Annotated in this window: 226 protein-coding genes, 3 rRNA genes, 7 pseudogenes, 1 riboswitch and 3 other annotated features (2 of these 240 cut by a window edge); of the genes and pseudogenes, 204 read left to right on the forward strand and 32 right to left on the reverse strand. The window is 36.6% G+C overall.

What is annotated here, in order from left to right:
• From BR87_RS08415 to BR87_RS13055, 40 genes are all read left to right on the forward strand, one after another.
• Window positions 1-215, forward strand: the 3' portion of a protein-coding gene (locus tag BR87_RS08415; protein ID WP_035030934.1) for a YozE family protein. 1 nt of this gene lie to the left of the window's left edge; the window shows 215 of its 216 coding nt (coding positions 2-216); the start codon is cut by the window's left edge — 2 of its three bases fall inside, at window positions 1-2; its stop codon occupies window positions 213-215.
• Between the two features lie 4 nt (window positions 216-219).
• A complete protein-coding gene (locus tag BR87_RS08420; RefSeq protein WP_035030937.1) occupies window positions 220-528 on the forward strand; it encodes a hypothetical protein in 309 nt (102 codons plus the stop codon).
• 27 nt (window positions 529-555) lie between these two features.
• Window positions 556-780, forward strand: a complete 225-nt coding sequence (locus BR87_RS08425; RefSeq protein ID WP_035030940.1) for a hypothetical protein — start codon at window positions 556-558, stop codon at window positions 778-780.
• A gap of 33 nt (window positions 781-813) precedes the next feature.
• A complete protein-coding gene (locus BR87_RS08430) occupies window positions 814-1032 on the forward strand; it encodes a hypothetical protein (protein WP_035030943.1) in 219 nt (72 codons plus the stop codon).
• 39 nt (window positions 1033-1071) lie between these two features.
• A complete protein-coding gene (locus BR87_RS08435; RefSeq protein ID WP_035030946.1) occupies window positions 1072-1308 on the forward strand; it encodes a hypothetical protein in 237 nt (78 codons plus the stop codon).
• Between the two features lie 44 nt (window positions 1309-1352).
• Window positions 1353-1724, forward strand: a complete 372-nt coding sequence (locus BR87_RS08440) for a hypothetical protein (RefSeq protein WP_035030949.1) — start codon at window positions 1353-1355, stop codon at window positions 1722-1724.
• The gene (locus tag BR87_RS08445) at window positions 1724-1963 is read left to right on the forward strand and encodes a hypothetical protein (protein ID WP_035030952.1); all 240 of its coding nucleotides are present in this window, start codon (window positions 1724-1726) and stop codon (window positions 1961-1963) included. Before BR87_RS08440 ends, BR87_RS08445 begins: the two co-directional genes overlap by 1 nt.
• A gap of 191 nt (window positions 1964-2154) precedes the next feature.
• Window positions 2155-2607 carry a hypothetical protein gene (locus BR87_RS08450; RefSeq protein ID WP_035030955.1) on the forward strand — a complete coding sequence of 151 codons (453 nt, stop codon included), beginning with the start codon at window positions 2155-2157 and terminating at the stop codon, window positions 2605-2607.
• Entirely contained in the window at window positions 2604-3245 is a 642-nt protein-coding gene (locus tag BR87_RS08455; RefSeq protein WP_035030958.1) for a hypothetical protein, read from the forward strand. Before BR87_RS08450 ends, BR87_RS08455 begins: the two co-directional genes overlap by 4 nt.
• 1 nt (window position 3246) lies before the next feature.
• Window positions 3247-3504, forward strand: a complete 258-nt coding sequence (locus BR87_RS08460; protein ID WP_035030960.1) for a hypothetical protein — start codon at window positions 3247-3249, stop codon at window positions 3502-3504.
• Window positions 3505-3523: 19 nt separating this feature from the next.
• A complete protein-coding gene (locus BR87_RS08465) occupies window positions 3524-3814 on the forward strand; it encodes a hypothetical protein (protein WP_035030963.1) in 291 nt (96 codons plus the stop codon).
• Window positions 3795-3929 (forward strand): hypothetical protein, encoded by a 135-nt coding sequence (locus BR87_RS13505; RefSeq protein WP_280511887.1) that lies wholly within the window; start codon window positions 3795-3797, stop codon window positions 3927-3929. The genes BR87_RS08465 and BR87_RS13505 overlap by 20 nt, the downstream gene beginning before the upstream one ends.
• 22 nt (window positions 3930-3951) lie before the next feature.
• On the forward strand, window positions 3952-4107 hold the full coding sequence (locus tag BR87_RS12865) for a DUF3954 domain-containing protein (protein WP_211249982.1): 156 nt from the start codon (window positions 3952-3954) through the stop codon (window positions 4105-4107).
• A 147-nt stretch (window positions 4108-4254) separates the two neighbouring features.
• Window positions 4255-6564: a phage tail protein gene (locus BR87_RS12660; protein WP_051929756.1), complete on the forward strand. Its 2310-nt coding sequence runs from the start codon at window positions 4255-4257 to the stop codon at window positions 6562-6564.
• A 273-nt stretch (window positions 6565-6837) separates the two neighbouring features.
• The gene (locus BR87_RS08475; RefSeq protein ID WP_035030966.1) at window positions 6838-7152 is read left to right on the forward strand and encodes a DUF771 domain-containing protein; all 315 of its coding nucleotides are present in this window, start codon (window positions 6838-6840) and stop codon (window positions 7150-7152) included.
• A 91-nt stretch (window positions 7153-7243) separates the two neighbouring features.
• Window positions 7244-7510, forward strand: coding sequence for a hypothetical protein (locus tag BR87_RS08480; RefSeq protein WP_051929758.1), 267 nt, complete (start codon window positions 7244-7246; stop codon window positions 7508-7510).
• A 19-nt stretch (window positions 7511-7529) separates the two neighbouring features.
• A complete protein-coding gene (locus tag BR87_RS13050; RefSeq protein ID WP_156959099.1) occupies window positions 7530-7676 on the forward strand; it encodes a hypothetical protein in 147 nt (48 codons plus the stop codon).
• A gap of 605 nt (window positions 7677-8281) precedes the next feature.
• The gene (locus BR87_RS08485; RefSeq protein ID WP_051929761.1) at window positions 8282-8863 is read left to right on the forward strand and encodes a PBECR4 domain-containing protein; all 582 of its coding nucleotides are present in this window, start codon (window positions 8282-8284) and stop codon (window positions 8861-8863) included.
• Between the two features lie 469 nt (window positions 8864-9332).
• Window positions 9333-10049: a 16S rRNA (guanine(527)-N(7))-methyltransferase RsmG gene (gene rsmG / locus BR87_RS08490; protein WP_035030968.1), complete on the forward strand. Its 717-nt coding sequence runs from the start codon at window positions 9333-9335 to the stop codon at window positions 10047-10049.
• A gap of 185 nt (window positions 10050-10234) precedes the next feature.
• Window positions 10235-10996, forward strand: a complete 762-nt coding sequence (locus BR87_RS08495) for a ParA family protein (RefSeq protein ID WP_035030971.1) — start codon at window positions 10235-10237, stop codon at window positions 10994-10996.
• Complete coding sequence (locus BR87_RS08500; RefSeq protein WP_035030974.1) at window positions 10989-11879, forward strand: ParB/RepB/Spo0J family partition protein; 891 nt, start codon at window positions 10989-10991, stop codon at window positions 11877-11879. Before BR87_RS08495 ends, BR87_RS08500 begins: the two co-directional genes overlap by 8 nt.
• 27 nt (window positions 11880-11906) lie before the next feature.
• Complete coding sequence (locus BR87_RS08505; protein WP_035030976.1) at window positions 11907-12098, forward strand: DUF951 domain-containing protein; 192 nt, start codon at window positions 11907-11909, stop codon at window positions 12096-12098.
• A 28-nt stretch (window positions 12099-12126) separates the two neighbouring features.
• Window positions 12127-13227 (forward strand): redox-regulated ATPase YchF, encoded by a 1101-nt coding sequence (ychF, locus tag BR87_RS08510; RefSeq protein ID WP_035030979.1) that lies wholly within the window; start codon window positions 12127-12129, stop codon window positions 13225-13227.
• A gap of 57 nt (window positions 13228-13284) precedes the next feature.
• Window positions 13285-13968: a DUF1129 domain-containing protein gene (locus BR87_RS08515; RefSeq protein ID WP_035030983.1), complete on the forward strand. Its 684-nt coding sequence runs from the start codon at window positions 13285-13287 to the stop codon at window positions 13966-13968.
• Complete coding sequence (locus tag BR87_RS13200; protein WP_169741140.1) at window positions 13969-14133, forward strand: hypothetical protein; 165 nt, start codon at window positions 13969-13971, stop codon at window positions 14131-14133.
• 151 nt (window positions 14134-14284) lie between these two features.
• On the forward strand, window positions 14285-15766 hold the full coding sequence (gene guaB, locus BR87_RS08520; protein WP_035030987.1) for an IMP dehydrogenase: 1482 nt from the start codon (window positions 14285-14287) through the stop codon (window positions 15764-15766).
• Window positions 15767-15927: 161 nt separating this feature from the next.
• A complete protein-coding gene (gene croR, locus BR87_RS08525) occupies window positions 15928-16617 on the forward strand; it encodes a response regulator transcription factor CroR (protein WP_035033042.1) in 690 nt (229 codons plus the stop codon).
• A 27-nt stretch (window positions 16618-16644) separates the two neighbouring features.
• Window positions 16645-17829: a sensor histidine kinase gene (locus tag BR87_RS08530; protein ID WP_035030990.1), complete on the forward strand. Its 1185-nt coding sequence runs from the start codon at window positions 16645-16647 to the stop codon at window positions 17827-17829.
• A gap of 127 nt (window positions 17830-17956) precedes the next feature.
• Entirely contained in the window at window positions 17957-19276 is a 1320-nt protein-coding gene (locus tag BR87_RS08535; protein WP_035030993.1) for a serine hydrolase, read from the forward strand.
• A gap of 82 nt (window positions 19277-19358) precedes the next feature.
• Window positions 19359-19607, forward strand: a binding site (T-box leader).
• A gap of 75 nt (window positions 19608-19682) precedes the next feature.
• Window positions 19683-20960 carry a serine--tRNA ligase gene (gene serS, locus BR87_RS08540; protein WP_035030995.1) on the forward strand — a complete coding sequence of 426 codons (1278 nt, stop codon included), beginning with the start codon at window positions 19683-19685 and terminating at the stop codon, window positions 20958-20960.
• A gap of 179 nt (window positions 20961-21139) precedes the next feature.
• Window positions 21140-22078 (forward strand): NADP-dependent oxidoreductase, encoded by a 939-nt coding sequence (locus tag BR87_RS08545; RefSeq protein WP_035030997.1) that lies wholly within the window; start codon window positions 21140-21142, stop codon window positions 22076-22078.
• Window positions 22079-22195: 117 nt separating this feature from the next.
• Window positions 22196-22732, forward strand: a complete 537-nt coding sequence (msrA, locus tag BR87_RS08550; protein ID WP_035030999.1) for a peptide-methionine (S)-S-oxide reductase MsrA — start codon at window positions 22196-22198, stop codon at window positions 22730-22732.
• A 477-nt stretch (window positions 22733-23209) separates the two neighbouring features.
• Window positions 23210-24771, forward strand: a 16S ribosomal RNA gene (locus BR87_RS08555).
• 206 nt (window positions 24772-24977) lie between these two features.
• A 23S ribosomal RNA gene (locus tag BR87_RS08560) occupies window positions 24978-27899 on the forward strand.
• A 91-nt stretch (window positions 27900-27990) separates the two neighbouring features.
• Window positions 27991-28106, forward strand: a 5S ribosomal RNA gene (rrf, locus tag BR87_RS08565).
• Together the 16S, 23S and 5S rRNA genes form the textbook arrangement of a ribosomal RNA operon.
• Before the next feature lie 281 nt (window positions 28107-28387).
• Window positions 28388-29752, forward strand: a complete 1365-nt coding sequence (locus BR87_RS08570) for a L,D-transpeptidase family protein (protein ID WP_035031002.1) — start codon at window positions 28388-28390, stop codon at window positions 29750-29752.
• Between the two features lie 136 nt (window positions 29753-29888).
• On the forward strand, window positions 29889-31436 hold the full coding sequence (gntK, locus tag BR87_RS08575; RefSeq protein WP_051929763.1) for a gluconokinase: 1548 nt from the start codon (window positions 29889-29891) through the stop codon (window positions 31434-31436).
• Between the two features lie 92 nt (window positions 31437-31528).
• Window positions 31529-32089: a sugar O-acetyltransferase gene (locus tag BR87_RS08580; RefSeq protein WP_035031005.1), complete on the forward strand. Its 561-nt coding sequence runs from the start codon at window positions 31529-31531 to the stop codon at window positions 32087-32089.
• A gap of 190 nt (window positions 32090-32279) precedes the next feature.
• Complete coding sequence (locus tag BR87_RS08585; protein WP_035027845.1) at window positions 32280-33689, forward strand: ISLre2 family transposase; 1410 nt, start codon at window positions 32280-32282, stop codon at window positions 33687-33689.
• A gap of 375 nt (window positions 33690-34064) precedes the next feature.
• Window positions 34065-35243: an IS110 family RNA-guided transposase gene (locus BR87_RS13055; protein ID WP_084683569.1), complete on the forward strand. Its 1179-nt coding sequence runs from the start codon at window positions 34065-34067 to the stop codon at window positions 35241-35243.
• A 173-nt stretch (window positions 35244-35416) separates the two neighbouring features.
• Here BR87_RS13055 and BR87_RS08595 read toward each other — a convergent pair whose 3' ends face one another.
• Complete coding sequence (locus BR87_RS08595) at window positions 35417-36520, reverse strand: ABC transporter ATP-binding protein (RefSeq protein ID WP_035031008.1); 1104 nt, start codon at window positions 36518-36520, stop codon at window positions 35417-35419.
• 299 nt (window positions 36521-36819) lie between these two features.
• On the opposite strand from BR87_RS08595, the gene BR87_RS08605 reads away from it, so the two are divergent.
• The 12 genes and pseudogenes from BR87_RS08605 (at window position 36820) to BR87_RS08655 (ending at window position 47666) form a co-directional block, all read left to right on the forward strand.
• On the forward strand, window positions 36820-37356 hold the full coding sequence (locus tag BR87_RS08605; RefSeq protein WP_035031012.1) for a dCTP deaminase/dUTPase family protein: 537 nt from the start codon (window positions 36820-36822) through the stop codon (window positions 37354-37356).
• A gap of 233 nt (window positions 37357-37589) precedes the next feature.
• Complete coding sequence (gene radA, locus BR87_RS08610; RefSeq protein WP_035031014.1) at window positions 37590-38963, forward strand: DNA repair protein RadA; 1374 nt, start codon at window positions 37590-37592, stop codon at window positions 38961-38963.
• Window positions 38964-39026: 63 nt separating this feature from the next.
• Entirely contained in the window at window positions 39027-40136 is a 1110-nt protein-coding gene (locus BR87_RS08615) for a PIN/TRAM domain-containing protein (RefSeq protein WP_035031016.1), read from the forward strand.
• Window positions 40137-40146: 10 nt separating this feature from the next.
• Window positions 40147-40821, forward strand: a pseudogene (gene ispD, locus BR87_RS13240) (2-C-methyl-D-erythritol 4-phosphate cytidylyltransferase); the annotation flags it as partial.
• 51 nt (window positions 40822-40872) lie between these two features.
• Window positions 40873-41355: a 2-C-methyl-D-erythritol 2,4-cyclodiphosphate synthase gene (gene ispF, locus BR87_RS13245; protein WP_211249998.1), complete on the forward strand. Its 483-nt coding sequence runs from the start codon at window positions 40873-40875 to the stop codon at window positions 41353-41355.
• A 16-nt stretch (window positions 41356-41371) separates the two neighbouring features.
• Window positions 41372-42841 carry a glutamate--tRNA ligase gene (gltX, locus tag BR87_RS08625; RefSeq protein WP_035031020.1) on the forward strand — a complete coding sequence of 490 codons (1470 nt, stop codon included), beginning with the start codon at window positions 41372-41374 and terminating at the stop codon, window positions 42839-42841.
• Between the two features lie 25 nt (window positions 42842-42866).
• Window positions 42867-43094: a binding site (T-box leader), on the forward strand.
• Between the two features lie 75 nt (window positions 43095-43169).
• Complete coding sequence (gene epsC / locus BR87_RS08630) at window positions 43170-43682, forward strand: serine O-acetyltransferase EpsC (RefSeq protein ID WP_035031023.1); 513 nt, start codon at window positions 43170-43172, stop codon at window positions 43680-43682.
• A gap of 54 nt (window positions 43683-43736) precedes the next feature.
• A complete protein-coding gene (gene cysS, locus BR87_RS08635; protein WP_035031026.1) occupies window positions 43737-45143 on the forward strand; it encodes a cysteine--tRNA ligase in 1407 nt (468 codons plus the stop codon).
• On the forward strand, window positions 45106-45561 hold the full coding sequence (locus BR87_RS08640; RefSeq protein WP_051929765.1) for a Mini-ribonuclease 3: 456 nt from the start codon (window positions 45106-45108) through the stop codon (window positions 45559-45561). The genes cysS and BR87_RS08640 overlap by 38 nt, the downstream gene beginning before the upstream one ends.
• Window positions 45548-46399 (forward strand): 23S rRNA (guanosine(2251)-2'-O)-methyltransferase RlmB, encoded by an 852-nt coding sequence (gene rlmB / locus BR87_RS08645; protein ID WP_084683595.1) that lies wholly within the window; start codon window positions 45548-45550, stop codon window positions 46397-46399. Before BR87_RS08640 ends, rlmB begins: the two co-directional genes overlap by 14 nt.
• Window positions 46400-46434: 35 nt before the next feature.
• Window positions 46435-46959: an NYN domain-containing protein gene (locus BR87_RS08650; protein WP_035031029.1), complete on the forward strand. Its 525-nt coding sequence runs from the start codon at window positions 46435-46437 to the stop codon at window positions 46957-46959.
• Window positions 46960-47066: 107 nt separating this feature from the next.
• Window positions 47067-47666, forward strand: coding sequence for a sigma-70 family RNA polymerase sigma factor (locus tag BR87_RS08655; protein WP_035031031.1), 600 nt, complete (start codon window positions 47067-47069; stop codon window positions 47664-47666).
• A 219-nt stretch (window positions 47667-47885) separates the two neighbouring features.
• Here the strand turns inward: BR87_RS08655 and BR87_RS08660 are convergent, their stop codons facing one another.
• The 3 genes from BR87_RS08660 to BR87_RS08670 form a co-directional block, all read right to left on the reverse strand.
• Complete coding sequence (locus BR87_RS08660) at window positions 47886-48866, reverse strand: polyprenyl synthetase family protein (protein WP_035031034.1); 981 nt, start codon at window positions 48864-48866, stop codon at window positions 47886-47888.
• A 35-nt stretch (window positions 48867-48901) separates the two neighbouring features.
• Window positions 48902-49480: a Gx transporter family protein gene (locus BR87_RS08665; RefSeq protein WP_035031037.1), complete on the reverse strand. Its 579-nt coding sequence runs from the start codon at window positions 49478-49480 to the stop codon at window positions 48902-48904.
• A 216-nt stretch (window positions 49481-49696) separates the two neighbouring features.
• Entirely contained in the window at window positions 49697-51565 is a 1869-nt protein-coding gene (locus tag BR87_RS08670) for an NAD(P)/FAD-dependent oxidoreductase (RefSeq protein WP_035031040.1), read from the reverse strand.
• Between the two features lie 355 nt (window positions 51566-51920).
• On the opposite strand from BR87_RS08670, the gene BR87_RS08675 reads away from it, so the two are divergent.
• From BR87_RS08675 to nusG, 6 genes are all read left to right on the forward strand, one after another.
• Window positions 51921-52475, forward strand: coding sequence for an FMN-binding protein (locus BR87_RS08675; RefSeq protein ID WP_035031043.1), 555 nt, complete (start codon window positions 51921-51923; stop codon window positions 52473-52475).
• A 141-nt stretch (window positions 52476-52616) separates the two neighbouring features.
• Window positions 52617-53675 carry an FAD:protein FMN transferase gene (locus tag BR87_RS08680; RefSeq protein WP_035031047.1) on the forward strand — a complete coding sequence of 353 codons (1059 nt, stop codon included), beginning with the start codon at window positions 52617-52619 and terminating at the stop codon, window positions 53673-53675.
• 36 nt (window positions 53676-53711) lie between these two features.
• Window positions 53712-54653: a 1,4-dihydroxy-2-naphthoate polyprenyltransferase gene (gene menA, locus BR87_RS08685; protein ID WP_035031050.1), complete on the forward strand. Its 942-nt coding sequence runs from the start codon at window positions 53712-53714 to the stop codon at window positions 54651-54653.
• Between the two features lie 106 nt (window positions 54654-54759).
• Window positions 54760-54912, forward strand: a complete 153-nt coding sequence (gene rpmG, locus BR87_RS12870) for a 50S ribosomal protein L33 (RefSeq protein ID WP_084683634.1) — start codon at window positions 54760-54762, stop codon at window positions 54910-54912.
• A 33-nt stretch (window positions 54913-54945) separates the two neighbouring features.
• Window positions 54946-55125 carry a preprotein translocase subunit SecE gene (gene secE / locus BR87_RS08690; protein WP_035031053.1) on the forward strand — a complete coding sequence of 60 codons (180 nt, stop codon included), beginning with the start codon at window positions 54946-54948 and terminating at the stop codon, window positions 55123-55125.
• A gap of 162 nt (window positions 55126-55287) precedes the next feature.
• Window positions 55288-55836, forward strand: a complete 549-nt coding sequence (gene nusG, locus BR87_RS08695; RefSeq protein ID WP_035031056.1) for a transcription termination/antitermination protein NusG — start codon at window positions 55288-55290, stop codon at window positions 55834-55836.
• A gap of 75 nt (window positions 55837-55911) precedes the next feature.
• Here the strand turns inward: nusG and BR87_RS13670 are convergent, their stop codons facing one another.
• Entirely contained in the window at window positions 55912-56139 is a 228-nt protein-coding gene (locus BR87_RS13670) for an NRDE family protein (protein WP_156959139.1), read from the reverse strand.
• Window positions 56117-56671: pseudogene (locus tag BR87_RS08700) on the reverse strand (NRDE family protein); the annotation flags it as partial. The pseudogene BR87_RS08700 and the gene BR87_RS13670, both read right to left, overlap by 23 nt.
• A 177-nt stretch (window positions 56672-56848) precedes the next feature.
• Between BR87_RS08700 and BR87_RS08705 the strand changes: the two are divergent.
• The 10 genes from BR87_RS08705 (at window position 56849) to BR87_RS08750 (ending at window position 71161) form a co-directional block, all read left to right on the forward strand.
• A complete protein-coding gene (locus tag BR87_RS08705) occupies window positions 56849-57319 on the forward strand; it encodes a hypothetical protein (RefSeq protein ID WP_084683596.1) in 471 nt (156 codons plus the stop codon).
• Between the two features lie 130 nt (window positions 57320-57449).
• Window positions 57450-57875 (forward strand): 50S ribosomal protein L11, encoded by a 426-nt coding sequence (gene rplK, locus BR87_RS08710; RefSeq protein WP_035031059.1) that lies wholly within the window; start codon window positions 57450-57452, stop codon window positions 57873-57875.
• A 97-nt stretch (window positions 57876-57972) separates the two neighbouring features.
• Window positions 57973-58665 carry a 50S ribosomal protein L1 gene (gene rplA / locus BR87_RS08715; RefSeq protein WP_035031062.1) on the forward strand — a complete coding sequence of 231 codons (693 nt, stop codon included), beginning with the start codon at window positions 57973-57975 and terminating at the stop codon, window positions 58663-58665.
• Window positions 58666-58725: 60 nt separating this feature from the next.
• Window positions 58726-58853: a sequence feature (ribosomal protein L10 leader region), on the forward strand.
• A gap of 59 nt (window positions 58854-58912) precedes the next feature.
• Window positions 58913-59413 carry a 50S ribosomal protein L10 gene (rplJ, locus tag BR87_RS08720; RefSeq protein ID WP_035031065.1) on the forward strand — a complete coding sequence of 167 codons (501 nt, stop codon included), beginning with the start codon at window positions 58913-58915 and terminating at the stop codon, window positions 59411-59413.
• 87 nt (window positions 59414-59500) lie between these two features.
• Window positions 59501-59866: a 50S ribosomal protein L7/L12 gene (gene rplL / locus BR87_RS08725; protein ID WP_035031069.1), complete on the forward strand. Its 366-nt coding sequence runs from the start codon at window positions 59501-59503 to the stop codon at window positions 59864-59866.
• A gap of 85 nt (window positions 59867-59951) precedes the next feature.
• Window positions 59952-60563 (forward strand): class I SAM-dependent methyltransferase, encoded by a 612-nt coding sequence (locus BR87_RS08730; protein WP_035031072.1) that lies wholly within the window; start codon window positions 59952-59954, stop codon window positions 60561-60563.
• Window positions 60564-60868: 305 nt separating this feature from the next.
• Window positions 60869-64441 carry a DNA-directed RNA polymerase subunit beta gene (gene rpoB / locus BR87_RS08735; RefSeq protein WP_156959100.1) on the forward strand — a complete coding sequence of 1191 codons (3573 nt, stop codon included), beginning with the start codon at window positions 60869-60871 and terminating at the stop codon, window positions 64439-64441.
• A gap of 449 nt (window positions 64442-64890) precedes the next feature.
• Entirely contained in the window at window positions 64891-68514 is a 3624-nt protein-coding gene (gene rpoC / locus BR87_RS08740; protein ID WP_035031078.1) for a DNA-directed RNA polymerase subunit beta', read from the forward strand.
• Between the two features lie 256 nt (window positions 68515-68770).
• Window positions 68771-70207, forward strand: coding sequence for an NAD-dependent succinate-semialdehyde dehydrogenase (locus BR87_RS08745; RefSeq protein ID WP_035033055.1), 1437 nt, complete (start codon window positions 68771-68773; stop codon window positions 70205-70207).
• A gap of 33 nt (window positions 70208-70240) precedes the next feature.
• Window positions 70241-71161, forward strand: a complete 921-nt coding sequence (locus BR87_RS08750) for an NADP-dependent oxidoreductase (RefSeq protein WP_035031081.1) — start codon at window positions 70241-70243, stop codon at window positions 71159-71161.
• A 63-nt stretch (window positions 71162-71224) separates the two neighbouring features.
• On the opposite strand, the gene BR87_RS08755 is transcribed toward BR87_RS08750, so the two are convergent.
• Window positions 71225-71986: a prepilin peptidase gene (locus tag BR87_RS08755; RefSeq protein ID WP_051929769.1), complete on the reverse strand. Its 762-nt coding sequence runs from the start codon at window positions 71984-71986 to the stop codon at window positions 71225-71227.
• A gap of 508 nt (window positions 71987-72494) precedes the next feature.
• On the opposite strand from BR87_RS08755, the gene rpsL reads away from it, so the two are divergent.
• The 46 genes from rpsL to BR87_RS08985 all read left to right on the forward strand — a co-directional run bounded on the left by rpsL (window position 72495) and on the right by BR87_RS08985 (window position 102113).
• Complete coding sequence (gene rpsL, locus BR87_RS08760) at window positions 72495-72908, forward strand: 30S ribosomal protein S12 (protein ID WP_035031084.1); 414 nt, start codon at window positions 72495-72497, stop codon at window positions 72906-72908.
• A 66-nt stretch (window positions 72909-72974) separates the two neighbouring features.
• Window positions 72975-73445, forward strand: coding sequence for a 30S ribosomal protein S7 (gene rpsG / locus BR87_RS08765; RefSeq protein WP_035031087.1), 471 nt, complete (start codon window positions 72975-72977; stop codon window positions 73443-73445).
• A 105-nt stretch (window positions 73446-73550) separates the two neighbouring features.
• Window positions 73551-75635 carry an elongation factor G gene (fusA, locus tag BR87_RS08770; protein ID WP_035031088.1) on the forward strand — a complete coding sequence of 695 codons (2085 nt, stop codon included), beginning with the start codon at window positions 73551-73553 and terminating at the stop codon, window positions 75633-75635.
• Window positions 75636-75762: 127 nt separating this feature from the next.
• Complete coding sequence (tuf, locus tag BR87_RS08775; protein WP_035031090.1) at window positions 75763-76953, forward strand: elongation factor Tu; 1191 nt, start codon at window positions 75763-75765, stop codon at window positions 76951-76953.
• A gap of 446 nt (window positions 76954-77399) precedes the next feature.
• Window positions 77400-78422 (forward strand): branched-chain amino acid aminotransferase, encoded by a 1023-nt coding sequence (locus BR87_RS08780; protein ID WP_035031092.1) that lies wholly within the window; start codon window positions 77400-77402, stop codon window positions 78420-78422.
• Between the two features lie 427 nt (window positions 78423-78849).
• Entirely contained in the window at window positions 78850-79158 is a 309-nt protein-coding gene (gene rpsJ, locus BR87_RS08785) for a 30S ribosomal protein S10 (RefSeq protein WP_035031094.1), read from the forward strand.
• A 28-nt stretch (window positions 79159-79186) separates the two neighbouring features.
• A complete protein-coding gene (gene rplC, locus BR87_RS08790) occupies window positions 79187-79822 on the forward strand; it encodes a 50S ribosomal protein L3 (RefSeq protein ID WP_035031097.1) in 636 nt (211 codons plus the stop codon).
• A gap of 25 nt (window positions 79823-79847) precedes the next feature.
• Window positions 79848-80471, forward strand: coding sequence for a 50S ribosomal protein L4 (rplD, locus tag BR87_RS08795; RefSeq protein ID WP_035031100.1), 624 nt, complete (start codon window positions 79848-79850; stop codon window positions 80469-80471).
• Entirely contained in the window at window positions 80471-80755 is a 285-nt protein-coding gene (gene rplW, locus BR87_RS08800; protein WP_035031103.1) for a 50S ribosomal protein L23, read from the forward strand. Before rplD ends, rplW begins: the two co-directional genes overlap by 1 nt.
• Before the next feature lie 36 nt (window positions 80756-80791).
• The gene (rplB, locus tag BR87_RS08805) at window positions 80792-81625 is read left to right on the forward strand and encodes a 50S ribosomal protein L2 (protein ID WP_035031106.1); all 834 of its coding nucleotides are present in this window, start codon (window positions 80792-80794) and stop codon (window positions 81623-81625) included.
• Between the two features lie 54 nt (window positions 81626-81679).
• The gene (rpsS, locus tag BR87_RS08810; RefSeq protein WP_035031109.1) at window positions 81680-81958 is read left to right on the forward strand and encodes a 30S ribosomal protein S19; all 279 of its coding nucleotides are present in this window, start codon (window positions 81680-81682) and stop codon (window positions 81956-81958) included.
• Between the two features lie 20 nt (window positions 81959-81978).
• Window positions 81979-82335, forward strand: a complete 357-nt coding sequence (rplV, locus tag BR87_RS08815) for a 50S ribosomal protein L22 (RefSeq protein ID WP_035031112.1) — start codon at window positions 81979-81981, stop codon at window positions 82333-82335.
• 3 nt (window positions 82336-82338) lie between these two features.
• Window positions 82339-82995, forward strand: a complete 657-nt coding sequence (gene rpsC, locus BR87_RS08820; protein WP_035031115.1) for a 30S ribosomal protein S3 — start codon at window positions 82339-82341, stop codon at window positions 82993-82995.
• Between the two features lie 2 nt (window positions 82996-82997).
• Entirely contained in the window at window positions 82998-83432 is a 435-nt protein-coding gene (gene rplP / locus BR87_RS08825) for a 50S ribosomal protein L16 (protein ID WP_035031118.1), read from the forward strand.
• Window positions 83422-83616, forward strand: a complete 195-nt coding sequence (rpmC, locus tag BR87_RS08830) for a 50S ribosomal protein L29 (protein WP_035031121.1) — start codon at window positions 83422-83424, stop codon at window positions 83614-83616. The genes rplP and rpmC overlap by 11 nt, the downstream gene beginning before the upstream one ends.
• A gap of 27 nt (window positions 83617-83643) precedes the next feature.
• A complete protein-coding gene (gene rpsQ, locus BR87_RS08835; protein ID WP_035031124.1) occupies window positions 83644-83910 on the forward strand; it encodes a 30S ribosomal protein S17 in 267 nt (88 codons plus the stop codon).
• A gap of 51 nt (window positions 83911-83961) precedes the next feature.
• The gene (rplN, locus tag BR87_RS08840) at window positions 83962-84330 is read left to right on the forward strand and encodes a 50S ribosomal protein L14 (protein ID WP_035031127.1); all 369 of its coding nucleotides are present in this window, start codon (window positions 83962-83964) and stop codon (window positions 84328-84330) included.
• Between the two features lie 36 nt (window positions 84331-84366).
• Window positions 84367-84678, forward strand: coding sequence for a 50S ribosomal protein L24 (gene rplX, locus BR87_RS08845; protein ID WP_035031130.1), 312 nt, complete (start codon window positions 84367-84369; stop codon window positions 84676-84678).
• Window positions 84679-84704: 26 nt separating this feature from the next.
• Entirely contained in the window at window positions 84705-85244 is a 540-nt protein-coding gene (gene rplE, locus BR87_RS08850; protein WP_035031133.1) for a 50S ribosomal protein L5, read from the forward strand.
• 18 nt (window positions 85245-85262) lie between these two features.
• Window positions 85263-85448, forward strand: a complete 186-nt coding sequence (locus BR87_RS08855; RefSeq protein ID WP_035031136.1) for a type Z 30S ribosomal protein S14 — start codon at window positions 85263-85265, stop codon at window positions 85446-85448.
• A 32-nt stretch (window positions 85449-85480) separates the two neighbouring features.
• Window positions 85481-85879 carry a 30S ribosomal protein S8 gene (gene rpsH, locus BR87_RS08860; RefSeq protein WP_035031139.1) on the forward strand — a complete coding sequence of 133 codons (399 nt, stop codon included), beginning with the start codon at window positions 85481-85483 and terminating at the stop codon, window positions 85877-85879.
• A gap of 31 nt (window positions 85880-85910) precedes the next feature.
• Window positions 85911-86447 carry a 50S ribosomal protein L6 gene (gene rplF / locus BR87_RS08865; RefSeq protein WP_035031141.1) on the forward strand — a complete coding sequence of 179 codons (537 nt, stop codon included), beginning with the start codon at window positions 85911-85913 and terminating at the stop codon, window positions 86445-86447.
• 47 nt (window positions 86448-86494) lie between these two features.
• Window positions 86495-86851 (forward strand): 50S ribosomal protein L18, encoded by a 357-nt coding sequence (gene rplR, locus BR87_RS08870; RefSeq protein WP_084683598.1) that lies wholly within the window; start codon window positions 86495-86497, stop codon window positions 86849-86851.
• A gap of 20 nt (window positions 86852-86871) precedes the next feature.
• Complete coding sequence (gene rpsE / locus BR87_RS08875; protein ID WP_035031146.1) at window positions 86872-87372, forward strand: 30S ribosomal protein S5; 501 nt, start codon at window positions 86872-86874, stop codon at window positions 87370-87372.
• Between the two features lie 17 nt (window positions 87373-87389).
• Window positions 87390-87569 carry a 50S ribosomal protein L30 gene (gene rpmD / locus BR87_RS08880; protein ID WP_035031149.1) on the forward strand — a complete coding sequence of 60 codons (180 nt, stop codon included), beginning with the start codon at window positions 87390-87392 and terminating at the stop codon, window positions 87567-87569.
• 41 nt (window positions 87570-87610) lie between these two features.
• Window positions 87611-88051, forward strand: a complete 441-nt coding sequence (gene rplO / locus BR87_RS08885; RefSeq protein WP_035031151.1) for a 50S ribosomal protein L15 — start codon at window positions 87611-87613, stop codon at window positions 88049-88051.
• Window positions 88051-89349 (forward strand): preprotein translocase subunit SecY, encoded by a 1299-nt coding sequence (gene secY, locus BR87_RS08890; RefSeq protein WP_035031154.1) that lies wholly within the window; start codon window positions 88051-88053, stop codon window positions 89347-89349. The genes rplO and secY overlap by 1 nt, the downstream gene beginning before the upstream one ends.
• Before the next feature lie 60 nt (window positions 89350-89409).
• Entirely contained in the window at window positions 89410-90066 is a 657-nt protein-coding gene (locus BR87_RS08895) for an adenylate kinase (protein ID WP_035031156.1), read from the forward strand.
• 263 nt (window positions 90067-90329) lie between these two features.
• Entirely contained in the window at window positions 90330-90548 is a 219-nt protein-coding gene (gene infA / locus BR87_RS08900; protein WP_034551736.1) for a translation initiation factor IF-1, read from the forward strand.
• Window positions 90549-90583: 35 nt separating this feature from the next.
• A complete protein-coding gene (rpmJ, locus tag BR87_RS08905) occupies window positions 90584-90697 on the forward strand; it encodes a 50S ribosomal protein L36 (RefSeq protein WP_035031159.1) in 114 nt (37 codons plus the stop codon).
• A gap of 31 nt (window positions 90698-90728) precedes the next feature.
• Window positions 90729-91094, forward strand: a complete 366-nt coding sequence (gene rpsM, locus BR87_RS08910; protein ID WP_035031161.1) for a 30S ribosomal protein S13 — start codon at window positions 90729-90731, stop codon at window positions 91092-91094.
• A gap of 25 nt (window positions 91095-91119) precedes the next feature.
• Window positions 91120-91506 carry a 30S ribosomal protein S11 gene (gene rpsK, locus BR87_RS08915; RefSeq protein WP_035031164.1) on the forward strand — a complete coding sequence of 129 codons (387 nt, stop codon included), beginning with the start codon at window positions 91120-91122 and terminating at the stop codon, window positions 91504-91506.
• A 73-nt stretch (window positions 91507-91579) separates the two neighbouring features.
• Window positions 91580-92524: a DNA-directed RNA polymerase subunit alpha gene (locus tag BR87_RS08920; RefSeq protein WP_035031165.1), complete on the forward strand. Its 945-nt coding sequence runs from the start codon at window positions 91580-91582 to the stop codon at window positions 92522-92524.
• Between the two features lie 26 nt (window positions 92525-92550).
• Window positions 92551-92931 (forward strand): 50S ribosomal protein L17, encoded by a 381-nt coding sequence (gene rplQ / locus BR87_RS08925; protein ID WP_035031167.1) that lies wholly within the window; start codon window positions 92551-92553, stop codon window positions 92929-92931.
• A gap of 525 nt (window positions 92932-93456) precedes the next feature.
• Entirely contained in the window at window positions 93457-94296 is an 840-nt protein-coding gene (locus tag BR87_RS08930) for an energy-coupling factor ABC transporter ATP-binding protein (RefSeq protein ID WP_035031168.1), read from the forward strand.
• Window positions 94272-95183 carry an energy-coupling factor ABC transporter ATP-binding protein gene (locus BR87_RS08935; protein WP_035031169.1) on the forward strand — a complete coding sequence of 304 codons (912 nt, stop codon included), beginning with the start codon at window positions 94272-94274 and terminating at the stop codon, window positions 95181-95183. Before BR87_RS08930 ends, BR87_RS08935 begins: the two co-directional genes overlap by 25 nt.
• Window positions 95180-95977, forward strand: coding sequence for an energy-coupling factor transporter transmembrane component T family protein (locus BR87_RS08940; protein WP_035031171.1), 798 nt, complete (start codon window positions 95180-95182; stop codon window positions 95975-95977). The genes BR87_RS08935 and BR87_RS08940 overlap by 4 nt, the downstream gene beginning before the upstream one ends.
• Window positions 95978-96318: 341 nt before the next feature.
• On the forward strand, window positions 96319-97134 hold the full coding sequence (gene truA / locus BR87_RS08945) for a tRNA pseudouridine(38-40) synthase TruA (protein ID WP_035031175.1): 816 nt from the start codon (window positions 96319-96321) through the stop codon (window positions 97132-97134).
• A 4-nt stretch (window positions 97135-97138) separates the two neighbouring features.
• The gene (locus tag BR87_RS08950) at window positions 97139-97630 is read left to right on the forward strand and encodes a GNAT family N-acetyltransferase (protein WP_035031178.1); all 492 of its coding nucleotides are present in this window, start codon (window positions 97139-97141) and stop codon (window positions 97628-97630) included.
• Between the two features lie 91 nt (window positions 97631-97721).
• On the forward strand, window positions 97722-98210 hold the full coding sequence (locus BR87_RS08955; RefSeq protein WP_035031181.1) for a hypothetical protein: 489 nt from the start codon (window positions 97722-97724) through the stop codon (window positions 98208-98210).
• 163 nt (window positions 98211-98373) lie between these two features.
• Window positions 98374-98817 carry a 50S ribosomal protein L13 gene (rplM, locus tag BR87_RS08960; protein WP_084683599.1) on the forward strand — a complete coding sequence of 148 codons (444 nt, stop codon included), beginning with the start codon at window positions 98374-98376 and terminating at the stop codon, window positions 98815-98817.
• A gap of 13 nt (window positions 98818-98830) precedes the next feature.
• Window positions 98831-99223 (forward strand): 30S ribosomal protein S9, encoded by a 393-nt coding sequence (gene rpsI, locus BR87_RS08965; protein ID WP_035031189.1) that lies wholly within the window; start codon window positions 98831-98833, stop codon window positions 99221-99223.
• A 113-nt stretch (window positions 99224-99336) separates the two neighbouring features.
• Window positions 99337-99564 (forward strand): hypothetical protein, encoded by a 228-nt coding sequence (locus BR87_RS13065; protein WP_156959101.1) that lies wholly within the window; start codon window positions 99337-99339, stop codon window positions 99562-99564.
• 99 nt (window positions 99565-99663) lie between these two features.
• Entirely contained in the window at window positions 99664-99993 is a 330-nt protein-coding gene (locus BR87_RS08975; protein ID WP_035031192.1) for a hypothetical protein, read from the forward strand.
• Window positions 99994-100415: 422 nt separating this feature from the next.
• Window positions 100416-101354, forward strand: coding sequence for a diacylglycerol/lipid kinase family protein (locus BR87_RS08980; RefSeq protein WP_035031195.1), 939 nt, complete (start codon window positions 100416-100418; stop codon window positions 101352-101354).
• Between the two features lie 411 nt (window positions 101355-101765).
• Window positions 101766-102113: a hypothetical protein gene (locus BR87_RS08985; protein ID WP_035031198.1), complete on the forward strand. Its 348-nt coding sequence runs from the start codon at window positions 101766-101768 to the stop codon at window positions 102111-102113.
• Between the two features lie 510 nt (window positions 102114-102623).
• Here the strand turns inward: BR87_RS08985 and spxA are convergent.
• The gene (gene spxA, locus BR87_RS08990) at window positions 102624-103022 is read right to left on the reverse strand and encodes a transcriptional regulator SpxA (protein WP_035031201.1); all 399 of its coding nucleotides are present in this window, start codon (window positions 103020-103022) and stop codon (window positions 102624-102626) included.
• 384 nt (window positions 103023-103406) lie between these two features.
• Between spxA and tnpB (BR87_RS08995) the strand changes: the two genes are divergently transcribed.
• On the forward strand, window positions 103407-104546 hold the full coding sequence (tnpB, locus tag BR87_RS08995; protein WP_035030856.1) for an IS200/IS605 family element RNA-guided endonuclease TnpB: 1140 nt from the start codon (window positions 103407-103409) through the stop codon (window positions 104544-104546).
• Between the two features lie 268 nt (window positions 104547-104814).
• Here the strand turns inward: tnpB (BR87_RS08995) and BR87_RS13675 are convergent, their stop codons facing one another.
• Complete coding sequence (locus tag BR87_RS13675; RefSeq protein ID WP_051929771.1) at window positions 104815-105174, reverse strand: hypothetical protein; 360 nt, start codon at window positions 105172-105174, stop codon at window positions 104815-104817.
• Between the two features lie 18 nt (window positions 105175-105192).
• Complete coding sequence (locus BR87_RS13680; protein ID WP_404813300.1) at window positions 105193-105456, reverse strand: hypothetical protein; 264 nt, start codon at window positions 105454-105456, stop codon at window positions 105193-105195.
• A 529-nt stretch (window positions 105457-105985) separates the two neighbouring features.
• Here BR87_RS13680 and BR87_RS09005 point away from each other — a divergent pair.
• Window positions 105986-106762, forward strand: a complete 777-nt coding sequence (locus BR87_RS09005) for a YsnF/AvaK domain-containing protein (RefSeq protein ID WP_035031204.1) — start codon at window positions 105986-105988, stop codon at window positions 106760-106762.
• 145 nt (window positions 106763-106907) lie between these two features.
• Here BR87_RS09005 and BR87_RS09010 read toward each other — a convergent pair whose 3' ends face one another.
• From BR87_RS09010 to BR87_RS09020, 3 genes are all read right to left on the reverse strand, one after another.
• Window positions 106908-107681, reverse strand: a complete 774-nt coding sequence (locus BR87_RS09010; protein WP_035031206.1) for an SDR family NAD(P)-dependent oxidoreductase — start codon at window positions 107679-107681, stop codon at window positions 106908-106910.
• A gap of 415 nt (window positions 107682-108096) precedes the next feature.
• Window positions 108097-108843, reverse strand: coding sequence for a hypothetical protein (locus tag BR87_RS09015; RefSeq protein ID WP_035031209.1), 747 nt, complete (start codon window positions 108841-108843; stop codon window positions 108097-108099).
• Between the two features lie 47 nt (window positions 108844-108890).
• The gene (locus tag BR87_RS09020) at window positions 108891-109937 is read right to left on the reverse strand and encodes an outer membrane protein assembly factor BamD (protein WP_035031212.1); all 1047 of its coding nucleotides are present in this window, start codon (window positions 109935-109937) and stop codon (window positions 108891-108893) included.
• A gap of 392 nt (window positions 109938-110329) precedes the next feature.
• On the opposite strand from BR87_RS09020, the gene BR87_RS09025 reads away from it, so the two are divergent.
• From BR87_RS09025 to BR87_RS09180, 34 genes and pseudogenes are all read left to right on the forward strand, one after another.
• The gene (locus BR87_RS09025) at window positions 110330-113581 is read left to right on the forward strand and encodes a helicase-related protein (protein WP_156959102.1); all 3252 of its coding nucleotides are present in this window, start codon (window positions 110330-110332) and stop codon (window positions 113579-113581) included.
• Between the two features lie 4 nt (window positions 113582-113585).
• Window positions 113586-114332 (forward strand): DUF4391 domain-containing protein, encoded by a 747-nt coding sequence (locus tag BR87_RS09030; RefSeq protein WP_035031213.1) that lies wholly within the window; start codon window positions 113586-113588, stop codon window positions 114330-114332.
• Window positions 114333-114334: 2 nt separating this feature from the next.
• Window positions 114335-116242, forward strand: coding sequence for a site-specific DNA-methyltransferase (locus BR87_RS09035; RefSeq protein ID WP_035031216.1), 1908 nt, complete (start codon window positions 114335-114337; stop codon window positions 116240-116242).
• Window positions 116243-116257: 15 nt separating this feature from the next.
• The gene (locus BR87_RS09040; RefSeq protein WP_035031218.1) at window positions 116258-119254 is read left to right on the forward strand and encodes a type III restriction-modification system endonuclease; all 2997 of its coding nucleotides are present in this window, start codon (window positions 116258-116260) and stop codon (window positions 119252-119254) included.
• A gap of 494 nt (window positions 119255-119748) precedes the next feature.
• The gene (locus BR87_RS09045; protein ID WP_035031220.1) at window positions 119749-120741 is read left to right on the forward strand and encodes a hypothetical protein; all 993 of its coding nucleotides are present in this window, start codon (window positions 119749-119751) and stop codon (window positions 120739-120741) included.
• Between the two features lie 24 nt (window positions 120742-120765).
• The gene (locus BR87_RS13510; protein WP_264298042.1) at window positions 120766-120891 is read left to right on the forward strand and encodes a hypothetical protein; all 126 of its coding nucleotides are present in this window, start codon (window positions 120766-120768) and stop codon (window positions 120889-120891) included.
• Between the two features lie 215 nt (window positions 120892-121106).
• Complete coding sequence (locus tag BR87_RS09050; RefSeq protein WP_035031223.1) at window positions 121107-123407, forward strand: hypothetical protein; 2301 nt, start codon at window positions 121107-121109, stop codon at window positions 123405-123407.
• A gap of 115 nt (window positions 123408-123522) precedes the next feature.
• Window positions 123523-124560, forward strand: a complete 1038-nt coding sequence (locus tag BR87_RS09055) for a hypothetical protein (RefSeq protein ID WP_035031225.1) — start codon at window positions 123523-123525, stop codon at window positions 124558-124560.
• Window positions 124547-124690, forward strand: coding sequence for a hypothetical protein (locus tag BR87_RS13070; protein ID WP_156959103.1), 144 nt, complete (start codon window positions 124547-124549; stop codon window positions 124688-124690). Before BR87_RS09055 ends, BR87_RS13070 begins: the two co-directional genes overlap by 14 nt.
• A gap of 402 nt (window positions 124691-125092) precedes the next feature.
• A complete protein-coding gene (locus tag BR87_RS09060) occupies window positions 125093-125821 on the forward strand; it encodes a YcjF family protein (RefSeq protein ID WP_035031228.1) in 729 nt (242 codons plus the stop codon).
• A 600-nt stretch (window positions 125822-126421) separates the two neighbouring features.
• Entirely contained in the window at window positions 126422-127114 is a 693-nt protein-coding gene (locus BR87_RS09065; protein WP_035031230.1) for an N-acetylmannosamine-6-phosphate 2-epimerase, read from the forward strand.
• Between the two features lie 51 nt (window positions 127115-127165).
• The gene (locus BR87_RS09070) at window positions 127166-128065 is read left to right on the forward strand and encodes an N-acetylneuraminate lyase (RefSeq protein ID WP_035031232.1); all 900 of its coding nucleotides are present in this window, start codon (window positions 127166-127168) and stop codon (window positions 128063-128065) included.
• A gap of 78 nt (window positions 128066-128143) precedes the next feature.
• Complete coding sequence (locus BR87_RS09075) at window positions 128144-129682, forward strand: sodium:solute symporter family protein (RefSeq protein ID WP_035031234.1); 1539 nt, start codon at window positions 128144-128146, stop codon at window positions 129680-129682.
• 21 nt (window positions 129683-129703) lie between these two features.
• The gene (locus BR87_RS09080; protein ID WP_051929775.1) at window positions 129704-130150 is read left to right on the forward strand and encodes a NanQ anomerase/TabA/YiaL family protein; all 447 of its coding nucleotides are present in this window, start codon (window positions 129704-129706) and stop codon (window positions 130148-130150) included.
• Between the two features lie 136 nt (window positions 130151-130286).
• Window positions 130287-131108, forward strand: coding sequence for a MurR/RpiR family transcriptional regulator (locus BR87_RS09085; protein ID WP_035031237.1), 822 nt, complete (start codon window positions 130287-130289; stop codon window positions 131106-131108).
• 28 nt (window positions 131109-131136) lie between these two features.
• Entirely contained in the window at window positions 131137-132033 is an 897-nt protein-coding gene (locus BR87_RS09090) for an ROK family protein (protein WP_035031239.1), read from the forward strand.
• Between the two features lie 629 nt (window positions 132034-132662).
• Window positions 132663-133193 (forward strand): annotated as a pseudogene (locus BR87_RS09100) (IS3 family transposase); the annotation flags it as partial.
• Window positions 133194-133513: 320 nt separating this feature from the next.
• Entirely contained in the window at window positions 133514-134269 is a 756-nt protein-coding gene (locus BR87_RS09105; protein ID WP_035031243.1) for a GntR family transcriptional regulator, read from the forward strand.
• A 2-nt stretch (window positions 134270-134271) separates the two neighbouring features.
• Entirely contained in the window at window positions 134272-135459 is a 1188-nt protein-coding gene (locus tag BR87_RS09110) for a glycoside hydrolase family 88 protein (RefSeq protein WP_035031246.1), read from the forward strand.
• A gap of 22 nt (window positions 135460-135481) precedes the next feature.
• Entirely contained in the window at window positions 135482-135982 is a 501-nt protein-coding gene (locus BR87_RS09115) for a PTS sugar transporter subunit IIB (protein WP_035031248.1), read from the forward strand.
• A 13-nt stretch (window positions 135983-135995) separates the two neighbouring features.
• Complete coding sequence (locus BR87_RS09120; protein WP_035031251.1) at window positions 135996-136826, forward strand: PTS mannose/fructose/sorbose/N-acetylgalactosamine transporter subunit IIC; 831 nt, start codon at window positions 135996-135998, stop codon at window positions 136824-136826.
• A complete protein-coding gene (locus BR87_RS09125) occupies window positions 136816-137631 on the forward strand; it encodes a PTS system mannose/fructose/sorbose family transporter subunit IID (protein WP_035031255.1) in 816 nt (271 codons plus the stop codon). The genes BR87_RS09120 and BR87_RS09125 overlap by 11 nt, the downstream gene beginning before the upstream one ends.
• Before the next feature lie 56 nt (window positions 137632-137687).
• Window positions 137688-139589, forward strand: coding sequence for a heparinase II/III family protein (locus BR87_RS09130; protein ID WP_035031258.1), 1902 nt, complete (start codon window positions 137688-137690; stop codon window positions 139587-139589).
• 2 nt (window positions 139590-139591) lie between these two features.
• On the forward strand, window positions 139592-140035 hold the full coding sequence (locus tag BR87_RS09135) for a PTS sugar transporter subunit IIA (RefSeq protein WP_035031261.1): 444 nt from the start codon (window positions 139592-139594) through the stop codon (window positions 140033-140035).
• Window positions 140036-140604: 569 nt separating this feature from the next.
• A complete protein-coding gene (locus BR87_RS09140; RefSeq protein ID WP_244877048.1) occupies window positions 140605-143664 on the forward strand; it encodes a polysaccharide lyase 8 family protein in 3060 nt (1019 codons plus the stop codon).
• 54 nt (window positions 143665-143718) lie between these two features.
• Window positions 143719-144507 (forward strand): discoidin/SUN/FTP domain-containing protein, encoded by a 789-nt coding sequence (locus BR87_RS09145; protein WP_035031265.1) that lies wholly within the window; start codon window positions 143719-143721, stop codon window positions 144505-144507.
• Between the two features lie 828 nt (window positions 144508-145335).
• Window positions 145336-145527: an HAD hydrolase family protein gene (locus BR87_RS13685; RefSeq protein ID WP_404813305.1), complete on the forward strand. Its 192-nt coding sequence runs from the start codon at window positions 145336-145338 to the stop codon at window positions 145525-145527.
• Between the two features lie 88 nt (window positions 145528-145615).
• Window positions 145616-146386 carry an IclR family transcriptional regulator gene (locus BR87_RS09150; protein WP_035033074.1) on the forward strand — a complete coding sequence of 257 codons (771 nt, stop codon included), beginning with the start codon at window positions 145616-145618 and terminating at the stop codon, window positions 146384-146386.
• A gap of 421 nt (window positions 146387-146807) precedes the next feature.
• Window positions 146808-147095, forward strand: a complete 288-nt coding sequence (locus BR87_RS12680) for a hypothetical protein (RefSeq protein ID WP_051929781.1) — start codon at window positions 146808-146810, stop codon at window positions 147093-147095.
• Between the two features lie 248 nt (window positions 147096-147343).
• A complete protein-coding gene (gene kduI / locus BR87_RS09160) occupies window positions 147344-148174 on the forward strand; it encodes a 5-dehydro-4-deoxy-D-glucuronate isomerase (RefSeq protein WP_156959140.1) in 831 nt (276 codons plus the stop codon).
• A 33-nt stretch (window positions 148175-148207) separates the two neighbouring features.
• The gene (locus BR87_RS09165) at window positions 148208-148999 is read left to right on the forward strand and encodes a gluconate 5-dehydrogenase (protein ID WP_035031271.1); all 792 of its coding nucleotides are present in this window, start codon (window positions 148208-148210) and stop codon (window positions 148997-148999) included.
• Between the two features lie 111 nt (window positions 149000-149110).
• Window positions 149111-150304 carry an MFS transporter gene (locus BR87_RS09170; protein WP_035031274.1) on the forward strand — a complete coding sequence of 398 codons (1194 nt, stop codon included), beginning with the start codon at window positions 149111-149113 and terminating at the stop codon, window positions 150302-150304.
• Window positions 150305-150332: 28 nt separating this feature from the next.
• Complete coding sequence (locus tag BR87_RS09175; RefSeq protein ID WP_035031277.1) at window positions 150333-150980, forward strand: bifunctional 2-keto-4-hydroxyglutarate aldolase/2-keto-3-deoxy-6-phosphogluconate aldolase; 648 nt, start codon at window positions 150333-150335, stop codon at window positions 150978-150980.
• Between the two features lie 25 nt (window positions 150981-151005).
• Window positions 151006-151956, forward strand: coding sequence for a sugar kinase (locus BR87_RS09180; RefSeq protein WP_035031280.1), 951 nt, complete (start codon window positions 151006-151008; stop codon window positions 151954-151956).
• 126 nt (window positions 151957-152082) lie between these two features.
• On the opposite strand, the pseudogene BR87_RS09185 reads toward BR87_RS09180, so the two are convergent.
• Both BR87_RS09185 and BR87_RS09195 read right to left on the reverse strand, forming a co-directional pair.
• Window positions 152083-153263 (reverse strand): annotated as a pseudogene (locus BR87_RS09185) (IS3 family transposase).
• A gap of 260 nt (window positions 153264-153523) precedes the next feature.
• Window positions 153524-154933: an ISLre2 family transposase gene (locus tag BR87_RS09195; protein WP_035031285.1), complete on the reverse strand. Its 1410-nt coding sequence runs from the start codon at window positions 154931-154933 to the stop codon at window positions 153524-153526.
• A gap of 550 nt (window positions 154934-155483) precedes the next feature.
• Here BR87_RS09195 and BR87_RS09200 point away from each other — a divergent pair.
• A pseudogene (locus tag BR87_RS09200) lies at window positions 155484-156795 on the forward strand (IS1380 family transposase).
• Between the two features lie 498 nt (window positions 156796-157293).
• Entirely contained in the window at window positions 157294-157719 is a 426-nt protein-coding gene (locus tag BR87_RS09205; RefSeq protein ID WP_035031288.1) for a cupin domain-containing protein, read from the forward strand.
• A 223-nt stretch (window positions 157720-157942) separates the two neighbouring features.
• On the opposite strand, the gene BR87_RS09210 is transcribed toward BR87_RS09205, so the two are convergent.
• Window positions 157943-158227, reverse strand: a complete 285-nt coding sequence (locus tag BR87_RS09210) for a hypothetical protein (RefSeq protein ID WP_035031291.1) — start codon at window positions 158225-158227, stop codon at window positions 157943-157945.
• A gap of 388 nt (window positions 158228-158615) precedes the next feature.
• Here BR87_RS09210 and BR87_RS09215 point away from each other — a divergent pair, with 388 nt between their 5' ends.
• From BR87_RS09215 to BR87_RS09245, 7 genes and pseudogenes are all read left to right on the forward strand, one after another.
• The gene (locus tag BR87_RS09215; protein ID WP_035031299.1) at window positions 158616-159143 is read left to right on the forward strand and encodes an HdeD family acid-resistance protein; all 528 of its coding nucleotides are present in this window, start codon (window positions 158616-158618) and stop codon (window positions 159141-159143) included.
• An 889-nt stretch (window positions 159144-160032) separates the two neighbouring features.
• Window positions 160033-161805, forward strand: a complete 1773-nt coding sequence (locus BR87_RS09220) for an oleate hydratase (protein ID WP_034537338.1) — start codon at window positions 160033-160035, stop codon at window positions 161803-161805.
• A 246-nt stretch (window positions 161806-162051) separates the two neighbouring features.
• Window positions 162052-162258 (forward strand): hypothetical protein, encoded by a 207-nt coding sequence (locus BR87_RS09225; protein ID WP_034537336.1) that lies wholly within the window; start codon window positions 162052-162054, stop codon window positions 162256-162258.
• Complete coding sequence (gene tnpB / locus BR87_RS09230; protein ID WP_035031304.1) at window positions 162245-162604, forward strand: IS66 family insertion sequence element accessory protein TnpB; 360 nt, start codon at window positions 162245-162247, stop codon at window positions 162602-162604. Before BR87_RS09225 ends, tnpB (BR87_RS09230) begins: the two co-directional genes overlap by 14 nt.
• A 129-nt stretch (window positions 162605-162733) precedes the next feature.
• Complete coding sequence (gene tnpC / locus BR87_RS09235; protein WP_169741141.1) at window positions 162734-164272, forward strand: IS66 family transposase; 1539 nt, start codon at window positions 162734-162736, stop codon at window positions 164270-164272.
• 327 nt (window positions 164273-164599) lie between these two features.
• Window positions 164600-165914, forward strand: a pseudogene (locus tag BR87_RS09240) (IS1380 family transposase).
• Window positions 165915-166482: 568 nt separating this feature from the next.
• A complete protein-coding gene (locus BR87_RS09245) occupies window positions 166483-167349 on the forward strand; it encodes a MurR/RpiR family transcriptional regulator (protein WP_035033078.1) in 867 nt (288 codons plus the stop codon).
• Between the two features lie 44 nt (window positions 167350-167393).
• Here the strand turns inward: BR87_RS09245 and BR87_RS09250 are convergent, their stop codons facing one another.
• Both BR87_RS09250 and BR87_RS09255 read right to left on the reverse strand, forming a co-directional pair.
• Window positions 167394-168371, reverse strand: coding sequence for a Gfo/Idh/MocA family protein (locus BR87_RS09250; RefSeq protein WP_035031307.1), 978 nt, complete (start codon window positions 168369-168371; stop codon window positions 167394-167396).
• 55 nt (window positions 168372-168426) lie between these two features.
• Entirely contained in the window at window positions 168427-169443 is a 1017-nt protein-coding gene (locus BR87_RS09255; protein WP_035031310.1) for a Gfo/Idh/MocA family oxidoreductase, read from the reverse strand.
• 413 nt (window positions 169444-169856) lie between these two features.
• Here BR87_RS09255 and nth point away from each other — a divergent pair, with 413 nt between their 5' ends.
• The 3 genes from nth (at window position 169857) to BR87_RS09270 (ending at window position 172570) form a co-directional block, all read left to right on the forward strand.
• On the forward strand, window positions 169857-170501 hold the full coding sequence (gene nth / locus BR87_RS09260) for an endonuclease III (RefSeq protein WP_035031313.1): 645 nt from the start codon (window positions 169857-169859) through the stop codon (window positions 170499-170501).
• A gap of 230 nt (window positions 170502-170731) precedes the next feature.
• Window positions 170732-171691, forward strand: a complete 960-nt coding sequence (locus BR87_RS09265; RefSeq protein ID WP_035031316.1) for a glutathione S-transferase family protein — start codon at window positions 170732-170734, stop codon at window positions 171689-171691.
• A gap of 33 nt (window positions 171692-171724) precedes the next feature.
• On the forward strand, window positions 171725-172570 hold the full coding sequence (locus BR87_RS09270) for an endo alpha-1,4 polygalactosaminidase (protein WP_035031318.1): 846 nt from the start codon (window positions 171725-171727) through the stop codon (window positions 172568-172570).
• A gap of 489 nt (window positions 172571-173059) precedes the next feature.
• Here the strand turns inward: BR87_RS09270 and BR87_RS09275 are convergent, their stop codons facing one another.
• Window positions 173060-173521, reverse strand: coding sequence for a DUF305 domain-containing protein (locus tag BR87_RS09275; protein ID WP_035031321.1), 462 nt, complete (start codon window positions 173519-173521; stop codon window positions 173060-173062).
• A 338-nt stretch (window positions 173522-173859) separates the two neighbouring features.
• On the opposite strand from BR87_RS09275, the gene gap reads away from it, so the two are divergent.
• The 4 genes from gap (at window position 173860) to BR87_RS09295 (ending at window position 176788) form a co-directional block, all read left to right on the forward strand.
• Window positions 173860-174870 carry a type I glyceraldehyde-3-phosphate dehydrogenase gene (gene gap, locus BR87_RS09280; RefSeq protein WP_035031324.1) on the forward strand — a complete coding sequence of 337 codons (1011 nt, stop codon included), beginning with the start codon at window positions 173860-173862 and terminating at the stop codon, window positions 174868-174870.
• Window positions 174871-175078: 208 nt separating this feature from the next.
• On the forward strand, window positions 175079-175531 hold the full coding sequence (locus tag BR87_RS09285) for a MarR family winged helix-turn-helix transcriptional regulator (protein WP_035031326.1): 453 nt from the start codon (window positions 175079-175081) through the stop codon (window positions 175529-175531).
• Between the two features lie 14 nt (window positions 175532-175545).
• Window positions 175546-176058 (forward strand): GNAT family N-acetyltransferase, encoded by a 513-nt coding sequence (locus BR87_RS09290; RefSeq protein ID WP_280511952.1) that lies wholly within the window; start codon window positions 175546-175548, stop codon window positions 176056-176058.
• 19 nt (window positions 176059-176077) lie between these two features.
• A complete protein-coding gene (locus BR87_RS09295; protein WP_035031330.1) occupies window positions 176078-176788 on the forward strand; it encodes a B3/B4 domain-containing protein in 711 nt (236 codons plus the stop codon).
• Window positions 176789-176898: 110 nt separating this feature from the next.
• Here the strand turns inward: BR87_RS09295 and BR87_RS09300 are convergent, their stop codons facing one another.
• A complete protein-coding gene (locus BR87_RS09300; protein WP_035031332.1) occupies window positions 176899-177882 on the reverse strand; it encodes an ROK family protein in 984 nt (327 codons plus the stop codon).
• 294 nt (window positions 177883-178176) lie between these two features.
• On the opposite strand from BR87_RS09300, the gene BR87_RS09305 reads away from it, so the two are divergent.
• The 3 genes from BR87_RS09305 to BR87_RS09315 are packed head-to-tail and all read left to right on the forward strand — an operon-like array spanning window position 178177 to window position 180081.
• Window positions 178177-178557 (forward strand): VOC family protein, encoded by a 381-nt coding sequence (locus BR87_RS09305; RefSeq protein ID WP_035031333.1) that lies wholly within the window; start codon window positions 178177-178179, stop codon window positions 178555-178557.
• Window positions 178558-178589: 32 nt separating this feature from the next.
• The gene (locus BR87_RS09310; RefSeq protein ID WP_035031337.1) at window positions 178590-179216 is read left to right on the forward strand and encodes a sugar O-acetyltransferase; all 627 of its coding nucleotides are present in this window, start codon (window positions 178590-178592) and stop codon (window positions 179214-179216) included.
• A 31-nt stretch (window positions 179217-179247) separates the two neighbouring features.
• On the forward strand, window positions 179248-180081 hold the full coding sequence (locus tag BR87_RS09315) for a histidinol-phosphatase HisJ family protein (RefSeq protein WP_035031339.1): 834 nt from the start codon (window positions 179248-179250) through the stop codon (window positions 180079-180081).
• A gap of 397 nt (window positions 180082-180478) precedes the next feature.
• Here BR87_RS09315 and BR87_RS09320 read toward each other — a convergent pair whose 3' ends face one another.
• Together BR87_RS09320 and BR87_RS09325 are read right to left on the reverse strand one after the other, a co-directional pair.
• Window positions 180479-181870 carry a M24 family metallopeptidase gene (locus BR87_RS09320; RefSeq protein ID WP_425304608.1) on the reverse strand — a complete coding sequence of 464 codons (1392 nt, stop codon included), beginning with the start codon at window positions 181868-181870 and terminating at the stop codon, window positions 180479-180481.
• Complete coding sequence (locus BR87_RS09325) at window positions 181854-182639, reverse strand: DeoR/GlpR family DNA-binding transcription regulator (RefSeq protein WP_035031343.1); 786 nt, start codon at window positions 182637-182639, stop codon at window positions 181854-181856. Before BR87_RS09325 ends, BR87_RS09320 begins: the two co-directional genes overlap by 17 nt.
• 183 nt (window positions 182640-182822) lie before the next feature.
• Between BR87_RS09325 and BR87_RS09330 the strand changes: the two genes are divergently transcribed.
• From BR87_RS09330 to BR87_RS09385, 14 genes and pseudogenes are all read left to right on the forward strand, one after another.
• Window positions 182823-183083: a class I SAM-dependent methyltransferase gene (locus tag BR87_RS09330; RefSeq protein ID WP_051929785.1), complete on the forward strand. Its 261-nt coding sequence runs from the start codon at window positions 182823-182825 to the stop codon at window positions 183081-183083.
• 167 nt (window positions 183084-183250) lie between these two features.
• A complete protein-coding gene (locus BR87_RS09335; protein WP_035031344.1) occupies window positions 183251-184231 on the forward strand; it encodes an aldo/keto reductase in 981 nt (326 codons plus the stop codon).
• 156 nt (window positions 184232-184387) lie between these two features.
• The gene (locus tag BR87_RS09340) at window positions 184388-184834 is read left to right on the forward strand and encodes a MarR family winged helix-turn-helix transcriptional regulator (RefSeq protein ID WP_035031346.1); all 447 of its coding nucleotides are present in this window, start codon (window positions 184388-184390) and stop codon (window positions 184832-184834) included.
• Between the two features lie 18 nt (window positions 184835-184852).
• The gene (locus BR87_RS09345; RefSeq protein ID WP_035031348.1) at window positions 184853-186589 is read left to right on the forward strand and encodes an ABC transporter ATP-binding protein; all 1737 of its coding nucleotides are present in this window, start codon (window positions 184853-184855) and stop codon (window positions 186587-186589) included.
• Window position 186590: 1 nt separating this feature from the next.
• The gene (locus BR87_RS09350) at window positions 186591-188465 is read left to right on the forward strand and encodes an ABC transporter ATP-binding protein (RefSeq protein ID WP_035033084.1); all 1875 of its coding nucleotides are present in this window, start codon (window positions 186591-186593) and stop codon (window positions 188463-188465) included.
• Between the two features lie 211 nt (window positions 188466-188676).
• A complete protein-coding gene (locus BR87_RS09355) occupies window positions 188677-188910 on the forward strand; it encodes a heavy-metal-associated domain-containing protein (RefSeq protein ID WP_035031350.1) in 234 nt (77 codons plus the stop codon).
• A gap of 31 nt (window positions 188911-188941) precedes the next feature.
• Window positions 188942-189244 carry a hypothetical protein gene (locus BR87_RS09360; RefSeq protein WP_035031352.1) on the forward strand — a complete coding sequence of 101 codons (303 nt, stop codon included), beginning with the start codon at window positions 188942-188944 and terminating at the stop codon, window positions 189242-189244.
• A gap of 170 nt (window positions 189245-189414) precedes the next feature.
• A complete protein-coding gene (locus tag BR87_RS09365) occupies window positions 189415-191325 on the forward strand; it encodes a heavy metal translocating P-type ATPase (protein ID WP_035031354.1) in 1911 nt (636 codons plus the stop codon).
• 503 nt (window positions 191326-191828) lie between these two features.
• A complete protein-coding gene (locus BR87_RS09370) occupies window positions 191829-192551 on the forward strand; it encodes an EAL domain-containing protein (protein WP_035031357.1) in 723 nt (240 codons plus the stop codon).
• Window positions 192552-192604: 53 nt separating this feature from the next.
• Window positions 192605-193486, forward strand: coding sequence for a GGDEF domain-containing protein (locus tag BR87_RS09375; RefSeq protein WP_280511958.1), 882 nt, complete (start codon window positions 192605-192607; stop codon window positions 193484-193486).
• Window positions 193487-193605: 119 nt separating this feature from the next.
• Window positions 193606-193701 (forward strand): hypothetical protein, encoded by a 96-nt coding sequence (locus BR87_RS13515; protein ID WP_280511960.1) that lies wholly within the window; start codon window positions 193606-193608, stop codon window positions 193699-193701.
• A 59-nt stretch (window positions 193702-193760) separates the two neighbouring features.
• Window positions 193761-193931: pseudogene (locus BR87_RS12885) on the forward strand (PRD domain-containing protein); the annotation flags it as partial.
• 418 nt (window positions 193932-194349) lie between these two features.
• The gene (locus BR87_RS09380; protein WP_035031358.1) at window positions 194350-196074 is read left to right on the forward strand and encodes an ABC transporter ATP-binding protein/permease; all 1725 of its coding nucleotides are present in this window, start codon (window positions 194350-194352) and stop codon (window positions 196072-196074) included.
• Window positions 196071-197723: an amino acid ABC transporter ATP-binding/permease protein gene (locus BR87_RS09385; RefSeq protein WP_035031361.1), complete on the forward strand. Its 1653-nt coding sequence runs from the start codon at window positions 196071-196073 to the stop codon at window positions 197721-197723. The genes BR87_RS09380 and BR87_RS09385 overlap by 4 nt, the downstream gene beginning before the upstream one ends.
• Before the next feature lie 394 nt (window positions 197724-198117).
• Here BR87_RS09385 and BR87_RS09390 read toward each other — a convergent pair whose 3' ends face one another.
• Window positions 198118-199296, reverse strand: coding sequence for an ROK family transcriptional regulator (locus BR87_RS09390; RefSeq protein ID WP_035031363.1), 1179 nt, complete (start codon window positions 199294-199296; stop codon window positions 198118-198120).
• Between the two features lie 350 nt (window positions 199297-199646).
• Here BR87_RS09390 and BR87_RS09395 point away from each other — a divergent pair, with 350 nt between their 5' ends.
• From BR87_RS09395 to mgtE, 4 genes are all read left to right on the forward strand, one after another.
• The gene (locus tag BR87_RS09395; protein ID WP_035031365.1) at window positions 199647-200933 is read left to right on the forward strand and encodes a PTS sugar transporter subunit IIC; all 1287 of its coding nucleotides are present in this window, start codon (window positions 199647-199649) and stop codon (window positions 200931-200933) included.
• A gap of 24 nt (window positions 200934-200957) precedes the next feature.
• Window positions 200958-201857 (forward strand): DUF7916 family protein, encoded by a 900-nt coding sequence (locus BR87_RS09400; RefSeq protein WP_035031368.1) that lies wholly within the window; start codon window positions 200958-200960, stop codon window positions 201855-201857.
• Between the two features lie 515 nt (window positions 201858-202372).
• Window positions 202373-202957 carry a GNAT family N-acetyltransferase gene (locus BR87_RS09405; RefSeq protein ID WP_035031371.1) on the forward strand — a complete coding sequence of 195 codons (585 nt, stop codon included), beginning with the start codon at window positions 202373-202375 and terminating at the stop codon, window positions 202955-202957.
• A gap of 507 nt (window positions 202958-203464) precedes the next feature.
• Window positions 203465-203628: riboswitch (M-box (ykoK) riboswitch) on the forward strand.
• A gap of 460 nt (window positions 203629-204088) precedes the next feature.
• Window positions 204089-205291, forward strand: coding sequence for a magnesium transporter (gene mgtE, locus BR87_RS09415; protein ID WP_051929788.1), 1203 nt, complete (start codon window positions 204089-204091; stop codon window positions 205289-205291).
• A 160-nt stretch (window positions 205292-205451) separates the two neighbouring features.
• Here mgtE and wrbA read toward each other — a convergent pair whose 3' ends face one another.
• The 4 genes from wrbA to BR87_RS09435 all read right to left on the reverse strand — a co-directional run bounded on the left by wrbA (window position 205452) and on the right by BR87_RS09435 (window position 208302).
• A complete protein-coding gene (gene wrbA, locus BR87_RS09420) occupies window positions 205452-206063 on the reverse strand; it encodes an NAD(P)H:quinone oxidoreductase (protein ID WP_035031377.1) in 612 nt (203 codons plus the stop codon).
• Window positions 206064-206123: 60 nt separating this feature from the next.
• Complete coding sequence (locus BR87_RS09425) at window positions 206124-206690, reverse strand: NADPH-dependent FMN reductase (protein ID WP_035031380.1); 567 nt, start codon at window positions 206688-206690, stop codon at window positions 206124-206126.
• A gap of 12 nt (window positions 206691-206702) precedes the next feature.
• Window positions 206703-207758: an LLM class flavin-dependent oxidoreductase gene (locus BR87_RS09430; RefSeq protein ID WP_035031383.1), complete on the reverse strand. Its 1056-nt coding sequence runs from the start codon at window positions 207756-207758 to the stop codon at window positions 206703-206705.
• Between the two features lie 103 nt (window positions 207759-207861).
• On the reverse strand, window positions 207862-208302 hold the full coding sequence (locus tag BR87_RS09435; RefSeq protein WP_035031386.1) for a MarR family winged helix-turn-helix transcriptional regulator: 441 nt from the start codon (window positions 208300-208302) through the stop codon (window positions 207862-207864).
• A gap of 596 nt (window positions 208303-208898) precedes the next feature.
• Between BR87_RS09435 and codB the strand changes: the two genes are divergently transcribed.
• From codB to BR87_RS09460, 5 genes are all read left to right on the forward strand, one after another.
• The gene (gene codB, locus BR87_RS09440) at window positions 208899-210164 is read left to right on the forward strand and encodes a cytosine permease (protein ID WP_035031389.1); all 1266 of its coding nucleotides are present in this window, start codon (window positions 208899-208901) and stop codon (window positions 210162-210164) included.
• The gene (locus tag BR87_RS09445; protein WP_035031391.1) at window positions 210165-211436 is read left to right on the forward strand and encodes a cytosine deaminase; all 1272 of its coding nucleotides are present in this window, start codon (window positions 210165-210167) and stop codon (window positions 211434-211436) included.
• Between the two features lie 201 nt (window positions 211437-211637).
• Window positions 211638-211958, forward strand: coding sequence for a DUF898 family protein (locus BR87_RS09450; protein WP_035031392.1), 321 nt, complete (start codon window positions 211638-211640; stop codon window positions 211956-211958).
• A gap of 24 nt (window positions 211959-211982) precedes the next feature.
• Entirely contained in the window at window positions 211983-212840 is an 858-nt protein-coding gene (locus BR87_RS09455) for a GIY-YIG nuclease family protein (RefSeq protein ID WP_035031394.1), read from the forward strand.
• Between the two features lie 179 nt (window positions 212841-213019).
• Window positions 213020-214003 carry a sensor domain-containing diguanylate cyclase gene (locus BR87_RS09460; RefSeq protein WP_035031396.1) on the forward strand — a complete coding sequence of 328 codons (984 nt, stop codon included), beginning with the start codon at window positions 213020-213022 and terminating at the stop codon, window positions 214001-214003.
• 369 nt (window positions 214004-214372) lie between these two features.
• On the opposite strand, the gene BR87_RS09465 is transcribed toward BR87_RS09460, so the two are convergent.
• Both BR87_RS09465 and BR87_RS09470 read right to left on the reverse strand, forming a co-directional pair.
• Window positions 214373-215236 (reverse strand): DegV family protein, encoded by an 864-nt coding sequence (locus BR87_RS09465; protein ID WP_035031398.1) that lies wholly within the window; start codon window positions 215234-215236, stop codon window positions 214373-214375.
• 315 nt (window positions 215237-215551) lie between these two features.
• Complete coding sequence (locus tag BR87_RS09470) at window positions 215552-216115, reverse strand: plasmid pRiA4b ORF-3 family protein (RefSeq protein ID WP_051929789.1); 564 nt, start codon at window positions 216113-216115, stop codon at window positions 215552-215554.
• Between the two features lie 680 nt (window positions 216116-216795).
• On the opposite strand from BR87_RS09470, the gene BR87_RS09475 reads away from it, so the two are divergent.
• The 4 genes from BR87_RS09475 to BR87_RS09490 all read left to right on the forward strand — a co-directional run bounded on the left by BR87_RS09475 (window position 216796) and on the right by BR87_RS09490 (window position 221112).
• Complete coding sequence (locus BR87_RS09475) at window positions 216796-218712, forward strand: endonuclease MutS2 (protein ID WP_035031400.1); 1917 nt, start codon at window positions 216796-216798, stop codon at window positions 218710-218712.
• A 195-nt stretch (window positions 218713-218907) separates the two neighbouring features.
• Window positions 218908-219756, forward strand: coding sequence for an aldo/keto reductase (locus BR87_RS09480; RefSeq protein ID WP_035031403.1), 849 nt, complete (start codon window positions 218908-218910; stop codon window positions 219754-219756).
• Between the two features lie 42 nt (window positions 219757-219798).
• A complete protein-coding gene (locus tag BR87_RS09485; protein ID WP_035031410.1) occupies window positions 219799-220302 on the forward strand; it encodes a cupin domain-containing protein in 504 nt (167 codons plus the stop codon).
• Window positions 220303-220734: 432 nt separating this feature from the next.
• A complete protein-coding gene (locus tag BR87_RS09490; RefSeq protein WP_035031413.1) occupies window positions 220735-221112 on the forward strand; it encodes an iron chaperone in 378 nt (125 codons plus the stop codon).
• Between the two features lie 82 nt (window positions 221113-221194).
• Here BR87_RS09490 and BR87_RS09495 read toward each other — a convergent pair whose 3' ends face one another.
• On the reverse strand, window positions 221195-221797 hold the full coding sequence (locus BR87_RS09495) for a hypothetical protein (protein WP_051929791.1): 603 nt from the start codon (window positions 221795-221797) through the stop codon (window positions 221195-221197).
• 224 nt (window positions 221798-222021) lie between these two features.
• Between BR87_RS09495 and BR87_RS09500 the strand changes: the two genes are divergently transcribed.
• Window positions 222022-222498 (forward strand): DUF2975 domain-containing protein, encoded by a 477-nt coding sequence (locus BR87_RS09500; protein WP_035031416.1) that lies wholly within the window; start codon window positions 222022-222024, stop codon window positions 222496-222498.
• Between the two features lie 10 nt (window positions 222499-222508).
• Complete coding sequence (locus BR87_RS09505; RefSeq protein ID WP_035031420.1) at window positions 222509-222730, forward strand: helix-turn-helix domain-containing protein; 222 nt, start codon at window positions 222509-222511, stop codon at window positions 222728-222730.
• A gap of 330 nt (window positions 222731-223060) precedes the next feature.
• On the opposite strand, the gene BR87_RS09510 is transcribed toward BR87_RS09505, so the two are convergent.
• On the reverse strand, window positions 223061-223888 hold the full coding sequence (locus BR87_RS09510) for a sulfurtransferase (RefSeq protein ID WP_035031423.1): 828 nt from the start codon (window positions 223886-223888) through the stop codon (window positions 223061-223063).
• 279 nt (window positions 223889-224167) lie between these two features.
• Here BR87_RS09510 and BR87_RS09515 point away from each other — a divergent pair, with 279 nt between their 5' ends.
• From BR87_RS09515 to BR87_RS09535, 6 genes are all read left to right on the forward strand, one after another.
• Window positions 224168-225463, forward strand: a complete 1296-nt coding sequence (locus tag BR87_RS09515; protein WP_035031428.1) for a PTS sugar transporter subunit IIC — start codon at window positions 224168-224170, stop codon at window positions 225461-225463.
• A 26-nt stretch (window positions 225464-225489) separates the two neighbouring features.
• Window positions 225490-226254: a MurR/RpiR family transcriptional regulator gene (locus tag BR87_RS09520; protein WP_035031431.1), complete on the forward strand. Its 765-nt coding sequence runs from the start codon at window positions 225490-225492 to the stop codon at window positions 226252-226254.
• Complete coding sequence (locus BR87_RS09525; RefSeq protein WP_035031433.1) at window positions 226247-227410, forward strand: MalY/PatB family protein; 1164 nt, start codon at window positions 226247-226249, stop codon at window positions 227408-227410. Before BR87_RS09520 ends, BR87_RS09525 begins: the two co-directional genes overlap by 8 nt.
• A gap of 371 nt (window positions 227411-227781) precedes the next feature.
• Entirely contained in the window at window positions 227782-227958 is a 177-nt protein-coding gene (locus BR87_RS13080; RefSeq protein ID WP_244877050.1) for a M28 family peptidase, read from the forward strand.
• Between the two features lie 113 nt (window positions 227959-228071).
• Window positions 228072-228797 (forward strand): glucosamine-6-phosphate deaminase, encoded by a 726-nt coding sequence (locus BR87_RS09530; RefSeq protein ID WP_035031436.1) that lies wholly within the window; start codon window positions 228072-228074, stop codon window positions 228795-228797.
• Between the two features lie 287 nt (window positions 228798-229084).
• Complete coding sequence (locus BR87_RS09535) at window positions 229085-230176, forward strand: FUSC family protein (protein WP_051929793.1); 1092 nt, start codon at window positions 229085-229087, stop codon at window positions 230174-230176.
• A gap of 216 nt (window positions 230177-230392) precedes the next feature.
• On the opposite strand, the gene BR87_RS09540 is transcribed toward BR87_RS09535, so the two are convergent.
• Window positions 230393-230686, reverse strand: the 3' portion of a protein-coding gene (locus tag BR87_RS09540) for a DUF2812 domain-containing protein (RefSeq protein WP_035031439.1). It continues 249 nt past the right edge of the window; only the last 294 of its 543 coding nucleotides appear in the window; the start codon falls outside the window, past its right edge; the stop codon is at window positions 230393-230395.

The raw sequence follows: 230686 nt of genomic DNA on the forward strand, positions 1-230686 counted from the left end.
TGACATTTTATAATTGGCTGATTAAGTTTAGAACTGTCGACCTAGCTATTGGAGAGTTAGCACAAGATGTATATAACGATGCTAAATTTCCTAAAGGGTCAAACGATTATAACAAGCTACTAAATTACTTGATATCTACTGCTGATAACGATGATTGTGTAGACACTTTTGTAAAAGCGTTTAAATTTTATGAAATTAGTATAAAAGGAGCTTAGATACATGAAGAATAAAAAACTGTCCATTATTCAAGAAGCTGTATTAACACAAATACCTAAAGGGATTGAAAACCCGATATTATCGCAAGATATTGCGAAAAGAATTGGATTGTCAAGACGTGATGTAATGGCCGTAATCAGTGCGTTGATTATAGATCATAACATACCGATTGGAGGTGCTCGAATAAGTGGTAAAAGTGGGTATTTTATTATCACTAACGAAGCCGAGCGCCTCAGAGCAATAGTGCCACTGAAAAATACAATAGTTAACATGCAGCAACGAGTTAATCGTTTAGAGAAAATTAAAATATGAGGATGCCATGATAAAAGGTGGGATTAGATGAGACAACTTTCCAGAAGAGCTAAGTTACTTGAGGATATGCTTCCAAAAGAAAATGCTGAACAAGTCATTATGCTTTTAATAGAACATAGTGATGGTACAGCTACATTTACTGATAAAAAAGGAACAAAAAAAGAATTGAATCAGCTTTTGGGCGAAAGTGATAAAGACATCACATTATTGTTATCGACATTTGAAACAGACGTTAAGCCACTGTATGGATAGGTATTATACACGAAGGAGAAAAGAGGTGAAATATTGGCTAAAGAAATCACTAATAGGCTAAAACGATTAGAAAAAATAGTCAATATAAATAGAGAAGATGTATTTTTAGTTTTTCTTTTCGAAGGTGAATATGACATATTCAATGCGGTAACTATGAAAGACATTGGTTCAATGAGCGAAAAAGCTTTCAGTAATTGGTTAATTGAAGTTGAACAATCTGGAGCAACGGTCATTGTTGACGATATTTTATAAAAACCAATATAAAATCCGACATATAAGGAGGTAAAACACATGAAGCAGCGGTTAAATGAACGTTTGAAATTATTGGAGTATAAAACGTCAAGGAACGATTCCCGTCCTTTGTTCATTGATATTATTGAAGATGGAATAGTAGAAATTTATTCTGAAATAGATGGTAAAAAAGAACGAATGAGTGAAGAAGAATATGCAAGATGGAGTAAACAGTTTTTACAATCAAAAGAAATAGCAAACTTTGAGTTGAACTTAGGCCGATGGGAAAATGGGTAATTTTAAGACAGTAGTTACACAAAACAATACATGGAGGTGGAAAATTGATTCAACTAAAACCGAAACAAGAGAAGTTCATTATTGCATTAATGAGTAAAGCAACAACAGAAGAAGCAATAGAAGAAGCTGGGATAAATAGAAATACAGCATATAAGTATTTACGAGATCCAGATTTTTCTAATGAATACCGTAGAATTAGACGGGAAACAATGCAACAAGTCACTTCTAAGCTTCAAAACGCTTCATTTATAGCGGTAGAAACGTTATTGGATGTAATGGCAGATAAAGAGTTGTCAACTTCATCATCAAGGGTGCAGGCATCAAGAGCAGTCCTAGAGAACGCATATAAAGGGCTTGAACTGGACGACTTGCAGCAGCGTATTGAGCAATTAGAAGAAAGATTGGGTGATTCCTGATGAAAAATAAAAATATTATCGCTCGATTGAAGCAATTGGAAGATAAAGTACCAAACTTAGAAAGATTAACAGAACAACGCTATGAAGAAGCAGCAAAGAAAGTTTTGGAACAAGCCACTACAGAAGAATTGAGAATAGCTTCAATGAGCGACAAATATAGAGATATATCAGAAGAAGAATCACTTGAAATGCTTGAGATCCTTTCTGAACGTGTTCGTTTAGTGATTCAACAAAGATAGGGTAGTTACTACCGACACCATCGACAAATTAGGTGTTGCGAAAGTAGGTAACTCCAAACCATATAAGAGTAAAAGGCTGCTATCTAAAGGTAATAAGGTTGTTTTATAGTTAAAACCAAGAAATGCTTGCATATTTACTTGCACTTGGAACAGAAAAAAACATATTTTGCAGGAGAGGTGGAGGTGAACTATTGGAAGATGTGCAAATTTATGACCTACAGGAAAAGCGAGACGATATAAACAAATGGCTAAACCTCCCCTACTCTATTGCTGAATTGGAGTATGAGCTAAAAACATTTAGCCAAAGCTACTACCAAGAACACAGCTTCTACTCTCATACTATTTATGACGAGATACATGGCGTAATTACCGAAGCCCCTAGAGTTGAAGATGTAGCAATCAACTTAGCAGATAGTTCTTTAGTGCTTGAAAGCCATATAAAGCGAAATAAGGCAGAATACAAGTTATTTGAACAGTATGTGTCGCGTTTACCCGTGTTTGAAGTAGATAGCTTAAACGATAAGGAAGTAACCGAATTATGCAGTGTCATACAAGAAATCAAGAAAATTTCCCGAACAAATAATATAGATTTAAAAATCAAGTTAGAAAAAGAATTTAAAAATAGAATGGAGAAATTAATATGAACATTGAAGAATTTACAGCAGATAGACAAGCTAAAATGAAACGTGTGGACGATTTACGTAAACAAGTGGAAGTAGATAAAGCAGAGCTGCAAGAGCTGGAACTGGTTTATAATACGGCTTTAATAGAGGGTAATGATAGTGAAGCTGATAAGCTATTCCCAGAATTAACTTCACTTAAAGATAAAATTAAGAGTAGCAGTTACAAAGCGGACAAATTGGAGTTTTTAAATGCTGAAGCAATTCATAAAAATGCAGAAGAAACTTTCTTACATTTGAAATCTATTCAAGCAGAGTATGAGAAAAAGGCTAAAAAATTAGATGATGAAATGAAACCTATTGAAGAAAAAGCATTGAAATTGCTGCATAAGTCTGACGAATTAGTAAATGAATATCGAGAAGTGACACAAGAGTATTTTAGATTAGCGGACAACTACAAAGTAAGCACAACTAATAAAGGTCTATCACGTTACAGCTCCTTAGATGTATTCAAAGAAACAGGCGTGAGAGTAAATGGCTATGGTGTAGTAGCTGAAAAAGATAGTGGCCGACCAACTGGCTCTAATCAATCGAACGATCATACGGAAGAAAGTACCATTTCAGATTTCGCGAAATCAAACAGACTTATTGGAGGGAAATAATATGACAAAATTAAACTATGAACGAATGTACAAAGATTTGACAAATAAGATCGTTACGTTGAAAGGTACTGATCCATTAGGGCAAAAGGTGGAAACCAAGACCGTTATTAATCTACTGAACATAGTAGAAGACCACGAGAAAGAACTTGTCAAAAGTGAAGCACCAGAACAAATTGAATCGACTAACAGCGAGCCAACCGATCAGCCAGCCAATCTTATTAGAGATTTTGCTAGGAGTAATCGTATCGTTAAAGACTAAGTAACTGGGGGAAAGACTAATGAAAAATAAAAAACTCTTGAAGAAAAAAGAGAAAGTTCGATCCATATATATCCATAAAGATGGAGTTTTGAGCCATGTAACTGTCGGAGAACAAGGTGTTATATCGATAAAACTCGATAAGTGGTCCGCTTTAATAAAAATGGATAACGGACAGAAACTTATTATTGATCAAGTTGAAGGTGTAGCAATAGAGGACAATAAAGGAATCATATCTACTTTTGTAAAAAATAAAATGGGAAAACTTAAAAAAATAAGAAATGAGGAAAAGTATGAAAAAAACAGTAAATAAATTATTTGTCTGGTTTGTAATATTTATTTTTGGATCCGTTACATTAGGTATGGCGTTATGGCTACTTGGTTTTATATGGACTGGTGTTCTTGAATTATGGAGTGCGCTGTTATAAACCAATAGGAAGGATAATGCAAATGGATAATATTAAATTGACAGAAAATGCAGTATACGTCGTTAAAAATGGAAAACTAGAGTTAGTAGATATGCCTAAAAGTGGTTTTGGTAAGACTATTTTAAATTGGCAAGATGGCAAGGTAATAAGCAAGGAAATAAGTTACACAATTCGATAACTAAATAGCTACTGTACAAAACAGGGCGTTAGTTGAGTGATCTAAATCACTTAATTAGCGCTCTTTTTATTTTACTTGAAAGAAGGTGGTTAAGAGAACAAGGGTGGGAGGATGGCGCAACATAAAGAGAAAGAAAGGTGAGAATAAATGAGTCAATATTCAGTTGAAGCAATATTGAAAGCAAGTGGTGTGGAAAATTTCCAAAAAGCGTTCTCTAAAGCAGAAGAAGCCGTAAAAAAATTTAAAGATGCTGGCGCTAAATTCGGCGAGATAGGTAGTAGTTTCCAAGACGTTGGTAAATCAATGACCAAGGGCATAACCGCTCCTGTAGTAGCTGGTATAGGCGCAGTAGTTAAATCATACGCTGATTTAGAACAAGCAGTCGGTGGGATTGAAACGCTGTTCAAAGGCTCGGCAAGTGGCGTGATAAAAAACTCTGAATCAGCCTACAAGCGAGCTGGAGTGTCGGGCGTTAAGTATATGGAGCAAGTAACATCGTTCTCAGCCACTCTTTTACAAGGGTTAGGCGGAGATACGGAAAAAGCCGGGGCGTATGCTGATAAAGCTATTGTTGATATGTCAGACAATGCGAATAAATTCGGTACAAACATTGGAGATATTCAAAATGCTTATCAAGGTTTCGCAAAAGATAACTATACAATGCTGGATAACTTAAAACTTGGTTATGGTGGTACTGCGGGAGAAATGGCTCGCTTAGTAAACGAGTCTGGTGTTATGGGTGATTCGTTTGAAGCAACAGCTGAAAACGTTAAAGATATACCGTTCGATCAATTGATAGAAGCAATCCATCAAACGCAAGTAGAAATGGACGTTACAGGAACAACAGCAAAAGAAGCGAGTGAAACAGTTAGTGGTTCGTTTGATTCTATGAAGGCAGCAGGCGCAAATTTGTTAGCCGGATTAGGGGATTCAACTGCCGATATAGGTATTTTAATGGAGAACTTAGGCTCAACAGTGCAGATATTTGCAAATAACGTAAAGGGTGTTTTATCCACAATTTGGGATAACTTGCCGTTAACAGACTTTCAAAAGTGGGTAGGTTTAATTATCGTTGGTGCTGGTCCTGTTCTGTTAGCTTTCGGGACGGTGTTAGGTGTGATAAGCAAAGTCGGTTTAGCTATCCAAGCAATGCCAGCAATACTATCTCTCTTGACAGGACCTGTTGGTATCGTTATAGGATTGTTAGCTGGTCTAATTGCAATTGGTGTGTTAGTTGCTGCTAATTGGGACACAATAAAAGAAGCAGCTACTAATATGTTTAACTCGATTTTTCCAAACTTTGAAGAGTTTAAAAATGTAATATTAGATTTGTGGGAAACAATCAAAACCTCATTTTCTGCAGGAAACTTTGATGAAGTTTCAGCGTTAGTAGGTGTAATGGTTACTAAGATGGTTCAGTATATTAGTGATTCTATACCAATATTCTTAGAAAAAGGTTTAGAACTAGTAACTAATATTATTAATGGAATTACACAAAAAGTGCCAGAACTCGTGCAAAAAGGACTAGAATTAATGGTTATGTTTGCAAATATACTCGCGGATAATTTACCTAAACTATTGCGACTAGGAATGGAGTTCGTTACAAGCCTAATAAAAGGATTGACTGACAAGCTACCTGAATGGATTGCAAAAGGCGTGGAGATGGTTGTCAAAATAGTTAATTCTATTTCTCAAAATTTGCCAAAAATAATTCAAGCTGGTGGACGTATGCTTTCTTCTGCGGCAAAAGGTTTTAGGGATAAATTTCCAGAGATGTTAAATGCAGCTGTTCAATTAATAGCTAAATTATTGGCTTCTCTAATGTCTAATCTCCCCAAATTACTAGCTGCAGGAGTTAAGTTAATTCTTTCACTGGTAAAGGGACTGATTCAAACAATACCTTCTGTTTTGAGTGCAATATTCGACATGGGGTCTGGTATCGTTGAAGGTGTAACCGGTATTGATTTATTTTCAGCCGGTAAAGCGATCATTGAAGGTTTCTTACGAGGTTTAAAATCAGCATACGAAGGTGTCAAATCATTTGTAAGCGGCATAGCTGGTTGGATTGAATCCCATAAAGGTCCGATATCCTATGATAAAAAACTTTTAATTGGTGCAGGTAACGCCATCATGGGTGGTTTGAACAAAGGTTTGCAAACGAGCTTTAAAGACGTTCAGGCAACCGTTAGCGGTATGGCTGGTTCGATTTATGATACCATGAACACTTCGCCAGTAATGGACATCAACGGCTCAATCGCACGAAGTAATGCACAGGTTAAATCAAGCGTATCGCATGAATTGAAAAACAACAGTAGTAGCAGGTTAGAAAACGCCATTATGAAGCTAGCTAACCAAGGCATCTATTTAGATGGAGATACATTAGTTGGTGGAACGTATGCGAGATACGATAAGATGGGCGGAAATAAAACACAGTTAAACGAAAGGTGGGGCAGATAGACGAGGTAGGACTACCTAAATTCGGTAGTCCTTTCATTATTAATTATCAAATACTTTTTTAGAATTGACTTACAGATAGTTATACCTTTGGATTATGAAATGAGCTTAGGATGCTTCTAACAGGCACAAGTAAGATAACTAGTTTTTTGTTTTTTTATTTTCCATATCCTTCAATTCGTAACTCATGGGTAGTCCATAATTGGACTACCCTATTTTATATACATTGGCAACAAAAAGCAGTACAATAAACCTTAAATATAAGGAGGTCAAACCATGCAGCAACTAGAAGCTATCGTAAAAGTTGTTATTCCAGAAGAAATGATATTAGTCAAAAAAGTTGAATACGAAGAATTGCAAAATGACAAAAAAACTGGCTGGGGAAACTTGCAATGGCTGCTTAAGGAGACAGAAATAAAAAGTCCTCAAACAATCAAAGAAAAAGTCCTTTATCCATTCAGGCAAGAACTCGAAGACTTTGTTTACTATCCTGACGAAGGTCAAAACTGGAAATTTAATAAAAAACCAATGGTGAAATGGCTAGAAGAAAACTTCAAAAGAGTGTGGAACCGAAAAAACATGGTCTTGTAATAAAATTGCATGATTGTAAAATAATATAATTTTACTACTGTTGTTTAAAAAAACTAATGGTATATAAAATAAATAATTGGAGGTCTAACTCATGCCTAAACCAATCACGATAAACATCGAAGAAGTGAACCAAGATCCGGAACGGGCAGAAATAAAATACGGAAATAAAGCAGTCGTTTGTAAACTTTATAGCTTGAACAAATCAACATTGAATGACTGGCTAAAAGATATGCGCGGCAATCCTAAGTTCGCTGAAGGAGTCATAAACCCTACTCATAAAATTGTACTGATCCACTTAGACACTTTCGAAGATTACTTTAGGTGGTTAGAAAAGAACCGGTATAAAAGAAAAAAATGAATCGAATGGAGGTGTAACCATGCCTACAAAAAACAATAAAACAAAATTTACTGTTATCAATTACGACAAAAACGGAAAGGTCATTCATGACTTATCAAAGTTAGTTGTTCCGAGAGAATGGCAAATTGATCTATTGAAAACAATCAATCGGAATAATGGCTTTTAAAAGGGTTGAAAAAGCGCTTTTTTGTGATAACTAAACTATCTATAATGAGTGTTTGTCTGCCAGCTAAAAGGTCACTTGGGATTTGATTAGCCGAAGCCAAAGTTAGACAGGTAATTTTTCTCTTTCTCTAATGCTGAATGAAGAACTTGCACTGACAACCTATTTTTACCACGATTGAAAGAGGTGTATCAGGTATAAATAGTGAATGGAAAAATTGTATAACGGACATGAATGCTTCTTGTGGTAGTTGGATTGACTAAACTATCTATAAAATATAAATTTCTATAAAAGAGTTTATTATACGTGAAAAATACTCAATAATGAAAGAAATGTGACGGAAAACAACTCTTCATCTTAAGTGGTTTGAGATAAAATGCTTGATAAGCATTATTACAAGATGTAAGATGTAATAGAAGATAAGTTCAAAGCCATCTAGCGCCTTATCTTCTTTCTCAGAAACATTACCCATGTTTGCAGACGTGGAAAAAAGAGTGCACCACGTTGCCTGACGGAGGCATGATATCCGATCGTTGGTCCCGCATGAGACGTCTTCATGCTTGCGCTCTTATTTTTTTTGTATTTTTTAGAGAGAGGTTGCTGCTTTTTTGGAAAATGTTAATTCTGTAAAAGATAGTAATACTACTCATCTTTTAAGTATATATAATAATTATCGTAAAAATTATCATGGGAAAATGGTCACAATTACTACTGGATACAAACCTTTTTCCACAATAGAAATAACATTTAATGAAAAACAATTACCTCACTTGTTAGGTTTACATAAAATTGATAAAGATAAAGCTTCTAAGCAATTAACGAGAATTAAAAATGAGACTCTAACTTATCAGACTTTAAAAAAAAATGACAATTTCTATCAAATAAAAGATAGAATAAAATACTTTTCTTTTATAGATGATGTGTTTATTTTTCAAAAAGTTAAGCAATGTATATGTGTTTCAAAAGAAGATAGCAGAAATATTATGAGATTAGACATTGTCTTTTTAGAGGACAATATCGAGAGGGTTCTTAATTTAGGACTTAGAAAAGACTTTTCTGGAAAATACGCGCCAGTTACATTCTTTGTTAGCAAAAATAAAGTAAAAAGTTATCCTTCGTCTAAAAGAGCGAAAATAGAAACTTTAGAATGGGATACAAGTTTGAGTTTATTAGAAAAATCAAAAAAATAACTTCCTTAATCCCCTACTTCTTAATAGAGTTAGGGTATTTTTTGTTTATTCCTAAAAATCCACTCTTCATAGAGTAGTTTAATATCCAATGCCCTGCTTTTAGTAGTAGTTTTGCTTGCATGATTTCCCTGCATACGTTATTAAATGTATTTATATCTATTTTACTATTTTTCTAGTTCCTTCTATATAATACTGCTAAATATCACACTAATTAAAAGCTATTAAAACACCTACTTCTAAACCAGTAGGGACCATATAGGTTAATCAATAAAGACACCGGATATCCAATATCTGGTGTCTTTATTGATTAACTCGTCGAATTTTAGAAAAATCTGATTGCACTATCTATTAAAAAAAACTAAAAAAACTTTTGATTAAGCATTGCACTTAGCTTAGATTTGTTATACAGTTATACAGATGAACCTGTGAAACAAAATAGTGTTTCACACTATCAAAAGGAGTTGTCTTTATGAATCCAGAAGAGTTTAAACAGGCCCTTCATGACAAAGGGATTGACATTACGGAGAAGCAAATGCAACAGTTTGATGATTACTTGAGGTTATTACAGGAATGGAATGAAAAAATCAATCTAACAGCCATTACTGAAAAAGAAGAAGTTTATTTAAAACACTTTTATGATTCCATAACAGCCGGATTGTATGTGGATTTTAATAAAGGGGTCCAAAGCTTATGTGATGTAGGTGCTGGTGCTGGGTTTCCAAGCATCCCCCTAAAAATTATCTTTCCTCAACTAGAAGTAACCATTGTGGATTCTTTAAACAAAAGGATTCAATTTTTAACTACTTTAGCAGAGACATTAGCATTAGAAGGTGTGCACTTCTACCATGACCGTGCAGAGACATTTGGGCAAAATAAACAATTCCGTGAATCATTTGATTTTGTAACGGCCAGAGCTGTAGCCCGGATGAGTGTTTTAGCTGAATTGTGTTTACCTCTAGTAAAAAAAGGCGGTATTTTTATTGCATTGAAAGCAAGTAACAGTGATCAGGAGATGCAAGAAAGTCAAAAAGCCATTACGACACTTGGCGGGAAAATTCGCGAGGATTATATTTTCGAACTGCCAAAAGAAGCTGGCGAGCGTCATATTTTATTGATTGATAAGAAGAAAGAAACACCTAAAAAATTTCCAAGAAAACCAGGGACACCAAATAAAAGCCCGTTATAAATAGAATAAGGTCATCCGTTAATCTTGATAAAGAAAACAGCACAATTAAATAAAGAGCGAGAAATGAATGTTTCATTTTGAACAAATGCGTAGGAGAAAGATGCGCACCCGTATTCTTTCTCCTTTTTACCTTTTTAAGGAAAAGTAAGAGCACAAGATAGATACACATAGATGGAGGGAAAAGAATGGCACGGATTATAGCAGTTGCAAACCAAAAAGGCGGAGTCGGAAAAACTACTACAACGGTTAATTTAGGTGCTAGTTTAGCCTATTCTGGTAAAAAGATCTTACTGGTTGATATTGATGCTCAAGGAAACGCAACAAGCGGATTAGGGGTCCGCAAAGCAGATGTGGAAAAAGACATTTATGATATTTTAGTCAATGATACACCGATTGAAGAAGTGGTCCTGCCCTCTTCAAGAGAAAACCTTTGGGTTGTTCCTGCTACGATTCAATTAGCAGGTGCAGAAATTGAATTGACCAACCAAATGGCTCGTGAAATAAGGCTGAAACAAGCTTTAGAAAAAGTTTCGGATGACTATGATTATATCTTGATCGATTGTCCGCCTTCTCTCGGTCACTTAACAATCAATGCCTTTACTGCCAGCAATACGATTCTAATACCTGTCCAATGTGAGTACTATGCCCTTGAAGGACTAAGCCAATTGCTGAACACCGTCCGTTTAGTTCAAAAGCATTTTAATCCGGATTTAAAAATTGAAGGAGTCTTGTTAACGATGCTGGATGCACGAACCAATTTGGGTTATGAAGTAGTAGATGAAGTGAAGAAATACTTCCGCGAGAAAGTCTACAAATCGATTATTCCACGCAATATTCGGTTATCTGAGGCGCCAAGTCATGGATTGTCTATTATTGACTATGATCCACGTTCAAGAGGAGCAGAAGTTTATCTGGAGTTAGCAAAGGAAGTGATGGCACATGGTTAACAAAAACAGTAAAGGCTTAGGCAGAGGAATTGACGCACTTTTTAGCGATTATTCTAATTTAGATAAAATCGATATTGCAAGCGAACAGGTACAAGAAATTGGATTAAGCGATATCCGGCCAAATCCTTATCAGCCAAGAAAAACGTTTGATGAAGAAGCTTTGAACGAATTGGCACACTCTATTAAACAATCTGGTGTATTTCAGCCGATTATTTTGCGTGAGTCAACAGTCAAAGGCTATGAAATCATTGCCGGCGAACGGCGTTTTAGAGCGTCAAAAATAGCAGGGAAGACGACGATTCCAGCAATTATCCGTGAATTTGATGAAGAAAAAATGATGGAAGTAGCAGTCTTAGAAAACTTACAAAGAGAAGACCTCACATCACTTGAAGAAGCGGAAGCTTATGATATGTTGATGAAGAAATTAAAATTGACACAAGAAGAAGTAGCGGCTCGTTTAGGAAAAAGCCGTCCGTATATCGCAAACTATTTGCGGTTATTAGGATTGCCTGAAGCAGTCAAACAAATGCTGCAAGATAACGGCATTTCTATGGGACAAGCGCGCACACTATTAGGCTTAAAAGACAAAAAGCAAATCGTAAAATTGGCCAAACGGGTCATGAAAGATAATCTAACTGTCCGCCAAGTAGAACAGTTGGTGATTCAAATGAATCAACCAAAAGAGCAAAACGTACAGCCTGAAAAAGCAGCACAAAAACCTTATTATATTCGAGAGAGCGAAGAACGGTTAATGGACAAGTTTGGCACCTCTGTCACGATTCATGAAAAAAATAAAAAAGGTAAAATTGAAATTGAATATCTTTCCACAGATGATCTGACTCGTATTTTAGATGTTTTAGACATTCAGTTTGATGATGAATAGAGAAAATAACGATAGGGTGTGAAAAGAATGTATGATCTACATGATATGGTTGAAATGAAAAAAGCTCATCCTTGCGGGGAAAACCGTTGGGAAATTATTAGAATGGGTATGGACATTCGGATTAAATGTACGAAGTGCGGCCATATGGTTATGATGCCCAGAAGAGAATTTGAAAAAAAAATGAAAAAAGTTCTTGAACATGCTGAAAAAAGCAACTAAATATAAGAAGAGAAAGAGTGAATGAAGAATGGCATTAACAGCAGGAATCGTAGGTTTACCTAACGTTGGAAAGTCAACTCTTTTTAACGCAATTACAAAAGCAGGAGTAGAAGCTGCCAATTATCCTTTTGCTACTATTGATCCTAATGTAGGAGTAGTAGAAGTACCCGATTATCGTTTAGATCGTTTGACTGAATTGGTGATACCTAAAAAAACAGTACCGACAACGTTTGAATTTACCGATATTGCTGGTATTGTTAAAGGCGCTAGTAAGGGCGAAGGACTAGGGAATAAGTTCCTGGCTAATATTCGTCAAGTAGATGCGATTTGTCATGTTGTCCGTTGTTTTGACGATGACAATATTACCCATGTGACTGGAAAAGTTGATCCTTTAGCAGACATTGAAACAATCAATTTAGAATTGATTTTAGCGGATTTAGAATCGGTTGAAAAACGCTATGCTCGAGTAGCTAAGATTGCTAGAACGAAAGACAAAGAAGCGGTGTTAGAAGCAGCTACGCTAGAAAAAATCATTGCGACTTTGGAAAAAGGCGAATCTGCTCGAACAATTGAATTTAACGAAGAAGAAGAAAAAGTTGTACATGATTTATTCCTATTGACCACAAAACCAGTATTATATGTAGCGAATGTTGCGGAAGAAGAAGTAGGACAAGCAGATGATAACGAGTACGTTCAACAAGTGAGAGCTTTTGCTGAAAAAGAAAATTCAGAAGTGATTGTTATTTGTGCTCAAATAGAAGAAGAAATTGCTGAATTAGAAGATGATGAAAAAGAAATGTTCTTAGAAGATCTAGGTATTGAAGAATCTGGTTTGGATAAATTGATTCGTTCCACTTATTCTTTATTAGGATTGGCTACTTATTTTACAGCCGGTGTTCAAGAAGTTCGCGCCTGGACGTTCAAAAAAGGGATGAAAGCTCCTCAAGCTGCTGGAGTTATCCATACCGACTTTGAAAGAGGATTTATTCGGGCTGAAACAGTTTCTTTTGAAGATTTGGATAAATACGAAACCATGCAAGCAGCTAAAGAAGCTGGCCGTGTGCGTTCAGAAGGAAAAGAATACGTCGTTCAAGACGGCGATGTGATGTTGTTCCGATTTAATGTATAATAATAGAATTGATTTATCAGTTTAGTTTAATTAAGGATTCAATAGGAGGCTTTTCCAGTGGAACAAGAGAATACAAATGAACAAATGCTGAAACAAGAAGAAAATGAAGCATTATTTAAGCAATTGACTAAGCGAAACGATCAATACATGATGAATTTGGATAAAGCATTGATTGCCGCTAATATTTCAGAAAAAAAACGTGAATCCATTTATAATGATATGCTGAAAACTTTAATTAAAGGGCAAAAATCCGGTCAAACGGCTCGACAATTATATGGAACTGTTACGGAGCGCACCAATGCTTTATTAGAAGGGCCCAAAGAAGAAGAAACCGGCCGGTCAGAAGACTGGAAAATCATGTTGGATGGCGGATTGTTAATGGGAGCCATGTTCGCCTTGATTACAGGAGTGTCAGGTTTTATCGGCAAAGGCCAAGGTTCTGAAATGGGATTGATCACGATGATCTTAAACTTTATCATTGGTGGATTCGTCATTTTGCTTATTTCAAAAAATGTGCCAGATAAAAATAAAACAAAAAAAGGCAGCACTTTACGTTATATCCTGATTTCAACTGCCGGTATGTTAGGTTGGATGTTCTTGATGACGGCATCTATGGCGTTTATTCCGACCTCAATCAACATTTTACTGCCTGGAAGTGTCAATATTGCAATAGGTGTGGTGGCGTTCGCTGCTAAAATGTACTTTAAACGAAAATTAAATATCCGCGGCGGTTTATTTTAATTGAAAGAAAAGCAGGAGAAGCCTGCTTTGGCTCGAACTGCTAGACATCACGCAGATCCATACTTTGTTGAAGAAAAATCAAATAAAATATTCTACTCGGATGGAAAGCTTCAGGCTTTAGGCTATTGCCTGTCTGAGGCTTTTTTCTCATCATTTTTTCAGTAAATTCTTTCTTTCAAAGTGGCTTCATGAGAAAAGAAAAGATGTAAGCCTTATCTAAGCAAACTCATCTTGACGAACAAAAGTATCTCTGTTACTTTTGTAAGTAAAATCTCAACCAAATTTAAGGGAAAATAAAAAAAGGAGTGTTTAATAAATGTCAAATTGGGAAACGAAATTTGTAAAACAAGGTCTTACTTTCGACGATGTTCTTTTAATTCCAGCTGAAAGCCATGTTTTGCCGAATGAAGTGGATTTAAGTATTCAATTAGCTAAAAATATTAAATTGAATATGCCTATCATCAGTGCCAGCATGGATACTGTAACGGATTCAAAAATGGCGATTGCAATGGCGCGCCAAGGGGGACTAGGCGTCATTCATAAAAATATGAGCGCTGAAGCGCAAGCTGGGGAAGTCAGAAAAGTAAAGCGTTCCGAAAGTGGCGTCATTATTGATCCGTTTTTCCTTACTCCTACTCATTTGATTTCTGATGCAGAAAAATTAATGGGCCGTTACCGTATCAGTGGTGTTCCAATCGTTGACAATATGGAAGATCGCATTTTAGTTGGTATTTTAACAAATCGTGATTTGCGTTTTGTAACAGATTATAGCACTCCTATTGATGAAATCATGACAAAAGACAACTTGATCACAGCTCCTAAAGGAACTTCTTTAAAAGAAGCTGAAGAAATATTGCAAAAACACAAAATAGAAAAACTGCCGATCGTGGATGAAACAGGACGGTTAAGCGGACTGATCACCATCAAAGATATCGAAAAAATACTTGAGTTTCCCAATGCAGCTAAAGATAGCCACGGACGTTTATTAGTAGCAGCAGCTGTCGGTGTGACTTCTGATACATTTGAACGAGCACAAGCTCTAGTTGACGCAGACGTAGATGCTATTATTGTAGATACTGCACATGGACATAGTGCAGGTGTGATCCGCAAAATCAAAGAGATTCGCGAGACATTCCCGGACATCACTTTAATTGCTGGAAATGTAGCTACTGGAGAAGCGGCGCGTGCTCTTTATGAAGTCGGCGTAGATGTTGTAAAAGTAGGAATCGGACCAGGTTCTATTTGCACAACACGTGTAGTTGCGGGTGTAGGTGTTCCTCAAATTACAGCTATTTATGATGCTGCCGCAGTTGCTCGCGAATATGGCCGGACCATCATTGCAGATGGCGGAATCAAGTATTCCGGAGACATTGTTAAAGCTCTAGCAGCTGGCGGACACGCTGTGATGTTGGGCAGCATGCTGGCTGGAACAGATGAGTCTCCAGGTGAATTCGAAATTTTCCAAGGCCGCCGCTTTAAAACGTATCGCGGTATGGGCAGCTTAGCAGCCATGGAACATGGTTCTAGCGACCGTTATTTCCAAGGTAGCGTAAATGAAGCCAATAAATTAGTGCCGGAAGGAATTGAAGGACGAGTGGCTTATAAAGGAGCTGTCTCTGATATTATTTTCCAAATGCTCGGCGGACTAAGATCTGGTATGGGCTATGTGGGTGCTGCTAATTTAGAACAATTGCGCGAAGATGCTCAATTTGTTCAAATGAGCGGAGCCGGATTAAGAGAATCACATCCGCATGATATCCAAATTACTAAAGAAGCTCCTAACTACTCGATTCAATAAATTATGGACATCACAGTCAATAAGTAATTTCTAAAAGACAACCTAAAAGAAGTTGATCAAAAAGTCGAAAACGGCTAATGATCAGCTTTTTTTTAACGAATTCTTTAGTTATTTCTGTTATGATGAATAAAAATACGTCTGAAAATGAGGGAAATCAACCAATGAAAATTTTAGTAGTAGATGACGATAAAGAAATTGTTGAACTCTTAAGTATTTACATCAAAAATGAAGGATATGAAGTAGAAAAAGCTTATAATGGCAAAGATGCCTTAATGAAATTAACAACTCATAGAGACATTGATTTAATGGTATTAGACGTTATGATGCCGGCAATCAATGGCATGGAAGTAGTGAAAAAAGTTCGGGAAGATTCACAATTGCCGATTTTAATGTTAAGTGCCAAGACCACTGATGTGGATAAAATCAAAGGGTTAGTCTCTGGAGCAGACGATTACGTTGCTAAACCATTTAATCCATTGGAAGTCATGGCACGAATCAAATCATTATTAAGACGCAGTACCTATGCTTCTGTTGAAGATGGACCAGATAAGTTAGAAATTGGACCGCTGATCATCAGTAAAGAATCGCACGAAGTCTGGACATTGACCAACCAGTCGATTCAATTAACAGCTTTAGAATTTGGGATTCTTTATTTGCTAGCCAGCCACCCAAATCGCGTTTTTAGTGCAGATGAAATTTTTGAACGGGTTTGGCAACAAGAAAGTTTAGTATCTGCTAAGACAGTTATGGTTCATGTCAGCCATTTGCGGGATAAAATTGAAGAAGCAACCGGCGGAGAAAAAGTGATTCAAACGGTCTGGGGCGTTGGGTATAAAATTGAAGACCGGTAAACATTTGATGCGCCAATAATAGAGGAGATGAATAGCAGCTTGAAAATAACGAGAAAAGAAAAAAGCAAACTGATTTTTGAAGGGATTATTACAGTCGGCTTAATTAGCTTACTATACTATGCGGCTTTTGCTATCCTCAGCCGAATTGTCATAGCTTTTCCCGGAGTTATCCGTTCGTTATGGATATTCGGCGATGCAATCATTAGTATTCAGAGCAATCAAGTCATTTCAATCACGCCCTTTTTTGCTTTTGTATTGCTTATTATTGCTGGAATCACAGTTCATTGGCGCTTGAAAAGACGCTACAAGCAAATGCAGTTGAATCATGTGATCAGTGAATTGCATTATATTGCAGAAGGGCACTATGATCATCGGATCACCACAGACCTTAACGGGGATATGAAAAAAGTAGTAGACAGCATTCACGTTTTAGTAGACAGCACGGTTAAAGCGATGGAAGAAGAACGGAAAATCGAACAATCAAAAGATGAATTGATCACAAATGTCAGTCATGATATTCGAACGCCGCTTACTTCGGTGATTGGTTATTTGGGGTTAATAGAAGAAGGCAGTTACCGAGACGAAGAAGAAGTGCTGAAGTATACCCACACGGCTTATGAAAAAGCAAAGCAAATGAAAGTCTTAGTAGAAGACCTATTTGAATATACACGTGTCCGGCAAACCACTACTCCATTAAACTTAACTGAGTTCGATATGGTGCAATTATTGGAACAATTAGCCGCTGACTTTGAATTAGAAGCAGAAAAGAAACACATGCAAATTGAAGTTATCTGTAAACAAGAAGCTATCTTAATGGAAGCTGATACGGAAAAGATCGTGCGTGTCTTTAATAATCTCCTATCGAATGCTTTAAATTATGGAAACGACGGGCAGCGTGTTTTTATTGAAGCCGAAAAAGTCGGAGAAGAAGTTGTTATTTCAGTTAATAATGATGGCAAGTCCATTCCTGAACAATCCTTAAAACAATTATTCAACCGCTTTTACCGTGTAGAAGAGTCACGTTCACAAGAAACAGGCGGAACAGGTTTGGGGTTAGCGATTGCCCAAAGTATTGTGGAACTTCATAAAGGGACGATTTATGCAAAGTCCGATGAATACCTAACTCAGTTTATCCTGCATTTTCCTTTGTGCCAAACAAAATCAAAAGACCAAAATGTTTCACGTGAATCAAAAATAAAAGAACAAATTTAAAAACAGTTGTCTGCAAAGAGATAATGAAAAATATAGTTGTTTTTTTCGTGGAATTTCGCTAACATGGAACGGTGAGTGAATTTTTTTACTTAAAAAAAGTGTAAATTTATTGAGGAGAATTTAAGAAATGAAAAAAATGACGAAATTCGGACTGGTTTTTATTATTACCTTTATGGTAGGAACGTTTCTTCCAGTTTCTAACTTGAACAACACCGCTTCAGCTGCAGAAGCCGCTCCAAAAATTGATGCAGCAGCAGCCTTTATTATTGAACCTACAACAGGAAAAGTATTGTTGAATCAAAATGGAGATAAAAAGTTGGGAATTGCTTCGATGACGAAGATGATTTCAGAATACATTATTTTCGAATCCATTGAAAAAGGCGATATTACTTGGGATCAAAAGGTTCCTATCAGTGATTATGCTCATAAAATCAGCCAGAACAATTCGTTATCAAATGTTCCTTTAAGACAAGACGAAACTTATACATTTAAAGAACTGTATCAAGCGATGGCTATTTATTCAGCAAATGGTGCAACCATTGCGATTGCTGAAGCCATTGCCGGAGATGAGCCAAAATTTGTTGACATGATGCGCGAAAAAGTAGAATCATGGGGCATTTCTGATTATGAATTGTACAACAGTACTGGGTTGTCCAATACCGATTTGTATGGAAACCTGTATCCAGGAAGCAAGGAAGACAATGAAAATGCGATGACTGCACGTGATGTAGCTATCGTTGCTCAACACTTACTGGCATCTTATCCAGAGATATTGGAAACAACCAGTATTTCTGAAATGAAGTTTAAAGAAGGAACTTCTGATGAAATCAAAATGGAAAATTGGAATTGGATGTTGCCAGGTTTAAACTCTGAACGAGAAAATGTGGATGGACTGAAAACCGGAACAACTGATTTTGCAGGTGCTACCTTTACCGGGACAGCTGAAGAAAACGGTATGAGAATCATTACAGTTGTAATGAACGTAAAAGATGGAGAAGTTGACTTGAGAAGACGTTTTGTTGAAACAGACAAAATGATGGATTGGGCTTTTGCAAACTGGGAAAAAGTACAAGTTTATAAGAAAAACGATGTATTAAACGATGTGAAACCGTTAGCTGTAGAAAAAGGGAAAACGGACAGTGTAAAACTAGCCGTAGAATCGGATGTATCTTTATTTGTTCCAACTGATACAGATTTGGAAAATATGGAAGTAAGCTACACTCCTCAGAAAAATGTGTTAAATGATGCAGGCAAAGTAACGGCTCCGATTAAAAAATCTGAAGAAGTTGGAACTGCTCAAGTTTCAGTGAAAGATGATGAGTTAGGTTATGTCGATGGCGATCAAGGAGAAGAAGTAGCTGTAGTGGCAGCTGATGCTGTTGAAAAAGCGAATGTTTTTGTGCTATCAGGCCGTTGGATCAAAGATTTCTTTTCTAATTTATTTTAAGTCTTTTGAAAATAGAGAGATTTGTTTTCGTTGACTTAACGATAAGGGTTCGGTAAACTAGATTTACTAAAATTGAACAAATTGAACGTTAGTAATGCAAAATAGTAAAATAAATAAATACTGTTAGAGAGTCAGTGGTTGGTGAAAACTGATGATTTGTTTATTTGAATCCATTGCATGAAGTAAATAATGAATCAACTGCTGGTTCTGCTGGTTGACCAAATTATTTCGGCTCCAGACCGTTATCTGATGTAAAGCGTAGAAGTTTTCACTGTATAAACTTCTAAAGTTGGGTGGTACCGCGATTTTATCAGGCCATTTCGTCCCATATTCACTGGGGATGGAATGGCCTTTTTTGTATGGTAAAGAAATATAATAATCAGTCTAAAACAGAGGAGAGAAGAAAATGTTAGATATAAAAAAATTGCGGAACGATTACCAAATGGTTTCTAAAAAATTAGCCAGCCGAGGTGTCAAAAAAGAGACTTTGGATAACTTTATGCATTTAGACGAAAAAAGACGGTCTCTTTTAGTAGAAACAGAACAATTAAAGAATCAACGAAATGAAGTTTCTGGAGCGATTGCTGTCTTAAAACGCAACAAAGAAAATGCGGATGACAAAATTCAAGAAATGCGTGAAGTCGGGGAAAAAATCAAACAACTAGATGAACAATTAGCGCAAATCGATCTCCAAATCGAAGACATTGCTTCTGGCTTACCCAACTTGCCGCATGAGTCAGTGCCCATTGGTACGGATGAAGAGGACAATCTTGAAGTAAGAAAATGGGGAACACCTAAAACGTTTGATTTTGAAGTAAAACCTCATTGGGAAATTGCAGAAGCTTTAGATATTTTAGATTTTGAGCGGGGAGCAAAAGTTTCCGGCAGTCGTTTTGTTTACTATAAAGGATTGGGTGCCAGACTAGAACGCGCAATTTATAACTTTATGTTGGATCTGCACACGGGGGAACACGGCTACACTGAAATGATGACGCCTTATTTAGTCAACAGTGAATCAATGTATGGAACAGGTCAATTTCCTAAGTTCAAAGAAGATGTTTTTCAAATTGAAGATAGAGATCTTACGTTGATCCCAACAGCAGAAGTTCCTTTGACCAATTATTACCGCAATGAAATTTTAAGTGAAGGACAATTACCTGTTTATTTTACAGCTCTTAGCCCTTCATTTAGATCAGAAGCAGGCAGCGCTGGAAGAGATACACGTGGCTTGATACGATTACATCAATTTAACAAAGTAGAAATGGTGAAGTTCAGTAAACCTGAAGATTCATATGAAGAACTTGAGAAGATGACACAAAATGCTGAAGCAGTCTTACAAAAATTAGACTTGCCTTATCGCGTTTTGGCTTTGTGTACAGGCGACATGGGTTTTTCAGCTGCTAAAACGTATGACTTAGAGGTTTGGATCCCGGCACAAGATGTTTACCGTGAAATCAGCTCATGTTCAAACACAGAAGCTTTCCAAGCGCGGCGCGCAAAAATTCGTTACCGCAATGAGGCCACAGAAAAATTAGAATATGTGCATACATTGAATGGTTCAGGACTTGCGGTTGGTCGAACGGTTGCTGCTATTTTAGAAAATTACCAACAAGCTGACGGTTCAGTTAAAATCCCAGATGTTTTGGTTCCATACATGGGTGGAGTCACAGAAATAAGAAAATAAGTCTCATACAAATGTTAAAAACGTATCTTATATCTTGCTTTCTTAAGCGTAGATGTAGGATACGTTTTTTATTTCATTAACTTAGGCCAAAAGACTAGCAATTATCATAAGAAAGATTTATTATAAGATGAATAGTAACTAATAAAAAATAAGTATATAAAGAGTAATGGAGGAAAAATATGAAAGCAATTGTTATAGAAAACTATGGTAGCAAAGAAGAACTAAAAGAAATGCAACTAGACCGTCCTAAAGCAGGTGCAAAACAAGTAGTCGTTGAAGTAAAAGCGACATCCATCAATCCAATAGACTGGAAGTTACGTGAAGGATACTTGCAACAGATGATGGATTGGGCCTTCCCTATTATTCTTGGATGGGATGTAGCGGGAGTCATTAGTGAAGTTGGAGAAGAAGTCATCGATTGGAAAGTAGGCGATAAAGTTTTTGCTCGTCCAGAAACGACTCGTTTTGGTACGTATGCTGAATATACTGTAGTAGATCAAGAATTGCTTGCTAAAATCCCTGCTAATACTAGTTTTGAAGAAGCAGCAGCAGTTCCGCTTGCGGGCTTAACGGCTTGGCAAGGTTTGTTTAATCACGGTAACTTAAAAAAAGGTGAAACAGTTTTAATTCATGCTGGTGCTGGAGGAGTTGGGACATATGCCATCCAACTGGCAAAATCTATTGGAGCTAAGGTAATTACTACAGCTAGCAAAAAAAATCACGATCTGTTAATTGAGCTAGGTGCTGATCAAGTCATTGATTATAAAACAGAAAATTTTGCAGAGCTTTTAGATGGAGTGGACTTAGTTTTAGATACAATGGGTGGAGAAGTGCAAAAGGACAGTTTTAAAATCTTAAAACCAAAAACAGGTCGCATGATTTCTATTGTCGGTCTTGCTGATGAAGAGTTCAGAAAGCAATTCGATGTAGCATTTGAAAGCATATGGTTAGAACCTAATGGACAAGAATTATCAAAAATTGCTGAATTAATGGCAGCAGGAAAAGTCAAATCGATTATTGGCGCGAAATTTCCGCTTACCGAAAAGGGGATTTATGATGCGCATGAACTAAGTGAAACACATCATGCGCTTGGTAAAATCGTCATTGTTTCGAATTAAGATAGCTAGTGCTCAGTCTATTTAGCTAAACTGAATAGGTTAGAAAAGTGTCTCTATTCTTCTATGCAACTAGTTATGATATAATTTATCTAGCATGAAATGAAGGAGGAAAAGAGGATGAGTGAACAAGAATTTCAAAAAGCAACATTTGCAGGCGGCTGTTTTTGGTGCATGGTAAAACCATTTGATCAAGAGCCTGGTATCCATTCTGTTATTTCTGGTTACACAGGCGGACACACAGTTAATCCAACTTATGAAGAAGTATGCAGCGATACAACCGGACACACTGAAGCTGTTCAAATTACTTTTGATCCAGACATTATCAGTTACAATGACTTGGTTGAAATTTATTGGAGACAAACAGACCCAACCGATGCAAGCGGCCAATTTGCAGACCGAGGTTCATCCTATCGTCCCGTGATTTTTTACCACAGTGAAGAACAACGCCAAATTGCAGAAAATTCTAAAATGGCTTTGCAAAATAGCGGTCGCTTTAAAAAACCGGTCGTTACAATGATAGAGCCAGCTGAACCTTTTTATCCAGCAGAAACATACCATCAAGATTTCTATAAGAAGAACCCTGCTCATTATTCACGCTACAGTCAAGGGTCAGGTCGTGTCAATTTTATTGAAAAGACATGGCAAGAAAAATAAACAGTTGCCCTTCTCCTATTCTTTTGTAAGAAGAGAAGGGTATTGTTTTACGTATAAAAGAACGGAATAAGTATACTGGATTCGTCTTTTTTGTTTTTTTAAATAGATTTCAGCTAAATAAAATAAAGTCGTTCGTCTTTTATAAAAAAGAAGGTTTAATTGCTAGAAAACGTTGACTCAACGCCAAGTAGCTGGTATAGTAATACATGTTGTTGCAAGAGAACTTTAGCAACATAAAAAAAGAAATAAAAAAAGTTGTTGACAAGCAGTACAGCTTCTGGTAATATTTAGGAGTTGTCAAAACGGCAACACAAACACATTAGACCTTTGAAAACTGAACAAAGCAAGAACGAAATAACTGTGTAAGGTGGTTTAACAGTGTTAAACCAAAAGTAACAAAGTGAAAGAAATTTCGCTAGCAAGTCAAAAGAGCTTCAAACAGCATAATCAGTTGGAACCTTTCGAGGCAACAACTACTTTTATGAGAGTTTGATCCTGGCTCAGGACGAACGCTGGCGGCATGCCTAATACATGCAAGTCGAACGCTTTGATTCTACCGGGTGCTTGCACCCACCAGAATCAAAGAGTGGCGGACGGGTGAGTAACACGTGGGTAACCTGCCCATAAGTGGGGGATAACATTCGGAAACGGATGCTAATACCGCATAACTCCAACCACCTCCTGGTGGATGGATAAAAGACGGTTTCGGCTGTCGCTTATGGATGGACCCGCGGCGTATTAGCTAGTTGGTGAGGTAATGGCTCACCAAGGCAATGATACGTAGCCGACCTGAGAGGGTGATCGGCCACACTGGGACTGAGACACGGCCCAGACTCCTACGGGAGGCAGCAGTAGGGAATCTTCCGCAATGGACGAAAGTCTGACGGAGCAATGCCGCGTGAGTGAAGAAGGTTTTCGGATCGTAAAACTCTGTTGTTAGAGAAGAACAAGGATGAGCGTAACTACTCATCCCCTGACGGTATCTAACCAGAAAGCCATGGCTAACTACGTGCCAGCAGCCGCGGTAATACGTAGATGGCAAGCGTTGTCCGGATTTATTGGGCGTAAAGCGAGCGCAGGCGGTTCTTTAAGTCTGATGTGAAAGCCCCCAGCTCAACTGGGGAAGGTCATTGGAAACTGGGGAACTTGAGTGCAGAAGAGGAGAGTGGAATTCCACGTGTAGCGGTGAAATGCGTAGATATGTGGAGGAACACCAGTGGCGAAGGCGACTCTCTGGTCTGTAACTGACGCTGAGGCTCGAAAGCGTGGGGAGCAAACAGGATTAGATACCCTGGTAGTCCACGCCGTAAACGATGAGTGCTAAGTGTTGGAGGGTTTCCGCCCTTCAGTGCTGCAGTTAACGCATTAAGCACTCCGCCTGGGGAGTACGGCCGCAAGGCTGAAACTCAAAGGAATTGACGGGGACCCGCACAAGCGGTGGAGCATGTGGTTTAATTCGAAGCAACGCGAAGAACCTTACCAGGTCTTGACATCCTTTGACCACTCTAGAGATAGAGCTTTCCCTTCGGGGACAAAGTGACAGGTGGTGCATGGTTGTCGTCAGCTCGTGTCGTGAGATGTTGGGTTAAGTCCCGCAACGAGCGCAACCCTTATTACTAGTTGCCAGCATTCAGTTGGGCACTCTAGTGAGACTGCCGGTGATAAACCGGAGGAAGGTGGGGATGACGTCAAATCATCATGCCCCTTATGACCTGGGCTACACACGTGCTACAATGGATGGTACAACGAGTCGCAAGACCGCGAGGTCAAGCTAATCTCTTAAAGCCATTCTCAGTTCGGATTGCAGGCTGCAACTCGCCTGCATGAAGCCGGAATCGCTAGTAATCGCGGATCAGAACGCCGCGGTGAATACGTTCCCGGGTCTTGTACACACCGCCCGTCACACCACGAGAGTTTGTAACACCCGAAGTCGGTGAGGTAACCCTTTTGGGAGCCAGCCGCCTAAGGTGGGATAGATAATTGGGGTGAAGTCGTAACAAGGTAGCCGTATCGGAAGGTGCGGCTGGATCACCTCCTTTCTAAGGATTTTAACGGAACCTACACAGTCGTTCTTCTTTTGTTCAGTTTTGAGAGGTCTAATCTTCTCAAAATCGTTGTTCTTTGAAAACTGGATATTGTTTAATTGTAAAAATTGTAAGAAACCGAGAAACACACCGCGTTTGTAAGAGTTTGAAACGAATCCTTATCTTTTAAGATGAGAAGATTCAGATTAACACTAACCATAGGTTAAGTTAATAAGGGCGCACGGTGGATGCCTTGGCACTAGGAGCCGAAGAAGGACGGGACTAACGCCGATATGCTTTGGGGAGCTGTAAGTAAGCTGTGATCCAGAGATTTCCGAATGGGGAAACCCAACACCCTTTATCGGGTGTTACTGTTGACTGAATACATAGGTCAACAGAGGTAGACGCAGAGAACTGAAACATCTAAGTACCTGCAGGAAGAGAAAGAAAATTCGATTCCCTGAGTAGCGGCGAGCGAAACGGGAAAAGCCCAAACCAGAAAGCTTGCTTTCTGGGGTTGTAGGACTGAACACATAGAGTCATAAATGAATGAAGTAAGAGAAGCGACCTGGAAAGGTCTGCCAAAGAGGGTAAAAGCCCCGTATCTGAAACTTCGTTCACTCTGATCAGTATCCTGAGTACGGCGGAACACGAGAAATTCCGTCGGAATCCGGGAGGACCATCTCCCAAGGCTAAATACTCCCTAGTGACCGATAGTGAACCAGTACCGTGAGGGAAAGGTGAAAAGAACCCCGGAAGGGGAGTGAAACAGCACCTGAAACCGTGTGCTTACAAGTAGTTAGAGCCCGTTAATGGGTGATAGCGTGCCTTTTGTAGAATGAACCGGCGAGTTACGATCCCATGCGAGGTTAAGTTGATGAGACGGAGCCGCAGCGAAAGCGAGTCTGAATAGGGCGAATGAGTATGTGGTCGTAGACCCGAAACCAAGTGATCTACCCATGTCCAGGTTGAAGGTGCGGTAATACGCACTGGAGGACCGAACCCACGTATGTTGAAAAATGCGGGGATGAGGTGTGGGTAGCGGAGAAATTCCAATCGAACTTGGAGATAGCTGGTTCTCTCCGAAATAGCTTTAGGGCTAGCCTCGGAATTAGAATCATGGAGGTAGAGCAACTGTTTGGACTAGGGGCCCTTCTCGGGTTACCGAATTCAGATAAACTCCGAATGCCATTGATTTATATCCGGGAGTCAGACTACGAGTGATAAGATCCGTAGTCGAGAGGGAAACAGCCCAGACCACCAGCTAAGGTCCCAAAGTTTCTGTTAAGTGGAAAAGGATGTGGGGTTGCTTAGACAACTAGGATGTTGGCTCAGAAGCAGCCATCATTTAAAGAGTGCGTAATAGCTCACTAGTCGAGTGACCCTGCGCCGAAAATTTACCGGGGCTAAACAGAACACCGAAGCTGTGGATAGAACCTTTTGGTTCTATGGTAGGAGAGCGTTCTAAGGGCGTCGAAGCTGGACCGTGAGGACTGGTGGAGCGCTTAGAAGTGAGAATGCCGGTATGAGTAGCGAAAGACGGGTGAGAATCCCGTCCACCGAATGACTAAGGTTTCCTGGGGAAGGCTCGTCCTCCCAGGGTTAGTCGGGACCTAAGTCGAGGCCGATAGGCGTAGACGATGGACAACAGGTTGAGATTCCTGTACCAGTTCGTTTTGTTTGAACGATGGAGGGACACAGTAGGCTAAGGAATACGTGCTGTTGGATATGCACGTCCAAGCAATAAGTCTGGGAATGAGTCAAATGCTTATTCCCTTAAGGACAAGTTGTGATGGGGAGGGAAATCAAGTACCGAAGTTCCTGATGTCACACTGTCAAGAAAAGCTTCTAGTGAGAAACGATCTGCCCGTACCGCAAACCGACACAGGTAGTCGAGGAGAGAATCCTAAGGTGTGCGAGAGAACTCTCGTTAAGGAACTCGGCAAAATGACCCCGTAACTTCGGGAGAAGGGGTGCTGACCATTTGGTCAGCCGCAGTGAATAGGCCCAAGCAACTGTTTATCAAAAACACAGGTCTCTGCTAAATCGAAAGATGACGTATAGGGGCTGACGCCTGCCCGGTGCTGGAAGGTTAAGAGGATGGGTTAGCCGTAAGGCGAAGCTCAGAATTGAAGCCCCAGTAAACGGCGGCCGTAACTATAACGGTCCTAAGGTAGCGAAATTCCTTGTCGGGTAAGTTCCGACCCGCACGAAAGGCGTAATGATTTGGGCACTGTCTCAACGAGAGACTCGGTGAAATTATAGTACCTGTGAAGATGCAGGTTACCCGCGACAGGACGGAAAGACCCCATGGAGCTTTACTGCAGTTTGATATTGAGTGTTTGTACAGCTTGTACAGGATAGGTAGGAGCCAATGAAGCCAGGACGCTAGTCTTGGTGGAGGCAATGGTGGGATACTACCCTTGCTGTATGACCACTCTAACCCTCAGCCATGATCTGGCTGGGAGACAGTGTCTGACGGGCAGTTTGACTGGGGCGGTCGCCTCCTAAAGTGTAACGGAGGCGCCCAAAGGTTCCCTCAGAATGGTTGGAAATCATTCGTAGAGTGTAAAGGCAGAAGGGAGCTTGACTGCGAGACCTACAAGTCGAGCAGGGACGAAAGTCGGGCTTAGTGATCCGGTGGTTCCGCATGGAAGGGCCATCGCTCAACGGATAAAAGCTACCCTGGGGATAACAGGCTTATCTCCCCCAAGAGTCCACATCGACGGGGAGGTTTGGCACCTCGATGTCGGCTCATCGCATCCTGGGGCTGTAGTCGGTCCCAAGGGTTGGGCTGTTCGCCCATTAAAGCGGTACGCGAGCTGGGTTCAGAACGTCGTGAGACAGTTCGGTCCCTATCCGTCGCGGGCGCAGGAAATTTGAGAGGAGCTGTCCTTAGTACGAGAGGACCGGGATGGACACACCGCTGGTGTACCAGTTGTTCTGCCAAGGGCATTGCTGGGTAGCTATGTGTGGACGGGATAAACGCTGAAAGCATCTAAGCGTGAAGCCCCCCTCAAGATGAGATTTCCCATCACGTAAGTGAGTAAGACCCCTGAGAGATGATCAGGTAGATAGGTTGGAAGTGGAAGTACAGCGATGTATGGAGCGGACCAATACTAATCGGTCGAGGACTTAACCAATTTTTTAAACGGTGAACGAACGGTTTTAAACTAACTTTACAGTAAACAATACCCAGTTTTGAGAGAACAATGTTCTCTTATATGCAAGATGTGCGGTGGCAACGGCAAGAAGGTCACACCTGTTCCCATGCCGAACACAGCAGTTAAGCTTCTTAGCGCCGATGGTAGTGAAGGGTTTCCCTTTGTGAGAGTAGGACGCTGCCGCGCAAATCAAAAAGGTATCATCTTCGGATGGTACCTTTTTTATATTATACTGATTATTCAATAAGATAGGACGAAATACTAATTATCTGTTTTTTGAAAACCAAGGGAAGTCAATTAGTTTCTTATAATAGAGGAAGAAATGAGCGGATAATTCTTTAATTGCTGCTAAAACATGGTAAAATAAAGATAGTCATACCTGTTGTTTTTTAATAAAATGTATTTAACGCGTTGTTGCTCTTGTCACTCAAGTTTTTTATGTATAAACAAAGAAGGAATGAAGATAAATGAATAATAAGAAAAAATCAATTTTTATTGGATTAGGGATCTTTTTGATTTTAATGGGAGGCTTTTATATCTTTAAAAGCATGCAGTACCAGAATCAATTTCTGCCTAAAACAACTGCTGACGGCGTGTCGATTGGAAACAAGTCAGTAGAAGAAGCCAACAAAGCGCTTCAAAAGCATTACCAAGAAAGAACTTTTACGGCGGTAGAAGATGACAAAGAGTTATTTTCTTTTACAGGAACAGATATTGGCGTTGCAACTGACTTTACTAAAACTTTAAAAGAACAACTAAATAAACAACAAGCTTGGTCTTGGCCAATAAACCAATTCAGCTCAAGAGATAAGCAAGTAGCTCTTGAAGGTGTCTCATTGAATCAAGAAGAAGTGAAAAAATTTGTCTCTACATTATCTTTGGATCAAGAAGAACGGAAACTGCCAGTTAATGCGACCATAAAGAAAACTGAAAAAGATTTTACCATACAGCCTGAAGTAAAAGGAAATAGTTTTGATTTAGATAAAGTTGCAGCTTTAATCATGGATTCTGTTCAAGAAGATACAACTAAAATCAATATGAAAGAAGCTTATGCTGTTCCTACAGTTTTAGCTGATGATGAAACGTTACAAGCCAATCTTTCTAAATTAAAACAGTTAAGTGATTTATCCATTGTTTATCAAATCTATGGATCAGAAGAAATTGTGCCACGTGAAACATTAATGAGCTGGCTCAATGTTGATAAAACAGGAGACGTGATAGTAGACAAAGAAGGAATCACGACTTATATGCAAGGGTTGAGTGATAAATACAGTACCTATGAAAAAGCACGTGATTTTAAAACGTCTAAGAGAGGCGTCATTAAGGTTCCAGCTGGAACATATGGTTGGACATTAGATGTAGCAAGAGAAACAGAAGCTTTAGCAAATGATATTTTATTAGGAGAAGACATTGAACGTACTCCTCGATACAATGGTTCTGGCTACGCAGATGATGGAAATGAATTCGGCAAAAGTTACGTTGAAGTCGATTTAGAAGCACAGCATATGTGGTTCTATAAAGATGGGAAAATTGCGAAAGAGACGGATATTATTTCCGGAAAACCTGCTACGCCTACTCCAAAGGGAATCTATTATGTTTGGAAAAAAGAACGCAATGCTACTTTAACAGGCGAAGATTATGCAACACCAGTCGATCACTGGTTACCAATTGATTGGAGCGGTGTGGGCATCCATGATTCTCCTTGGCAAACCGTTTATGGCGGAAATACTCATTTAACTAAAGGGTCGCACGGTTGTATCAATACACCTCCTGGAGTAATGGTGGAAATTTACAATCAAATCGAAACGGGTACGCCGGTAATCGTATATTGATTCATTAGGAAGAGAAAAAAGCGCAACGAAATAAACTTTTCGTTGCGCTTTTTTTGTTAAAAGGCTATTCTTTTGATAGAAGCGAGAAGTAGAGCAGCAATAAATAACACTAAAAAATTTTGAAGGAGGCTTTTTTTTGAAGCAACAATACAGTGTTGGGATTGATATGGGAACGACCAGTACGAAGGCAGTGCTGTTTAGACAGAATGGAGAAGTCGTAGATGCTGCTTATGTGGCTTATCCCTTACTAAAAGAAACACCTTCGATGGCTGAACAGAACTTAGAGGATCTATTTGAAGCCGTTGTCGTGAGTATCCGTATGTTGATGGATAAAACAGCAGTTGAACCTAAAGAAATTTTATGTGTCAGCTTTGCCAGTGCTATGCATAGTTTAATTGCTATGGATTACGCTGATCAACCTTTGACAAGAAGCATCACTTGGGCAGATAACCGGTCTGCCAAATGGGCAAATCAATTAAAAGCAGCTAATGGAATGGAGATATATCATCGTACTGGAACGCCGATCCATCCAATGTCGCCGCTAGCCAAGATCATTTGGCTGCGTGAAGAACAGCCAACTACTTTTAGCCAAACAAAGAAATTTATTGGAATAAAAGAATATATTTTTTACCAATTATTTGGTCATTATATAGTAGATTATTCCATTGCTTCTAGTACAGGGTTGTTTAATATCCATCATTTCAAATGGGATGAAGCAGCTTTAGCAGCTGCGGGAATTATAGAAGACCAATTGTCTGTTTTAGCTTCTCCGACAGATAAACTAGTAGGATTACCACAAAAGTATGCAGATCAGATGGGGCTCTTACCCGAAACCCCTTTTGTGTTAGGGGGAAATGATGGTTGCCTTTCTAATTTAGGAGTAGGAGCAGTCGAACCAGGCGTGGCTGCTATTACGATTGGAACAAGCGGGGCTGTTCGAATGGTAACAGACCAACCTTATACGGATCCTAAAGGACGGACTTTTTGTTATGTGCTAGATGAACAGCACTGGGTAATTGGAGGAGCAGTTAATAATGGCGGGGTTGTTTTAAATTGGGCAAGCCATAATTACTTCCCAATGGAACAGCAATTGATCAGCCAAACAGGCGGCAACGCGTATGACTATATAATGGAGCAAATTGCTGCGGTACCAGCTGGAGCAAACGGTTTGTTTTTCCATCCTTATCTAAATGGAGAGCGTGCACCTTTATGGGATGCAGAGGCACGTGGATCGTTTTTTGGGATAAATATGCTGCATCAGCCGCAACATTTTTTACGGGCTGTGTTGGAAGGCATTTGTTTTAATCTTTATGATGTCTTTTGTACGTTAACCGAGCTAGCTGGAGAACCCAAAAAAATCATTGCTACAGGAGGATTTTCGCAATCACTAGTATGGCGCCAAATGCTGACAGATATTTTTGGTCGTCCATTTACGCTTCCAGAGAGTTTTGAAAGCTCTTGTTTAGGAGCAGCGGTAATGGGACTGAAAAGTATGGGTATCCTTCAAGAAGTCTCCGAAGTGGCTAACCTGATTGGAACAGAGCATCAGTATATTCCGCAGGCAGCAGAGGCAAGGATGTATGCTAAGTTATTTCCGATTTACCGTCAATTGAGCCAAACATTTAGTGGGGTATACCACCAAGTAGCTGAACTTCAAGAAAATCTAGATGAGTTAAAAGGATAGAAAGAGAAAAGAATCATGAAAGATACGTTCTTAAGAAAAAGACAGGAAATAATTGAAAGAGGATTATTTAATTAAAGGAGTCGAAACAGAGTATGCAAACAGAAAAAGAAAAAATGATTGCTGGGGAGCTGTATGATGCAGCAAATCAGGAATTACGCGAAGCGAGAAAATATGCGCAAGAAAAATTAAAAGCATTTCATCAAGCAAAAGAGGAAGATTCTCCAGAAGCTAAAACGATATTGAAAAAGTTGTTTGGTTCAACCGGAGAACAATTCCATATCAATCAAGGGTTAATAGTAGATTATGGGTTCAATGTACATATTGGAGAAAATTTCTATGCGAACTTTAACTGTACGCTGTTAGATATTTGTCCCATTACGATTGGAAAGAACTGTATGCTGGCCCCTAATGTTCAGCTCTATACAGCTACCCATCCGCTTGATCCCATTAAACGGAATACCTCAATAGAATATGGTAAGCCGATTACGCTAGGAGATAATGTCTGGGTCGGCGGCGGAGCTATTATTATTCCAGGAGTCACATTAGGCGATAATGTTGTAGTGGGTGCTGGAGCAGTTGTGACAAAATCGTTTCCAGATAATGTGGTAATTGGCGGCAACCCAGCTAGAGTGATTAAAGTGTTGGAAATTTAGCAAAAAAGCTGAACGATCAGCTAAATTTCATCTTATTCTATTACCAAATAAAAAACTATATGATTGCTTCGCAATGTATGTGTAAAATAGTTCTCGAGATATTATTATTTTTTACTGGCAAAAAGAAAGAAGGCGTTCTATCATAAATGTATGCTTGACCGGCAAATACATAATTGAAAGAGGCCTTCTTATGAATAAGATTATATCAAAGGTTTACCAAATAATAAAGGATTCAAACAATTTAATAGAGACAGAAGAAGCTATTCAGGTTTATATGTATGAAGTATTTTCTGAATTAGTGGGAGATGTCTTCACTCATATCAATCAGGTGATCAAAGAGGAGAAACAACTTGAAGGTTGGAAAGTGAAACGAGAAGATTGGAAAACGGTCCAATTTATTTTCGGTCCCGTTCGGTACTATCGTACCTTAATGGTAGATCACACGGATCAGAATCATTATCCACTAGATGAGTGGTTAGGCATTCGAAAATATCAGCGTCATAGTCCATTAGTAGAAGTAAAAGTGGCTGAGTTGGCGAGTAAAGCTACTTATCGAGATACTGCAACTATGCTAAATGAATGGACGGCTGTCACAATCAGCCACCAAACAGTTGGCAGTCTTCTTAAACGCGTTGGATCAGCACAAGCACGTGAAGATGAAGAAAGCGTATTGGAGCTAGAAGAAGCAGCTGAATTACCAGAAGGGAAAAAAGTGGACTATTTCTATGCCGAAGCGGATGGCGTTTTTGTTCGTGGAACAGAAAAGAAAAAAAGCTTAGAAGTTCGTCATGCCATTCTTTACGAAGGCTGGAATAAAAACGGAAAACGCGTTTCCTTAAAGGAACCTAAAGCCATTATGACGACTAAAAAAACCGCTGGTTTTTGGGCAGAGGTTCAAGCCTTTACAGCGAATCATTATGCCTTACAACAAGCCCAAGTCATTACCAATAGTGACGGTGGACAAGGCTATACTGCAGATAGATTCCAAGAAGCTTTTTCTCAATCGAATTATCCCGTTCTCAATCAGCTAGACTCTTATCATGTCTTCCAAGGCTTGAATCGTGCATTTGGCGTGAAAACTAACGTTTTTAAACAGCAGGTCAAGCAAGCATTAAAGACGCATGATTTAGATCATTTAACTATTTGGCTGGATACGTATGAAAGTACGTTAGACGAAACAGCAGCAGTGGAAAAACTGAATACATTTAGAACCTATGTTTTACGGAATTGGGATCGGATTTTCGATTGGCGCGAAAAAGTAGAACAGGCTCCGAAAGGCGCCAGAGGATTAGGCGCAATGGAGTCGAATCAACGACACATCTCTTTTCGCATGAAAAAGCGAGGAATGCATTGGAGTGCAGAAGGTTGCGAAGCTATGGTAAAGGTAAAACAAGGGATGTTCAATCACACCTTGCGTGAAGACTATCTTCACCAACAAAATAGAAGTGCGAGACAACAACGCAAGCTGAACCAAACGGTTCGTTTATCGTCGTTATTGCATGAGAAAACACGGCAGTCAGTCGGGGCAAAGAATGGGATCATTCCATTGTATGCCTCTCGTTCATCGGCAATAGGACAATTAATTAAAAGTTTTCGTTAATTCCTGTCTTTTGGGAGAAGGTTCCTGGTTTTAGGAACGTTCTTCCAAAAGATGGGCCAGCAAGCGGCGGAGCCGTGCGGTAGCTGATGGGTGTACAAAAATAGAGTGCCTAAACTAGTGAAGGAATAGGACGCTCGAGAAAAACTTGACACAAACCTTCGCAATCTAAGCCATGACAGAAAAGAGAGAGTATCATATAATTAACATAGGAAACGTTAATCCGATTCTTTAATGGGTTTTGCCGAACCTGTATAAAAAACTGGATGAACATTTTATCTTTTGCGATAAGCCGAATACATCTTAGAATGTGAAAATAAAATTACAATATTTTATAGAATGTTCTGTTTCCTAAATTATTTGATGGAGGTTTTCATCATGGAAGTTATGATTGAGACATGTTGTGGAATCGACGTTCATCAGAAGACAATTGTATGTTGTATATTAGATGGTCCTTTGGACACCAATAAACCTAAAAAGTCATATAAGATATTTGGTACTCGAACTAGTGAATTACGGAAAGCACTTGAATGGTTAGAAGAAAATGAAGTTACTGATATTTTTATGGAAAGTACAGGACAATATTGGGTACCGGTGTTTAATATCTTTTCCGAAGGAAATGTAAATATGGTTCTCGCAAATCCAGAACATATTAAGAATGTACCTGGTCGAAAAACAGATATGAAGGATGCAGAATGGATTGCGCAACTTGGACGAGTTGGTTTAATTCAAAACTCGTATATTCCAGCACCTGAAGTTATGGAATTACGTCTAATGACTCGCCGTAGGCAATCCTACACTCAAAAACGAACCCAATCGAAGAATGAGTTACACAACATTCTTCAACGATCTAACATTAAGTTGACGGGTTATTTAAGTAATATCTTTGGAAAAACTGGGCAAGCCTTGCTCCAATTATTTATAAATGGTGAAGTCTTAACTCTTGAATCTGTTGGAGCTTGTTTACATGGCAAAGTGAAAGCTTCTTCCAAGGATATACTTCAAGCAATGGATGGAAAAATATCTCTAACAGATAGGCGATTGCTTGATGATTCGTTAGATGAGTATCAATTCTATACTCAGAAAATCAAGAAAATAGAACATGATATCGAACAATATATTTTATCTCATTTTCCTCTGGAATATGAGTTGCTCCAAAGTATTCCTGGTGTGAAGCAACATAGTGCAGCGATTATCCTAGCAGAAATTGGTCCAAGTATAGAGGCCTTTAGGACAGTGAGCCACTTAGCTTCATGGGCTGGACTTTCACCTGGTTCTTATGAAAGTGCAGGAAAGAAGAAATCTTCGAGAGTAACTAGAGGTAATAAATATTTAAAAACAGCCCTAATTACTAGTGGTGGAATGGCCGGAAGGTCACGTGATCCAGCTTTCCGATCGTTATATCACAGAGTATCTAACAAAGGAACCAAAATAAAAGCAGTTGTGGCATGTGGGCACAAGTTACTACGAATCCTTTATAAGATTTTAGATGACAAAGTACCATATGACGAAAAAAGAGCACTAGGTCTGCGGCAACAGAAGCTAGCACTCAATTAATTAAAAAATTTCCTTGTCTTAATTATAGCATGGTATGTCTTTTTTTGCTTTTTTTAAGGTAATTCTTTTCAAATAAAATAAGACCGCAAGAAAACAAGTGTAAGGCTTGTTTTTCTTGCGGTCTATTTATGTTAATCGTATTTTCCAACTTATTTTAATTTAATAAGGTTAAATTAACGTAAAACTTCTTCTGTGTCAATATCAAAGAAATGACCTTTGTTAAGATCAAAAGCTAGGTTAATGAACTCACCTGGTTTATGGAAATCGCGCGCATCTACTTTCGAAATAAATTCCGTATCGTCAACACGTGTATACAACATTGTTTCAGCACCCAGCAACTCAGAAACCACAACTTCAGCATGGACTACACTATTAGGGTTGGTATCTAAAGCAATTTGCTCGCTATGGATATCTTCTGGACGAATACCAAAGATCAATTTTTTCCCGTCGTAACCTTTGCTGGCTAAGAACTTGCTTTTTCCTTCAGGAATAGTTAGTTTTAAACCGGCTCCGTTTGTAATCACATTGCCGTTTAACGTTACATTAAAGAAGTTCATAGCAGGGGAACCGATAAAGCCGGCAACAAACATATTTACAGGAGTATCATATACTTCTTTAGGTGATCCGATTTGTTGGACAAAGCCGTCTTTCATGATAACGATCCGATCCGCCATAGTCATTGCTTCAGTTTGGTCATGGGTTACATAGATTGTTGTAGTTTCTAGACGTTGATGCAGTTTTGCAATTTCTGCCCGCATGGCTACACGTAATTTAGCATCTAAGTTAGATAAAGGTTCATCCATCAAGAAAACTTTAGCATCTCGAACAATTGCCCGGCCTAATGCGACCCGTTGACGTTGTCCACCTGATAATGCAGCTGGTTTACGTTTTAAGTATTCTGTTAAGCCTAAAATTTCTGCGGCTTCTTCTACACGGCGTTTAATTTCTTCTTTTTTATATTTACGCAATTTTAAACCAAAAGCCATGTTATCATATACAGTCATATGCGGATATAAAGCGTAGTTTTGGAAAACCATGGCAATATCGCGGTCTTTAGGAGCAACGTCATTCATTAATGTATCGCCGATATATAGTTCACCTTCTGAAATGTCTTCCAAACCAGCAATCATTCGTAAAGTTGTCGATTTACCACAACCGGAAGGACCTACAAAAACGATAAACTCACGATCTTTGATTTTTAAATTAAAATCAGTAACAGAATAGTTTTCATTATTTTCATATTTTTTATGGATATTATTTAAAGCGATTTCTACCATGTTCTTCACCTATCCTTTGTTTTTTTTATCTATTGTTAGGGGTCAATATAATCAGTATAATGTAACCGTTATCTTTTTTAAACGTAGCAGTGCACAAGTTTTTAAATCTTTTTTTGTGCAGCTTGCACATAAAAGAGCACAATCAGCTATTCCAGCAAAGAAAACAGCCGTTAAGATATCGTAATACGATGCTATTTTTGTTATACTAGCAGTAATGTAAAACAGTGATCTTTAAAAAAAGAACTGGACGAAAGCAGCAGAACACTGATCAAGTGAATGAATAAGGAGTAGTTTAAAGAATGACGAAAAAACGTGGATTTGAAATTGTGACAGCTTATCAAGATAAAGCGATCCAACTGCCGATCAGAGCAACCAATCATGCAGCTGGTTATGACTTTGAAGCAGCAGAAGATTGTCTTGTACCTTCTATTTGGAAGGTATTGTTTAAAAATAGAAAATTGGAAACGGAGCAGCAAGCAGAAGGTGTGCTCCCTGAAGAGAACCGGAAGCACTTAAAATCAACTTTGGTACCAACCGGTATTAAAGCCTATATGGGAGAAGATGAATATCTGCAGTTAGCCAATCGTTCAAGCAACCCAATCAAAAACCAATTGCTGCTGCCGAATGGAGTGGGAATTATTGATGCAGATTATTACAATAATGAAGCCAATGAAGGCCACATCTATTTTCAATTTGTTAATTATGGTATCAAAGATCATCTCGTCAAAAAAGGCGATCGAATCGGCCAAGGGATTTTTATGCCCTTTCTAAAAGCGGACAATGAAAGAGCTTCTGGCAAGAATCGAATGGGCGGTTTTGGTTCATCCGGCCGATAAGCAAAACAAGAGAAAACGAAATAAAAAAGAGGAAACCAGAAGTAAATCTTCATGGTTTCTTCTTTTAAAAAGCCAGATTTATTCGATGGCGTATTGTATAGTATAGCGTAAGAAAAATAAATGTAAGTGCCTTTTGAAAAGACGAGTTGGATGTTTTCAAACGTATTATCTTACTTTTTATGGTAAAATAGAAGTACGATTAATGGAGATTATGAGAAAGGAAGGTCCGATCGGTGGCAAAAAAAGTAGCAACAAAGTTTGTCTGCCAAGCTTGTGGATACGAATCTCCGAAATGGATGGGACGTTGCCCAAACTGTGGTGCATGGAACCAAATGGAAGAAGAAGTTATTGCCGATAAAAACAACCGCAGAAGCCGTGTAAGTATGTCTGGAAAAGCAGCTAAAGCACAAACCATCAAAGAAGTGGCCGTTACTAAAATTCCTAGAGTCAAAACAAAGTTAGCAGAATTAAATCGTGTACTGGGCGGCGGCGTAGTACCCGGATCTTTGGTTTTGATCGGCGGCGATCCAGGTATTGGAAAATCAACCTTACTGTTACAAGTTTCAGCACAATTAAATGATACTGGCGGAAAAGTGTTGTATGTATCTGGAGAAGAAAGTGCCAGTCAATTAAAAATGAGCGCAAACCGTTTAGGAGTCAAAGGAGATAATTTTTATATTTATCCGGAGACGGATATGGCCGCTATTCGTCAGACGATTGAAGAAATTCAACCGGACTTCGTAGTGATTGATTCGATCCAAACGATGAGTCAACCTGATATTACCAGTGTGGTAGGGAGTGTGAGCCAAGTTCGGGAAAGCACGGCTGACTTAATGAAAATCGCTAAAACAAATAATATTGCAATCTTTATTGTTGGACATGTAACAAAAGAAGGATCGATTGCCGGTCCGAAAATGTTGGAGCATATGGTAGATACCGTTCTTTATTTTGAAGGAGATCGGCACCATACTTTCCGGATCTTACGGGCAGTTAAAAACCGTTTCGGTTCAACAAATGAAATTGGTATTTTTGAGATGCGTGAAGGCGGCTTAAAAGAAGTCGTCAATCCGTCTGAAATGTTTCTGGAAGAACGACTTGCTGGAGCAACCGGCTCTGCCGTTGTTGCAGCAATGGAAGGTACGAGACCGATTCTAGTTGAAATCCAGTCTCTTATCACACCAACTGTCTTTGGTAATGCAAAACGAACGGTCAGCGGATTAGACCACAATAGAGTTTCTTTGATTATGGCAGTGTTGGAAAAACGCGCCGGGTCTTTATTGCAAAACCAAGATGCTTATTTAAAAGCAGCAGGCGGCGTGAAATTGGACGAACCGGCTATTGATTTAGCTATTGCGATGAGCATCACTTCTAGCTACCAAGAGAAGGAAACACGTCCGCGTGATTGTTTTATTGGTGAAATAGGCTTAACAGGAGAAATACGTCGTGTGAGCCGAATCGAACAGCGGGTTCACGAAGCAGCTAAATTAGGATTTACGCGTTTGTTTGTTCCTAAAAACAATATCGGCGGCTGGACTTTTCCAGAAGGTGTCGAAATTATTGGCGTATCCACGATTACGGACAGTATTCGTAAAGCTTTTACAGAATAGAAATAAGAAAAAATATAGAGTGTGTTTTTTACTAAAACACACTCTAACAAAAGGAGGATTATTTTGGCCAAAAAAATTATTACTGGAATCTTCTTACTGATTGGCGGCAGCATTGGAGCTAGTTTATTGCCAATGGTATGGAATCTTTTCCATGTATCAAATCAATTTATGAACAATGGCTTTGTGAATATTTTAATCGGCGCAATTATATTTTTATTTCTTTCACTTCCAAGCACAAAGTACATTGAACAAGGTATTAAAAAAATCGAGCTTTTATTGAGTCAACAAAGTGTCACCTATTTATTATTTGGCAGTATCGGAACCATTATCGGAATGGTCTTAGCGTGGCTGGGCAGTTTGTTTTTGATTGGCTTGTCTTTGCCGGTGATCAGCAATGTTTTGCCTATTATTATTATGGTCGTCTTCGCTTATTTAGGTTTCCGAATCGGAACGACTAGACGTGAAGAATGGCGTAAAATGTTTCAAACAAAAGCTAAAAAAAATACAGACGAAGACAACAAAGTGCTTGAAAGAAGAGCAGATGAAACATTTAGAAAATATAAAATCTTAGATACAAGTGTCATTATTGATGGACGAATTTACGATATTGCTAAAACGGGCTTTATCGAAGGGGTCTTATTGATTCCTAATTTTGTTTTACAAGAATTGCAATATATTGCCGATTCTTCCGATAGTCTTAAGCGGGTCCGTGGTCGCCGCGGACTAGATATTCTAAATTCTTTGCAAAAAGAAAATGATATGGATGTAGAAATGTATGATGGAGATTTTGAAGACATTTCAGAAGTCGATTCTAAATTGATCAAATTAGCCAAGTTGTTGGATGGCGTCGTGGTTACAAATGATTACAACTTAAATAAAGTCAGCGAGTTTCAAAATGTACCTGTATTGAATATCAATGAGCTGGCTAATGCCGTTAAACCAGTGGTGATTCCGGGCGAAAATATGACAGTGATGGTCGTCAAAGTAGGAACGGAACGCAATCAAGGAGTAGCTTATTTGGATGATGGCACGATGATCGTAGTGGAAGACGGTCAATACTTTATGAACAAAACCATTGAAGTTGTGGTCACCAGTGCTCTGCAAACGGCAGCTGGCCGGATGATTTTTGCAAAACCCGTGCATTCTCAAAAAGGAATCAAAGAAAAAGAATAGGAGCCTTTTGATGAACAGAGACTATGAGCTGATTTTATTAGCAGCCGGTCAGGGGACGCGCATGGGGACTTCAAAAAATAAAATTCTATTGCCGCTCTTGAATAAGCCGTTGATTGCTTATCCTTTGCTCACTTTTTTAAGTGACCCTAATTGCCGGCATATGATTGTGGTAGCAAAAAAAGCTGAGATTCCCTTATTAAAAAAATGGATTCAAGCAGAAGTACCAAAAGCAACTATTCCGATCACGTTCGTCAAGGGCGGACTGGAAAGGCAAGACAGTGTCTATTGCGGGTTGCAAAAATTGCAGCAGCCTACCGGTTTTGTCCTGATTCACGATGGCGCCCGTCCTTTCATTGAACGGTATACGATTGAACGATTGAACGAAAAAGCTCGTAAGACGAATGCGGCCATTTTAGGAGTACCGGTTAAAGATACGATTAAAATGGTGCAGCAAGAAAAAATAATGGAAACTTTGCCTCGTCCTGCACTCTGGCAAGTTCAAACCCCTCAAGCATTTAGTAGTCCGCTGATTCTTAAAGCCCATCAAAAGGCGCAAGATGAAGGCTTTTTAGGTACGGATGATGCTTCATTGGTTGAACGCTTAGGAGAAACAGTGACGATTGTTGAAGGAAGTTATGATAATATCAAAATCACCACTCCAGGCGATTTGATCACAGGAGAAGCGATATTAAAACAGCAGCAAAGAGAACAATTAAAAGAACAGGAAGAGACGATTATGCTAAGAATTGGACAAGGATATGATGTACATCAACTGGTTCAGGAGCGTCCTTGTATTATCGGCGGTGTAACCTTGCCTTTTGAATGGGGGTTATTAGGCCATTCAGATGCCGATGTTTTACTACATGCTGTGATCGATGCACTGCTTGGCGCAGCTGGAAAAGGCGATATTGGCCATTTTTTCCCAGATGATGACCCAGCGTTTAAAGATGCCGATTCAAGAGTGCTGTTACGAAAAGTGTGTCAGGAATTAACAGCGGCAGATTTTAAAATCGGCAATATTGATGCAACGATTTTGGCCGAAAAGCCTAAAATGCAACCTTATTTAGCAGAAATGAAAAAAAACTTAGCATATGATTGTCAAATAGGTATAGAACGTGTTAACGTAAAAGCGACGACATCTGAAAAAATGGGGTTTGTCGGTCGCCAAGAAGGTATCGCAGCAATGGCCATTTGTTTATTAGAAAAAAATAAAATGTAGGAATGAGGAAAGAACTATGACAAAAAAAGTTCGCGTACGCTACGCACCAAGCCCAACAGGACATTTGCACATTGGAAATGCCCGGACAGCGTTATTCAATTATCTGTTTGCCCGTCATAATGATGGACAATTTATTGTTAGAATTGAAGATACCGATCAAAAAAGAAACATTGAAAATGGTGAAAAGAGCCAATTAGAAAACTTAAAATGGTTGGGAATGGATTGGGATGAAAGTCCGGATAACCCAGGAGAATACGGTCCTTACCGTCAATCCGAAAGACGGGCAATCTATGATCCATTAGTAGAGCAGTTGTTATTGAGCAACCGCGCTTATAAATGTTATTGTTCTGAAGAAGAATTAGAAGCTGAACGGGATGCACAAAGAGCTCGTGGAGAAATGCCTCACTATAGCGGAAAATGCTCGCATTTGACTCCTAAAGAACAACAAGAAAAAGAAGCTTCAGGGATTGAACCGGTCATTCGTTTCCGGGTTTCGTCAGAAAATACGTATAGTTTTGAAGATATGGTAAAAGGCCCGATTACGTTTGAAGCAGCAAGTGTGGGAGGCGACTTTGTGATCGTTAAGCGTGACGGCATGCCTACATATAATTTTGCAGTAGCAGTTGACGACCATTATATGGAGATTACGCATGTTTTACGTGGGGATGATCATATTGCTAATACGCCGAAGCAATTGATGATTTATGAAGCTTTTGGCTGGAAAGCACCGCAATTTGGCCATATGACGTTGATCATCAATAGTGAAACAGGTAAAAAGTTAAGTAAGCGTGATGAAAGTATTCTTCAATTTATTGAACAATACCGCGACTTAGGTTATTTACCAGAAGCCATGTTCAATTTTATTGCCTTATTAGGCTGGTCGCCAGTCGGAGAAGAAGAAATTTTTGATCAAGCAAGTTTTATTAAGATGTTTGACCCTGATCGCCTAAGTAAATCTCCAGCTGCTTTTGACCCTAAAAAATTGGACTGGATCAACAACCAGTATATGAAACAAACGGATCTTGAAATAGTGACAGCTCTTGCAGTGCCGCATTTAGTCAAAGCAGGGTACATTGAAGCAGATTTATCTGAAGAAAAAAAAGAATGGATCCAAAAAGTAGTCGGTTTGTACCATGAACAAATGAGTTATGGAGCTGAGATCGTTGGATTAGCCAGTTTGTTCTTTACTGAAACACCGGATTTGGATGAAGCAGCCAAAGAAGTATTAGCAGGAGAAACGGTTCCTGAAGTCCTTAAAGCCTTCGATAAAGTTCTAAGTGAATTAGAAACCTTTGATGTTGCTAGTATCAAAGCTGGAATCAAAACTGTGCAAAAAGAAACAGGTATTAAAGGTAAAAATCTCTTTATGCCGATTCGTGTAGCAGTTACTGGACAAACACATGGTCCTGAATTGGGCGAAACCATTGAATTATTAGGTCGTGAAAAAGCCAAAGCGCATTTGCAAACAGCGATTGCTCATTTATAAAATATAAATGACTTAATTGAATAGCATAAAAACAGTGACGAGAAAGAGTAGCTTGAAATAGGATCCAAAGAGAGTCTGTAGCGGTGGAAGCAGATGGTCTGTTCGAGTGAAGTGCCTCTCTGAGTTAGGGTACTGAAAATAAGTAGGTGCCTATCGGCTAACAGCCGTTATAGTGTCCAAGATAGCTGGAGATAGGATAACAAACACTTTTAGCTATAAAGCAAAGTGGAACCACGTGAACAGCGTCTTTTATGCAAATAAAAGGCGCTGTTTTGCATTTCAATAAATCAGTAAGTATTATTTTTCCTGAAGGAAGCGGGGGAGGAAAGTGTACAGAATAAAAGAAGATATCCAAACCATTAAAAAGAACGATTCTTCTGTTAAAAGCACACTTGAAATCATCTTAACTTACCCAAGTTTTTATGCGATTTTATTGCATCGCATAGCGCATCAGCTTTATAAACGAAAATTGTATTTGCTTGCTCGGATCATCGCTAATTTTTCAAGATTTATAACGGGAATTGAAATCCACCCAGGAGCTGTTATCGGCAGAAGATTTATGATCGACCATGGAATGGGTGTTGTAATAGGCGAAACGGCGGTCATTGGGGAGGATGTTTTGATGTTCCATGGTGTAACGTTAGGCGGTACAGGCAAAGATAAAGGGAAACGGCATCCGACTATTGGCAATAATGTCTTATTGTCGGCACACGTTCAAGTAATTGGGCCGATCACTATTGGGGATCATGCTAAAATAGGAGCTTCAGCAGTTGTATTGGAATCTATCCCAGCTAATGTGACGGCAGTTGGAATTCCTGCTAAAGTAGTGAAAAAGAAGTAGGTCGCTTCAATTGATCCGCCTTCATTTAAGGAATGAGTAAAGGAGAAGTGAAAAATGTTGAAAATATACAATACACTAACAAGAGCAAAAGAACTATTTACACCACTGGAAGCAGGCAAAGTAAAGATGTATGTTTGCGGTCCGACAGTGTATAATTACATTCATATCGGAAATGCTCGGAGCACCGTGGCTTTTGATACAGTTCGCCGTTATTTAGAATACCGTGGTTATCAAGTAGACTTTGTTTCTAATTTTACGGATGTTGACGATAAAATCATTAAAGCTGCTAAAGAATTAGAACTGACTGCACCGGAAGTAGCTGAACGATTTATTCAAGCTTATTATGACGATACAATGGCATTAGGGGTAGAAAAAGCAACAGTTAATCCGCGTGTAATGGATAATATTCCAGAAATTATTGACTTTATAACGGTTTTGATCGAAAAAGGCTACGCTTATGCTGTAGCTGGAGACGTCTATTATCGGACACGTAAATTTAAAAAGTACGGGCAATTAAGCGGAATCTCGCTTGATGAGTTAGAAGTTGGAGCAAGCAACCGAACAGAAGCAAGCGAGAACGAGAAAAAAGAAGATCCATTAGATTTCGCTTTATGGAAAGCTGCTAAACCAGGTGAAATCAGCTGGGAAGCTCCATGGGGTGCCGGACGTCCTGGTTGGCATATTGAATGTTCCGTTATGGCCACTAAGTATTTAGGCGATACCATTGATATTCATGCAGGAGGACAAGATTTAACTTTCCCGCATCATGAAAACGAAATTGCTCAAAGCGAAGCTAAAACTGGCCATCCATTTGCCAATTATTGGATGCACAATGGTTTTGTGACCATGGAGAATGAAAAAATGAGTAAATCATTGGGAAATTTTGTTTTGGTCCATGACATGATCAAACAAATGGATCCGCAAATTTTGCGCTTCTTTATGGCTACAACCCAATATCGGCGTCCAATCAGTTACAATGATACAACGATCGAAGAAGCACGTGTCAATCTAAATAGATTGAAAACAGCTTTTGATAACACTTCTTACCGGTTGACCGATGCTGTGGAACAGACTTCGGAGGACCAACAGTATTTAGACCAACTGGTTGAATTTAAAAATCATTTTATCAATGAGATGGATGATGATTTTAATGCAGCTAACGGCATCACGGTGATTTATGAGATGGCTAAGGCAATGAACATTTATAGCGAACAACAAGAAGTATCAGCCGTTGTTTTAAAAGCTATGCTGGCACAATACCAAGAACTGATGAGTATTTTTGGGATTACATTTGAACAAGATACCTTATTGGATGATAAAATTGAAGCCTTGATTGAAGAACGTACGGCTGCTCGCGCAAATAAAGATTTCCAACGAAGCGATGAGATCCGTGATTTACTAAAAAGGGAAGGAATTATTTTAGATGATACCCCACAAGGAACCAGATGGAGAAGAAAGTAACAAAGAGACAGCAGAAAAAGATTGGTCTCTTTTAAATGGACTGGCATTGGCTTACGTAGGCGATGCGATTTATGAAATTTACATTCGCGAACACTTAGTGCAGATTGGTTACACACGTCCAAATCAGTTGCACAAAACAGCAACAAAGTATGTTTCAGCAAAAGCACAAAGCAGTTTGATGCATGAGATGCTGGAAGAAGAAAATTTTTTAACGGAAGAAGAAGTGACCATGTACAAGCGCGGCCGAAATGCGAAAAGTCATACATCTGCTAAAAACGCGGATATCGTGACGTATCGTACGTCAACTGGCTTTGAAGCCTTAATGGGTTACTTACATTTGTCTAGACAAACGGAACGGCTGGAAGCAGTGATCAGCTGGTGTATTCATAAAGTGGAGGTGCAACATGCCAAAAGATAAAAATACCTTTCATAAACGCAATTCGAAGCAAACACGTCGTTCGTCTAATCAAGAAAAGCCGAAAACCAGCCCAAGAAAACCGGTTGAAACGGTGGAAGAAGAGGAACGCGATTTAATTGCTGGTCGCTTGCCGGCTATTGAGGTTTTAAAATCAGACCGTGATATCAATAAGATCTTTATTCAAGAAGGTCTAAGCGGCTCTAAGATGAATGACATTCAACAATTGGCTAAAAAACGCAGTATTCAAGTTTCATTTGTCCCTAAAGCGAAGTTGGATCAACTAGTTGACGGCATAACGCATCAAGGCGTAGTGATTGCAGCGGCTGCTTTTCAGTATGCAACGATTGATGATTTATTTGCTGCAGCTGCCGAAAAAAATGAAGCACCATTTTTTATTATTTTGGATGGAGTGGAAGATCCTCATAACCTTGGTTCGATTATGCGGACAGCTGATGCCAGTGGAGCGCATGGGATCATTATTCCAAAACGACGTGCGGTTGGACTGACGGCTACTGTAGCAAAAGCCTCTACAGGAGCTATTGAGCATGTACCAGTAGCACGGGTAACGAATTTAACACAAACGATCAATGAGCTGAAAGAACGCGGTGTATGGCTATATGGGACAGATATGGCCGGGCAAGATTACCGTGAGTGGGAAACCAGTATCCCAATCGGTTTAGTGATCGGTAATGAAGGAAAAGGGATTACCCGACTAGTCAAAGAACAAATGGATGGGATGCTGACTATTCCGATGACTGGACATGTACAAAGTTTAAACGCAAGTGTTGCTGCCAGTCTTTTGATGTATGAGGTCTACCGCGGACGGCATAAAAGTTAAATGAAAATTGGATGAGGAAAGGGGGCTAAAATATTATGAAAAAAGAATTGTTAATTATTGATGGGTATAATATGATAGGTTCGTGGCCAGAGCTAGTGAGATTAAAAAACAAAGATGAAATGAATGATGCACGTGATTTGTTGCTGCACGAATTAGCAAATTACCAGCAGTATGAAGACATTGAAATTCGTGTGATATTTGATGCCCAACTTGTCCCGGGCATTCAAAAATCCTATAAAAAGTATAATTTGTCAGTTGTTTTCACAAAAGAAGGAGAAACAGCGGATAGTTATATTGAACGAATGATCGGAGAAGAAAATTTACTGATTACGCAAGTAACAGTTGCAACGAGTGATCTTGCGGAACAATGGTTAGTTTTTCAAAAAGGCGCGTTAAGAAAATCTGCTAATGAATTATATAAAGATTTACAGTTAGCTAAAAAATCCATTGAAGCCGATGCAAAAGATTACCGCTTTCAAAATTACCGCCGTAATTCTCCATGGAACCGCCTCCAATTAGATAAGCTTGAAAAGTTGAGAGATGACTTAACAAAAGAATAAACTAGAACAACTTGTTTTTAGAAACTTTCGAGAATAGTAGACCCGAAAACATAATGTTTGTTATTTTTTTAGCTTTAAAAGTAGACGATCTAAAGGAGGAGCAGGATATGTTAGGGAAAGAACAGCTTTATGTACAAATGAGTGACGATGAGTTGATACAACTCATCAAAAACGGCAACGAGGAACTATTTGATATCATTTTTCAACGGTACTATGTTTTAGCGATAAAAACGATAAAAGATTTTTACTTAAAGAGTTATGAACTGGAAGATTTATTACAAGAAGCCCGGATGGTCTTTCTTAAAGTGATTCATACTTATGATAGTGAAAAAGGTCACACGTTTGGAAATTTTTATAAATTAAATCTAAAGCATCATATTTTTAGCTTGGTTCGAAAGGATATGGCTAAGAAAAGAAGGCTTGAAAAAAACGCTGAGTCGTTGGAAGGCTTACTTGAGAAAAAGGAACATATGCAGCACTACATACTTCATGGAAAGGAGCAATTACCGACTGTGGAACTTTTACAAGTTCGGGAAAAATTAGTAGACTACCAAGAAACACTTTCCAAATTTGAACAACGTGTGTTTTTAAATTATATTCATCATATGGAAGTAGAAGAGATTGCTGATAAGTTAGAGTGTGATTTGATACAAGTCAAAAATGCTTTAGATCGTTGTAAGCGTAAAATGAAACATTTATTCGATTAAATTAAGTGGGTGGGGGAAGTTAGATTAATAAACTAGAAATTGTTTTTTAGTTAAATGTAAGCGCATACCTAAGAAAGGCAAATAATTCAACAAGCTGTCTACTATTCTTGCAAGTTTTTAAAAGGGTATAAAAAAGGAGGTCGAGACTGTTGTCTTGACCTCCTTTGCTTATTCAACTGCTTAGTTTAGAATCTATTTTAAAAAGCAGTTTATTTTCTATTAAAGAGAACGATTCAATAAATTACAAGTAATTTCGCGAATAATGGCTTTTTCAGGCTGATCTGGCAATTGTTCAATACGAGCAAGTGCTTTTTTCGTATATTTTTCTGCTAATCGTGCAGCTTCGGATAAGCTGCCTGATTCAATCACTAACTGTTGGACTTCTTTAGCATCTACTTCAGTCATGGTTGCTTGTTTAGCAATCAATTGTTGGAGCCGTGGATTCTTTTTGCGTAAAGCATAGATTAGCGGGGCGGTATAAATACCTTGCCGAACATCTTCTAAAACTGGCTTGCCGAATACTTCGGAAGCTTGCGAATAATCTAAAATATCATCCATAATTTGAAAAGCCATTCCGATATGGCTGCCGATATAATAACAATTTCTGGCAAACCGCTCTGTTTGGCCGCCATTCAAAGCCCCTGAATAACAAGCTAATGAAAATAATTGAGCTGTTTTGCCGGATATCTGTGTTAAGTAATTGCGAATCGTCATTTGTTGTTGATACCGCAAATGCATTTGATCGAGTTCGCCCATCAGAATGCGTTCCATTCCTCTAGTATTGATTTCCATGTGATCTGCTGTAGCAGCATAAGAAGATAGTAAACGAAAGCAGACAGTAAATAGATAATCGCCTGCATAAACAGCGACATCTTTACCATACTTGCCTTGTACACTAGGTTTCCCACGTCTTTGTGGGGAATCATCAATAATGTCATCATGGATCAAAGTAGCCGTATGCAATAATTCAATTGCAGCAGCAACTGCCTGAGTACGATCTGACTGCTCCTCATCGCCAAATTTAGAAAAGAGCAGCGTATAAGCAGGGCGAACCATTTTACCGCCGGAATAGATATGGTCTACAAGTACGGTTTCAATTTCTTTATTGCGTAGACGAACTTGTTTAGCCATTAACTGGGTCACTTTTTCCAGCTCTTTTTCTAATTCAGGGTAAGGTTTCCAAAGAGAATGAACAGGCATGACAGGTGCCTCCTTTATCTTATTTTTGTCGTTTTTTAATCTTTGATTGGTTTCAACCATTGGGACTGCTGGTTCTTTTTAGCAGACTGAGTATAATAAACCGCTTGGAAATCGCGCAGAGTGCGTACATGTTCCAATAAGTAGTTTGCCGCAATTCCAATCGCTATGCCAGATAAAATCCCCATAAATGAAAGTACGGGCAAGTAAAGCATAACAGTCCAAGTCTGCGAAATCCAGCTGGCGACAACTAATTGACCGACATTATGTAAAATACCACCGGTGGCACTGATGCCGATGATACTGACATATTTTGGTCCCAATTGTTTTACGAGCAGCATGCCTAAGTAACTAAGAAGAGCTCCAACACAACTGTACATAAAAGTAGATAATGTACCGCCTAGTAAAGTTGTCATGATCAACCGCATCCACACTACTGTAAAACTATCTTTAAGCGGCAAGGTAAAGATAGCAATAATGGTGATGAGATTGGCAATGCCTAATTTGGCCCCTGGAGCAAAAGCGAAAGGAAAGGGAATGCTTCTTTCGACTAATCCAAGAATAACAGCTTGGGCAGCCAATAAAGCGATATAAACGATTTTTTGATTCTTGGTCATAGTAAAACCGGCCTCATTTCATAAACTTTTTTTAAATAGAAAGTCGGTGCTTCTCCATTATAGAAAGCTATTAGATAAAATAGTAAGAGACAGCAAAGAAAAAATTTTACTTTCTTTGTTCTATCTTAATACTTTACATTTTAAAAATCATTAAAAAGAAAAGAGTGAGAGCAGATGAACCTGCGTTCACTCTTTTTCTCTTAGTTGCTAAACCCCTTAGGATTTTTTGCCATACAATGAACGAGGTGTGCCGTACCACCACTTGCCCGCAACTTTTTGAATCCATGGAATAACGTAGTAATCTAAACCAAGTGCACGTCCTGAGCCATTCATTAATGCAATAGCAACAAAGACGAACCAGATGTTGGCCCAATAAAACATACCGGATAAAGCAAAGCTGGCAACTAAACCAATAGTTAAAGCACTTAACAACCAAACGAATAAGCCGGCAATCAAAGCTAAGCCAATAGCAATTTCAAGCAGTGTCATCACTTTTTGGAAAATCAAAGCGACTTCAGGAGTAGGGATCATGACTTTCATGATGCTTTCAAACCAGCCGGGTGCTTTAGAGAAAACCATCATCGGCTCTTCACCGTAAACGTAACTTAAACCGAAGACGGGTTTAGCAGCTTCAGCAACTGCTCCTGCATCAGCGGCTTCAGAAGCTCCAGTTGTAGCTTCTTGCAGCCATGAGAAAGGCAATGCGACTTCATTTCCAAACCAGCTAGTTGTTCCAAATAAACCAAAGGCTTTTTTCACACCTTCAAAGAGCCACATACTACCATAAAAAGCTCTCAATGGTACGCTCCATAAAACATTTCCATAACGAGATAAGTGTCCACGGAAGACATTGCGTTGGTCTTTGATATGGAAAAATTCATGGAAAAGGTATTGAACGGCATAGTAACCAGAACGAATACCGAAATAGTAATATAAATTAACTAAATGTTTCATTAAAATAGCTATAAAACCACTTAAGTGAATATTTTTTCCTAAATGAGCTACACCATATTTTGAACCGATCGAAACCATAAAACCTTGGTAGTTTCCGACATATTTTTTCTTTTCAGTTCCTTCAATGGACGCAATAATATTTTCAGCAGCTGTGTGTCCAGTTTGTTCAGCAGCTTGTACGATTTGAGGAGTAGGCGTATTTTCAGTTTCTTCATAATAAACTAAGTCTCCAATAACATAAACGCCTTCGATGCCTTTAGCTTCCATGTATTCATTAGCTACTAAGCGGCCAGCACGTCCTGCTTCCATATCAAAAGCTTCTACATCAGTATTAGCTTTTACACCAGCTGTCCAAATCAAAGTATAAGTTGGAATTTTTTGTCCTGATTTTAAGACGATATGATCAGGTTCAACAGCAGTAATAGGAGAATTTTTTAATAATTGAATGCCTTTTTTATCCATAAAGCGTTCAGCTTTATCTGCATCTTTTCGTGTTAACATATTTAAAATCGTTGGTGCTGCTTCTACGACCATCAGAGTGATTTCTGAAGGGGAAATCTTATTGTCTTTGGCCAAACGTTTTTTCCAATCTAGTAATTCGCCGATCATTTCAATACCTGTAAATCCAGAACCACAAACCGTAAATGTCAGCATTGCTTTGCGTTTTGCTTCATCTCGTTCAAGAGCAGCTTTGGCAACCATTGCTTCTATATGATGACGTATCTTTATAGCATCATCCATTGACCATAACGTAAAGGCATGTTCTTTTACACCGGGAGTCCCAAAGTCATTTGGTTCGCCGCCCATTCCTAAGACCAATTGATCAAAAGGAAAGACACCATTTTCTGTAATCACCATTTTTTTGTCATGGTCGATCTTAGTGACGTTGTCTGTTACAAGGGTAACATTTTTCAAACGGCAGAATAAACGTTGTAAATCGTATTGAATGGCTTCAGGCTCAACACGTCCTCCGGCTACTTCATGCAACTCCGTCATATAAGTTTGATAAGAATGACGGTCAATCAATGTAATTTTGACATCTGGATTCTTTTTAAACCGTTTTGCTAGTTTTTTTGTGGCAGCAACGCCAGCAAATCCTGCACCAACCACAACTATATTTTTTGTAGACATAATTTTCTACTCCTTTTTATGTTATTAATTGAACAAATAATTGTAAAATAGTGCTAAAACCTTTTTGGGGATGAGAATAATTAAAAATAATAAAATGAATCAGCGAAAAGAAAGTTAAACTATTCACAATTAATTCGAGTTAAGTATACAAGATAAAAAAAAGATTGTCTAGACCTTTTAGCTAAAACAGAAAAACAAAACAAAAAAAAGACAGAAAATTGAATTCTAAAGATTCTTTGTGAAATTTATAGACAATTAAATTTAAATCAGTTATACTATTTTTAGATGAACTTCTCACTTGTGAATAAATTATCAAATAGAGCGGTTCAGACTAAAAAAAAGGTGGTAAATAATCATGGAAATCAAAAAAGGATTTAAGTTAGCATCAGTTATTTTTGCATCCACACTCGTTTTAGCTGCATGTGGCAGTGATAATACAGCAAATGATACAAGTTCAGAAGCTGTTTCAAGCGAAGCAGTATCAAGTGACGTTGTTTCAAGCGAAGCAACATCAAGTGACGTAGCCGCTGGCGAATTGCAAGATGGCACATACAAATTAGAAGAAAAGAACCTAGATAAAAATGGCTGGAAAGTAGATTTTACTTTGACAGTTAAAGACGGAAAAATTACCGAATCTAATTATGATTACCTTGATAAAGATGGCAACTTAAAATCAGAAGATGAAGAGTACCAAAAAGCTATGAAAGAAAAGTCAGGAACTGGCCCAGCAGAATACATCCCCGAATTAAATGCTGAATTAGTAGCTAAAGGCGATCCAGCTGGTGTCGAAGTTGTAACCGGTGCGACACATTCTTCAGAATCTTTCAAAAAATATGCACAACAGTTAGTTGATGCTGCTAAAGAAGGAAAAACAGAAACGATCATGGTTGACAATCAAGTAGAAGAATAAGGTTTTACAAGTACAATCTAGTGAGCTAAAATAACAAGGTCTTAGATAATAATTATCTAAGACCTTGTTGAAATTTTTCGACAGTTTAATTTGAATGATTCAACTTGCTAAATTGGAATCAGTGCGAAGAGAGGTATTATAATGAAATTCAATTCTAAATGGACAATGTTTTTCTTGTTATTTGGTGTCTTGTTGATTGTTTCAGGATGCGGTAAAAAAAATGAAGCGCGTGTTCTGGTAGATGAACCCTATAGCCGGACTGAATTTTTGATGGGAACAGTCGTGAATGTAAAGATTTATAATGAAGGAAAAGAAGCGGTTCTTGATCAAGCCTTTGACCGTATCGAAGAATTGGCTGCAAAAATTACCGTCAATGAAAAAGGCTCAGAAATCGATAAGGTAAATGCACAAGCAGGAAATGAACCTGTGGTTGTATCAGATGATGTGTATGAATTACTCAAAGCTGCTTATACGTACAGTAGTGAGAGTGAAGGCAGTTTTGATATGACGATCGGACCTTTGACCAATTTGTGGCACATTGGTTTCGATGATGCCAGAAAACCTGAACAAGCTGAAATTGATTCAACGTTGCCGTTGATTGATTATCAGCAAGTAGAATTTGACGACCAGGAACATAGCGTTTACTTGCCTAAAAAAGAAATGCTCTTAGATCTAGGTGCAATCGCTAAAGGATATATTACAGATGAAGTCGTTAAAGTGCTTAAAGCCAATGAAGTAGACACAGCTATTGTGGATTTAGGAGGAAACATTTTTGTTTTGGGCCATAGCCCGCGAGCTGAGAATGCAGAGTGGAATGTCGGAGTACAAAACCCGTTTGAAACACGCGGGGAAATTCTTGGTTCTTTACCCGTTACCAATCAAACGATTGTCACTTCAGGTATCTATGAACGCTTTATTGAAGTAGAGGGAGTCAATTACCACCATTTATTAGACCCTGATACAGGTTATCCTTTTGAGAACGACCTAGCAGGCGTCAGTATTGTGACAGATAAATCCATTGATGGCGACGGCTTATCAACGGTGATTTTTTCTAAAGGCTTGAAAGCTGGTTTAGATTTTGTCAATCAACGTGAAAATGTAGAAGCTATTTTTGTAACGAAAGACCGTTCTGTGTATGTATCAGATGGATTGAAAAAAAGCTTCCATTTAAACGACGATGATTTTACATTGAAAAATTAAAGTAGAAAAATTATATAAAGAAGAGAAGGTGTTATCATGACACTGAAAGTTTTTTTGAAATTAGTCGAGATCCAAACGAAAATCGCGAGTTTGTTTCCTTTTCTATTAGGAATATTATTCGCACAATTTTATTTTGACACCATCAATATCGGCAATACGCTGCTTTTCTTTTTAGCGATGTTGCTATTCGATCTGACGACTACAGCGATCAATAATTTAATGGATTACCAAAAGGCTAAAGACGTCAGTTATAAAGAAAATACAAATATTATTGGACAGGAAAAAATCGCTGAAAAGACAGTCATCCAGCTGATTTTGATGATGTTGACCTTTGCCTCTTTGCTTGGTCTTTGGCTGGTATTCCGTACGAATATCTTATTGCTCTTTTTAGGAGGAGCTTGTTTTATCGTTGGTATTTTTTATACATTCGGACCACTGCCGATTTCCAGAATGCCTCTGGGAGAAGCCCTTTCAGGTGTGGTGATGGGTTTTGGGATTTTCTTTATCGCAGTTTACGTTAATGTGGCTCCGACAACCCTGATTGACTTATCTTTTCACGGAACAACTTTTTTATTAGAAGGAAATGTACTGACTATTTTAAAGATTTTTCTTGTCTCATTGCCGACGGTCTTTCTAATTGCCAATATTATGTTGGCAAATAATACCTGCGATTTAGAACAAGACATCAGCAATCATCGTTTCACATTGCCGTTTTATATTGGCAAGTCAAATGCGGTCTTATTATTTAATCTTTTGATGTATGCTTCTTATGTTATGGTGATTCTGGCTGTTATTTTTCGTTTATTGCATCCTATATTACTCGGAGTGCTCATAACCCTTATTCCTATCCGAAAAAATTTGCAGCAATTTAATCAGCGGCAAGTTAAAGAAGAAACCTTCTCCGTTGCCATTAAAAATATATCGTTGTTCTGCGGAGTAGAAATTCTCTTATTAGCTGTCAGTCTAGGGTTAAATTAAAAATAGACATCATAGAGTGCAGCGAAAAGAACAATTGACACTATCTTCAAGAGATGGTAAATTTAAAAGGATATCACTAGCCAATTTAGAAAGTATAGGTGAAAAAATGGCTCTTAAAAAATCTGCTTTAGCTTGTTCTGTTTGCGGATCCAGAAACTATTCTAAAAAAGTGAATAGCGCCGGACGTACAGAACGCTTAGAAGTAAAGAAGTTTTGTAAATATTGTAACCAACATACCATTCATCGTGAAACGAAATAACAAAAGATCCAAAGACCGTTCGGAGGGAATAGCATGGGTAAAATAAAGAATTTTTTCAGTGGCGTACGTAATGAAATGAAAGCTGTCACTTGGCCAACAAGCAGAGAACTGAAAAGAAACAGCCTCATTGTATTTGGAGTTTGTTTAATATTTGCGGTTTTCTTTATGGTCGTTGACTTCGGTATTGTTTCGATTCTTGATTTAATTTTTTAAATTTAGGGAAACTACTAGCAGGATTACTTGCTAGATGGTATACTTAATGCAATTAATTGATGCGTGAAACCTTCCTACTACAGATGAAGGTTTTTTTGTATGTCGTAAATAAAAAATTTAAAAAGCATGAATAGCCAGATAATAAAGATAGGAGTTGTCAAGATGGAGCAAGTTGAAAGCGAAAAACACTGGTATGTCTTACACACATATTCAGGTTATGAAAATAAAGTAAAACAAAACATTGAATCACGTGCAAATAGTATGGGGATGGAAGATTACATCTTTCGTGTCGTTATTCCAGAAGAAGAAGAAACAGAAAAGAAAAACGGAAAAGACAAAGTAACGATGAAAAAAACCTTTCCTGGGTATGTATTAGTAGAAATGATTATGTCTGATGATTCTTGGTACGTTGTTCGGAATACACCGGGTGTAACAGGTTTCGTTGGTTCTCATGGGGCAGGGAGCAAGCCAGCGCCTCTATTGAGTGAGGAAATCGAAGTCATTCTACGTCGTCTAGGCATCAGCTCGCGACATAAAGAAATTGAATTTGAAGTAGGCGAAACAGTGACGATCATTGAAGGCGCATTTAGCGGAATGACCGGTAAAATCACTGAAATCGAGCATGAAAAAGCTAAGTTAAAAGTAAATGTGGAAATGTTCGGTCGCGAAACAAGTACAGAACTTGATTTTGAACAAGCCGATAAAATCTAATTGTATATAGGGAAAAGTCTTTGAAAAGACGATTGAATCGATAACATTCTTTCGTCTTTGAATCAAAGGCTTTTTTTATTGGATGATATTAAAGTGAAAGTGATTTTCTTCTAATGGTTTGGTTTGATCAAAGCAGCGTTCTACGAAAGTTACTTTATTGAAACGATCAATCATTAAGATGGTAGAAGAAACGGTACCGTATAGAGAATGTTGAAGAAAAAGAGCTTCTTTTTCTTGTTGGTCTAGCGGAACACTGGCCTTTTCTTTCAGCGGTGTGGTTAAAAAAGAAAAAAAGAGCTTCAGTTTTAGGCAACGCGTTGTTTTGAGTAGCTTGGATCAATTGTTCATTACCTCTTGTTACTTTAGGCCAAGGTATATCCAATGTATCGTTGCTTAGCCCGTGAGTGCCGGGCAAGACAGGAGTGAATTGATTTAATACATTATTATAATGAAACAATTCTTCTGCATCTCCGATCAGTAAATTAAATCCATCGAATTGCAGCCGCTTTTCTTGCAGTGCCGATATAAAAGCTTCAGGAGAGGTGTCTGATGTCAAATAGTCCCGAACAATGTTTCCGCGAGAGTGTGCATAAATGCTTTTTTCTTTAGCGTCGGCTTTTGAATTGTAAAAGTTGGTTAAAGCGGCAAAGCGGCCAGTTTTGGTGATTCCCAGCCAAGTGCCCATTTTGAGCAAATCTCTTCCAGCTAAGACAGTCGGAGCATCTTCCCAAAAATGAGCTGCAGCGGTTGGCCGGTCATAAGCTTCATCTCGATTAGCGGTAAGAATCAACTTATACTCAGGATGATCGTGAAATCGGAAGTTAAGTAAACACATAAGCTTTTTCCTCCTGTTTTTCTGGTTTGATTATAGTAAGACTAAGTATACGCGGGACAATAAAGCTTTGCAAAATATGAGTTTGAGGTCTGTCGCTTTTGATGGATTATGGTATACTGGGCGGTGAAAATTAAGCTTTATATTGACCATTCGATAAAGGGGAAGTAGGGGATTCAGATGAAACAAATCATCTTGTTTTTAGCGAGTTTAGTTAATGATATCCATGATCTGATCACACAACGGTTTGGTGTTCAGCTTTCTGACAAGGACTTGCATTTTTGGGTGATTAGCCTAATTGGAATGGGACTCTTTTTAGTAGTTTATTTGGTATTTAAATGGATCGAGACCTTTAAGTTTAAAACAACAATTTTAGCGTTTATCTATACCTTTACACTGATGGTGGTTCTGGTGTTTGCGATCGAAATCCAACAAGCCATCACCAATAGGGGAAACATGGAATTCGCTGATGCAGCAATGGGGTTGTGGGGCTTTTTAGTATTCTTTTTCTTTTATGCTGTGGTTGTTGGTATTTTATACGGAATGATACGTGCTGTCAAAAAAACACGAAAAAAAGAGCCGTTTAAGACTGAAGTGAAGGTTAAAGAAGAGCCGGTTAAACGATTTCGTTCAGAAAAAACAAAAAAGTGAATTTTAGGCTTGTCTTGCCGTAAGAAAAATGATATAGTCAGTGGGTACGTTTTGACGTATGAAAGAATGTGGGAGGGGAAATCTTAGCCCCATTAACCACATCACGGACTCATTCAAGGAGGTATGTCTCGTGGCCAAAAAAGTTGTTAAGTTAGTTAAATTGCAGATTCCTGCAGGAAAAGCAAGTCCAGCTCCCCCAGTAGGTCCAGCTTTAGGTCAAGCGCAAGTAAACATCATGGGATTCTGTAAAGAATTCAATGCTCGTACGCAAGACTTGAACGGCTTACTAACACCAGTTGTAATCTCTGTATATGAAGATCGTTCATTTACTTTTGTTACAAAAACACCGCCTGCCGCTGTTTTGCTTAAAAAAGCTGCTGGTATTGATAAAGCATCTGGCGAACCAAATACGAAAAAAGTTGCAACTGTTACAAGTGCACAAGTAAGAGAAATTGCTGAAACAAAAATGCCTGACCTAAATGCTGCAACAGTTGAAGCAGCTATGCAAATGGTTGAAGGTACTGCACGAAGCATGGGATTCGTTGTCGAAGGCTAATTCCGCAACACGCTTCTCAGTGTCTCTCGTATGAAAAAAGACGAGGATCAAGTGGGAGGTAAAACCGTTATAACCACAATCAAGGAGGAAATGAATCATGGCTAAAAAAGGTAAACAATATTTAGCAGCTCTAGAAAAAGTAGACGCTGAAAAACTTTACTCAGTAGAAGAAGCTGTAGCTTTAGTGCAAGAAACCAGTTTTGCTAAATTTGACGAAACAGTTGAAGTAGCATACAGACTTGGTGTTGACCCTAAAAAAGCTGACCAACAAATTCGTGGGGCAGTCGTTCTTCCGAACGGAACAGGTAAAACACAAAAAGTATTAGTTTTTGCTAAAGGCGAAAAAGCTAAAGAAGCAGAAGCAGCAGGCGCAGACTATGTCGGCGAAGCTGAACTTGTTCAAAAAATCAACGGCGGATGGTTTGATTTTGATGTTGTTGTAGCAACACCAGATATGATGGCTGAAGTTGGTCGTCTTGGACGTGTTTTAGGACCTAAAGGCCTAATGCCTAACCCTAAAACAGGTACTGTTACAATGGATGTTACAAAAGCAATCAACGAAATCAAAGCTGGTAAAGTAACTTACCGTGTAGACAAAGCAGGAAATGTCCATGCTCCTATCGGAAAAGTTTCATTCGACGCAACTAAATTAATAGAAAACTTTAATACAATCAATGACACAATGCTTAAAGTAAAACCGTCAACTGCTAAAGGACAATACATCAAAAATGTATCAATCACTAGCACATTTGGTCCTGGGATCAAAGTAGACGTGAATACATTCGCTTAAGAATTGTGAAATAAGAATTATAAATGTCTTGACCTGGACGATTTATCTTGTTAAAATCGTCTAGGTTAAGAAATATTACCGAAGACAGTAGGTGGCTTCATGCCTTAATTTCCTGCCGAGGATGATATGTGAAAACATACAACACTCCCTCTATGTCTACGGTGACATGGAGTTTTTTACGTTATGAAGACTTTTTAAGTTAACTACACGAAGAGATTCCACCAATCGATCGGGAGGTGAAAATTTAATGAGTCAAGCAGCAATCGCAGAAAAACAATTACTTGTTGAAAAAGCAACAACTCGTTTCCAAAACGCAGCATCAGTTGTCGTAGTGGATTACCGTGGTTTAACTGTTCAAGAAGTGACTGACTTACGTAAACAATTACGTGATGCAGGTATTGTGATGAAAGTTATCAAAAATTCTGTTTTATCCCGTGCAGCAGAAGCAGCCGGTTTATCAGGAATGGAAGATGTTTTTAAAGGGCCTACAGCTATCGCTTTTAGTGATGAAGATGTAATTGCACCTGCAAAAATCATCGCGGACTTTGCTAAAGAAGCACCTGCTTTGGAAATCAAAGGCGGCGTAATCGAAGGTAAAGTTTCATCAGCAGAAGAAATGAACGCTCTTGCAACATTACCAAATCGCGAAGGATTACTATCTATGCTACTATCTGTACTTCAAGCTCCTGTACGCAACACTGCTCTTATCATCAAAGCAGTTGCAGAATCAAAAGAAGAAGTTGCTTAATAGAGAAACAATCTTGGCAGTTTGAAAAAGCAAGCTGAACAAATGCACACAAATAACCTATACCTATATAAATGGAGGAAAATAACAATGGCATTAAACATTGAACAAATCGTTGCTGATTTGAAAGAATCATCAGTATTAGAATTAAACGACTTAGTAAAAGCAATCGAAGAAGAATTTGGCGTAACTGCAGCTGCTCCTGTAGCTGCTGCTGGCGGAGCAGAAACTGCTGCTGCTGAACAAACAGAATTCACAGTTGAATTAACATCTGTTGGAGAAGCAAAAATTAAAGTTATCAAAGCAGTTCGTGAAGCAACTGGTTTAGGCTTGAAAGAAGCTAAAGCTTTAGTTGATGGAGCTCCTGCACCACTTAAAGAAGGCGTATCTAAAGAAGACGCTGAAGCTATGAAAGAATCATTAGAAGCAGCTGGCGCAACTATCACACTTAAATAATCAGCGCTTTTAGATAGAATACTTTTGAGACACGCAGTTCACTGCGTGTCTTTTTTTTCTACAGGTAAAGTAAAGGAGGAGTAAAATGGCAGATCATTATTTTACGAATAAACCGCAAGCTGCAAGCGAACAGTCAGCTTGGTCTTATACCTTGCGTGGGCAAGCGTTTAAATTTGTGACGGATCTAGGCGTATTTTCGAAAAAAACAGTGGACTTTGGATCTCGTTTGTTAATCGAAACGATGGATCTAGCTTCAACGATAGAAGGCGATATACTGGATGTAGGGTGCGGCTATGGCCCAATGGGTTTGGCTTTCGCAAAAGAAGCGACTGACCGGACGGTTGAAATGGTCGACGTAAATGAACGTGCGCTTAACTTAGCGAAACAAAACGCTTCTAATAATCGCATCACTAATATCAATATCCATGTTTCTAATATGTATGAACAAGTAGAAGGACATTCTTTTGCAGCTATCGTCAGCAATCCGCCTATCCGGGCTGGAAAATCGGTGGTTCATGGTATTTTAACAGGTGCAGTTGACCGACTTAAGCCGCAAGGAACGCTGACCGTTGTTATTCAAAAAAAGCAAGGTGCTCCGAGTGCTAAAGCGAAAATGGAAGAAGCTTTTGGGAACGCAGAGGTCATCAGTAAAGAAAAAGGCTACTGGATTATCCAAAGCAAAAAACAAGTAAGTTAAAGAGTTGATAATCGGTCAGGAGTGCTTGACTTTTTGATTTTAATAATGTAAAATAATCTAATGCAGTAAGTGTGTCGAGTAGAGATAACCGAGTTCTGAAATATTGTCCAGACTAGGTTTTTTAAAGAAAAACAAAAGAAAATGTGATTTTTATTTTAAAGTTCACGACTCTTTTGGTTTTTTTTTGTCAAAAAATAAGGTCAATAACGAGATGTCACGTAACAATAATATTTGTTACGTGGTTGTAATGTCTTGTTGGGACGGGAATTTTGGCAGCTGCGGACACATTCAAAACATTTTGAGGGGTGAACAGGTTGGCAGGCCACTTAGTAAATTACGGAAAACACCGTACACGTAGAAGTTTCGCGCGAATCAGCGAAGTATTAGAACTTCCAAATTTGATTGAAATTCAAACCAATTCCTACCAATGGTTCTTAGATGAAGGATTGCGTGAAATGTTCAAAGACATTTCTCCAATCGAAGATTTCGCTGGGAACTTATCATTAGAGTTTCTGGACTACCAATTGCAAGAATCTAAATATACCGTTGAAGAAGCTCGTTCTCATGATGCAAACTATTCAGCACCTATCTATGTAAAATTACGTTTAGTTAATAAAGTAACCGGTGAAGTAAAAGACCAAGAAGTTTTCTTTGGTGACTTCCCGTTGATGACGGATATGGGTACTTTTGTTATTAATGGAGCTGAACGGGTTATCGTCTCTCAATTAGTCCGTTCGCCAGGCGTTTACTTCCATAGTAAATTAGATAAAAATGGTAAAGAAGGCTTCGGTACTACTTTAATTCCAAACCGCGGCGCATGGTTGGAATATGAAACAGATGCAAAAGATATTTCTTACGTTCGGATCGACCGCACACGTAAAATTCCTTTATCTGTTTTAGTTCGCGCATTAGGATTTGGCTCAGATGATGAAATTCTTGAAATTTTTGGCGACAACGAAAGCTTGCGTTTAACGTTAGAAAAAGACTTGCACAAAAATGCAAGTGATTCACGGACAGAAGAAGCTTTGAAAGATGTCTATGAACGGTTACGTCCAGGTGAACCCAAAACAGCAGACAGCTCAAGAAGTTTACTGACTGCTCGCTTTTTTGATCCAAAACGTTATGACTTGGCAAATGTTGGCCGTTATAAAGTAAATAAAAAATTAAACTTAAAGACCCGTTTATTCAATTTGACATTAGCTGAAACATTGGTTGATCCTGAAACAGGAGAAATTCTGATTGAAGAAGGAACCAAATTAGACCGTGATCAAATGGATATTTTAGATCCTTATCTAGATGCGGGATTAAATAGTGTTACTTACTACCCGTCAGAAGATGCAGTTGTAACAGAACCCGTTACAGTTCAAGTAGTGAAAGTGTATTCTCCTAAAGACGCTGAGCGAATCGTAAATGTCATTGGAAACGGCGTAATTTCGACAGAAATCAAAAATGCTACACCTGCTGACATCCTAGCTTCTATGAATTATTTCTTTAATTTACAAGAAGGTATCGGCAATGTAGACGATATTGACCATTTAGGTAACCGTCGTATTCGTTCAGTTGGTGAATTATTACAAAACCAATACCGGATCGGTTTATCTCGGATGGAACGTGTGGTTCGTGAACGGATGTCCATTCAAGATATGGCCACTGTTACACCGCAACAACTGATCAATATTCGTCCAGTTGTAGCAGCTATCAAAGAATTCTTTGGTTCTTCTCAACTATCGCAGTTTATGGATCAAACCAATCCATTAGGTGAATTAACACATAAACGTCGTTTGTCTGCTTTAGGACCCGGCGGATTGACTAGAGACCGAGCTGGATACGAAGTTCGTGACGTTCACTATTCTCACTATGGCCGTATGTGTCCGATTGAAACACCAGAAGGTCCGAATATTGGATTGATCAACAGCTTGTCCAGTTATGCAAAAGTAAATAAATTTGGTTTTATCGAAACGCCTTATCGCCGTGTAGACCGTGAAACAGGTAAAGTAACCGACACAATCGATTACTTAACAGCTGATGAAGAAGATGCTTATGTAGTAGCACAAGCAAACGCCAAATTAAATGAAGACGGCACATTTGCAAATGATGTTGTGCTGGCTCGTTATGTCGAAGAAAACTTAGAAGTTCCAATCAGTCGTGTCGACTATATGGATGTTTCGCCTAAGCAAGTAGTTGCTGTAGCGACAGCTTGTATTCCTTTCTTGGAAAATGATGACAGTAACCGGGCTTTGATGGGTGCAAACATGCAGCGTCAAGCCGTTCCGTTAATCAAACCACAAGCTCCACTAGTTGGAACTGGGATGGAATATGTAGCTGCAAAAGATTCTGGTGCCGCAATGATCTGTCAAAATGACGGTATCGTTGAATATGTGGATGCGAAAGAAATCCGTGTCCGTCAAAACAATGGTGCTTTAGACAAATATACGGTAACAAAATTCCGTCGTTCAAATGCTGGAACTTGTTATAACCAACGTCCAATCGTAGCTAAAGGTGATCGCGTAGAAAAAGGCGAAATCTTAGCTGATGGATCTTCTATGGAAAATGGTGAAATGGCATTAGGTCAAAACCCATTAGTAGCCTTCATGACTTGGGAAGGGTATAACTATGAAGATGCGATCATTATGAGCGAACGTCTAGTCAAAGATGATGTTTACACTTCAATCCATATTGAAGAATATGAATCAGAAGCACGTGATACAAAACTTGGACCTGAAGAGATCACTCGTGAAATTCCAAACGTCGGTGAAGATGCATTAAAAGATTTAGATGAAATGGGTATTATCCGTATTGGAGCTGAAGTTAAAGATGGCGACTTGTTAGTAGGGAAAGTCACGCCTAAGGGAGTAACTGAACTATCTGCAGAAGAACGTCTATTACATGCTATTTTTGGAGAAAAAGCACGTGAAGTACGTGATACTTCTCTTCGTGTACCACATGGTGGTGGCGGAACGGTTCATGATGTAAAAATCTTTACACGTGAAGCCGGCGACGAATTATCTCCAGGAGTAAACATGCTGGTTCGTGTTTACATTGTACAAAAACGTAAAATCAATGAAGGGGATAAAATGGCTGGACGTCATGGTAATAAAGGGGTTGTCTCTTTAATCATGCCGGAAGAAGATATGCCGTTTATGCCTGATGGAACACCAGTTGATATTATGTTGAACCCATTAGGGGTACCATCTCGGATGAACATCGGACAAGTATTAGAACTGCACATCGGAATGGCAGCACGCCAACTTGGCATTCACATTGCTACTCCAGTATTTGATGGCGCAAGCGATACAGATGTTTGGGAAACTGTTAAAGAAGCTGGAATGTCTTCAGATGCGAAAACCGTATTATACGATGGACGTACAGGGGAACCATTTGATAACCGGATCTCTGTTGGTGTTATGTACATGATTAAATTGGCCCATATGGTTGATGACAAATTACATGCACGTTCAACAGGACCTTACTCATTAGTTACACAACAACCATTGGGTGGTAAAGCTCAATTCGGTGGACAACGTTTTGGTGAAATGGAAGTATGGGCACTTGAAGCTTATGGCGCTGCTTATACGCTGCAAGAGATCCTTACGTACAAATCCGATGACGTGGTCGGCCGTGTGAAAACTTATGAAGCAATCGTCAAAGGCGAACCAATTCCAAAACCAGGTGTTCCTGAATCATTCCGCGTATTAGTGAAAGAATTACAAGCTTTGGGATTAGATATGAAAGTATTGAACCCAGATGATGAAGAAATCGAATTACGCGATATGGATGATGACGATGACATTGTAAACATCGATGCACTGAGCAAATATGCTGAAGAACAAGAAAAAATCCGTGCAGAAGCAACCGAACAAGAAAGACTACAAGATTAAAGATGCGGAGCGCTCTGTTCAGCTCTGACAGAAAAATAGGGAAATTCCCGCAAAAGGCTGTAAGCCTTGAGGACAATTTCATCTTTTTTCCGAAGAGCTAGAGCGTGCAGCTCAATTAAAACAAGATGCGAAGCGCCATTTGGGAGCTTCGATTCAAAATTAGGAATCTTGACGGAAATGTTTCATTTCCTGAAAGATTATCTATTTTGATGAAAAGCTGTGGCGCGTAGCTCAATTAAAATAAGATGCGAAAAACAACGTTTAGCTTCGACAAGAAAATAGGAAAAGTTGAAGAAATCTTTGATTTCAAATAGTTTTATCTTTTTCTCGAGAAGCTGTTGTTTGCAGCTCAATTAAAAAGATGCGGATAAATTTCTGCTGAATTTTGTAATGAACCATAAAACAGAGCAGATAGGGCAGCTCGACAAAAATAAAGGGAGGTAGGCCCCTTGATAGACGTTAATAATTTTGAAAGCATGCAAATTGGTTTGGCCTCTCCAGATAAGATTCGCAGTTGGTCTTATGGAGAAGTAAAAAAACCTGAAACCATTAACTATCGTACATTAAAACCTGAACGCGACGGTTTATTCTGTGAACGTATTTTCGGACCTTCAAAAGACTGGGAATGTGCTTGTGGAAAATACAAACGTATCCGTTACAAAGGAATTGTTTGTGACCGCTGTGGCGTAGAAGTTACTCGTTCAAAAGTACGTCGTGAACGGATGGGTCATATCGAACTAGCAGCACCTGTTACCCATATTTGGTATTTCAAAGGAATTCCGAGCCGGATGGGACTTGTATTAGACATGAGCCCTCGTGCACTTGAAGAAGTTATATACTTTGCTTCTTATGTAGTAATCGAACCTGGTAATACTCCGATGGAAAAGAAACAGTTGCTGACTGAAAGAGAATACCGCGAACGTCGTGAGCAATATGGAAATGAATTCCAAGCTGAAATGGGAGCAGAAGCCATTAAGCAATTATTAAACGATGTGAATGTGGAAAAAGAAGTAGCTGAATTAAAAGAAGAATTAAAATCAGCACAAGGTCAAAAACGTACACGTGCTATTCGCCGTTTAGATATCTTGGAAGCATTCCGTCATTCAGGCAACCAACCATCTTGGATGGTTATGGATGTTATTCCAATTATCCCGCCAGAAATACGCCCCATGGTTCAATTAGAAGGCGGACGTTTTGCAACAAGTGATTTAAATGATTTATACCGTCGTGTAATCAACCGTAACAACCGCTTGAAACGTCTATTAGATTTAATGGCTCCAAATATTATCGTCCAAAATGAAAAACGGATGTTACAAGAAGCTGTTGATGCTTTGATCGATAATGGTCGTCGCGGACGTCCAGTTACTGGACCAGGTAACCGTCCATTGAAATCATTGTCACATATGCTAAAAGGAAAACAAGGTCGTTTCCGTCAAAACTTATTAGGAAAACGTGTTGACTATTCAGGCCGTTCCGTTATCGTTGTTGGACCAACACTTAAAATGTACCAATGTGGTTTACCAAAGCAAATGGCTATTGAATTATTCAAACCATTTGTTATGCGTGAATTAGTTGCGCGCGATATTGCCAGCAATATCAAAAACGCAAAACGTAAAATCGATCGTCAAGATGATGCCATCTGGGCTATTCTAGAAGAAGTTATCCGTGAACACCCTGTTCTGTTGAACCGGGCACCAACATTGCATAGACTAGGTATCCAAGCTTTTGAACCAGTCCTTGTAGAAGGTAAAGCGATTCGTCTGCATCCATTAGTTTGTGAAGCATACAATGCCGACTTCGATGGTGACCAAATGGCCGTTCACGTTCCTTTAAGTGATGAAGCTCAAGCTGAAGCACGCATGTTGATGCTGGCTGCTCAAAACATCTTGAATCCAAAAGATGGAAAACCAGTTGTTACACCTTCTCAAGATATGGTCTTGGGGAACTATTATTTAACAATGGAAGAAGCAGGACGTGAAGGCGAAGGTATGACATTCAGCAGCTTAAATGAAGCAATGATTGCTTACCGTAGCGGATATGTACATCTACATTCACGGATCGGTATTCGTGCAGTAGATATTCCTGAAAAACCATTTACTGAATGGCAAAAAGATAAAATGCTGATCACAACGGTTGGTAAATTGATCTTCAATGAAATCATGCCAGGTGAATTCCCATACTTGAATGAACCAACTCAAAGCAATCTTGAAGTGGCTACGCCAGACAACTATTTTGTTGAAGCTGGAACAGATATTCCTGCTCATATTAAAGAACAAGAATTGATCAAACCATTCAAGAAGAAAAATCTAGGAAACATCATTGCTGAAGTATTCAAACGATTCAAAATTGCTGAAACTTCAAAAATGCTAGATAAGATGAAAGATTTAGGCTATAAATATTCAACAATCGCCGGAATCACAGTAGGGATTGCTGATATTGTAGTATTAGAAGAAAAACAACAAATCTTAGATGAAGCGCATGGCGAAGTAGAAAATATCACCAAACAATTCCGTCGTGGTTTGATTACAGACGAAGAACGTTATGAACGTGTTATTACTATTTGGAATGCTGCTAAAGACCGTATTCAAATCAAATTGATGGAAAGTTTAGATGACCGCAACCCGATCTTCATGATGAGTGACTCTGGTGCCCGTGGTAACATCTCCAACTTTACTCAGCTTGCTGGGATGCGTGGATTGATGGCTGCTCCGAATGGACAAATCATGGAATTACCGATCACTTCTAACTTCCGTGAAGGGTTATCTGTCTTAGAAATGTTTATTTCTACTCATGGAGCTCGTAAAGGAATGACCGATACCGCTCTGAAAACGGCTGACTCAGGTTACTTGACACGTCGTTTAGTAGATGTGGCACAAGATGTAATCATTCGTGAAACAGATTGTGGTACAGACCGTGGATTAGAAATCATGGCAATTAAAGAAGGCAATGAAGTCATTGAAACATTAGAAGAACGTTTATTGGGACGTTACACTCGTAAAACAGTCTTCGATCCTAGAGACGGTTCAGTGATTATCAAGAACAATGAAATCATTACAGAAGATATTGCTAAACAAATCATAGATGCTGGAATTGAATCAGTTACGATTCGTTCCGTATTCACTTGTAATACAAAACACGGTGTATGTAAGTATTGTTATGGTCGTAACTTGGCAACCGGTTCAGAAGTTGAAGTTGGAGAAGCAGTCGGAACCATCGCTGCTCAATCAATTGGAGAACCTGGTACTCAATTAACCATGCGTACATTCCATACCGGTGGGGTTGCCGGAGACGATATTACTCAAGGGCTTCCTCGTATTCAAGAAATCTTCGAAGCGCGTCACCCTAAAGGTCAATCCGTTATTACGGAAGTAACCGGGGAAGTTATCTCTATTGATGAAAACCCAGCTGACCGTACAAAAGAAGTGACCGTTAAAGGAGAAACAGATACACGCAGCTACCAAGTTCCGTTTATCTCGCGGATGAAAGTAGTTGAAGGCGATAAGATCGAACGGGGTACACGCTTAATTGAAGGATCAATTGACCCTAAACAATTATTAAGCGTCAGCGACGTTCTTTCAGTCGAAAACTATCTATTACGTGAAGTTCAAAAAGTATACCGTATGCAAGGGGTAGAAATCGGGGACAAACATATCGAAGTAATGGTTCGTCAAATGTTGCGTAAAGTACGAGTGATGGATCCAGGTGAAACAGATGTCTTGCCAGGTACATTAATCGATATCCACGACTTCACAGAAGAAAACAACAAAACTTTATTAGCTGGCGGCGTTCCAGCGACAGCTCGTCCGGTCTTATTAGGAATCACGAAAGCTTCATTGGAAACAAACAGCTTCTTATCTGCTGCTTCGTTCCAAGAAACGACACGTGTCTTAACGGATGCTGCTATTCGCGGAAAACGTGATCCACTATTAGGGTTGAAAGAAAATGTTATCATCGGGAAAATCATTCCAGCTGGTACCGGAATGGCGAAATACCGTAAAATGGAACCTAAAGGAATTGGCGTAGTAAGCGAAAATGTTTACAGCATCAATGACCAAAAGGAACCAAACAGATAAAATAAGTTAAAAGGCCGTTCAGTTGATAAAATCAGCTGAACGGCCTTTTTTCATTGAGTAGGGTATTATAAGTTTTGGTATTCACTGTCTAGCGTTCAAGCCTTGTCCGCTTTTTTTGTTTGGCTACTTAGCTGGAAGTGACATTATTTTCTGTGAGCAAAAAGGTGTGCTATGCTAATTAATGAGTAGAAATATAAAAACCAAAAAAATTGAAGGAGTGTTTTAAGTGGAGAGTACACGAAAAAAATTACCGGATATGCAAACAGGGTTATATATTAATGGGCAATGGACAACAGGTTCGCTGGAAAGCAAAGCAGTCAACAATCCTGCTACTGGCGAAGAATTAATCAAAGTGGCACAAGCCAATACAGCTGATACTGAAAAAGCTATTGCAGCAGCAAAAGCAGCTTTTCCGGTATGGTCAGGAATGGAACTGAAAGAAAGAGTGAACATTCTGCACAAAATTGCGGATTTAATGGAAGAAAATGCAGACCGACTAGCACTGATTATGACGCTAGAACAAGGCAAACCACTGGCAGAAGCAAAAGGCGAGATCGAAACAAACGTCGAAAATATGCATTGGAATGCTGAGGAAGCTAGAAGGATCTATGGTGAAACGATTCCTGCTCCTAACAACCACAAATTTGAAGTTAAAAAACAGCCGATAGGTGTTGTCGGAGCCATCACTCCGTGGAATTTTCCATCCAACATGATCATACGGAAGATATCGCCTGCTATCTCAGCCGGGTGCACGATTATTTTGAAACCAGCCAGCAGCACACCGCTATCTGCTATCGCGATATTTGAGTTATTCGAACAAGCTGGTCTGCCGGCAGGCGTAGCTAATTTGGTAATAGGGCCATCAAGTGATATCGGTAAAGCCTTAACGGATAGTAATGATGTTCGCAAATTAACGTTTACCGGCTCAACCAAGGTAGGGCAGCAATTGTATGAACAGTGCGGGGCTACCTTGAAAAAAATCTCATTAGAATTAGGCGGGCATGCACCGTTTATTGTTTTTGCAGATGCACCGATCGAAGAAACGGTCAAGACATTAGTAGCTATGAAATTCAGGAACAATGGGCAAGCTTGTACATCGCCTAACCGTATTTTTGTCGAAAAATCGATCAAAAAAGAATTCACGGCTGCTTTAAATCAAGCTGTTTCTCAAGTGAAGGTCGGGAATGGGCTAGATGAAGTGACGGTAGGCTCGCTAATCAATGAAGAAGCTCGTGAAACGATTGATGCTCAATTAGCGGATGCAAAAAATAAAGGTGCAGACATTCCTGTCGGTGGTGGTCGCTTGACAGAAGGAGAATATGAAAAAGGATTCTTTTATCAGCCAACTGTCGTCGATGGCGTAACGAAAGAAATGGATATATTCTATGAAGAAACGTTTGGTCCAGTCGTTCCGCTGATTGAATTTGAAGAAGAAGATGACGTGATTCAAATGGCTAATGATACCAACTTCGGTTTGGCTTCTTACGTTTTCACTACTGACTTGCGTCGTGCTGAAAAAGTGAGTCGAGCTTTAGAGTATGGATTAGTAGGAGTCAACAATACGCAAGTTTCTCAGTCAGAAACACCTTTTGGCGGCGTAAAACATTCTGGTTTAGGTCGTGAGAATGGACACTATGGGATTGAAGAATTTCTTGAAGTTAAATTCGTCCACACCACTTACTTTGTTGATTAAAAGTATTTGGTCTAAAAGAAAGAAGGGCTAGTGATGAAAGCTGTACGAGTCAACGAATTTGGCGGACCGGACGTATTAAAAATAGAAGAAATTGAGATTCCCATACCAAAAGACGATGAAGTCCTGATTAAAGTCGCATATGCAGGAGTATTGCCGATCGACTGGAAAATCCGACAAGGTAAAGCAGGTAAGAAACGATTTCCTTATACTCCTGGCATTGCGGCTTCCGGAATAATTGAACAAATTGGGAAAGATGTTACAGATTTTAAAGTCGGCGATGCCGTTTTTGGCAGGACAAAACGCGGAGCCTATAAAGAAAAAGCCACTATTCCCGTAACAACTTTGAACCACAAGCCAAAGCATCTTTCATTTGAACATGCGGCTACAATTATTGCCGGTGCGGAAACAGCCTGGAAAGCTTTATTTACGCAAGGCGATTTACAAGCAGGTCAACGTGTCTTGATTCATGCAGCGGCTGGTGGGGTCGGACATTATGCCGTTCAGCTGGCTAAATGGAAAGGAGCAGAAGTCATTGGAACAGCTTCAGCTGCTAACCAGAGCTTTTTAAAAGAATTAGGTGCAGATCAAACGATTGATTATAAACAACAACGCTTTGAAGAAGAAGTAGCGGATGTTGATTTAGTTATTGATTTGATTGGTGGCGAAACTCAAGACCGATCTTGGGATGTTATCAAACCGGGTGGGAAGTTAGTCAGTTTAGTTGGTATTCACAATCCGCAAGCGGCGGTCGAGCATGGGGTCCAAGGAATAGATAATCAAGAGAGCCCAACACTGAGCGAACTGGATCAACTAGCCGAATTGATGGCTGAAGGAACAATCAAAACGGAAATCAAAAAGATTTATCCATTGGAAAAGGTACAAGAAGCTGCACTACAAAGCGAGACTGGACATGGACGAGGGCGCATTTTGCTGAAAGTAACAGCTGAGGGATAGTAAACCAAGTTAAAAACTGTCAGGGCAAAAGGAGTAAGCATGCTTTTGCCCTGTTTGATGGGATCAATTAAAAAGTTTCTCAGCTAATGTTAAGAAAGCATCACCATACCGGATAGAAATGAAGACACCGAAAAAGATGAAAGGTGCAAACGGCAGAAAGGTTTGACGTGTGATTTTTTTAAACAGCAAGAGAATACTGGCAAGCAGCAATAGCGATAAAGAAGCGGCAAAAAGGGTAAACAGCATAAGTCTGAAACCCAACAATAAACCAAGCACGCCAAACAGCTTCACATCACCTCCGCCAATGGCTTGATTTGTCAGATAGTATAAGATATAAAACAGACTAAAATAGAAAAGCCCGCTGAATAGATAATAGGAAATCGTGAGCGGATGATACCAAATTCGGCCGATCATTACCAACATGAAGAAAAAAGCCATAAGCGAATCTGGTAATAATCGATAATGCAGATCGGTTATGCTGAAAACCAAGCTAAAAGCAGCCAGCACGTACATTAAAAAAAGGTCTTGCGGCTGTGCAGCAAAAAAAAATGCAATCAGAATAAAAAGCAGCCCGGCCCCAATCTCGATTAAAAGATAATAGAACGAAAATGGAGTGCGGCAATAACGACATCGTCCTTTTTGAAGTAGAAAAGAAAAAATAGGAATCAATTCCATAGGACCAAGCGTATGCTGGCAATGTGTGCAATGAGAAGCAGGTCGGATAATAGATTCTCCTAAAGGAATCCTTAAACCGACGACCATAAAAAAAGAACCAAAACAGCAACCCAGCCAACCAATCAATAAAAAGTATGCAAATTCGAACATCTTTTGATTCACCCAGCTTTCTTGTGTATGCTTTTGTTAGCTATAAGAAATGTACGCAGATTTTAAACAAAACATTATTTTTAAGAAAGTTAATAAAAGAGGGTACATTTTATAGGTAAAAAGTGACAGATATCGCCTCATATTTGACAGTGGAAATATCTGATAAAGCAAATCTTTTTGAGTGTCATAAGCAGGTTGAAATTTTATCGATATGTCAAGTAAGCTTTTCCTTGAGGTATTTTTTATGTTCAAAGTCGCAAGTTTCTGAACAAAATAATTATTTTAAAAAAGTTGTTGCCTTTTATTGACAAAAAAAAAAAGACATGGTATGATTCACAAGGTGCTTTTGTATACAGATTCCTGTCTATCGGTCGTTCTGACTGGTACAAGGGCCAATATTTCCACAAGCAAAGCTGGTTGCGATTTTCAGCACTATTTTTTTGCTGCAAAAAGAACCGCCTGGATGTGTGGACTAAAAAGATAAACACAGGGAAGGAGGAAATTACCAATGCCTACAATTAATCAATTAGTTCGTAGCCCTCGTAAATCTAAAGCTGGAAAATCAGAATCTCCTGCTTTAAACAGAGGATATAACAGTAAAAGAAAAAAACAAACAACAGCAAACTCACCTCAAAAGCGTGGTGTTTGTACTCGTGTGGGAACAATGACTCCTAAAAAACCTAACTCAGCGTTACGTAAATATGCACGTGTTCGTTTGTCTAACTTAATTGAAGTAACAGCATATATCCCAGGAGAAGGACATAACTTGCAAGAACATAGTGTTGTACTTATCCGTGGAGGACGTGTTAAAGATTTACCAGGGGTACGTTACCACATCGTTCGTGGTGCTTTAGATACTGCTGGTGTTACAGATCGTAAACAAAGCCGTTCTAAATATGGTGCTAAAAAACCTAAAAACTAAACGTTACATTAAAAACTGAACATAAAATAAAATACTCATAAATTATGATTGAAAGGAGGAATTTGGATGCCTCGTAAAGGTCCTGTTACTAAACGTGATGTATTACCTGATCCAATATATAATTCTAAATTAGCTACTCGTTTAATCAACCGTTTGATGGTTGATGGAAAACGTGGAAAGGCTGCTACTATTCTTTACAGTTCACTTGATATTGTTAAAGAACAAACTGGCAACGATCCTATGGAAGTGTTTGAACAAGCGATGAAAAACATCATGCCTGTTCTAGAAGTTAAAGCTCGTCGTGTTGGGGGTTCTAACTACCAAGTTCCAGTTGAAGTTCGTCCAGAACGTCGTACAGCTCTTGCGCTTCGTTGGTTAGTAAACTATTCACGTCTACGTGGAGAAGATACTATGGAACAACGTCTTGCTAAAGAAATTATGGATGCTGCAAACAATACTGGAGCAGCAGTTAAAAAACGTGAAGATACACATAAAATGGCTGAAGCCAACAAAGCTTTCGCTCATTACCGCTGGTAAGATTTTCTCAAGAAGGCTGGGTTCCTTATTTGGAAGCCATGCCTTTATAAGGAAAATGTGTATTTAATGCAAAGAAAATCTAAGTAAGAGAGGTGTTATTACAAGATGGCAAAAAGAGAATTTTCTCTAGAAAAAACCCGTAATATTGGGATCATGGCCCATATCGATGCTGGTAAAACAACAACGACTGAGCGTGTCCTTTATTATACTGGCCGTATCCATAAAATTGGCGAAACCCATGAAGGGGCTTCACAAATGGACTGGATGGAACAAGAACAAGAACGTGGTATTACAATCACTTCTGCTGCAACTACTGCTGCTTGGGCCGACCATCGCGTTAACATCATCGATACACCTGGTCACGTGGACTTCACTGTTGAAGTTGAACGTTCTCTTCGTGTATTAGATGGTGCAGTTGCTTTACTTGATGCTCAATCAGGTGTTGAACCTCAAACTGAAACAGTTTGGCGTCAAGCAACAACTTATGGGGTACCTCGTATTGTCTTTGTAAACAAAATGGATAAAACTGGTGCAGATTTCTTATATTCTGTCGGAACTATTCATGACCGTTTGCAAGCTAACGCACATCCGATCCAATTACCGATCGGTGCTGAAGACAACTTTACAGGTATCATCGATTTAGTTAAAATGAAAGCTGAAATTTACGAAGACGATTTAGGTATGAACATTCGTGAAGAAGAAATTCCAGCAGACTACCAAGAACTTGCTGAAGAATGGCGTACAAAATTAGTTGAAGCTGTTGCGGAAACTGATGAAGATTTGATGGAGAGATACCTTGAAGGTGAAGAAATTTCTCAAGACGAATTGAAAAAAGCTATTCGGACTGCAACAGTTAATGTTGATTTTTATCCAGTTCTTTGTGGTTCAGCGTTTAAAAACAAAGGTGTTCAATTAATGCTTGATGCAGTTATTGACTATCTTCCATCACCGCTTGATGTTAAAGCTATCGAAGGAACACTTATGGATACTGATGAAGTTGTTTTACGTCATGCAGATGACAACGAACCTTTCTCAGCATTAGCATTTAAAGTAATGACAGATCCATTTGTTGGACGTTTAACGTTCTTCCGTGTTTACTCAGGTACTTTACAAGCTGGTTCTTATGTTCAAAACTCATCTAAAGGAAAACGTGAACGTGTAGGTCGTATCTTACAAATGCATGCGAACTCTCGTAGCGAAATTCCTGAAGTATTTGCTGGAGATATCGCAGCAGCAGTTGGTTTGAAAAATACAACAACTGGTGATACTTTATGTGATGAAAAAGAACAAGTTATCTTAGAATCAATGGAATTCCCTGAACCAGTTATCCAAGTAGCGATTGAACCTAAATCAAAAGCTGACCAAGATAAAATGGGTGTTGCTTTACAAAAACTTGCTGAAGAAGATCCAACTTTCCGTGCTGAAACTGACCATGAAACTGGCGAAACAATCATTGCTGGTATGGGAGAATTGCACTTAGACATCATTGTTGACCGTATGAAACGTGAATTCAATGTTGACGCAACTGTTGGTGCTCCACAAGTTTCTTACCGTGAAACATTCCGCGGTTCTACTCAAGCAGAAGGTAAATTCGTTCGTCAATCAGGTGGTAAAGGTCAATACGGTCACGTATGGATTGAATTTTCTCCTAATGAAGAAGGAAAAGGCTTCGAGTTTGAAGATGCAATCGTTGGTGGGGTTGTTCCTCGTGAATACATCCCAGCAGTAAAAGCTGGATTAGAAGCTTCATTAGACAACGGGGTTCTTGCTGGTTATCCATTAGTGGATATTAAAGCAAAACTTTATGATGGTTCATACCATGATGTCGATTCAAATGAAACAGCCTTTAAAGTAGCTGCTTCAATGGCACTTAAAAACGCTGCTAAAAAAGCAAACCCAGTAATTCTAGAACCAATGATGGCTGTTGAAATCACAATTCCTGAAGATTATTTAGGAGATGTAATGGGACATATTTCTGCTCGTCGCGGACGTATCGAAGGTTCTGAAGTACGTGGAAACACAACAATCGTTAAAGGAACCATTCCTTTGGCTGAAATGTTTGGTTATGCTACTGCTTTACGTTCTTCAACTCAAGGTCGCGGTACATTCTCAATGACATTTGATCATTATGAAGATGTTCCAAAATCTATTTCTGAAGAAATCATCAAGAAAAACGGCGGAGAAGCATAAGCTTAATGTAATGGTTAGGTGTTGCTTTTCACGACAATAATAGGTATACTTTTTACAAATGATGGGCAAAGACTGACGTTTTTCCCATCTAAATAATAAAACCCAATTCGAGGAGGAAATTACTAAAATGGCAAAAGAAAAATATGATCGCTCAAAACCACATGTTAATATTGGTACTATCGGACACGTTGACCATGGTAAAACTACTTTAACAGCTGCTATTACTACTGTATTAGCTAAAAAAGGCTTCGTAAGTACTGCTAAAGACTACGCTTCTATCGATGGAGCTCCAGAAGAACGTGAACGTGGAATCACAATCTCAACTTCTCACGTTGAATACGAAACTGAAAACCGTCACTACGCACACGTAGACTGCCCAGGCCATGCTGACTATGTTAAAAACATGATCACTGGTGCTGCACAAATGGACGGAGCTATCTTAGTAGTATCTGCTGCTGATGGCCCAATGCCTCAAACACGTGAACACATTCTATTGTCTCGCCAAGTTGGTGTTCCATACATCGTTGTTTTCTTAAACAAAGTTGACATGGTTGATGACGAAGAATTACTAGAATTAGTTGAAATGGAAGTTCGTGACTTATTAACAGAATACGAATTCCCAGGAGACGACACTCCAGTTATTGCTGGTTCTGCTCTTAAAGCTCTTGAAGGCGAAGCAGAATACGAAGACAAAATCATGGACTTGATGGAAGCTGTAGACACTTACATTCCAACTCCAGAACGTGATACTGAAAAACCATTCATGATGCCAGTTGAGGATGTATTCTCAATCACTGGACGTGGAACAGTTGCTACAGGACGTGTAGAAGCTGGACAAATCAAAGTCGGTGAAGAAGTTGAAATCATCGGAATCCACGAAGCAACAACTAAATCTACTGTAACTGGTGTTGAAATGTTCCGTAAATTGTTAGACTTTGCTCAAGCAGGGGACAACATTGGTGCTTTATTACGTGGGGTTGCTCGTGAAGACATCCAACGTGGTCAAGTATTAGCTAAACCAGGTTCAATCACTCCACATACTAAATTTACAGGCGAAGTTTATATCTTATCAAAAGAAGAAGGCGGACGTCACACTCCATTCTTCGCAAACTACCGCCCACAATTCTACTTCCGTACAACTGACGTAACTGGTGTTGTTGAGTTACCAGAAGGTACTGAAATGGTTATGCCAGGAGACAACGTTACAATCAACGTTGAATTGATCGCACCTATCGCTATCGACCCAGGTACTAAATTCACTATCCGTGAAGGTGGACGTACTGTTGGAGCTGGCGTTGTAGCTTCAATCGAAGCTTAATAACAGCTGCACAAAAGATTTAAAAGACTCTATCAGTGATAGAGCGTGTTCAGACGAAAAAACCCCCGCATCGTTATCGGTGCGGGGGTTTTTATTTTTTAAAAAATAAATAAAGGCAGTTTTGACTTTTTAACTGGATTTTTTGTCTATTAGAATAGGCGAAGATGGGCAAGTCTAGAGGGATTCTTGTATGGGTTGTTCAAAAGCAGGCTTTTTAGTCGATTTTATTATACTTTTTATACATATTGAAAAAATTTCTTTTTTTCAAACATTACTTCATTTAGTAGATATAACTGAAATGCCACAAAAAAAGCTGTATTAAGATAAGCATTTAGCAATCAGCAATTTGAAAACCTATTTAAAAATTAAAAGAAAAAAACTTTATTTTTCACACTTTACTAATCGTGTTATACTGAAAAGCAATTAGAGAGCAAGGAGTGGATAAGATGAGTAAGACTGTAGAACTTGATTGGGAAAACTTAGGATTTAATTACATTAAAACTGATTACCGTTATCTATCTTATTGGAAAAATGGAAAATGGGATGATGGAACCTTAACAGAAGACAATAAGGTACATATCAGCGAAGGTTCAACGGCTTTGCATTATGGACAAACCGTTTTTGAAGGTATGAAAGCTTATCGTACAAAAGATGGTGGTATCAATTTATTCCGGCCGGACCAAAATGCTGAAAGAATGCAACGCAGCTGCAGTCGCTTGTTAATGCCGACTATTCCAACATCTGTTTTTATCGATGCGGTTAAACAGGTTGTTAAAGCGAATGAGGCTTATATTCCGCCATATGGCACTGACGGTTCCCTTTACCTTAGACCTTACATGATCGGCATAGGCGATAATATTGGCGTTAAACCAGCTTCCGAATATTTATTTTCTATTTTTTGTATTCCTGTAGGCTCCTATTTCAAAGGTGGTCTGATTCCGACTAACTTTTTGATCTCCGACTACGACCGTGCAGCTGGTAATGGAACAGGTGCTGCAAAAGTAGGCGGAAACTACGGCGGAAGTTTGCTGCCTGGCAGTGAAGCGCATAAGAGAAATTTTAGTGACGCCATTTACCTTGATCCGATCACCCATACGAAAATCGAAGAAGTCGGTTCAGCAAACTTTTTTGGTATCACAAAAGATCACAAGTTTATCACTCCTTATTCTCCTTCCATTTTACCAAGTACCACAAAATATTCTTTGTTGTATCTAGCAAAAGAACGTTTAGGACTGGAAGTGGAAGAAAGTGATGTCTATGTTGACGAATTAGATCAATTTGCAGAAGCCGGGGCTTGCGGGACAGCAGCGGTTATTTCTCCGATTGGCGGCATCCAGTATAAAGAAGATTTCCATGTTTTTTATAGTGAAACAGAAGTAGGGCCAATCACGCAAAAATTGTATAATGAATTAACCGGTATTCAGTATGGAGAAGTTCCTGCACCTGAAGGTTGGATCGTCAAAGTTTAAGTTGATTTCAAAAGGTTAGACACTCCATTTTTTTTTTTAAAAAAGTGAAAACATCAAGATGTTAAAGTGGACAAATGAAGAGCTATCCGTTACGATAAGAGGCGTTGAACATTTCTTGTCGTGACTTTTTATAGAGCTGAAAATTAGTTTCTACTATAATAATATAAGCCGTGTAAAAAAGTTGATTAAAACAACACGGCCAAAAAATGAAAATAAAATAAAATAAAGCTTGAAAAAAAAAGAGGTATCTTGTATAATTGAACAGGTGCTGATTTCAGAGAAGAAATCGTACTAGGGTTTCAAAAGAAACCAACGGCTATGAAACGAGAGGTTGCGACACACCCGGCCGCTTTGCCACGGCGAGTGTATCGGAAAATTTTCGTGGAGCAATGTCTAATTTCTAAGACTAGGCGAAGGAGGGAAAATGATGGCAAAACAAAAAATTCGTATCCGTTTAAAAGCGTATGAACATCGCATTTTAGATCAATCAGCGGAGAAAATTGTAGAAACTGCTAAAAGAACTGGTGCTAGCGTGTCTGGTCCAATTCCATTACCAACAGAAAGAAACCTTTATACTGTGATTCGTGCGACTCACAAATATAAAGATTCTCGTGAGCAATTCGAAATGCTTACACACAAACGTGTGATTGATATCATCAATCCAACACCAAAAACTGTTGATGCTTTAACAAAACTTGATCTACCATCAGGCGTAGATATCGAGATCAAACTTTAATACAAACTAAAAAAATGGAGGTGTACTCATGACCAAAGGAATCTTAGGCAAAAAAGTAGGTATGACACAAATTTTTACAGAATCTGGAGAATTAATTCCTGTAACTGTAATCGAAGCAACACCAAACGTTGTTTTGCAAGTTAAAACAATGGAAAACGACGGTTACGAAGCCGTTCAATTGGGTTACCAAGACAAACGCGATATTTTATCAAACAAACCTGCAAAAGGTCATGTAGCAAAAGCAAATGCTACTCCTAAGCGCTTCATACGTGAATTTGACGATGTTGAGCTGGGAGAATACGAAGTAGGGAAAGAAATTACTGTTGATACTTTCGCAGCTGGGGACTTCGTTAATGTAACGGGGACTTCAAAAGGTAAAGGATTCCAAGGTGTTATCAAACGTCACGGACATAGCCGTGGACCAATGGCACATGGATCTCGTCACCACCGTCGTCCTGGTTCATTGGGTGACGCTAACGCAGCTCGTGTATTTAAACAAACTTTACTACCTGGTCGTACTGGCGGAGAACGCATTACAATCAAAAATCTTGAAATTGTACGCGTAGATGCAGAGAAAAACGTTATTCTTATTAAAGGAAACGTACCAGGAGCTAAAAAATCCTTAATCCAAATTAAATCTGCTTTCCAAAAAGCAGCTAAATAATTAACTAAGAGAGGAGGAACAAGGAATGCCAAAATTAGCATTATACAAACAAGACGGTACTCAAAATGGCGAAGTTACTTTAAACGACTCTATTTTCGGTATTGAACCAAACGAAAACGTTGTGTTTGATGCAATCATCATGCAACGTGCTTCATTAAGACAAGGAACTCATGCAGTTAAAAGCCGTGGCCAAGTCAGCGGTGGCGGACGTAAACCATGGCGTCAAAAGGGAACAGGTCGTGCTCGTGCAGGATCTACTCGTTCTCCAATCTGGCGTGGCGGTGGAACAGTCTTCGGACCAACTCCACGTTCATATAGCTACAAGCTTCCTAAAAAAGTTCGTCGCTTAGCCATTAAATCTGTTCTTTCTACTAAAGTGATCGATCAAGATTTAATCGTTGTTGACGCATTGAACTTTGACGCACCAAAAACTAAAGAGTTTGCACAAGTGTTGAAAAATCTAAACGTTGATACAAAAGTATTAGTAGTTGTAGAAGACGGAAATGATTTTACAATGTTATCAGCACGTAACCTTCCAGGAGTTACAGTCGTAACTACTGACAACGTTACTGTACTAGACGTTGTTTCTCATAACAAACTGATTTTGACACAAACTGCTCTTACTAAGGTAGAGGAGGTTCTTCAATAATGGATGTACGTGACGTAATCAAGCGCCCGGTTATCACAGAAGCTTCAATGCTTGCTCAAGATAACAAAAAATTCACTTTTGAAGTGGATGTTCGCGCTAATAAAACGCTAGTAAAACACGCGGTTGAAGAAATTTTTGACGTTAAAGTTAAAAATGTAAACATCATGAACGTACGTGGGAAATTAAAACGTATGGGTAAATATGCTGGATACACAAAAAAACGTCGTAAAGCAATCGTGACATTAACAGATGATTCTAAAGAAATTCAATTTTTTGAAGCGTAATTAAGACTTCAAAATACTATTCGGGAGGGAAAACACGTGGCGATTAAAAAGTATAAACCTACCACAAACGGTCGTCGTAATATGACTGGTTCAGATTTCGCTGAAATCACTTCAACAACGCCTGAAAAGACTTTGTTAGAGCCGATTAAAAGAAATGCTGGTCGTAACAACGATGGAAAAATTACTGTCCGTCACCGCGGTGGTGGCCATAAACGCAATTACCGTGTGATCGACTTTAAACGTAATAAAGACGGTGTCGTAGGAATTGTTAAAACAGTTGAATACGATCCAAATCGTTCTGCAAATATTGCGTTAGTACAATATGCAGATGGAGTTAAAACGTATATCATAGCACCAAAAGGAATCGAAGTTGGACAACATGTTCTTTCTGGAGCAGATGCAGATATCAAAACTGGTAATGCATTGCCATTAGAAAACATTCCAGTAGGTACAGTTATCCATAACATCGAATTGAAACCTGGTAAAGGCGGACAATTAGTACGTTCTGCTGGAACTAACGCACAAGTGTTAGGAAAAGAAGGAAAATACGTATTGGTACGTTTAAACTCAGGAGAAGTTCGCATGATCTTAGGAACATGTCGTGCTACTGTTGGTTCTGTTGGGAACGAACAACACGAATTGATTAACATTGGTAAAGCTGGTCGTTCTCGTTGGTTAGGCAAACGCTCAACTGTACGTGGATCAGTAATGAACCCGAACGATCACCCACACGGTGGTGGTGAAGGTAAAGCTCCAATCGGACATGCAAGTCCAATGACTCCTTGGGGTAAACCAGCTCTTGGTTTGAAAACTCGTAATTCAAAAGCTAAATCAGACAAATTTATTGTTCGTAGACGTAAGAAAAAATAACTCTAAGTTAATTGGCACATGCCAGTTAACTTATCAGTGGGAGGAGGTTCAAACATGGGTCGTAGTCTAAAAAAAGGACCTTTTGTAGATGGACACTTGATGAAGAAAATGAACGAATTAGCTAAAAGCGAAAAGAAATCTGTTGTTAAAACGTGGTCACGCCGCTCAACAATTTTTCCAAGCTTTGTAGGATACACAATTGCTGTCTATGATGGACGCAAACATGTTCCAGTTTACATTCAAGAAGACATGGTAGGTCATAAATTAGGTGAATTTGCACCAACAAGAACATACCGTGGCCATGCTGCGGATGATAAAAGAACTAGACGTTAATATCGAGGGGAGGATTACTCATGCAAGAACAAATTACAACAGCTAAAGCAACAGCAAAAACTGTTCGTATTGCACCTCGTAAAGTTCGTTTAGTTGTCGATCTTATTAGAGGAAAAAGCGTTGGAGAAGCTATTTCAATTTTGAAATTCACTCCACGTGGAGCATCACCAGCAGTTGAAAAAGTGCTAATGTCAGCTATAGCTAATGCAGAACATAACTACGATTTAGACGTAGAAAACTTGGTAGTCAGCGAAGCTTATGTTAACGAAGGGGCAACAATGAAACGTTTCCGCCCACGTGCAAAAGGTTCAGCAGCACCAATTATGAAACGCACAAGCCACATTACAGTCGTGGTATCAGAGAAGAAGGAGGGATAATCTGTGGGTCAAAAAATTAATCCAACGGGCTTACGTGTAGGCATCATCCGTGATTGGGATGCTAAATGGTATGCAGAAAAAGAATTTGCTAACTATTTACATGAAGATCTACGTATCCGTGAATACATTGCTAAAAAACTTAGCGACGCTTCAATTTCTCAAATTGAAATCGAACGTGCTGCTAATCGTGTAAATGTGTCACTTCATACAGCTAAACCGGGTATGGTTATCGGTAAAGGCGGTTCTGAAGTTGATTCATTACGTAAAAAATTAAATGAATTAACAGGCAAACGCGTCCACATCAACATCGTGGAAATCAAAAAACCTGACTTAGACGCAAAATTAGTCGGCGAAGGAATTGCTCGTCAATTAGAAAGCCGTGTAGCTTTCCGTCGTGCTCAAAAACAAGCCATCCAACGTACAATGCGTGCTGGCGCTAAAGGAATCAAAACAATGGTTTCTGGTCGTTTGAACGGAGCAGATATCGCTCGTAGCGAAACTCACTCTGAAGGATCAGTTCCATTACACACATTGCGTGCCGATATCGACTACGCATGGGAAGAAGCAGATACTACTTATGGTAAATTAGGTGTTAAAGTCTGGATCTACCGTGGAGAAGTTCTTCCAACAAAAAAGAACGCTGAGAAAGGAGGGAAATAATCATGTTAGTACCTAAACGCGTAAAATTCCGTCGTGAATTTAGAGGTAAAATGCGTGGTGAAGCTAAAGGTGGGAAAGAAGTATCTTTTGGAGAATGGGGCTTACAAGCTGTTGACTCTCAATGGATTACTAACCGTCAAATCGAAGCAGCACGTATTGCAATGACACGTTATATGAAACGTGGTGGGAAAGTATGGATTAAAATTTTCCCTCATAAATCATATACGTCTAAAGCAATCGGAGTACGTATGGGTTCTGGTAAAGGAGCTCCAGAAGGTTGGGTAGCACCAGTTAAACGTGGAAAAATCATGTTTGAAGTTGGCGGCGTATCCGAAGAAGTAGCTCGTGAAGCATTACGTTTAGCTTCTCACAAATTACCCGTTAAAACGAAGATTGTAAAACGTACAGAAATTGGTGGTGAATCGAATGAAGGCTAATGAACTTAAAGAGTTAACCACTGCTGAAATGGTTGAAAAAGAAAAAGAATACAAGAGTGAACTATTCAATCTGCGATTCCAATTAGCAACAGGTCAATTAGAAAATACTTCTCGTTTAAGTGAAGTTCGTAAATCGATTGCACGCATTAAAACTGCGTTACGTCAAGCTGAGTTAAAAAAATAGTTGACTGGCAAAGGAGGTTACCAAGCAATGAGTGAAGAACGTAATCAACGTAAAGTTTACCAAGGCCGTGTTGTTTCAGATAAAATGGATAAGACCATCGTTGTCGTAACAGAAACACAAAAAAGACACAGTAAATATGGTAAACGTGTAAAATATTCTAAAAAATATAAAGCACATGATGAAAACAACGTAGCCAAAATTGGCGATATCGTAAAAATTATGGAAACTCGTCCATTATCTGCTACTAAACATTTCCGTTTAATGGAAGTTGTAGAAGAATCAGTTATTATCTAATTGACTCGAGAAAATAAAGTCAGTTTCTAAATCCGAAAGGAGGATACTATAGTGATCCAATCAGAAAGTCGTTTAAAAGTTGCAGATAATTCAGGAGCACGTGAAGTGTTAACGATCAAAGTACTTGGTGGCTCTGGCCGTAAGACTGCTAACATTGGTGACGTAATCGTTTGTAGCGTGAAAAATGCTACACCAGGTGGCGTTGTCAAAAAAGGTGAAGTAGTTAAAGCTGTTATTGTTCGTACTAAAACTGGCGCTCGTCGTGCAGATGGTTCGTACATCAAATTCGATGAAAATGCTTGTGTGATTATTCGTGACGATAAAAGTCCACGTGGAACACGTATCTTTGGACCTGTTGCACGTGAATTACGTGAAAACAACTTCATGAAAATCATCTCATTAGCACCAGAAGTACTATAATATCCAACCATCCACTCTAAGGAGGTGCAAGAAAACATGTACATTAAATCAGGCGATAAAGTAAAAGTTATTACTGGTAAAGACAAAGGAAAAGAAGGCGTCATTTTAAAAGCTTTCCCTAAAAAAGACCAAGTAATCGTTGAAGGAATCAACATGGTGAAAAAACACCAAAAACCTAGTTCAGTAAATCCGCAAGGAGGCATTATTGAAATGGAAGCTCCAGTTCACGTTTCTAACGTAATGCTAATTGACGCTTCTACTGGTGAACCAACTCGTGTTGGCTACAAAGTAGAAGAAGGTAAAAAAGTACGTATTTCTAAAAAAACTGGTGAAGTTTTAGATAAATAAATGATAAGGAAGGAGGGACAACCCGAATGAACCGCCTTAAAGAAAAATATTTGAACGAAATCACACCATCAATGATGGAAAAATTTGATTACACATCTGTAATGCAAACACCAAAAGTTGATAAAATCATCATCAACATGGGTGTCGGCGATGCTGTATCAAACGCTAAAAACTTAGATAAAGCTGTAGATGAATTAACAGCGATCTCTGGACAAAAACCAATGATCACAAAAGCTAAAAAATCAATTGCTGCTTTCCGTTTACGTGAAGGTATGCCAATTGGAACAAAAGTTACTTTACGTGGAGACAGAATGTACGATTTCTTAGATAAATTAGTATCTGTTTCACTTCCTCGTGTACGTGACTTCCATGGCGTAAGCACAAAAGCTTTCGACGGACGTGGAAACTACACTCTAGGAATTAAGGAACAATTGATTTTCTTGGAAGTTGACTACGATAAAGTAGACAAAGTACGAGGAATGGATATCGTAATCGTAACAACTGCTCAAACAGATGAAGAAGCGCGCGAACTTTTAACACAACTTGGAATGCCATTCCAAAAATAAGAATAGGAGGCGAACTACGTGGCTAAAAAATCACAAATTGCTAAAAACAAACGCCCTGCTAAATTCTCAACACAAGCATACACTCGTTGTGAACGTTGTGGACGTCCACATTCAGTTTACCGCAAATTTAGACTTTGCCGTATTTGCGTCCGTGAACTTGCCTATAAAGGACAAATTCCTGGCATGAAGAAAGCAAGCTGGTAAGACGATACTTGCATAAAGGAGGCTAAAAACAAATGGTCATGACAGATCCAATCGCAGACTTTCTAACACGTGTTCGTAATGCCAACATGGCACGTCACGAATCATTAGAAGTACCTGCTTCAAAAATTAAAAAAGATGTTGCTGATATTTTAAAACGTGAAGGTTTCGTAAAAAATGTAGAATACATCGAAGATGATAAACAAGGGGTTATCCGTGTTTTCTTGAAATATGGAAAAGAAAACGAACGAGTAATCACTGGATTGAAACGTATCTCTAAACCTGGTTTGCGTGTTTACGCTAAAGCTGGTGAAGTGCCTAAAGTTCTTAACGGACTTGGTATTGCGATCGTCTCAACTTCTGAAGGTGTCTTCACAGACAAAGAAGCTAGAGCTAAAAACGTTGGCGGAGAAATTATTGCTTACGTTTGGTAAGAATGAAAAATAAACAAGGAGGTGCATAGCTGTGAGCCGTATCGGTAATAAAACAATCACTGTTCCAGAAGGCGTAACTGTTACTCGTAATGAGAACGAAGTTACTGTTAAAGGACCTAAAGGTGAATTAACTCGCTCTTTCAGCCCTGTTATTACAATGACTGTCGAAGGTAACGAAATTTCGTTTACACGTCCAAATGACTTAAAAGAAAATCGTGCGATGCATGGAACAATGCGTGCTAACCTAAACAACATGATCGTTGGTGTAACTGAAGGATTTGAAAAAGGACTAGAATTGATTGGGGTTGGGTACCGTGCACAATTACAAGGCAACAAACTTGTAATGAGCGTTGGTTACTCTCATCCTGTAGAATTCGATATTGAAGAAGGATTAACTGTTGAAGTACCTTCTAATACTCGTGTTCTGATCAAGGGAGCAAACAAAGAACGTGTTGGCGAATTAGCTGCTAACGTTCGTGCTATTCGTCCGCCAGAACCTTATAAAGGCAAAGGAATTCGTTACGTTGATGAATTCGTACGCCGTAAAGAAGGTAAAACAGGTAAGTAATTACTTAGCTGCTTAAAGTAAGTAAATAAATTAAAGAGGTGACAATTGTGATTAACAAACCAGACAAAAACAAAGTACGTTTGAAAAGACATTCACGTGTACGTTCTAAAATCTCTGGTACTGCAGAGTGCCCACGTTTAAACGTTTTTCGTTCTAATAAAAATATCTACGCTCAATTAATTGATGACGTAGCGGGTGTGACGCTAGCAAGTGCATCTTCATTAGACAAAGACATCTCAGGCGAAACTAAAGTGAACCAAGCATCAGTAGTTGGGGAAGCTGTAGCTAAAAAAGCCGTAGAAAAAGGAATTAAAAAAGTAGTCTTTGACCGTGGTGGATACCTTTACCATGGCCGTGTGCAAGCTTTAGCTGAAGCTGCCCGCGAAAATGGACTAGAATTTTAAAAAAAGGAGGAATACCACACATGGTTTACATCGATCCAACTCACTTGGAATTAGAAGATCGTGTTGTTTCAATCAACCGCGTAACTAAAGTTGTTAAAGGTGGACGTCGTTTACGTTTTGCTGCATTAGTTGTTGTCGGAGATAAAAATGGACACGTAGGTTTCGGTACTGGTAAAGCACAAGAAGTACCTGAAGCTATCCGCAAAGCAATCGAAGACGCTAAAAAGAATCTTATTGAAGTACCTATGGTCGAAAGTACGATTCCTCATGAAGTTATCGGACGTTACAGCGGCGGAAACATCTTAATGAAACCTGCTAAAGAAGGTTCTGGAGTATCTGCTGGTGGTCCAGTACGTGCAATCTTAGAACTTGCTGGTGTCGCTGATATCACAAGTAAATCCCTAGGATCAAGCACACCGATCAACATGGTTCGTGCAACAGTTCAAGGATTACAACAATTAAAACGCGTTGAAGAAGTTGCAAAACTTCGTAACAAATCTGTAGAAGAAATTCTAGGATAAAAGGAGGACAACAAGAAATGGCTAATTTAGAAATCACTTTAAAACGTAGCGTTATCGGACGTCCTCAAAATCAACGTGATACAGTTAAAGCATTAGGTTTGAAAAAAACTAATACTTCTGTAGTTAAACCTGCTAATGATGCTATCAAAGGTATGGTCAACACAATTTCACATTTAGTGGACGTTAAAGAAGTTTAAAAAAGAACGAAATCTTTTATTGAAGGAGGTGCCCAATCTATATGAAACTTCATGAATTAACATATGCTGAAGGTTCTCGTAAAGAACGCAATCGCGTTGGACGTGGATCTTCATCAGGTAATGGTAAAACTTCAGGTCGTGGTCAAAAAGGACAAAAATCACGTTCAGGTGGTGGCGTACGTCTAGGGTTCGAGGGTGGACAAACACCATTGTTCCGTCGTTTACCAAAACGTGGATTTACAAACATCAACCGCAAAGAATATGCAATTGTAAACCTTGAAACCTTAAACCGTTTTGAAGATGGTACAGAAGTAACTCCAGCTATGCTGGTTGAAGCTGGTATCGTTAAAGCTGAAAAATCTGGGATTAAAGTTTTGGGTAACGGCCAAGTTGAACGTAAACTGACTGTTAAAGCAAGCAAATTCTCTCAAGCAGCTAAAGAAGCGATTGAAGCTGCTGGTGGTTCAATCGAGGTGATCTAATGTTCACACTTTTGAAAACAGCATTTCAAGCAAAAGACATTAGAAAAAGAATTCTCTTCACACTGGGTATTTTAATTATCTTTCGCATTGGGACACATTTAACGGTTCCTGGTGTGAATGCTTCAGCCTTACAAGGTCTTTCGGCTTCGTCGAATGGATTGTTCGGTTTGTTAAATACCTTTGGTGGGGGAGCGTTGAGCCAGTTTTCTATTTTTGCTTTAGGTGTTTCTCCTTATATCACTGCTTCGATCGTGATCCAATTATTGCAGATGGATATTATTCCTAAGTTTGTTGAATGGTCAAAACAAGGAGAAGTAGGACGTAGAAAATTAAATCAGGTAACGAGATATGTTACGATCGGCTTGGCTTTTGTTCAAGCAATCGGTATCTCTTTCGGATTTAATGCTCTCACAGGCGAAGGATTGATCAAAGATCCTGGAACTGCTACTTATCTGACAATTGCGATTATTTTAACAGCTGGGACGATGTTTGTTATGTGGTTAGGGGAACAAATCACGGTTAAAGGTTTTGGTAATGGGGTATCAATGATCATCTTTTCAGGGATCGTTGCAAAAATACCAAGTGATGTAGTCACTTATTACAATTCTCAGATTCGTAATGCCGGCGATCAGCTGACGACAGCGATTCTCTTTTCTGTCGCTTTAGTGATTGCGATTGCGATTGTAGCGATTGTAGTAGTTTATATCGAAAATGCAAAACGTAAAATACCGGTTCAATATTCGAAACGTGCAACTGGCACAAGCCAAAGTTCACATTTACCCTTAAAAGTAAACTCTGCCGGCGTAATTCCAGTTATTTTTGCAAGTTCATTTATTATGACTCCACAAACATTGTTAGGATTCTTTGGTCAGAATTATGGCGATGCTCAGTGGTTTATCATTATGAATAAGATCTTTAATATGCAAGAACCAATTGGAGCTGCTTTGTACATTCTGCTGATTGTAGTCTTTACTTATTTCTACGCATTCATTCAAGTGAATCCGGAGAAAGTGGCAGAAAACTTACAAAAACAAGGTGGTTATATTCCAAGTGTGCGACCTGGTAAACCGACACAAGACTATATTTCAAGCACGTTAACGCGCTTAAGTACAGTTGGTGCTCTTTATTTAGGAATTATCGCATTACTGCCGATTATTGCCTCTGGTTTATGGAATTTGCCTCAATCACTAGCTCTTGGCGGTACCAGCCTACTAATCGTAGTCGGTGTTGCTTTGGATTCAGTGAGACAATTAGAAGGTCAAATGATTAAACGTAGTTACCAAGGCTTTATACAATAAGAAGAACGTGTTGGGGAACTATCCTCAGCACCGATTCTTACATTAATAGGAGGGAAAATGATGAATCTCATTTTAATAGGTCTTCCTGGTGCAGGAAAAGGAACGCAAGCTGAACAAATTGTCGACACTTATCATGTGCCGCATATTTCAACAGGGGATATGTTCCGTGCTGCTATCAAAAATGAAACTGCCTTAGGATTAGAAGCAAAAACCTATATGGATAAAGGCGAATTAGTACCTGATGAAGTGACTAACGGTATTGTAAAAGAACGTTTAGCTGAAGCAGATACTGAAGTAGGCTTTTTACTAGATGGGTATCCAAGAACGCTGAACCAAGCGGAAGCTTTGGAAAGCAATCTGAAAGAACTAAATAAAGATTTAGATGCTGTTATTTACATTAATGTAAATAAAGACATTTTAATGGAACGTTTGACTGGACGGTTTATTTGTCGGACATGCGGTGCAACTTATCATAAACTCTATAATCCTCCAAAGGTGGCTGGAACTTGTGATCGTTGTGGTGGACATGACTTTTATCAAAGAGAAGATGATAAACCTGAAACTGTTGAAAAACGTATTGATGTTAACCTTGAGTCAACAAATACGCTAGTAGACTTCTATTCAAAACGCAATGTCTTGCATACCGTTAATGGCGAAGCAGAACTTCATGACGTGTTCAAAGAGATTCAAAACATTATTGGCGATGTTGAAAAATAATCGTATACACTAATGGGACTAGCTTTTAATTCGTTTTGATACCTGATCCGCATTGAAGCGGTCAATGAAAGTAAGCATAGCGATAGTCTGCAGCAAACTTGTTACTATATTAATTTTATGGTATAATGTGCCAGGTGTTGACTTTTCAATGCTGTTATGTTGTGATATAATTAATAGGTTAAGATGAAAACAGAAGGTGAGGGCTCAGGCGCTCACTGTTTATCGCGTTTAAAATGCGAAACACTTTTAAGGAGGTACGAGGCGTGGCGAAAGACGATGTCATTGAAATAGAAGGAACAGTCGTTGAAACTTTGCCGAATGCAATGTTTAAAGTCGAACTTGAAAATGGCCATATTGTATTGGCACATGTTTCAGGAAAAATTCGGATGCACTACATTAGAATCCTACCCGGAGACAAAGTAACTGTTGAATTGTCACCGTATGATCTAACCCGTGGGCGCATTACCTATCGCTTTAAATAATTGTACTCCGTCAATCAAAATGGGAGGTATAGTTCATGAAAGTAAGACCATCAGTTAAGAAAATTTGTGACAAATGTAAAGTTATCCGACGTAATGGTCATGTTATGGTGATTTGTGAAAATCCTAAACATAAACAACGTCAAGGTTAATCAAGTTAAATTATCAGGAGGTGTAATCTAAATGGCTCGTATTGCTGGTGTGGATATTCCGCGTGACAAACGTGTAGTAATTTCCCTAACATATATATATGGAATCGGTAAAACAACAGCTCAACAAGTATTGGCTGCTGCTGGAGTATCCGAAGAAATCCGTGTAAATGAATTAACAAATGATCAATTAGATGCTATTCGTGCAGAAATCGATAAGTTGAAAATTGAAGGTGATCTTCGTCGTGAAGTCAGTCAAAACGTTAAACGTTTAATTGAAATCGGCTCTTACAGAGGTATGCGTCATCGTCGTGGTTTACCAGTTCGTGGACAAAACACGAAAAACAACGCACGTACTCGTAAAGGTCCGTCAAAATCAATCGCAGGTAAGAAAAAATAATAATTAAGTAAGGAGGTCAACCTTCATGGTCAAAAAAGTTGTACGTAAACGCCGTGTGAAAAAAAATATTGAAAGTGGAATAGCTCATATTCGTTCTACTTTTAACAACACAATTGTAATGATTACAGATGTTCATGGAAATGCAGTTGCATGGTCTTCTGCAGGAGCTTTAGGCTTCCGTGGTTCTAAAAAATCAACTCCATTCGCAGCTCAAATGGCAGCAGAAACAGCCGCTAAAGTATGTATGGAAAATGGTATGAAAAATGTAGAAGTTGCCGTTAAAGGTCCTGGTTCAGGTCGTGAAGCAGCAATCCGTTCTCTACAAGCAACTGGGTTAGAAGTTACTGCAATCCGCGACGTAACTCCTATTCCTCATAATGGATGCCGCCCTCCAAAACGCCGTCGTGTTTAATTGAGAGCTGCTTCATTTTGTAGTTTTGCGCTCGGTAACATGAACTTCACGTTTTGAAAGGGGTATAGATAGAATGATCGAAATTGAAAAACCAAGAATTGAAACGATTGAGATCAGCGATGATGCTAAGTTTGGCAAATTCGTTGTAGAACCACTTGAACGCGGTTATGGAACTACGTTAGGTAACTCCTTACGTCGTATCTTGTTGTCTTCACTACCGGGAGCTGCAGTAACCACAATTCAAATTGATGGTGTATTACACGAATTTTCGGCTGTCGATGGTGTACTTGAAGATGTAACGTCAATCATTTTAAATATAAAAAAACTTGCACTCAAGTTATATTCTGGTGATGATAAAACGATTGAAATCGATGTAAAAGGTCCAGCAGTTGTCACTGCAGCGGATATCGTTTACGATAGCGATGTTGAAATCTTAAACCCTGATTTGTACATTTGTACTGTAGCAGAAGGCGCACGTTTCCATGTACGCATGACAGCTAAAACAGGCAGAGGTTATGCTAGAGCTGAACACAATAAACAAGATGATATGCCAATTGGTGTATTACCAGTCGATTCGATTTACACCCCAGTTAGTCGTGTAAACTACCAAGTAGAAAACACACGAGTGGGTCAAAAAAATATTTTTGACAAATTAACACTTGATGTATGGGCAGATGGTTCAATCAGTCCGGAAGAAGCAGTTAGTCTTGCTGCTAAAATTCTAACAGAACATTTAAACATCTTCGTAAATCTAACCGATGAAGCTCGCAAAGCTGAAATCATGGTAGAAAAAGAAGAAACGCATAAAGAAAAAATGCTTGAAATGACAATTGAAGAACTTGACTTATCTGTACGTTCATACAACTGTTTGAAACGTGCCGGAATTAATTCAGTTCAAGAATTAACGGATAAATCAGAAGCTGAAATGATTAAAGTACGTAATCTAGGACGTAAGTCACTTGAAGAAGTTAAATACAAGTTGTCAGAACTTGATTTAAGCTTACGCCAAGACGATTAGTACTGTAACAAGGGAGGAAAATCAAAATGGGTTACCGTAAATTAGGCCGTACAAGCTCTCAACGTAAAGCAATGTTACGTGATTTAACATCTGATCTAATCATTAACGAACGCATTGTAACGACTGAAGCTCGCGCTAAAGAAATCCGCAAAACAACTGAGCAAATGATTACTTTAGGTAAAAAAGGCGACTTGCATGCACGCCGTCAAGCAGCAGCTTACGTTCGTAATGAAGTAGCAGCTATTAAAGAAGAAAACGAAGAAGTAGTTGTTCAATCTGCTTTGCAAAAATTATTTAGTGATATCGCACCTCGTTACGCTGAACGTCAAGGCGGATACACGCGTATCATGAAAACAGAACCTCGTCGCGGCGATGCTGCACCAATGGTTATTATTGAATTAGTTTAATTTTAAGACTACTTGGCATTGGCGAATGACAATGAAACTTGAAGTTCACGATTATACAAAATTCAAACTGAGTTCGCTTTTTTGATGTATGTAAAGAGTGTTACGATGATGGAAAGACGAGTGTTTTTCTAAGTCTAGCTCGAAACTTCTCTTGGATGGAAATGGGTTCCATTCAAGAGAGGTAAATTCATCGAGAAAAGTGATTTTTTTTGTCTTAAAACAGGCAACAAATAAGTGGGTCTGTCCCTTTATTTGTTGCCTGTTTTAGTATAAAAAGCTCTACTGGCGTATTCAATCCGGTAAGTTGGAGCAGCTGCTAATAAAAATTAACTAATTAGTTGTCTATTATTAAACAAACTTATACTAAGTATTCAATTTATCATAACCACAATCAGAAATAAGTGCAGTTAAAAACAAGTAAATCAGTACCCGTTTCAATCAGCAATCACTCGTATATTGCACCGGACTTTAATTTTTGTTAGTCTTAAGTAGACTTGAATTCAACGAGAACGTGAGGAATGTTCAATGGATAAAATCATTAGTTTAAAAGATATTTCATATCAATACCATACGACAGACAATCGTTTAGCTTTAAACAAGGTTTCACTTTCAATCGAAGCTGGAGAATGGGTGGCGATTATTGGCCATAATGGATCCGGCAAATCGACATTAGCTAAAACGATCAATGGATTGATTGCACCTAGTCAAGGAGAAGTAACCGTCGGCGGCTTAGTTCTTAGCGAAGAAAACATTTGGAAGATCAGAGAAATGGTCGGAATGGTTTTTCAAAACCCCGATAACCAATTTGTCGGCTCCACAGTCCAAGACGATGTTGCTTTTGGATTGGAAAATTTAGGAGTCCCAAGAGAAGAAATGATTGAACGAGTAACAGATGCTATTGAACGTGTAAAAATGGCTGATTTTATGGAAAAAGAACCGGCACGTTTATCAGGTGGACAAAAGCAGCGGGTAGCGATTGCCGGCGTCGTTGCCTTACGACCAGCGATCATTATTTTAGATGAAGCCACCAGTATGCTCGACCCGCAAGGCAGACAAGAAGTCTTGGCAACCGTCAAAGCGATCAAGGAAAAAGCCAACTTAACGGTGATTTCTATCACACACGACATTGATGAAGCTGCAAATGCCAATCGTATTCTAGTGATGGAAAACGGGTCGTTGATCCAAGAAGGAACACCTGAAGAAATCTTTACTTCAGGAGAAAAATTGATTCATATGGGATTAGATTTGCCGTTTCCTGAAAAATTAAAACTAGATCTAAATGAACGCGGTATTGATGTACCGGCTGAATACCTTACAGAAGAAGGGATGGTGGACTGGCTATGGACATTACTTTCGAAAAAGTAGGGTTCACGTATCAAAAAGGTACGCCTTTTGAGAACCGTGCTCTTTATGATATTGATATGGTGATCAAAGAAGGCAGCTTCACCGCTTTAGTCGGGCATACGGGTAGTGGGAAATCGACTGTGCTGCAGCACTTGAACGCGTTGATGAAACCAACCGAAGGAACCGTGACGATCGGTGACCGAGTGATCACACCAGATACCAACAATAAAAACTTAAAATCGGTCCGCAAACAAGTCGGCATTGTTTTTCAATTTCCTGAAGCTCAATTATTTGAAGAAACGGTTGCGAAAGATATTGCATTTGGCCCTAAAAATTTTGGTGCTTCCGAAGCAGAAGCCGCTGAATTGGCCCGTAAAATGCTGCCGTTAGTTGGATTAGATGAAAGCTTTATGGAACGTTCACCTTTTGATTTATCAGGCGGACAAATGCGGCGTGTGGCGATTGCCGGCGTTTTAGCGATGGAGCCGGATGTATTGGTCTTAGATGAACCAACTGCTGGCTTGGACCCGCAAGGCCGGCGTGAAATGATGGAGATGTTCTATCGGTTGCACCAAGACAAAGGACTGACCATCGTGTTAGTCACCCACCAAATGGATGATGTGGCAAATTATGCCGATCATATGGTGATCCTGGAAAAAGGGACTGTCGTCAAAGAAGGATCGCCGCGCGTGATCTTTCAAGAAGAAGACTGGTTAAAATCGAAGCAGTTAGGTGTACCGGCTGCTGTTTCATTTGGCCGGCAGTTAAACGCGAAATTAGGCCTGCCAGCGGATCGGTTGTATTTAACGACCAATGAACTAGCTGATGCCATTGCTGCGCAAGTGAAGGCTGTAACGGCGGACAAAGGGCCCGCTACTTCAGAAACCAAAGCAGGTGAAGACAAATGATGGATAAATTGATTTTCGGCCGTTACATTCCTGGAGACTCTTGGATTCATCGGCTGGATCCCAGAGCAAAGTTGTTAGGCAGTATGTATTTTATCGGAATTATCTTTTTAGCCAATAATTGGCAAACGTATGCTTTATTGTTTCTTTTTACAATGTTTGTGATTCAACTGTCTAAAATCAAATTGAGCTTTTTCATCAATGGAGTCAAACCGCTGATCTGGTTGATTTTATTTACAGTTATTTTACAAGTACTGTTTACTGGCGGCGGAACGGTCTACTTTTCTTTAGGACCGATCACGATTTCTCAAGAAGGACTGCTGAACGGTGTATTTATCTTCTGTCGGTTTGTCTTGATCATTTTTATGTCGACCTTATTGACTTTAACGACTATGCCGTTATCCTTGACCGATGCGATTGAATTTTTATTGCGTCCGTTGATTGCTTTAAAAGTACCAGTTTATGAAATAGCTTTGATGTTGTCGATCGCACTGCGATTTGTTCCAACTTTGATGGATGAAACCGAAAAAATCATGAACGCCCAACGAGCCAGAGGAGTAGACTTTGGCGAAGGAAATGTTTTTCAACAAATGAAAGCCATTGTGCCGTTGCTGATTCCGTTATTCGTCAGTTCCTTTAACCGGGCTGAAGAGCTGGCAACAGCGATGGAAGCCCGCGGTTACCAAGGCGGCGAAGGACGGACCAAATACCGGCTGTTAAAATGGGAAATGCGCGATACGCTTGTGATCGTTGGTTATGCCCTATTGACAGTAGCCTTAGTTTTTTTAAAAAGTTAGGGTAGAGAAAAGGCTGATTCATCTTTAATTGAAACAGCCTTTTTTCTTTTGCATATAGTGTCTAGCAGGACAAGCCTGTCTCTCGGGAAAAAGACAAGTCCAACCCATTGCGCAGGATGCTCATTTGCCACGGCTCTTGCCATTTTAATGGCTTAGAGACATGGGGTACACTTGAGCTACAGCTCACAGTGCTTTTATTTTACTTGCACAACGTCGCTGGCGCTTCTCTGTTTAAGTATCTGTACGGATGGATCCTACAGATACTAAATATTTTCCTGTCGATCCAAAGCGTCTTGTCCCGCTGTTCTTATTTTAAATGTTATGATTAGGAGTCAGTGATAATGGAAACTACACGTTATAAAATTATTATTCAATACGATGGCACCAACTTTAATGGTTTTCAAATTCAGCCGAATGGTCGGACAGTTCAAGGAGAAATTGAACGTGTACTGAAGATCATGGCCAAAGGATTGGAAATCAAAATACAAGGATCAGGCCGAACGGATTCGGGTGTTCATGCTTTGGGACAAGTCATTCATTTTGACTACCCGATCCGGATGCCGATTGAAAATATGAAACGGGCTTTGAATAGCTTGACTACTGATGAGATTTACGTTCAACAAGTTGAATTTGTCAGTTTTGATTTTCACGCCCGCTACCAAACAACCGGGAAAAAATACCAATACCGAGTCGACACAAATCCCGTTACCGATCCATTTAAACGGCTGTACACCAAACACCACCAGTACCCGATCAATTTGCCGGTTTTAGAACAAGCGTTAAAAGACATTGAAGGGACGCATGATTTTTCCAGTTTCTGCGCTTCAAACAGCGGGCGCGAAGACAAAGTTCGGACTGTTTATGAAGCTAGCGTTGTAGAAGACCCTGAAAAAGGCGAGTTGATTTTTACTTTTAGAGGAGACGGCTTTTTGTACAATATGGTACGAATCTTTATCGGTACGTTGCTGCAAATTGCGAATGGACGCCGACCAGCTGATGATATGAAACGCTTGTTGGAAGTCAAAGACCGTCGTCAAGCAGGTCCAACAGCTGCCCCACAAGGTTTGTATTTAGTCGAAGTCTATTATGATGTGGAAGAAGCAACGAGAGGTACCCGTTTTTATCAACCAACCGTGCAAAAAACAAAAGGAGAATAAGCAGATGACAGTAGTCATACGGCCTAGCCGCTGGTCGGATTATCCGGACTTAGTAGCAATTGAAAACCAAATTTGGAATGAAACTAATACACCGAATGTCACCACTTATCCTTCAGCAGAAGCTTACCAGCAGCACCATCCCGTTGGGACACATTTAGTGGCGGTTAATGAAGAGTTGAATAAAGTAGTAGGGTTTGTGGGGTTTCATCCGCCAACGCCTCTAGCAGCTCACCAACGGACCTGGATGATCGATATCGGCGTAGATCCCACTGCACAAAGTACCGGAGTCGGCTCCCAATTGTTGGAAGCTGTAAAACAAAAAGCAAAAGAACAGCAGATCCATAAACTGGGATTGCGTGTGTTAGCTACGAATCAAAGTGCTATTCGTTTTTATCAAAAGAACGGCTTTGTGATCGAAGGAACACTAAAAGAGGAGTTCTGGTTGAATGGGCAATTTGTAGATGACATATTGATGGGCTTTACTTTAGAAAGCTAGCAAAATTTGCTATACTAGCACAGTAAATAAATCAGGTAACACTTTTACCTATCAATCAACGGATTGAAAACAATCGAAAAGGAGAATGGAAATGTATAAAAAATCACTAGTCTTTTTTGCGGCAGCATTTGTTTTAGGAGGTTGCAGTACTAATAAAGCAGATGCACCTGCTGAAGAATCGTCTGAAGCGGCTGTTCAATCTAGTCAAGAAATGGTACAAGAAAGTTCCTCAGAAAGTGTCGCATCTGAAAGCTCAGCGGTAGAAAGTTCTGCATCATCAGAAGCAGCCGATACAGAAACTGACAGCGAAGATATGGCACCAGTCAGCGAAGAAGAAGTAGCTAACGCTGAAGAAGCAACTGATCTCAGCCAATACGAAGAACTAACTTATGCAAAAGATCAAATTGATTTGTCAGATTACGAAAGCCGCATCTTGACCGATAACCCAGGAAAACGTGTGATGCTCTTTTCAGACGGCAACCAACAAGCTTACAAAACAATCTATATCAAACACAACAATTGGTTAAAAGTGATCGACTTGAACAATGACGGTTTAGTGGTAAACGAATCCATCAAATAACCGGTTAAAAACCCGATAAAAGTTTCAAAAAAGCGGCTGGAAGGATTGACAGCTGGCTTTTAAAACGGTATTATGTTAGATGGTATTGTTTGCCCCACATAATGAGCCCCGGAAACTTATATTGTGCACCAAACAAACAGATAAGAATATGGAGGAAACTAACGTGCGTACAACTTATATGGCTAAACCTAGCGAAGTAGAACGTAAATGGTATGTGGTAGACGCAACTGATATCCCAATGGGACGTTTGTCTACTGTAGTAGCATCAATTCTACGCGGTAAAAATAAACCAACTTTCACACCCCACATCGATACTGGTGACTTTGTGATCGTTATTAATGCAGAAAAAATCAAATTAACTGGTAAAAAAGCAACTGACAAAATTTACTCTCACCACACTGGATACATCGGTGGATTGAAACAAGTTTCAGCTGGAGAATTACGTGCGAACAACCCACGTAAATTGATTGAAATGTCTGTCAAAGGTATGTTGCCTAAGAACACTTTAGGACGCAAACAAGGCATGAAATTACACGTTTACGCTGGTGCTGAACACGATCACCAAGCACAACAACCTGAAGTACTAGACATTACAAACTTAATTTAAGGAGGGAAATTCTTTGGCACAAGTACAATATACCGGCACAGGCCGTCGTAAAAACTCAACAGCTCGCGTACGTTTAGTACCCGGAACTGGTAAAATCATCATGAACAAAAAAGATATTACTGAATACATGCCTTTCCCATATTTATACGTAATCGTTAAACAACCTTTAGCAGTTACAGAAACATTGGAAAGCTATGACATTCACGTAAACGTAAATGGCGGTGGCTACACTGGACAAGCAGGCGCTACTCGTCATGGTATCGCTCGTGCGTTATTACAAGTAGACCCAGCTTTCCGTGCACCATTAAAAGCTGCAGGACTATTAACACGTGACCCACGTATGGTTGAACGTAAAAAACCAGGTCTTAAGAAAGCTCGTAAAGCTTCTCAATTCTCAAAACGTTAATTGCTGCAGCCGTTGCGAATTTATTCGCTTGCGGATACAGTATGGGACGGAGATTTCGAGAGATATCGAGTACCAATCATTACAATATATAGTATCAAAAGAGAGCTGCTCATATGGCAGTTCTCTTTTTTTATGCACGAAAATTTAGATGGAATGAAAAAAACGTATGTAGACTGATCTATGTACCAAATAAGGTGGTGGGAAAAGTGAATCCAAAAGAGAAAATGTTAGAGTTGATCAAAAAGAAACAAACAGGTGGTGGAAGATCTAAACAACAAACCAACTCGCCAAAAAATGATATAAAAAATATGCGAAAAGGTCCAAAGATTTTTAATAAATAAGCTGTTTTACACTCCTTTGAAAGTATCAGACGGTGGTTTTATGTTTTATACAAGATATTTTTTTGATTCTGAATATGGACCATCTAGGTGATTAAAATGATGGAGATAGCAGAACCAGGGAAACAACTTGAAGTATTAGATACCACTGAATATATCCTGTTCTCATATTTACTTGAAGTTGTTAAACAACCTTTATTCTATGGACGCATTGCATTTAGTGCAGTGGGTCTATTTTTTGTCAAACACGGAAAAGGAGGGAATGATTCTTTATCTCGGAAACAGAGCATTGCTGATAAAGATGGTTCGCAACTTAGAAAACGGGTAGCGAACTATAAACAGGTTAACTCAGGAAAGCCTTTCACTTCTATCAAGGTTGGTTTATCAATGAAGACTTACGGCACTGAACTAAAAGATAATAAAATATTGTGAAGTATATCTAGAAAAGAAATGGTATTGATCAATACCAGTAGAAAAATTTCTTTGGACTGTTAAAACAAAAGTAGTTAGACAATACGACTGATTTAAAAGCCTTTTCCTCTCACAAAGTGATACCTAATCTCATTTGTTAAATCCGGCAATCATCTATTGAGGAGGTATAAAAAAATAACCCTATGGATAATGGGTTATTCATACACGATTTTAAAGAACTTTAAGTATCCGAATCTTCGTTACGAATTTCTCACTTAGAAGTCTCTTTAGTTTACCTTGAAAAAAGAAAGCTTTATCCTAAAGGTAACTTAATAAGTATGCCGGATCAACGATATGCCGTGTTTTAGTTGCTCCAAGGAGTACCTATTATTACCTTTTAAAACAGAATATCTAAATAAATAAGAAAGAACGGGTGACAAAATATGACAAAAGCTGTATTAATTGTAAATCCTTCATCAGGAGGAGAGTCAGGAGAAAAGTATACAGAGCTTGCCGTAGAAACATTAGCGTCACTATACGACAGCATTGTGGTGAAAGAGACTGAAAAAGAAGGAGACGCTGAACGTTTTGCGAATGAGGCTGCTAAAGAAAAGGTAGAAGCTGTGTTCGTTATGGGTGGGGATGGTACCGTTAACGAAGGAGTGAATGGCATTGCCAAAGAAGAGCCACGTCCAAAGTTCGGGATTATTCCTCTGGGAACGGTAAATGATCTGGGACGCGCTTTAGGAATTCCACTTGATCCTGAAGAAGCAATCCGGATGTTACCACATGCTGTTACAAAGGAATTAGATATTGGAAAAGTTAATGGCGGCTATTTTGTAGACGTCATTGCAATCGGAAAAATTCCAGAAGCGGTAAAAAATGTTAGTGCAGAACAAAAGACTCGTTTGGGAACATTAGCTTATTTCATAGAAGGAGCAAAGGCAATCACTGAAGATCAGAGTTATCCTTTTAGGTTCTTGTTAGATGATGAGGTTATCGAACAAGATTCCTCTTTGGTGTTGATTGCACTGACCAATTCGGTAGGAGGATTCGAAAAGATGCTGCCACATGCGAAAATAGATGATGGTTATCTGCATTTAGTTGCTTTAAAAGGAAGTTCTTTCCTGGATAAAGTCAAACTAGTTCCTCAAGTTCTTACAGGTAATACAACAAATGCAGATGGAATCTTTTACCGGAATTTCGAATCCGGAGAAATTAATAGTTTAAAAGGAGACAGGAAGGTCACGAGCAACATTGATGGAGACGAAGGAGTTCCGCTGCCACTTAGAGTTCAGGTTCTGCCAAAGCATTTAACTATTTTTGTAAAAGATGAGCAAGCAAGTAGTGGATTTTCAAGAGCAGAGGAAAACTTATCATAAAAAGAGGAGGGAGGTGCCATCTATGCTAGACAGTTCCTTCCTCTTCTATTTGTATAGAGATTATCATTCCAAAGTAATCTCTCTTGGCCTTTATACCAATGCAGGGTACATCTCCTTTCTTCAATACCTAGAGTCTGATAAGCTAGAGACACAGCACAGGCTCAATTCCTTGCAAGCAGCTTTCTTGTTTCTCCACTCCAGGAAAAATTTGTGATGCAATTTCATGATTCCTTTCAGATATATTTACAAGGAAATATATGTTCCTCCTATCCTATATTCTCTAGTGCAGTATATGGTTTTGTAACTTCATAGACATATCTGTTCACTTATTATTGCTTATAAAGTCTATATCTTTCATGATTTATAAAAGGTATACTCGGAGAAATAGGTTTATATAAGGAGAGTAGCAACATGCTAATAAATATAGATAATGATTTTTATGACAGAATAGCATCGATGGCAAAAGTTTTAGATATCTCTCCAGAAGAGTATTTAATAAAACAACATGACAGCAACGCTAACTTGAAGAGTGTTCTTCTTTCTGAGAAAGAAGAATTCACGACTTTTATTGTAGAATATAAAAATATGCTTGATCAATTATTTTATATTGAAGAAGATACAATGAAGACTTTAAATAAGGTCGGAAACCCGGCAGATATGAATAGAGTTTTTTCTCGGTTATGCACACTTATTGGTGAAGATGTTGGTTTTATCACTAAACTTTATATGGTTTATAAAGAAAAAGAACCTGTTCTTTAATAAGATGCTAACTTTTTTCTTTACTAGTAGGTTTTCTATTTCATATTCATTACATTTGCTTGTACTATGTGTTGGGTACACTCTTCGCATCTTTTTATTAAGAATAAACAAAAGAACCGTAATTAAATAAGCCTCTATATACACATTTACAGGTTATTTTATATGGTGGACTTAATAAAGCGGATTTCGAGGAAAACAAAAAAACAATGGCGTATCTTCCAGTCCATCCTCATGAATGGAAGATACGCTATTGTTTTTTATACTATGCTTGTTATTCGTTAGATCAGCAAATAAAGCACTAAGCACTGCGTATATCAGATAATCCAGACAAAAAGAGCTATTTAGTTATAGGCTTTGAGATAAGTACTATTTCTAATTTCATGTATAGAGGTAACTACTTGAATAATCAGATAATTGCTTATTATACATCTCTAAGCAAAGAGATTACACCATCAGAAGTAAATACATGCTTTACTATGAAATTATCTTGAAGAACGTGATCACTTCGTTTTAGTATCCAACAATATTATGAGCTCGCATTAATTCAAGGGCACGGACTTCTCTCGGTAAGAAACAGCGAATGTCATCTTCATTATACCCAATTTGCAATCTTTTATCGTCTATCAGAATTGGGCGACGTAATAACCCGGGGTTTTCTTGAACCAAAGTAAACAAATCTTTAAGCGGTAATTCTTCTAAATCAATATTTAATTCTTGAAACGCCTTAGAACGTGTAGAAATAATTTCTTCTGTACCCTCTTCTGTCATTCGTAAAATAGATTTAATTTCAAGGATATCTAACGGGTCTGAAAAAATATTCTGTGCTTTATAAGGAATATTATTTTCTTCAAGCCAAGCCACTGCTTTACGACAAGAAGAACAACTAGGTGCTGTATATATGGTGACCATTTGTTACACTCTCCTATGCAAAATTAATTTATAACTATAGTTTATAATATTTCGTTCACAATTGCTACACTTTTTTGTCACATTTTTGTCACTTTTATAAAAAATAACAAATTTTTACTTTTAGCAGTATGAAGAAATTAAATACGGTAAAGCTTAAACCGTTAATTTTAGTGGTTAAAATAGGGTGAATGCTTTTTTTATCATTTCTCGACAGAAGACTCCCTCTTCTCTAAGGGGGAGATGAATGTCGGTTGAACGTTGTTCAACAAGTTGTCTCGTTTTTTGTTCCCATTCAGGCATAAAAAATAAATCTAAAAATGTAAGCGTTACTATTGAAGCGGGACTCTTTTCGGAGTATACTAACAGCACAAGGAGGGGGAACAGATGTTCAAGTACAAAACTTATCGCTACCGGATTTACCCAAACAAGAAACAACAACAGTCCATTAACCAGACGATCGGTTGTGCTCGTTTTGTCTTCAATCATTTCTTACACCAGTGGACTGAAACCTACCAAGAAACAGGCAAAGGATTATCGTACAGTACGTGCTCCTCCCTCCTCACACGGCTCAAAAAAGAAACTGAAACTCTTTGGTTGAAAGAAGTTGACAGTATTGCGCTTCAGTCTTCTCTTGAACATCTGGCGGATGGCTTCGAGCGTTTCTTCAAGAAACAAACCAAGTACCCGCGATTCAAAAGTAAAAAGAACCTTGTCCAATCTTATACCACTAAACAAACGAATGGAAACATCGCTATTTCAGGAAACCAATTGAAACTCCCTAAGATAGGATGGATTCGTTTTGCGAAAAGCAGAGAAGTTGCTGGCAGAATAGTGAGGGCTGCTATTCGGAAAAATCCTTCTGGAAAGTGTTTTGTCTCGCTTTTGTGCGAAGTGGACATTCATCCCTTTCACAAGACGGGTTCTGCCGTAGGCATTGATCTGGGAATAACAGATTTTGCCATTTTGTCCACCGGAAAAAAGAGAGACAACCAACGGTTTACTGCTCAGATGGATAAGAAATTGAAGCGGGAACAACGGAAACTCTCCCGAAAATACGAACAAGCGAAAAAAGACGGGAAAGAGTTGTGGGAAGCCAAAAACTATCAGAAACAGAAACAAAAAACAGCAAAACTCCATGAGAAAGTTGCCAATCAACGAGAAGACTTCTTAAACAAGCTCAGTACAGAGATCATCAAAAACCACGATATCATCTGTATCGAAGACCTGAATGTGCAAGGCATGAAAAGGAACCATAAACTCGCCAAAAGTATTTCCGATGTGTCGTGGTCGGCTTTTGTACAAAAATTGACCTACAAAGCAGATTGGTATGGAAAGAAAGTCATTAAAGTCAGTCGGTGGTTCCCTTCCAGTCAGATCTGTTCTGCATGTGGCCATCGGGACGGAAAGAAACCCTTGAACATACGAGCATGGGTCTGCCCGGAATGCGGGATACTTCATGACCGAGATATCAATGCGAGTATTACCATTCTGCAAGAGGGATTGAGGTCCTTACAACTTGTATAAAAAACAAAACCGCAGGTACTGCGGGGATAGCTTGGTCCATAAAAGCAACCTCTGACAGTAAAGACATCCGCTGTTAAGTCTACTTTGTTCCCAAGAATCTCCCACTTCTAAGCGACCGCGTAAGTGGGAGTAGTTCAAAGGTTAGTGTTTCCTCTACATCGTATATGAGTAAGCATAGAACTCAATGACAATTTAGAATGAAAGTAATTAATAAAATAAGCATTCCTACTCAAGGAGTAGGAACGCTTATTTTATTGGAAATGTTTAGTTACATTCTTTCTTCATTTTGATCTGCTACAAATTTTGAGCCTAATAGGCCTGCAACAGAAGTTAAAACCATACCTAAAATTAAAGCTGCAAATTCCCAGATAGAAGATTTCTCAGTTGCGTCAGCCGCTTCGTCAGCTTCTTGTTGAGTTAAATCGGTGTTTTTATTCACTGCAATTGCTTCTTTGTCGTCTGCAGCTTTTGTAATAGTGTCAACATATTGTTGCAATGAGTCAGTTGTTTCCTTAATAATTTGGTCTGTTTGATCAGTATCGAGTAAGATTTCTTTTCCAGCCTTTGTAATATCAGATGCTGCTGCATTTAATTGGTCGTTAAGGTAGTTAGGTTGTAACTCTTTCACATCTGTCTCTTTTAAAATCTAGTTCGTTTGATCTGTGAGATCATTTGTATCAACACTTCCAACTTCCCCGATAATTTTGTCGAATCCCCTAGAAACAAGATCTCCGATTTCTGAAGCACCGGTTTCTACTCTTTTACCAGCGATAGAAAGAACAGAACCTAGAGTCGAACCGACAGCGGAAAAAATGCTTGTTGTGAGCATAGAAAGCATGATTACTAAAGCCCAGACGCTTATTGCCCACGTTAAGAAACCATAAACTAACCCTATCTGACGAGAAGTCATTCCAGCCACAAACCCTGCTGCTAGTAGAGAAAGGATAAAAGCGATAGCTGTCCAAATGAATAAACCTGTTTTGACACCCTCAATGGATTTCTCGAAGTTGCTTCTACTTGTCCGAACCCGATTGCAAATCCAACTAGAGAAAAAGTAATTAAAAGAGATAAGAAAGTGACGAGACCTGCAATAATAGCACCTCATGAACTATTGAAACCAGCCTCTGCTTGACCCGTACCCCGGCCTGCCAAATTCCACTTCAAACCTTTTTTTCTTATTTTTTCAATTATACCACTCCTTTTATTGTTACTCTTAATTTTAAAGAGTTCATTGTATTTAAATAAACAATAACCCTTCAAATGAAAAAGGATTTTGTATTGTTTAAACGGTAGTCTAAGGCTTATAAGCGAGGTATACCAAAAACCACTTATGTTAACGTATTGTTTGTGATGTCTGTGCTAAATGCGTATAATTACATTAAGTACGGAGGATGTATATTTAATGTGCATTTATTAATCTACGCGAAGGAGGAGACAGAATGAGTTATGTTGAAGGAAGTTATGCTACGCCAAACGAAGCGATTGCCGCAGTCAAACGCTTAGAAAAAGAAGGATACAAGAAAAAGGATCTTCGGTTAATTTCAAATACAGCAGCTCGTCATGCGTTCATGGAACAATCAAACCTGGAGATAACCTCTGAAAATGATTATAAAAAAGAATCTGGTTCAACTGCTGAGGCAGAACAGTATTCAATTTGGGATACAATAATCGATGCGTTTTCTGCCGATGAAGACGGCTCAGCGGAATCAACTGTCTCAAAAGAAAATCCTTTATCTCATTACCAAAATGATATTGCCAATGGGAATATCATTATCTTAGTTGAAGAGAATGCTGAAACGAAGACTGATTCTATACCTAATGACGTAACAGAAAATGAACAAACAATAAAATTGCAAGAAGAGCAGCTTGATGTGGATACGAATAAAGTTCAAACAGGCGAAGTGAATGTTTCCAAGAGAGTAATTGAGGAGACTAAAATGATTGAAGTTCCTGTGGAGCATGAAGAAATTGTGATCAAAAGACACAAAGTTAACGATGGAACATCCGTTGACGAAAATAACGAAGATGAAGAAATTGTCATTCCTATTTCCGAAGAACAAATTCATGTGACTAAAACACCTGTTGTGATTGAAGAAGTAACCATCGGCAAAGAGACCGTTGAAGAAACAAAACAGATCAGCGAGACGGTTAGAAAAGAAGACATAGAGGTAGAAACAGACGGAGATGTAGGCCTACACGACGATAGAAAACTGTAAAGCATTAGTGACTCTTACTTTAAAAATAATAAAGAAAAAAGCCAAAGTGATGAAGTCTCTCTGGCTTTTTTGGTATGTTCAGACTTCTTATCAAAGAGTCAAAAAAGCAAACGAGTTTATATTTCAACTCGTTTGCTTTTTTTGTTTATTCTTCTAATTTTCCAGCTGTATATCCGCCATCGACAGGAATCGTTACACCGCTGATTTGTTTAGCTAAATCTGAACATAAGAACATAACAACGTTCCCTTGATCTTCAGCTGTGGCCATCTTGCCTGTAGGAATAGACTTTAACGTTCCTTCATATTGTTCCGGGTGGTCTTTTGCCCATCCTTCAATTGCTGGCGTAAACGTTGCACCCGGGGCAATAGAATTGATTCGAATTCCTTGTTTTCCATATTCTAAAGCAACTGATTTTGTTAAACCGACAATCGCATGTTTCGAAGCCGTGTATGGAGCCATGTTTGGCGAACCTTCAATACCTGCTGCTGATGCAGAGTTAACAATCGAACCGCCGCCTGTTTTAAGCATCGCATTCACTTCATGTTTGATACTATAAAATGTACCATATAACGTTACTTTTAATGTTTTGTCCCAGTCTTTTGCATCCATTTCGCCAATTTTAACTTGGCCGGCATTAATACCTGCGTTATTATGAGCGAAATCAAGTTTACCGAAAACAGCTACCGTTTCATCAACTAATGCTTCGACTTGTTCTTCATCGCTGACATCACACTTGAAGAATTGGGCTTCTCCGCCGTTATCTTTAATCATTTGAACAGTCTCTTGTCCACTTTCTTCACTTACATCAGAAACCATCACTTTTGCGCCTGCTTCTGCTAAAGAGATAGCACTGGCACGTCCAATACCTGATCCTGCTGCTGTTACTAATCCTGCTTTTCCTTCTAATAATTTTGTCATATGACCAATCCTTTCTTCTTTAACAAACAGGAAGCAATTTTACACCTTTGATATTTAATGTCAAGGAAAATGACTTCTGGTAAAATGTAAATGATAGAAGGAATAAACTTAGATACCATACTGTAATCCTGTTTACCTTGCATTAATTTAGAAGAGGTTCGTAAACAACGAATAGTAGCAAAACTACACATATACGAGGAGAAATCAGAATTAGTTTAATTGGTAGTACAGTTGTTTTTGTAATATTAGGATTCATAACCTAGTGCTTTGCATGTTCGCAAACTAGTTGATGAAGGAGCTCCTTGTTAAAATAAGCTGCAATACTAACTACAATAAGCACAAATAAACACTAGAACAATCCTAGACTTGATAAAAGGAAAGATATAAATGTATGAAGTTTATATATATGTGTTTATTACAGCTCTGGGGGCAAAGTCCAACCGGCGTCCAGAATATGTTGTTTAGTAATGGGGTATAAAATACTGTTTGACTCTGTAAATATTAACGTTTTTTGATTATCTTCATTTTCTATTTTTAAAGAAAGATTACCATCTAAAGCTCCGTGTCCTCCTAATTCAGGAGTAGAGAATTCTATTGTCAGAGTATTTTCTTTAATTTTTTTATCCAATATATTATTTTTCAAATATACCCCTGCATTAAGCTCGCCATCGATAAAATAAGAATCGGTTATAATTATTAGATATTCAAGAGACGACTCGTAAGGAGTAGATTCATAAAATCCATATGTTCCTTTGAATTCTTCAAAAGTATAATTTGCTTCTTGGCTGATATTGGTTTCATTCATAATTTCTTTTATATCCGTAATGATAGCTTCGGATTTAGTTATCAAAGCAACTGAACCATTGTCTATATTAATCACAGATTTCGCATGGTTTAAAGATGATTTATAGTCATTGTCTTCAAAAGATTGCAAAGACTGATTAAAATACTTTGTTTGTAGAAGCAATGCATTTGCTTTTTCATCTTCTGGCTTCTCTTCTACAGTGTGTTCAAAGTAAGCCTCAGCTTTTTCGTATTCTTCTGCTGCTAAAGCATCTAAACCTTTTTGAATGAAGGAGGTATATGCTTCCTCATTTTTATTACCGCAACTGGTCAGAAAAAATAAAAAGAATAAGCTGGTAAACAAATATTTATGTTTCACTTTAATCCTCCGTTACTGTCTGTTTGACAGAATCTATATAACTTGCTCTAATGGTTAATATATGAGCGCATTTCTTCATACTGCGACATCGTCATTTCAGAAACTTCATCTACTTTTTCTACAGCAGCATCATAAGAATCTTTTGAATTTATATAACGATTATATAGATCCTTTTTAGAAATAGGAGATGAATCTAAAGAAACATCATCGTAGTTAGTGCCTCCTCCCATGTATACAACACCTTCAACTGGAGTGATTGTACTTTCGTCATATTCAATAATGAACCAGGGGTGTCCTGATCCAACGCCAGAATGAACATTAGTTAATAGATATCCCTCATCAAAATTATAATATAAATTGTAGCCTTCAAGATTTGGGCTCATCGCTCTCTCATCAACGGTTGTTGTTGCTAACAGTACCTTTAACGATTGATCCAGCTCGTTATATGCTTCTATAGGGTCTGATGGTTCTTCAGCAGCTACTTCGTTTTTTTTATCTGCCTCAGTATCAGCAAGGGTTTGATTATCTATCTCTTCATTAATGGATTTTTCTAGTTCTTTACTTGATTTCTTTAAAGAGGCATATTGAGAATCGTCAATTGAATCTTGTTGTAGTAAAGTCGTTACTTTTTCTAGAGCCTCAGAATACTTCTCATCTTTAAACAATGAATTTGCACTATCATATTGTTCTTGGTAGCTTGTTTTTGTAGTGACAACTAAGTTTATTTTTTCAATTATCTCATTAGATTTCTTTATTAATGCCTCAGAGCCATTTTTTGTTGTTTTAACGCTTTCAGCATTTTCTTTTGCTAAATCAAGGTTTCTATCTTCAAATGATTTTAAGGCAGTAACATAGGTCTCTGTTTGTAATTTTAAAGCTTCAGCTCGTTTATCATCTGCTTTTTCTTCAAGAGCGATTTCAAATGAAACAATAGCTTTATCGTAATTTTCTGCGGCTAAGTTATCTAACCCTTTTTGAATAGAACTATTATATACCTCTTCAGATTTATTACTACAACCCACTATAAAAAAAATAGCAATTAAAAAAAAGCAACTTATAAAAGACTTTTTAAAATCAAACCTTTTTCTTATCATTTTTTATTCCTCCTAGTTTTTATGTACATAATGATTATACTATTAAAAAAAGAATATTGTTATTTATATATTGAGCAAACCATCACATCAATATGATGTTGTTGAATTTAACAATAATCCCCAACTAGGTTTCTAACTATAATTATTTATCCTTTTAGTTTCTGCATATAATTGATACACGATACGTAGTAAATTTACTATACTTGTGATAGAGATTATAAGTGGCGATTAAATAGTTAAGGGTTCCTGGGTTGTAAAAAATTCGCAATATGTTTATCCAGTTAATTTCTTGGATGAAAGAGAAGAATTAAGCATAAGCAAGTTTTATAAACTATTGTGCTTAAAGTTATTTATTGAGATAATGTATGTATCAAACTTACGGAGGCTTTATTATGCAATTAAAACAAATTTCTAATAAAGGCGACGATACGGTTGCAAATGAGTTAAAGTTGAACTTAGATAAAAACTCTAAACTATCTATTATCGCAGCATACTTTACTATTTATGCCTTTGATGAATTAAAAGAACAATTGAAAACGGTTGAAAAAATGCGTTTTGTTTATACAGAACCTACATTTATTCAAAATGAAAATGATAAAAAAAGACAATATGAAATCGAAAAAAACAGCGAATCGAACCTTACGGGAAATGAATTTGAATTAAAATTAAGAAATCAAATGACGGGACCATACATAGCTAGAGAAGCAGCAGAATGGATAAAAGAAAAAGCCATTTTTAAATCTATTAAGGGAAATACTTCGGTTAGTAAGAAGTTTATTGTAGAGAATAGCGAACAAGAAAATAAAAATTTATCAGTCTTAGGAGAAATGGATTTTAGTTCAGACAAGCTAGGCATCACTCAATCTAATCATATAGGTGGTTTTCCAGTTTTATCCGGTAAAGATGTTGTAAAGGATTTAATAAAGGACTTTGATGAAATATGGACAGATAATCGACTAGTAAAAGATGTCACACAAGATGTTTTAGAGCATATTCAAAAATTTTATAAAGAAAATTCTCCAGAGTGGATCTATTTTGTTAGCTTATATCATATTTTCGAAAATCAAATTGGTGAATTGGTTGAAGACAATATTATTAAAAAAGGTGTTAATTTTAAAGATACGGTTATTTGGAATAAATTATATCAATTTCAACAAGATGGTGTTATTGGTGCTATTGATAAAATAGAAAAATATAATGGTTGTATCCTAGCAGATAGTGTTGGATTAGGAAAAACCTTTTCTGCTTTAGCAGTAATTAAATATTATGAACTTAGAAATGATAGGATATTGGTATTGTGTCCTAAAAAACTACGGGATAACTGGACGATCTATACCCAGAATGATAAACGGAATATTTTAGAAAAAGATCGATTTAACTATGATGTTCTTCATCACACAGACTTATCACGCTACTCTGGCTTTACAGGTGATATTAATTTAGGATCCATTCATTGGTCAAATTATGATTTAGTAGTGATTGATGAATCACACAATTTTAGAAATAATCCAACAACTAAAAAGGATACGATTACAAGGTATCAACGTTTAATGCAAGATATTATTAAATCAGGAGTAAAGACAAAAGTGATGATGCTGTCCGCTACACCAGTAAACAATCGCATGACAGATATAAAGAACCAGATTGCATTTATTACAGAAGGAAGTGAGACGGCATTAGCAGATGAAGGTATTTCCAGTATCAACTACACATTGAAATTAGCTCAAGAAACATTCAATGTTTGGAATAACGGGGACCCAAATGGTAGAACAACTGGTGATTTTGTTGAATCTGTCAATCCTGATTATTTTAAGTTATTGGATTTATTGACGATTGCCAGAAGCCGAAAACATATTGAAAAGTATTATAATTTATCGGATACCATCAAATTTCCAACCCGGTTAGATCCTAAATCTATTAAGTCAGATATTGATATCAGTAGGGAGTTTCCTTCTATTGGAGCTGTCAACGATGTAATTAAAGAGCTGAATTTGAGTGTTTACCGGCCAATATCTTACATCTTGCCAATGATGCGTAAAAAATACGCAGACAAATATGATACAGTCGTGAAGGGTGGACAAAGCACGTTTAAGCAATCAGACCGTGAAACAGCCCTTATTGGGCTCATAAGAGTTAATTTATTGAAACGTATGGAAAGTTCGATTCATTCATTTGCATTAACGTTAGAAAGAGTAGTAGGGAAAATTAATCATATTTTAAATAAAATAGAGCGCTTTGCTATCAATGGAGATATTGTGGACGAAGTATCTGACTTAGAGGACCTAGATGATGAACGTTTAGAAGATTTGATTGTTGGCGGGAAAGATTTAAAAATCCTACTGAAGGATATGGATTTGATAAAGTGGAAAGAATCGTTGATGGATGATAAAGAAAAAATCGAAACTATCCTAACTTCTGCTAAATTAGTTACACCAAATCGCGATCAAAAGTTAGCTGATTTGAAAGGCTTGATTCAAAAGAAAATCAACCATCCTATTAATATAGAAAATAAAAAGATTATTATTTTTACAGCTTTTGCTGATACAGCACAATACTTATATGAACAGTTATCTAACGAATTATTGAGTAATGAAAATATTAAATCAGCTTTGGTAACAGGTAGCGGAGTAAATAAAACAAATTTAAAAGGAGTACGCTCAACTGATTTGAATGATATTTTGACTAATTTTTCTCCTATATCAAAAGAACGTTCATCAATTTATCCAGAAATGAAGGGTGAAATTGATGTCTTGATTGCAACAGATTGTATATCAGAAGGACAAAATTTACAAGACTGCGATTATCTGATTAATTATGATATTCATTGGAATCCAGTAAGAGTGATCCAACGTTTTGGGCGGATTGATCGAATTGGGTCAAAAAATAATGTCATTCAACTAGTAAATTTTTGGCCTAATATAGAGTTGGATGAATACATTAATCTAGAACAAAGAGTTCGGGGAAGAATGGTTCTGCTAGATACTTCAGCAACTGGAGAAGAAAATTTATTGGATATCGGCAGCAAAGAAATGAATGATTTAAACTATCGAAAAAATCAATTAGAACAACTTCAGACACAAGTGGTAGACTTAGAAGATGTTTCTGGTTCAATATCGATTACGGATTTAACGTTTAATGACTATAAAATGGATTTAATGCAAGCACTTAAGGAACACCGTAAAGACTTAGAAAAAGCTCCTAAAGGGATGTATGCTATAACCGATAGTTCTAACTTTGAGGATTCTGAACCTGGGGTAATTTTTTTACTCAAGCAAAAAGTGGAGGATTTAGGACAAGAAAATAGTATCTTACCTTATATTTTGATTTATCTTACTGAAGATGGAAATGCGAAGTTGCATTACACTCAATCAAAAAAAATATTAGATCATTTTAAAAAGCTGTGTCTAGGAAACTACTCAGTCTACCAATTTTTAGTGGATAAATTTAATGAAGAAACTGATTATGGCAGTGAGATGGAGGAGTATTCTGATTTACTGCGTGATGCGATTGACATTATTCGCGGAAAAAAAGAGGAAGTTGGATTGGCTTCGCTGTTTTCAGCTGGTGGAACGACTATGCAGATGGACTTATTGACTAAGTTAGAAGATGTAGAACTTATTTCATTTTTAATTATTAAGGGGTGAGAAGATGAATACTGGAGAATGGATAAAGGTTCTTGGTATTCCAAATGACGCTATTGTTGATAGGAATTTCCCCAAAAAAATATTGTATCAGAATGCTGAACTCTCTAGTTCTGAGAAAGAACTGATAAAAGATGGTGTTAAACGCTTGAGATGGTTGGCGTCTATCAAGGAAAACAATACAAACGTTCCTAAATATGAAGATGAGAAAGTTCGATACGAAGAAATTCAGTATTTTTTTCTTGAAGTCAGTAGTCAAGATATGGCAAGTAAGATCAGCAAGTTTCTTTTTAACTCTGTACCTTATCCTCAAGTTTTAATTATTTCTTTTGAAGAAAAATATCACTTTCAAATGGCATTAACTAAAAAAAACCTTAGTGATACTAATTCGTTAATTTTAGAAAACGTATATGTATCACAGTGGAAAACTATGGACTCAATGGCCATAAGAGAAGAATTAAGTCCGTATCACTATTCAAATCAAAAGATGACAAATTTAAAAGAATATTACGAATCTTTATTAGTAATTTTACTAAGTGATACAGTTAGTATTTCAGGAAAAAATAGGCTTGGAAGTTCTAAAGAAGTTATCCAATTTTTTGATGAATTTCAAGAATTAGATGAAGAAATTCAAAAGCTAATGAAATTAGTAAAATTGGAAAAGCAATTAAACAAACGAATTGAATTGCAACTTAAATTAACACAATTAAAGAATCAACAAAAAAAGTTGTTATCAGAATATAGAGGAGATTGAACATGTTTGACAAAATGAAGGGTACGACTCCAGACTTAACGGTAAACAATATAGAAAAACTAAAACAGTTATTTCCAGAAATTATGACGGATGGAAAAATTGATTTTGAAAAGTTACAACTATTGTTAGGTAAAGAGATTGATGATAGTCCAGATAGGTATAATTTTACTTGGCATGGAAAAAAAGAAACGATGCAATTTGCTCAACAGCCTTCCAAAGGTACACTAAGACCAGTTAAAGAAAAGAGTAAGAATTGGAATACAACAGAAAACTTATACATCGAAGGAGATAATTTAGAGGTACTCAAATTATTACAAAAATCATACAATAATAAAGTGAAAATGATTTATATCGATCCACCCTACAATACAGGAAATGATTTTGTTTATAAGGATGATTTCAAAGATAGCGTAGATTCATATTTAGAATTAACAGGTCAAAAAGACAATGAGGGTGTTAAATTTAATTCTAATACAGAAAGTAACGGTAGGTACCATACTGATTGGTTAAATATGATATATTCAAGATTAAAACTAGCAAGAAACCTATTAACAAATGATGGCGTTATTTTTATTAGTATAGATGATAATGAGCAAACAAATTTAGAAAAAGTTTGTGATGAAATTTTTGGAACAGAAAATTTTGTTGAGAAGTTAATATGGAAAAAAAGAGCTACTCCACCTAATGATAGGAATATCGGTAGAATACATGAATATATTATTGTTTATGCAAGAGACATTAATGTACTATCGTTAGGATTATTACCAAGGAATAAAGATTCTATATCTCGATATACCAATCCTGATAAAGATCCTCGTGGTCCATGGGTAGCTTCAGATCTGAGTGCAAACGGAAAAGGAGGACGCTTCGTTAGTTCTTTAACTTACCCAATTAAGAACATTGAAACAGGAGAAGAATTTTATCCATCTGATGGAAGGTGTTGGTTATTTAATAAGGAAAAAATGAATAGATATATTAAAAGTGGCCAAGTTTCTTTTAGAAAAAATTCAGGCTCCCCATTTTTAAAAAGATATCTTTCAGAAGTGAGAGATGGGCTCACTTTGCCTACAATTTTGTTAGATTTCGGGTTTTCGTCAAATTCAGCAATAGAAATAGATAATGCTTTTAATAAAAAGGGTATTTTTGAATATGCAAAACCTACACTATTATTAAAAGAACTAATTAGAGTAGGATGTCCAAACAAAGATGGAATTATTCTCGATTTTTTCTCTGGTTCAGCTACTACTGCTCAAGCAATGATGAAATTAAATGCTGAAGATGGTGGAAGTCGTAAGTTTATTATGGTGCAACTACCTGAAATATTAGATGAGAAATCGGAAGCTTATAAAAACGGATATCATACAATTTGTGATATTGGTGAAGAACGTATTCGTCGTGGTGGAGAAAAAGTAAAAAATGATTTAATTGATAAAAATAATAAAGAAGGCTTACTCTCAGAAGGTCAAATAAATTCTGATGAATTAGATATTGGGTTTAAAGTCTTCAACTTAGATACTTCCAATTTGAATGAGTGGCAGGCTGATTTTGATGATATAGAAACAAAAATCGACTTATTTGAAAGTAACTTTGTTAATGGGCGTTCAGAAGAAGACATATTGTATGAAATCATCTTAAAAAATGGTTTAGATTTAACTTATCCTATTAATGAAGTACTAACTGAAGGATTTAAAATTTACGATGTAGCATTTGGAAATTTATTTGTTTGTCTAAACGAAAAAATTAACCGCAACGTAGCGCGTAAAATTGTAAGTTTAAAAGATAATTATGACATTGAAACTAGTCAAGTAGTATTTAAAGATAATGGTTTTGAGAATGATACGGAAAAACTGAATTGTTATGAAATTCTAAAAGATGCGGGATATCAAGATTCTGATTTGTTGAGTATTTAAAAGGTGGACTGAAAAATGAAAATAAAATTTGATGAATTGAAGTATCAAGAAAAAGCTATCAATTCAGTAATTAATCTTTTTGAAGGGCAAGGAATTAAGCAGTCCAACTTCACAGTAATCAGTAATGACTTACAAGGAAAGTTGTGGAATGATCATGGGATTGGAAATAAAATTGATTTGCCCAATGATGAATTAATTAAGAATTTGAAAAAAGTGCAGTTAGAAAACAACATAGCTCCTTCAGAAGAGTTGGAGAATAATGAAAAACAGTTCAATATTGAGATGGAAACAGGAACAGGTAAAACCTATGTTTACTTAAAATCTATTTTGAAACTAAACAAGCAATATGGATTTTCAAAATTTGTGATTGTTGTGCCTTCATTGGCTATTAAAGAAGGAGTCAATAAAACACTAGAAATGACAAAGAATCACTTTAAGAAGAAGTTTAATGGAATTGTTTACAATAGCTTCACGTATAACAGTAAAAAACTAGATCAGGTAAGAAACTTTGCGGTAGATAGTACAATTCAAGTTATGGTTATCAATATCCAAGCTTTTATTAAGGACACTAAAAATAAAGATCAATCTAACATCATTTACCGTGAAAGTGATTTTCTTAGTGGTATGCGACCGATTGAATTAATTCAGGAAACGAATCCAATTGTGATCATAGATGAACCACAATCAGTTGATAACACTGCTAAATCAAAAGAAGCGATTAAATCACTGAATCCATCTGTGATATTCAGATACTCAGCTACGCATAAATCGAAATACCCTTTATTATACAAATTAGGTCCAGTAGAAGCGTACGATGAAAAATTAGTTAAGCAGATAGAAGTAGCGGGCATTAAAACTGAAAATGACGGGAATGATGCTTATATGAGATTAGTCAGCGTCAGTAATAAGAGCAATCAATTCTCAGCTAAGATAGAAATAAATTACCGTAATAAAAACAGCATTGATAAGAAAATAGTTACAGTTAGACAGGGCGATGATTTATATATCAAGTCCAATAAATTAGATGCTTATGATAAAGGGTTGATAGTAAGTGAAATCTATACTGGTGAAGAAAATGAATATATTGAATTTACTAGTTACGATGCCTTATTAACTAAAGGAAAAGAAATTGGCGGTACGAATGAGGATATTCTTAAACGTCAACAAATCCGTAAAACTATTGAAGAACACCTTGAAAAAGAAATGCGTTTAAACGTACAAGGAATCAAAGTATTAAGTTTGTTCTTTATTGATCGAGTTGAGAACTATCGTCAGTATGATAAAGATGGATATCAGATAAACGGAAAATATGCGGATATGTTTGAAGAGGAATATACAAAACTAATTAACAAACCAAAATTTTCAACAATTCGTGATAAAGAAATACCAGTTTCTGAAGTCCATGACGGTTACTTTTCAGTAGATAACAAAGGAAAAGTAAAAGATTCTAGTGGGAAAACTGCAGCAGATGATTCTACTTACAATGCAATCATGAAAGATAAGGAAGAATTATTAACCTTTTATGACGCTGAAAAAGAAAATAATGCAGCTAACAATAAAGCCAGAAAAATGCGTTTTATTTTTTCTCATTCAACTTTAAAAGAAGGTTGGGATAATCCGAACGTCTTCCAGATATGTACATTAGTGGATACAAAAGACACTATCACTAAACGCCAAAAAATTGGACGAGGTCTACGTTTGGCAGTTAACCAAGAAGGTGAACGTCAATATGGATTTGACGTAAATACATTAACTGTTATGGCGAACGAGAGTTACGAAGAGTTTGCTGAAGGACTACAAAATGAGTTTGAAGAAGAGTCAGGTATAAAATTTGGAGTTTTTGAGAAGGATACGTTTTCAAACGTCATGCGTATAACTGATGAAGCTTTGGGAGAAAAAGAATTATTAGGCAACGAAAGAGCTGCTGAACTTTTTGAATTCTTTAAATTTAAAAATTATATTGCGAAAAACGGAAAAGCAACTGATGCGTTGAAGCTGGCAATTAAAGAAGAAACGCTTGATATCCCTGGTAACTTAGTTGGTTTTGAAACAAGCATTATTCATAAAACAAAAAGTAAGATTAAAACCTTGGAAGTTAAAAATCATGCTGCTCGTAAACAAGTAGCCTTCAAAAAAGAAGCTTTTTTAAATCTGGATTTCAAAGAACTTTGGGATTCGATTAAGTATAAAACGACTTATTCTGTTGAATTTGATACAGAAACTTTGATTACCATAGCTGCCAGAGATTTAAGAGAAAAGGTTATTGTCAGCGAAGTTAAAATGAATTTTATTAAAGCTATGATAGCTACAAAAGATGCAGGTTATGTTACTGATAAAAATGTAGACACATATTTAACAAATATAACTCATGACTATGTAGCTCCAGATATCATTACGTATCTGCAAAATGAAACTGAACTAACAAGGAAGACAATTGTTCGTATTTTGAAAGAAAGCAATACATTAAAAGACTTCAAAAAAAATCCTCAAATGTATATGATGAATGTAGCGAAAATTATTAATGCCTGCAAACGAGAATTAATTGTAGACGGGATTAAATATCAAAAAATTGGTGATAATGATTATTACTCTCAAGAGTTATTTGATACTGAAGAACTATCGGGTTACTTAGAAAGGAATATGATTCAAACAACTACAGAACGCACCATATATGATTATGTTGTTTATGACTCGCAAGTCGAACGTAAATTTGCAACAGACTGCGAGCAAGATCCGAGTGTTAAATTTTATATTAAACTCCCAAATTGGTTTAAAATTCGTACTCCATTAGGAAACTATAATCCTGACTGGGCAGTCCTATTGGAAGAAGATGATGAACGGAAACTTTATTTTGTAGCAGAAACTAAAGGTAGTGTCTTATCTGAAGATTTAAGACCAACAGAACGCAAGAAAATTGAATGTGGAATTAAACATTTCGAAGCGTTGAACACAAAAGTAGAATTAAAACCTGTAGAGTCGTTGGAGCAACTTCAAGATATTGCAAGAAGCTAAATAGAATTTAATATTAATACTATATGTTGTACTTTTTGATAATTATCAAAAAAGTGCAACATATTTTTGTTTTTACCAAAAAAACACTTAACGGCTTCTGATTTGGCAAAAATGAGCTCGCATTTACGTTTTTTATTATTTATCATATGAATCCTCAGTTTTTAATAAAAACCGTTTAAGGATGTTATATTTAGACATTACATTGAAAAGAACGAATGTTTGTGATACTATATGTAGTGAAGAGAGCGAAAAAAAACAATAGATCTGCAAATCTATTGTTAGTGTTGTGTATCTCAATATGTGTTGAACGTAAATCCAAAGTTGTTGTAGAATACAAGCTTATTTTATTATACGCCTAAAATTTTAACACAAATTAATACGTTTGTGAAGATTTTTTGATAAGTAAGTGTAACGCAATAACCTACTGACTACATAAAGAAATGTGCAGAACACTATTTTGATTCTCTATCAATAATAGAAAATGAGGCGAACTAGTGCAAAAAGTAACAGAAAGATTTAAAATTGGATTAAAACAAGAAGAAATAGACTTTGTGGATGTAAATTTAGAAAGTGATGCATTACTGTTTTTAAATCCAACATTATTTAGAGAATTAGTAGATACTGATTTCTCGAAGAAGGTTAGTCACAATGTATACAGTTTTTTTGAAACCGTTTTAAATCTTTATTCAACAAATAGAAAAAACCAAGCAATAAAATTATTTAATCAATCTGGAGAAACGAACAGTGTTCATTTAGGCTACTCTAAAACAAATAAAGGAAAAGGTACGTCTGAAAAAGCACTGACTAAGTTATTTGATACAGTACTTTCTTCAAAAGTATTGGAAAATAAAGTTCTCTCTAATCCAATTAGCTTGGTTTTATTTGTAGAAGATTTTGCAGAAGACAGAATGTCTGATTTAATCATTAGTATATTGAAGAAGGAACTAATTGAATATACATTAGAGCAAGCTATTCTTTATCATATAGCAATTGAAATTGATGAAATAAATTATGGGCAATATTGGGATGCATCTTCGAGAAGTTGGAAGATTTTAAAGAATAGATATATAAAGGATCAAAAGGGTAACCCTATAATATTGGTACCAAAGCAAATAATTTCAAAAAAATACGGCTTTTCTGCAAATACTTACCTGAGTAACGTTATTTTAAAGTGGAGACAAGCTAAGCATAGTGCAGAACTTTCAAATCTATGTGAAATAAAAAGAGATAAAAATGGCAACATTATTAAAGTTAAGCCACCGTCCCAAAAAATATTAAGAAAGATAGAAATTGATGAAGTATATAGAGTGAAGCGTGGTAAAACAAAAAAATATATCATGAATAAAACATTTGAAAATCCTGGATTATTAGATCAGTTTTTTGAGCAGCATACGAACGAAGCTGTTAAAAGGAATGGAAATATTCTTTCTGATCAAGAAATAACAAAGATTATAGAAGAATCAGAATCTGATAATAATACTAAATAAATATTGGGAGGAGGAATGCCTATAATGGCAAAACATAGCGGTGGAAAAGTAGGAAATGCTGGAAAAAAATTAAGTAGTAAAACTACTACCAAGAAACAGAAATCAAATGCTGCAAAAATTTTGAAAGATCATCAAGATAAAAAACATTAAAAAGGGATAGATGTAAATAAACAGTCTGAGATTGCTAATTAAGCAACTTTAGACTGTTTTTCTTTGAAATGTAATATTTACAATAGCAAAGTTCATACTAAAAAAGTATTACTAATAAATACTGATAAAGAAAGTGGTTACAAACGTTGCGGTCTCCATTATAATACAGAGTAAAGAACCATATATTATCTAATCTAACTTGAAGGTGAAGACATTTGGAGAAACTACAGGCAAAAGTTAATTACTTAGTAAGAGATGATGAAAAAAATCTTATCGGAAATAGGAAAAGGCTTTTAGGATTTATGCATGTAGAAGAAGAGCTGTATAATGAGATACAAATAAAAGCACAGCAAATACTGAAATATCCTAATAACAATCGGTATGAATATACTTACTCTGAAAAATCTATGATTGTGACAATGGGAGCCATCCTTTTTTGTATGTATGAAATTAACGGGAGTCGTTTTTGGGAAGAGTTAAGTAAAAAATACCAAATGCATGAATTAAACTTACAAAGCGAGATAAAAGGCTATATCTCTTCATTTATTTCATCGAACTCTTTGCCCTATTATCAAGGAACAAATAGAAACGAATATGTTGAAACTATTCAAATGCAGAGTGTTATACCAAACAACTATAGTTCAAAAATAATAAAGACAATTTATTTTATGTACTTAAAAGATTTAGGGATGGATACTACGAGTAAAAGTATAAACGCCTTTTTAACTTATTTAACTGTAGCCTTTACTAGGCAAATAAATACTAATAACGCTACTAAAGAAGAAGCCGCTCCTACGTTGATGACTATGCAATTACAATCTATACCAAAGTCTTTTATGCAGGCTTACTTAACAAAAAGCAAACGGGTTAAATCTCTAATGAAAAGATTTTTTCTACAGTTTGATGCGCTAAGTAAAAAAGAAATTCCAATCTTTAACCCTAAGAACAGGTTCGATGTTATGTTTCAAAAAGAATTGAAAAACTTTAACTTTGGTGAAATGGAAACTACTGTAAAAATGAAGGATAAAGAAATCATGCATAAAGCTACTATCAGCGCAACAATAAGAGGACAAGTAAATCCGCTATTTTATATTTTAATTCCTCAACATTATATTATTCCTGAAAGAATTACATATCCGAAAGCAACAGTCACATTTTATAATAATCAAGAAGCATACTTAGAAAAGGAAGTTAGCTTAAAAGAAGGCGGAGTCAGTTGGAAAACGAATCCTAAACAATATGAGCTTAATCTTTTTTTAAGTAAATTAAGTTACAAGATTTCATATGGAGATACAGTTTTATACGATTCAAAAAAAGAGTTATACAAAGACTATATTTTGTTTGATGATCATAGTATGTCAAAGGAAGTCCAGTTAACTGATATTAAAATAAATCAATGTTTTTATATATTATCTGCTAAAGATAACCGTATTATTTTTGAAAATAGTGAACCTATTATAAGCGAATTAGATTATGGCATACTCTATTACTTTAAAGCAAAAAAGGAAATGAAAATAACAATGAATGATCAAGTTTTATTTAATACTATGGTTTTAGAAGAGTTCCCTTCTAAAAAAAGAAAAGGTATAGAGTATGAAATCAGTATAGTTGATAATGCTGCATATGATAATGATGTCTATTTAAATATGTTATTTGTATATGATAATCCAAGAAGCAAAACTAAGCTAGCAATTCACCTTGCGGATAGTTACAAAATAGACACTGTTGATTATTATTTAAAACTATTTGCAGCATTTGAAGAACTTAACTCTGAAGGTACGGACTTTCAATTAATAGATGATGAGATTCTTGTAAGTATTTTAGAACTGTTAGATAAAAAAGGCAGTGCAGCATTAATGAAGATTTCTTTGAAAAGAGTTTATTTAATGTCTGAGTATGAAATACAAATAAATAATAAATACTATAAGGATGAATTACTGGAAATATGCCAAACTTATGCAAAAAAGTATATTGGAAATTTAAATTTCTCTAGTTTCAAAAAAAGTGAGAGTGATAAGAAGTTATTGACAACTGAAAACCAAAACACTTGTGAATCAGAATCATCGAGCGAAATAATAAAAGAAAATTCTTTGGTGTTTTTATTACCTTTTGTCAGCGTCTCAGTAGGTTTTCAAAGGATGTTAAAAGAGTACTTTGAAATTGATAATGCAAAGTCAAATGAGGTAAATCTGCTGAATAGGTTTATGAATGAGTATGAAAAGATAGAAAACAGAAAAAGTGTTTCTCTATCTGTGATTGATAAAGAAATCACGCTTAACTATATAGCTTTTACAGCTTACAAAGAAGATAGCTTGAAAATGTTAGGTAGTGTTAATGGGGATAGTTACTATTGGGTATATACTATCGATTTAAAACAATGTATTGGTTTTATTCTAGATATTAGCAAAAAGTACAGATTAAAAATATCTGGTGGACATACTTATAACTATTCTGTTGATGGTAACTCTATTATAGAAATAGAAGGTGAATACCGACTGGAGTTGCAAGTTGTATAATTAAACCTAACTGAATGTAATTTTTATTTAGGTAGTCTTATTGCAGAAAAGAATAAAGATATAAAATTAACGACTATATTGTTAGTCTTAAAAACTAGATTGGGGTGTTTATTAGATGCCAGAAGAAGTCATGTATGTTTCTGAAGATGGAGTAACTGTTATTGGTAAGAATAGAATTAATCCTGGGAAAATTGGAAAGCAGAATAGACGGCTATCTGATTTAATTTCTTTTAGCAGAGAAAATAGTATCGCTAATACAATGACTGGCATTATAATAAATAGTCCTAATATACTCGAGTTTTTTTTAAGTGAGAATGAAATGGTTGTTGATTTGCCAAGAAATATTGCTAATAAAATCAAAAGTGGGGAATATACTTTTTCAAATGCAAAAGACGGGTCAATCAAAGCGCAAGTTAGAGATGTTAAAACTGGACAAATCGTTAGAAATCTTGATTTAAAAGAAATATCAAAGGTATCAGAAATAACTAGCTTGGCTAATATGGCTGCGACCGCAGCGTTGTATGCTCAACTAAAAACATTAGAAAACAAAATTGACAAAGTAAACAAAGGCGTTGAAACACTAATTAAAAGTCTTGAAAACGATCGGCTAGCAAGAGTCATTAGTGTTAGTGAGTCTATGAGTCAAGCGCTTTCCATTAAGAATGACTCTATAAGAAAGAAAATGTTAGTAAATACGTTAAATGAAGCGCTGAAGGCTAAGAATATGTTCTATAAACAAATAGAAATGAAAGTAAAACAATTAATGGATGATGAGAAACAGCCGAAAAGAAAGAGAATGTCTGCAGATGAAGGTAACCAGAAAGCAAAAGAAATTTTAAATGACTTTTACCCTTATAGTGAAGCTTACAAAATTCAAATGAGATGTTATATAGAACTAGAAGAATACACAGCTTTGAGTCTTTCTATTGGAACTTTTTATGAACAAATTGAAAATATTTATAGTGATGATATTAAAGTGGAAATAGATGGCTCTTTCGAAAAAACAGACAATTTATATAGTAAATCTGTTAATGAACTATTATTATCACTAGAGAATATGGAAACCAATATATTCGAAAATATTAGAAATCTTGATAATGATGTTTATAAAGAAATTGCATACTCTGGAGGTGAATGTGATGAAAGAAGCTAAGAAAGAAAAAAGGAAATATGATAAGCGAAAAGAGAATGATCGTATCCAATTTTTAAAGAAATTAGCTGTTGGTGGAGCACCGCTACTCATGAGTATAGGGTTAGTAACTATAAAGAAGTTAAAAAAATAGTTGCTCTAGGATTAACAAAAATTAGAATAAAACAAACTGGCTTAAAAAGTTATATTCAATAAAGGTATTATAGACAATTAAAAAGCATAGAGTTATGAGCGAAAGTTTCCTAGGGATAAAAAATCATTTTTTGAATACCCTCGTTTACGAAGAAGTGAATAGTAGTATTATTCTGCTTGCTTTGAGGAATAGCAATCTAACATATATGAAAGGATCTTGCCGTTGGATAATGAATTGAGGTAAATGAAGGTAGGGGGAAAGTGGTTGTTTCCATTTTAGAAAATACCACTAAAAGGAAATGAGACTTAGAATCTGACCAATTGATACTTTGAAAGGTCTTATTCAAATCGATTCACAAGTTTTACTTGCTCTATAATAACTAATGATAAAGGTGGGATTGTTATGGGAAAGTTGTTCAATAAAAGAATGACCGTTGGTAAAAAAGAACGTCAAGAAAAAGAAGCAGCTGAAGATCAAGTTGAAAGAGAATTTTCAGAGAGTGATCTGGAGGAAAATGAAAATGAATTTGACTCCTTCTTTTCAGAAGTATTAAAAAGATTGCCGCAAAAAACAGCAACCATCATATTAAGTGCTTATGATAAATCAAGAGAACAAGCTGAAAGAACGTTGGCTAAAAGCAAAACTCAATTTGACAGTGTGTTTGAGACCTTTTTGGAAGGTGTCGATGAAGTAACGCGTAAAAAATGCCATAAGACTATTCATGCTGCATCATTAACAGCAGCGATTATCGGCTGTTCACCTATTCCCTTTTCGGATGCTTTCTTGTTGGTGCCGGTTCAGTTAACGATGATGGCTCGGTTGCATAAGATATTCGGTCAGTCTTGGTCTGAAAGTCTCGGTAAAAGCTTATCTAAGGAACTAGTAGTGGTTGGTGTGGGCAGAAGTGCAGTCGGGAATATGCTAAAGCTTATTCCTGCTGTTGGGACTGTTACAGGCGCTGCAATCAACGCGACCGTTGCTAGTGCAATCACAGAATCTTTAGGATGGGTGACTGTAAAAATGCTAAATGACGGGGAAGATATTTTTGAACAAATGCTGTCGTTTAAAGGACAGTTTCGTACGTTGCTTAAACTACTTCAAGGGTCTACTAAGTCTGGAAGCAAAAAATAGAGGTTCTATTATGTTTAGTGTTGGTAAGAAGAATGGATCTATTCCACAACTTGAAATTTTCGGAGGAATAGCGGCTGCTTGCAGCCATGTAAAGGATTCAATGCGAATTACGAAGCGGTTAGTTAGGCTTCGTTTGAGACTTGAAAGGCTCCAGTCGTTCCCATGGCTCTTGCAGGAAGCCGCTTAAATTCCGGAGGAAATTTCATTATCTAAAGGTTACCAATACAATTTAACAAAGAACCAAAATAGCTTTATACTAGAAGATTTCTCAAAGAGGCAAAGTAGTATTTACTTTGTCTCTTTTTTTTTAAAATATGTGTTTCCGTTGGATATGAACTGAGATAAAAAAACTACTTAATTAAGTTACTTCGAAGCAATAGCTAGTATACTGATCAAAAAAAACGGGCTGTTCAGAGTAGAGGGATCAACTCTTTTTTTTACTTTCAAATGAAATGAAACCACTTTCAAAAAATGCTTTTTTTTGATTCTTATTTCGTTTAATTTGAAAGCACTTTCTAAATTTTAAAAGGTATAGAAATTAGTTTCATTATCCTCTATACTTTTAATTGTAAGCGGTATATAAAAGGAAGGTGATTACATATGACAGATTCGAGTTGGAGCAAACAGCTCAAAGGCAATCTAATCGTTTCTTGCCAGGCATTAGACGATGAACCTCTACATTCGTCGTTTATTATGGGAAGAATGGCAGTAGCAGCTGAACAAGGCGGTGCAAGCGGTATTCGAGCTAACTCGGCTGAAGATATTAAAGAAATCAAGAAACTAGTTGACTTGCCTATAATCGGTATTATCAAACGAGATTATGAAGACAGCGAGGTTTTCATTACGGCTACAATGAAAGAAATCGATGAGTTAATGACAGTTGGACCTGAAATTATTGCATTAGATGCTACTTCATCAGTTCGTCCGAATGGCGAAACATTAGATGAGTTTTATTATGCAATTCGAAAAAAGTATCCAGACGTTTCCTTAATGGCAGATTGTTCAACGTTTGAAGAAATGTTGAAAGCGGATGCTTTAGGATTTGACTTTATCGGAACTACATTAGTAGGATACACAAAACAAAGTAAAGGGAATAAAATTGAAGCAGATGATTTTTCCCTTATACAGAAAGCAGTTGAAAAGCTAAACCGACCTATTATTGCAGAGGGCAACATCAATACACCGGAAAAGGTAAAACGTGTTTTAGAAATTGGTGTATACAGTGTTGTAGTAGGATCCGCTATCACTCGCCCGCAACTCATTACAGAAACATTCGTCGCTGCAATAAAGTAAATTAATTTATACGTATGATAAAAAAACAAAACTTAAAGGAGAGAATTAAACATGGCAAACGAAGATTTAAAAGGATTGATTTCAGCGTTATTGGTTCCTTTCAACGAAGACGGTACGGTAAACGAAGCAGGATTGCGACAAATAATTCGTCACAATATCGAAAACATGAAAGTAGATGGGTTGTACGTTGGTGGTTCTTCTGGAGAAAACTTTATGCTTGAAAAAGAAACGAAAAAACAAATTTTTGATATCGTAAAAGACGAAGTAAAGGATCAAGTTATTTTAATGGCTCAAGTTGGCGGTACAAATTTATATGAAGCTATTGAATTAGGACAATATGCTACTGAATTAGGCTATGATGCAATTTCAGCTGTTACTCCTTTCTACTACAAATTCAGCTTTGAAGAAGTAAAACAATATTACTTCGATTTAGTAGATAAAGTAGATAATCGCTTAATCGTTTATTCAATTCCTGCTCTTACTGGTGTTGAAATTGGTGTATCTCAATTTAAAGAATTATTCGAAAATGACAAGATCATTGGAGTTAAATTTACTGCTGCTGACTTCTTTTTACTAGAGCGTTTACGTAAAGCTTGTCCAGATCATTTGATCTTCTCAGGATTCGATGAGATGCTGCTTCCGGCTGTTATTAATAATGTAGATGGAGCAATCGGTTCAACATACAACGTCAACGGCATTCGCAGCCGCAAAATCATGGAACTAGCACAAGCTGGAAAAATTCAAGAAGCTCTTGTTGTTCAAAATGATACTAATGACTTGATTGAAGCAATTCTTGATAACGGATTATACCCAACGATTAAACAATTGCTTAAATTACAGGGTTGCGATAGTGGTTCATTCTTATCTAGGAAACCAATGGCTTCTGCAACACAGGCTCAAATTGACCGTTCAAAAGAAATTTATGATACTTACTTGAAAGATGTAAAATAAAAAATTAACAAATCCAGCTTCCTTCATTTTTAGGAAGCCGGATTTGATTCTTTACAATCATGGAGAGGAGCTTAATTTATGGGGAAATCCGGTTTTACAACAATTGATTTTGTCATTTTAGTCGTTTATTTAATTTTAGTGCTTTTAGCAGGTCTTTTATTCTCTAAAAAAGATATGGAAGGAAAAGAATTTTTTAAAGGTGATGGTTCAATACCTTGGTATGTAACATCTGTTTCAATATTTGCTACATTACTGAGCCCTATTTCTTTCTTAACATTAGCTGGAAACTCTTTTGCGGGAAGCTGGATTTTGTGGTTTGCTCAACTGGGTATGATTATTGCTATTCCAATTGCTATGCGTTTCTTTTTGCCTATCTATGCTAAATTAGATATTGATACAGCATATGACTACTTAGAACGACGTTTTGATTCAAAAGGGTTACGTGTTATAGGTGCTTTAATGTTTATTATCTTCCAACTTGGAAGAATGTCCATTATCATGTATTTGCCATCAGTAGCTTTGTCAACACTTACCGGCATTAGTGTAAACGTTTTAATTATTGTTATGGGTGTAATTGCTATTATCTATTCTTACACCGGCGGGATTAAATCTGTTTTATGGACAGACTTTATACAAGGGGTTGTATTATTGATTGGTGTGACACTTTCGCTATTTTTCCTTGTTAAAGACATAAACGGAGGATTCGGCGAAATCTTTAGTGCTATGGGGAACAATAAGTTCTTAGGTCCTGATGAGGCTATTTTTGATCCAAACATCTTAAAAACTTCTGTTATTATGATGGTGGTCGGAGCAGGTCTGAATACTTGTTCTTCTTACGTTTCTTCCCAAGATATTGTACAGCGATTTACGACAACTACAGATACGAAAAAATTAAACAAAATGATGATTACGAATGGTTTACTTTCAATCTTTATTGCAACCGCTTTTTATCTGATTGGTACTGGTCTCTATGTATATTACAAAGTGCAAAATCCTGGTGATGCTGGTGCAGCCATTCCGCAAGACCAGATTTACGCCTATTTTATTGCTTATCGTCTTCCAGTAGGGATGACAGGTGTCTTGTTAGCCGCTATCTACGCTGCGTCTCAATCAACGCTTTCAACCGGCTTGAATTCTGTTGCTACTTCATGGACTTTAGACATACAAGAAGTTATCACTAAAAACATGGATGATAAAGCCAAAACAGCACTAGCTCGATCTATTTCTTTAGGGGTAGGTATCTTTGCAATTGCAATTTCAATCGTAATGGCTCACTCTAACATCCAATCTGCTTATGAGTTTTTCAATGGTTTTATGGGACTTGTCCTTGGTGTATTAGGCGGAACGTTTGCCCTGGGAATCTTTACAAAAAAAGGAAACAAATTTGGGGCTTACGCTGCTTTGATTTCTTCTTCAGCAGTTATGATCTTTATCAAATACGGACTGCCTTCTGAAGCGGTTAGTCTGTGGTCCTATTCTCTTATCTCCATAACTGTTTCTTTAGTTGTTGGTTACATTGTTTCTCTGTTAATTCCAGTAAAAACAGAAACTCCGAAGTATACAACAGTCTCGGATATCCCAGAAATCAGAGCAGATCATACGACTCCGGTTCATTAATTCAAAGGAGGAAAAAGAAATATGGAATTGATTAGTTTGGTATCTCAAGTAAATGGAAATATCACATCAGCTCAGCAAAAAGTAATAGATTATTTAAAGAAACATGATTTAGCTTCAATGGAAAAAGGAACTCATCCTATTGAAGGAGATGATTTCTTTGTAAATGTTATCGAATACGACACAACAGATGAAAAAAATCGTATCTGGGAAGCTCATAAAGCGTATCTTGATATTCATGTCGTTGTAACAGGTGTAGAATGTATTTACCATAGCTTCATCGAAAACATGGAAACTAGTGACTATCATGAGAAAGATGATTACCTCGAAATAACAGGTACGAAAGAAAATATCATCAACTTATCTCCAAATCAGCTTTTAGTATTTTATCCTGAAGATACACATAAAACGGGTGTTAAAGCAGATAAGGAAATGACTGTTAAAAAAGGTGTTTTTAAAGTAAAAATTTAAGAAAGCTGCTATGTTTAACTGATACTGAATAATAGAGATGAAGCTTTCGCTTTGTCTCTATTATTACTATTTAACTAAAAATAAGTTTTCCACTATGCTAAACTAAAGGTAAAGATTGATAAAAGAGGGTAATAAAATGACTGACTATAAAATAAGTATTGTTCCACATATTGAATCGATGGTTAACTTGTTGACTCCGCTAGAAAAAAAAATAGCCCAATACTTTATTGCAGACCATGACTCCTCTACGGATTTTTCTTCCAAAGCTGTCTCTAAAAGATTATTTGTATCTGAAGCTTCTTTGACTCGATTTGCTAAAAAATGCGGATTTTCTGGATACAGGGAGTTTATTTATCAATATCAAGAATCCTTTACAGAGTCAAAACCTCTCCCATCCAATTTAATGACAAACGTATTTGATAGTTATCAAGAACTCTTAAATAAAAGTTATTCTATCATTGATCAAGAAAAAATATCGCGAATCATTAAATTGTTATTGTCACAAAAAAGAGTTTACATATATGGTAAAGGAAGTTCAGGGCTAGTAGCAGAAGAAATGAAATTTCGTTTTATGCGTATTGGCCTTGTGTGCGAAGCGATAACAGATAACCATATTATGCAAATGAACCAAGTTCTTCTTGGAAAAGATTGTCTTGTTATCGGGTTGTCAATCAGTGGGCAAACTTCTGAGGTTTTAACTGGCCTTAAAATGGCTAAAAAAAGAGGAGCTAAAACCATTTTATTTACAGCAAATCAAACAAATGAAACTTCTGCTTATTGTGATGAAGTTCAGCTTTTTGCAATAAAAGACAACTTAAGTACAGGGAATATCATTTCACCACAATTTCCTATTTTGATTATGATTGACATCATTTATGCTTTTTTCATGGAGACAAACCGCAAACAGCGACAAGAAATTTGGCAAGAAACTTTTGAAGCCTTGCAAGAAAAAGACTAGGTATGTATGGTTTAAAGGAGAGGATACAATGAATATTTTGGCTTTAGATATTGGCGGAACAGCTATAAAATACGGACTTTTTGATTCTTCTGGTACTGCACTCACAGATTTATATGAAAAAGTGACACCAAAGTCCGAAACAACCAATTACATCATGAAAACGATTACCGAAATTATTAAATCTATGAAAGAAGAAAATACTGTTGAGGGGATTGCTGTTTCTACAGCAGGAGTAGTTGATTCTCAAGAAGGTAGAGTTGTATTTGCTGGACCTACTATTCCTGACTACACAAACACATCAATCAAGCAAATGGTTGAGGCTTCCTTTGGTATTCCTTGTGAAGTAGAAAATGATGTGAATTGCGCTGCTCTCGGTGAATGGTGGAGAGGAGCCGGAAAAGGAAGCCGTTCTCTTGTTTGTGTTACCATTGGAACTGGTTTAGGTGGCGCAGTGATACTGAATGGTAAGTTATGGAGTGGTGCTGCTCACTCTGCTGGAGAAATTGGCTATCTTCCTATGCCGAGCGGCAGAACACTGCAAGAGGAGGCTTCAGCATCTTCTTTAGTCGCCGATTATAGTGTGTTGAGTGGCATTCCTGTCAAACAACTGAATGGGAAAGTTATCTTTGAAAAAGCTAAATCTGGTGATAATGAAGCAGCCAAAGCCATTGACAATATGTTGACCGCCTTGAATCAAGGATTGTTGGCAGCAACTTATCTCATTTCTCCTGACACAATTGTGATAGGCGGTGGTGTCGCTGCGCAAAAAGAGTATTTAGAAAATAAAATAGAAGATAAATTAAAACAACACATTATTTCTACTCGTATGCTGCCTGGAAAAATCAGTTGTGCAGAATTAGGAAACTCTGCAGGAATGATTGGAGCAGTTTACCACTTCAAAGAAAAACACTTTATCGTCGACTGAAGGAAGACTTCTAGAACGGCTTGGAATTATTGAAACAAAATCTTGTTCTTCTACTTAAAAAAGTAGGAATATTTTTCTGGTTTACTATGAAGTAGATGCTGTTTAAACTGTGATAAGGATATTCTCTGTGAGTGATGAAAACAAGTAGCAAGCATTTTGAAGAAGTTAATGTGTTTGTATTACTTTATCAACTAAACCAGATTATAAAGCACCTCAGGAGGAATTAATATGTATTTAGTAGAATTACAACAGGGAGATGGGCGCCATACAGTGGGTTTGTTTAATGTTAGAAATGACAGCAGATGACTTCCGTCAAGTAGTGGATATTGACTTAGATGGCCACTTCATTATGTCAAATATACTAAGATTAGTAGTGCATATCCACGACGGTGGATATGCACTACTATTTTTTTATATAGTAGAGGTGAAGATGAGGCCGGCAACGTCAGAAGACCATGAGTCTGCATGTCAAACTGGGCTCTTCACTATCCTTGATTGAATCAAGTTTGAAGTATGTTGGTCCTTTGAGATCGTCTATAGGAAAGTGGAATCGTTAAGGCATAGTGGAGTACTTCAATTTAATATAGAAAGAAACGAAAATAAATGAGAATAATGGCTGGATAGGCTACAATGAAGCAAAAACGACAAACGTATTGAATCGTAAATTCTTAAGAGACAACCCATTAGAAGCGATCGTAACAGACTTGACTTATGTACGAGTCGGAAAAAGATGGCATTATATCTGTTTCATTTTGGATCTGTTCAATCGAGAAATTCTCGGCTATTCTTGTGGAGAACATAAAGATGCTGTTCTAGTAAAAAAAGCATTTAGCTGTATCAAACAACCTCTGACAAAGGTTGAGATTTTTCATACTGATCGTGGAAAAGAGTTTGATAACCAAGCTATTGATAAATTATTAACAACGTTTGACATCGACGGATCATTGAGTCATAAAGGCTGTCCTTTTGATAATGCCGTAGTTGAATCAACTTATAAGTCGTTGAAAGTAGAATTTGTCTACCAATACACATTTGAAACCTTACAACAATTGGATTTGGAGTTATTTGACTATGATAATTGGTGGAACCACCTTCGGTTGCACGGTACACTTGGCTACGAGACACCGGGTGGTTACCGTAACCAGAGATTGGCGCAGTGAATCCTTGATAATGAGCTCGGATGTGCTAACACTAGCAAGGCAGTCTAACTTTAACTGTTAGCTCCTGCCGAAGATCGTCACATCCGAGGAAGCTCATTGTCAAGGACAATCGGAATAGAATACGGAAAGAAGTTCTGCGCCTTATAAAATTTGTCAAAAAAACAGTTGCCATTCCATGATTTAAAGAATTGCCAATAGATACCTCCGGCTTAACACTATAAGTTGGAGATTTTTTTGATTTTTTTATATAAAAGGGTTTACAATAGGCGAAAAAATGTTATTATGTACATGGTTAACACATTAAGTTAAGGGGGGCAGAAATGACACGACCCAAATATGAAGTAATAAAACAAGATATTATAGAAAAAATTAATTCAGGAGAGTTTGAACCAGGAAAAAAGATATATTCTGAAGGAGAACTCAAAGGAATTTACGGAGTGAGTAGTACGACTGTTGTACGAGCCTTACAAGATTTAGTATTAGAAGGATACTTAATCAGACGACAAGGAGAAGGGACGTACGTAAGAAGAAACTTACGTCATAAAAAAGTTTACTTTGATGAGTTAGGGCCATTGATTGAGAAAAAATCTAAAGAAGTTAGTAAAGATACAATTGAACAAACAATAACTAAGATTCATCGTGGTGTTGAGCAAAACAAGATTGAAAAAAAATTAAGTTTAAAAAATGAAGAAAATTTAGTACAAATTGTTCAAATCGGCATGATTGATGATCTAGTTTGGAAGATTCAAATTCGCTATATGGCAGATAGTATGTTAACTGATGATATGATATCACAGCTACAAGATGGTGGTAGTTTATCAGAAGAATACAAAAGAAGAAACCATTTAAAATATTTACCAATGAATCAAGAAATTAAGTATAGCGTAGTAGCATATGAAAGCGATGTTTTAAACTTAATTCCTGAAGAAATGCTTTATGTTGATTGGGCATTAAATTTACCAGTTGTAAAATTGAATAAGACTTATTTTGATAATCAAAAAAAAGCAATAGAATTTTCAACGACATTAATTCACTACAAACATTACGCAATTAATATTGAATTTGAAGGGATATAGTTATGAATAAGTTAAATGTTGAAGTTTTAAAAGATAGTCATCGTTTTATGGAGAATGGTCTATTAACTAAAGAAAAAGTTGAAAAAGCCATTGAAGAAGCTATTAAAAAGATTGATCATAACATGAGTCGATTAGGAGAACGCTTCCCTTCTCCTAGTACAATTAACCATAGTTATCAAACCATTGAGAACATAGAGTGGACAACGGGTTTTTGGACTGGCATGTTGTGGTTAGCTTATGAATATACAAAAGATGAGAAATATAAAAAATTAGCAGATAAACATGTAGACTTTTTTTTAGAAAGAATCGAAAAAAATATTGAAGTTGATCATCATGATATGGGCTTCTTGTACTCTCCTTCTTGTGTAGCAGCATATAAACTTACAGGAAATGAAAAAGGCAGAAAAGCAGCTATTCTAGCGGCAGATAAGTTAATGACTCGATATCAAGAAAAAGGTAACTTTATTCAAGCCTGGGGAGAATTAGGAGCTAAAGACAATTACCGACTAATTGTAGATTGTTTATTAAATATTCCATTACTTTATTGGGCTTCTGAAGAAACAGGAGACTCTAAATATAGTGAGGTTGCCGATAAACACTATAAAACAACAATTGCTAATGCAATAAGAGAAGATGCATCAGCGTTCCATACATTTTATTTTGATCCTGAAACGGGAGAGCCTATTGAAGGACGAACTCGTCAAGGATATGCTGATGATTCAAGTTGGGCACGCGGACAAAGTTGGTTGATTTATGGTATTGCGTTAAATTATAATTTCAGACCAAAAGAAGAAGACTTTGTTAGTTACGAAGCAGTTACTAATTACTTTTTAAATCGTTTGCCAAAAGATTTAATTTGTTACTGGGATTTGATTTTTGATGATCAATCACAACAATCAAGAGATTCCTCTACTGCAGCGATTGCTGTTTGTGGAATGAATTTAATGAACAAGTTTTTACCAGAAACTTTTGAGAAAAAACAAGTGTATACTTATGCGCAACATAGCATATTAGAAAGTTTGATTGACGGGTATACTGAACAGTTAGGTCAAGGAACTGTAGCATTAATTAATCATGGTGTTTATTCTTGGCATAGTGGAAAAGGAGTGGATGAAGGAAATATCTGGGGAGATTACTACTATTTAGAAGCACTTATTCGTTTTTACAAAGATTGGAAAATGTATTGGTAACTATTTAAGGGGGGAAAAGTAAATGGATGCAAAGCCAAATGTTAAGATGATTAGAATTGATGAGAGGTTGATTCATGGACAAGGTCAATTGTGGATAAAAAGTTTAGGTGTAAATTTGGTTATCTGCGCTAATGACAAGGCAGCTGCAGATAGTATGCAACAATCGTTGATGAAAGCTGTTGTTCCTAAAGATATTGGTTTACGTTTTTGGAATATTGAAAGAACGGCAAAAATAATTTGGAAAGCGTTACCTAATCAATCGATTTTTGTTGTTGTGTCATCTCCAAAGGATGTATTAACATTAGCAGAACAAGGATTTCCAGTTGGAGAAGTGAATGTTGGAAATATTCATGCAAAAGAAGAAAAAGAGAAAGTTTCACAATTTATTTATTTGGGTGAAGAGGATAAAGAAGCATTGAGAACTTTACGTGATAAATTTGGATGTACATTTAATACTAAAACATCACCAGTATCAAATGATGGAGAACAATCACTAGAAAAATTGGAAAGTATTTTAGGATAAGGAGAAAAAGAAGATGGATATTTCAATAACACAAGCACTACTCATTGCTTTAATCACTGGTTTCTGTTATGCCGGTCAATTGTTAGGGATTTATACAAATCGTGCGCTTGTAATGTCATTTTTTGTTGGAGTTGTTTTAAATGATATTCCAACAGCTATTACCATGGGAGCTATTGCTGAACTTGCTTATATGGGATTTGGTGTAGGAGCAGGGGGAACAGTACCTCCTAACCCAGTAGGTCCTGGTATTGTAGGTACAATTATGGCGATTACTTTGAAAGACCAAGGAGTAACACCAGAATCAGCCTTGGCATTATCATTTCCATTTGCCGTGCTATTCCAATTAGTAACAACTGCGCTTTACTCAATATTTGCTGGAACAACAAATAATGCTAGAAATCTAATTCAACAAGGAAAATTCAAACAATTTAATTTGTTAGCTAATTTGACATTTGTAAGTTTCTTTGTCACTGGATGTGCGATTGGTTTCTTTGCATCAGTATCACGTCCAGCTTTACAAGCTTTTGTAGAAGCGTTACCAGAGTGGTTGATCACAGGATTTTCAGTTTCAGGTGGATTAATTCCTGCAATTGGTTTTGCAATGATTCTGTCTGTTATGCTAGATAAAAAACTTATGCCATATGCATTACTTGGATATATCTGTGCAGCATACTTAGAATTGCCAACAATGGCAATTGCTTTAGCAGGAACTTTCTTTGCCTTAATTACTTTTTATGCAAACAATGATAAAGATTCAACAAAGCAGACTGAAACAAAAAATGATAAAGAATCATACCATGATTTATCTAATTTTGCTGAGGAGGATTTTTCTAATGGAATCTAAACAAAGCAGATTAACTCAAAAAGACTATATGAAAACTGCACTACGGTCTTATCTTTTGCAAAACGGATTTAATTATAATGTCTACCAAGGAACAGGATACTTGAATAGTATTTTACCAGCCTTAAAGAAAATCTATGCAGATGATCCAGAGAAACTAAAAGAAACAGCCGGTGCTAATATTGAGTTTTATAATGTAAATCCTCATATGGCTCCATTTGTTACAAGCATGCAACTGGCTATGTATGATCATGGAGAAGAAATTGAAGATGCTAGAAGTATTAAAATGGCTTTAATGGGTCCTCTGTCAGGTATTGGTGATTCATTAGCACAATTTGGTATTGCTCCTTTATTTTCTACTCTTTTTGCTGGGCTAGCATTAGATGGTTTAGGATTTGCTCCTATGGGATTCTGGGTATCAATGTTGATATCAATGTTTGTTATCAAAATGTTCTCAGGATATTTAGGATTCAAGTTAGGAACAAGCATTATTGATACATTAAGTGAACAAATCAGTAAAATATCTGCTGCAGCTAACATTGTGGGGGTTACAGTAATTGCGGGACTTTCTACTACCTTTGTAAAAGCGAATATCCCTATTCAATATACTTCTATAATGGCAGATGGTACAGAACAAATTATCTCTCTTCAAGAAATTTTAGATAAGATTTTACCTAAATTGTTACCTGTTGTACTTACTATTATTGTTTTTTATTTAATTAAGAAACGTAACTGGTCAACATACCGTTTGTTAATTTTATTATTTGCAATTGGAATTTTAGGTTCTCTTCTAGGTATATTAGGATAAAGAAAAAAAGGAGCTAATATAATTTATTAACTCCTTTTTTTTGAAAGGATATATTGATGGATTTTAAATTAATTGAAAAATATCACAATGAATTTTTTTTAGAACAGTCTGTAGAAGAGGAAGTATCAAAGAATAGAACTTTTTTTGATACAATTGTTAATAGAGGAAACTACTTAAAAAAAGGGCAAATTATATTTGATGACTCCTTAGATATGGAAGCTGTAAGCACACCTTATAACTTAGATTTAGCTAATTTGGTGGAAAGTCCGAATGGCGATTTAGAGTGGTGTTACATGGCTAGTCGTAATGGATATCTTGTAGACTTAGGGATTCTATACGCTTATACAAAAGAAGAAGTGTATTTTAATCTTTGGAAAAAATATCTTTTTTCTTTTATTGAATGGCAAGAGAAGAGTCCTCATATGTGGCGAAGTTTAGATGTAGGGTTACGTTTGAATAACTGGATGAAAAGTTTTATTTACATTTCTGATTTGGCTAATCAATTATCATGTACTGAGAAAATCAAATTAGAAAAATCTATCATTAAACAAATTATTTATTTAAAAAATAATTTTCCTAAAAAGAGTTATTTAAGTAACTGGGGTGTGTTAGCTATAGCAGGAGTTTTATCTGCCAGTCAATTATTACCAGAATTAGTTGATAAAGAAACAGAAGAATGGTCATGGACAACTTTAACAGAGGCACTTGAAATTCAATTTTACGATGATGGAATCCAGTGGGAGCAAAGTCCCATGTATCATCATGAAGTTACTATGTGTGTGTTGCAATTGTGGTTAAATAGTTATTACTTAGAACACTCTTTCCCTGCACATATACAGTCTATTTTAGAAAAAGCAATTGACGTTAGTTATTATTATTGCGATCATGCCTTTAATTTATTACCTTTACATGATAGTGATGCTGTGGATTTCACATATATTTACAGTATTTATGAATTATTAGGTTTTTTGGATTTAGATATAAAAAAAACGCCAGGAATTTTTTATACTGGAAAAAGAATTATTACAAAAAAGAAGAGGCTGTTACCCAATCTATTTAAAACAGGTGAAAGTGGTTTTCTAGCATATAAAGACTCAGATATTTACTTAACTTTATTTAATGGACGACATGGTAGTGGACATGGTCACGGGTCTTTAGGTTCTATTACTTTGAATTATCAAGGAAAAGAACTAATAAAGGATCCAGGAAGGTATACTTATCTTGAGGTTCCTTTAAGAAGTTATTTGAAAGAAGAGTTTAGTCACAGTTCATTAATTGTTGATGGGAAACCGTTAACTCAAATAGATTCATCTTGGTCATATAAAACGATGGCAGAACCAATTTTTCATAAGAGTTTTGAAAATAAAGAGTATGTACTATTTGAGATTAGTTGGCATGGAAAGCAAGAAAATAATTTAGTTATCTTTAAAAGAAAAATCATTTTTTTTAAGAAACTTATTGTTATTCTAGTGGTAAATACAACAGATTGTCTTGGGAACCATATTTTGAGTACGCGTTACCAAATGGGAGATAATCTTCAGCTAGATAAACAAGACAATAATATTCTATTAAAGTCAACCCCATTTGCACTGCATGTTGGAAATCAAGCTGATGTTACGATTAATAATAAAACATGGTCCCCTAAATACAATGAAAAAGAACAGTATGAAGAAATATTGCTCGAACAGCCATTTAACAATAAATTAGTGTCGTATGAATGTTTTTATCCTTGGAATCAAGTAGAAATTGAAAAAATTGATTGTTATCAAAATAATCAATCAGATCCGTGTGATATGTTGTTATATTTTGGAGTGAAAATGACTACTAATCAAGGAAAAGTTTATGAATATTATCATAGCGCATATGATACATTTAGAGGCGATAAGTTGTATTTTGGAGAACAAGGACGTTTATTATATGGGAAATACAAAATTTTTAGAAAAGAGTTAGGAGAATAGTTATGATTGGTTTTATTATTACAGGACACGGAGCTTATGCTCCAGGAATTTACGGTGCTATGGAAATGATTACTGGAAAACAAGAAAAGGTTAAGGTAATTCCTTTTTTGCCTGAAATGACATTAGAAGTTTTCAAAAACGAAATTGTTGCAAGTATTGATATTCTTAAAAAAGAGGTATCAGAAATAATTATTTTTTCAGACCTTTTGGGAGGAACTCCATTCAAGACTGCTGCAGAAATAGTAATGAACCAAAGTGGTATAGAAGTAGTTTCAGGTACTAACTTATCGATGTTGATAGAAGGTTCAATCCTTAGATTAGGAATGACAAGTTCTCAAGAATTAGTTAGTCAGTTACTTCAAACTGGGAAAGATGGAATTAGTAGATTAGAGTTAATTATTGAAGACTTTGAAAATGATACAGTGGATTTTTTAGATGGGATTTAATTAGAATCACTTAACCTAATATAGTAGAAAATTGAATAAGCTGTAATAATAAATGTTTTTCCGATTGAAGGCATATCTTTCAACTTGGTGATAATCTAATATTGTTACAGTTTATTTAACTTTATAAGCTAACACGGAACATTTTTTGGAAGCGTGTACAGTTGATTGTTTTTTCCGAAGGTAAACTAACAAAGGAGTGTCTTTTTAGATATTTATGCTTAAAAATAATTCGTATCAATTCTCCAATCGCCTTTCAAGACAGTTGCATTCTAGAAACTATGATATATCAAGGAAAAAACTTATAACAATTATGAAGTGATTCAAGGGGTGTATTGTTTGATTTTTAAAGAAGAAGCTAATAAGTGTTAATTTGAAGCTCATAATTATATTGATAAGGAGAAATAATAATGAAAAATAAAATAGTAATGAATAGTTTGATTGTTTTAGCATTATTGTCATCTACAAGTCTAAATGCCTCAGCAGAGGAGCCAGAATCACTTAATGAAGCAGAATAATCTATTAATAAAACAGTAAAACCATCTGATGATAGTCAAGGTAATTCTAATTTAGTGCAGAATGGTGATTTCTCAAATATTGAATCTCAAGAAGGTAAGTGGTCAGGAAATAAACCAAGTAGTTGGGGTATATGGATACCTGGAGATATAACCACTATAGACTATACAGCTGAAGTAAACGATAACAACCAAATAGTATTATCTAGTTCAAAAGATGATTTTCGTGTAGGGATAACACAAAAAATTGAGGTAGATCCTAATAAACTTTATCAGCTGTCATTCAAATTAAAAACAGATGAGTTAACAAATGTGGCTCGTGTACGAATTAATGAGCAGAGTAAAAATGGACAAACTAATTTGTGGTATTCAAAATCTGTCAAGGGAACAACTGATTGGAAAACAATTACGCAAGACCTCGAACTAAATCCAGAAACTAGTTTTGTCACTATTGAATTGTTTTTTGAAAAAGGTACAGGGACACTTTATTATGATGACGTATCATTTTTAGAGAAGCAGGCTGAAGAAGATGATGGTATAACAATCGAAGATAAAATTGAGATCAATACAAACAATATTTATGTAACAAAACAAGAAAATTATAAATACGTTGTAGGTGATACTTCAATAGCAACCGAAGAAGAAGGAATGTTGTATCCTGATAAAGAAGGAGAAACAACTGTAAAAATACTGGATGAAGAAGGTGTGCTATTGAAGGAAATTCCTTTGGTTGTATCTTCATATAATGAAAAAAAGTATAATAAAATGCTTAATCAATGGAATGAAGTAATTGCGGGAAATTCGTATTACAATGAAAATAATGATGTAATGGTTCAGCAAAATAAAGATTTAGATTATTCAGTAGAAAACATTATCTCTTTATATACTTATAAAGAAAATTCTAAAACGCTTTGGAGTGATATCACAGACTATAAAGTTTCTGCTAATATCACTGAGTCATATAGAAGAATTGAAACAATTTCAAAACAAGTGACTCAACCCGCTTCTAAATATTATCAAGATAAAGAAGTCATTCGCATTGCAAAGAATGCAATGGAGTGGATGAATAAAAACGTCTATAACGAAAATTCGTCTCTTCAAGGTAATTGGTGGGATTATGAAATTGGAGCGCCACGTGCTATTAACAACGCGCTGTCTCTGATGCAAGCATATTTTACTCAGTCAGAAATATTGACGTACACTAATCCGATTAATTATTTTGTACCTGATCCTTATAATTTTAGAGTGACATTAGGCAAACCATTTAAAGCATTAGGTGGTAATTTGATTGATATGGGTAGAGTAAAAATTATTTCAGGTGCTTTAAGAGAAGATGGAGATATTGTCAGTAAATCAGTAGAATCTTTGCAACAAGCTTTCGAGTATGCCAAACCTGGTGAATCAGGATTTTATGAAGATGGATCATATATAGACCATGATAACGTTGCTTTAACAGGTGCGTATGGTAGTGTTTTAATAGATGGTTTATCACAATTACTACCAGTAGTATTGGAGAGCGAATTACTACCTGTTAGCAAGTTAAATAATTTATATAATTTTATAGACAATTCATTTATACCATTAATGTACAAAGGTGAAATGATGGATATGGTCCGAGGTCGAGCGATTAGTAGAGAGGCGCTTCAAAGTCATGTTGCGGGAGGGGAAGTTCTTCGAGGTTTGATGCGAGTAGCTAATTCATCAGAAGAAAATCAAAAGAATCGATTGAATACACTGGTTAAAACATTTGTTAAAGGAAATACCTACTATGATATATACAATAGTCTAAATTCATATAAAGATATTGATTTGATGGATAAATTATTAGCAGATGATTCTATTTCGACAACTGGTTTTTCAAATAGTTTAGCAACTTTTAATGAGATGGATAAAGTAGCATATCAAAATGTAAATGCAAAGTTTGGTATTGGAGTGAGTATGTATTCTGATAAAACACAAAACTATGAGTATATGAATGGAGAAAACGCTCATGGATGGTATACATCAGATGGGGCAGTTTATCTATATAATGAAGATTTAGGTCAATTCAATGATAATTACTGGGCAACCGTAGATCCGTATCATATCCCGGGAACTACAATTATTCCAACGGAAAGAGAAGATGGGTCTGGAATGGTTACATCACCTAATAGTTTTGTTGGTGCAACTAAGCTAGATGATACAACCGCTTCAATAGTTATGGAATTTACTAACTGGGATGAGTCATTAAATGCGAATAAATCTTGGTTCATTTTCAATGATAAAGTTGTATTTTTAGGTTCAGATATTCAAACTGCTGGAGACACACAATCAATTACTACAATCGAGAATAGAAAAAATACTGATATGACACAATATGATGTGTATGTAAATGGAGATAAGCAAGCATTAACTAATGAAGAAGTAAAATTAAAAGATGTACACTCTTTATTGTTATCTTCACCAAACAACCAAGCAATGAATATTGGATATACTTTTTTGGACACAACTTCATTAGATTTTATAAATAAGACAAGCCAAGGCAGCTGGAAGGATATTAATGCTAGTCAGTCAGATCAATTACACGAAAACAATTTTTTAACATTTTATAAAGCACATTCTAAGGAAGATACAACATACGCTTATGTGATGTATCCGAATATATCAAATGATGAACTAGCTAAGAAAGAAGAATCAAATAAAGTCAAGGTATTGCAAAATAATGCGTCTGTTCAAGCTGTCTATGACGCTGGTGAAGAAAGTTGGGGAGTTGTATTATACGAGGATATGCCCTTTGAGATTGATGAAGCTATAACACTAACTAAAAAAGGTGTTTATAGTATTAAGAAGGAGAAAGATGAGTACAGAGTTGCATATCTTGCCCCATCAGATGAAGAATATCATTCAGATACAATTGAGAGTATCTTACCTCAAGAGATAATACAAGAAGCAAGAAATAAAGATAAAAGCACGATTGTTAGACTTAGTTTTGATAAAGATGCAAGAAAAGTATTAAAAGATAAACAAAAAGAGAAAGAAAAACAGAGAAAAGAGCAGAGAAAGATAGAAAGAAATAAGAAAAAGCAATTAGAAAAAGAGAAAAGAGAAAAAAGAACTAAGAAAAATAAAAATCTTTAATGGATTTAATTTGACAAACAAAATTATGAAAAAAGATGAATAGGAGAGATTGAATTGTTAACATTAGTATTAAAAAACGAAAATGAAATTATTAAGGAAAGAAGTCACTCTACAGAGACTTATTTAGGGTTGAAACGTAGAGAATATGCAGAAGGAGAAGTAGTAGAATTAATCCTAGATGAAGCTAATCAATTTGTATGGGTTCAGGTAGATGAAGCTATTGAACCAAGTTTAATTTACTTAACTGAAAAAACTTGGGAATTTCCGATTATCTTAGATGAGAGGTTACGTTTAGCTTATTCACCTAAAATATTTACAGGAGATCGTCATTATATAAGAGCTTGGTTACCTACAGAAAAGGAAATTCATAGTTACCGCAATTTAACACGTAATGCACACGATCAAAAGGACGTTACTAATGCTTACCCACATGCATTTGCTAATGTTGAGACACGTAATGATTCAACATTCTTCGCTCGCAATGCAATTGACGGTGTTTTAGCAAATGAAGACCATGGTGCTTATCCATATCAATCATGGGGAATTAACCAGAACAAAGATGCAGAAATTACAATTGATTTTGGTCGTGAAGTTGAAATTGATAAATTAGCATTAGTTTTACGTGGTGACTACCCTCATGATAGTTTTTGGACACAGATTACAGTTGTATTTTCAGACGGTGAAGAAAAAATTTTAGAAACAACTAATCAATTGGATCGTCAGTATTTTAATCTACCTTTGACAAAAACAAAAAAAATTACATTAAAAAAATTAATTAAAAATGAAGATGAGTCTCCTTTTCCAGCATTAACTCAATTTGAAGCTTACGGAAAAGAGGTTTAAAAACCAGATGATTAGAGTTAGTCTCTTAAAGATGAATTGCATCTATATGTAGGTCTATCTATTAAAGTAGAGGAGAAAGAACAATTATTTAGCTTACAGCACGAAGATACATTTTCTGGGCTTAAACTTTATTTTGTAAATAAAGAACCAGTTTGCGGAAAAGTAACCTGGATTATAAAGAATAAACATAATGTGAAATATAAGCGTTTACTTTGATGTTGTAACACAAATATTTTCAAAAAAAAGCAGATGCTTCGTCAGTTAGAACCATTAGGAGTTCATATTGTTATAGCTACAGGTAGAAGTCTATATTTATCTAAAAAATAATGAATGAAATTAGGATAAAAGGTTATATCATTGGTCTAAATGGAACGTCTATTTCTCATGTTAAAGATGGAAAAGCATTGCATGTAAGTGAGATACCATATTCTATAGTTAACGCAGTAATGATTATTGGCAATCAAAATGAAATAAATATTTAATTTAATTGCATTAAATATGTCGTATCTCATTTTGCGTGATTATAAATTTTATCATTATTTTGGAATAAAAAAGAATGGTAGATTTTATAATGAAGTAAGCCACTTCTGAATAAAAAAGAATTTAAAATTATTAACATAGATAGAGTTAAAGCTATGGAAATGAAGGAAGTAGTTATCTCAAAGATTTTATTTTTTAATAAAAACTCAAAACTACTTGCAGAGTGTTAACAATACGATAGTAAATTAAATCTAGAAATGGTTTACCCTGATAGTTTAAGCGCTGAATTATACTTGAAAGGAACAAATAAGGCCATTGGTTTAAGATTTCTGTCTCAAAGCTTAAAAAATATTAGCTCAAGACACGGTAGCTATTAGTGATAGTGAAAATAATCGCTCCATGATTAAATATGTTGGTCATGGTATAGCTATGAGAAACGCGATGAATTCAGTTAATAGGGTAGCAGATGAAATAATAAAAATAAATGATGAGGATGGTGTTGCAGAAATGATAGAGAAGTTTATTTTGAAATCTCAATGAGCCGCCTTTAAAAACGAGATACTCCTTCTTTAGAAGTTTCTTATATGGTAAAATTAGTTTCTAATAAGGAAAGGATATGAATATGACTATGGAAAACTTAAAAAAACCTTATGGAACTGTTTTAATTAGAGCTTCAAAGATACTTAATCTATTGTCTGAGTCCGATAAAGGCAGAACGTTAAAGGAAGTTTCGTTCTATACAGAAATGACAGCATCAACTACTTTGAAAATTCTAGATACCTTGTTATCAATTGGTTATGTATCGAAGGATAACGAAAAAAAAGCATACCTTCTAGGCCCAGCTTTAGTAAAATACGCAAATAAATATGTTAATGATTCTTTGTTAATTAGAGTTGCAACGCCACATTTAGAAAAACTGCATAAAACCATTGATGAGACTATTCATCTGGGAATACCTACTGCTGATGAAGTTATGTATTTAACAAAATTAGAGCCTCAAAAGCAATCAATCTATATGAGTTCTAAGGTTGGAATTACACGCCCATTGTATAGTTCTGCTATGGGAAAATCGATTTTGGCTCATTTGGACAAAGAAGAGTTACAAGACTATTTAGACAGAGTTCCATTAATTCCATATACAGAAAATACAATTACTAGCTCAGTTCAACTTATTGAAGAATTGAAACGAATTAACCAGACAGATATAGCGTTTGATGATGAGGAAATGGAAAACGAATGTTTTTGTATTGGAGCCAGTATTGAAATTGAGAAGGATAAATATGGAGCTTTTAGTGTTAGTATTCCCAAATATAGGATGACAAAAAATCTAGAAGACTATCTAATCAGTTTAATTAAAGAGACAAAAATAAAAATAGAAAATGATATTAAGGAGTGCTAGAGTAGCGATCAAAGTATCTATTATTAATGTATTAGAAGAGATTAAACGTAAACATGAAGCTAATGAGAATGTCTATCTAGGATATAAAGAAGAGTATCAAGAAGGGGATGTTATACAAGTTGATATAACTATTAAAAATAATTATTTAATAGTTAATCTTGATAGCTCCTTAGAAGAAAGTCTTATCTGTCTTTTAGGAAACCAGCTGAAACGTTTCGTGCAGCATTTTTACCTAATTTATTTAAAGGAGAACGCCATTATCTATCTGTCCGCTATGCTACAGTACACCAAATTTCACAATATAGAAAGTTTACGTTAAATCCGCATGCAAGCGCAAACGTTGAAACTCGAAATGAAACAAATTTTTTTCTCGTAATGCTATTGATGGTATTTTAGCAAATGAATACCAAGGCCGCTTTCCTTGTCAGTCGTGGATATTAACCAAGATCTTAATGCACAGTTACGTATTGATTTTGGAAGAAAAATAGACATTAACAAGCTAGGTTTCATTTTACGTGGAGACTATCCACATGGTAGTTACTGGACAGAAGCAAAAGTAACTTTTTCTAATGGTAATGAAAATACTTTTAATTTGGAAAAGTTAATGGAAGAACAACGTTTTGAAATTGAAGAACAAGATATTGAATGGCTAGAACTTCATAGCTTAATAAAAGCAACTGACAAATCTGTTTTTCCTGCTTTAACTTAGTTGCTTGTTTATGGTAAGGGTAAATGATTAATTGAAATGGTTACTTAAACTCTCTGCTTTTGGAACTTCAACGAAGTAGATTGAGTTTATGAAAATGAGAAGGTTTTCTAGATAAACGATAAACTTTTTTGTGTGAAATAGCTTGAATTAAATTTTTACTACAGTTATACTACGATTATAGTTTCTTTAAGAGAAATACGATTTCCTATAAGGAAATAATAAAATGTGGGAGGATATTTACAATGAAAATGGAAACGAGATATGCACATAGCCCAGAGGATATTCAACACTATTCAACTGAGCAGTTACGTGAAAAGTTTTTAGTAGAATCACTTTTTTCTCCAGGAGAAGTTTCATTAACTTATACACACAACGACCGTATGATATTTGGTGGAGTTACTCCAACTACAGAACCTTTAGAAATTATTTTATCTAAAGAATTAGGTGTTGATTATTTCTTAGAACGTAGAGAATTAGGTGTTATTAATATAGGTGGCCCAGGAAGTATAGTAATTGATGGCGAAGAGTCAGAGATGAAAAAACAAGATGGCTATTATATTGGAAAAGAAACAAAACAAGTTTTATTCAAATCAAAAGATAAACTGAATCCAGCTAAGTTTTACTGTGTATCTGTACCTGCACATAAAATTTATCCAAATGTAAAAATTAGTATTGATAAGATTACACCAATGAAGACTGGTGAGCAAAAAACGTTAAACGAAAGATCAATCTATCAATACATTCATCCGAACGTCTGCAAGAGCTGCCAGTTACAAATGGGTTATACTATTTTAGCTGAAGGATCATCTTGGAATACTATGCCTTGCCATACTCATGAACGTCGTATGGAAACTTATCTATATTTCGATATGGAAGCAGACACAAGAACGTTCCACTTTATGGGTAAACCAAATGAAACAAAACACTTAGTTGTGGCTAATGAGCAAGCTGTTATCTCACCAAGTTGGTCAATTCATACAGGAGTCGGAACAGCGGACTATACGTTCATATGGGCAATGTGTGGAGAAAATATCACCTATACAGATATGGATATGGTAGCAATGGATGAGCTAAAATAAAATGATTCTATTTTGAAAAGAGGAGTATTTAAAATGACAGAATTTGGTATGGATGCATTTAAATTAGATAGTAAGATAGCGCTTGTTACAGGCGCAGTTTACGGAATTGGCTTTGGAATTGCTGAATCTTTAGCTAAAGCAGGAGCTAAGATTGTCTTTAACAGTATCAATCAAGAAAGTGTTGAACAGGGATTGGCTTCGTATAAAGAAGCAGGAATTGAAGCATACGGCTATGTCTGTGATATTACAGATGAAGAGGCTGTGGAAAAAATGGTTAAACAGATTGAATCTGAGGTTGGAGTAATTGACATTTTAGTAAATAATGCTGGAATTATTAAACGCATTCCAATGTTAGACATGTCGGCTGAAGATTACCGTCAAGTGATAGATATAAATTTAACAGGACAATTTATTGTATCAAAAGCTGTTCTTCCATCAATGATTAAAAAAGGACATGGGAAAATCATCAATATCTGTTCAATGATGAGTGAATTAGGTAGAGAAACAGTAAGTGCCTATGCATCAGCTAAAGGTGGATTGAAAATGTTGACCAAAAACATTTGTGCTGAATTTGGAGAGAATAATATTCAATGTAATGGAATTGGACCTGGGTATATAGAAACGCCACAAACTGCTCCATTACGTGTCGAAGGACATCCTTTTAATGAGTTTATTATTGATAAAACACCTGCAGCTCGCTGGGGCAAAGTGGAAGACTTACAAGGTCCTGCATTATTTTTAGCATCAGATGCATCTAATTTTGTTAATGGACATATTTTATATGTTGATGGCGGCATCTTAGCTTCTATTGGTAAACAACCTTAACAGAAAAATAAACCGTTTAAAATAAATAATAAATAGTATCAGGAAAAATAAGAAACACTGATCTCATATGTGTTTCTTATTTTCTTTAGAATTAAGAAAGGAAATCAATTTGTGCAAAAAAATGCTTTTTATAATGATTTAAGCGATACTAATAAGTATATTATCAAGTGTTGTTTTTTTATCTTTTTCGTTAATGGTATTTATGCAATGGTTTTTGGGTCTATCTTGCCATTATTAAGCAGTGCTTATCAATTAAATGATTTAGTGAGTGGTATGCTAATTTCGAGTCACCAAATAGGAAATTTAATAGCAGGCCTTCTAGCCGGAATCCTACCTATTTATTTAGGAAAGAAAAATTCTATTCTTTTCTTAAGTAGTTTTGTTGTTGTTGGATTTTTATTAATCATAACAACAGGTCAACCTTGGTTATTATTAGCTGCATTTTTCTTTACAGGAATTAGTAGAGGGAGTATTTCTAACTTTAATAATAAAGTGGTTAATGATATTTCAAACAGTAGCCCGACTGCTTCTAACTTATTACATAGTCTTTTTGCAGTAGGTGCATTAATATCTCCATTTTTGGTTATTGTAACAACAAAATTATTTGGTGTAAATGGATGGAGAGTAACGGGTATCATTATCATTATTTTAATTTTAATTTCACAATTCATGTTCTCTAGGATGCCGATAGATGAAGAAAAACCTAAAAAAAATAAGACAACCATTAAAAAGAATTATGAATTTTTTAAAAACAAATATTTTCTGATCACAGTCGTTATCTTGTTTTTCTATCTATGTGCTGAAGCAACCATAACTGGTTTTATAGTGAAGTATTTTGTAGATTCTACTATTATGACTGTTTTACAAGCCCAAATAGTATCCTCTGTTTTATGGCTGGCTATACTAGTCGGACGTCTAGGGTGTATTTTCTTTGGCCATTTTTTGAAAAAAAGCCATTTATTATTGTTAATAAGTGTAGGAGCAAGTATGTTTTATTTCTTCTTGTTAAACGTAACGAATTACTCTCTAATCCTGCTTATTATTTTTGGCTTAGGTGTTTCAATGGGTGGGATCTATCCAACGGCAATGACAATTGCCGGTTCATCTATAAAAGAATATCCAATGGCAATAGGATGGTTATTAATCTTAGGTGGCATAGGTGGTATTGCAATGCCAACGATAACAGGTATCCTATCTGATCAATTTGGTATTTTCGCTGGGATGGCAGCTATTATTGTTGCAATTGTGATCATGTTAATAGGTGTAATGGCTTACGCGTTAATTGAAAAAAATAATAAGGTTTAGAACAGTTTAATTATTTGGAGGAGAAAATATGACAAAAAAATATGAAATATTAAAAAAATTATCCAATAACTATTTATTTGCAGTGGTCCGAGGTAAAGATAAAGAAGACGGAACAAATATTTCTAATGCATGCATTGAAGGTGGACTAAAGAATATTGAAATTACTTATACTACCCCTGATGCGAGTTCTGTTATTAGTCATCTAGTGAAATCAGTTAATTCTGAAGAAGTAGTAATAGGAGCGGGTACTATTTTAGATGATATTACTGCTCGCAATGCAATTTTAGCAGGTGCAGAATTTATTGTTAGCCCTCACTTCGATAGCGCTATATCAAAAATTTGTAACCGATATAGTGTTCCTTACTTACCGGGATGTGCTACAGCAACTGAAATAATTAAGGCCTTAGAATCAGGAGTAGATGTTGTTAAATTATTTCCAGGTGGATTATTAGGTGCGAGCTTTATAAAAGATATCCATGGTCCACTACCACATGTAGAAATGATGCCTTCTGGTGGCGTTAGTTTAGATAACTTAAAGCAATGGATAGAAAATGGAGCATGGGGAGCAGGTATTGGGAGTGCGTTAACTAAAGACATTAATAAAAATGGTTATGAGAGTGTCACAATAGCAGCTAATAAGTTTGTTGATAAGATGCTAGAAATCAAGTCAGTTTAAAACTAAAAATTAGGAGAATGGATTTATGATAGATGTTATGTTATTTGGTGAACCGATGGTTATTTTTTATGCAAACAATGAGGGTCCATTAGAAAATGCTATAAGTTTCTCAAAAGGATTAGCTGGAGCAGAAGTTAATGTAGGGATTGGCTTAACTCGTTTGGGTCATAATGTAAATTACATGACTAAATTAAATAAAGATGAATTCGGAAAATATATTCATGATTGTTTAAAAAAAGAAAAATTAGATTCAACTTATATTTCATTTGATAAAAAAAAGCAAGTAGGGTTAATGTTTAAAAATAAAGTAATAGAAGGTGACCCTAAAACTTTATATTATCGTAAAAATACTGCAGCTTCTACATTATCTATTGAAGACGCAAAAAAAATTGACTTTAAAGAAGTCAAAGTATTGCATATCACGGGTATCCCACCAGCTTTAAGTGAAAGTAGCCGTCAAGCTTGTTTTTATATGATGAGAGCTGCGCGTAAAGCAGGCTGCTATATCACTTTTGATCCTAACTTGCGTCCGGCTTTATGGGAGAGTGAAGAACTAATGATTAGAACTATGAATGAATTAGCTAGTCTTTCTGATGTAGTTATACCAGGAATTTCTGAAGGAGAGATCTTAACAGGATTAACTGATGTAGAGTCCATTGCCGATTTCTATTTAAATCAAGGTTCTAAAGTAGTTATCATTAAAGACGGTAGTAGAGGTGCTTACTTTAAAGAAATTGATAAAAAAATTCAGTTTGTAAAAGGGTTCAAAGTAGACCGTGTTGTTGACACTATAGGTGCTGGAGATGGGTTTGCTACTGGAATAATTGATGGATATTTGTCAAATATTTCAACCGCAGATGCTATTAAACGTGCCAATGCGATAGGCGCGATTCAAGTACAAAACATAAGTGATAATGAAGGACTACCAACTCGTAAGGAACTATTGTCTTTTTTAACAACGAATAAACAATTTTAGACTGTCTACACTGGAATGGCAACAGTTTTTTTGACAAATTTTATAAGGTGCAGAACTTCTTTCCGTATGCTATTTCGATTGTCCTTGATAATGAGCCTCCTCGGATGTGACGATCTTCGGCAGGAGCTAACAGTTAAAGGTTGACTGCCTCGCTAATGTTAGCCCGAGCTCATTATCAAGGATTCGCTGCGCCAATCTCTGGTTACGGTAACCAACCGGTGTCTCGTAGCCAAGTGTACCGTGCAACCGAAGGTGGTTCCACCAATTATCATAGTCAAATAACTCCAAATCCAATTGTTGTAAGGTTTCAAATGTGTATTGATAGACGAATTCTACTTTCTACGACTTATAAGTTGATTCAACTACGGCATTATCAAAAGGACAGCCTTTATGACTCAATGATCGGTTGATGTCAAACGTTGTTAATAATTCATCAATAGCTTGGTTATCAAACTCTTTTCCACGTTCAGTATGAAAAAACTCAATCTCTGTTAGAGGTTATTTGATACGGCTAAATGCTTTTTTTACTAGAAAAGCATCTTTATGTTCCCCCCACAAGAATAGCCGAGAATTTCTCGATTGAACAGATCCAAAATGAAACAGATATAATGCTATCTTTTCCCGACTCGTACATAAGTCAAGTCTGTTACGATCGCTTCTAATGGGTTGTCTCTTAAGAATTTACGATTCAATACGTTTGTCGTTTTTTGCTTCATTGCAAGTAGAACGATGTACTTTAAAATAAGCAACAGTATAGCTCGATTTTAATCCTCTATTTTTCATGATTCGACTAATTTTTCGTCGGCTGATCTGAATGCCTCGTTTTGATAAAGCTTTTTTTATTTTTCTTGAGCCGTAGGCTTTTCGGCTGCGGATAAATTCTTCAGCGACCGCTTCTTCAAGTTCTGATTCGTCTTTCTTTGGTTTTGATTGATAATAATAGGACTGACGTGATAGACCTAACATTCTGCACATCGCTGATATAGGGTAAAGATGCTTATTCTTATTCGCATCGATTACTTGTCTCTTAGTCCGAATATCAGCGCTGCTTGCTTTAAAATATCATTTTCCATTTCTAATTGCTGGTTTCTTTTACGTAGTTCTAACAATTCTTTTTGTTCAGGCGTAAGATTATCTTTTTCTTTGAATGAACCACTCGTTTTAGATTGCTTTACCCATTTGTCAAATGCTGAAGCCGTTAGTTCATATTCTCGAATGATTTCTACACGTGGCTTTCCAGCTAAGTAAAGATTGACGATTTGTTGCTTGAATTCTTGTGAAAAAGTTCTTCGTGTTCTCTTAGACATAAAAATTCCTTCTGGTATGTTTGCTTCTAGTCTACACACCTTAATTTTTCTGTCTAGTTAATTATAGCCTATCCAAGCTAATAAAAAATGTATTTAATTATTCCGTTTGTGTCAAGTTTTTCTCGAGTGTCCTATTCCTTCACTAGTTTAGGCACTCTATTTTTGTACACCCATCAGCTACCACACGGCTCCGCCGCTTGCTGGCCCATCTTTTGGAAGAACGTTCCTAAAACCAGGAACCTTCTCCCAAAAGACAGGAATTAACGAAAACTTTTAATTAATTGTCCTATTGCCGATGAACGAGAAGCATACAAGGGAATGGTCCCATTCTTTGCCCCGACTGACTGCCGTGTTTTATCATGCAATAACGACGATAAACGAACCGTTTGGTTCAGCTTGCGCTGTTGTCTCGCACTTCTATTTTGTTGATGAAGGTAGGCTTCACGCAAGGTGTGATTGAACATCCCTTGTTTTACCTTTACCATAGCTTCGCAACCTTCTGCGCTCCAATGCATCCCACGCTTTTTCATGCGAAAAGAGATGTGTCGTTGATTCGATTCCATTGCGCCTAAACCTCTTGCATCCTCTGGTGCTTGTTCTACTTTTTCGCGCCAATCGAAAATCCGATCCCAATTCCGTAAGACATAGGTTCTAAATGTATTCAGTTTTTCCACTGCTGCTGTTTCGTCTAACGTACTTTCATACGTATCTAACCAAATAGTTAAATGATCTAAATCATGCGTCTTTAATGCTTGCTTGACCTGCTGTTTAAAGATAGTCGTTTTCACACCAAATGCGCGATTTAACCCTTGAAAAACATGATAAGAGTCTAGCTGATTGAGAACGGGATAATTCGATTGAGAAAAAGCTTCTTGGAATCTATCTGCAGTATAGCCTTGTCCACCGTCACTATTGGTAATAACTTGGGCTTGTTGTAAGGCATAATGATTCGTTGTAAAGGCTTGGACCTCTGCCCAAAAACCAGCGGTTTTTTTAGTCGTCATAATGGCTTTAGGTTCCTTTAAGGAAACGCGTTTTCCGTTTTTATTCCAGCCTTCGTAAAGAATGGCATGACGAACTTCTAAGCTTTTTTTCTTTTCTGTTCCACGCACAAAAACACCATCCGCTTCGGCATAGAAATAGTCCACTTTTTTCCCTTCTGGCAATTCAGCTGCTTCTTCTAGCTCCAATACGCTTTCTTCATCTTCACGTGCTTGTGCGGATCCAACGCGTTTAAGAAGACTGCCAACTGTTTGGTGGCTGATCGTGACAGCCGTCCATTCATTTAGCATAGTTGCAGTATCTCGATAAGTAGCTTTACTCGCCAACTCAGCCACTTTTACTTCTACTAATGGACTATGACGCTGATATTTTCGAATGCCTAACCACTCATCTAGTGGATAATGATTCTGATCCGTGTGATCTACCATTAAGGTACGATAGTACCGAACGGGACCGAAAATAAATTGGACCGTTTTCCAATCTTCTCGTTTCACTTTCCAACCTTCAAGTTGTTTCTCCTCTTTGATCACCTGATTGATATGAGTGAAGACATCTCCCACTAATTCAGAAAATACTTCATACATATAAACTTGAATAGCTTCTTCTGTCTCTATTAAATTGTTTGAACCCTTTATTATTTGGTAAACCTTTGATATAATCTTATCCATAAGAAGGCCTTTTTCATTTATGTATTTGCCGCTCAAGCATACATTTATGATAGAACGCCTTCTTTTTTTTTTTTCAGTAAAATTATTAACTCTCGAGAACTATTTTACACATACAATTATTCCTATCCTCCTTAACTTAATATCTAGATTCTCTCAATTTTCTTTTAAAAAGTAACGCACCTATTAGTTTACAATTAGCAACCATGGGGTTACATATACTAAAAAAACTAAGTTTAAAAGAGTACTTATTTTAAATGATTCAATAAAAAGAGACTAATTACTGAGTAAAAGTAATTAATCTCTTGCTGCATTCCTTAAATAAAATCGCTTTTTATTGATACATGATTTTATCCGATTTCATGTATCAAACTTCTCGCTTTAACTACCATATATATAGCCTAAATAATTCATAGTTTTTCTGAAAGCTATCTAAAACCTTACAGCGAAGCCATTATTTCACATATTTTACAACACCCTTTGGGTGTACAAAAAGAACCCCAATCTGTTATGGTTAAAGTGACTAAACTAAACCATGAAAGGGGTTCTCTCAATGGCTACATTACAGGAAAAACGGATAAATTTCAATCCTAAACTAACAGTTTCCAACACTGGTGGTAATCTTTCAACAGATGCCGGATTGATTTTAGTAAAAGAATTTATGGATTCACTTGGATTTTTAGAATGGCCAAAAGCTTCCTTCAAATCAAAGATGACCGGACTTACTGGAGACACGACAATATCTCCTTACTAGAACAACTTCTTTTCCAACTGATCTCTGGCTACGCTGCAGATTCATCAGCTAAATTATTGAAGGAAGATCCCATCTTCCAACTTATTTTAAATAAAGAAACTGCTGCTTCACAACCTTCTCTTTCACGTTTCTGGGACCGAATAGATGAAAAAACGATCCGTCAATTCCAAGATTTGAATCAAGCTTTGATTGATAAAGTACGATTGAAGCGAAACACAACAGAGATGATCATTGATTTGGATTCTACTCATTCGGATACTTTTGGAAATCAAGAAGGAACGAACTGTAATGCCCACTATCAAACAAACGGTTACCACCTTTTAGTTGCTTTTGATGAGCTAACGGGCGACTTTTTAAAGGCAGAACTTCGTTCTGGAAATGTTTATACATCAAACGGTGTAAGGGATTTTCTAAGGCCTTTACTCAATCATTACAGCCAGCAACTTCCTTGCACAACGATCCTTGTGCGTGGAGACAGCGGCTTTGCGACACCAGAAGTATATGAAACTTGTGAATTGAACGAAAGCTTTTATGTGATTCGTCTGAAAGCCAATGCTCAACTAGCAAAGTTAGCAGAATCATTCATTTTAATTGGCGATGATCATCATTGGGAAGAAAAAGAAGTTCACTACTATTCTACGTCTTATCGAGCAAAAAGTTGGTCACAAAAACGTCGGGTTTGCATCAAATCAACTAGAGAAGCAGGAGAGCTGATTTTTCGTCATGAATATGTGATCACCAATTGTTCAGAAAATTTATCCGCTGAAACATATTTTATACCTATCAAAATCGCAGTACGATGGAGAACTTTATTAAAGAAGCAAAGAATGGATTCTATTTTGATAAAACCGATAGCTCAACTTTTCTGGAAAATCATGCTCGTATGATGATAAGCCTATTGGCTTACAATATCGTTAACTTTATGCGAACACTTTGTTTATCGGCAAAAGAAGCGACACTTCAAATTGATACTCTCCGCTTGCATTTATTTAAAGTAGCAGGAAAATTGGTACGAAGTAGCCGTAGATTGCTATTAAAACTGAGCACGACTCATGTCTTTCAAGATAGTTTCTATCAGTTGTTAGAAAAAATACAACAACTCTGTTGGTGACCATCCAAATGAATTTAAAAAAATTCATTTCTTTCAGGGAGTTCGTGCGGCCAAAATTAAGTAATACCTTATCATTCAGCTCATTGTTTTACCTATTTTAACTTTTTCCATCCTTTAATGAATAAAAAAGTAAGTTAATTGGGATGGGCAGATGAAAAAAATAACTTTTACAGATAAATTTTAGAAGTATGAATTATTCAGGTTCTATCCTTTGTTTTAAATTATCTATTCGCGTAAAGACATATAATTTTAAAGGACAGTTATTTACATAATGAACGTATTCGTTGGAAATATATTTTGTAGTGTATCTAAAAAATGTAGCGTTGAATTATTCAGGATGATGGCTTTGTATTAAAAAAATAAATAAAGATTTAAGTTCTATTTTACCTTTGAATATAATATTAAACCCTTGCTTTTTAACTGAGTTATTAGTAAAGTTAGTACAGAGACATTTTATAATAATTACAAAATAGAACTTATTACAAGGAGGAAAAAGAAATGGAAATTAACGATAAAAAATATGGAAAAAAACCTTATATAGTGAATATCGAAGAGGCTACTGTCCAAAATGATAGGTATCGGACAACAATGTGGACAGGTGAAAAATTACAAGTTACCGTTATGTCTATTCAGCCTAATGATGATATAGGGTTAGAAGTTCACCATGGTATTGATCAATTTATTCGTATTGAAGAAGGAAACGGACTATGTAAAATGGGCCCTACTGAGGATAACTTGAACTTTGAACAAAAAGTTCAAGATGATGACGCTGTTTTTGTTCCAGCTGATATGTGGCATAACATCTTGAATACAGGCGATAAACCTTTAAAACTATACACGATTTATGCAGGGCCAGATCATATTCCAGGTACTATACATGAAACACATGATGATGCACGTAATGATCCTAATGAACAAGACTAGAATAAATTCATTTTAAAATCAGAAAAACGCTAATTGCATTTTTGAAATTAGCGTTTTTCGTTTTATGGGAGGTTTTGTCCTAGCTTCTTTTTTCCAAATATACTATTATTTTATTTGGATCAGTTTAAGGGCTATCTAAAATCGACAGTATAGTTCAATCAAATCACTACTTACTAACTCTCGGTTTTGGAGAGCCTCTATTCAGTCATTTGATTAGCTTTAACTAATGTTTGTTTTTTAGCTCTAAAAATATCGGAATTACATTTAATAATATTGATACAATCGTTAAAGCCCATAGGGCCGTTGTCAAGGTAGGTACTACATCTAACAAAGCAGCCCAATCTTCTACTTTTACCCAATTAGATATCATGCTGTGGCCTGCAACAATTGTCATTGCTGTAAATGACAGTCCCATCGCCATTGCTAACTTATAATCTTTGCCTAGTTTGTATAAATAAAGATTTAAAACAGTTGCTACTATAGCAATAATTCCCAATATTAGAAACATAATTATTCCTCCAATATTTTTATTATTCTTACTCAATCTTATAAGTATCTTATTCTACATACTATGACTTCTCAATACATGAAATTATAGCATATTGTGTAAGAATAGCCCGTAGAATTATTTACCTTACTATAACTTTTTCGATATAGAAAGTTGAAAAACACTTAAATAATTTTTGAATTTGTCTTAATGCTGATTAAGCGACAACTAGGCAAAAGTAAGGAAGTTAATTATGAATCCAGGTTTTTAGGATGTCTGTCTTTTTATTGTTTGTAAATACTTAGGTTGTGTTTTAGGGACAACGTCTGGCATAATGATAATGGAGTAAAACTTAACTTCATAAGTTTGATTTTTACAGATTTTTTTCAAAAGAAAGGAAGGATATTTTATGATTACTAAAAATAGAAATGGATTCGGTTGGGGAAGCCTTCTTGCGAGTATTCTCTTTTTCATAGCCAGTTGGATAGCTTTTCGTAGCCCTGTGGAAACTTTAATAACTTTAGGCCTTCTGTATGGAAGTATTGCTATTGCTCAGGGATTTATAGGCGTTATGCTTTACTTTGAACTTAAATCGGTATTCAAACGTAACTCTTGGCTCATTTTGATTACTGGGCTATTTGGATTATTCATTGGCTTCTATCTTATTCTAAATCCAACAATTAGTTTGACGTTCCTACCAATTCTTTTTGCTGTTTGGTTTATAGTGGATTCTATTCGAAATATTTTGGTTGCTTTTCGACTACAATCTGTCAATAAAAAGTGGTTTTGGACCTATTTAACTTTGGGTATTTTAGGAATGATTTTAGGAATAGTATTATTAAGTAATTTATATGCAGCAATAATTTCAGTGGCTACTTTAATCGCTTTTTATTTCTTTATTGTAGCGATTATTCGATTGATCGATGCCTTTGTCTAAGCGTAGCCATGATTTTATACAGTGTCATGTGTTAATTATTAAAAAGTAGGAATAACGTTTTGTTATTCCTACTTTTTTTAGTGCGCCCTCATTCCCCTTATGATAAGTGTATAAAATTAATAATTTGAATGATACAAAAGCAGGAATGCCAGTGTCTACAGGAGGATGGATTGCAATTTCTTTTGGTGTGAACTATTGAAAAATAATTAATGTCTGTTTCTAGGTTTGTCCCACTTAATTAAAAATGATTGTAGGCACAGTAAGTAAAGGACCTATTTAATACTTGCGATAACCAAACGGGTGTTTTGTATATGGCTCATACTGGAGGTGTAAGTATAGGAATGACTACTCAAGTTAAAAAAGAGTCAGTTTTTAACTGAATGTAAAAAAGAGATATCAAGGTGAAATTAAAAGTTAAAGAAAAATTTGGTTTGTATTAGTCGTATTTTTCTTTAAAAAAGACCTTGAATGAGTAAAATTTGGGATGCACGATTCTATTTAATTTCATATATGTAACCCCACTTTACAACTTTTTAAGTAATAGAAGACATAAAAGTACAAACAACTCTGACTTTTTTGTCTACTAGATTCGAGGAAAAAAAACAAAAACGGGAGTTGTTTGTTAGGAACCGATTATACCAAAAGGGATTCACAATCCATAGCTTGAGAAACTATTGTTCACCATAATTTACCAGGATTCCCCAGCCTAATATTGTATTTGTCGTTACTTATTATTAATTATACCAAAGATATTTCTTTTTTTAAAAGCATTCAAATGAGTATGATTGTTTTTTTAGTTGTTTTCTGTCCCAGGATCAGCGTATTGTTTGACATAAAACCACAATAGGAATAAACTTAAGATGTTTAAAAATATAGGAGGGAATAGACAATGAGACATACAAACGGGAATTATGAAGCATTTGCAAAAAGTCGTAAGCCAGATGGTATCGAAGAAAAAAGCGCTTATATCGTCGGTGCTGGGTTGGCAGGTTTAGCAGCGGCTGTTTTCTTGATTCGAGATGGTCATATGGAAGGTAAACGTATTCACATTTTTGAGGAACTATCCCTTTCAGGTGGTTCATTAGATGGAACCTTTATTCCACATGATGGTTTTGTTACTCGTGGAGGACGTGAAATGGAAAATCATTTTGAGTGTTTGTGGGATCTTTTTCGTTCTGTTCCTTCACTTGAAGTGGAAGATGCATCCGTTTTAGATGAATTTTATTGGCTAGATCATGATGATCCCAACTCTTCTAACTGTCGAATTATCCATAATCGCGGAGAACGGGCAGATGATGATGGTCAATTTACGTTATCAAAAAAAGCACAAAAAGAGTTAGTTGAATTATTCATGACTTCTGAAAATCAATTGATTGGCAAAAAAATTGAAGATGTCTTTGGCGATGAATTTTTTGAATCAAATTTCTGGTTATATTGGTGTACAATGTTCGCTTTTGAAAAATGGCATTCTGCAATCGAGATGAGGCGCTACGTAATGCGCTTTATTCATCATATTAAAGGATTACCTGATTTTTCTGCATTAAAGTTCACTCGTTATAATCAATATGAGTCATTAGTTAAACCTTTAATCACGTTCTTAAAAGATCAAGACGTCGACTTCCAATATGAAACAAAAATTAATAATATTCAGGTTGATATTGATCACGAAACCAAAGTTGCGCGCACTATTTTGTTAACAAAGGAAGAAAAAACACAAGAAATTTCCTTATCTGAAAACGATCTTGTTTTTGTTACAAATGGATCAATCACAGAAAGTTCCACTCAAGGAGACCATAATACACCTGCACCAATAACTCATGAATTAGGCGGAAGCTGGAATCTTTGGAAAAACTTAGCTAAACAATCTTCAGAATTTGGACATCCAGAAGTATTCTATGAAAATCTTCCAGCTGAAAGTTGGTATATTTCAGCAACAGTAACTTGGGAAAACTTCGATATTGAACCCTATATTTCACGATTAACGAAGAGAAAATTGCGGACAGGAAAAGTCGTTACCGGTGGCATAATCACTATTAAGGATTCAAACTGGTTAATGAGCTTTGCAATACACCGTCAACCACATTTTAAAGGACAAAATGATCAACAAACAATAATGTGGGTCTATGGCTTGTTATCAAATAAACCAGGAAATTATATAAAAAAACCAATCGAACAATGTTCCGGTCAAGAAATTGTTCAAGAATTAATGTATCATCTTGGTGTACCAGAAGAAGATATTCAAGTGTTATCTGAAACTTCTTGTACAGTAATTCCAGTTTATATGCCCTATATTACTTCATACTTTATGTTAAGAGCACCAGGAGATCGTCCTTTAGTAATTCCAAACGGATCAAAAAACTTGGCATTCATTGGAAACTTTGCAGAAACAGAACGTGATACAGTATTTACTACTGAATATTCTGTCAGAACAGCTATGGAGGCTGTTTATCAATTATTAAATATTGAACGTGGTGTTCCTGAAGTTTTTGATTCTGCATATGATATTCGTACACTTGCCAATGCTGTATATTATTTAACGGATAAGAAGAAACTTACGAAAACGGAGCTTCCGTTTGTAGAGCGGAAATTGATAGAAACTTTTGTTAAGAAGACCAAAAATACGTATATTGAAGATGTTTTGAAAGAATCAGATCTTCTTTAGCATTGAAACCATACAAATAAATAAAATTTAACAATATTGAAAAGTAGGTAGATATAGAGACATGGCTGGGGAATATTGTCCCAGCCATGTCTCTATATTGCTCAAAAAAACATAAAGGTAACAATAAAATGAAACATTATCCATTGCAAGGAATTAAAGCGTAAGCGCCTAATAGAAAGGTATCTTCCGAAATACAAAATCTCTTGATAAACTTGAAACAATTCAAGTTTACAGTAGGTTTTATTTTTGAAAGCAAAACAAGATGTTGTCCCAGTGACGTTAAACGGTGATTCAAAAGCTTCATCTACCACGTCATTTAAGCCGAAGGCTTCCCCCTCTACATTGGTGGCTCGTGTCAAATTCTCCCGAGCAGAGTTATTTCTCTATGAAGAGATCAAAGAGGAGATAGTGCATATTCTTTTATCGGGGTTGAGTGCTCATGAAAATTATTGACCTTACTAAAGTGAAGAATGTATTTATCGTTTGTGGAAAAACTGATATGCGCCGGCAAATTGATGGTTTAACTGCAACAATTGTGGAAGAATATGATATGAATGTCTATGATGATGCCGTATTCCTGTTTTGCGGTGGAAGAAAAGATCGGTTCAAAGCCCTATATTGGGAGGGCGACGGGTTTATTTTTTTATATAAGAGACTCGAAAATGGACGTTTGAAGTGGCCGAGAGATCAACAAGAAATCAAACAACTGACTTCCCAGCAACTACGTTGGCTGCTGGAAGGATTGTCAATTGACCAGAAAGTTACTATACAACCGGCAGCTGAAGGAATCGTGACATAAAAAACTAGTCTGGAACGGAGAATAAATTTTCTTTCCAGGCTAGTTTTTCTGATGAAAACCGATTATAATTAGCCTATCGAAAAAAACAGAAAGAAGGGTCTCTTCATGTCGAAGTCGTTAGAAAAGCAGTTGGAAAAAGCCTTACAACAAAATGAGTTAATGGCTCAAAATCTAACTGAGTTAACACAACAACTCAAACACGTAAATGAAGAATTGGCCCTTCAACGCGAACAGAACCAGTACCTTCTCCAACAACTGTTTGGACGCAAAAAGGAGACTTTGTCTCCTGAAAAAATTCATCCCAACCAAACGGATCTTTTTGAGGATGACCCGTCTTTTAGTTGGCCAGAGCAGACTGGCAGCCAAAGCGAAGAAGAAACAATCGAAGAAACTCCTGTCCGTCGTCATAAGAAGAAAGGTCATCAAAAAGAAAAACTCGCTCACTTACCAGTCGTTGAGCATCTATACCGTGAAGAAAATTGTACTTGTCCTCAATGTGCTTCTGCCATGAAAGAAATGGGAAAAGAAGTCGTACGTGAAGAGGTCGTATACATTCCTGCCCGCTTAGAGAATCATCGGCATATTCGATTGTCCTATTCCTGCCCATCTTGCGAAAAATACGGAGAAACATCTATCATAAAAGCTGAAGTACCGAAATCTCCACTCAGCGGCTCTTTCGCTTCTGCTTCTCTTATTGCAGAAACCATTTACCAAAAGTTTCAACAAAAAGTCCCTACTTACCGTCAGGAAGCCCATTGGACGATGATGAATTTTGATATCAAACGTACCAACATTTCCAATTGGCATAAAAAAACCAGTGAGTATTATTTTGAACCGTTGGTTCAGCTATTGAAGAAAGCCTTATTGGAAGAAGAAGTGCTTCATGCGGATGAGACAACTTTCAATGTTTTGGATAGCCATCGAACAAAGGATTACGTCTGGCTCTTCAGCTCGGGACGGTATGCGGAGAAGAAAATCCACATTTACAAACATGGACCTTCCAGAGGAAGCGAGGTTCTCGAAAACTTTTTAGCCGGTTATAAACGATACCTTCACTCGGATGGGTATTCCTCTTACGGGAAACTCACTGATGTTACGTCCATTGGCTGTTTTGCTCATGTTCGAAGGAAATTCTATGATGCTCTTCCCGCCGAAGAAGGGGAAAAGAAAAGTACTTCACGGTTAGCCGTGGAGAAATGCGATGCTATCTTTCAAGAGGAAAAGAAACTGGCAGACCTGACGGTCGAGGAACGGCAATTAAAAAGGTGGGAGTTTGTGCAGCCAAAACTCGAAGAATTTTTTGGGTGGCTTCGAACACTGAATCCGATGATCAAAGGAAAAATCGGAACAGCTATTTCCTACGCATTAAAACAGGAAGTAAAAGTATTGAATTTTCTGAGGGATGGTCGCTTAGTGCTTTCCAATAACTTAGCAGAACGCGGCATAAAATCCCTCGTCATGGGGCGGAAGAATTGGCTGTTTGCGGCTACCACCGAAGGTGCTCACGCCAACGCAGCCATCTTGAGTCTGCAAGAAACAGCAAAAGCCAATGGATTGAATCCACAAAAATATTTTGACTATCTCCTGACACACCTGCCAAATCAAAAAAACACACTTTTGGAGGTTTATTTGCCATGGGCTCCAAAAGTGCAGATAAATTGTCATTAAAACGCACATGATATTCAATCATTTGGACACCTCTCAGTATAGAGGTATCCTTTTCCATTTTCTAGGTACCTTTCTATTAGGCGCTTACATTAAAGCTAGAAAAATAATCGACAATTCAATAAATTATTGGAAATTTTTTCAATTAGCTAAATAAATTTAACTTTAATAATTTTACCTAAATAATTCATAGTTTTTCTGAAAGCTATCTAAAACCTTACAGTGAAGCCATTATTTCCTATATTTTACAACACCCTTTGGGTGTACAAAAAGAACCTCAATCTGTTATGGTTAAAGTGACTAAACTAAACCATGAAAGGGGTTCTCTCAATGGCTACATTACAGGAAAAACGCATAAATTTCAATCCTAAACTAACAGTTTCCAACACTGGTGGTAATCTTTCAACAAATGCCGGATTGATTTTAGTAAAACAATTTATGGACTCACTTGGATTTTTAGAATTGGCCAAAAGCTTCCTTCAAATCAAAGATGACCGGACTTACTGGAGACACGACAATATCTCCTTACTAGAACAACTTCTTTTCCAACTGATCTCTGGCTACGCTGCAGATTCATCAGCTAAATTATTGAAGGAAGATCCCATCTTCCAACTTATTTTAAATAAAGAAACTGCTGCTTAACAACCTTCTCTTTCACATTTCTGGGACCGAATAGATAAAAAAAACAATCCGTCAATTCCAAGATTTGAATCAAGCTTTGATTGATAAAGTACGATTGAAGCGAAACACAACAGAGATGACCATTGATTTGGATTCTACTCATTCGGATACTTTTGGAAATCAAGAAGGAACGAACTATAATGCCCACTATCAAACAAACGGTTACCACCCTTTAGTTGCTTTTGATGGGCTAACGGGCGACTTTTTAAAGGCAGAACTTCGTTCTGGAAATGTTTATACATCAAACGGTGTAAGGGATTTTCTAAGGCCTTTACTCAATCATTACAGCCAGCAACTTCCTTGTACAACGATCCTTGTGCGTGGAGACAGCGGCTTTGCGACACCAGAAGTATATGAAACTTGTGAATTGAACGAAAGCTTTTATGTGATTCGTCTGAAAGCCAATGCTCAACTAGCAAAGTTAGCAGAATCATTCATTTTAATTGGCGATGATCATCATTGGGAAGAAAAAGAAGTTCACTACTATTCTATGTCTTATCGAGCAAAAAGTTGGTCACAAGAACGTTGGGTTTGCATCAAATCAACTAGAGAAGCAGGAGAGCTGATTTTTCGTCTTGAATATGTGATCACCAATTGTTCAGAAAATTTATCCGCTGAAAACATATTTTATACCTATCAAAATCGCGGTACGATGGAGAACTTTATTAAAGAAGCAAAGAATGGATTCTATTTTGATAAAACCGATAGCTCAACTTTTCTGGAAAATCATGCTCGTATGATGATAAGCCTATTGGCTTACAATATCGTTAACTTTATGCGAACACTTTTTTTATCGGCAAAAGAAGCGACACTTCAAATTGATACTCTCCGCTTGCATTTATTTAAAGTAGCAGGAAAATTGGTACGAAGTAGCCGTAGATTGCTATTAAAACTGAGCACGACTCATGTCTTTCAAGATAGTTTCTATCAGTTGTTAGAAAAAATACAACAACTCTGCTGGTGACCATCCAAATGAATTTAAAAAAATTCATTTCTTTCAGGGAGTTCGTGCAGCCAAAATTAAGTAATACCCTATCATTCAGCTCATCGTTTTACCTATTTTAACTTTTTCCATCCTTTAATGAATAAAAAAGTAAGTTAATTGGGATGGGCAGATGAAAAAAATAACTTTTACAGATAAATTTTAGAAGTATGAATTATTCAGGTTGAAGCAACAGCACACTGGTTCTTCTCTCTTCATTGTATTTTAGATAATAATATTTTAGATAATAAAAATCGAACCTTAAAAGAGCTCTTACATGCTCATTTTGGGTTCGATTTAGTAGTTTATAGATGAATTAACGCAGACTTGCCCCGCTTTCAGCTATTTTAAACTTCCTTATACAATTCTAAAAATAATCATAAACTATCTAGTTGAATAGTATTATTTCATAAATCTTCTTAAGACAAGTGAAAGAGTAAACCAAAAGAAGATACTGATTAAGAAAAATATACTATTTTAGATTCGCGGTTAGATAGTAAATGATAACTAAATGAGATAGAATCATGTTAGAAAGGAGTTGTTAAATTTGGTGCAAGTATTGAATAAGTTGAAGGACCAAACGAACTTTACAAATACAGAGATAAGAATTGCCAACTATATTATCCAAAATATCACCAAGATTCCTACGATATATATTGAGGATTTAGCAAAGTTAACGTATACTTCTCACTCAACGATCATCCGTCTCTGTAAAAAAATGGGATACGATGGATTTAGAAGTTTTAAAGACGCCATTTCAGGTATAGTTTACAGCCAATTGCATTTACCAAGCGAAGTAGATGCTAACTTTCCTTTTAATCCAGAGGATTTAACCATGGATATAGCTAAGAATATGGCAAATTTAACGATTGATACGATAAAAAAAACATTGAATCAATTAGATGAAGATTTACTACAATCAGTGGCAGAAATCCTTTTCAAATCTAAGCATATGTTTCTGTTTTCTCGTGGCGATTCACAAGTAAGAGCGAGAAGTTTCCAAAATAAATTAGTAAAAATTAATAAATTCGCTATCATTTCTGAAGAATATGCAGATGAGGCATGGAATGCTTCTAACCTTACTCCAAAAGACTGTGCTCTGTTTCTGTCTTATAGTGGAACTAGTCCGCAATATAAGCGTATGTTGCAACATTTTTCTAACAAAAAGATTCCAACTATTTTGATAACGGGAAATACAGAATCTGATTTGATTAAACTAGCTAACAAAACGATAGTAGTAGTCCAAGAAGAATATGATTTTGTAAAGGTTGGGACTTTTGCATCACAAGTTGCCTTTCAATATGTATTAGACACGTTGTATTCTATTTTATATGCAAAAGAATACAGCAGCAACTTGGAAAATTTAAAAGAAAAACAGTCACTGATTCAAAATGGGATTTTGTCAGAAGAACTATAACTCGTCCCTATAGTGAAAAAGCACCTGTTTTTCACTTTAAACATTCAGCCTAATGATATACCAGCAGAAGCTAATCCTTTATCTACAATAGACATGACCATCTCACTGTGATCAAGGTGGTTTGTCATCGTTTCAACGTCAGATTCTCTTATGATTCTTTCAAATTCAATAAATTCTTCATACATCCGATGTGCATGAACTTTAAAATCAACAATTTCGCTCTTGTTTTGATGATTTATTACAGTAAACTGGTCAATGCTGCTGGTAGGTCCTTCAATAATGATCGCTCCTTTATCGCCTTGAATAATGGTTCGTATCGGAGCTGTAGAATCTTTAGCGCCTATACAGACTACTTTTTTATCCCCATAATCCAGACTTAGGATGCCAGAAGTATCAATCCCGTTTTCAACATTTGCCAAGTAGCTGACTTTTTGAGGCTCTCCAAAAATACCCGTTACAAAATGGATGTTATAAATATTGATATCCATTAAAGCTCCACCACCCATTTTAGGATTGAAAGCCGGTAAGATGTCTCCTTTTTTGAAGGCATCATACCTTGATGAGTATTGTGAATAATTGCATTCAATAATTTTAATAGCTCCAATAGTACATATGGCTTCTTTCATTTTTTTGTAATTGGTTAAATATTGATTGGTGATAGCTTCTAACAACATGACCTTGTTTGCTGAAGCCAGTTCTCTTAGTTCTTTCATTTCGGATAAGTTTAAGGTAAAAGGTTTTTCACATATAACATTTTTTTTATTAAGGATGGCTTGTTTAGCAAAAGAAAAATGCAAATGATTGGGCAATGCAATATAAACAGTATCGATATTCTGATCGGTTAAACAATCAGAATAATTGGTTGTGACTTGCCGAATGCCGTATTTGTCTTTTAAAAGTTTCATTTTTTCACTACTTCTATTTGTTCCTACAATGGTCTCTAATTGGATCTCTGGAACATCACGGACCATAGTTAAAAAATCATTTACGATCATCCCAGAACCTATAATGGCTAGTTTCATGATAACCCTTCTTTCTTAGTTGAGCGATGCTATTTTTTAAAAACAAATGGATAAATTAATATTTCATACTTTGAATACCTTCTTCAAGTATTTCCAATTGACGAATCGTTTCTTCATCTTTCACAGTCTTCTCTTTCCCATTAATAATAGACTCATATAACCCTTCATAAACATGACTGTAATTCCCAATTTCTGAAACGACTTTTTCTTCATGATAAAGACCCTCATTATCTATATAGGTCACAGTACCGTAATGCTCTGGAGTATCTATCCCAAAATCGGCATGAGTGGGCATATAGAATAATTTTAGGTGTTCTTCTTGTCTATCTTTCTCTTGCTTGATAAACATGCCCTTCTTACCATACAGAACAAAACTTGGTCGTGGTTTTATTCTGAAGTAACTTGATTTAACAGAAACCTTTATTTTTGAATAGTAAAAGTCCAAGTCAAAATAATCATTCATTCGATTTGGGCCTAATAACTGTCTTACATCATAATGAATGAAGTCTGGATCTCCAAAATAGGAAAGAACTTGATCAATTGTATGGCATCCATGTCCATACAAATAGCTTGAAGCTGCTGAAAATTCTGTACTGTTTTCTGGAACTTCTGGTCTGAAATAATCATAATGCATTTCTACTTCTAGCAATTCACCGATCCTACCGCTTTCGATAACTTTTTGAGCAGTCAGAAAATCTGAATCGTAGCGTCTATTTTGGTAGCATTGAACGAGTAAGTTTTTTGATTTTGCTAACTCAAATAGTTCTCTTGCTTCTTCGGCAGTTTCGGTAAAAGGTTTTTCAACGAGTGTGTGTTTTCCTTTTTCTAGTGATAATTTTGCAAATTCAAAATGCAATGAACCCGGAAGACAAATTGCAACTAATTGAATTTCCGGATCATTCCAAATATCTTCTAAATTCGTTGTATAGTGGACTCCAGGAATTTTATCCCATGAGCTGTTTTCACGACGAGAATAGATCGTTTTCACTTTAACGTTCTCTGTTTTTAATGAAAAAGGTAAATGATAACGATTCGTACTTTTTCCATTTCCGATATAAGCCATTGTTAACATAAAAAAACCTCCTATAGTATCTGATAGTTAGATTATATAGGAAAATGAGTGAGATAAACCGTTACTCATCCATTCAGGTTCCCATGTTCTTTTTTCTTCCAACTAAATAGGTATATCCTGAACATGATGTTCAGGATATACCTATTTAGTTTTTTTTACAGGATCCTTTTATTTAAAAACAGCTTTTTTCTTCGTTAAACACTGTATCTTTAACTATGGCAAAATGAAACTGAATCTATTTTTTTATGAAACGATATCCCCGAAAATCCAAGAAGAAATAAAGAAGGAACAACAGGATCGTAGGTACGACAGATTTTTGAAGAGAAAGCAATAAAAAACGTAAAGATGTTCTTTGTTAGTGCTTTTGAAAATATGGTATATTTAAAAAAATTGAATAAAAGAAAGGAAAGCCTATGCTGACAAAAGAAGCCGCTCAACACGTTATCTATGAAATTATGAAACTTTATCCTAACGCTGTCCCAATGATGCACTACCAAAATCCTTTTCAATTGTTGATGGTCGTTATCTTAAGTGCGCAGGCAACAGATGTCTCAGTCGCTAAAGTGAAAGACAAGTTATTCGAACGCTATCCCAATCCTCAAGCTGTTAGCGAATCTTCACCGGAAGAAATTGAACCATACATAAAAACAGTCGGACTTTACCGGAACAAAGCAAAGTATATTTATAAAAGCAGCTGTCAATTACTTGAAAAATTTGATGGGGAAGTTCCAAATACACGCAAGGAACTGCAATCATTAACTGGAATTGGGCCTAAATCAGCTAATATACTATTGAATGTCGCCTTTAGCCAAGATGCTTTTGCAGTGGACACACATGTCGAACGAGTTTGTAAGCATCACAAAATAGTAGAAGAAAATGCCACGCCCAAACAAATTGAAGAACGCGTGACAGAAATTATCCCAGCAAAATACTGGGGAAGAGCACACCAGTCCTTGATCTCATTCGGAAGAGAAATATGCACGCCCAGAAATAAGAAGTGCCATGAGTATCCACAGTTGTATAAGGACTTAGAAGAAGAACCAGCTGATACTGTCTAGATTTAGATACGGTTATTAAGCAGAAAGCAAAAAGAATCTGATCAAGCTGGGACACTAAAGTATTAGAAGTTTTATTAACGAGAATATAAAAATGGTTATTTTAAAAAGACAGATAAACGTTTAATTAACAGACTAATCTATTTGTTATTCTTGATCATGCTACCTATAATGAAAATAGAAGACGAATACAAATAATGTATAAATTTCAGTGTTTTGAAAGGGGAATAATGATGGGGTTATTAGTAGACGGCAAGTGGCATGATCAATGGTATGACACAGAAGGGAATGGGGGACGATTCATACGGCAAGAGTCTCAGTTTCGCAATTGGATTACACCGGATGGCAGTGCTGGTCCAAGCGGAGAATCCGGGTTTAAAGCTGAACCAAATCGTTATCACTTATATGTAGCCTTAGCTTGTCCTTGGGCAAACCGTACGCTGATCATGCGTAAGTTAAAAGGATTGGAAGATATGATCTCAGTCTCTGTCGTGAATCCTTTAATGGCCGAAAATGGATGGACATTTGAACCAGAAGAAGGTGTGGTTCCTGATCCGGTGATTGATGCAACATTTCTCTATGAAGTATATACACATGTGGAACCCGACTATAGTGGACGTGTGACGGTACCTGTTTTATATGACTTGAAACAAAATAAAATCGTCAATAATGAATCTTCTGAAATTATGCGGATTTTAAATTCAGCATTTGACGAAGTCGGCGCAAAAGAAGGCGATTATTACCCGGAAGAATTGCGTTCAGAAATTGATGAAATCAATGACAAAGTGTATCCTTCTGTTAACAACGGGGTATATAAGGCAGGATTTGCAACGAAACAAGAGGTTTACGAAGAAGAAGTTGCCAATCTCTTTGATGCTCTTGACGAATTAGAAGAACGATTAGGCAAGAACCGTTATCTAGTGGGCGACCAAATCACCGAAGCAGACTGGAGATTATTTACGACCTTAATCCGTTTTGACAGTGTTTACTACGGCCATTTCAAATGCAACATCAAACAACTAACGGACTACAAAAATCTCTGGCGCTACACAAGAGAATTATACAATTGGCCAGGCATAGCGGAGACAGTGAACTTTAAGCATATCAAAGAACACTATTACCGCAGCCACAAAAACATCAACCCGACAGGCATTGTTCCAGTAGGACCCGAATTGGATTTTAGTTTAGATTAAAATAGATAGCAAGAGAGATAAAGGGGTCATTACATGAAAACTACTGCAATATGCTTTTTGATAGGAGCAATGGTTATTTTAGGAGTAACAGGTTGTGCAAATTTAGAAGGAAAAGACAACAGTATACTCGAAAATACAGGTGATTATGGTGTGTTTTTGAGTTTAGATGGAAGTGAAGCAATCGAAGCTAGTGAAGGTTACGAAACAGTCATTATTGATGCACAAAATCTCTCCGAAACAGAAATTGCTGAGATGCAAGATCGGGGACAAAAAGTTTATAGTTATTTAAATGTAGGATCATTGGAAACTTTCAGACCTTACTATGAAGAATTTCAGTATCTTACTTTGAGGCCTTACGAAAATTGGGAAGAAGAATATTGGGTCGATGTAACCAATGAAGACTGGCAAAATTTTAGTGCCGTTACTTTAGCTAATGAACTACTTGATAAGGGAATTAATGGCTTTTGGATCGATAATGTAGATGTGTACTGGCAATTTCAAAAAAAAGAAACGTATATTGGACTGGAAAAGATCTTAAAGACACTCATGAGCTATGGCAAACCGGTCCTTATTAATGGAGGAAATGAATTTGTTAGTGCATATTTACAGCAAAATCAGCAAATAGACGATATTTTGACTGGTGTAAACCAAGAAACCGTCTTTTCAGCTATTGATTTTGAGGAAGATAAGCTGAGTACTCAAACAAAAGAAAATCAAACCTACTACTTAAATTATTTAGATACAGTTGATAAAGCTGGGAAAGAGATCTATTTGCTTGAATACTCTACAAAAAAAGAGCTAGCTAAAGATGTCCATGATTATGCGACTAAAAGAGGCTGGGAGTATTATATATCCGATTCGGTTGAGTTGGATAATTGAATCGAATTGGCTGGAACAAAAGATGATAAGAAAAGGAATAGAGAGACAGTCGCTTTCTAAACAGTTAACATATAAAGTTTAATGTTAATAGTAAGAAATATTCGAGTTTCTATCGAAAAATAATAAGTTTTATTTATATAAGAATCCCACGTGTCCTTTTATCCAAAAGAATATGTGGGGTTCTTCTCTTCTTTTTTATAAACAAAGGTCAAAAATCAATGGGATTGCTGATTAGAGTCTACCACGGATAACATGTGCTTCTAATTCTTTTTAATCCATTATTTATTTCTTAATGGGCCAAGTAACTAGCAATCACAGATAATGTTTCAGTGAGACATGGAGTAGATTTGAATTTTTTTATTTTCTCTATAGAGATAAAAAAGTCTGTAGAAGTCATTGACTCCTGCAGACTTTTTTGAATTAACTGGTATATATCTAAAGGTTGTTGTCTTGGATAGTAATGGGATTAAGCAAAGATAAATCAGAATTTTACTCTGTTTCTCCATTCTTTTCAATGTCTTCAATTAGTTTTTTCATTTCTGCAATTTCCTCTTTTTGAGTTTTAATAATGGTATCCCTTAGTTCTTGTACACGAGGATCAGATACATCTGCTCGTTCACTGGTTAGGATAGCAATTGAGTGATGAGGGATCATTGCTTTCATCCAAGAAGAATCATCAATAGTTGCTTGACTTCTTACCAACCAAAGTGAAATACCAAATGAAAGAATAGAAATGCCTAAAATAATGTAATTCAATTTTTTCTTTTGATACATTTTCCACATAAACAGCAGCATGATAATAGCCATTACGGATCCCATCATAATAGAGATATAGACTCGAGTTTCACTAAACTCAAAATGAGACAGTTCAAAAAAATTGAAGAACATTAAAAAGTACATTACAACAATAGAGGTCAAAATCATTAAACCAAAACGAATGTAACTTTTCACACTATCTCCACCTTAAAGTATATAACTAACTAGACTAAAAATTTAGAGCACCGAAGTTGTATAAGTTAAATTCAAAGTAACATATAATGTTCCTCCTTGCTTATAATCGTAGACTGTTTCTATAAATGTATAGAAATTTGGAACGATTTCAGAAATGCAGAAGCTGATTTAGAAATAATTTAATTTTTAAAATTAGAGAATTATCCTAAATTCTCTATTGTTAGCACTAAAAACAGACAAATGGAATCAAACCAAAATGAATAATGCAAACAATTGGAAATTTTATTAAAGAGGCGTTACCATGAAAGTAGATACAAATAAAGAAGGAGGAAATATTCATGTCGATAAAAGTAGCGATTAACGGATTTGGCCGGATTGGACGTTTGGCTTTACGCCGTATGTTGGAAAAGGACACAGAGTTAGAGGTTGTTGCCATCAATGATTTGACGAATAATGACGACTTGGTTTATTTGCTAAAATACGATACGGCACAAGGCCGTTTCCCATATGATGTAGAAGTGGGGAATGACGCAATTGTGGTAAATGGAAAAGAAATAAAATCATTTGAAGAAAAAGATGCGAGTCAGTTGCCATGGGGCGATTTAGGTATCGATATCGTCTTGGAATGTACGGGCTTCTATACTTCAGCAAAAAAAGCACAAGCTCACTTAGATGCAGGTGCAAAACGTGTATTGATATCGGCTCCAGTAAAAGCTGCAGGATCGGAAGTGGACAATACGAAAACAATCGTCTATGGTGTGAATCATGATTCGCTTGATGCCAACGACAAAATCGTTTCTGCTGCTTCTTGTACGACGAACTGTTTGGCACCGATGGCCAATGTGTTGAATGAAAAATACGGCATTGATCGTGCTTTGATGTCAACCATTCATGCTTATACTGCCACTCAAGCTTTACAAGATTCACCAGGTGGACGTAAAAATCGTGCAGGAGCACAAAATGCTATTCCTGCTTCAACAGGTGCTGCCAAAGCGGTAGGAAAAGTGATTCCGGATCTGCAAGGAAAAATTGACGGAACTGCCGTCCGTATACCAACTATTACAGGATCAATGACAGAACTGTATTCAGTTTTAGGAAAAGAAGTAACAGCTGAAGAAGTAAATGCTGCCATGAAAGAAGCTTCAAGCGATGCGTTCTTATATACTGAAGACGAAATCGTATCTTCAGATGTAATCGGAGTACCAGCAGGATCCATTTTTGATGCTACTCAAACCAAAGTGATTGAAGGCGAAAATGGCCAATTAGTCAAAACGGTTGCTTGGTACGATAATGAGTATGGTTTTGTGTCGAACATGGTAGGGACTTTAGAACATTTTGCTGCTATTTAATAAAAATTCGGATAAGCGGGAGAGCATAAAGCTCCCCGTTTTTTTGCGTATTTGTTCTCAGTTTTCAAAATTAGTGATAGGAAATAATTATCAATAATAAAAAAAATACTGTAGCTGATTCAACGAAATTTAGCGGCTTCTTTTTTGTTGCATATACAACAAAATCTCTATATAATAATTGCTATCACTAATGAAATGAGGAGATGACTTGATAGATATTCTTCGAGATATTGGTGTAATTGCGAGGTCGTTAGATTCCATTGCCAATATAGAGTTCAAAGAATTAAAACTTACAAAAGGACAATACCTTTATTTGGTCAGAATCCAGGAGAATCCAGGAATTATACCAGATAAGTTAAGCGAAATGATCAAAGTTGATCGAACTACTGCCTCAAGAGCTATCCAAAAACTTGAGGCAAATGGCTATATTGAGAAACATTCTGATCCAGTCAACAAAAAGATAAAAAGGCTATTCACTACACAAAAAGGTGATGAATTAGCTGATGTTATTGTGAGAGAGAATGAATATTCAAACGGAGTTGCTTTAACAGGTTTGACAGATGAAGAAATTAAGCTATTCTCTCAATTCTTAACTACAATCAAACAAAATGTCGAAGAGGATTGGGATTTTGTGAAAAAAGGAAATAAAAGGATTTACTAAAGGAGCTGTTGACAGTGGAGATTAAAAAAGCTGCATTAGCTGATTTAATGCTGCTTCAGGAAATCAGCATTGAAACATTTACAGATACATTTAAAGAGCAAAATACAGAAGAAGACTTAAACCAGTATTTAGAGAGAGCCTACAATCTTGAACAGCTAAAAAAAGAACTAGCTAATAAAAATTCAGCATTTTTCTTTTTGCTTGATAATAAAGAAACAGTAGGCTATTTAAAATTAAACGTAGAGGATGCCCAAACGGAAAGTATTGCTGAAAATGCTATGGAAATTGAACGAATTTACATTCGAAAAAACTATAAAAGAAAAGGTTACGGAAAGTTTTTGCTAGAACAGGCTGAAAGGCTTGCTCAAAAAGAAAAGAAAAAGGTTATGTGGTTAGGAGTGTGGGAAGAAAATTCAGCTGCTCTAGCCTTTTACACAGCTAGAGAATTTGTTCACACAAGCTCGCATTCCTTTTTCATGGGGGAGGATGAGCAAACAGATTTTATTCTGACAAAACGGTTAATTTAAAGGGAAGGAAGTCCTTAAAATGAAGAAACTTATTGTAGACCCGGAATTTTGGGAAGTATTTCCAGAAGCGCAAATCAATGTTTTAGTAGTGAAGGGTATCAAAAATCAGGTTGATGAAGCAAAAAACGATGATTTTTCAGAATTACTTAAAAATGGAAAAAAAGAAGCTAAAAAATTTTTAACAGAAGACACATTTAGTCAAAACCGAGTTGTTGATGAATGGCGACAAGCGTTTAGTCAATTTAAAACGAAAAAGGGAGCTCGCTCTTCCATTGAAGCCTTGTTAAAAAGAGTGGACCAAGACAGAGAGTTTTCTCCAATCAATCCGTTAGTTGATTTGTACAATAGTGTTTCGATGAAATACGCAGTGCCTTGCGGTGGCGAGGATCTGGATGTGATTTCTGGTGATCTGTATCTTGGAAAAGCCAAAGGTGGGGAACCCTTTTTTCCTCTAGGAGCTGAAAAAGATTCTCCTGCATTATCTGAAGAAATTATTTATTATGATAATAACGGAGCAGTTTGCAGGTGTTTGAATTGGCGAGAAGCTCAAAGAACCATGTTACAAGAAGATACGAAAAATGCTGTTTTAGTTATTGAATCGGTTAATTCAGAACAAGCAAAACGTGCAGATAAAGCTATTGAAGAGTTGCAGTCACTTATTTACTCTTATTCCCAAGTTGAAAGTATAACAGCTACACTAAATAATAAAAGTACTTCTTTTATCCTCTAAAGGCTAAAAGGAGTACCTACTTAAAAAAGGGAATATATTGAAATACGAGTAGTTTTGGTGTCAATAAGAATAAAACAATTTTTAGTATGCATGTGCGTGGAAAAAGGTGGTTACTCTTTCTGAGTTATTTTTTCTAAACCTAACTTAATAAGACCGTTTAAATAATTTTGTGAGAACTCCTGCGAAATCGTGATCTTTGGGAAAACATTGTAAGAAAATACTTCAGATAAATATTTAATGATAAGCTCTTTTTCTATATGACTCAGCCAGTTTTCCGGTATATAGAGTATGATTTCGTGTGGATCATACATAGCTAGTATAGATTGGAGTGTCTCTGTTAATATAGAATTTAATTCCGAAGTTTTTAATGGAAAATTTGTGTATTTTAAATTAGGCAAATGCTTAATTTCACCACTTAAATTATTATAGCCTCTAAAAATGTGTTGATTAATAATGAGTGCAGCACCTGGAGGAAAACTTTCTGGAAAGTAAACTCCTGCGAGAATGTGCTTGCTTTCTGATGAATACCCAAAAGTTGCTGCATTAATATCATTTTCGATAAATGAGTCGATAGCGATTTTTTTTGTTATTTCAGCATTAAGGTCCAAATTTCTAAAAGGTATAAAATCCATAATTCTTAACTCTTTGTCTACTTCTACTCCTGGTATACCAGAAAGTACAATAGAGATTTCAGGGAATTTCGCTTTTAGATTTGAAACAGATGCAAGAAATGCAGCTAACGTTATTGAAGATAAAGATTCTTTTTCTATAATATTACCTAATAGATCAACAACATAAAAATTAACGACCATCTTTTTTTCGTTTTCAATAAATTGATTAATTAAAACTAATTTCCGACGTTCATTAAATTTATAAGCAATTGCGTGGCGTCCACCAGTTTCAAAAGGAGTATCCAACTCAATGAAAATATTGTTTTGTACAATTTCTGGTATGAGTTTATTAATGGTCACAACGCTTAAATGAGATTGTTCTGATAATTGTCTTTTAGTCATAGGGGAAACATTCTGTTTAAGCAGTTCTATTAATAAGTCTTGATTATGTTCTTTAATATTTTTTTGTTTATAGGCTTTCATTTATTGAACCTCCTCTAAATTAATCATAGCAGAAAAAATGAAAGAAAACAGTTTATTAATTTTGTTAATAAAGGTATACTACCTTTAGATAATTAACTTTGTTAATAAAGTTAAAGTGAGGTTCATAGATAAAAGGTAATCAGCAAAAGAGGAGTAGAAAAGGCGGCATACGTTTCTTATCTACTGTTACTGGACTAGTTATTGGAATACTTTTATTTTTGCATTAGTAGTGCACGAGTTATAAGGTTAAGAATTAAAACCAGTAATCATATTATTATTTAGGAGATGAAGAAAATGCATTTAGAACATGTAGCAATTTGGACGAAAGACCTTGAAAAAATGAGAGAATTTTACGAGAAATATTTTAATGTAACAAGTAGTGAACTTTACTACAACCAAAGAACACAATTTCAATCTTACTTTTTAAGTTTCGAGACGGGTAGTCGTTTGGAATTAACAACTAAAAAATTTCTATCGGATAGAGCAGCAGATAGTTTAGGCTATGCTCATATTGCTATTTCTGTGGGAACTAAAAACGATGTTGATTTTTTTGTCGAAAAATTAGTAGAAGATGGATACCCTCTGCTAAATGGCCCTCGTACTACTGGAGACGGCTATTATGAAGCAGTGATTCAAGATCCTGAGGGGAATCTGATAGAACTAACAACTGATTGAAAAAAATAAATGGTTAATGGAGAGTAGAAAAGATGACAAAAGATTTTGATTATCAACAAATGATAACAGGAGAACTCTATTTTGCGCCAGATATATTTCCTGAAAACAGTTCATTAGAAGGCAAAAAACTAGCACAAAAAATTAATAACCTTCCTATAGAAAATAAAGAAGAAATCGTAGCGTTGGAAAAAAAGTTATTTGGCAAAACGGGAAATTCCATCTATGTCAATCCACCTTTGTATGTTGACTATGGGCGACATGTGGAGATTGGCGATAACTTTTACGCGAATATGGATTGTGTTTTTTTAGATGTGAACAAGATTAGCATTGGAGACAATGTAATGGTTGGCCCTCGTGTTAGTTTCTACACTGCGGGACATCCTACTGATGCAGAAGTTAGAGTGAAAGAACTTGAATTTGGATTGCCTATTGTCATTGAAGATAATGTTTGGATAGGGGGAAGTGCATCGATTCTGCCAGGAGTAACAGTTGGGGAGAACTCAATTGTAGCCGCAGGAGCTGTTGTGACCAAAGACGTTCCTAATAATACGATTGTAGGCGGAAACCCAGCTAGAGTGATCAGAAAAATTGGAGAAAAAGATAAGGAAAAATGGGAAAAAGCGATGCACGATTATCATACAGCAAAGAAAGACAAGTAAAAAATGGGTGACTTAAAGGAGTTTTGTTTAGATGGTTTATGCGGATTATCATGTCCACAGTGATTACAGTGACGATTCCTGGTATTTAATGGAAGATGTCGTAAAAGATGCTATTCAGCTGGGTCTAGAGGAAATTTGCTTTACTGACCATGTAGATTATGGGGTAAAACCCGATTGGAGACCAGAGGAAGAGTTTCAAGCAGGCAAGAATAAAGAAGTTAAAAATGTTCATTACAAACTTTATTTTTCGGAGCTAGAGAAACTTTCTGAAAAATATGAAAAAAACATCACCATCAAAAAAGGACTAGAATTCGGCATGCAAGTCCATACCATCCCGCAATTTGAGAAACTTTATCAGTCTTATGATTTTGATTTTATTTTATTATCGGTGCATCAAATTGAGAACAAAGAATTTTGGACAGGAGAATTCCAAAAAGGGCATACACATCAGGAAAGTTATGATGAATATTACGATGAGATGTATCGATTAGTCACTTCTTATAAAGATTATAGTGTATTGGCTCATATGGACTTGATGAGGCGTTATTTAGATAAAGAAGTTGATTTGTTTGAGTATAGTAAAGACAAAATAATGAAAATATTAAAAAAAGTGATAGCAGACAACAAAGGAATAGAATTAAACACTTCCTCTGTTCGTTATGAGATTAACGGGTTCACCCCTTCTATAGAAATTTTAAAACTGTATCATAAACTTGGGGGTAAAATCATTACGATTGGCAGCGATAGCCATAAACCAGAACATTTAGGTTTTCATATCAAAGAATCTAAGAAACTGTTAAAAGATATTGGCTTTACTCATTTTTGTACTTTTGATAAAATGAAACCTATTTTTCATAAACTTTAAAGATTTTAGTATTGTGTTAAATCTTTATCCGTCAAACAAATAGTAAAAAAATGTAACAGATTGGATTCTAAATTCTTTTTACGTACCTTAAGTCATTTAAATTTCTATCGATAAGGCAGGCAAATCCACTTTGCATACCTTAAGTATAAGAAAATTTATCACTTAAGGCACACAACTCAAATTTGCGTGCCCTAAAGGTGAAAAGGTCTATCACTTAAGGCACGCAATTTTTTTGAAAATAAGATAATAAGTTTAACTCTTACTTATTTTTGACTAAATCGATAGTTTTTTTCCATATATAATAAAAAATGACACCTTCCTCCTTTTTATGCAGGAGAAAGGTGTCATTCTATTTATTCTGTTTTTTTAGCAACTTCGCTAAAAATGAATGTTCAGTTTAAGCTTCTTTTGTATAAGCTAGAGTTTTATTCAATAAAAATGGCGTATAGAAAGCTACTGTATCGCTTAAAGGTAAGATATCATCGGAAAGATTGATGTTGATCACATTTTTGATGTAGTTTCTTCTGTCTTCAATGCGTTTCCAGACATCCGGATACTGTTGTTTTAACTCGTCTCTCAAAGCTTCATCTGCTATAGCAATTGGTTCTTCCGCACTTGCACCTGAGTAGCCCGGCACACTTGGAATGATATCCACTTGGAATAGTTGTCCGCTCTTAACCACAGCTTTAGATCCTGGGTAGAATGGAGAAGACATCCACTCGTCATCTCCTGTATAGTGTCCAGGGTTTAGTGTCCAGCCATAAACGTCGGAAGGGAATACGGATTCGATCATCGAGTAGAATTCATCGCCAGAAATGCCAATGCGGATATTTTCTAGCCATGTTGCATAAGCTGTAAAGTAAGGTTTGCCCACTTTTTCTAAATAGTCTTTTTGATTCTCAGGCAATTGTTCTTTAGAAGAAACCACAAATCCAGCACGACTGCTCAAACCGCCTTTGTAGCCGACCGTTATGGAATAGTTATCGGACAATTGAGCTTCTTTATCTCTTGGGTAAAGAGTGGCATTTGTGAAACGCTGTCCTGCTGCACTAATGGTAGTGACCGTATTCGGCTGTCCATCTTGAGCAAGCAAAGCGCCAATTTCTTTTTCCGTTTTGCCGACCTCAATTGCTTGGATCGCGTTAAACATACCGATTCCTGCTAGTGAAGCACCGGCTTCGTAATGAGCGATCTCATTCGCATTATGCGTTGTACGCAATCCGCCTTCTGGAGAGCTCAAAGAAAACGTGAAGTTTTTTAATTGGCTTCTATTCGATACATAGTTTAATAAACAGTCTACGATGTAAAAAGGTAGATCAAATAAATCAGCATTATCGTAACTGCTGGCAGTAAAGAGTTTCCAGCCAATGATTCCGATTTGAGCATCTGGTTTGATTTGACTTTCTTCAAAGAAGTTTTCCAACTTCTTTTCTCCTGCCATCGGTTGGTTTGGAAGAGAGAAGAAAGGAACGTGAATTGCCTTGGCCTTAATTCTAGAATGTTCAGCTAGCTTTAAGTTTTCATTTCCTAATAATAAATAACTGTCTCCATTTGCATGGACAACTAAGCAAGCTTCTTCAAAACGCGGAATAAAGCCGGTAAGATACTCGAAGTTAGCTCCATGTTCACGATCAGCATAAATAATTGCTGTATCGATTGAATTGGTTTTCATTTGTTCTAAAAAGTTTGTTTTTCTAGCAGCCATGGTTTCGTCCGTTACTATCACGGACTGTGGGTTGGAATGGATCGTAGGCAATGTGACAGTAGTTAACTTAATGTTCATTTTTATTTTCCTCTTTTCTAACAGATTTTATAGTCGTTAAGTTGCTAATTTCTTTAAATTCAGGTTGCTTGCTTTCTAAATCAGTGACGATCATATCAAATTCAGAAACCTCACCTATTTTATGAAGATAAGAGAGACCAAACTTTTTATGGTCAGCGACGAGCACATTTTTTTTAGCTTGTTTCATGATACTTTTCTTGGTAAAGGCATCCTCTTCATTTGGCAGAGAAACACCTGAGTCGGCAGTAATTCCTTCTGTACCGATAAAGGCAATATCAAAATTGAAATTTTTGACAAAGTCAGTAGTTTCTAATCCTAAAAATCCTTTTGAAAGGTCGCGGTATTTACCAGGGAGACAGTGCAATTGGATGTCTTCATATTTAGCTAATGAATTCATCACCAATAATGAATTGGTATAAAATTGGCAATTTTCGATATTGAATAACTCTCTTGCAACAGCTAGTGTGGTTGTACCGGTCTCAATAAAAACAGAACTACCCGGTTTGACTAAGGTTCGGCAAAACTTGGCAATCATTTTTTTCTCGTGAATACTCACTTCTTCTTTAAACGAAATGGGATTTTCAAGTGTGGCATCTTTTCTGTAAATTGCGCCGCCATGGACTAATTGGATTTCTTCCCATTTAGAAATTTCTTTTAAATCTCGGTTAACCGTCATCATCGAGACATTTAATTCATCTGCTAATTCTTTTGTTGTTACCTCGCCATTGATTTTTACCAAATTGAGAATTAGATCTTGTCTTTTCGCTTGATTCAACTGGAACACCTCCTTAACTAGATTAAGCGGTATCACGTTCTTTAGCTCTATTGTAACATTTAACAAAATATAAGCAACGCGAAATAACATATTGTCATAATTATGTTATTTTGAGTTATGTATCTTTATAAATTTTTTTAAAAAGCCCTTTTCCTTAGATCGTTATTCAAAAGGCTTAAAATAGTGAGCGTAGACAAGCTATTTTCATTAGTCCTTCATGAAATACACCCTTTATCTGAGACGTTACAGTCCATTAACCAAGTACTTAGAGCAAAAGGCACATTTGTCTGTGTGGAATTAGAAGAGGAGAAAAATGAAAGACATCTCCCAAGAATCGCTTCAGCTGAAATGGAACGACAGCTAGAACAAGCAGGGTTTGAAATCAGCAAAAAATTTCACCCCGCTGATGCCATTTACGTTATCATTGCCCAAAAGAAACAGTAAGCACTAGCTACTTGAATAAAAAGTAGTTTTCCTTGACTTCGAGTCAACTTGAAGGTATATCCTAATAGATAAGACAGTTATTAACCTGGTTCTAATCGAGACACTCAATGACTCATTAGAAATAAGATAAAGAACAATTGCTTGATTACTAGTGAAGGAGTGAAAAAATGGAATACACAAAATTGGGAAATACAGGAATGGACGTTTCAAGGATTTGTCTCGGAGCCATGAGTTTTGGAGACCCAGAAAAATGGATCCACAAATGGGTATTGAATGAAGAGGAAAGCCGGCCAATTATTAAAAGAGCTTTGGAGCTTGGCATAAATTTTTTTGACACTGCGAATGTTTATTCTCTTGGAACAAGCGAAGAGATTTTAGGAAAAGCATTAAAAGAATATGCAAATCGAGATGAGATTATTATTGCTACAAAAGTGCATGGACAGATGTTTGAGGGACCAAATGGTGGAGGGCTTTCACGAAAAGCGATTCTTTCTCAAATTGACCAAAGTTTAAAACGGCTGCAAATGGACTATGTCGATCTTTATATTATTCATCGTTGGGATTACAATACGCCGATTGAAGAGACTATTGAAGCCCTACATGACATTGTAAAATCCGGAAAAGCACGCTATATTGGGGCTTCATCCATGTATGCTTGGCAGTTTCAAAAAGCTCAAAACATTGCAAAGCAAAACGGATGGACTGAATTTATTTCTATGCAAAACCATCTAAACTTAATTTATCGAGAAGAAGAACGCGAAATGATCCCTTATTCTTTGTCTGAAGGAATTTCTTTAACGCCATATAGTCCTTTGGCTTCAGGGCGTTTGACACGAGACTTATCTGTCCAGACTAAACGCACAGAAACAGATAATATTGCACGTGCCAAATACGATGAAACAGCTGATAAGGACCGTCTCATTATTGAAAGAGTAGCCCAATTAGCTGAACGCTATCAAGTCAGTCGCGTTCACATAGCTCTTGCTTGGCTTTTGCAAAAAGAGGGTGTAGCAGCGCCCATTGTCGGAGCAACTAAACTTGAACACATTGAAACAGCAGCTGCAGCGGTTGATTTTAGACTCACTCCAGAAGATATTATTTTTCTAGAAGAACCTTATATTCCACATGGCATAGTTGGATTTTCATAGAACGTTTGAATGAATTTGTACTCGTGTACTGTAAAAAACGCTATAAAATAAACGTGTAAGAATAAATAGAGTTGTCTATCTATTTATTCTTTTTTACGCTAAACTAGTTACTTATAGTAATTATGTTAAGTAACTTAATTTGAAAGGAGAGAAAATATGGATAGTCAACTATCTGAAGAATACATTGATGCTTGTATGTGCGCAAAACAAACGATTCAGTTTTTGCCTGATCCGCCTCTTGAAGTGCAAAAGAGACACATTTATATTATCAAAACATTGTATAACTTATCGATGAAACGGGAAGAGGTGCGCGTAAGTGATATTGCTGCGGCAATTGGTGTAACGTTACCGAGCATTACAAAAAGTATCACAACATTAGAAAAACAAGGCTATATTAAGAAAAAAGCTAATCCGGAAGATAAACGTGTAGTAAACATCGGTTTAACCGAAAAAGGCTTAGCGCTGCATCAAAAAATGGTCCAGGATTTCCATCGTAAAAATAGTCAGATTTTAAAAGACGTTCCAGATGAAGACATCCGTTTGACGATTAAAACGATTTACCGGATACACAATTTAATGGAGCAAGCCCATTTGCTTAGTTAAAAGGAGAGAAAACAAATAATGTATAAAACTTTAATACAATCATTGCGGCAATATAAAAAGCCCTCATTTTTAACCATGCTGTTTATGGCATTAGAAGTTGCGGTGGAGATTTTTATTCCTTTTCTTATGGCAAAAATTATTGATAAGGGCTTACTCGAAAAAGATATGGCTTATGTTTTAAAAATTGGCTCTTTAATGTTTGTAATGGCTTGTTTCTCCATGCTATTTGGCGTATTGGGCGGAAAATTTTCTTCGGATGCCGCAGTAGGGTTTTCGACAAATCTGCGTCAAGACATCTACGAAAACGTTCAAACCTTTGCCTTTGATAGTATTGACAAATACTCCTCATCTAGTCTGATTACTAGACTTACGACAGATATTACAAATATTCAAATGGCTTTTCAAATGGTCCTCAAAACCATTATTCGAGCACCGTTTATGATCGCCTTTGCTTTTGCGATGGCCGCTTATACAAATTTGAAATTATCTTTAACGATTTTATTTATTGTTCCAGTTGTAGGTGTTATTTTAGTTGGTTTGATCTATCGCGTGCACCCTTATTTTATAAAAGTTTTTAGAAAATATGACCGATTGAATCAAACTGTACAAGAGGACATCAATGGTGTACGCGTAGTAAAATCATTTGTTCGCGAAGAAAAAGAAATCGAAAAGTTTAAAGAAGCCTCTGAAAATATTAAAAGCTTATTTATGAAGGCAGAAAAAATTATTGCATTTAGCGCTCCGGTTATGCAACTGGCTATTTACTCGTGTCTGCTGCTCGTTTATTGGTTTGGAGCAAAGTATGTGGTCGGTGGAACTATGAGTACCGGCGAATTGACGAGTTTTATTACGTATATGATGCAAATCCTAAGCAGTGTGATGATGATTTCCATGATTTTTGTGATGATCGTGATTTCCGAAGCTTCGGTAGAACGGGTGGCTGAAGTTCTGAATGAAAAAGCAACATTGAGAAACCCTGAGAAGCCGCTGACAACTATTGGAAATGGCGACATTGAATTTAGGAATGTTCAATTTAAATATGCTAAACGCTCAGAAGAGGCCGACTTAAGTCACATCAATTTAACCATCAAGTCGGGCGAAACGGTAGGGATCATTGGCGGAACAGGCAGCGGGAAGAGTACGCTTATTCAGTTGATTCCGAGATTGTATGATGTGACTGAAGGAGAAGTATCTGTTTCAGGGCATAACGTCAAAGAGTATGATTTAGTGACCTTGCGTGATCAAATTGCAATGGTACTCCAAAAAAATACCTTGTTTTCAGGAACGATTATTGACAACTTGAGATGGGGCAATAAAGACGCTTCTGAAGAGGAAGTACAGCGGGTTGCCAAATTAGCACAAGCAGATGATTTCATTCAAGCCTTTCCCGATGGATATGAAACCGTGCTAGATCAAGGTGGTTCAAACGTATCCGGGGGGCAAAAACAACGATTGACGATTGCGCGTGCTTTACTAAAACGACCTAAAATTTTGATTTTAGACGATTCGACAAGTGCTGTAGATACAAAAACAGATGCCTATATTAGAAAAGCTTTTATAGAAGAAATTCCAAATACAACTAAAATCATTGTGGCTCAACGTATCTCTTCTATCCAAGATGCTGACCGGATTATCGTGTTAGATGATGGAAAAATCAATGGCATAGGTACGCATGATGAATTGCTGAAAAATAATGTCATCTATCAAGAAGTATTCGATTCTCAAGTAAAGGGAGGGACGATCGTTGAAGAATAAAATGAATAAGAAAACGGCTGCTAATCCTTTGAAAACATTTAAACGTATTCTTTCCTATGCAACTAGAAAATATAAAATACGGATACTTATCGTAATTGTCAGTATTATCATTAGTGCAGCTACTAATGCGATTGGCATCAGCTTTACAAAAACGTTGATCGATGATTATATTGCCCCTTTGCTGACACAAGCCACACCTGATTTTTCAAATTTAGCCCAGATTATTGGTGTAATGGCACTGTTGTATTTAACCGGTGCATTGTTCACCTATATTTTTAATCGGACCATGGTGACAGTGTCACAAGGAATCTTAAAAGATATTCGGGATGAACTGTTTACGCATATGGAATCTTTACCGATTCGTTATTTCGACAGCAATGCGACCGGCGACATTATGAGTCACTACACAAATGATATCGATACACTGAGACAGATGATCAGCCAATCGATTCCGCAAATTTTTTCTTCACTGATTATGATTTTATCCATTATCATTGCCATGTTCATTATCAACATACCAATGACCTTATTTGTCTTATGTATGATTGGTGTGATGGTGGCCGTGGTTCGCACAATCGGCAGTAAAAGCAGTCGTTACTTCTCGATTCAACAATCAGCATTGGGAACGTTAAATGGATACGTAGAAGAAATGATTGAAGGCCAAAAAGTCGTAAAAGTCTTTAATCATGAAGAAGAAGCGATTGCTGATTTTAGTCAATTGAATGAAAGTTTAAGAGAAAATGCGACAAAAGCTAATACGTATGCCAACATTTTAATGCCGATCATGGGAAATATTGGGAACTTTACGTATTTGTTAACGGCTGTAATTGGCTCCATTTTTTCGATTACAGGTGTCACAGTACTAACGGTAGGGAGTATCGCGTCTTTTGTTCAATTTACAAAAAGCATTACCATGCCGGTAGCACAAATTTCACAACAGTTTAATGCGATCATCTTGTCATTAGCGGGTGCAGAACGGGTTTTTAATCTATTAGACGAAACGCCTGAAGAAGACAATGGAACGATCAAGCTAGTTAATATCACTAAGACGGCTGATGGAAAAGTTGAAGAAGCGCAGCAACGTACAGGCAGCTGGGCTTGGAAACAAACGACTGCTGACCGTAAGACAGCTTATACTGAATTAACAGGAGATGTGCGTTTTAAAGACGTAACATTTGGATATAATGCCAATAAAACGATTCTTCACGATATTAATCTGTTTGCAAAACCCGGTCAAAAAATTGCGTTTGTCGGAGCAACAGGAGCTGGGAAAACGACAATCACCAATTTGATCAATCGCTTTTATGATATTCAACAGGGGTCGATCACTTATGATGGGATCGATATTAAAAAAATCAAAAAAGAGGATTTAAGAAAATCATTAGGCATTGTTTTACAAGATACACATTTATTTACAGGAACGATCAAAGACAATATACGGTACGGCAGATTAGATGCCACTGATGAAGAAGTTGAAGCAGCTGCGAAATTAGTGAATGCCGACTTTTTTATTCGACAATTGCCGCAGGGTTATGAGACAGAATTAACTGGCGATGGCGGTTCGCTTTCCCAAGGTCAAAGACAGTTGCTCGCAATCGCCAGAGCAGCAGTCGCGAATCCGCCAGTTCTAATACTGGACGAAGCGACTTCAAGCATTGATACACGAACAGAAACAGTTGTACAAAGTGGAATGGATGCACTGATGAAAGGAAGAACAGTCTTTGTTATCGCTCACCGGCTGTCAACTGTTCGAAATTCAGATGCCATTATGGTGATGGATCAAGGACGAATCATTGAACGAGGAAATCATGAAGAGTTGATTGCTCAAGAAGGCGAATATTACCAATTGTATACAGGTGCATTTGAAATGAATTAATAAAATGCTATTAAAAAAGGTACTTTCCAAATGAATGGAGAGTACCTTTTTAATATGTCATCAACTTTTCAGCTTATCTAATCTCAAAAAAGCTGAAAACTTGATGCGTATCAATTTTTATTTGGTGTAATCCAACTATACTACAGGTGTAAAGAGAAAGAGGCGAAGAAAAAGCCTCTACTACAAATAAAAAATAAAGGGGAAATGAATGATGTCAAAAGCAGTCCTTACATTAGAAGCCTTATCTTGTCCAAGTTGTTTGCAAAAAATTGAAAGTGCAGTAAAAGGATTGAATGGAATCGACAAAGACAGCGTAAAAGTTTTATTCAATTCCAGCAAAGTCAAAGCTGATTTTGATGCAGATACTCTTTCGATTGAAGAAATTGAAAAAGCAATCATTGACTTGGGATACCCAGTTCTTAAAACCAAAGTGAAAGCAGCTTAAACGCCTATAAATCAGAAAGAAGGAATGGATAATGACAGGACTCAACGAAGCAGCGAACAAGTATTTTGAAAAATTAGATATGTTTACAACAGCGATTACACGGGCGCATGGTAAAAATCACCCTGAAGCATTTGAAGTACGAGAATTGTTCAGTGAAATAAATGAGAAAATGCAAACAGCAGGTTCAGTTAGACCCAATTTAGATGTGGAATTTGCTCGATTGCGTGAAATTACAAATAACTACACCATTCCTGGTGATGTTTGCGGAACTTATGCTGCAGTATACGACATGCTTTCTGAAACAGACCAAGCTTACCAAGCTTACCAAGCTTGATGCATCGCTAAGAAAGAAGTCTCAGAAAGAACTAATTATTCTTTCTGGGACTTCTTTCTTTTTTTAATAAGTGAATAGAAAGTCTCCAAACTTGATGGCCGTCAATTTATATATTTTGAAACGGTCCTATACTTTATTTAACAACAAAATATACATTGGAGGAAAAAATCATGCAGCACTATATATTAAGCAAGAAAAACCAAATAACGTTGATCAGCGGTGTGTTGATCGGGCTAGGTTTCTTTAGTCATTTCATTTTAGAAAATGTGGGGATTTCTGAATGGTCTTTGATCATCGCTTCTATTTTCGGAGTTGCACCAATTGCTGTCCAAGCGTATCAAGCCATAAAAGTAAAAGTTGTCAGCATTGATTTGCTGGTCACTATCGCCGTCATCGGAGCTTTCTTAATTCAAAATTATGAAGAAGCAGCTATTGTTACCTTCTTATTTTTATTTGGGCATTTCTTGGAACAACGGACCTTAAACCAAACCCGTTCTGCTATCAAAGAGTTAACTGAAATGGCACCAGAAAGTGCTTTAAGACAAATGGAAGATGGAGGATTCGAAGAAGTAGACGTGGAAGACGTGGACGAAGGAGAGGTCTTACTCGTCAAAACCGGTGCAAAAGTCCCGGTAGATGGAACCGTCATCACAGGTGAAGGCTACATCAATGAAGCCAGCATCACAGGTGAATCCGTTCCAGCAAATAAAACAGTTGGTTCAGAAGTCTTTGCAGGCACTATTTTAGAAAATGGAACGATCCAAATTCGTGCTGATCGAGTAGGAGAAGACACGACATTTGGAAAAATCATTGAATTGGTTGAAGAAGCACAAGATTCTAAATCCGAAGCAGAACGGTTCATTGACCGCTTTGCCAAATATTACACACCAATTGTCTTGGTACTGGCATTTGGTGTGTGGCTATTCAGCCAAAACATCGAATTAGCGATTACCATTTTAGTATTAGGCTGTCCGGGCGCATTGGTTATCGGAGTCCCAGTTTCGAATGTTGCCGGTATTGGAAATGGTGCTCGTAATGGGGTTCTGCTAAAAGGAAGCGAAGTGATTCATGACTTCAGTCGAGTAGATACAATCGTATTTGATAAAACAGGAACATTGACTGTCGGGAATCCAACTGTTGCAGAAACTGAGTTCTATAGAGAAAATAACACTGAAGTCCTTGGTTATTTAGCAAGTGTGGAACGTGAATCTGACCACCCGCTTGCAAAAGCTGTCCTCCAAGAAATTGGCGAGACATCTTTTTCTACAGTAGAAGGAACAGAAGTCGTCAAAGGGGGCGGTATTGTAGCAAGCGTGAATGGGCACCGGATAGCTATTGGGAATGTTGCATTGATGGAAACAGAACATGTGGTATTCAGTAAAAAAGCGCAAAAAGACGTGGAATGTTTTGAAGAAAATGGCAACTCGCTGGTGCTGACAGCGGTCGATGGCGAATTAAAAATTCTGATGGGCATTCGTGATCAAGTCCGTCCCGGAGTAAAAGAAGACCTACAAGAGTTGAAAAAATTAGGCGTGAAAAACCTAGTTGTTCTTTCAGGCGATAATCAAGGAACGGTGGATGCTGTTGCTCGTGAGCTAGAGTTAACAGCAGCATATGGACATATGCTGCCAGAAGATAAATCGGCTCATATCGAGAAATTACAAAAAGCAGGCCAAATCGTTGCTTTTGTCGGAGACGGGGTCAACGACAGTCCTTCATTAGCTTTAGCGGATATTGGAATTGCGATGGGGAATGGAACAGACGTTGCCATTGAAACATCCGATGTTGTCTTAATGAACTCGGATTTCAGTCGTTTGCCGCATGCGTTAGGTTTGACGAAAGCCACAGCACGAAATATGAAACAAAATATTATTATCGCAGTGGGTGTAGTCTTGGTCTTATTGGCCAGCGTCTTTTTCAGTGAGTGGATGAATATGTCTATCGGTATGCTGGTCCATGAAGGAAGTATCTTGGTTGTTATTTTCAATGGAATGAGACTATTAAATTATCGTTTAAAAGACAAAAGGGCTCGCAAGAAAATGGAGGCTAATCCAGTATCAGAAACAGTACACACAACTTAATTTTTTTAAAAAAAAGCACCAGTCAACGAGGAGGCTGCTAAAGGATCAGATAAGATGATTTGACTCTTTAGCAGTTTTACTGATTGGAAGGTGCTTTTTTTTGCTGATTAAGGCCCAAAATATTGTGAACAAGTTTGACATAATAATGGAATAAAAAAATAAATTGAATACAAAATAATAGATTAAAAATAAAGTACGTGATATAAATAACAGAATGCAAATTTAAAATATAGATTTGAGAGATAATGCATCAATTGATACTCGTTTTTTCTTTAGAAATCCTTTCGATGACACTTATGTTAGAAAAAGATTTACTGACTCACTAGACTAGATAGCAGATATATCCACTAATCCCTCAACAATAGGCAACCCGGTTTTTATGGTTCTTTAATTAATAAAAAAGCTTATGCCTTAGCCAATTTCCCTTTTTGATATGCCAAACGAAACCGCATTTTATTTTTTAACACAATTGATCAATTGAAGTAGTAAATGGAGGTTTTTAAATGGAGGACTTACAATTTCATTTTCAACCTAAAGTCGATGTTCAAAACAAACGACTGATGGGATATGAGGTCTTATTAAGGAATAATGAGCAAAATCCGTATTACCCAGCTGCAAAGATGGCTGAAGTAATCCACGATAGAAAAGAGCACTCGCTTTTCTTAAAGTGGTTCCAAGAAGAACTAATGCGTTTGGTAGATTTATGTCCAACCGTACAATTTTCAATTAATTTTGCACCAAAACAATTATTTTACCCGGAGACACATGTCTTTTTCACTGAAATGCAGCCATATGCTAAACAACTGACTATTGAAATAACAGAAGATGCTCCATTTTTTACTGCTTCAAACGATACGATTAATTCTTTAACAATCGACCAGCATTTTTTGTCTATTTTTGCCTCAATCAAGGAAAAAGGGTATTGCATTGCATTAGATGATGTTGGCTCAGGGAGGAATTCGTTAGAGGAAGTCTTAAAATACACTCCTTATCTAGATCAAATTAAATTTTCAATGGTAAATTGTAGTAAAAAGAAGATAAACGAAGCGACTTTACAGCTTTTCTTGCACGCTTGGAAACGTTTCTCAGAAGACTATCAGCTCGATTTCATTATAGAAGGTGTTGAAAATCAAGAAATGAGCGATGAATTGAAAGAACAAGGAATGTTTCTTCAGCAAGGATACTATTTTGGGAAACCTTCAAAATGTATAAAAACAGGTTATTGACAACTTACTAATTTTATTTGTTTCCTATGACTAGCTGATGAAAGGAGTTTATTATGCTGTCATCTATTTTCTTAAGTCTTATTGCCAATATTTCTATTCTCTGTACCGTATCTTATATTTTCGTTAAATTAATCCCGAAAGAAAAACATTATACGCTTAGCTTAAAAAAGAAGCTAGAGATGATCGGCATAGCTAGTATAACAAATTTTATTTTAATGCTTTTTTCGGTTACCTTACCTGAAGAAGCCATCCTAGATTTCCGGCAAATTATTTTGATTCTGCTGGTTTATTATTTTGGTCCTTCCGTTTCTATTCCAACTGCCTTTTTGATTTCGGCATTGCGTTTGTTATTAGGAATTAACCCTGCTTCGATTCAGACCGCATTTGTGTATGTTTTTCTAGGTCTTTTATTGCCGTATGTTAGCAGCAAGTTAACAAAACGATTTAATAATTACGCTGTTTTGTCCTGTCTTAATGTGATTTGCGTTGCAACTATTAGTTTGAGTTTGTTCTTTTTGTATAAAAATATTTTGCTAAGCCTCCTTATTTGCTTTAGTTTACTGATTCTTTCTAGTATTGTAGTCATTGCTGTGACTGCTTTTATAGAAGATTTAATAAAAAATCTCCATTTATATTTAGAGGAACAAGAACACGCCCAAATGGATTACTTGACGGGCTTATACAATATGAGAGCGTTTAATAAAAAATGGCAAGTGATCCAAGCGGATAAATCAATCGCTAAGACCGCTTTTATGATAATAGATATCGACCATTTTAAATGGATCAATGACAATTATGGACATGCGAATGGAAACTTTATCTTGCGGCAGTTAGCAGTCATTTTAAATGTTGGGGCTCCGGACCACGAGTTGATTTACCGTGTAGGTGGAGAAGAATTTTGTTTGATTTTAAATCATTTGTCTTATGCAGAATAACAAGAAGTGGCTGAAAATATCAGAGTCAGCGTGGCAGGTAAAGAATTCTTACTGGAAAATGGGCAGGCATCAACATAACCGTATCAATTGGGTTGGCTGCTTCTGGACAACAAAAAGATATGAAGAAACTGTTCCGGTTAGCCGATCGGTGCTTGTACATGGCAAAAGAGCAAGGGAGAAACCAAGTGATCGGAGCAACATTGGAAAGTGAGTAGAACAGCAGCAAAATTTTATCCACTGACTAAAAGAACAATATTATTATGATAAATGTACGAGTAAGCTGTTTGAACAGATTGCAACTCTTTATCCTCAAGCTATGAATGGTGCTTTTAAAGTTAAAGAATATGTGGAAAAAATATATGATAAAGAAGTACCAGATGATGAATTGACGTATTTAGCTGTTCATATAAATCGCTTATTGAATTACAATGAACTAGATGGTTAGAAGTAATAAAAACTAATAAGATCCATCCGCTTAAAAAAATGCAAGAGAGAGTAGCTCTATAGGGGCAGCTCTCTCTCTTTTTATGCTTTAAAAATAACGATCTTAAGTTGCTATTCCTCACAACACAGGCAGGTCCACCTTTTAGCTAGTGACTAATCACCCAATCGCATAAACGAGCTAATGTAAGTTTAAATAAATTTTGTTAGTGATATAAAACACAATATCCCGGCATATTATGCTATACTAGGTGGGCGATATAAAAAGCGAGACAAAGGAAACATTGTCTATAAAATACCTAAGGAGCGAGAAAGAATGAAAAACTTCTTTTTTATAAATTTGATAAAGAACACAGTTAAAGAGGGATTATCTGCCAATATACATAAAATAACAAAAACTATAGTTGCAGCGGGTGAAACAAATGATTGATAAGCGTTTATTTCATTTGATAGAAAAAAAGCCTTTAATCTACTTAGTGATTTTCCGAACAATGAATTTAGGGTTATCTATAGTCTTGTGGTTCGTTTTTGCTGGTCAGTTAGCACATTATTTAGAAGGAGAGAGAATTTCCGTTCCTACTTTGCTGCTAATGACATTGATTGTACTCACTGGAAAAACTATTTTAACTAAACAAATTGAAAGAAAAGCTTATCAAGCTTCGGCAGATTTACGGATAAAGTTGCGACAATCAGTAATGGAGAAAGCCTTTCGCCTAGGCGGTGGTCAAGAACAATTAGCGGCACCTACTTTAGCGCAATTGACCGTAGACGGTATTGAACAATTGGATATTTATTATGCACGTTTTTTGCCACAATTATTTTATTGTTTGATTGCTTCGTTGATGATTTTTGGCGTTCTAGCTGGATTTGCTTGGCAGCCTGCTCTAGTTTTGCTGATTTGTACGCCGCTGATTCCAATCGTGATTATAATGGTGATGAAAGTTGCAAAACGCATTTTAAGCGGTTACTGGTCACGCTATACGGATTTAGGGGCGAAGTTTCATGAGAATCTAGCAGGATTGAGCGTATTGAAAGCTTTTAACCAAGACGCCCACAAACACCAAGAAATGGTTGAGGATGCAGAGGGGTTTCGTAAAGTGACCATGAGTCTGCTTTCTATGCAGTTGAATTCTATTACTATCATGGATATTGTTTCTTATAGTGGTGCTGCATTGGGAATTGGCTTAGCACTCATCGGTTATGCTCGAGGAACGATTGAAACAACTGGAGCAGTGATGTTTTTATTGTTGAGTGCAGAATTTTTTATCCCGGTGCGCCAATTAGGGTCTTTATTTCATGTTGCAATGAATGGAATCAGTGCTTGCAGCAAATTATTTACCTATCTGGAACTTCCGGAACAAGTCTACGGCACACAAAAAATAACAGCAGGCTCGTTAGCTGTAGTTCATGTGAAAAAACTATCTTTTTTTTACGATGCCAAGCAGCAACCTGCTTTAGATCAAGTTTCTGCTGTTTTTTCAAAAGGCAGTTTTTCTGCTTTAGTTGGAATATCAGGATCGGGTAAAAGTACGTTTGCGCGTGTTCTCTTACATCAATTAGCTGGATATGAAGGCAGCATTTTATGGGATCAAACAGAACTTAGGGATTTAAATATGGAATCCATCCGCCAGCAAGCTGTTTTAGTTGATAATCATGGGTATCTCTATCTGCAAAGTGTGAGAGAAAATCTCCTGATTGCTAACCCTAAAGCTAGTGATGCAGAATTATGGCATGTTTTAGAAAAAGTACATTTGAAAGACTTTGTGCAAAAATTACCGCAGCAATTGAATGAGCCGTTGTTGGAAAATGGCGGCAATCTTTCAGGTGGTCAAAAGCAAAGACTTGTGTTAGCACGCGCTCTTTTAAGAAACACCCAACTGTATATTTTTGATGAAATCACGTCAGGAGTAGATCTAGCCAGTGAAGAGATTATTTTAGCTGTTTTAAAACAATTAGCTAAAGAAAAAATTGTTTTGTTTATTTCACACCGTTTGTACAATGTACTGCAAGCTGACCAAGTACTTGTTTTTGAAGAAGGGCGTATCGTTGAGCAGGGACCCCCGGAAAAATTGCATACCCATTCAACTTACTTTAAAAATTATTTCAGAGAAGAACGACAATTTATGAATGGAGGAGTGGAAAGATGAAACAACTAAAGGTCATCCGATGGCTCGTTTCTTTCGTTCTTCCATTAAAAGGACGGATGCTTCTCGCGATTCTTTTTGGAATCATCAGCAATTTATCGGTTATAGCCATCTCGCTAGTTGGAATTCAAGAAATCATCGCTATTTTTATGAACCAGCCAAATAATCCGCAACAAGCCTTACTGATTATGGTGAGTTGCGGACTGGCTCGGGGAGCAGCGAGGTATGCGGAACAATATTTAAACCATGATATTGCTTTTCGTTTACTAGCATTAATTCGAGAAAATATTTTTGCTGTATTGCGAAAGTTAGGACCAGCTCGGTTAACAGAAAAGAAGAGCGGCGACTTAGTCACAGCGATCACAACAGATGTTGAAGCATTGGAAGTTTTTTTTGCTCATACGATTTCACCTATCTTTATTGCTTTAGGAACGTCTATCGCATCCATTGTTTTTTTATCACGTCACCATTGGGGATTAGCGCTTATTTTATTATTAGGTCACCTAGTTGTTGGCGTTATTATTCCCTTGATCAGCTTCTTAAAGCATCAAAAAATTGGAGAGGATTACCAAACAGCTTTTGTGGCACTCAATCAACAAGTTATCGAGAACGTTAACAGTCTTTCAGATATTTTTCAATTTCAACTAAAAGACCAACGGGTGCAAAAATTAAACGCTATGGGCGAAGCATTAAATCAACAACACCGCAAACAGCTGCAACAATCAAGCCTATTGCAAATAGCCAGCGAAATCGTCTTAGTCACCACGGCAGTGAGTATTCTCTTAGTAGGAATTTTTCTTCACTTACCGGCAGCGACCGTTCTTACTGCAACGGTTCTTAGCCTGAGTTCATTTGGTTCTGTCTTAGCGTTAAATGGTTTAGGGAGTGCTTTGCTAACCACTTTTGCCAGCGGTCAACGATTATATGCATTGACGCAAGAACAACCCACTGTTTCTTTTGAGACAAGCCAAGAGAAACTAGCTGAATTTGACGAAGGACAGATGAATCAAGTTGCGTTTAACTACCCAGCACGCTCACAATCTATTTTGAACGCTGCTTCTTTATCGTTAAACCGAGGGGAATGGCTTGGAATTGGCGGAGAGAGTGGAAGCGGAAAGAGTACGTTGGTCAAATTATTGATGCGCTATTGGAATCCAACCAGCGGAACCATTGAGTTCGATGGCATTCCGCTGGCTTCTATTCAAGAACAAGCACTCCATCACCTAGAAGGCGTGATGGAACAAAGTACATTTCTTTTTGAAGAAACGATTTTTAATAACATTCGCTTAGGCAGAATGACTGCTTCTAAAGAAGCGGTAGAACAAGCTGCACGTCAAGCGTCGCTTCATGACTGGATTTTAACGTTGCCAGAAGGTTATGAAACTAAAATTGGCGGACAAGCTCGCAGTATTTCAGACGGAGAACGGCAACGGATAGGATTAGCTCGTTTGCTTTTGCAAGATGCCCCGTTATTATTACTAGATGAACCAACTAGTAACTTAGACTACATTAATGAACAAGCTATTCTTAACGTATTGTCTTCAGAAATCAAAGAGAAAGCTGTTCTTTTGGTCTCACATCGAGAAACAACTCTGGCCTATGCAAACCAACAACTTCGATTAGAAAGTGGGGTGTTGAAGGAAGGCGAATGAAGTTTCAAGAAATAGCTTTTAATTTGTTTTCAACTGGGGCAAATGGTTGCTGTTTACAATCGTTATGCTAGAAAACTGACTTTTAGGTGAGTGTGAAACAAGAAGACTGGAAAGTTGGCAATACAATATTTGTAAGTTAGTTTGTCATGTAGTGATTTGAAAGATCTGGTTATAAAGCTCTTGAAAGATAAAGTAGGTCTGTACATCCGTATGTACAGGCCTTTTCTGCAAATAAAAATATCCCCTCTTAGAAGAGCTCCTTGCTAAATGAACTTTTATTGAGTTTGAAATATTTCCCTAAACCAATTAGGTTTTTATCTTTTACAACATAACAAATACTGGCTTTCTTTACTCTACTTAAAAAGTAGCAATAAGCTTTATTTAGCATGAAAATTTACAATGTTTCAGAAATACAGAGTCCGCACGCACCAAGAGCACCATTTATTTCATTATAAGGTTTAAAGATTCGTTGTTTAGGATGTTGAAGATTCAATAAAGATGCATTGTCATCAATATACTTAATCAGGAGATCAGCCAGTTCAGGCTCACTCAATAATTCACTATGGATATAGACGATATCTGAATCCATAACCATTAATAAATTATTGATTGCAATAGAAAAATAATAAATAGCTTGATTAATAATTGTGATCGAACCTTCATCTCCTAATTGATAGGCTTTAATGAGTGTATTGATATCAATCTGTTTTTTTTCGGATGCTAACTGTTTTAGGAAAGTATGAGGTACATTTTCATATATCAAATTTGCTTTTTTTATCATCCAAGATTCGCTAGTATAAGTTTGAAGACACCCCCTTTTACCACACTCACATAATTCACCGTTTGGATTGATGACAGTATGTCCAATTTCACCAATCAAATGATTGTTTTCTGCGTATATTTCCCCGTTATACATATAAGTACAAAACATCCCGCGACGAACATGCAGAAAAATAAAATTCTTGTCTTGTATATCATCTCCAAATAAACGTTCAGCGATTGCCATACATTTGACGTTATTTTTTAAATAAATAGGCAGATTAATTGAGTCGACAATATTTTTCAGTGGAAATGTTTGCCAAAATGGGTTGTTTGTTTTAATAGTGCGGTTAACGGGATCATAGTGACCAGGTATCGCAATGCCTATAGCGACAGGATTATATTCTGTACATTGCTCGATAAATTGGTTCAATTTATTCAGAAAAAAGGTATCTGTAAGCTTTTCTTGATAATCCCAATTATTGTGATAAATAATTTGCTGTTCAATAATTGTTCCAAGATTATCGCTTAAACAAAAAGATAGAAAATTATCAGATAGCTCTACACCTATGAAATAGTTATGATAGGGAGAAATAGCTAGTAATATTTTCTTGCGTCCTGGTTTACTATACTTTTCATCTTCTCCCAATTCGTGAATATGATTTTCTTTAATAAGGTTATTTGTTATTTCGCTTACAGTAGCAGGGGTGATGGATAGTTCTTTTGATATATCGATTCTTGAAATCGGACCTTTCGTATATATTTTATCTAAGATTCTTGTTTTTTGTATACCTTGTTTCTTAGGCAGGTACATGGTAATAGCCCCTTTCTGTGCTAAATTACAGATGAATCTACATTTTAATAAGTAAGAGTAGTCATAGTAGAAGGAGTGTGCGGTATTAAACTTGTATTTCTTTCTCCACTTTGTTTGAAGACTTATTTTGCCGTATATTAATTGTAATGTATCATAGTAATGATAGTATAACTTAATATTTATTTTTTGTAACGTTTAAGAAGAAAAAAACGACCTAAATACATTTAATTGTTTACAAAATAAAATTAAACTATTATACTGTTTTTAATAACTAAATATTACTAATAAACAAATGAAAGGGTTTTATATTGTATGTTTGTTTATAAACTATAATTAACAGGAGGGTGTTTATGTCTGAATCAAATAGTTTTATCGAGGAAAAGCTTATGCCGATTGCTTCAAAATTAAGTGCTAATAAATATTTAACAGCTATTCGGGATGGAATTACATTAGCCATGCCGTTGATTATTATTGGATCAATATTTATGGTAATCGCCAGTTTTCCAGTTCCAGGTTGGGAAGCTTGGTTAGGAGATATCGGTGTGGCTGATTACTTATGGAAAGGCGTTGATAGCAGTTTTGGTTTAATTGGTTTGGTGGCAAGTTTTGGAATAGCTCAAAGTTTAGCGAATCAATATAAAGTAGATGGTGTTGCTGCTGGGATTATTTCAATGTCTTCTTTTGTTATGGTTACACCTTTTATTTCAGGGGAAGCAGGAGCAGGTTTAACTGTTCGTTACCTTGGCGCTAGTGGTTTATTTGTTGCTATTGTTTTAGGATTGTTTAGTGCATTTATTTATCAATGGTTCATTAATCACAATATTCAAATTAAAATGCCTGAGAGCGTTCCGCCAGCTGTTGCAAGAAGTTTCAGCGCTATTATACCCGGTGCAGTAATCATCACATTCTGGTTAATTATTTATTCTATTCTTGATACAGTATCTTGGCCTAACCTTCACGAGCTTGCTCAAGTAGTTCTAGGCGGACCACTCGGGTTATTAGGTAACAATATTTTTGGTACAGTAATTGTTGCTGGTTTAAATAGTTTGTTATGGTTTATTGGTATCCATGGAGGAAATGTTGTGAACTCGATTATGCAACCAATCTGGATTTCAAACTTAGCCGAAAACAATGCTGCTTATCAAGCAGGAGCAGAAATGAAAAACATTATTACGATCGCATTTATGGATAATTTTGTCTATATTGGCGGCGGTGGTGCAACGATTGGTTTAGTATTAGTGCTTGGTTATATAGCCCGTAAAAAGAATACGAGCAAACAAACTAAAATTATGGCTCCAATAACCGTTGTACCTGGCTTATTTAATATTAATGAACCTACAATGTTTGGTGTCCCTGTTGTTTTAAACTTTGCATTACTGGTTCCTTTTATTGTTGCTCCAATTGTAAATGCAATCGTTGCTTATATCGCTATGTCAACAGGGCTTGTTCCTCTAACTAGAGTTGTCGCTTCTTGGACGATGCCGCCTATTATTAGCGGGTTCTTAACCACAGGAAGTATAAATGGATCAATATTACAAATTGTTTTGATTGTATTGGATATTCTGCTTTATCTGCCATTCTTCTTAGCCCTTGAAAAACGTTTCAAAGCACAAGAAGAAAATGAGCCGTTGTATTAAAAATAGAAAGGAAGTTATATAAAAATGGTCAAACGTTTAATAAGTGCGAATGCTTCAGAAATTCTAAGTATGAGTGCACAAGAGTTGAAGCAAAGTATTAAAGCAAGTGAAGGTCGCGTTATTCTATCTGAAAATGTCGCTCCACGTGAATCTTTTATCGGAGACATTACAAATTCTGAAATTGCAGGTGCATTTGGAGCAGACCTGATTCTTCTAAATGGAATTGACGTATTAAACCCTGATATTTTTGCAATTGGGGAGTATGAAGGATCGTTTGTTGATCGCTTGCATGACTTAGTCGGCCGTCCGATTGGTGTCAATTTAGAGCCAGTGGATACATCTGCAGATATGGTGGAAGAAAGAGCAGAAATTGCTGTAGGCCGCCAAGCAAATGTTGAAACATTGAAACAAATAGAAACATTAGGATTAGACTTTGTTTGCTTTACCGGTAATCCAGGAACAGGCGTAACAAATGCCGCAATTATCGATACAGTGAAAAAAGCAAAAGAATATTACTCAGGACTTATTATTGCTGGAAAAATGCATGGTGCTGGGGTTGATGAAGCTGTTGCTGATTTGAATGTCATTAAAAGCCTGATTGAGGCTGGAGCGGATATTATTCTAACACCATCAATTGGAACAGTGCCTGGGTTTGATAAAGAAGATTTAAAAGAAGCTGTTAAATTAGCACACCAAGAAGGAGCTCTAGTTATGACTGCTATCGGGACGAGCCAAGAAAGTTCCGAACCTGATACAATTAAGTACATGGCTTTACAAAATAAAATATGTGGAGTTGATATTCAACATATTGGCGATGCTGGATATGGCGGGGTTGCTACCGTTGAAAATATTTTTGCAATGAGTAAAGCCATTCGTGGACAGCGTCATACTGTATCGAGAGTTGCGCGTTCTATTAGTAGATGATAGTTGTAGCAACAACTGAGTGGTTATATCTCATAAAGTTACGGTTCTTTATCGAATTGTGTTGGTCATGCTTAATAATGAAATTTCCTCCGGAATTTACGCGTCTGCTTGCAAGAGCCATGGGAACGACTGGAGCCTTTCATGTCTCCAGCCTTTCAAGCCTCAAACGAAGCCTAACCGCTTCGTAATTCGCATTGAATCCTTTACATGGCTGCAAAGAGCCGCTATTCCTCCGAAAATTTCAAGTTGTGGAATAGACTCATTCTTCTTACCAACACTAAAAATAATAGAACCAAAGTTACAAGAAAAGAAGCTTTCTAACGCTTGTTAGAGGCTTTTTTACTTGTAATTTTTGAATATTACTCGTCACAAATTAACTTTCATTTAAAATAGGACATGGTTAATGTGACAAGTTTTATTGAATTCATAGTTTCTAAGCAAATCAGCCGCTGAATAATATAAATTTATCCTGTATGATAGGTACAAAGAAGGATGATACTGAGGAGGATGATTAGGTGAAACATATCGGCACTCAACCATTAGAAACAGAAAGATTATTCTTAAAAATGATCACGCTAGATGATGCAGAAGACATGTATCACAACTGGGCAAGTGATGAAGAAGTCACCAAACATTTAACATGGAAGCCGCATAACAGTATCGAGGTTACCATAGCTAGCATCTCAAGTTGGCAAAAAGAGCTGGAACAAGAAGATTGCTATCGCTGGTGTATAGAGTTAAAAGAAAACCAACAAGTCATCGGAACGATTGATGTGGTTCAGATAAACAACGATATTGAATCAGCTGTGATTGGGTATTGTATGTCTAAAAAGTATTGGAATAAAGGAATCATGACAGAAGCTTTTGTCGCTGTTAAAGACTTTTTGTTTGAACGTGTTGGATTTAATAGAATAGAAGCCAGTCACCATACTGAAAATCCTGGTTCGGGAAAGGTTATGGAAAAGGTTGGAATGAGTTTTGAAGGAATCAAAAGAGAGGGAGCAAAGGATAATGAAGGAAACCTTTGTGATATAGCAACGTACGCTATGCTTAAATCAGATTGGGAAAATGAGTACAATCAGATAGAGCGAAACGATTAACTTTTCTATCCTAAAAAGCGTCGTTCAAAAAGGTATGTGTAAAATAGTTCTCGAGATTCTATCATGTTTTACTGGCAAAAAGAGGTTCTTTATCGAATTGTGTTGGTCATGCTTAATAATGAAATTTCCTCCGGAATTTACGCGTCTGCTTGCAAGAGTCATGGGAACGACTGGAGCCTTACATGTCTCCAGCCTTTCAAGCCTCAAACGAAGCTTAACCGCTTCGTAATTCGCATTGAATCCTTTACATGGCTGCAAGGAGCCGCTATTCCTCCGAAAATTTCAAGTTGTGGAATAGACTCATTCTTCTTACCAACACTAAAAATAATAGAACCCAAAAAAGAAAGAAGGCGTTCTATCATAAATGTATGCTTGAGCGGCAAATACATAAATGAAAGAGGCCTTCTTATGAATAAGATTATATCAAAGGTTTACCAAATAATAAAGAAGTTAGCTTGAATATTAAATTTGTTTGTCCTACAATGAATAAGAGAGATAGAAAGAATTGAATAGCCTTGTTAGGTGAGGCTACTGTACTAGAGATATGCTGCTGCCCAGAAACGTCCAAAGACGCCAATGGGTTAACAGGAATTTTCGAATTAAGGAAATTTTTAACGCAGCTGGGATCGTCCCTATGCTGTACAGTGCTGAAACTCAATGAAGGGGTGCTGGTATTAAATCCGTTTTGATCAACTGTCTATCAGTTGTTTTGCGCGCTCTTCGAAGCGTGCTTTTTTTTATTTCTTTTTTAGTTAAATGGTAAATGAAAAACAACAAGAGAAAACTGTTTTTGTTATTAGCTTGTTTCATTACTATAAAGTTCTCTAGGGGGTGGTTCAAGTGGATTCTATTCCATCTTGTCGACAGATGAAAAAATCGAAAAGTTTTATTCATATAATGCAAAAACGAATACAAGAAGAAGGAGCACTTTTAATGAGCCTTCCTGAGAGGAATGATAGTAATGAAAAGAATGGATGACAGAAAAAACACCTATTATGAAGGAATCTTCAAAGCCGCAAAGGAAAACAACCGTAAAAAATTTCGTAAGCTATTTTTGAAACTTCATACAAATGATCAAGTTGAACTTTTTCACCTCTTATATCCTGAAAAGAGAAAAAAGTAGAGAGCTTTTTGGAACCAGCAGAATTTGCGGAATTATTTGAATGGATGGATCCTGCTGATCAAACAGAAGCTTATGAAGCCTTCTCGCCTGAATACATTGCGAACTTATTCCATTATATGGAGATAGACAATGTGGTAAACTTTTTATCTTACCGAGATGACGAAGAAAGACAAGTTCTCTTAAATTTCTTAGACACAGCAGAAAGAAGCAAAGTAGAAGAAATGCTCGCGTATGAACCAGAAACTGCGGGATCCATTATGACGAAAGGGTTTATTAGCGTTTCTCCTGAACATACTGTGCAGCAAACAGTGGAGATGGTACGTACTATTGCTAAGGAAGCAGAAATGGTCTACTATATTTACGTTTTAGACACAACCAGCAGATTGGTAGGCATCTTATCTTTGCGAGACACAATTTTGAATCCGGAAGATACAAAAGTCCAAGATGTAATGTTGACTCAATTAGCCTTTGTACGTCTGAATGATGACCAAGAAGCGGTTGCTCGCATGATTCAAGATTATAATCTGTTGGCCGTTCCTGTTTTGAACGATGAAGATGTGATGCTCGGAATTGTGACGGTCGATGATGTGATGGATATTTTGGTTGAAGAAACGACAGAAGATTTTAATGAATTCTCTGCTATCCGTAAAACGAAAAGCAAAACGGAACGAGGAGAAGAGAGTGCATGGCAAATTGCTCGTGCAAGGATGCCGTGGATCGTCATTCTTGTTTTCTTAGGAATGATCAGTGCTTCTTTGATCAGTTCGTTTGAGGAAACATTGAGTCAAGTAGTTATCCTTGCTGCTTTTATTCCAATTATTATGGATTCAGCTGGGAATGTAGGAACACAATCATTGGCAGTTGCAGTTCGAAATATTTCGATGGGAGAAGAAAGAACCAGAGAAGAGTTTTGGCAGAATGTGCTCAAAGAACTCTTAGCAGGAATGATGATTGGATTGTCGGCAGGAGCAGTTTTAGCACTCGTCGTCGGCATTTTTTATCAGAACCTCGTTTTAGCAGCAATTATTGGGTTTTCACTTTTTGTGACTCTAAGTTTATCGACTGTAGTAGGAGCAGTCATTCCCTTCCTTATCAATCGATTGAAAATTGATCCCGCTATTGCTTCCGGGCCTTTTATTACAACGATCAATGATGCAATGGGATTATTAATTTATTTTAGTGTAGCAACAAAACTTCTTCATGTGCTTTAGGAACAAAATAGAAGAGCAGCACCAAACGTAATTCAAGACGTTTGGTGCTGCTCTTTTTAAAAAAAAGTTTAAAAGGGAACAGGACACAAATCCCGCTCTCCCTTTGCATAATTGAATAATTAACTTATTTTTTGCTTCAAAAAACAAACCTAAAGCAGGCTTATTCGTTGCCTTTTTTGACCCATTCTGCCACTTTGACGGTACGCTCAGCTTGGTATTTCACAGCATCTGCTACATCTTCGATCATTTTTCCGTCTTGTCCTACAGTCACGCTTGTTCCATAAGGGTTGCCGCCTGCTTTGAATAAGACAGGGTCTGAATACCCTGGTGCTGCAATAATGGCTCCCCAGTGCATCATGCTGGTATACAATGATAGAATCGTTGCTTCTTGTCCACCATGCGGATTTTGCGCAGAAGACATAGCACTAACTACTTTGTTAACTGTTTTTCCGCTAGCCCAAATGCCGCCTTGGATATCCAGGAACTGTTTCATTTGTGATGGCATATTTCCGAAACGCGTTGGAGTACTGAAAATAATGGCATCTGCCCACTCCAAATCAGCGGATGTTGCTACTGGAACGTCTTTTGTTGCTTCGACAGTAGCTTTCCACGTTTCATTTCCTTGAATGATTGCTTCAGGAGCCAATTCTTGTACTTTTAATACTCTGACATCAGCGCCTGCTGCTGTTGCGGCTTCTGCTGCCCATTGTGCTAATTGATAATTTGTTCCACCCATACTATAAAATACTACTGCTAAATTTGCTTTTGTCATATTGATCTTCTCCTTTGATTTTCTTTTTTTAAAAAAATTCTATCTAATTAATTTGTTCCATTAAAAGTCGTATTCTTCGTCTTTTTCCTTACGAATAGCTGCGAAAGCTTCAACGGTCAATACCGTATCTTCAATGAGTCGTTCTAAACGAAAGAGGACGTCATCATTTATGATTTCATTTCGCAAGAAATCTTTTTCTTCAATAAATACGTATGTCGGGACGATGTGAGCTTTCATATACGCTAAAATGGGTTTCAACTGTTGTTCCACCATTAAATAATGTTTAGTTGTACCGGCTGTCATTACACTGCTGACGACTTTATCTCGGAAAGCGTTGACCGGCAGCAAGTCGAAGATATTTTTAAGTGTGGCAGGGATAGAAGCTTGGAAAGTAGGCGTTCCAATGATGATGGCATCTGCAGCCATGAGAGTCTCTGCAACGTATTTTGTATCGCCTTCATACTCAAAATAATTCCGTCCATCGCTGAACACCATTGTATACTCGGCTAAATCTAAAAGCACAGCGTCATGTTCCGGGTATTTTTGTTTAAGAATCTCTACTGTTTTCAGCATAGCTGTTTTTGTTTTGGAACCGATGATTGAGCCGGCTAATACAGCGATTTTCATAGTTCACCTCCTTTAATTTTTTGTGTATTTTTTGATTGCTGGGATAATGTCATTCCCAATAAGTTCTATATTTTTCATGAGCTTATCAAATGGTACACCGCCAAAATCAATTTGCGCCATAAACCGCTGCATGCCGAACAATTCATATTGATACAATATTTTTTCAATAATTTGATCGGTACTGCCGACCATCAAAGCATCACGGTAATCTGTTGCTTGTGCAAATTGTTGTTTTGGATATCCTGTACCGCGAATGGCTTGGAAACCGCCATTGATATGCGGATACATTCCTTGCAGCGCTTCTTTTGTCGAGTCGGCTACATAAAATAAACTAGTTGTGGCGACTGGTAAACCAGCTGGGTCAAATCCACTTTGCCGAGCAGTTTCACGGTAAGCATCGACAGAATGTTTGAAGTTCATTGCCGGCCCACCCAACGTAGTCAACATCATTGGGAGTCCCATATAACCTGCTTTGATTGCGCTAGAAGGCGGACCTCCTACAGCACGCCAAATGGGAAGCGATCCATTTAAAGGACGCGGTAAAATCTCGGCGTTTTGCAAGGGAGCCCGGAAGTCTCCTTGCCAGGTAACACGTTCATTTTCATTGATCAGCTTAAGCAATTCCAGCTTTTCTTCATAAATTTCTTCATAATCCTGTAAATCGACACCGAATAACTGATGAGCTCCAACACGCGAACCACGGCCGGCAACGATTTCTGCACGTCCATTTGAAATCAAATCAATCGTTGCAAAGTCTTCATACACACGTACAGGGTCTAAAACACTTAATACTGTTGCTGAACTGGATAGTTTAATTGTTTTTGTGGCTTGGGCAATTGCTGATAAAATTACGCTATGCGCTTGGGATGCGAAATAAGTTTGGTGACTTTCACCCACACTAAAAACATCTATTCCTGCTTGTTCAGCAAGCTGACTCATTTCAATTAGTTGTTGAATTCTTTCTTGTGCTGAAATTCGGTTTCCTGTTAAAGGATTCATGATATGGTCGCCTAAAGAATACAGACCAAATTCCATCCCGTTTGATTGGTTGATACGGTATTTTTCCATTAGTGAATCTCCTTATCGGTTATAGTTGATTTTGATTTAATTCTGGCTTTCATTTGTTGGATGGAAAATTGTTTGACTAGTCAAGTGATACGGTAAAAAAATATCATTTTTCCAGATATTTTTTTCTGCTTTGTTTTTGTATGCGCGACATAAGTGAAAACAGTACTTTTTGTTCTTCTTTTGATAAACAGTCTTCAAAAAAAGAGGATTGGAACTCAAGTTGGGCTTCATAAGCATTTTCTAATTTTTTCCGGCCTTTATCTGTTAGCGAAATTGTTTTTGTTTTCCATTCCTGTTTGCGCTCGATTAATTGATCTTTTTCTAAACGAGCAAGCATGCGAGAGATTCCACCTTGCGTGACCGTAACTTTTTCTGCAAGTTCGCTTTGCGTTAACGGCTCATAGGTTGAAATTTGAAGCAACGCATCAAATTGAGCAGTTGTTAAATCATATTCTTTTAAGAATTCGTTTGATAGCAAATTGCTTTGGTGAGTGAAACGAGCGATCCGAAGCCAAATCAATGAACCAAGAGTATTTTTTCGCATATTGTCATCACTCCTTTTCGTTATCATCACTTTACTACTCAACTGACAAAAATGCAAGGGAAAAGTTTCAAAATTAATTTATAAAGATGAAAAGCTTTCACAAGGAGACTGACAAATAACTGAGATAAAGTATGAGTGTGCATTATTTTAAAAACAAGGTGAAATACTTCAAATATACTTTACGTTCATTTTGCCTGCCGTAAGACGCTTGGGTTTCTATCGATATGGCAGGCAAATACATTTTGCCTACCGTAAGACGCTTGAGTTTCTATCGATATGGCAGGCAAATCTATTTTTCAGAGAAATAGAGCAGGTTTAAGACATAAATAAATACCGTTCGAAAAAAACCGCAGTACTTTTTCTGGTTGACAGCCAAGCTGTTTTCTGGAATAATGAACTTAATCAAATAACAGGTACCTTTAAATCAGCCCAGAGAGACTGACAAGGAAGCGGATAAAAATAGAAAAAAAGTATGTACAAGTGCAGCTGTACGACTATTTTCTGTATTTGAAAAGAGGCTGATTGTCAGGTGTAATCTGATAATCAGCCTCTTTTTTTGTGCTTTTTGGTACCCCATAGAAATGGGAGGAAATAACATGAAGAAAACCGATACAGAATTTTCGTTACAAACGGTACCGCAATCGAACCGTAATTCTTTTGCAAAAACAATGACAGTGATGTTGGGATTCACGTTCTTTTCAGCCAGCATGTTGGCAGGTGGGCAATTGGGGTTGAATCTGACATTCTCTCAATTTTTGCTTGTCGTTTTGCTCGGAAATTTGGCACTTTGTCTTTATACCGGTGCACTGGCGCATATTGCGGCTAAAATGGGTTTGTCTACTCACTTGCTGGCCAAGTATTCATTTGGTGAAAAAGGTTCGTACTTACCATCTTTCTTATTGGGCTTTACGCAAGTCGGCTGGTTCGGAGTTGGCGTGGCAATGTTTGCCGTTCCCATCGCAAAAGAAATGGGTTGGAATAGTTATTTACTGATTTTCGTCTTTGGGATCGCGATTACATTGGCTTCTCTTTACGGAATGAAATCACTGGTGATCTTAAGTTTTATTGCTGTTCCTCTGATTGCCCTATTAGGAAGTTATTCCGCCATTGAAGCAACCACAGTCATGGGTGGTTTGACAGCATTATTCGACTACGAGCCAAAAACGAGTCTAACGATTTCGGCTGCTTTAACGATTTGTATCGGTTCATTTATCAGCGGCGGAACATTGACAGCCGACTTTGCCCGCTTTGCAAAAACATCGCGTTCTGCTGTCGGAGCTACTTCTACCGCTTTCTTCTTAGGCAATTCGCTGATGTTCCTATTCGGAGCAGTAGGAGCAATGGTTTACGGGCTTTCAGATATCTCAGAAGTCTTGTTCTTGCAAGGGCTGACGATACCAGCAATTTTAGTATTGGCACTGAATATTTGGACCACCAATGATAATGCACTTTACGCTTCTGGTTTAGGATTTGCCAATATTACAAAAATCTCTAAAAAGTTCTGGGTTCTTGTGAACGGAATCGTTGGAACCGTGTTGGCTATGTGGATGTACACTAATTTTGTCGGCTTCTTGAACTTGCTGAGTGCTGCGATTCCTTCAATTGGAGCAATCATTATTGCCGACTACTTTTTTGTGAAACGCCGCAACTATGCCAAATTTGAAGAAGCAACTTTTGTTCCAGTTAACTGGACAGCACTTCTGGCTTGGGTTATCGGTGTAGCTTTGGCTCAATTTGCACCTGGAATTTCCCCGCTCAACGCATTAGTAGGAACAGCTGTGGTATACACAGGATTGATGAAACTGCCGCTCACTAAAATAATGGCGCCATTTGAAAAAACAACTGAAGGAAGTGTAGAATAAATGATTATTCAAAATGCAGCTCTAAAAGGAAAAAAAGGTCTTTGGCAAATTACGATAGAAGAGGGTAAGTTTACCAGTATTAAACCGCAACCCGAAGCCGCAGAAAAAACAACGGATATATTGGATGTCAATGGCTCATTGGTGCTGCCGCCATTTATTGAACCGCATATCCATTTAGATACAACGTTGACAGCAGGCGAGCCAGAATGGAATCAAAGCGGAACTTTATTTGAAGGCATCCAGCGGTGGTCTGAACGCAAAGCTTCTCTGACCCATGAAGACGTTAAGACACGTGCAAAAAAAGCACTGCACTGGCAAATTGCTCAAGGGATTCAATATGTGCGCACGCATGTGGATGTGACGGATCCTAATTTGACAGCCATGAAAGCCATGTTGGAAGTAAAAAAAGAGATGGCACCTTATGTCGACATCCAACTCGTTGCATTCCCGCAAGAAGGCATCTTATCTTATCCAAATGGAAAAGAGCTGATGGAAGAAGCTTTGAAAATGGGAGCCGATGTTGTGGGTGGTATTCCGCACTATGAATTTACTAGAGAATATGGCGTGGAATCCCTTAAGATTGCTTTTGACTTGGCGGAAAAATATGATCGTCTAGTGGATATTCACTGTGACGAGATCGATGACGAACAATCGCGTTTTGTCGAAGTCGTCGCAAAAGAAGCTTACGAAAGAGGGATGGGAACGCGAACAACAGCCAGCCATACAACCGCGATGGGATCATACAACAATGCGTATACGTCTAAATTATTCCGCTTGCTGAAATTGTCTGATATTCGGTTTGTTTCCAATCCCTTAGTCAACATGCATTTGCAAGGACGATTTGATACGTATCCAAAACGTCGAGGACTAACGCGTGTCAAAGAATTATTGGAAGCCGGTTTAACGGTTTGTTATGGTCATGACGACATTTATGATCCTTGGTATCCGCTGGGAACAGGAAACATGCTGCAAGTTTTACTGATGGGGTTGCATGCTTCCCAATTGACCGGCTACGAAGAAATTATGCACGCTATGGATTTGATTACATCCAATAGTGCCAAAACGCTTCATATTGAAGACCATTACGGTATTGAAGAAGGGAAACCTGCTGACTTTATCGTTCTGCCAGCTGAAAACGAGTACGAAGCCATTCGCAGACAAGTACCAGTCCGCTACTCTTATAGAAACGGTGAAAAAATTGCCGAAACTCAGCTAAGCGAAACACGGACTTTAGTAGATGGCTTTGAGGAGCCTGTACAATTCAGTCGTTAAGCCGTAATGCCTTAAAAATACTAAACCTTTAACAGAGCAGGATTTCCTGCTCTGCTTTTTTTTATGGAAATAACTTAATCTATTTAACAATCCTAGAGGCTCTTTTAAACCGTCAGCTAGTAAGATATAATTGATAAGCAGTTGAAAACAACTGAATTTGAAGATGTAGAAAAAAACATAATTTAATATAGGAGAATTTAGATGGAAATGAAAAATGGCAGACAATCGTTTTTTGACGGTGGCCTTATAAGTTTAATAGGTTGGAGTATTTTAGGTGGAGTAATCACAATTATTACTTTTGGAATTTGTTACCCATGGGCTCTCTGCATGGTATATGGCTGGAAAATAAATCATACGGTAATTGAAGGAAGACGAATGCAATTTCATGGCTCAGCCTTTAGTTTATTTTCGCACTGGATCAAATGGTTGTTGCTGACACTTATTACCTTGGGCATCTACGGCTTTTGGCTTAGTATAAAACTAGAAGACTGGAAAGCTCGTAATACGTCATTTGTAAATTAAATAAGATAGTGAGGAAGATGATTAATGGCAAAAAGACCGATTACTATTCAAATGTTCTACCCAACTGGTGATACACGCGGATTTAGAATAGCAGAAATTACTAATAGCATTATAGAAGCATTGCTGATCCCTCGAAAAGAACTTGAGGCAGTCTTACAATCAAGGCCAGAATTAGATTCAAGTGGACTATATTTTTTGTTTGCTAAAGACACAATTGACAATGAAAGAGCGATTGAAGCTTATATTGGAGAAAGTGAAACCATTAAAGATCGTTTAAAACAGCATAATATGGAAAAAGATTTTTGGGAAGTGGCTATCGTCTTTATTTCCAGTAACCAAAGATGGCAGTTAAACAAAGCAGATATAAAATTTTTAGAACATACTGCTTACAAAAAAGCAAAGTCAGCTAAGCGTTATTTTATAAATCAAAATATTCCTACTAAGTCTCCTGTTACAGAAGCAAGAGAAGCTGATTTAACAGATTTATTAGTTACAATAGATATATTGCTTACGTCTCTAGGCTACCCTATCTTTACAGAGTTGATTCCAAATACAGAGATTAATACAAACTATGACCAAACTTTTTATACTACTTATCGAGAAAGCAATGCTAAAGGTATATACACGAATGAAGGATTTGTTGTAATGAAAGGTTCAGTTGTTTCATCTAAAGAGGAATCAAAAGGATTTAAAATGCATCATGTACTTGAGGATTTAATTGATAGAGGTGTCATTGATCAAAATGGAGTATTTACTGAAGATCATTTGTTTAATAGCCCTTCTACTGCAATTGATGTGATTCTTAAAGCTAGCTATAACGGCTGGAATAGCTGGAAGAACGATAAGGGGCTAACTCTTCATGATATTTATCGAGCAGACTAAGAATACTGTTCATTTACAAAAAAATTACTACCTTTAATTACTTATCATTTTTATAGAAAGTATAAGCGAATAAAACTAGGCTGATATTGTATCCATTCAGTTGAATCATACGGTAAAAAAGGAAATTTAATGAAACATAGATCAACGTTTATAGAAGTTGTTAAAAAGGAGGCGATGAGATGACAGATTATCAGAAATATACAAAAGAAGAGCTGGTCTTGAAGATAACATCTCTGGAACAATTAAATAAAAGACTATTACAAACTTTTCAGGAAGCAGAACGGTTAGAATTCGGGTGGACAGGAAACCTAGGACAATGGTTTTGGGATTTTACTACCAATGAAGTTACTTTCAACCCTTTAAAAGCGGAAGCAATTGGCTACATGCAAGAGGATTTACCTGAAAAGGTTCCTTACCAATTTTTTACAGATAAAGTACATCCTGATGACAAAGAAGAAGTAATGCGACTGATGTCAGAACACCTTAGAGGGGAAATACCTGTTTGGGAAGTGAAATACCGTATCCAAGCCAAAGACGGAACATGGAAAGTGTATCAAGACCGTGGGAAAGTAACGGAACGGAATGAAAAAGGAGAGCCTCTTTTTCTTACAGGAATTGTGTTTGATATTACACAGGAAGAACAGGAAAGGAAACAATTACAAACTAAAAATGAACTGTTAACCAACCAAAGGAAAAAGGACACGCTCACTTCGTTGTATTCCCGCTCTGCCATTACAGTAGAATTGGTAAAATATACCAATCGAGCAAGAAAACAAAATCAACCTCTATCTTTGGTTTTCTTGAGTATTGATCACTATTCTGACTATGAAAAGAATTTTGGAATCGTAGGAACAGAAGAAGTATTAACCGTAACAGGACAAATAATCCAATCAGCGATGCAAAAACAAACTGTTGCTGGGAGATATAGAGAATCGGCATTTTTAATCTTATTAGAAAACACTAAAAAGGAAGATGCGTATAGATGGGCTGAGACAATCAGACAAGCAGTACTAGAAACTCTTTTTGATTTGCCTAAACAAGTAAGCATCAGTGGCGGGATCTCTGTATATGATTCAGAAGAAACGATCAGCGAGTTGGTTCAAAAAGCAGCACTAAAATTAACCGCAGCCCAAAAAAACGGTGGAAATCAAATAATAGTCTAAAAAACGGTCTTTTTTAGATACGCTCATAATTTTTTATATCGGTTTTCTAGACTAATTACCTTGTTATAATAGAGTCCTCTTTCATTTAAAAGATATCAAAGATAATGGATTAAGACGCACAAAAACTTATACTTCTGTTTCTTTATGAAAAGAAGTATAAGTTTTTATTTTTAGTGTCTTTCATATCAATAGAAGCTTTGAAATTTGTGTTTCAGTGGAAATAGTATACGTAGGTTTCTTTAATTGAATGACTTTTAGCTGAACTTTAAAAAAGCTTATGACAATTTCCATGTACTTAGTAAAAGCAGATAAATTACAAGATGGAAAAGAGCATTTAAATAGGTTGGTTCCGTTTATCAGCAAATGTGTTTATAGCATTTGTTTCTTCTCGATCCCAATAATCCCAAAGGCTCCGGGACCTCCATGGCTAGAAATAACAGCGCCTGCTGTAAACCAATCTGGATTCTCGAAACCATAACTTTGTAAAGTAGACTCAGCAAGCTGCTTATATTCTTCACTCAACCCAGCTGTTCCGCCAATAATTATCGTCTCCGGGTCAATGGTATAATTCTTGATAAAGTCTTTAATCGTATTTTTTAAACAACGGTCAAACGATCCGCGGTATTTTTTTGCAGCTACTAAATAACCGTTTTCGAGAATAATGGTAGGATGAAGTTTCAAAAGAGAGGCACCAAGATAGGCTGCATTCGAAACACGTCCTCCTGCTTTAAGATATAAAAGCGATTGAGGAAGGAAGACAAAGCGTGTGCGTTCCCGTACATCTTCTACAAAAGCAATGATTTCTTCTGCGGTGCAGTTTGGGTAATTTTCAATAAATTTTGCTGTTGCAACGACCACAGCTGTTAACCCGCCAGAGACATTTTTGCTATCCACAAGATGAACGTTTTCGAAATCTTGCGCAGCAATGTGGCAAGAGTTATAAGAAACAGTAGTTACAGCTGAATAAGCGATATGAATAATTTGGGCTTCAGGATAGTTGGCAAATATTTGTTCGAAAGCAACGCTATTATCTTGTGGAGTAGAGCCAGAAGTTTTTGGTAATGTCCCTGATTCGTTGTAAAAACGGTAAACTTCTTCAACATCGAAGCTTCCGTCATCAAATGTTTCAGAACCCATGGTTACATGCATTGGAATGACATGGATACCATAACGGTCAATAAGTTGCTGGGATATATCGGAACCGCTTTCGGTAGTGATAATAAATTTTGTCATGTTTCCCTCCTGTGGTTGTTTCTAGAAAAAGTAGTCGTGGCAATCATATCATAAGGGAAGGGGGAAATCCTACTCATGTTCGATTGTTTTTTAATAAATCCTTTGTTGAAATCAGATAAAGATAGCCAATTCTTTCTATTTATTCAAGCTAATGAATGTTTAGTTTGAAAATCCTCATAGATTTAGCTTTGATAAGAATAAGATAGATAGAGAGAAGGAGTTTAATTAAGCTAGTGAGAATGGCAGATTAGATAATATAAAAAACACCATAAAGAGTGAATAGGTAAGCAATGAACCGATCTTTAAATTTAAATTTCAAAAATCTAAATCAGAAAAGCCTTCTTCCAACATATCATTGATCTCTTCGACAATTTCCTTTGCATCTGGATTAATTAAGAAGGAATCATCACCATCTATTAGTTCGCCGCGGCTATTTTCTTCAGGAGCATCATTTTTTGCTTTAAGGCAAATAGGATAGTAGACATCAGGAGTGGGTTCTAAAATTTTCTCGAGTACAATTTCATGTTCCCAGTCATCTCCAAAATCATATGTATATATAACTCGATCTTTTTCTTTCTTGAACCATTTAGCCAACGTTTCTTCTCCTTCATTTAATATTTCCAAGGAAGAGGCGAAATTCCCCCAGCCAGAATCTGAGTTAGGACCTTGATATTCATTATCAGGTTCAATAGAAATATTTTGAATTTGGTGTCCATTTGATTTTCGGATAGAAAAGTTGTGTAAATGAGAATTGTACCAATCGAAAGCAACTTGAATCACTTCGTGCAATTCACGAAAAGTGCTGTGGCTATCCACTTGGACTCTCCGCCACACCGGAACTCCGACATCTAGTAAAGAAATTTTAAATTGAAAAATCATATAGGCACGTCCTTTTCTTTTAATGATTTATAGAACTTAAAGTAGTAAAAAATCAGCGACTTTCAATGGAATGCATTATTATGAGAGGAAAGATGATAAAAGAGTTTTAGTCTATGATGTTGAACCAAAAAGATTACGGGTGACCTTCTTTAGTATCCGCTAAATAGAGTTAAATCTTTTCCTCTAATATATATAAAATCGAGCTTCAAAAACGGTGAAACTGGCTTCCATTGACAATACCTCGCTTTAATCTTTAGTATAACAGAAGAGCTTTACTGAGCGCCAATCATGCTTGGGAGAATATTGATTTAAAAATCTTCTGATGAGTAACTCGCTTAATACATGTTTTTTCTATATGAAAGATCAGATATATAATTTCTTATTCATTAAAAACACTTTATTGACAAATAAAGTTTATCTTGTTATATTTTCAGTGAGAATAAATAAAACCTAGATGAATGGGGATATGTTTTGTGAGTGTAGCAGGTATCTAACCAATAAGTTGAATAGCCGATAAACGATAAGTTTATTTGGCATGCTTATAAGTGATACCTGTCGATAAATAGAATTTTTTTTATTATAAAGACGATAGTATGTATGACTATCGTCTTTTTTTGTACTCTCTAGGTTTAATGTTTTATTTTAGGACGGGTATCTCTTCAGTGGAAAGGAAGAGAGCTATGGATAAAGAAACACTTAATAAATTACAATTTAATGACATTCAAAAAGAAGTACAAGCTAGAGCAATTGGAAACTATAGCAAAATTCGTATTGGGGAACTTTTGCCACAAACAAGTCTAGCAACCGTGAAAGTTTGGCAGCAAGAAACACAAGAAGCGCGTTTGATCTTAGATAGTAATCAACATGTGCCTTTTATGGGATTAAGTAGAATTGATGCTTTAAGATCACAAGTTCAAAAAGGGTTGGTCTTATCCCCGAATGACTTGATTGAATACGCAGATTTTCTTAGGAGCAGTCGAATGATCGATAAGTTTTTTGAAAAGAATCAATATCAAACGCCACTGCTGTATCAATATAGTAAGAGTTTGCCAAGTTTATTAGAAATCGAAGAAGAAGTTTATCAAAAAATACAACATCAAAAAGTAAGCGATGCTGCCTCAAGAACTTTAAGAAAAGTTCGTAAACAAATTCGTGAAACTGAAAAAGAACTTCAGGATAAGTTGATGAAATTTTTAAAACATCCTAGCAATAAAGAAATGATTCAAGATGGAATGATTGTTCAAAAAGATGGGCATTATACTGTTCCGATCAAATCCAGTTATAAAAATAAAGTAGCAGGAAACTTGATTGAACAATCTAATAAAGGAACAACAGTTTTTATTGAGCCGGCAGCTGTAGCAAAATTAAATGAACAATTAATTATGCTAAAGGCTGAAGAAGTTGCTGAAGAATATCAAGTTTTAGCTGAATTAACAGGTTACTTGGCTGAGAAAGAATCCATTATTGAATTTATGGTGGAAACAATCACTGCTTTTGATGTTATTTTTGCTCGAGCAAAATATAGTCGAGAAATCAATGGGGTCACTCCAAAAGTAAATAAATCTGAGGTAATCCAGATCAAGAAAGGAATTCATCCATTTCTACCCAAAGGAGCTGTTCCTTTAGATTTTATTTTAGGTGAAGAGCATCGTGGCTTAGTCATTACGGGTGCAAACGCTGGTGGAAAGACCGTTGTATTAAAGACAGTTGGGTTATTAACTTTGATGACAATGTTTGGATTGCAAATTCCTGTACAAAAAGGGACTGATATTGCAGTATTCGATGAAGTAGTTGTAGATATTGGGGATCACCAAAGTATGGAAAATGCTTTAAGTACGTTTTCTGGACACATGACAAACATTGCTTCCATCTTGAATAAAGTAAAACGACATTCGTTGGTTCTATTAGATGAGATTGGTAGCGGAACGGAGCCAAATGAAGGGGCTTCTTTAGCTATCGCGATTCTAGAAACACTATATGCTAAGGGAGCATTAGTCGTGACCACAACGCATTATGGAGAAATTAAACGTTTTGCTGAAGAACATGAAGATTTTATCCCAGCAGCAATGGAATTTGATCGAGAAACTCTAACTCCTAAGTTCATTTTGCATTTAGGAGAAAGCGGCGACAGCCAAGCTCTTTGGATCGCTAAAAAAGTCAATATGGCATCTTCTTTGATTAAACAAGCGCAAGAATATATGGGTAATAAAGACTATCAAACCAAGAGAAAAACATTTCTAAAAAACGAAATGGAGATTAAAATAGACAAAAAGGTGAGAGTTTCTTTTGGAAGAGGTGATCGTGTTCTTCTGACAGAAAGTCAAAAGAAAGGTTTAGTTTATGAAGACGATGGTTCAGACAATGTTTCTGTTTATATCGAAGAACATCTTGTGGAAGTCCCAAGACAAAGAATTCAGCTAGTGATGGCAGCTTATGAATTATATCCAGAAGACTATGATTTAGAGAACTTGTTTACTGATTACCAAACGAGAAAGATGCAGAGAGATCTAGAGCGTGGATCTAAAAAAGCACAAAAACAATTAAATAAAGAAATGAAACAAAGAGATGAGGAAAGAAGAGCTGAAGAGAAAAATTAATGACTAGTTGACGTAATAAGAAAAAACCAGAGTTCCTATCATAGTAGATACTAGAAATAGCAAGTAAATCTAGCCTACTATGGTGGGGATTTTTATGATACCTAAAAGAAGGAGTAAGCGTATTACATGATAGTCTTATCTTAATCCTTTATACTGGATAGTGTAGATATTATTCATAGAAAGGATGAAAACAAGATGACAAAAATAGAGAAATTCGAGTTGAATGATGGAATGAGTTTACCGTTTATTGGGTTTGGAACAGTAAACGTCCAAGGAGCACAAGGTTTGAACAGTGTGCTTACGGCAATTTCTACGGGTTATCGGCTTATAGATACTTCAACTAACTATATGAATGAAGGGATGGTTGGTGAAGCCATTCGTCGTTCAAGTCTCCCACGGGAAGAATTGCTTATCAGTTCAAAACTTCCAGGTATGGCGCATGAATATGATAAAGCAATCAAGATGATTCAAGAATCCTTGTATCGTATTGGTATCGACTATTTTGATAAATATTTAATCCACTGGCCATTACCTAAACAAGATAAATACGAAGAAGCTTGGCAGGCATTAGTGGATGCCCAAAAATTCGGTTTGATCAAAACGATTGGCGTATCGAACTTCTTGCCGGAGCACCTTGAACGTATTATTGAAAAGACAGGTGTCACTCCTGCTACCAATCAAATTGAGCGCCACCCTTACTTTAATAACAAAGAGTTAGTCGAAGCCAATAAAAAAATGGGCATCTTGACAGAAGCATGGAGCCCGTTTGGCCGTGAGATCAACGATGTATTGGAAAATGAAACGATTGTAGCTCTTGCTGAAAAATATGGAAAAGAACCAGCTCAAATTATTATCCGTTGGAATTTACAGAATCAGGTATTGCCAATTGTAAAAGCCTCTTCCGCAAAACACCAAAAAGCGAATTTGGATGTTTTTGATTTTGAATTAGCAGAAGAAGATCTTCAAAAAATCGATGCTTTAGATAAAGGAGAAGCTGGCAGAGTAGAAGGTCAACATCCAAATGAGTACGAAGAGTTTGATTAAGATATCTTTTGATTAGACGTATAAGAAAGGAAGTCAAGATCTATGGCAGAGACGTTTTATGTCGAAGAAAACCAACCATTTCCTAATAATTCGCTCCCTGTTCTTTACTATCCCAAAAGAGTAACGGATTTACTAGGTGGCTCGAATTCAGCAAAGAAGGTGTTAGCTTTATTTGAACAAAATGGATACTCAAATGGCTGGGTAAATGGCATCTTTCCCTACCATCACTTTCATGCCACGACCCATGAAGTATTAGCGTGTATTGCTGGAGAAGCAACTGTTCAGCTTGGTGGGCCAGATGCGGAAGCCTATTCTTTTTCCAAAGGAGATGTTCTCCTGCTTCCTGCAGGCGTGGCTCATAAGCGCATCAATGCAAACGATGAATTTCAAATAGTAGGTGCCTATCCTGATGGACTTGAGCCAGATATACAAAAAGGCGAAGCAGAAAATTATGAGACCATCAAACAAATGGTCGCATCTGTTGCTAAGCCCGATAAAGATCCGGTTGAAGGAGAAGATGGAGTGGTACTAAAGTATTGGACCTAGTATCCTTTATTGTAGTAGTCAAAATCATAAGAAACTAGGTTTTAAAAAAATTGGTAAAGTTGCCAAAGTTTAAAATAGCAAGATTACAATATGCGTCAAAAGAGAGAATTGCTGATATGGCAGTTCTCTCTTTTGTGTTAGAAAGTAACGTGATCAATTTATAACTCTGGCAGTTCGAGTGAAGGAAGTTCCAGATATAGCAGGAGGTATATTAAAGAATAGCAATATTTTCCTATTAAAGTTTTTTTACTGGGAATAAATTTTCACCATCATAAGCTCGTTCATGCTAAGATATCTTTAAATCTATACAACGCTTAGATCCATTTTGATTGCCTATTTTGTCAGAAATAAACAAATAACGAATAGAACATTTTCTGTCACAAGCAATAAGAAAAAATCATTAAAAAATTTATGGAATTGGGAGAGATCATTATGCAGTATGAAGCAACGAGCCCCGAAGAATATGTTGAACTGCTTGAAAATGATTGGCGGAAAGAAAAGTTGTTGCAAATAAGAGAACTCATTTTAAAGTATGGTCCTGAACTGGAAGAGGGAATTTTATATAAAATGTTGGCTTATAGTGCTGAGGGAACACAAGTATTTGGTTTAAATGCACAAAAGTTGTATGTCAGTTTATATGTTGGAAGCATACAAAAAATTGAAAATGCTGACCAATTACTAGAAGGATTTAATTATGGCAAAGGCTGCATTCGAATAAAAAAGACAGTTGATATCAGTAAAACAGAACTTGAAACGTTTATAAAACAAACGATTGAAAAGCGGAGAGCCGGCGAGGATATTTCCTGTTAACGAATTGAAAAAATACAGCTCTTTTTAAAAAGTATGCTGCGCCCTTAATGATAGGGATGCAGCATACTTTTTTTGTTTGAAATCAGTATTTCTTTTTTGGATGCCGATCAATAACTTCAGAGTATTTTTCAAGCAGCTCTTTTCCAGCTGGTGTTAGTTGATAACCTCTGACTTTGAAATGAGGAGCAAGCTGTTCTTCTGTTAATTGTTCTTTAGCTAGTTCCATCAACTCTGTTTTGTTCAATTTAGAATAGCCTGTCAGCTCAAGCTGTTTGAAGATCGCTTTTAATTGGGCAGCGTTAAAATGAGTTAATGAATCAGTCGCTGAAAGTTCTTTTGCATAACCTTTTTGTTGAACTTCATCTAAGGCTTGCTTTGCATTGATACCGTAGTCGTATTCAAAATATTTTGGGAAAACACTCGTATTCGTAAATGTACCAAAATTTATGCGCCACAATAAAATAAGGTAGCCAGGAAGGATGTCTTCCTCCAACCGGAGCATATTTCGTTTAGGCACTGTACTTCCTGAACCGATACTGACCGAGCTTAACCATTCAGCCAAATCACGTTTTGGCGATATATAAGGCGCCTCCGCATAATCCTCGTAGAGTGCGAGAACGTTTTGTACATCTTTGTTCTTTAAATCTAAATGACTATTTTGTTTATCGATGTTAGTGGTATTCATTAGAATCTCCTTTCCATGATAAATAATTCTGATTCTCTTCTATTTTGATAAATGATAGAAGAGAAGTCAATAGATTTAAAAAGGATTCAGTCCTATTTTCTAACTATTCTTATAGCTGTTTATTTAATATAATTTAAGAAAAACGTAATTCGATATAAATATATTGTATTGCGATAAATAAGGTGCTAAAGTAAAATAAATAATCATTAAATGAGGTGTTTTTTATGCAAAAAGGTACTACACTCTTTTTAAAGTTAGCTGTTCTTCTTATTGGGCTCCCTGTTCTTGCATTGAGTTTATTTGGACTGACTTGGTTAATTAATAATCCAGCAAGCCCAGCCTATGATCAATTATTATATCCTATTTTGATTGGTATGTATGTATCTGTGTTACCATTTTTCGCTGCTTTATACCAAGCGTGTAAGCTATTAAATCATATTGATAAGAACCAAGCTTTTTCTGATCTGTCAGTTAAAGCGTTAAAAAATATCAAGTTTTGTGCACTGCTAATCAGTGGCTTATATTTAGTAGTTTTGCCATTTGTTTTTGGCTTAGCCCAAATGGATGATGCCCCTGGTATGGTCTTAGTCGGAATGGTTCCTGTTTTTGCTTCACTGGTGATTGCCGTTTTTGCTGCAGTTCTGCAGAGGCTGTTACAAGAAGCGATTAAGATAAAATCAGAAAATGAATTAACGGTCTGAGGTGAATAATATGGCAATTATAATCAATATTGATGTGATGTTGGCTAAAAGGAAAATGAGCGTAACGGAACTTTCGGAGAAGGTTGGAATCACGATGGCGAATCTCTCTATCTTGAAAAATGGAAAGGCAAAAGCGATTCGCCTCACCACTTTAGAAGCTGTCTGTAAGGCGTTAGACTGTCAGCCCGGAGATATTTTAGAATACAAAAGTGATGAAGACATTCAAGAATAATTAAGTAGATACCACACAACATAATAAGAAAAAGAAAAGTTGTTTTTAATCTCTAGTCGTATTTTTTATTATCACAGCAGTTGTATCCTCGCTGTAACGCACAAAAAATACCTCCAGAAATAGTAAGTGAACAGGTTTTAACAAATTTAATGCTCAATTTTTACTAGAATAAAAAGCGTAAAAGCTCCTTAAGAAGTCTGCTTCTTAAGGAGCACTATTTATGGATTTTATTAAAAGTAAATAAAAAGTCTAGGTTTTAAGCTTGGTTAGTTAGCACGGTGTTTCATCAAGCTGTCAAAAGTTGCTTTACTTATCTATCTGGTTACTTTTTCAATCTTTTATTACTTCATTCTCATCGTAACTAACCCAATCACTGTAACCGCCGGGATACAACTTTGGCTTTAATCCCGCTTCTTCCATGAATAATACATTTACTGTCCCTGTGATACCTGAACCACAGTGAACAATAATCTCTTCGTAGTTTTTAAGAGGTTTAAATTTTTCGCTTATTTCTTCATTATCTATGATGTTCCCTTCATCGACTAAATCCATCCAAGGATAATTTAAAGCATTGGGTATGTGTCCAGGCAATTTATCCAATGGTTCCACTTGTCCTGCATACCGTTCATATGCTCTGGAATCGACAATGGCTGTATCTTTTGATGCAGCAGCTGTCTTTACGTCTGCAATTTCAGCAATCATTGTTTTATCTAAAGTTAAACTTAAAGAGGTCGATTGTTTAGGCTCTGGAATATCTGTAGTAGTTTCTAGTCTATTCTCAAGCCAATGTTTCATGCCGCCTTCTAATAAAAATACATTGTCTTTACCAGCGTATTTTAGCAGCCACCATAATCTACCCGCCATCGCCAAATCTCCGTTATCATAAATAATGATGGTAGAGGAATCACTGATCCCTAAATTTCTCATCTCGGCAATAAATATTTTCATATCTGGTAAAGGGTGTCTGCCTCCATGTCTGCCAACTTCTCCAGTCATTGTATTTTCCATAGACACAAAGTGAGCACCTTTGATATGTCCTTCTTTATACTGAGTAAAACCTGCTGCTGCATCATTTAATTCTGCACGAGCATCCAGCAATACTAAATTATCATTTGAACTATTTTCTACTAACCATGATTGTGTCACAAAGTTTTTCATAAGCCCTCCTAAGAAAATATGTTTTTCTAAATCCAACAATTTTATTGTGTAAGAAGAAAAAAACTCTATCCTTTAGTCAACAGTATACAACATACTGCTAACGATAGGCACTTCATTTACTTTATGCAACACAAAAGTAAGCCAAACGAATTTAAAGGCTTCATGATTTTGAAAAAAAGAACCGAGTTTATGGAAAATTTTCCATAAACAGGAATAGGCAAGTATATGAGAATCTACTATAATGAAAACGCAATAATAATTATAGCGAGGAGATTTACGATGAATAAATTAATAACATTTATTGAAGAAAAAATGGTTCCAAAAGTTTCTAAAGTTACAAACTTGAATTACTTTATTGCACTACGTTCGGGATTTTTAGTTATTATGCCTCTTACGATTATAGGGTCTTTATTCTTATTGATTATGGACTTTCCTATTCCTGGATATAGTGATTTTATGGCTTCTATTTTTGGCAGTGACTGGTCTTCTTATTTGAGTAGTGCTTCTAAAGCTACTTTTGACATGTTAGGTCTCTTTACAGCCGGAACATTTGCTTATAAATTAGCAGAAACATATGAGATGGATCGTTTATCTAATATGGTTTTAGCGATGGTATCTTATATTGTTGTGACACCAAAGGAGGTACTGACGGAAACAAACGAAATCGTTGGTAATGTATTGCCATTTAATTGGTTGGGAACAAAAGGCGTTATTACTGCTATGATTGTTGCCGTTTTAACCGTTGAAGTTACTCGTCTTTGCGAGAAGAAAAACTTAATTATCAAAATGCCTGAAAGCGTACCAGATATGGTGTCTAAAGCTTTCAGTTCATTAATTCCAGGGTTCTTAGTGGTTTCAGTTATGTTGATTTTGGGCGGAATAGCTACACACTTCTCTGGTTCTTTACATGAATTAATTTATAGTATTATTCAAATTCCGTTACAAGGATTTACTTCAAATGTTTGGATTATTGCTATTGTAGGAGGACTAAATGGATTCTTGTGGTGGTTTGGCGTTCACCCAACAGTTGTAAATTCTATTATGTACCCTTTGCTAAATGCGAATTCTGTTGAAAACTTAGACTTATATCAACAAGGAAAATTAACATTCGAAACTGGTAACGTTGGAACAACTCAAATGTTGGATCAATTTGCAACTATTGGAGGAGCTGGTATAACGTTAGGATTAGTAATTGCTATGTTAATTGTCGCAAAATCATCTAGACTAAAAGCTATGTCAAAACTTAGTGCAGTTCCTTCGTTGTTTAATATCAATGAACCGATTGTGTTTGGATTACCTATTATGTTTAATCCATTATTATTGATTCCAGTTACATTAGCACCCATCATTTCTGTGTTAATAGCTTACTTTGCAATGGCGATTGGTTTTATGCCTATCTTCAATGGGGTTTTAGCACCATGGACAACACCTCCCATCGTTTCCGGCTTTCTAGTAGCAGGTTGGCAGGGCGCAGTCGTTCAAGTAATAGCTGTTGCCGTTTCAGTTGTAATCTATTATCCTTTTGTTAAAGCACTAGACCAGCAATATTTAAACGACGAAAAGGTAGGGGCTTAAACAATACGATTGAAAAGGTGATTATCATGAGTTTGCAAAAACAAATATCCTTGCACGCAGATAGCTTAACCGATATGGAAAAGAATCTTCTGCATAACATTATCGAAAATAAGGAAAAATTTGAATACGAAACCTTTACCATAGCTTTGATTTCTAATACTTTTAACGTATCAAAAACAAGTGTTCATAGACTAACTAAAAAATTAGAGTATTCAAGTTTTTTGCATTTTAAAGATGAATTCTTTTTAAGATTTCGTATAAATGAGGACATGGTAATTGAAAAAAATAGTGAAGTAGATTTGTTACTGGACACATTCCATGCTGTTCAAGAATCCATTACACCAAAAATGATTCATGAATTGATTGAAGCGAAAAGAATTACTATCTACGGAATGGGCATGAATAGCTTTATCGGGAAAATGTTCCAAATAAAATTACAACTTTTAGGAAAACATGTAGAACAATATGATGACTCTAGATATATGCGCGTTTCTGCCAGAAACTTAAAAGAAAATGAAGATATCGTCATTGTTTTATCAAGAAGTGGCAGACCGCCAGAATTACTAGAAGCAGTAGTAGAAATTAGTTTAAAAAAAATATACATTCTTTTAATTACTGAACAACATGGTTCACCCCTAGAAAGTCTTGCTACCGAAGTATTGTATACTTCACATAGTCCTGATTCTGATTCTGATATAGATACGAGATTAAATTCTCATATTGCCATGAATGTTATTATGAAAAAATTTATAGAAGAAAACAAGAAAGGACAAGGTTATTACGTTGAATGAATTTGATAATATTTTAGACAGAAGAGGGAATGGATCTAAAAAATGGGATGCTCATTATATTGAAAAACGGTTTAAAACAAACAGAGCAGACATTTATCCCTTATTTATTGCGGATACTGATTTTAAGCCAGATAAAAAGGTTCAAGAAAAATTTATCGATGTTATTAAAAAAGGCGATTTTGGGTATTTTGATGTGAGCGATGCTTTTTTTAACAGTATTGTAGACTGGTATCAAAGTAAATTAAGAACTAGTATAGATAAATCATGGATAATCCCTGCTAATGGAACGATTGCCAGTCTTCATTTAGCAGCACATGTTGTAGCAGACAATAAACCAATCTTACTTTTTACTCCTGTTTATGGGGTATTTAAAGACATTGCAAGTAATTTTGGAGAAAGGGTTACTTTTCCTTTAAATTTAGAAGAAAACGGGTATACAATTGATTTCGAATTATTAGAAGAAACGATAAAAGAAAAACGAATACAGACGATTCTATTTTGTAATCCGCATAATCCTTCTGGTAAAATCTGGTCAAATGAAGAACTTACAAAACTTGTCTATTTGTGTAAAGCATATGGCATTATTCTTCTATCAGATGAAATTCACGGCGAAATCAATGTTTCAGACAAGCCGTTTAATTCACTGATTCATTACATGGATGTCTATCCTAATATCATTGTCAGTAGTTCTCCAAATAAATCATTTAATTTATCAGGCTTAAATGCCTCTTATCTCATTGTAAAAGATGAAGCCTTACGAGCAGTCATAAATGCAGAACTAAAGAAATTTCATATTACGATTAACCGAGTAGGAATGGAATTTATCCGAATTGTATACACATATGGCAATGAGTGGCATGTCAGAATGATTCAGCAAATTAAGACAAATATCCAGTTAGTTGAAAAACTACTGAACTCCTCTCAAATTCAAATCGAAAAACCCGATTCTGGATATCTTATTTGGATGAAACTAAATAAAATTGAGGATATAGACTCGTTTGTTATTGAATTAGCGAAGGAAACAGGAGTTTTGATTGAGACAGGTTCTCGTTTTATCGAGAATTACGAAAACTATGTAAGAATAAACGTAGCAACAAGTTCTGATCTATTAACAACAGCGATTAAAAAATTTAAAGAGTATTATGATCACTATTAATAGTCAGCTTTGAAGAATTGTTAAACAAAATAAAACGGATAAATAGTCGTAAAATTTCTACAAAACTTATCATAAACTTTGTGTAAAGCTAACGGGAGATAGTAGGATTAAACTAATTAATTATTGTAAGAAAGACGATAACCGTTAAACGATTTTAAACACTAAAAGAGGGTTACTAATAAAGTAATTCTCTTTTTTTGATTTCGTTTTAGATAGTGATGGATTACAAATGGTATGAAAAATGAATGATTGCTTTAATTTTGGAAGGTAATATCAGTTTTTTTAAGTGTAAATAATTCTAGGGGAAAAATAGTTTAAACATGCATATTTTTTCTTAGTGCTCTCAGAACGTTGTTTACACTATTTTCCGATTGAGAAGATGGCTTTCAACGTTATTCGGTCGTAAAGAAGGAAAATTAAAAGATGCACCAGTTGTTATGATTGGTTCTCATTATGATTCTGTTGTTAATAGTGGCGCTTTCGATGGAGCAGCAGGCGTTACTTCTGCATTAGAAACTATTATCGCGGGAAAACAGCTCAATCGCTAAAACAAGAGATAAAAGCACAAAAATAAGTATGGTAGAATAGAAATAGATAAAAAATAACTGCCTCAGCAATGAGAATGATGTAAAGTTGAGGCAGCTTAAAGGAGAAAAAAGATATGCAAACAATTTTTGTAAAAGATTATGAGGAAATGTCAAAGAAAGCTTTTGAAGTATTGAAAGAAGTTATTGAAGAAAACAAAGAACCGGTACTTTCTTTAAATACAGGAGGCACTCCTAGAGGGTTATTTGAGTATTTAGTAGAAGGGATAAACGATGGCCTAGATATCAGCGATGCTACCATCTTTAATCTAGATGAGTATGTAGGTCCAAAAAATGCTGTATACACTGTTCGCACCTATATGTATGAAAACCTTTTTAATTTAATTCAAAACCAACCCAAACAGGCATACTTGATTGATGGAGAAACAGAAAACCCTGATCAAGAGATTGAAGGATACAAAGAGCTTCTTTCCCAAAACAAAAGAGACATCCAAATACTAGGAGTTGGAACAAATGGGCATATTGGGGCCAACGAACCAGGGACTCTATTTGACTCAACCATGTTTTTGGCTCAGCATGAAGAATCGACTATTCAAAGTACAATGAAAGAATATGGAATTACTAGAGAAGAAGCACCAGCTGAAATGTTTACATTAGGTTTTTCTGAAATTTTAGATTCTGAAAAGGTATTATTGTTAGTTTCAGGTGAACATAAAGCTGAAGCAGTTCAAGCATTCTTAGAAGGCGAAATTACTCCAGAATGTCCTGTTACTGCTTTAAGAAACCACGATAACGTTAGTGTTATCATTGACGAGGCAGCTGCTTCGTTATTAAAAAAATAATTTAAGACTATTAAACTTATAGTTACAGTAGATAAAAAATCGGCAGAATTTCTTTGCCGATTTTTTATCTTGTTGTGGTTTTTTATTTAGAACATACAGATGTAGTTATTTTAGTATTTTTATAATAGGGAGAAGAAGGTATAATGTAATTAAATGATGTCTTCTTTTTTTTGATGATTTAGAATTGTGATTTTGCAGTTATCATTAGTTTTGACTAATTTAAGTATTACTATTTATTAAAAAAATAGGAGGCAAAAAATCAATTATGGAATCAGGAGTTTTTTTAAATGGAAAAGAAAAAAAAGTTTTTTCAAGAAATAACAACTATTAAAAAAACAGAAGATTCTTTATTACGCGTTTTTGGTGCAGGAACGACTACCGGAATTATACTTATGACAGGTTTTTTGCTGAACAATATGCAGATTGGCACTTTTGGAGCACTTGGAGGTTTTGCCTTTTTGTATTATCAGCCTATTCCGACAAAGTTTTTAATGCGACGGATACTTGGAGTAGGAGTGTGTCTGGTCCTAAGTTTTCTAGCAGGAGCCTTGTCAACATCTATACCTTGGATGATTCCTATTACGATTGGGATAGTCAGTTTAATCAGTCTTTTGGTTTTCAGAATACTTGATTTGCCAAAACCTGGAGCCTTCTTCATCATCATGGTGAACTCTATGGGAACAGGATTAACATTAGGATTTTCAGAAATAATCTGGGCTGCAAGTTATGTAGCTTATGGCGTTCTGACTGCCGCTTTGATGGCTTCCTTGGTGGGCATAGCCCATCGAGCATTGATTAAAGAAAAGGAAGAATATACGACTGTAGCTTTTAAAACAAAATTTATTTATGCTCTAAAGCATGACCCAGAATTGTTGTTGTCTTCTATTCACCATGCGGGGATCATCTTCTTTGCTGCTTACCTAGGATCAGCCTTAGAATTAGGCAATCCATATTGGATAACGATTTCTTGTGCGGCTGTTCTGCAAGGCAGAGAATTGATGGTTATTATGTATCGGAATGTTCAACGGGTAGTGGGAGGAATTTTTGGACTGCTGTTAGGAATGTTCCTATTTTCATTAGACCTGAATGTGATTCAGACGATTATTGTTATTATGATTTTGAATTTTTTTGTAGAGTATGCCATGGTACGCAACTATGGGTTGGCTAACTTCTTTACAAATCCTCTGGCTTTACTACTGGCAAACTTGTCAAGCGGCGCTTTCGTCAATGAGTTAGTAGGAAATCGGTTCATTGGGTTAGTTTTAGGAAGTATTATTGGATTGATCGGAGCGGCATTGATTGCAGGTGCCATTAAGTTGTTTAAAGGGGAGAACGGCCTTCCTGAAACATATCTCAAATCTCCAAAAAAAGAAGACTAAGAAGCGGAGTATGACAAAGCTATATTTCGATTCAGTACTGGAAATGAAGAGGCTATGTTTTTTGCAATAGATAGGAATACGAAATCAATAAATCTGCCCTTGCACAAATGACCATTCTTTTGTGTAAGGACAGATTTTTTATTTTTTAATAAGCAAACAGCAGTAGAGATAGAACAATTGTGCCATTAGGGGAGATTCAGCAGAAAATTTCTTGCATCATCTCTCTTCTAAATGATTGATTTTTTTAGTTAAATTAACGAATATTTTCCCATAGAGAATTAGAATGACTAGGAAACAAATGGTTATTGGAATACCGCTAATAAGGGATTTGGTAGTGAATACGTTTGATAATAGGATAAAAAGCAAAATAAATGACATAAACGTTCCAAACCAGGTCCATTGCATTCTCACTTTCTTCAGCAAACCAATCATTGAATCTTTATCCGTGAAGATCTCAAGAGATTGCGTTTCGTCTGTACTAAGTTTTCTAAAATAAACCCAACTGCCTTG

It is taken from the genome of Carnobacterium mobile DSM 4848 (assembly GCF_000744825.1).
In the GTDB taxonomy this organism is placed as follows: domain Bacteria; phylum Bacillota; class Bacilli; order Lactobacillales; family Carnobacteriaceae; genus Carnobacterium_A; species Carnobacterium_A mobile.

Coding starts and splice junctions, on each gene's coding strand:
- BR87_RS13070 (WP_156959103.1), top strand. CDS start 124,547: ATGAAAGAAGCTAAGAAAGAAAAAAGGAAATATGATAAGCGAAAAGAG.
- BR87_RS09485 (WP_035031410.1), top strand. CDS start 219,799: ATGGCAGAGACGTTTTATGTCGAAGAAAACCAACCATTTCCTAATAAT.
- rplQ (WP_035031167.1), top strand. CDS start 92,551: ATGGGTTACCGTAAATTAGGCCGTACAAGCTCTCAACGTAAAGCAATG.
- secY (WP_035031154.1), top strand. CDS start 88,051: ATGTTCACACTTTTGAAAACAGCATTTCAAGCAAAAGACATTAGAAAA.
- BR87_RS08475 (WP_035030966.1), top strand. CDS start 6,838: ATGCAGCAACTAGAAGCTATCGTAAAAGTTGTTATTCCAGAAGAAATG.
- menA (WP_035031050.1), top strand. CDS start 53,712: ATGACACTGAAAGTTTTTTTGAAATTAGTCGAGATCCAAACGAAAATC.
- BR87_RS09460 (WP_035031396.1), top strand. CDS start 213,020: ATGACAGATTATCAGAAATATACAAAAGAAGAGCTGGTCTTGAAGATA.
- BR87_RS08460 (WP_035030960.1), top strand. CDS start 3,247: ATGACAAAATTAAACTATGAACGAATGTACAAAGATTTGACAAATAAG.
- BR87_RS09115 (WP_035031248.1), top strand. CDS start 135,482: ATGGATGCAAAGCCAAATGTTAAGATGATTAGAATTGATGAGAGGTTG.
- BR87_RS08500 (WP_035030974.1), top strand. CDS start 10,989: ATGGTTAACAAAAACAGTAAAGGCTTAGGCAGAGGAATTGACGCACTT.
- rplJ (WP_035031065.1), top strand. CDS start 58,913: ATGAGTCAAGCAGCAATCGCAGAAAAACAATTACTTGTTGAAAAAGCA.
- BR87_RS09495 (WP_051929791.1), bottom strand. CDS start 221,797: ATGAATACCACTAACATCGATAAACAAAATAGTCATTTAGATTTAAAG.
- BR87_RS09430 (WP_035031383.1), bottom strand. CDS start 207,758: ATGGAAAAATACCGTATCAACCAATCAAACGGGATGGAATTTGGTCTG.
- BR87_RS13505 (WP_280511887.1), top strand. CDS start 3,795: ATGAAAAAAACAGTAAATAAATTATTTGTCTGGTTTGTAATATTTATT.
- BR87_RS08455 (WP_035030958.1), top strand. CDS start 2,604: ATGAACATTGAAGAATTTACAGCAGATAGACAAGCTAAAATGAAACGT.
- BR87_RS08930 (WP_035031168.1), top strand. CDS start 93,457: ATGGATAAAATCATTAGTTTAAAAGATATTTCATATCAATACCATACG.
- BR87_RS09340 (WP_035031346.1), top strand. CDS start 184,388: ATGGATAGTCAACTATCTGAAGAATACATTGATGCTTGTATGTGCGCA.
- BR87_RS09295 (WP_035031330.1), top strand. CDS start 176,078: ATGAAGAAACTTATTGTAGACCCGGAATTTTGGGAAGTATTTCCAGAA.
- BR87_RS08675 (WP_035031043.1), top strand. CDS start 51,921: ATGGAAATCAAAAAAGGATTTAAGTTAGCATCAGTTATTTTTGCATCC.
- BR87_RS08530 (WP_035030990.1), top strand. CDS start 16,645: ATGAATAGCAGCTTGAAAATAACGAGAAAAGAAAAAAGCAAACTGATT.
- BR87_RS09195 (WP_035031285.1), bottom strand. CDS start 154,933: ATGGATAAGATTATATCAAAGGTTTACCAAATAATAAAGGGTTCAAAC.
- BR87_RS08935 (WP_035031169.1), top strand. CDS start 94,272: ATGGACATTACTTTCGAAAAAGTAGGGTTCACGTATCAAAAAGGTACG.
- BR87_RS08445 (WP_035030952.1), top strand. CDS start 1,724: ATGAAAAATAAAAATATTATCGCTCGATTGAAGCAATTGGAAGATAAA.
- gltX (WP_035031020.1), top strand. CDS start 41,372: ATGACAAAAAAAGTTCGCGTACGCTACGCACCAAGCCCAACAGGACAT.
- BR87_RS09075 (WP_035031234.1), top strand. CDS start 128,144: ATGGGGAAATCCGGTTTTACAACAATTGATTTTGTCATTTTAGTCGTT.
- tnpB (WP_035030856.1), top strand. CDS start 103,407: ATGTTCAAGTACAAAACTTATCGCTACCGGATTTACCCAAACAAGAAA.
- rplC (WP_035031097.1), top strand. CDS start 79,187: ATGACCAAAGGAATCTTAGGCAAAAAAGTAGGTATGACACAAATTTTT.
- BR87_RS09445 (WP_035031391.1), top strand. CDS start 210,165: ATGATTATTCAAAATGCAGCTCTAAAAGGAAAAAAAGGTCTTTGGCAA.
- rplX (WP_035031130.1), top strand. CDS start 84,367: ATGTACATTAAATCAGGCGATAAAGTAAAAGTTATTACTGGTAAAGAC.
- BR87_RS09025 (WP_156959102.1), top strand. CDS start 110,330: ATGCAATTAAAACAAATTTCTAATAAAGGCGACGATACGGTTGCAAAT.
- BR87_RS08580 (WP_035031005.1), top strand. CDS start 31,529: ATGCAAACAGAAAAAGAAAAAATGATTGCTGGGGAGCTGTATGATGCA.
- BR87_RS08480 (WP_051929758.1), top strand. CDS start 7,244: ATGCCTAAACCAATCACGATAAACATCGAAGAAGTGAACCAAGATCCG.
- BR87_RS09005 (WP_035031204.1), top strand. CDS start 105,986: ATGAGTTATGTTGAAGGAAGTTATGCTACGCCAAACGAAGCGATTGCC.
- BR87_RS08640 (WP_051929765.1), top strand. CDS start 45,106: ATGATACCCCACAAGGAACCAGATGGAGAAGAAAGTAACAAAGAGACA.
- BR87_RS09470 (WP_051929789.1), bottom strand. CDS start 216,115: ATGATTTTTCAATTTAAAATTTCTTTACTAGATGTCGGAGTTCCGGTG.
- BR87_RS09205 (WP_035031288.1), top strand. CDS start 157,294: ATGGAAATTAACGATAAAAAATATGGAAAAAAACCTTATATAGTGAAT.
- gap (WP_035031324.1), top strand. CDS start 173,860: ATGTCGATAAAAGTAGCGATTAACGGATTTGGCCGGATTGGACGTTTG.
- BR87_RS09530 (WP_035031436.1), top strand. CDS start 228,072: ATGCAAACAATTTTTGTAAAAGATTATGAGGAAATGTCAAAGAAAGCT.
- rpsE (WP_035031146.1), top strand. CDS start 86,872: ATGGTTTACATCGATCCAACTCACTTGGAATTAGAAGATCGTGTTGTT.
- BR87_RS09335 (WP_035031344.1), top strand. CDS start 183,251: ATGGAATACACAAAATTGGGAAATACAGGAATGGACGTTTCAAGGATT.
- BR87_RS09120 (WP_035031251.1), top strand. CDS start 135,996: ATGGATATTTCAATAACACAAGCACTACTCATTGCTTTAATCACTGGT.
- BR87_RS08750 (WP_035031081.1), top strand. CDS start 70,241: ATGAAAGCTGTACGAGTCAACGAATTTGGCGGACCGGACGTATTAAAA.
- rpsH (WP_035031139.1), top strand. CDS start 85,481: ATGGTCATGACAGATCCAATCGCAGACTTTCTAACACGTGTTCGTAAT.
- BR87_RS08940 (WP_035031171.1), top strand. CDS start 95,180: ATGATGGATAAATTGATTTTCGGCCGTTACATTCCTGGAGACTCTTGG.
- BR87_RS08950 (WP_035031178.1), top strand. CDS start 97,139: ATGACAGTAGTCATACGGCCTAGCCGCTGGTCGGATTATCCGGACTTA.
- BR87_RS09515 (WP_035031428.1), top strand. CDS start 224,168: ATGAATAAATTAATAACATTTATTGAAGAAAAAATGGTTCCAAAAGTT.
- BR87_RS08495 (WP_035030971.1), top strand. CDS start 10,235: ATGGCACGGATTATAGCAGTTGCAAACCAAAAAGGCGGAGTCGGAAAA.
- rpsL (WP_035031084.1), top strand. CDS start 72,495: ATGCCTACAATTAATCAATTAGTTCGTAGCCCTCGTAAATCTAAAGCT.
- BR87_RS08595 (WP_035031008.1), bottom strand. CDS start 36,520: ATGGTAGAAATCGCTTTAAATAATATCCATAAAAAATATGAAAATAAT.
- BR87_RS09220 (WP_034537338.1), top strand. CDS start 160,033: ATGAGACATACAAACGGGAATTATGAAGCATTTGCAAAAAGTCGTAAG.
- BR87_RS09090 (WP_035031239.1), top strand. CDS start 131,137: ATGAATATTTTGGCTTTAGATATTGGCGGAACAGCTATAAAATACGGA.
- BR87_RS09310 (WP_035031337.1), top strand. CDS start 178,590: ATGACAAAAGATTTTGATTATCAACAAATGATAACAGGAGAACTCTAT.
- BR87_RS09305 (WP_035031333.1), top strand. CDS start 178,177: ATGCATTTAGAACATGTAGCAATTTGGACGAAAGACCTTGAAAAAATG.
- BR87_RS09510 (WP_035031423.1), bottom strand. CDS start 223,888: ATGAAAAACTTTGTGACACAATCATGGTTAGTAGAAAATAGTTCAAAT.
- BR87_RS09535 (WP_051929793.1), top strand. CDS start 229,085: ATGGAAAAGAAAAAAAAGTTTTTTCAAGAAATAACAACTATTAAAAAA.
- BR87_RS09055 (WP_035031225.1), top strand. CDS start 123,523: ATGCCAGAAGAAGTCATGTATGTTTCTGAAGATGGAGTAACTGTTATT.
- BR87_RS09020 (WP_035031212.1), bottom strand. CDS start 109,937: ATGATAAGAAAAAGGTTTGATTTTAAAAAGTCTTTTATAAGTTGCTTT.
- rplV (WP_035031112.1), top strand. CDS start 81,979: ATGCAAGAACAAATTACAACAGCTAAAGCAACAGCAAAAACTGTTCGT.
- BR87_RS09490 (WP_035031413.1), top strand. CDS start 220,735: ATGCAGTATGAAGCAACGAGCCCCGAAGAATATGTTGAACTGCTTGAA.
- rplW (WP_035031103.1), top strand. CDS start 80,471: ATGGATGTACGTGACGTAATCAAGCGCCCGGTTATCACAGAAGCTTCA.
- BR87_RS08680 (WP_035031047.1), top strand. CDS start 52,617: ATGAAATTCAATTCTAAATGGACAATGTTTTTCTTGTTATTTGGTGTC.
- codB (WP_035031389.1), top strand. CDS start 208,899: ATGAAGAAAACCGATACAGAATTTTCGTTACAAACGGTACCGCAATCG.
- BR87_RS09435 (WP_035031386.1), bottom strand. CDS start 208,302: ATGCGAAAAAATACTCTTGGTTCATTGATTTGGCTTCGGATCGCTCGT.
- BR87_RS09520 (WP_035031431.1), top strand. CDS start 225,490: ATGAGTTTGCAAAAACAAATATCCTTGCACGCAGATAGCTTAACCGAT.
- BR87_RS08745 (WP_035033055.1), top strand. CDS start 68,771: ATGCAAACAGGGTTATATATTAATGGGCAATGGACAACAGGTTCGCTG.
- nth (WP_035031313.1), top strand. CDS start 169,857: ATGCTGACAAAAGAAGCCGCTCAACACGTTATCTATGAAATTATGAAA.
- BR87_RS09010 (WP_035031206.1), bottom strand. CDS start 107,681: ATGACAAAATTATTAGAAGGAAAAGCAGGATTAGTAACAGCAGCAGGA.
- BR87_RS12865 (WP_211249982.1), top strand. CDS start 3,952: ATGGATAATATTAAATTGACAGAAAATGCAGTATACGTCGTTAAAAAT.
- BR87_RS09465 (WP_035031398.1), bottom strand. CDS start 215,236: ATGACAAAATTTATTATCACTACCGAAAGCGGTTCCGATATATCCCAG.
- BR87_RS09035 (WP_035031216.1), top strand. CDS start 114,335: ATGTTTGACAAAATGAAGGGTACGACTCCAGACTTAACGGTAAACAAT.
- BR87_RS09060 (WP_035031228.1), top strand. CDS start 125,093: ATGGGAAAGTTGTTCAATAAAAGAATGACCGTTGGTAAAAAAGAACGT.
- rpsG (WP_035031087.1), top strand. CDS start 72,975: ATGCCTCGTAAAGGTCCTGTTACTAAACGTGATGTATTACCTGATCCA.
- BR87_RS09400 (WP_035031368.1), top strand. CDS start 200,958: ATGGTCAAACGTTTAATAAGTGCGAATGCTTCAGAAATTCTAAGTATG.
- rpmC (WP_035031121.1), top strand. CDS start 83,422: ATGAAGGCTAATGAACTTAAAGAGTTAACCACTGCTGAAATGGTTGAA.
- BR87_RS09500 (WP_035031416.1), top strand. CDS start 222,022: ATGCAAAAAGGTACTACACTCTTTTTAAAGTTAGCTGTTCTTCTTATT.
- BR87_RS09210 (WP_035031291.1), bottom strand. CDS start 158,227: ATGTTTCTAATATTGGGAATTATTGCTATAGTAGCAACTGTTTTAAAT.
- BR87_RS08755 (WP_051929769.1), bottom strand. CDS start 71,986: ATGTTCGAATTTGCATACTTTTTATTGATTGGTTGGCTGGGTTGCTGT.
- BR87_RS08920 (WP_035031165.1), top strand. CDS start 91,580: ATGATCGAAATTGAAAAACCAAGAATTGAAACGATTGAGATCAGCGAT.
- rplA (WP_035031062.1), top strand. CDS start 57,973: ATGGCTAAAAAAGGTAAACAATATTTAGCAGCTCTAGAAAAAGTAGAC.
- BR87_RS09085 (WP_035031237.1), top strand. CDS start 130,287: ATGACTGACTATAAAATAAGTATTGTTCCACATATTGAATCGATGGTT.
- BR87_RS09480 (WP_035031403.1), top strand. CDS start 218,908: ATGACAAAAATAGAGAAATTCGAGTTGAATGATGGAATGAGTTTACCG.
- BR87_RS09110 (WP_035031246.1), top strand. CDS start 134,272: ATGAATAAGTTAAATGTTGAAGTTTTAAAAGATAGTCATCGTTTTATG.
- spxA (WP_035031201.1), bottom strand. CDS start 103,022: ATGGTCACCATATATACAGCACCTAGTTGTTCTTCTTGTCGTAAAGCA.
- BR87_RS13055 (WP_084683569.1), top strand. CDS start 34,065: ATGGAAGTTATGATTGAGACATGTTGTGGAATCGACGTTCATCAGAAG.
- BR87_RS09370 (WP_035031357.1), top strand. CDS start 191,829: ATGGAGGACTTACAATTTCATTTTCAACCTAAAGTCGATGTTCAAAAC.
- BR87_RS08420 (WP_035030937.1), top strand. CDS start 220: ATGAAGAATAAAAAACTGTCCATTATTCAAGAAGCTGTATTAACACAA.
- BR87_RS08570 (WP_035031002.1), top strand. CDS start 28,388: ATGAATAATAAGAAAAAATCAATTTTTATTGGATTAGGGATCTTTTTG.
- BR87_RS08955 (WP_035031181.1), top strand. CDS start 97,722: ATGTATAAAAAATCACTAGTCTTTTTTGCGGCAGCATTTGTTTTAGGA.
- rpsJ (WP_035031094.1), top strand. CDS start 78,850: ATGGCAAAACAAAAAATTCGTATCCGTTTAAAAGCGTATGAACATCGC.
- BR87_RS13065 (WP_156959101.1), top strand. CDS start 99,337: ATGGCAGTTCTCTTTTTTTATGCACGAAAATTTAGATGGAATGAAAAA.
- BR87_RS09390 (WP_035031363.1), bottom strand. CDS start 199,296: ATGTACCTGCCTAAGAAACAAGGTATACAAAAAACAAGAATCTTAGAT.
- BR87_RS08425 (WP_035030940.1), top strand. CDS start 556: ATGAGACAACTTTCCAGAAGAGCTAAGTTACTTGAGGATATGCTTCCA.
- BR87_RS09270 (WP_035031318.1), top strand. CDS start 171,725: ATGAAAACTACTGCAATATGCTTTTTGATAGGAGCAATGGTTATTTTA.
- BR87_RS08705 (WP_084683596.1), top strand. CDS start 56,849: ATGAAACAAATCATCTTGTTTTTAGCGAGTTTAGTTAATGATATCCAT.
- BR87_RS09345 (WP_035031348.1), top strand. CDS start 184,853: ATGTATAAAACTTTAATACAATCATTGCGGCAATATAAAAAGCCCTCA.
- BR87_RS13515 (WP_280511960.1), top strand. CDS start 193,606: ATGAAGAAACTGTTCCGGTTAGCCGATCGGTGCTTGTACATGGCAAAA.
- rplD (WP_035031100.1), top strand. CDS start 79,848: ATGCCAAAATTAGCATTATACAAACAAGACGGTACTCAAAATGGCGAA.
- rplP (WP_035031118.1), top strand. CDS start 82,998: ATGTTAGTACCTAAACGCGTAAAATTCCGTCGTGAATTTAGAGGTAAA.
- rpmJ (WP_035031159.1), top strand. CDS start 90,584: ATGAAAGTAAGACCATCAGTTAAGAAAATTTGTGACAAATGTAAAGTT.
- rpsS (WP_035031109.1), top strand. CDS start 81,680: ATGGGTCGTAGTCTAAAAAAAGGACCTTTTGTAGATGGACACTTGATG.
- BR87_RS08975 (WP_035031192.1), top strand. CDS start 99,664: ATGGAGATAGCAGAACCAGGGAAACAACTTGAAGTATTAGATACCACT.
- BR87_RS09215 (WP_035031299.1), top strand. CDS start 158,616: ATGATTACTAAAAATAGAAATGGATTCGGTTGGGGAAGCCTTCTTGCG.
- rpsQ (WP_035031124.1), top strand. CDS start 83,644: ATGAGTGAAGAACGTAATCAACGTAAAGTTTACCAAGGCCGTGTTGTT.
- tuf (WP_035031090.1), top strand. CDS start 75,763: ATGGCAAAAGAAAAATATGATCGCTCAAAACCACATGTTAATATTGGT.
- BR87_RS09070 (WP_035031232.1), top strand. CDS start 127,166: ATGGCAAACGAAGATTTAAAAGGATTGATTTCAGCGTTATTGGTTCCT.
- BR87_RS09130 (WP_035031258.1), top strand. CDS start 137,688: ATGGATTTTAAATTAATTGAAAAATATCACAATGAATTTTTTTTAGAA.
- BR87_RS08895 (WP_035031156.1), top strand. CDS start 89,410: ATGAATCTCATTTTAATAGGTCTTCCTGGTGCAGGAAAAGGAACGCAA.
- BR87_RS08670 (WP_035031040.1), bottom strand. CDS start 51,565: ATGTCTACAAAAAATATAGTTGTGGTTGGTGCAGGATTTGCTGGCGTT.
- BR87_RS09265 (WP_035031316.1), top strand. CDS start 170,732: ATGGGGTTATTAGTAGACGGCAAGTGGCATGATCAATGGTATGACACA.
- BR87_RS09395 (WP_035031365.1), top strand. CDS start 199,647: ATGTCTGAATCAAATAGTTTTATCGAGGAAAAGCTTATGCCGATTGCT.
- BR87_RS09065 (WP_035031230.1), top strand. CDS start 126,422: ATGACAGATTCGAGTTGGAGCAAACAGCTCAAAGGCAATCTAATCGTT.
- BR87_RS08435 (WP_035030946.1), top strand. CDS start 1,072: ATGAAGCAGCGGTTAAATGAACGTTTGAAATTATTGGAGTATAAAACG.
- croR (WP_035033042.1), top strand. CDS start 15,928: ATGAAAATTTTAGTAGTAGATGACGATAAAGAAATTGTTGAACTCTTA.
- tnpB (WP_035031304.1), top strand. CDS start 162,245: ATGAAAATTATTGACCTTACTAAAGTGAAGAATGTATTTATCGTTTGT.
- BR87_RS13510 (WP_264298042.1), top strand. CDS start 120,766: ATGGCAAAACATAGCGGTGGAAAAGTAGGAAATGCTGGAAAAAAATTA.
- BR87_RS09355 (WP_035031350.1), top strand. CDS start 188,677: ATGTCAAAAGCAGTCCTTACATTAGAAGCCTTATCTTGTCCAAGTTGT.
- cysS (WP_035031026.1), top strand. CDS start 43,737: ATGTTGAAAATATACAATACACTAACAAGAGCAAAAGAACTATTTACA.
- BR87_RS13680 (WP_404813300.1), bottom strand. CDS start 105,456: ATGACTTCTCGTCAGATAGGGTTAGTTTATGGTTTCTTAACGTGGGCA.
- BR87_RS09375 (WP_280511958.1), top strand. CDS start 192,605: ATGCTGTCATCTATTTTCTTAAGTCTTATTGCCAATATTTCTATTCTC.
- rsmG (WP_035030968.1), top strand. CDS start 9,333: ATGAATCCAGAAGAGTTTAAACAGGCCCTTCATGACAAAGGGATTGAC.
- BR87_RS09030 (WP_035031213.1), top strand. CDS start 113,586: ATGAATACTGGAGAATGGATAAAGGTTCTTGGTATTCCAAATGACGCT.
- rpsM (WP_035031161.1), top strand. CDS start 90,729: ATGGCTCGTATTGCTGGTGTGGATATTCCGCGTGACAAACGTGTAGTA.
- BR87_RS09450 (WP_035031392.1), top strand. CDS start 211,638: ATGGAAATGAAAAATGGCAGACAATCGTTTTTTGACGGTGGCCTTATA.
- BR87_RS08660 (WP_035031034.1), bottom strand. CDS start 48,866: ATGCCTGTTCATTCTCTTTGGAAACCTTACCCTGAATTAGAAAAAGAG.
- guaB (WP_035030987.1), top strand. CDS start 14,285: ATGTCAAATTGGGAAACGAAATTTGTAAAACAAGGTCTTACTTTCGAC.
- BR87_RS09425 (WP_035031380.1), bottom strand. CDS start 206,690: ATGAAAATCGCTGTATTAGCCGGCTCAATCATCGGTTCCAAAACAAAA.
- BR87_RS08980 (WP_035031195.1), top strand. CDS start 100,416: ATGACAAAAGCTGTATTAATTGTAAATCCTTCATCAGGAGGAGAGTCA.
- BR87_RS09360 (WP_035031352.1), top strand. CDS start 188,942: ATGACAGGACTCAACGAAGCAGCGAACAAGTATTTTGAAAAATTAGAT.
- ychF (WP_035030979.1), top strand. CDS start 12,127: ATGGCATTAACAGCAGGAATCGTAGGTTTACCTAACGTTGGAAAGTCA.
- fusA (WP_035031088.1), top strand. CDS start 73,551: ATGGCAAAAAGAGAATTTTCTCTAGAAAAAACCCGTAATATTGGGATC.
- BR87_RS09365 (WP_035031354.1), top strand. CDS start 189,415: ATGCAGCACTATATATTAAGCAAGAAAAACCAAATAACGTTGATCAGC.
- ispF (WP_211249998.1), top strand. CDS start 40,873: ATGCTAAGAATTGGACAAGGATATGATGTACATCAACTGGTTCAGGAG.
- secE (WP_035031053.1), top strand. CDS start 54,946: ATGGGTAAAATAAAGAATTTTTTCAGTGGCGTACGTAATGAAATGAAA.
- BR87_RS08655 (WP_035031031.1), top strand. CDS start 47,067: ATGTTAGGGAAAGAACAGCTTTATGTACAAATGAGTGACGATGAGTTG.
- rplO (WP_035031151.1), top strand. CDS start 87,611: ATGAAACTTCATGAATTAACATATGCTGAAGGTTCTCGTAAAGAACGC.
- BR87_RS08545 (WP_035030997.1), top strand. CDS start 21,140: ATGAAAGCAATTGTTATAGAAAACTATGGTAGCAAAGAAGAACTAAAA.
- nusG (WP_035031056.1), top strand. CDS start 55,288: ATGGAGCAAGTTGAAAGCGAAAAACACTGGTATGTCTTACACACATAT.
- BR87_RS09105 (WP_035031243.1), top strand. CDS start 133,514: ATGACACGACCCAAATATGAAGTAATAAAACAAGATATTATAGAAAAA.
- serS (WP_035030995.1), top strand. CDS start 19,683: ATGTTAGATATAAAAAAATTGCGGAACGATTACCAAATGGTTTCTAAA.
- BR87_RS08585 (WP_035027845.1), top strand. CDS start 32,280: ATGAATAAGATTATATCAAAGGTTTACCAAATAATAAAGGATTCAAAC.
- BR87_RS12660 (WP_051929756.1), top strand. CDS start 4,255: ATGAGTCAATATTCAGTTGAAGCAATATTGAAAGCAAGTGGTGTGGAA.
- BR87_RS08780 (WP_035031092.1), top strand. CDS start 77,400: ATGAGTAAGACTGTAGAACTTGATTGGGAAAACTTAGGATTTAATTAC.
- BR87_RS09150 (WP_035033074.1), top strand. CDS start 145,616: ATGGAAAACTTAAAAAAACCTTATGGAACTGTTTTAATTAGAGCTTCA.
- BR87_RS13050 (WP_156959099.1), top strand. CDS start 7,530: ATGCCTACAAAAAACAATAAAACAAAATTTACTGTTATCAATTACGAC.
- BR87_RS08650 (WP_035031029.1), top strand. CDS start 46,435: ATGAAAAAAGAATTGTTAATTATTGATGGGTATAATATGATAGGTTCG.
- wrbA (WP_035031377.1), bottom strand. CDS start 206,063: ATGACAAAAGCAAATTTAGCAGTAGTATTTTATAGTATGGGTGGAACA.
- BR87_RS09255 (WP_035031310.1), bottom strand. CDS start 169,443: ATGTTAACAATGGCTTATATCGGAAATGGAAAAAGTACGAATCGTTAT.
- truA (WP_035031175.1), top strand. CDS start 96,319: ATGGAAACTACACGTTATAAAATTATTATTCAATACGATGGCACCAAC.
- BR87_RS09315 (WP_035031339.1), top strand. CDS start 179,248: ATGGTTTATGCGGATTATCATGTCCACAGTGATTACAGTGACGATTCC.
- BR87_RS09380 (WP_035031358.1), top strand. CDS start 194,350: ATGATTGATAAGCGTTTATTTCATTTGATAGAAAAAAAGCCTTTAATC.
- BR87_RS09040 (WP_035031218.1), top strand. CDS start 116,258: ATGAAAATAAAATTTGATGAATTGAAGTATCAAGAAAAAGCTATCAAT.
- rpsK (WP_035031164.1), top strand. CDS start 91,120: ATGGTCAAAAAAGTTGTACGTAAACGCCGTGTGAAAAAAAATATTGAA.
- BR87_RS09175 (WP_035031277.1), top strand. CDS start 150,333: ATGACAAAAAAATATGAAATATTAAAAAAATTATCCAATAACTATTTA.
- rpmD (WP_035031149.1), top strand. CDS start 87,390: ATGGCTAATTTAGAAATCACTTTAAAACGTAGCGTTATCGGACGTCCT.
- BR87_RS09135 (WP_035031261.1), top strand. CDS start 139,592: ATGATTGGTTTTATTATTACAGGACACGGAGCTTATGCTCCAGGAATT.
- BR87_RS09180 (WP_035031280.1), top strand. CDS start 151,006: ATGATAGATGTTATGTTATTTGGTGAACCGATGGTTATTTTTTATGCA.
- BR87_RS09165 (WP_035031271.1), top strand. CDS start 148,208: ATGACAGAATTTGGTATGGATGCATTTAAATTAGATAGTAAGATAGCG.
- rpmG (WP_084683634.1), top strand. CDS start 54,760: ATGGCTCTTAAAAAATCTGCTTTAGCTTGTTCTGTTTGCGGATCCAGA.
- BR87_RS09385 (WP_035031361.1), top strand. CDS start 196,071: ATGAAACAACTAAAGGTCATCCGATGGCTCGTTTCTTTCGTTCTTCCA.
- BR87_RS09350 (WP_035033084.1), top strand. CDS start 186,591: ATGAATAAGAAAACGGCTGCTAATCCTTTGAAAACATTTAAACGTATT.
- BR87_RS09080 (WP_051929775.1), top strand. CDS start 129,704: ATGGAATTGATTAGTTTGGTATCTCAAGTAAATGGAAATATCACATCA.
- BR87_RS08605 (WP_035031012.1), top strand. CDS start 36,820: ATGACGAAAAAACGTGGATTTGAAATTGTGACAGCTTATCAAGATAAA.
- BR87_RS09505 (WP_035031420.1), top strand. CDS start 222,509: ATGGCAATTATAATCAATATTGATGTGATGTTGGCTAAAAGGAAAATG.
- BR87_RS08465 (WP_035030963.1), top strand. CDS start 3,524: ATGAAAAATAAAAAACTCTTGAAGAAAAAAGAGAAAGTTCGATCCATA.
- BR87_RS08665 (WP_035031037.1), bottom strand. CDS start 49,480: ATGACCAAGAATCAAAAAATCGTTTATATCGCTTTATTGGCTGCCCAA.
- BR87_RS08505 (WP_035030976.1), top strand. CDS start 11,907: ATGTATGATCTACATGATATGGTTGAAATGAAAAAAGCTCATCCTTGC.
- BR87_RS09125 (WP_035031255.1), top strand. CDS start 136,816: ATGGAATCTAAACAAAGCAGATTAACTCAAAAAGACTATATGAAAACT.
- BR87_RS08535 (WP_035030993.1), top strand. CDS start 17,957: ATGAAAAAAATGACGAAATTCGGACTGGTTTTTATTATTACCTTTATG.
- kduI (WP_156959140.1), top strand. CDS start 147,344: ATGGAAACGAGATATGCACATAGCCCAGAGGATATTCAACACTATTCA.
- BR87_RS08985 (WP_035031198.1), top strand. CDS start 101,766: ATGCTAATAAATATAGATAATGATTTTTATGACAGAATAGCATCGATG.
- BR87_RS08730 (WP_035031072.1), top strand. CDS start 59,952: ATGGCAGATCATTATTTTACGAATAAACCGCAAGCTGCAAGCGAACAG.
- rlmB (WP_084683595.1), top strand. CDS start 45,548: ATGCCAAAAGATAAAAATACCTTTCATAAACGCAATTCGAAGCAAACA.
- BR87_RS09455 (WP_035031394.1), top strand. CDS start 211,983: ATGGCAAAAAGACCGATTACTATTCAAATGTTCTACCCAACTGGTGAT.
- BR87_RS09300 (WP_035031332.1), bottom strand. CDS start 177,882: ATGAAAGCCTATAAACAAAAAAATATTAAAGAACATAATCAAGACTTA.
- rplE (WP_035031133.1), top strand. CDS start 84,705: ATGAACCGCCTTAAAGAAAAATATTTGAACGAAATCACACCATCAATG.
- rplL (WP_035031069.1), top strand. CDS start 59,501: ATGGCATTAAACATTGAACAAATCGTTGCTGATTTGAAAGAATCATCA.
- msrA (WP_035030999.1), top strand. CDS start 22,196: ATGAGTGAACAAGAATTTCAAAAAGCAACATTTGCAGGCGGCTGTTTT.
- BR87_RS09250 (WP_035031307.1), bottom strand. CDS start 168,371: ATGAAACTAGCCATTATAGGTTCTGGGATGATCGTAAATGATTTTTTA.
- BR87_RS09475 (WP_035031400.1), top strand. CDS start 216,796: ATGGATAAAGAAACACTTAATAAATTACAATTTAATGACATTCAAAAA.